Source organism: Jatrophihabitans sp. GAS493 (assembly GCF_900230215.1).
In the GTDB taxonomy this organism is placed as follows: Bacteria; Actinomycetota; Actinomycetes; order Mycobacteriales; family Jatrophihabitantaceae; genus MT45.
Map to the genome: position 1 here is coordinate 4,708,834 of NZ_LT907982.1, position 171,088 is coordinate 4,879,921.

The 171,088-nt window shown below is 67.4% G+C and carries 162 protein-coding genes, 2 tRNA genes and 6 pseudogenes (1 of these 170 cut by a window edge); 62 read left to right on the plus strand and 108 right to left on the minus strand.

The genetic code is table 11. The annotated features are described in order from the left end of the window. Positions 1–52, plus strand: the 3' portion of a protein-coding gene (gene hutH / locus CPH63_RS21140; RefSeq protein ID WP_096304708.1) for a histidine ammonia-lyase. 1,547 nt of this gene lie to the left of the window's left edge; 52 of the gene's 1,599 nt are visible here — the last part of the coding sequence; the start codon falls outside the window, past its left edge; its stop codon occupies positions 50–52. A gap of 55 nt (positions 53–107) precedes the next feature. Here the strand turns inward: hutH and CPH63_RS22505 are convergent, their stop codons facing one another. Then, positions 108–374, minus strand: a complete 267-nt coding sequence (locus CPH63_RS22505; protein WP_172892264.1) for a hypothetical protein — start codon at positions 372–374, stop codon at positions 108–110. Beyond that, entirely contained in the window at positions 310–1,578 is a 1,269-nt protein-coding gene (locus CPH63_RS21145; RefSeq protein ID WP_172892265.1) for an Hsp70 family protein, read from the minus strand. Before CPH63_RS21145 ends, CPH63_RS22505 begins: the two co-directional genes overlap by 65 nt. Before the next feature lie 223 nt (positions 1,579–1,801). Here CPH63_RS21145 and CPH63_RS21150 point away from each other — a divergent pair, with 223 nt between their 5' ends. The 6 genes from CPH63_RS21150 (at position 1,802) to CPH63_RS21180 (ending at position 8,126) form a co-directional block, all read left to right on the plus strand. Next, positions 1,802–2,749 (plus strand): sensor histidine kinase, encoded by a 948-nt coding sequence (locus CPH63_RS21150; RefSeq protein ID WP_096304710.1) that lies wholly within the window; start codon positions 1,802–1,804, stop codon positions 2,747–2,749. Positions 2,750–3,399: 650 nt separating this feature from the next. Then, positions 3,400–4,362 carry a hypothetical protein gene (locus tag CPH63_RS21160; protein WP_157749716.1) on the plus strand — a complete coding sequence of 321 codons (963 nt, stop codon included), beginning with the start codon at positions 3,400–3,402 and terminating at the stop codon, positions 4,360–4,362. A 421-nt stretch (positions 4,363–4,783) separates the two neighbouring features. Then, positions 4,784–5,164, plus strand: a complete 381-nt coding sequence (locus CPH63_RS21165; protein WP_096304713.1) for a helix-turn-helix domain-containing protein — start codon at positions 4,784–4,786, stop codon at positions 5,162–5,164. A 469-nt stretch (positions 5,165–5,633) separates the two neighbouring features. After that, positions 5,634–6,362, plus strand: a complete 729-nt coding sequence (locus CPH63_RS21170) for a type IV toxin-antitoxin system AbiEi family antitoxin domain-containing protein (RefSeq protein WP_157749717.1) — start codon at positions 5,634–5,636, stop codon at positions 6,360–6,362. Between the two features lie 166 nt (positions 6,363–6,528). After that, on the plus strand, positions 6,529–7,350 hold the full coding sequence (locus CPH63_RS21175) for a nucleotidyl transferase AbiEii/AbiGii toxin family protein (protein ID WP_096304715.1): 822 nt from the start codon (positions 6,529–6,531) through the stop codon (positions 7,348–7,350). Positions 7,351–7,550: 200 nt separating this feature from the next. After that, positions 7,551–8,126: a hypothetical protein gene (locus CPH63_RS21180; protein ID WP_157749718.1), complete on the plus strand. Its 576-nt coding sequence runs from the start codon at positions 7,551–7,553 to the stop codon at positions 8,124–8,126. A gap of 36 nt (positions 8,127–8,162) precedes the next feature. Here the strand turns inward: CPH63_RS21180 and CPH63_RS21185 are convergent, their stop codons facing one another. Further along, positions 8,163–11,258 (minus strand): DUF3427 domain-containing protein, encoded by a 3,096-nt coding sequence (locus tag CPH63_RS21185; RefSeq protein ID WP_197704482.1) that lies wholly within the window; start codon positions 11,256–11,258, stop codon positions 8,163–8,165. A gap of 25 nt (positions 11,259–11,283) precedes the next feature. After that, positions 11,284–13,224, minus strand: a complete 1,941-nt coding sequence (locus tag CPH63_RS21190) for a DUF2075 domain-containing protein (RefSeq protein WP_096304718.1) — start codon at positions 13,222–13,224, stop codon at positions 11,284–11,286. 97 nt (positions 13,225–13,321) lie between these two features. On the opposite strand from CPH63_RS21190, the gene CPH63_RS21195 reads away from it, so the two are divergent. Further along, complete coding sequence (locus CPH63_RS21195) at positions 13,322–13,678, plus strand: nucleotide pyrophosphohydrolase (protein ID WP_096304719.1); 357 nt, start codon at positions 13,322–13,324, stop codon at positions 13,676–13,678. Here CPH63_RS21195 and CPH63_RS21200 read toward each other — a convergent pair. Then, a complete protein-coding gene (locus CPH63_RS21200; protein WP_197704484.1) occupies positions 13,675–14,451 on the minus strand; it encodes an HNH endonuclease in 777 nt (258 codons plus the stop codon). The two genes, CPH63_RS21195 and CPH63_RS21200, sit on opposite strands and share 4 nt — an antisense overlap. Positions 14,452–15,091: 640 nt before the next feature. Between CPH63_RS21200 and CPH63_RS22510 the strand changes: the two genes are divergently transcribed. Continuing rightward, positions 15,092–15,904 (plus strand): metallophosphoesterase, encoded by an 813-nt coding sequence (locus CPH63_RS22510; RefSeq protein WP_157749719.1) that lies wholly within the window; start codon positions 15,092–15,094, stop codon positions 15,902–15,904. Between the two features lie 112 nt (positions 15,905–16,016). Here CPH63_RS22510 and CPH63_RS21210 read toward each other — a convergent pair whose 3' ends face one another. The 3 genes from CPH63_RS21210 to CPH63_RS21220 form a co-directional block, all read right to left on the minus strand. Then, positions 16,017–17,069, minus strand: coding sequence for an IS110 family transposase (locus CPH63_RS21210; RefSeq protein WP_096304721.1), 1,053 nt, complete (start codon positions 17,067–17,069; stop codon positions 16,017–16,019). Between the two features lie 445 nt (positions 17,070–17,514). Continuing rightward, a complete protein-coding gene (locus CPH63_RS21215) occupies positions 17,515–17,904 on the minus strand; it encodes a hypothetical protein (protein WP_096304722.1) in 390 nt (129 codons plus the stop codon). A gap of 705 nt (positions 17,905–18,609) precedes the next feature. Further along, a tRNA-Ala gene (locus tag CPH63_RS21220) sits at positions 18,610–18,682 on the minus strand. A 250-nt stretch (positions 18,683–18,932) separates the two neighbouring features. Here CPH63_RS21220 and CPH63_RS21225 point away from each other — a divergent pair. Further along, complete coding sequence (locus tag CPH63_RS21225) at positions 18,933–19,208, plus strand: HU family DNA-binding protein (RefSeq protein ID WP_172827994.1); 276 nt, start codon at positions 18,933–18,935, stop codon at positions 19,206–19,208. A 166-nt stretch (positions 19,209–19,374) separates the two neighbouring features. Here the strand turns inward: CPH63_RS21225 and CPH63_RS21230 are convergent, their stop codons facing one another. The 6 genes from CPH63_RS21230 to CPH63_RS21255 all read right to left on the minus strand — a co-directional run bounded on the left by CPH63_RS21230 (position 19,375) and on the right by CPH63_RS21255 (position 25,154). Then, a complete protein-coding gene (locus tag CPH63_RS21230; RefSeq protein WP_096304723.1) occupies positions 19,375–20,700 on the minus strand; it encodes a thioredoxin domain-containing protein in 1,326 nt (441 codons plus the stop codon). Between the two features lie 129 nt (positions 20,701–20,829). Beyond that, positions 20,830–21,429, minus strand: coding sequence for an SCO family protein (locus CPH63_RS21235; protein WP_371365050.1), 600 nt, complete (start codon positions 21,427–21,429; stop codon positions 20,830–20,832). Positions 21,430–21,509: 80 nt separating this feature from the next. Next, positions 21,510–22,097 carry a copper chaperone PCu(A)C gene (locus CPH63_RS21240; protein ID WP_096304725.1) on the minus strand — a complete coding sequence of 196 codons (588 nt, stop codon included), beginning with the start codon at positions 22,095–22,097 and terminating at the stop codon, positions 21,510–21,512. Continuing rightward, positions 22,097–22,834, minus strand: a complete 738-nt coding sequence (locus tag CPH63_RS21245; protein ID WP_197704486.1) for a YcnI family protein — start codon at positions 22,832–22,834, stop codon at positions 22,097–22,099. Before CPH63_RS21245 ends, CPH63_RS21240 begins: the two co-directional genes overlap by 1 nt. A gap of 15 nt (positions 22,835–22,849) precedes the next feature. Then, positions 22,850–24,520 (minus strand): copper resistance CopC/CopD family protein, encoded by a 1,671-nt coding sequence (locus tag CPH63_RS21250; protein ID WP_206745604.1) that lies wholly within the window; start codon positions 24,518–24,520, stop codon positions 22,850–22,852. Positions 24,521–24,548: 28 nt separating this feature from the next. Beyond that, a complete protein-coding gene (locus tag CPH63_RS21255; RefSeq protein ID WP_096304727.1) occupies positions 24,549–25,154 on the minus strand; it encodes a hypothetical protein in 606 nt (201 codons plus the stop codon). A gap of 119 nt (positions 25,155–25,273) precedes the next feature. On the opposite strand from CPH63_RS21255, the gene CPH63_RS21260 reads away from it, so the two are divergent. Beyond that, positions 25,274–25,825, plus strand: coding sequence for a sigma-70 family RNA polymerase sigma factor (locus CPH63_RS21260; protein WP_096304728.1), 552 nt, complete (start codon positions 25,274–25,276; stop codon positions 25,823–25,825). A 105-nt stretch (positions 25,826–25,930) separates the two neighbouring features. Here the strand turns inward: CPH63_RS21260 and CPH63_RS21265 are convergent, their stop codons facing one another. Together CPH63_RS21265 and CPH63_RS21270 are read right to left on the minus strand one after the other, a co-directional pair. After that, positions 25,931–26,344: a DUF3817 domain-containing protein gene (locus CPH63_RS21265; protein ID WP_256385807.1), complete on the minus strand. Its 414-nt coding sequence runs from the start codon at positions 26,342–26,344 to the stop codon at positions 25,931–25,933. Then, positions 26,341–26,784 (minus strand): hypothetical protein, encoded by a 444-nt coding sequence (locus CPH63_RS21270; RefSeq protein WP_096304730.1) that lies wholly within the window; start codon positions 26,782–26,784, stop codon positions 26,341–26,343. The genes CPH63_RS21265 and CPH63_RS21270 overlap by 4 nt, the downstream gene beginning before the upstream one ends. A 156-nt stretch (positions 26,785–26,940) precedes the next feature. On the opposite strand from CPH63_RS21270, the gene CPH63_RS21275 reads away from it, so the two are divergent. Next, positions 26,941–27,639 (plus strand): hypothetical protein, encoded by a 699-nt coding sequence (locus CPH63_RS21275; protein ID WP_157749720.1) that lies wholly within the window; start codon positions 26,941–26,943, stop codon positions 27,637–27,639. A gap of 7 nt (positions 27,640–27,646) precedes the next feature. On the opposite strand, the gene CPH63_RS21280 is transcribed toward CPH63_RS21275, so the two are convergent. Further along, positions 27,647–27,955 (minus strand): metal-sensitive transcriptional regulator, encoded by a 309-nt coding sequence (locus tag CPH63_RS21280; protein ID WP_096304732.1) that lies wholly within the window; start codon positions 27,953–27,955, stop codon positions 27,647–27,649. A gap of 484 nt (positions 27,956–28,439) precedes the next feature. Here CPH63_RS21280 and CPH63_RS22515 point away from each other — a divergent pair, with 484 nt between their 5' ends. From CPH63_RS22515 to CPH63_RS21300, 3 genes are all read left to right on the plus strand, one after another. Then, the gene (locus tag CPH63_RS22515) at positions 28,440–29,048 is read left to right on the plus strand and encodes a hypothetical protein (protein ID WP_157749721.1); all 609 of its coding nucleotides are present in this window, start codon (positions 28,440–28,442) and stop codon (positions 29,046–29,048) included. A 513-nt stretch (positions 29,049–29,561) separates the two neighbouring features. Then, positions 29,562–29,894, plus strand: a complete 333-nt coding sequence (locus tag CPH63_RS21295) for a helix-turn-helix transcriptional regulator (RefSeq protein WP_096304735.1) — start codon at positions 29,562–29,564, stop codon at positions 29,892–29,894. Beyond that, positions 29,891–30,376 (plus strand): SRPBCC domain-containing protein, encoded by a 486-nt coding sequence (locus CPH63_RS21300; RefSeq protein ID WP_096304736.1) that lies wholly within the window; start codon positions 29,891–29,893, stop codon positions 30,374–30,376. The genes CPH63_RS21295 and CPH63_RS21300 overlap by 4 nt, the downstream gene beginning before the upstream one ends. 171 nt (positions 30,377–30,547) lie before the next feature. Here the strand turns inward: CPH63_RS21300 and CPH63_RS21305 are convergent, their stop codons facing one another. From CPH63_RS21305 to glgC, 11 genes are all read right to left on the minus strand, one after another. Then, entirely contained in the window at positions 30,548–30,721 is a 174-nt protein-coding gene (locus tag CPH63_RS21305) for a CsbD family protein (protein WP_096304737.1), read from the minus strand. 106 nt (positions 30,722–30,827) lie between these two features. Next, positions 30,828–31,688, minus strand: a complete 861-nt coding sequence (locus CPH63_RS21310) for a transglutaminase family protein (RefSeq protein ID WP_096305332.1) — start codon at positions 31,686–31,688, stop codon at positions 30,828–30,830. Further along, positions 31,688–32,611 (minus strand): alpha-E domain-containing protein, encoded by a 924-nt coding sequence (locus CPH63_RS21315; RefSeq protein ID WP_096304738.1) that lies wholly within the window; start codon positions 32,609–32,611, stop codon positions 31,688–31,690. Before CPH63_RS21315 ends, CPH63_RS21310 begins: the two co-directional genes overlap by 1 nt. Next, entirely contained in the window at positions 32,605–34,191 is a 1,587-nt protein-coding gene (locus CPH63_RS21320; RefSeq protein ID WP_096304739.1) for a circularly permuted type 2 ATP-grasp protein, read from the minus strand. Before CPH63_RS21320 ends, CPH63_RS21315 begins: the two co-directional genes overlap by 7 nt. Positions 34,192–34,344: 153 nt before the next feature. Beyond that, a complete protein-coding gene (locus CPH63_RS21325) occupies positions 34,345–35,436 on the minus strand; it encodes an aminotransferase class I/II-fold pyridoxal phosphate-dependent enzyme (RefSeq protein ID WP_096304740.1) in 1,092 nt (363 codons plus the stop codon). After that, positions 35,433–38,324 (minus strand): FAD-binding and (Fe-S)-binding domain-containing protein, encoded by a 2,892-nt coding sequence (locus tag CPH63_RS21330; protein ID WP_096305333.1) that lies wholly within the window; start codon positions 38,322–38,324, stop codon positions 35,433–35,435. The genes CPH63_RS21325 and CPH63_RS21330 overlap by 4 nt, the downstream gene beginning before the upstream one ends. Before the next feature lie 286 nt (positions 38,325–38,610). Next, positions 38,611–39,951, minus strand: a complete 1,341-nt coding sequence (locus CPH63_RS21335; RefSeq protein ID WP_096304741.1) for an amidase — start codon at positions 39,949–39,951, stop codon at positions 38,611–38,613. Between the two features lie 23 nt (positions 39,952–39,974). Further along, complete coding sequence (locus tag CPH63_RS21340; protein ID WP_096305334.1) at positions 39,975–40,727, minus strand: amino acid ABC transporter ATP-binding protein; 753 nt, start codon at positions 40,725–40,727, stop codon at positions 39,975–39,977. 26 nt (positions 40,728–40,753) lie between these two features. Next, positions 40,754–41,716, minus strand: coding sequence for an amino acid ABC transporter permease (locus CPH63_RS21345; RefSeq protein ID WP_096304742.1), 963 nt, complete (start codon positions 41,714–41,716; stop codon positions 40,754–40,756). A gap of 13 nt (positions 41,717–41,729) precedes the next feature. Further along, on the minus strand, positions 41,730–42,620 hold the full coding sequence (locus CPH63_RS21350) for an ABC transporter substrate-binding protein (protein WP_096304743.1): 891 nt from the start codon (positions 42,618–42,620) through the stop codon (positions 41,730–41,732). A gap of 141 nt (positions 42,621–42,761) precedes the next feature. Further along, positions 42,762–43,982 (minus strand): glucose-1-phosphate adenylyltransferase, encoded by a 1,221-nt coding sequence (glgC, locus tag CPH63_RS21355; protein ID WP_096304744.1) that lies wholly within the window; start codon positions 43,980–43,982, stop codon positions 42,762–42,764. A 78-nt stretch (positions 43,983–44,060) separates the two neighbouring features. Between glgC and glgA the strand changes: the two genes are divergently transcribed. Continuing rightward, positions 44,061–45,221 (plus strand): glycogen synthase, encoded by a 1,161-nt coding sequence (gene glgA, locus CPH63_RS21360; RefSeq protein WP_096304745.1) that lies wholly within the window; start codon positions 44,061–44,063, stop codon positions 45,219–45,221. Here glgA and CPH63_RS21365 read toward each other — a convergent pair. After that, positions 45,218–46,561, minus strand: coding sequence for a deoxyribodipyrimidine photo-lyase (locus CPH63_RS21365; protein ID WP_096304746.1), 1,344 nt, complete (start codon positions 46,559–46,561; stop codon positions 45,218–45,220). The two genes, glgA and CPH63_RS21365, sit on opposite strands and share 4 nt — an antisense overlap. A gap of 105 nt (positions 46,562–46,666) precedes the next feature. On the opposite strand from CPH63_RS21365, the gene CPH63_RS21370 reads away from it, so the two are divergent. After that, complete coding sequence (locus CPH63_RS21370; protein ID WP_096304747.1) at positions 46,667–47,062, plus strand: DUF5709 domain-containing protein; 396 nt, start codon at positions 46,667–46,669, stop codon at positions 47,060–47,062. 66 nt (positions 47,063–47,128) lie between these two features. On the opposite strand, the gene CPH63_RS21375 is transcribed toward CPH63_RS21370, so the two are convergent. The 7 genes from CPH63_RS21375 to dapE form a co-directional block, all read right to left on the minus strand. After that, positions 47,129–48,634: a M17 family metallopeptidase gene (locus CPH63_RS21375; RefSeq protein WP_172892268.1), complete on the minus strand. Its 1,506-nt coding sequence runs from the start codon at positions 48,632–48,634 to the stop codon at positions 47,129–47,131. Positions 48,635–48,821: 187 nt separating this feature from the next. After that, positions 48,822–48,989, minus strand: coding sequence for a DUF3117 domain-containing protein (locus tag CPH63_RS21380; RefSeq protein ID WP_091354901.1), 168 nt, complete (start codon positions 48,987–48,989; stop codon positions 48,822–48,824). Between the two features lie 129 nt (positions 48,990–49,118). Then, entirely contained in the window at positions 49,119–49,676 is a 558-nt protein-coding gene (locus CPH63_RS21385; protein WP_096304749.1) for a DNA-3-methyladenine glycosylase I, read from the minus strand. Next, on the minus strand, positions 49,669–50,073 hold the full coding sequence (locus tag CPH63_RS21390; protein WP_096304750.1) for a DivIVA domain-containing protein: 405 nt from the start codon (positions 50,071–50,073) through the stop codon (positions 49,669–49,671). Before CPH63_RS21390 ends, CPH63_RS21385 begins: the two co-directional genes overlap by 8 nt. Positions 50,074–50,117: 44 nt before the next feature. Continuing rightward, a complete protein-coding gene (locus CPH63_RS21395; RefSeq protein ID WP_096304751.1) occupies positions 50,118–50,660 on the minus strand; it encodes a TIGR00730 family Rossman fold protein in 543 nt (180 codons plus the stop codon). Then, entirely contained in the window at positions 50,660–51,574 is a 915-nt protein-coding gene (locus tag CPH63_RS21400; RefSeq protein ID WP_096304752.1) for a TIGR00730 family Rossman fold protein, read from the minus strand. The genes CPH63_RS21395 and CPH63_RS21400 overlap by 1 nt, the downstream gene beginning before the upstream one ends. A 125-nt stretch (positions 51,575–51,699) precedes the next feature. Then, complete coding sequence (gene dapE, locus CPH63_RS21405; RefSeq protein ID WP_096304753.1) at positions 51,700–52,824, minus strand: succinyl-diaminopimelate desuccinylase; 1,125 nt, start codon at positions 52,822–52,824, stop codon at positions 51,700–51,702. 89 nt (positions 52,825–52,913) lie between these two features. Between dapE and dapD the strand changes: the two genes are divergently transcribed. Next, positions 52,914–53,867: a 2,3,4,5-tetrahydropyridine-2,6-dicarboxylate N-succinyltransferase gene (gene dapD, locus CPH63_RS21410; RefSeq protein ID WP_096304754.1), complete on the plus strand. Its 954-nt coding sequence runs from the start codon at positions 52,914–52,916 to the stop codon at positions 53,865–53,867. A gap of 6 nt (positions 53,868–53,873) precedes the next feature. Then, positions 53,874–54,713: a hypothetical protein gene (locus tag CPH63_RS21415; RefSeq protein WP_096304755.1), complete on the plus strand. Its 840-nt coding sequence runs from the start codon at positions 53,874–53,876 to the stop codon at positions 54,711–54,713. Between the two features lie 11 nt (positions 54,714–54,724). Here the strand turns inward: CPH63_RS21415 and fdxA are convergent, their stop codons facing one another. Beyond that, on the minus strand, positions 54,725–55,045 hold the full coding sequence (fdxA, locus tag CPH63_RS21420; protein WP_096305335.1) for a ferredoxin: 321 nt from the start codon (positions 55,043–55,045) through the stop codon (positions 54,725–54,727). Between the two features lie 62 nt (positions 55,046–55,107). Here fdxA and CPH63_RS21425 point away from each other — a divergent pair, with 62 nt between their 5' ends. Next, on the plus strand, positions 55,108–56,088 hold the full coding sequence (locus CPH63_RS21425) for a GNAT family N-acetyltransferase (protein ID WP_157749722.1): 981 nt from the start codon (positions 55,108–55,110) through the stop codon (positions 56,086–56,088). Positions 56,089–56,103: 15 nt separating this feature from the next. Here the strand turns inward: CPH63_RS21425 and CPH63_RS21430 are convergent, their stop codons facing one another. The 9 genes from CPH63_RS21430 to CPH63_RS21470 all read right to left on the minus strand — a co-directional run bounded on the left by CPH63_RS21430 (position 56,104) and on the right by CPH63_RS21470 (position 66,048). After that, positions 56,104–56,607: a hypothetical protein gene (locus tag CPH63_RS21430; protein WP_096304757.1), complete on the minus strand. Its 504-nt coding sequence runs from the start codon at positions 56,605–56,607 to the stop codon at positions 56,104–56,106. Then, complete coding sequence (mshB, locus tag CPH63_RS21435; RefSeq protein ID WP_096304758.1) at positions 56,608–57,519, minus strand: N-acetyl-1-D-myo-inositol-2-amino-2-deoxy-alpha-D-glucopyranoside deacetylase; 912 nt, start codon at positions 57,517–57,519, stop codon at positions 56,608–56,610. 88 nt (positions 57,520–57,607) lie between these two features. Continuing rightward, the gene (locus CPH63_RS21440) at positions 57,608–58,720 is read right to left on the minus strand and encodes an ABC transporter ATP-binding protein (protein WP_096304759.1); all 1,113 of its coding nucleotides are present in this window, start codon (positions 58,718–58,720) and stop codon (positions 57,608–57,610) included. Beyond that, positions 58,720–59,793 carry an ABC transporter ATP-binding protein gene (locus CPH63_RS21445; RefSeq protein ID WP_096304760.1) on the minus strand — a complete coding sequence of 358 codons (1,074 nt, stop codon included), beginning with the start codon at positions 59,791–59,793 and terminating at the stop codon, positions 58,720–58,722. Before CPH63_RS21445 ends, CPH63_RS21440 begins: the two co-directional genes overlap by 1 nt. A gap of 11 nt (positions 59,794–59,804) precedes the next feature. After that, positions 59,805–60,815: an ABC transporter permease gene (locus CPH63_RS21450; protein ID WP_096304761.1), complete on the minus strand. Its 1,011-nt coding sequence runs from the start codon at positions 60,813–60,815 to the stop codon at positions 59,805–59,807. A 134-nt stretch (positions 60,816–60,949) separates the two neighbouring features. Further along, positions 60,950–62,677, minus strand: coding sequence for an ABC transporter substrate-binding protein (locus CPH63_RS21455; protein WP_096304762.1), 1,728 nt, complete (start codon positions 62,675–62,677; stop codon positions 60,950–60,952). 74 nt (positions 62,678–62,751) lie between these two features. Next, positions 62,752–63,753: an ABC transporter permease gene (locus CPH63_RS21460; protein ID WP_096304763.1), complete on the minus strand. Its 1,002-nt coding sequence runs from the start codon at positions 63,751–63,753 to the stop codon at positions 62,752–62,754. 337 nt (positions 63,754–64,090) lie between these two features. Next, positions 64,091–64,867, minus strand: coding sequence for a nitrilase-related carbon-nitrogen hydrolase (locus tag CPH63_RS21465; RefSeq protein WP_096304764.1), 777 nt, complete (start codon positions 64,865–64,867; stop codon positions 64,091–64,093). Further along, a complete protein-coding gene (locus tag CPH63_RS21470; RefSeq protein WP_241895757.1) occupies positions 64,864–66,048 on the minus strand; it encodes a pyridoxal phosphate-dependent aminotransferase in 1,185 nt (394 codons plus the stop codon). Before CPH63_RS21470 ends, CPH63_RS21465 begins: the two co-directional genes overlap by 4 nt. A gap of 205 nt (positions 66,049–66,253) precedes the next feature. Here CPH63_RS21470 and CPH63_RS21475 point away from each other — a divergent pair, with 205 nt between their 5' ends. Next, complete coding sequence (locus tag CPH63_RS21475) at positions 66,254–67,249, plus strand: type IV toxin-antitoxin system AbiEi family antitoxin domain-containing protein (protein ID WP_157749723.1); 996 nt, start codon at positions 66,254–66,256, stop codon at positions 67,247–67,249. Positions 67,250–67,496: 247 nt separating this feature from the next. Here the strand turns inward: CPH63_RS21475 and typA are convergent, their stop codons facing one another. From typA to ychF, 10 genes are all read right to left on the minus strand, one after another. Then, entirely contained in the window at positions 67,497–69,371 is a 1,875-nt protein-coding gene (gene typA / locus CPH63_RS21480) for a translational GTPase TypA (RefSeq protein WP_096304767.1), read from the minus strand. A 2-nt stretch (positions 69,372–69,373) separates the two neighbouring features. Next, positions 69,374–71,008, minus strand: a complete 1,635-nt coding sequence (locus CPH63_RS21485) for a DEAD/DEAH box helicase (protein ID WP_096304768.1) — start codon at positions 71,006–71,008, stop codon at positions 69,374–69,376. A 147-nt stretch (positions 71,009–71,155) separates the two neighbouring features. Continuing rightward, on the minus strand, positions 71,156–71,680 hold the full coding sequence (locus tag CPH63_RS21490; protein ID WP_096304769.1) for a hypothetical protein: 525 nt from the start codon (positions 71,678–71,680) through the stop codon (positions 71,156–71,158). Between the two features lie 58 nt (positions 71,681–71,738). After that, complete coding sequence (locus CPH63_RS21495; RefSeq protein WP_157749724.1) at positions 71,739–72,464, minus strand: hypothetical protein; 726 nt, start codon at positions 72,462–72,464, stop codon at positions 71,739–71,741. 54 nt (positions 72,465–72,518) lie between these two features. Continuing rightward, on the minus strand, positions 72,519–73,028 hold the full coding sequence (locus CPH63_RS21500) for a MarR family winged helix-turn-helix transcriptional regulator (RefSeq protein WP_157749725.1): 510 nt from the start codon (positions 73,026–73,028) through the stop codon (positions 72,519–72,521). A gap of 149 nt (positions 73,029–73,177) precedes the next feature. Then, a complete protein-coding gene (locus CPH63_RS21505) occupies positions 73,178–73,882 on the minus strand; it encodes an SGNH/GDSL hydrolase family protein (RefSeq protein WP_096304772.1) in 705 nt (234 codons plus the stop codon). After that, the gene (locus tag CPH63_RS21510) at positions 73,879–74,544 is read right to left on the minus strand and encodes a cyclase family protein (protein ID WP_096304773.1); all 666 of its coding nucleotides are present in this window, start codon (positions 74,542–74,544) and stop codon (positions 73,879–73,881) included. Before CPH63_RS21510 ends, CPH63_RS21505 begins: the two co-directional genes overlap by 4 nt. Positions 74,545–74,701: 157 nt before the next feature. Beyond that, complete coding sequence (locus tag CPH63_RS21515) at positions 74,702–75,364, minus strand: hypothetical protein (protein WP_096304774.1); 663 nt, start codon at positions 75,362–75,364, stop codon at positions 74,702–74,704. 203 nt (positions 75,365–75,567) lie between these two features. Next, complete coding sequence (locus tag CPH63_RS21520) at positions 75,568–76,404, minus strand: methyltransferase domain-containing protein (protein WP_096304775.1); 837 nt, start codon at positions 76,402–76,404, stop codon at positions 75,568–75,570. 112 nt (positions 76,405–76,516) lie between these two features. Beyond that, a complete protein-coding gene (gene ychF / locus CPH63_RS21525) occupies positions 76,517–77,614 on the minus strand; it encodes a redox-regulated ATPase YchF (protein WP_096304776.1) in 1,098 nt (365 codons plus the stop codon). Between the two features lie 127 nt (positions 77,615–77,741). On the opposite strand from ychF, the gene CPH63_RS21530 reads away from it, so the two are divergent. Together CPH63_RS21530 and CPH63_RS21535 are read left to right on the plus strand one after the other, a co-directional pair. Next, positions 77,742–79,265, plus strand: a complete 1,524-nt coding sequence (locus tag CPH63_RS21530) for a DNA recombination protein RmuC (RefSeq protein WP_096304777.1) — start codon at positions 77,742–77,744, stop codon at positions 79,263–79,265. 130 nt (positions 79,266–79,395) lie between these two features. After that, the gene (locus CPH63_RS21535; protein WP_157749726.1) at positions 79,396–80,022 is read left to right on the plus strand and encodes a DUF6542 domain-containing protein; all 627 of its coding nucleotides are present in this window, start codon (positions 79,396–79,398) and stop codon (positions 80,020–80,022) included. 57 nt (positions 80,023–80,079) lie between these two features. Here the strand turns inward: CPH63_RS21535 and CPH63_RS21540 are convergent, their stop codons facing one another. Then, positions 80,080–81,138, minus strand: a complete 1,059-nt coding sequence (locus tag CPH63_RS21540) for a 4-hydroxy-3-methylbut-2-enyl diphosphate reductase (RefSeq protein WP_096305336.1) — start codon at positions 81,136–81,138, stop codon at positions 80,080–80,082. 45 nt (positions 81,139–81,183) lie between these two features. On the opposite strand from CPH63_RS21540, the gene CPH63_RS21545 reads away from it, so the two are divergent. The 7 genes and pseudogenes from CPH63_RS21545 (at position 81,184) to CPH63_RS21575 (ending at position 87,334) form a co-directional block, all read left to right on the plus strand. Further along, positions 81,184–81,828 (plus strand): hypothetical protein, encoded by a 645-nt coding sequence (locus CPH63_RS21545; RefSeq protein WP_096304779.1) that lies wholly within the window; start codon positions 81,184–81,186, stop codon positions 81,826–81,828. Positions 81,829–81,863: 35 nt separating this feature from the next. Beyond that, positions 81,864–83,102, plus strand: a complete 1,239-nt coding sequence (gene xseA, locus CPH63_RS21550) for an exodeoxyribonuclease VII large subunit (RefSeq protein WP_096304780.1) — start codon at positions 81,864–81,866, stop codon at positions 83,100–83,102. A gap of 4 nt (positions 83,103–83,106) precedes the next feature. Further along, on the plus strand, positions 83,107–83,349 hold the full coding sequence (locus CPH63_RS21555; RefSeq protein ID WP_096304781.1) for an exodeoxyribonuclease VII small subunit: 243 nt from the start codon (positions 83,107–83,109) through the stop codon (positions 83,347–83,349). 260 nt (positions 83,350–83,609) lie between these two features. Beyond that, a complete protein-coding gene (gene glpX / locus CPH63_RS21560; RefSeq protein ID WP_096304782.1) occupies positions 83,610–84,686 on the plus strand; it encodes a class II fructose-bisphosphatase in 1,077 nt (358 codons plus the stop codon). A 15-nt stretch (positions 84,687–84,701) separates the two neighbouring features. Then, a pseudogene (locus CPH63_RS21565) lies at positions 84,702–85,079 on the plus strand (YbjQ family protein); the annotation flags it as partial. 241 nt (positions 85,080–85,320) lie between these two features. After that, positions 85,321–86,730, plus strand: coding sequence for an aspartate ammonia-lyase (locus CPH63_RS21570; protein ID WP_096304784.1), 1,410 nt, complete (start codon positions 85,321–85,323; stop codon positions 86,728–86,730). A 46-nt stretch (positions 86,731–86,776) separates the two neighbouring features. Next, a complete protein-coding gene (locus CPH63_RS21575) occupies positions 86,777–87,334 on the plus strand; it encodes a pyridoxamine 5'-phosphate oxidase family protein (RefSeq protein WP_096304785.1) in 558 nt (185 codons plus the stop codon). A 6-nt stretch (positions 87,335–87,340) separates the two neighbouring features. Here the strand turns inward: CPH63_RS21575 and CPH63_RS21580 are convergent, their stop codons facing one another. The 7 genes from CPH63_RS21580 to CPH63_RS21610 all read right to left on the minus strand — a co-directional run bounded on the left by CPH63_RS21580 (position 87,341) and on the right by CPH63_RS21610 (position 93,686). Continuing rightward, entirely contained in the window at positions 87,341–88,060 is a 720-nt protein-coding gene (locus tag CPH63_RS21580) for a hypothetical protein (protein WP_096304786.1), read from the minus strand. Next, positions 88,053–88,256, minus strand: coding sequence for a hypothetical protein (locus tag CPH63_RS21585; RefSeq protein ID WP_206745606.1), 204 nt, complete (start codon positions 88,254–88,256; stop codon positions 88,053–88,055). Before CPH63_RS21585 ends, CPH63_RS21580 begins: the two co-directional genes overlap by 8 nt. Beyond that, positions 88,253–89,257, minus strand: coding sequence for a biotin synthase BioB (gene bioB / locus CPH63_RS21590; protein ID WP_096304787.1), 1,005 nt, complete (start codon positions 89,255–89,257; stop codon positions 88,253–88,255). The genes CPH63_RS21585 and bioB overlap by 4 nt, the downstream gene beginning before the upstream one ends. A gap of 4 nt (positions 89,258–89,261) precedes the next feature. Continuing rightward, the gene (bioD, locus tag CPH63_RS21595; protein WP_096304788.1) at positions 89,262–90,020 is read right to left on the minus strand and encodes a dethiobiotin synthase; all 759 of its coding nucleotides are present in this window, start codon (positions 90,018–90,020) and stop codon (positions 89,262–89,264) included. Continuing rightward, positions 90,017–91,156, minus strand: a complete 1,140-nt coding sequence (locus tag CPH63_RS21600; RefSeq protein WP_096304789.1) for an 8-amino-7-oxononanoate synthase — start codon at positions 91,154–91,156, stop codon at positions 90,017–90,019. The genes bioD and CPH63_RS21600 overlap by 4 nt, the downstream gene beginning before the upstream one ends. Positions 91,157–91,248: 92 nt before the next feature. Beyond that, positions 91,249–92,628: a PhoH family protein gene (locus tag CPH63_RS21605; RefSeq protein WP_096304790.1), complete on the minus strand. Its 1,380-nt coding sequence runs from the start codon at positions 92,626–92,628 to the stop codon at positions 91,249–91,251. Positions 92,629–92,918: 290 nt separating this feature from the next. Next, complete coding sequence (locus CPH63_RS21610) at positions 92,919–93,686, minus strand: isoprenyl transferase (RefSeq protein ID WP_096304791.1); 768 nt, start codon at positions 93,684–93,686, stop codon at positions 92,919–92,921. Between the two features lie 98 nt (positions 93,687–93,784). On the opposite strand from CPH63_RS21610, the gene CPH63_RS21615 reads away from it, so the two are divergent. Next, positions 93,785–94,471, plus strand: a complete 687-nt coding sequence (locus tag CPH63_RS21615; protein WP_206745607.1) for a hemolysin III family protein — start codon at positions 93,785–93,787, stop codon at positions 94,469–94,471. A 522-nt stretch (positions 94,472–94,993) separates the two neighbouring features. After that, the gene (locus tag CPH63_RS23860) at positions 94,994–95,494 is read left to right on the plus strand and encodes a hypothetical protein (RefSeq protein WP_096305338.1); all 501 of its coding nucleotides are present in this window, start codon (positions 94,994–94,996) and stop codon (positions 95,492–95,494) included. A 78-nt stretch (positions 95,495–95,572) separates the two neighbouring features. Here CPH63_RS23860 and CPH63_RS21625 read toward each other — a convergent pair whose 3' ends face one another. From CPH63_RS21625 to CPH63_RS21640, 4 genes are all read right to left on the minus strand, one after another. Further along, a complete protein-coding gene (locus CPH63_RS21625) occupies positions 95,573–97,603 on the minus strand; it encodes a thioredoxin domain-containing protein (RefSeq protein WP_096305339.1) in 2,031 nt (676 codons plus the stop codon). A gap of 38 nt (positions 97,604–97,641) precedes the next feature. Further along, entirely contained in the window at positions 97,642–99,144 is a 1,503-nt protein-coding gene (locus tag CPH63_RS21630) for a glycoside hydrolase family 1 protein (protein WP_096304793.1), read from the minus strand. A gap of 313 nt (positions 99,145–99,457) precedes the next feature. After that, positions 99,458–100,483, minus strand: a complete 1,026-nt coding sequence (locus CPH63_RS21635) for a LacI family DNA-binding transcriptional regulator (protein ID WP_096304794.1) — start codon at positions 100,481–100,483, stop codon at positions 99,458–99,460. Between the two features lie 61 nt (positions 100,484–100,544). Continuing rightward, complete coding sequence (locus tag CPH63_RS21640; protein ID WP_096304795.1) at positions 100,545–101,918, minus strand: HNH endonuclease signature motif containing protein; 1,374 nt, start codon at positions 101,916–101,918, stop codon at positions 100,545–100,547. Between the two features lie 188 nt (positions 101,919–102,106). Between CPH63_RS21640 and CPH63_RS21645 the strand changes: the two genes are divergently transcribed. After that, on the plus strand, positions 102,107–103,300 hold the full coding sequence (locus tag CPH63_RS21645) for a trans-acting enoyl reductase family protein (RefSeq protein ID WP_096305340.1): 1,194 nt from the start codon (positions 102,107–102,109) through the stop codon (positions 103,298–103,300). Here CPH63_RS21645 and CPH63_RS21650 read toward each other — a convergent pair. Further along, positions 103,297–103,617: a putative quinol monooxygenase gene (locus CPH63_RS21650; RefSeq protein ID WP_096304796.1), complete on the minus strand. Its 321-nt coding sequence runs from the start codon at positions 103,615–103,617 to the stop codon at positions 103,297–103,299. The two genes, CPH63_RS21645 and CPH63_RS21650, sit on opposite strands and share 4 nt — an antisense overlap. A gap of 114 nt (positions 103,618–103,731) precedes the next feature. On the opposite strand from CPH63_RS21650, the gene CPH63_RS21655 reads away from it, so the two are divergent. Continuing rightward, the gene (locus CPH63_RS21655) at positions 103,732–105,201 is read left to right on the plus strand and encodes an aminopeptidase P family protein (protein ID WP_096304797.1); all 1,470 of its coding nucleotides are present in this window, start codon (positions 103,732–103,734) and stop codon (positions 105,199–105,201) included. Positions 105,202–105,216: 15 nt separating this feature from the next. Beyond that, the gene (locus tag CPH63_RS21660) at positions 105,217–105,762 is read left to right on the plus strand and encodes a DUF1992 domain-containing protein (protein ID WP_096304798.1); all 546 of its coding nucleotides are present in this window, start codon (positions 105,217–105,219) and stop codon (positions 105,760–105,762) included. A gap of 27 nt (positions 105,763–105,789) precedes the next feature. Here the strand turns inward: CPH63_RS21660 and CPH63_RS21665 are convergent, their stop codons facing one another. Next, on the minus strand, positions 105,790–106,209 hold the full coding sequence (locus CPH63_RS21665) for a hypothetical protein (RefSeq protein ID WP_096304799.1): 420 nt from the start codon (positions 106,207–106,209) through the stop codon (positions 105,790–105,792). Then, the gene (gene mca / locus CPH63_RS21670; protein ID WP_096304800.1) at positions 106,206–107,129 is read right to left on the minus strand and encodes a mycothiol conjugate amidase Mca; all 924 of its coding nucleotides are present in this window, start codon (positions 107,127–107,129) and stop codon (positions 106,206–106,208) included. Before mca ends, CPH63_RS21665 begins: the two co-directional genes overlap by 4 nt. A gap of 256 nt (positions 107,130–107,385) precedes the next feature. On the opposite strand from mca, the gene greA reads away from it, so the two are divergent. Further along, positions 107,386–107,883 carry a transcription elongation factor GreA gene (gene greA, locus CPH63_RS21675; protein ID WP_096304801.1) on the plus strand — a complete coding sequence of 166 codons (498 nt, stop codon included), beginning with the start codon at positions 107,386–107,388 and terminating at the stop codon, positions 107,881–107,883. A 51-nt stretch (positions 107,884–107,934) separates the two neighbouring features. On the opposite strand, the gene CPH63_RS21680 is transcribed toward greA, so the two are convergent. The 3 genes from CPH63_RS21680 to CPH63_RS21690 all read right to left on the minus strand — a co-directional run bounded on the left by CPH63_RS21680 (position 107,935) and on the right by CPH63_RS21690 (position 110,443). Continuing rightward, complete coding sequence (locus CPH63_RS21680) at positions 107,935–108,759, minus strand: ABC transporter permease (RefSeq protein WP_197704489.1); 825 nt, start codon at positions 108,757–108,759, stop codon at positions 107,935–107,937. Then, positions 108,756–109,850, minus strand: coding sequence for an ATP-binding cassette domain-containing protein (locus tag CPH63_RS21685; protein WP_096304802.1), 1,095 nt, complete (start codon positions 109,848–109,850; stop codon positions 108,756–108,758). The genes CPH63_RS21680 and CPH63_RS21685 overlap by 4 nt, the downstream gene beginning before the upstream one ends. A gap of 95 nt (positions 109,851–109,945) precedes the next feature. Continuing rightward, the gene (locus CPH63_RS21690; RefSeq protein ID WP_157749727.1) at positions 109,946–110,443 is read right to left on the minus strand and encodes a MarR family winged helix-turn-helix transcriptional regulator; all 498 of its coding nucleotides are present in this window, start codon (positions 110,441–110,443) and stop codon (positions 109,946–109,948) included. A 405-nt stretch (positions 110,444–110,848) separates the two neighbouring features. Here CPH63_RS21690 and CPH63_RS21695 point away from each other — a divergent pair, with 405 nt between their 5' ends. From CPH63_RS21695 to CPH63_RS21715, 5 genes are all read left to right on the plus strand, one after another. Further along, a complete protein-coding gene (locus CPH63_RS21695) occupies positions 110,849–112,330 on the plus strand; it encodes a magnesium chelatase (protein ID WP_172892269.1) in 1,482 nt (493 codons plus the stop codon). Then, entirely contained in the window at positions 112,327–114,300 is a 1,974-nt protein-coding gene (locus CPH63_RS21700) for a VWA domain-containing protein (RefSeq protein WP_096304805.1), read from the plus strand. The genes CPH63_RS21695 and CPH63_RS21700 overlap by 4 nt, the downstream gene beginning before the upstream one ends. Before the next feature lie 86 nt (positions 114,301–114,386). Further along, a complete protein-coding gene (locus tag CPH63_RS21705; protein ID WP_096304806.1) occupies positions 114,387–114,872 on the plus strand; it encodes a SigE family RNA polymerase sigma factor in 486 nt (161 codons plus the stop codon). A gap of 7 nt (positions 114,873–114,879) precedes the next feature. After that, positions 114,880–115,650 (plus strand): hypothetical protein, encoded by a 771-nt coding sequence (locus CPH63_RS21710; protein WP_096304807.1) that lies wholly within the window; start codon positions 114,880–114,882, stop codon positions 115,648–115,650. A 107-nt stretch (positions 115,651–115,757) separates the two neighbouring features. Next, the gene (locus tag CPH63_RS21715) at positions 115,758–116,378 is read left to right on the plus strand and encodes a GNAT family N-acetyltransferase (RefSeq protein WP_096304808.1); all 621 of its coding nucleotides are present in this window, start codon (positions 115,758–115,760) and stop codon (positions 116,376–116,378) included. Here the strand turns inward: CPH63_RS21715 and CPH63_RS21720 are convergent. Next, the gene (locus tag CPH63_RS21720) at positions 116,333–117,535 is read right to left on the minus strand and encodes a cystathionine gamma-synthase (RefSeq protein ID WP_096305342.1); all 1,203 of its coding nucleotides are present in this window, start codon (positions 117,533–117,535) and stop codon (positions 116,333–116,335) included. The two genes, CPH63_RS21715 and CPH63_RS21720, sit on opposite strands and share 46 nt — an antisense overlap. A 102-nt stretch (positions 117,536–117,637) precedes the next feature. Between CPH63_RS21720 and CPH63_RS21725 the strand changes: the two genes are divergently transcribed. Then, positions 117,638–118,711, plus strand: a complete 1,074-nt coding sequence (locus tag CPH63_RS21725) for a serine hydrolase (RefSeq protein WP_157749728.1) — start codon at positions 117,638–117,640, stop codon at positions 118,709–118,711. Position 118,712: 1 nt separating this feature from the next. Here CPH63_RS21725 and CPH63_RS21730 read toward each other — a convergent pair whose 3' ends face one another. After that, positions 118,713–120,083, minus strand: a complete 1,371-nt coding sequence (locus CPH63_RS21730; protein WP_096304810.1) for a cystathionine beta-synthase — start codon at positions 120,081–120,083, stop codon at positions 118,713–118,715. Between the two features lie 104 nt (positions 120,084–120,187). Here CPH63_RS21730 and CPH63_RS21735 point away from each other — a divergent pair, with 104 nt between their 5' ends. Beyond that, the gene (locus CPH63_RS21735; RefSeq protein WP_096304811.1) at positions 120,188–121,309 is read left to right on the plus strand and encodes an SGNH/GDSL hydrolase family protein; all 1,122 of its coding nucleotides are present in this window, start codon (positions 120,188–120,190) and stop codon (positions 121,307–121,309) included. A gap of 10 nt (positions 121,310–121,319) precedes the next feature. Here CPH63_RS21735 and CPH63_RS21740 read toward each other — a convergent pair whose 3' ends face one another. Further along, positions 121,320–122,120 carry a CPBP family intramembrane glutamic endopeptidase gene (locus CPH63_RS21740; RefSeq protein ID WP_096304812.1) on the minus strand — a complete coding sequence of 267 codons (801 nt, stop codon included), beginning with the start codon at positions 122,118–122,120 and terminating at the stop codon, positions 121,320–121,322. A 393-nt stretch (positions 122,121–122,513) separates the two neighbouring features. Continuing rightward, positions 122,514–123,206: a Bax inhibitor-1/YccA family protein gene (locus tag CPH63_RS21745; RefSeq protein ID WP_157749729.1), complete on the minus strand. Its 693-nt coding sequence runs from the start codon at positions 123,204–123,206 to the stop codon at positions 122,514–122,516. A 390-nt stretch (positions 123,207–123,596) separates the two neighbouring features. On the opposite strand from CPH63_RS21745, the gene CPH63_RS21750 reads away from it, so the two are divergent. Further along, entirely contained in the window at positions 123,597–124,895 is a 1,299-nt protein-coding gene (locus CPH63_RS21750; protein ID WP_096305343.1) for an acyl-CoA dehydrogenase family protein, read from the plus strand. Next, positions 124,895–126,112 carry an acyl-CoA dehydrogenase family protein gene (locus CPH63_RS21755; RefSeq protein WP_096304814.1) on the plus strand — a complete coding sequence of 406 codons (1,218 nt, stop codon included), beginning with the start codon at positions 124,895–124,897 and terminating at the stop codon, positions 126,110–126,112. The genes CPH63_RS21750 and CPH63_RS21755 overlap by 1 nt, the downstream gene beginning before the upstream one ends. Before the next feature lie 97 nt (positions 126,113–126,209). On the opposite strand, the gene CPH63_RS21760 is transcribed toward CPH63_RS21755, so the two are convergent. The 6 genes from CPH63_RS21760 to CPH63_RS21785 all read right to left on the minus strand — a co-directional run bounded on the left by CPH63_RS21760 (position 126,210) and on the right by CPH63_RS21785 (position 131,532). Continuing rightward, positions 126,210–126,282 (minus strand) — tRNA-Leu (locus tag CPH63_RS21760). Between the two features lie 2 nt (positions 126,283–126,284). Next, a complete protein-coding gene (locus tag CPH63_RS21765) occupies positions 126,285–127,466 on the minus strand; it encodes an MAB_1171c family putative transporter (RefSeq protein WP_096304815.1) in 1,182 nt (393 codons plus the stop codon). Between the two features lie 79 nt (positions 127,467–127,545). Then, positions 127,546–128,103 (minus strand): ImmA/IrrE family metallo-endopeptidase, encoded by a 558-nt coding sequence (locus tag CPH63_RS21770; protein WP_157749730.1) that lies wholly within the window; start codon positions 128,101–128,103, stop codon positions 127,546–127,548. Then, positions 128,100–128,531 (minus strand): helix-turn-helix domain-containing protein, encoded by a 432-nt coding sequence (locus tag CPH63_RS21775; protein WP_096304817.1) that lies wholly within the window; start codon positions 128,529–128,531, stop codon positions 128,100–128,102. The genes CPH63_RS21770 and CPH63_RS21775 overlap by 4 nt, the downstream gene beginning before the upstream one ends. Positions 128,532–128,764: 233 nt before the next feature. Continuing rightward, complete coding sequence (locus tag CPH63_RS21780; RefSeq protein WP_157749731.1) at positions 128,765–130,543, minus strand: fibronectin type III domain-containing protein; 1,779 nt, start codon at positions 130,541–130,543, stop codon at positions 128,765–128,767. Between the two features lie 209 nt (positions 130,544–130,752). Further along, complete coding sequence (locus tag CPH63_RS21785) at positions 130,753–131,532, minus strand: uracil-DNA glycosylase (protein ID WP_096304819.1); 780 nt, start codon at positions 131,530–131,532, stop codon at positions 130,753–130,755. A gap of 184 nt (positions 131,533–131,716) precedes the next feature. Between CPH63_RS21785 and CPH63_RS21790 the strand changes: the two genes are divergently transcribed. Beyond that, positions 131,717–132,085, plus strand: a complete 369-nt coding sequence (locus CPH63_RS21790; RefSeq protein WP_157749732.1) for a DUF4235 domain-containing protein — start codon at positions 131,717–131,719, stop codon at positions 132,083–132,085. A 74-nt stretch (positions 132,086–132,159) separates the two neighbouring features. On the opposite strand, the gene CPH63_RS21795 is transcribed toward CPH63_RS21790, so the two are convergent. The 6 genes from CPH63_RS21795 to CPH63_RS21820 form a co-directional block, all read right to left on the minus strand. Then, the gene (locus tag CPH63_RS21795; RefSeq protein ID WP_096304821.1) at positions 132,160–133,113 is read right to left on the minus strand and encodes a Ppx/GppA phosphatase family protein; all 954 of its coding nucleotides are present in this window, start codon (positions 133,111–133,113) and stop codon (positions 132,160–132,162) included. After that, positions 133,110–133,661: a DUF501 domain-containing protein gene (locus tag CPH63_RS21800; RefSeq protein WP_197704492.1), complete on the minus strand. Its 552-nt coding sequence runs from the start codon at positions 133,659–133,661 to the stop codon at positions 133,110–133,112. Before CPH63_RS21800 ends, CPH63_RS21795 begins: the two co-directional genes overlap by 4 nt. Positions 133,662–133,698: 37 nt before the next feature. Further along, positions 133,699–134,106: a septum formation initiator family protein gene (locus CPH63_RS21805; RefSeq protein WP_157749733.1), complete on the minus strand. Its 408-nt coding sequence runs from the start codon at positions 134,104–134,106 to the stop codon at positions 133,699–133,701. A gap of 33 nt (positions 134,107–134,139) precedes the next feature. Next, positions 134,140–135,426: a phosphopyruvate hydratase gene (gene eno / locus CPH63_RS21810; protein ID WP_096304824.1), complete on the minus strand. Its 1,287-nt coding sequence runs from the start codon at positions 135,424–135,426 to the stop codon at positions 134,140–134,142. Positions 135,427–135,505: 79 nt separating this feature from the next. Beyond that, positions 135,506–136,144, minus strand: coding sequence for a MazG family protein (locus CPH63_RS21815; RefSeq protein ID WP_206745609.1), 639 nt, complete (start codon positions 136,142–136,144; stop codon positions 135,506–135,508). 36 nt (positions 136,145–136,180) lie between these two features. Next, positions 136,181–136,840, minus strand: coding sequence for a hypothetical protein (locus tag CPH63_RS21820; RefSeq protein ID WP_157749734.1), 660 nt, complete (start codon positions 136,838–136,840; stop codon positions 136,181–136,183). 85 nt (positions 136,841–136,925) lie between these two features. Between CPH63_RS21820 and CPH63_RS21825 the strand changes: the two genes are divergently transcribed. Genes CPH63_RS21825 through CPH63_RS21835 form a run of 3 tightly spaced genes read left to right on the plus strand, consistent with a single transcriptional unit; the run spans position 136,926 to position 141,105 of the window. After that, a complete protein-coding gene (locus CPH63_RS21825) occupies positions 136,926–138,035 on the plus strand; it encodes a heparin lyase I family protein (protein ID WP_157749735.1) in 1,110 nt (369 codons plus the stop codon). Further along, positions 138,032–140,059 carry a glycosyltransferase gene (locus CPH63_RS21830; RefSeq protein ID WP_096304828.1) on the plus strand — a complete coding sequence of 676 codons (2,028 nt, stop codon included), beginning with the start codon at positions 138,032–138,034 and terminating at the stop codon, positions 140,057–140,059. The genes CPH63_RS21825 and CPH63_RS21830 overlap by 4 nt, the downstream gene beginning before the upstream one ends. Positions 140,060–140,061: 2 nt before the next feature. Next, positions 140,062–141,105, plus strand: a complete 1,044-nt coding sequence (locus tag CPH63_RS21835) for a glycosyltransferase (RefSeq protein WP_371365058.1) — start codon at positions 140,062–140,064, stop codon at positions 141,103–141,105. Here CPH63_RS21835 and CPH63_RS21840 read toward each other — a convergent pair. Beyond that, on the minus strand, positions 141,061–142,311 hold the full coding sequence (locus CPH63_RS21840; protein ID WP_096304829.1) for a glycosyltransferase family 4 protein: 1,251 nt from the start codon (positions 142,309–142,311) through the stop codon (positions 141,061–141,063). The two genes, CPH63_RS21835 and CPH63_RS21840, sit on opposite strands and share 45 nt — an antisense overlap. Continuing rightward, complete coding sequence (locus tag CPH63_RS21845) at positions 142,311–143,495, minus strand: class I SAM-dependent methyltransferase (RefSeq protein ID WP_197704493.1); 1,185 nt, start codon at positions 143,493–143,495, stop codon at positions 142,311–142,313. Before CPH63_RS21845 ends, CPH63_RS21840 begins: the two co-directional genes overlap by 1 nt. Before the next feature lie 326 nt (positions 143,496–143,821). On the opposite strand from CPH63_RS21845, the gene CPH63_RS21850 reads away from it, so the two are divergent. Together CPH63_RS21850 and CPH63_RS21855 are read left to right on the plus strand one after the other, a co-directional pair. Beyond that, positions 143,822–145,144, plus strand: a complete 1,323-nt coding sequence (locus CPH63_RS21850; protein ID WP_096304830.1) for a glutamate-1-semialdehyde 2,1-aminomutase — start codon at positions 143,822–143,824, stop codon at positions 145,142–145,144. After that, entirely contained in the window at positions 145,141–145,683 is a 543-nt protein-coding gene (locus CPH63_RS21855; protein WP_096304831.1) for a dTDP-4-dehydrorhamnose 3,5-epimerase family protein, read from the plus strand. The genes CPH63_RS21850 and CPH63_RS21855 overlap by 4 nt, the downstream gene beginning before the upstream one ends. Positions 145,684–145,694: 11 nt before the next feature. Here the strand turns inward: CPH63_RS21855 and CPH63_RS21860 are convergent, their stop codons facing one another. Both CPH63_RS21860 and CPH63_RS21865 read right to left on the minus strand, forming a co-directional pair. Then, entirely contained in the window at positions 145,695–146,465 is a 771-nt protein-coding gene (locus CPH63_RS21860; RefSeq protein WP_096304832.1) for a GNAT family N-acetyltransferase, read from the minus strand. Further along, positions 146,462–147,928, minus strand: coding sequence for a flippase (locus tag CPH63_RS21865; protein WP_096304833.1), 1,467 nt, complete (start codon positions 147,926–147,928; stop codon positions 146,462–146,464). Before CPH63_RS21865 ends, CPH63_RS21860 begins: the two co-directional genes overlap by 4 nt. 59 nt (positions 147,929–147,987) lie before the next feature. Between CPH63_RS21865 and CPH63_RS21870 the strand changes: the two genes are divergently transcribed. Then, entirely contained in the window at positions 147,988–149,103 is a 1,116-nt protein-coding gene (locus CPH63_RS21870) for a glycosyltransferase family 4 protein (protein WP_096304834.1), read from the plus strand. A gap of 5 nt (positions 149,104–149,108) precedes the next feature. Here CPH63_RS21870 and CPH63_RS21875 read toward each other — a convergent pair whose 3' ends face one another. Beyond that, a complete protein-coding gene (locus CPH63_RS21875) occupies positions 149,109–149,810 on the minus strand; it encodes a hypothetical protein (protein WP_096304835.1) in 702 nt (233 codons plus the stop codon). A gap of 46 nt (positions 149,811–149,856) precedes the next feature. Between CPH63_RS21875 and CPH63_RS21880 the strand changes: the two genes are divergently transcribed. Further along, on the plus strand, positions 149,857–150,717 hold the full coding sequence (locus tag CPH63_RS21880; RefSeq protein ID WP_096304836.1) for a hypothetical protein: 861 nt from the start codon (positions 149,857–149,859) through the stop codon (positions 150,715–150,717). Between the two features lie 2 nt (positions 150,718–150,719). After that, the gene (locus CPH63_RS21885) at positions 150,720–152,189 is read left to right on the plus strand and encodes an O-antigen ligase (protein WP_096304837.1); all 1,470 of its coding nucleotides are present in this window, start codon (positions 150,720–150,722) and stop codon (positions 152,187–152,189) included. On the opposite strand, the gene CPH63_RS21890 is transcribed toward CPH63_RS21885, so the two are convergent. The 4 genes from CPH63_RS21890 to CPH63_RS21905 are packed head-to-tail and all read right to left on the minus strand — an operon-like array spanning position 152,113 to position 155,988. Continuing rightward, positions 152,113–153,141: an NAD(P)-dependent oxidoreductase gene (locus tag CPH63_RS21890; protein WP_096301002.1), complete on the minus strand. Its 1,029-nt coding sequence runs from the start codon at positions 153,139–153,141 to the stop codon at positions 152,113–152,115. The genes CPH63_RS21885 and CPH63_RS21890 overlap by 77 nt on opposite strands. Before the next feature lie 48 nt (positions 153,142–153,189). Next, positions 153,190–153,864, minus strand: coding sequence for a PIG-L deacetylase family protein (locus CPH63_RS21895; protein ID WP_096304838.1), 675 nt, complete (start codon positions 153,862–153,864; stop codon positions 153,190–153,192). Positions 153,865–153,876: 12 nt separating this feature from the next. Further along, on the minus strand, positions 153,877–154,707 hold the full coding sequence (locus tag CPH63_RS21900) for a sugar phosphate nucleotidyltransferase (protein WP_096304839.1): 831 nt from the start codon (positions 154,705–154,707) through the stop codon (positions 153,877–153,879). A 15-nt stretch (positions 154,708–154,722) separates the two neighbouring features. After that, positions 154,723–155,988, minus strand: a complete 1,266-nt coding sequence (locus tag CPH63_RS21905; protein ID WP_096304840.1) for a class I SAM-dependent methyltransferase — start codon at positions 155,986–155,988, stop codon at positions 154,723–154,725. A gap of 101 nt (positions 155,989–156,089) precedes the next feature. Here CPH63_RS21905 and CPH63_RS21910 point away from each other — a divergent pair, with 101 nt between their 5' ends. Continuing rightward, entirely contained in the window at positions 156,090–157,256 is a 1,167-nt protein-coding gene (locus tag CPH63_RS21910; protein ID WP_096304841.1) for a glycosyltransferase family 4 protein, read from the plus strand. Here CPH63_RS21910 and galE read toward each other — a convergent pair. Then, positions 157,253–158,254 (minus strand): UDP-glucose 4-epimerase GalE, encoded by a 1,002-nt coding sequence (gene galE / locus CPH63_RS21915; RefSeq protein ID WP_096301003.1) that lies wholly within the window; start codon positions 158,252–158,254, stop codon positions 157,253–157,255. The genes CPH63_RS21910 and galE overlap by 4 nt on opposite strands. 108 nt (positions 158,255–158,362) lie before the next feature. Between galE and CPH63_RS21920 the strand changes: the two genes are divergently transcribed. Then, a complete protein-coding gene (locus CPH63_RS21920) occupies positions 158,363–159,115 on the plus strand; it encodes a hypothetical protein (protein WP_206745610.1) in 753 nt (250 codons plus the stop codon). Positions 159,116–159,186: 71 nt separating this feature from the next. Here the strand turns inward: CPH63_RS21920 and mfd are convergent, their stop codons facing one another. Continuing rightward, entirely contained in the window at positions 159,187–162,720 is a 3,534-nt protein-coding gene (gene mfd / locus CPH63_RS21925; protein ID WP_096301004.1) for a transcription-repair coupling factor, read from the minus strand. 124 nt (positions 162,721–162,844) lie between these two features. Further along, positions 162,845–163,498 carry a hypothetical protein gene (locus tag CPH63_RS23450; protein WP_096301005.1) on the minus strand — a complete coding sequence of 218 codons (654 nt, stop codon included), beginning with the start codon at positions 163,496–163,498 and terminating at the stop codon, positions 162,845–162,847. A 208-nt stretch (positions 163,499–163,706) separates the two neighbouring features. Between CPH63_RS23450 and CPH63_RS21935 the strand changes: the two genes are divergently transcribed. The 4 genes and pseudogenes from CPH63_RS21935 (at position 163,707) to CPH63_RS23340 (ending at position 167,099) form a co-directional block, all read left to right on the plus strand. After that, complete coding sequence (locus CPH63_RS21935; protein WP_157749167.1) at positions 163,707–164,534, plus strand: glycosyltransferase family 2 protein; 828 nt, start codon at positions 163,707–163,709, stop codon at positions 164,532–164,534. A gap of 70 nt (positions 164,535–164,604) precedes the next feature. After that, positions 164,605–164,880, plus strand: a complete 276-nt coding sequence (locus tag CPH63_RS21940) for a hypothetical protein (RefSeq protein ID WP_096304842.1) — start codon at positions 164,605–164,607, stop codon at positions 164,878–164,880. Between the two features lie 545 nt (positions 164,881–165,425). Next, a pseudogene (locus CPH63_RS23865) lies at positions 165,426–165,725 on the plus strand (VOC family protein); the annotation flags it as partial. A gap of 423 nt (positions 165,726–166,148) precedes the next feature. Next, positions 166,149–167,099 (plus strand): patatin-like phospholipase family protein, encoded by a 951-nt coding sequence (locus CPH63_RS23340; RefSeq protein ID WP_371365061.1) that lies wholly within the window; start codon positions 166,149–166,151, stop codon positions 167,097–167,099. 32 nt (positions 167,100–167,131) lie between these two features. On the opposite strand, the pseudogene CPH63_RS23870 reads toward CPH63_RS23340, so the two are convergent. Beyond that, positions 167,132–167,260, minus strand: a pseudogene (locus CPH63_RS23870) (hypothetical protein); the annotation flags it as partial. Between CPH63_RS23870 and CPH63_RS22895 the strand changes: the two are divergent. After that, positions 167,201–167,792: pseudogene (locus tag CPH63_RS22895) on the plus strand (dihydrofolate reductase family protein). The pseudogenes CPH63_RS23870 and CPH63_RS22895 sit on opposite strands and share 60 nt — an antisense overlap. 30 nt (positions 167,793–167,822) lie before the next feature. On the opposite strand, the pseudogene CPH63_RS23875 reads toward CPH63_RS22895, so the two are convergent. The 5 genes and pseudogenes from CPH63_RS23875 to CPH63_RS21970 all read right to left on the minus strand — a co-directional run bounded on the left by CPH63_RS23875 (position 167,823) and on the right by CPH63_RS21970 (position 170,572). Continuing rightward, a pseudogene (locus tag CPH63_RS23875) lies at positions 167,823–168,427 on the minus strand (dihydrofolate reductase family protein). A gap of 321 nt (positions 168,428–168,748) precedes the next feature. After that, positions 168,749–169,186: pseudogene (locus CPH63_RS23880) on the minus strand (glycosyltransferase); the annotation flags it as partial. A 46-nt stretch (positions 169,187–169,232) separates the two neighbouring features. Continuing rightward, positions 169,233–169,568 carry a hypothetical protein gene (locus CPH63_RS23000; protein ID WP_206745614.1) on the minus strand — a complete coding sequence of 112 codons (336 nt, stop codon included), beginning with the start codon at positions 169,566–169,568 and terminating at the stop codon, positions 169,233–169,235. Then, the gene (locus tag CPH63_RS23005; protein WP_206745615.1) at positions 169,538–169,738 is read right to left on the minus strand and encodes a hypothetical protein; all 201 of its coding nucleotides are present in this window, start codon (positions 169,736–169,738) and stop codon (positions 169,538–169,540) included. The genes CPH63_RS23000 and CPH63_RS23005 overlap by 31 nt, the downstream gene beginning before the upstream one ends. 105 nt (positions 169,739–169,843) lie before the next feature. After that, positions 169,844–170,572, minus strand: a complete 729-nt coding sequence (locus CPH63_RS21970; protein ID WP_157749169.1) for a hypothetical protein — start codon at positions 170,570–170,572, stop codon at positions 169,844–169,846. 193 nt (positions 170,573–170,765) lie between these two features. Between CPH63_RS21970 and CPH63_RS21975 the strand changes: the two genes are divergently transcribed. After that, positions 170,766–170,981, plus strand: coding sequence for a hypothetical protein (locus CPH63_RS21975; protein WP_096304843.1), 216 nt, complete (start codon positions 170,766–170,768; stop codon positions 170,979–170,981). Positions 170,982–171,088 lie beyond the last annotated feature (107 nt).

Here is a 171,088-nt window from a genome sequence, read left to right on the forward strand (position 1 = left end):
CAAGTCCGGCGCCCTCGTCGCGGCGGCCGGCCTCGACACAGCCGGCTCCTAGCGAACCCGGGCGGTTGCCCACGCCAGGTCCCGCCGGCGCCGGTTGGTGGCCGGAGTCAGTTGGTAGCCGGCGACGACGCGGGTATCGGGGTGGGGAAGCAACACGGCAGCGGGCCGTGCTGCACGCCGGAGCCCGCTGCGTCCGGGGGGAGTACGAGAATCCAGCCGGCGTCGATGTCGTTCACGTCGGTCAAGGCGCTGCCGTTGGGCTGCAGACGCCCCTTGTTTAGCGTAAATATCTCATTGAGACGATCACCGTCACCGAGGAATCGATCGGCGATCTCGAAGAGGAACTCCTGCTGCCCCTGGTATTCGTTTCGCACGACGTAGTAGGTGGACATCGGTCCGGGGCCCCGGGGTATTTCGGTCGATGCAGCCGATGTCGCATCGGAAGAAGCGGGCCGGGGTGGCGGCGACTGCACTCGAGCGCGGAGTGGTCTTCGCGCCGGCGACCGGCGGGTGGCCTGAACCGCGACCGAGGTTGACCAAAACGATGACTACCAAGACCGCGACCAGCACGCCCGCAACCGCCCAGAGAACTGCTCGGCTGCGCCAGCGTGAACCGGCGGACCTCGACGGCACTGTGGACTTCAACGACGGCACCGACGCCCTCGATGAAGACGCGAGAAGGGTGGCCTCAGCAGGGTCTGCGGCGAGTTCGGCGGCGCTGAGCGCAACCACGGTGTCTGGGTGCTCGATGACGTCGACCGGACAGGCGACAGAGCTCTGCACTGTGCTGAGAAGCAGAGGGATCCGGGCCGATCCCCCGATTAGCAGCACGGCGTCCAACTGATCGGCCCCGGCTGACCGGATCGCCTCACTGAGAACCTGCAGTGCCGATCGCAACAGCGGCCGGATCAACTCCTCGAACTCGCCTCGCGAGATCACATCGCCGTCGGGCGATCTCGATTGCTGCACATCGCTCAATTCGTGCTTCATCACTCGCACTTGCTGCGGGGACAGTCGGCTCAGCCGCTGCCCCAGCAATCCGTCAATCGCATCGCCGCCGACTCGATCCGAACCGACCGGGACGCCGATGATGTGCGGTACAGCCCCGGCGCCCCTCGACTCCAGCACCGCCGCTTCCACCGTGGCCCCTCCGACGTCGAAGACGGCGATCCTTCGGCCGGCCGCAACGCCTCGCGCGTCAAACCAGCGACGTGCGACTACCTGTGCATCACTGACCACCACGCAGCCGGAGGCGCCGGCAAGCACCAGAACATCGTCGAACTGCTCCCGTCGAAACGCGCCCCACGACACCGGGCAGGTCACGACCACCCGCTCAGGACGTCGTCCCGCGAACTGCTCCGCCTCGGTGAGCGCTGAGGCCAACACCGCCGCCAACAACGTCTCAGCGGAGTAGGGTGCCGAATCGATCAAAATCGGACTAGGGTCGCCAAGGCTCCCCCGAAAATTGTGGACGAGCCGGGTCGGGTCTGCGGCCCCGGCCCGCTCTGCGGCCGTGCCACAGATCAGGGTGCCGTCGTCAGCAACGAAGACGGCCAACGGTTCCGGCACCGCGACCATCTCAGCACCTACAACAGACTCCGCGCGGCTTACGGCAATCTTGTAGGACGTCGACCCGATATCCACGCCGGCCGCAACCACCATCAAGCTCCCCCGTTCCGTCCGTCCCACGCTCGTCCCCGCGCCGCGAGTGCAACCGTCCGTGCCATGCTCAACGAAAGTCTAGTTGCCAAGAAAACCCTCGACACCCTTTCGTCACGCCTACCTTGCGAGCCAATTCGAATTGCTCACCGATCTGCTCGTCGCCGCCGCCGAGATCAATTGGTTCGGCCCAGAACCACCCGATCTCGGTGACCTGCTGCGACGAATTCTGAGCGAAGCGGGCTCGGGCAAGGGCTTGCTCATGATGCCGGCCGGCGGTGCCGCCCGAAGCTCTGGTGGTGGCGCCAGAATAGATACTGCGACCGGCCAGCATGTGTGGCGGGTGCAGGACTCCACCTCGACGTACCGGCTCGAAGACTCGATCTCCCGGCCGCCCGGGACGGTGTTCGAGATGCCCGGAGGAGTCATCGTGGTCTCCGGAATCGGTCGACGCGATCGCGCCCGTCTCACCGACGTCGTTGATCAACTCACCCCGGTTTGGCGGCTCGCCCAACGATCCATCGAGATGCTGGCCGACCGCGAGCAGTATGAGGTGTGGGTCGCGGAGATCGGCCGGTTGAGGGTCGAGGCGGCGGCGGGGATGGATGTCCTGCGGCGACGTCTCGAACGCGACCTGCACGACGGAGCCCAGAACGAACTGGTCGCGCTCACCATTTGCACCTCGCTCCTGGCCGAGGAGATCCATGACAGGAGTTGGGACGACGCGCGGGCTCATGTCGCTCAGCTCGCCGATCGCTTGGAGGAGTCCGAACGCACCCTCGCCCGCGCCGTCTCCGACGTCAGCCCCGACGCGTTGCGCGAAGACGGTTTGCTCGCCGCCCTGCGCTCGGTCGTTCCGCAGACGCCGCGGTTGCACTTCGCCGATGGCGATGACCCGCCCCGGCGCTATCCCCCCGCGATCGAGGTGACTGCGCACTACATTGCGTTGGAGGCGATCACGAATGCGCTGAAGCATGCGCCGGGTGCGATGGTGCACGTCCGGGTCACCGATGCCTACGGCCGGGGTGAGCTCGGGACGGTAGCCACGCATCAGTGCGACCACTCCGGCCACGTAGCCAACCGCCAATGATTCAACTACTACGACAACTACGACGACGACTTCGCCGCCTTCGCCCGCTTCGCGGATCAGACGTCCCGACTCGGGATCTGTGCCGATGAAGGCAGCAAGCCACTGCCACTGACCGACCACCGAAGCCCCCAGCCAGACACGGGACGCGACCTATCGCCCGAACACGACCGGCACGACGGCATCGATTCTGTATCTGATTCCGGCCGCGGGCACTTCAAGGATGACGAAGGGGCGACGAATCGGGCAGGAGTGGTACCCGGTCCGAGCCAGCCGCTCCATGATGAGCAACTTGATCCCTCACCTCACAACACAACCACGCTGCCTGCAGTCGAAGACACACCGAAAGGCCGCGAAGACGCGCTGCTACTTCTAGCTCAGAACGACGTTGCCAGCGCGCACGATGACCCCGCACCTCGCGGGATGATCACCTTTCCGCTCACCGCCATCCGATCTCATCAATCCGTTTCGGTATATGCAGGTCGTTACCACTTCGCCGATATCGCAGCGTTGGCCGTCGGACAATCGGTACTCGTCTCAATCAGCCCGACCTACCGCCGCGCAATGTTCCACCAGCACGACGCGGCACGTCGTGGAGCCACACCGAACACGACCTCACCCCCCGAACGGTCAAGATCGGTCGCTCCGCGGCAGTGACACTCATCGAAGCGGGACGTGCGATCGACCGCAGCCACGAAAGCGCCGATCCCCCACTTCTCGGTCCACTCGACCTGGAGGACCAGCTCCTCAACCGAGCCCGCTCCGAACATGAGCCCACGCAGACCACCACACCCGGCGACACCGGGATCGGAACGGGCACGGCCTTCCCGATCCGGCCTGGCCTGATCGCATTCCGCGTCACAGTCACCGCAGCTCGGCGAGTGAATCCGAGGGACCCTACCGGCCAACATCTCGGACGGATATACATAGGAGGCGGCCACGCGCTCGAACACGCTGGTTTGGTCCCGGGACAGCCCGCTCTGATCGCGGCCGCCCTTGCAACCCACTCTCATTCCGCGGCCAATATGCCTTCGGCCCATATTCCCGATCAGAATGAAGAGGGGCTGGAAATATTCATCTACCAACACGACGGCGGAGGCTGGCGACACACCAGCACGAGCGTGACGAGCTCGGATACGCTCAAACATCTAAGGTCGCTGGCCAACAGGGCATTGCAGGACGGTCGCGCGGTCGACTACACCGATCCGGCCGGGCCCATTGACCTCGGCGTGTCGACGAATGCAAACGTCGGCGAAGAGGACCTGCTCACGCGGGTGAGGAGGGAGGTGCGCAACGGCGACATCGCCCATGCCCCGACCGGCAAGATCACGTTCCCGGCAACCACGACCAGCCGTGACCTGCTCCAGAACTTAACCTACGCCGACTCAAACGGTCACAGCTGCTCACCGGAAAAGAAGCTCAGAGTCCTGATATGGACCGTATCCTGGGCCGGCTTCTGGCGATCCAACGCAATGAGGCACTCCCCCTCACTCAGCGGAATCCGCTTATTCAGGCGCAGGCTGGGAAATGGGTCAGCGAGGCCGAAGAGTTGCTCGGAGGACCCATTCCGACTCGCGGCCTGCCGGCCCAGTCTGCGGGACCGATGTAGTACCTGACTTCTGAACGAGCCTCTTCGATGTCTGCGCACGGCTGTAGACGCCCGTCCCGTTGCTGGGATCTGTAAGGAAGTTGTGCAAGCGTCATGACGCCAGGAATTACGAGACAAAAATGGTCGAGCTGAGGGGATTCGAATCATCCCTGACCCCCACACTGCCAGGACGACCTTGGCCACTTTCGTAGGTCAACGAAATCGGACGTCAAGTGCCTCTAGGCCCTAGAATCACTGGGTTGCAGGTGTTGACTGACGATGGATTTTGATGGCTGAAACCCGCTAGAGTTGGACGTCTCGCGGACTTTCTGCGGACTGTTTGCGGACTGCCTGAGGTCACATTCGACCGAGTGCTGTACGCCGGACTATCAGCACGTCAAATGCCACCGAGACCGGCGCTAGATGATTCGTGCCGACCGGAAGGCAGCATGCCGCGTTACCAGATCTGGATCAGCCAACTCCGCACACTCGACGTCGTAGTCGAGGCGGACAGCTTGGCTGATGCCGAAGCCCGCGCTCGGGCACGACTTCGTGATTCGTCCGACGCTCAGCCCTGGCTCGAGTCGGCAACAGTGATCCGCTCGGTACTTGACCAAGCGGTACCGAACGCCGCGCCCCGCCCCGATTTCGCCACGTTCCCGCCTGCCCAACAATTACTCAATACCACCGAGGCCGGCAAGTACCTCAGCATCAGCCGCACCAAGGTCTACGAGCTCATCAACTCTGGTGCCTTGGAATCGGTGACGATCGGGAGATCACGCCGAGTCAGTGTTGCGCAGCTTCAGCGGTTCCTTGAGTCCCAGAGCTGAGCAGTGACCACCTGTGTCGGTTCACTCCGCGGGCTTGCTTCCGCGAAGATACGCAGCGATCTTCGACGCCAGTTCGTCGACCTCATCGGAGTTGTCAATTGTCTCCGGCGAAAGAGCTCGAGAGACGAGCACAGCCTACCCGTCCTTGCGTCGGTGTTCCCTCACGACGTGCGAGCAGACGAGCTCTCCTGAGGCGTCGACGACCGCTGCAACGTAGGTCGCCGGATCGTCGTACGGGGTTACGTTCGCAATCGCCATTTGGCCGAGCTGGCTTGCATCAATCGCAGTGCCGTCAGGCCACAGTTCAACGGTCACTCGTATCACCGGACAAGCGTCTCATCACCCTCAAGTTGAATCGTGTCCGCCAAAGACCGCTGCACGACCGGGCCCGAGGCTCTCTGGCGCCGCAGAACCTCCGCGATCAGAGCAAAAACTTCAAAAGTTACACTCCGGGTGTAACATTTCAAGCGTGAAATCGAATAATGCGCTCCGCGAGGTGGCTGAACTTGCGGCTGCCCAGTGGGGCCTGTTCACATCCGCCCAGGCTACTGCGCGCGGAGTCGACCGGGTGACCCTCGCCCGGCTGGCAGACGGGGGGCAGATCGTTCGCCTCGGGCACGGGGTGTACCGCGCAGCTGGCGCCCCGAGCGATCGGTTCGAAGGGCTGCGGGCCGCCTGGCTGAGCACCCAACCGAAACTGCTCGCCGAGCAGCGCCTGGGCGCAACGACGAATGTGAGCACACCCGCCTCCGGAGCGTCCGCCGCCGAGCTGCACGGAATCGGCGATCTGCGAGTAGACCGCATGGAATTCACCACCCCAGTCCGGAGGCAGTCGCAGCGCGGCGAGCTGCGCTACCGTATCCGGCATCTCGAGCCGGATGACGTAACCATCAAAGAGGGGCTTCCGGTCACCAGACTGGAACGGACCATCGCCGATCTGGTTGAGGAACGCTACGACCTGTCCAACATCGCCGACGTCGTTCGGGATGCGGTCACGCGGAGCAAGCTCGATGAGGAACATCTCGTTGAACTGCTCGCACCTCTCGCTGCTCGTAACGGCTTCCGCGGCCGCGACGGAGCCGCACTGTGGGCACATCTCACCAAGCTCGCGGGGATCAATATAGAGACTCCAGCTACCGACGTGGCTAATAAAATAAGGGCGATTCTCGACCAGTCGGCAACGGCCGCCGCGCCGTAGGAGTTGACTCGCAAAACACTGGAGGACATCGTCGACTCGCTAGCCCAGAAACCGGCGATGAAGGAGGCAGCGCGCTATGGATGAACCGCAGCCCTACGCCACTGCTGCGGCGATCGACGCCGCGATCAAGCAAGCTGCGTAGAACACTTACACCGCCGACCCGCCGGTGAGCGTGACCGATCGGATCAGGCAGGTGTACTTCGACCGGTTTCTTTGTCGGGTGTTCTCCGAAGGCACGTCGTCCGAGTGGCTGTTGAAAGGTGGAACCGGAATGCTGGCGCGGGTGCCAAACACACGTGCCACAAAGGACGTGGACCTTTACCGCGCCGACCTGACCCTCGACGCCGCGCTAGCGGAGCTACGTCGTCTCGCGGAACTCGACCTCGGTGACCACTTCCGGTTCGAGTACGCCGGGCACACCAACTCGGTCGCCGGAGAGGGCCAGCCATATGCCGAGGGCTACCGAGTCAACTTCGACATCTATCTCGGGGTGACGGGCAAAGGCCGACTGAACGTCGACCTCGTCGTGAGTGCCGGCGTCAGCGGCGAAGTCCAAGTCGTCGAGCCTGCAAACCGACTCCCGTTGCGCAACGTCGTCTCCTGCGACTACCGGCTCTACCCAATCGTGGACCAGATAGCGGACAAGGTCTGCGCCACCATGACCGAGTACGTCACGGGCGCCTCCAGCCGCGAGCGCGACCTCGTCGATCTCGTGGTCCTCGCGCTCACCCAGCACATCGAGGCCAGCTCCCTCGCCGAAGCGATCCAGACGGAGTCACAGCGCCGACGCCTTCAACCCTTCACAGCACTCGCGGTCCCGAGCCGATGGGGTGCCGTATACGCCCGGCTCATCCGGTCGACTTCGTTCGGCCGGGACTACGGCACCGTCGATTCGGCGGCCGAGTTGATGCGTCAATTTCTCGACCCCATCCTCGACGGCACCGTGACTTCGGGGACGTGGTCGCATCCGTCCTTAAGGTGGCTGTGACGCCCGTGCTCGCACAAACACCCCATAACTGCGTACTCACAGTGGTGGGTCGCCTTTGAGCGGCTGCGGTCGTCGCAGAAGCGCTCCCGCTTGTTGGGGACGAGTTCGAAGGGCGGCTCCGGGGGCGCCTGATCGATCGCGACGCTCGAACGGTCATGAGCGACTTTGGAATTGCGGAGCGTAGCTGACATTCTCTTCTAGTGCCGCTACCCTTCGTGCCTCCGCCGACGCAGCTGCTGACTGGCAGCGAAACGATCCCGGGCGCTGACTGTTCAGTAGCCGCGTTTTGGTCGTGGGCGATGTCGGACCTCAGATCGAATACCACGCGGCCTTTGCTCGCGGAGTTCCTCGTCGCCCGAGCGCTAGGCGCGGACCACCGCCCTCGTATCGAATGGGATTCCTGCGACGTCATAACCTCCAAGGGCCTTCGGGTTGAGGTCAAATCCGGCGGCTATCTGCAGTCCTGGCAACAACACAGCTTGTCCCGCATCATCTTCGGCGGCCTCCGCGCGGGCATACTCGACGCCAGCACGAACACGACGACGGCGCCGGATTACAACGCAGATGTCTACGTGTTTGCTCTATTCGGCGCGCTAACACATGACGACTACGACGCTCTCGACACCACCGCATGGCAGTTTTGGGTCGCACCACGGGAAATTATCGCCGCCACCCAGCAGCGACAACTCGCGTTGTCTCGCGTGCGTCAGCTCGCCCGAGGCCCTATTGAATACACCGATCTGGCCCAAGCCATCGATGAAGCGGCCGCGCCGTAGAGCGTCGGTGCAATCCCATCGGCGCAGCGGTTGCGGTCAGGCGATGGCTGCGGCGAACGCTGCGAAGAGGTCACCGGGAAGCGGGGTGCGCAGCTTCCACGTAATTGCCATCGGCTTCTCGCCTTCATGGCTCACGTAGGTTGCTGGCCCGAGGAACCAGAGGGCCCGATCGTCAGCTCGCTCCCGGGCGAAAAGCAGGACCGATCGGCCCATCGCCACGTGGTTCTGGTAGCGACGGCCAGTCGGGCTGTCGGCTCGGGTACCCGACTGGCTCTCCCAGTGGATCAATTCCGGCGAGATCGCGTAGTCGCGGTAGCGGGTGGTCGGCGAGAAGTCGCCGCTGGTCTTGTCCAGGGTGAACGCCAGCAGATCGGATCGGGAAGCCTTCGAGTCATAAACCCCTTCGCGCCACTGTGGGGCCCTGGCGGCCGTGCCTTCTCCGACAGCGGCCAGAATCTCGATGCGCGTGTAGCGTGCATGGACCTGCAGGGGTATGCCCGGCATCGCATCACTGTGCAGATGATCGATGCGGCCACGCAAAACATCGAGCAGGTCCGATAGTTCAGCCAGGATCTGCGGATGCGACCAAACCAGGTCAATACCGTCCTGTAGTGAAGCGTCGCGACTCAGCACCGTGTCGGAGAGGTTCGCGATGACCATTCGCGCCAGGCGCCGTTCAACTTCGCTCATGGTCACCGCGTCGGGAACCGCGTTCCGCCTGAGTAGCGCCGCCAGCGTGGCGATCCGTTGATCGTCGTCGAGGTGCTGCATACGGCCGACGCCACGACGAAGCGCAACCTCGTTAGCGCCCGCGGGCGCCACGGCTACACCGGCGGCTTCCTGAAGATCGGACCATCCACGATTGCTCGCATAGATGTCGGACAGTTCTAGTCCGGTCTCAGTGAGGTATTCGACGAGAGTCACGCGCGTTCGTGACGCCGTGAGAGTTCGCAACTCGGCAACCTTAGCCGGCCAACGCGAAGGAATCGCCCGCTGGATGCTGCGTAGCACGATGTCTTGAGTGACGCGGTCCAATTCCATATGGCAGCCGGCCGGCAGGAAGGGAAAGCCGACCTCCACCGCTTGTTCGAGCTCTCGCCTGCTTCCGCCGAGTAGTCCTCGGTAGCGCAGGTCGAATCTGAAGTCGGTGCGGTGCAAGCCCACAAAGTCGAGGACGGTGCAGACCGTCTTGTTCGGCGCTGTGCGCAATCCACGGCCAAGTTGTTGGAGGAACAGGGTCGCGCTCTCGGTGGGGCGAAGCATCAAGACGACGTCCACCGCCGGAACATCGATACCTTCGTTGAACAGGTCAACGGAGAAGATGACCTGCACCCGCCCGTCGGCCAGATCCAGGAGCGCTTTGCGCCGCTCATCGCGCGGAGTGTCCCCCGATACAGCGACCGCCGAAACCCCGAGCGCCCGGAAGTGCCGTGCCATGAACTGGGCGTGGGCGACGCTGACGCAGAAACCGAGGCAGCGCATCGTGAAGATGTCGTCGACGTGTTCATCCAATTGCCGGAATACGAGCCGGGCCCACGCGTCGTCTGCTGTGTACACGTCGGTCAGGGTTGCGGTGTCATAGCCGTGACCTCGGCGCCAGGGAACACTTGTCAGGTCGGTCCCGTCGTGGATCCCGTAGTACGCGAACGGTGTCAGTCGGTGCTGCTCGATCGCGTCCCACAGTCGAAGTTCCGCCGCGATCCGATCATCGAACCAGTGCAGGATCGGCAGTCCGTCCGCTCGTTCGGGTGTCGCGGTGAGGCCAAGGAGTTCTCGCGGGGTCAATCTGTCGAGCAGAGCATGATATGACGGCGCGGCAGCATGATGGAACTCGTCGATGATCACCACGTCGAAGTGATCCGGATCCAGATGCTCGAGGTTCGCGACGCTCAGGCTCTGCACCGATGCAAAGACGTGCTCGAATGCTGCTGGGCGAGCGCCGCCGACCCACTTCTCACCGAAGGCGTAGTCGCGCATCGCGTGCCTGAAGGTCGCTCGGCTCTGGTCAAGGATCTCTTCGCGATGAGCAACGAACAGGAGCCGAGCCCTCGGCAGTGCCGATCGCAGCCGGGTGTAGTCGACGGCGGCCATCACCGTTTTGCCGGTCCCGGTTGCGGAGACGAGCAGATTCCGATGGTGGCCCCGGGCTCGAGACACCGCAATGAGTTCGAGTAACCGCTCCTGGAACGGCTCGAGTCGTATTTCGACCGGGCTCATCATCTGCCCGGACGAGTCGGCTGCGCGCCCCGACCGGGCTAGTGCGTCCCGGAAGTCGTCGGCGTTATACGGGACAAAGTCACCTCCTTGCCAGTAGCTCTCGAACACGGCCTCAATCTTGTCGACCACGTCCGGGTTGCGAGCACCCGAGACCCGGACGTTCCACTCCATCCCCGCGACCTGGGCTGAGTGAGTCAGATTCGACGAGCCCACATACGCGGTGCTGAACGCCGAGCGGCGATGAAAGACCCAGGCCTTCGCATGTAGTCGCGTCGTCGTGAGGTCGTAGGAGACCCTGACCTCAGCGCCGAGATCGGCGAGGAGTTCCAGTGCTTTCGCCTCGGTGGACCCGGTGTAGGTGGTCGTCAGAACGCGCAGTCGCTTGCCACGAGCGCAATGGTCGCGCAGCGCGTTCGCCAATGGAAGCAGCCCGCTGCGACGGACGAATGCCATCACCACATCGATAGCGTCCGCCGACTCGATCTCCCGCAGGACTTGCTGCCCAACCCGGGGCTCGCCCGGCGCGTTGGTCAACAGGGTTGTGTCCAGCAGTGGGATGAGGGGCCCCAGCGGCATGCGGACCGACCCGTCGGGTCGCCAATCGCCAATGCCGAAAAGCGTCTCCCCCGATGCAAGGGGCATCACGTCGTCCGCATTGCTCTGCGGGATACGAGTACCGACCTCGCCTAACAACCGCCGGAGCACATCAACACCGACCGCAACACGGTCGACGTCGGGCACCGAGTCAAGCGCTCGACGCAGCAAACGGGCCAGGTGCTGCGCGATCCGATCAGAGGCATCAGCTGAGCGAAGCACCCCGCGCTTCACCAGTAGCGGGTCCAGGTCACCCAAGCGCTCGTCTAGGGCCGCGTCGAGGATCGTCTCGTACAGACCTGGGCTGAGTTCGTCGGTCACCAACTGAGTCTGCCCCACGGCAGGCTCAGATTCGGGATATTCGAGCTCCGGAGGAGACCAGCGTCCGCAACGCATCCCGCGTCTCGGCATCCGTCGAGTAGAGCACCGTGCCGACCATCCCCCGGGTCATCAGCACCTTGTACACGTTGCGGACCAACTCGTCGAAGTGCTGATCACTTACGTTCTTCTGGCTTCGGAAGTCCGGGTCACGATTCGCGGATCGATTGCTAACGAACGCGCCGTTGCGCCAAACGAGATCCGGCCCGATGATCACGCCATTCCAGTCGTACTCGAATCCCTGAGCGGTGTAGACGCAGCCGACCTGACCGACCCCACCCGGATCGAACGCCCAGAGCGCAGCCGGCGGAGCGTCGCCAACCCGCCGCTCACCCTTCACATTCCAAGGCCGCGCCCAGCTCCCGATCGCTACATCCGCGACCAGCGTCTCGTCAGGACGAGGATCACTCCACGGCCAGCAGTATCCCGCCGCCATCCGCGAGGTGTATCCGTCCGACTCCTTCACCAGCAGCATCTGTTCGAGTTCCTCCGGCGAATCCGCCACCGCCAGCTGAAAGTGCGCGTCACCGCCCCAAGGCTCAGGCGCATCATCGACCAGCCCCAGGAGCTGTTCCACCCACTTCACGTAGGCCGCACTGCCGCCGCAGCGGTACTGCTCGTCCAGCGCAATCTCATGGACGCGCAGCCCATTCGCCTCCGCGTACGTCTTGATCGTCTCTACCGAGCCAGACTCGCCCGGGCGGACGACCTGATTCTGGTCGAGTAGGAAAACCGGAACCCGTGCAGCTGACACAAGCTCGTCGAGCTGGGGTCGGCCCGTCCTCAAATTCGCTCGCGTGTAGCGATTGGCCGAGGTCTCTCGAATTCGGTGGGCCTCGTCGAGGATAAGGACGTCAAGGCCGTTCCGGTCAGCGTCCATGAACTGGTTGAAGTACATGAACATCTTCTGTACTCGCGGCGCTCGTTTGCCGGCGACCTTGCGCAGCGTCTGCGTGAATGACCGAGACCCGGTGGCATGCAGCACTTGACGACCCTGCCGCGACAGTTCCCCGAGTAAAGATAGAGCGATTACGCTCTTACCGCTGCCGGGACCACCGGAGACGAGGACGATGGACTTCTGGTCAGCGCGATGGGCTTGCTGAACTTCGTGCATGACCAGGTCGACGGCGAGCTGTTGATTTCCCTGCAGAGTGAACTGTTCACGGTTCTGCACCTCCTCGGCCGCAAGGGCCAGGAGTTGCCTGGAGGGTCCGATCGCGGATCGCAGTAGTTCATCCGCGTACGGCGCTCCGGGCACCTCACCGTCCAATCGGACGCGCAGAAAGTCATGAAAGCGTCCACGATCGCCGCCGGTGAAGAGCTGGCCATGAGCGTCGAAATCATAGTCGAACAGGTCAGCTACTGACTCGCGGTTGACCGCGTTGTGCAGGTAGGCGACTCCGGCAATCGCATCATTGTTGCCCTGGAGCGTTCGGGCGAAGTCCGTGATGTGGGTGCAGTAGTTGCGGACCTGCCGCACCGGGTGGGATTTCGGTCCGCCGGGCATACCTGGCACGGTCACAAGGTTGCGGTCGTCCTCCCAGTGGTGGGCGTGGGTCCACTGCTTGAGTTCGACGATCACATATGACGGTCGGCCGGTAGTCGGGTGTGCGCCGGCCAGGACAACGTCCGCGCGCAGCGAACTCAGCGGCAGCTGGTACTCGAGGAGGACCTCGACCGAACCAAGGCCAGCGTCCACCAGGTCGCGAGCGATCACCGGGATGCTGCGCTCCCACGACCGCACCTCGCTCGGAGCAGGGCGGCGCAGCGAGCTGTAGATCAGCTGTTCGGCCAACTGCTCCACCACGGAATTCGGGTTCGCCACAGACGCGAGAGCGGATGCGGAATAGCGAAGCGTCAACGAACTTGTCCCCAGGCAGCACGAATTGAATCGTGCGGGTGGAGGCATATGTCGCCGCCGTCGGCAATACCGGGCGGCGACGCCCGTCGGGCCGCAAGTAGATGCTAGCCGGGCGCAGCTCGACTGCACGTGGCATCCTGGCGGCGTGTCCAATATCGAGGATGTACGGCGGGCCTTCACCGAGTTCACTCGGGAACGAGGATGGGGTCAGTTCCACGATCCGAAGTCGCTGATTCTGGCACTCGTCGGCGAGGTCGGTGAGCTCGCGGAGCTTTTCCAGTGGGTGCCGGCAACGGAGGCGGTAGACCTGGCGTCGGTCAACCCACTTCGCACGCGGGCCGAGGAGGAAATGGCCGACGTATTCATCTACCTGTCGGCGTTAGCTGACGCGCTGGGCGTCGATCTGCTCGACGCCGCTGTACGCAAGTTGGAGGCCGCGCAGGAACGGTTTCCGATCGCCGACGTGTTCGGACGCGCGCCGGATAAGGCAGCGCCGGACTAGACGCTAAGTGCCGGTAACCACTCGCAAGTCGCGTTATGGGAGCGGAGTAGACCAACATCCGGCTGATCGCGGGGATCGACAGGAACTCGAATTGACCGGCTATCCAGCTCCCAGTACTCGGAAGATGCACCGATCGCGGGATCGACTCGAACCCTGCCACCGGGAAGCACCGTCAACCGATTGAGGTCGAAAAGCGTGTGAATATCCGCTCGAAGCAACAAGCCGTTCGCCACGAGGTTGGTGTGTGGCCCTCGATACGCGGAGATGTGCGCCGCCTCCAGAACTTCCTCCGTGTTGGTCCCGGTGATCGCGCAGCGCCGACCGTAGGCAGTTAGAAGCGCCGCGCGAAACTTGTCCTGGCCTTGGCGCGTACGTAAGGCGCCTATGGATGCAACCCGGTGATCCACCGCCATCTCGGCAAGATCGAGCGAAATATCCGATGGGTAGCTGCGATCCCAGGACTCGGGCCCCGGCGGCTCACCGAAAAGCTGTCGAATAGAGTGAAGGCAGTCCTCGGCGACTGGAGGGAACTGGCTCGCTGGCACGCCGCCGATTTGGCCCAACGTATCGAGCTCGGTCCACCGACTGATCACCGGGCCTGCCGACCACCGGTCAGACAGAATCTGGATCGGCATTACGTAGCGGTACTTGCTCTTGTCTGGCCACGGGACGTGGGTATCTAGCTGAACCCGTTCGGCGTCAGCCAGCGCTCGACAATATGCGAGCAAGCCGACCTTGGCCCGCCAGATGAACAAATCATCTCCAGCGCGCACGCCAGCGCCCCGAGGCGCGCCGGTGCCAAACATGCCTTCACGGAGGCATATGTCCCAATTGCTAGACATATCTTCGCTTAGTGAACCAACCCACCCAGCCACGACGACGCATACGTCCCTACGGGATCGCTACGGGTGGAGGCCTAGCAAAAGGGCCTGTCGGGCCGCGCTCAATTTGACGAACGCGGTTGATTCTCCCGGGGAGCTAGGTTCGACGCAAGGGCGTGGCCGCTCGCGTCAGATTGGAGTTGGGTCTGGTGCACCGATTGGCCGCGGGAGATCGCCTAATTCGCTCCAAGTCCGACGATCCCCGGTCCGCCGGGCTGATGTTGCTTCGCCTCAGTTCTTTCGGACAGCACAAAGCAAAATCGAGCGGGGATCGCCGCACAGGTGCGCGGTGCCCGCAGAGCGCTGCTGGCCAGGACAACTGACGACCGCGACCGTCGATCAAGGCAAATCGCTTTGGCGCTGGCCGATCTGCTCGCCGTTGCTGACCGCCGATGACGCCTCAGGCAGAACAATCTCCGATCCTCGATACTTGCGCCGGGCCGGACAGGACCAAGATGAGTTCCGTTCTGCTTTCAACCAGATGGCCTTCAGCCGAACCGAACTAGGTCGCATCGTTGGAGACACTTGTGGCATGGGAGGCGAAGATCCGAAGATCGTGGCGATGGCAGGCGACTGGCACGGCAACCTCGGCTGGGTACTCCGAATGATTCCGATCGTCTTCGATGCCGGCGTGAAGGTGATCGTGCAGCTCGGCGACTTCGGGTACTGGCGCGACGACAACGACACCCGTAAATACCTGCTCCGCCTCGCGCAGCAACTCACCAAACGCGACATGCAGCTGTACTGGCTCGACGGCAACCACGAGGACCACACCCGCCTACAAGCACTGCCACGGGATGCCGACGGCACGAGGCCGATCAGCCCGGGGATCACTCATCTGCCTCGTGGACACCGCTGGACGTGGCACGACGAGGCGGGGACGCCTCACACCTGGCTCGCGCTCGGCGGAGCGGTCAGCGTCGACCGCAACGCCCGCAAGCCAGGTCGCAGTTGGTGGCCCGAAGAGGAGATCACCGACGCCGACGTTCGCGTGGCCACAGAACGCGGACCCGTCGATGTGATGGTTACGCACGATGCACCGGCCGGCGTAGAGGTCCCCGGGCTGGAAGACAACGCGTGGCCATCTGACGCGTTGGTCGACGCTGACGGGCATCGACAGCGCTTGCGCGACGTCGTTGACGTGCTGCGCCCGAAGCAGCTGTGGCACGGCCATTACCACGTCCGATACGAGGCGGAACTCGATCTCGCAGAGGACCCTGCCGTGCCTACGGCTCCCGCGATCTGCCAGGTCCATGGACTCGATTGTGACGACAGCCACTGGGCTCGGAATATCGTGCTGGCCGATGTCGCAGGCCGACCAGTCGATTGGCCGAACGCTGAATAGCCCCATTGAGACTTGTGTCGGACCAACTACGAGTGCTCGCGATCTTGCGCTGTAGAAGTCCCTGGCGGCTGGCACTCACGCCACCGTCACACCAATGAGGCTTCTATGTATGTCAAGCGGCCTGGGTGGCCTCTAACGCGCGGAACAGTTCGCGGGCGATGTAGCGCTTGAGCGTGCGGCGGATTTCGCGGTCGGGTTTGCCGGCGGCGCGGCGGCGGGCGACGTAGTCGACGGTACGGGGGTCGTGGCGCCAGCGGGTCTTGGCGATGTCGTGCAGGGCTCGGTTGAGTTGGCGGTCTCCCCCGCGGTTGAGGCGATGCCGTACGGTCCGTCCGCTACTGGCCGGGACCGGGCTTGCCCCGGCCAGGGCGGCGAATGCGGCGTCGTTACGGCACCGCCCGTGATGGGACCATGTGACGATGGCCTGGCCGGCGCTGACGGGTCCGACCCCGGGCCGGTCGAGTAGGCCGGGGGCGAATGACTCGACGATCGTGGCCAGCTGCTCCTTGTTGCCGACCAGCTCCGTCATGGTCGCATCGATGGCCAGAGCCAGGCGACGCGTCTCCGCCCGGCGTACTGCCTGTTCTACGGTGTCAGCGCTGCGCCCGCGCCGGCGTGCGATGGATTGCAGCCGGGCTTGGGTGAGTTTGCCCCGGGCCAGGCCACGGTCGGTGTCATCGCCGCTGAGCAACAGTGCCCGCAGGCGGTTGGTCTGTCGGGTCTTGCTTGTGGTCATCTCCCGCCGCGCGCTGAGCAGGATGCGTAACGCCTCCCGGTCGCCGTCAGCGCGGGGAGTCGGCAGCCGGTCTGCGTTCATCCGGAGTACCTGTAACGCGGCCAGGTGCGCGTCGATCGGGTCGGATTTGCCTCGGCGTCGCTCCTGGCGTCGCGGCCGCTCGACCTCTACCACGGTCAGGCCCGCCTGCGTCGCGGCCCGGGCCAGACCGATCCCGTAGCTGCGGGTGCCCTCCAGTCCGAGAACGACCCGAGGCCCCGGTGCCAACTCGGCTATCCAGGCGATGGCCGTCGCGTAGCCGTCCTCGTCGTTGTCGATGACAGTCGTCGACAGGGTCGTGCCGTTGGGGGCGAGCATCTCCAGGGCGTGGGTGTCTCGGTGGGTGTCGCCGCCGATGACGGCATCGACAATCTCTGCGAGCATGGTCATGTGGCCTCGAGCTCCTTCTAGTGGCGGGGTCATAGGTCGACACCGGCCTGGGTGGAGTCACCGAACGGCGCATCTGTAAGGGGTCACGCGCATCGCGCGGACAAGCTTCTGATCAAGCCAGGCGGTGGGCCAGGCCGGTGCCGGCACCTTGGGCGACACCTCATTGGCAGGGCACGCCAAGGCGGCCAGATATGGGGAGAGTCAATCCGAGGCACCAGCACCGATACTGGCAGCGATCCACCCGGACCGCAGGTAGCAACACTTACAGATCCGGGGGTCGCGAGTACGTCACGGTCCGCTCGCGACCGTCACGCAACCGAGGAGCGGCTCGATATCAATCGTTCTAGCACGATCCACGGCGGGGTCTGTCAGGAATTTTGTGTAAGCGTCACGGCATGACCTCCACGGCTTCGGGTCGGGGTCTGTCAGGAATTTTGCGTAAGCGTCACGGCGTGACCTCCACGGCTTCGGGCCGTGGGGGGGTGTACTCGACACCGCGACGAGCCATGATCGGATCCACCAACGGCGTCACGTTGAAGTGCTGGCCGGCATCACACATCGCGCAGCCGGCCGACGTGAGATTCCGACCGTGCGCCAAATGTCGATGAGCCAGATACCCATACAGCGCGAGATCAAAGACGGCATCGAGCGCCGTCCAGCGAATACTGTCCCCGACGCACACGAACCCGTCGTGCCTGGCCAGCCCGTCGTCAGCCTGCAGAACAGCAACACCGAACTGCCTCGGCCACGACGGCGATCCCGGCAGAAGGACTCCTCGAAGCCGCTCCCGCTCAGCGACCACCGCCGCCTCAGCCCAATCATCGCGTCGTGACACATCCGAGACTCTAACGCTGTTCGAACTGATGTACGAACTGCATCGGACATTCCGAGCGGCACTGTCGCGGGCGGGCCTGACCCGCACCACCGGATTTACCTACCGACCGCCGCAAACTGCGCCTCGCCTGACCTGGCTCGCGGCTGAGGCCGACGGGGACTACGACCAGGTGAACAGCACGCGAGGGGACGCGCCGCAGATCGAGCCGGTCCTGGGTCCGCGCGATGCCACGAAATGGCGTCCAAAGTCTCGCCGTGACGTTCTATCCGGGGGTCAAACGGGGGTCAAGGCCACTTGGCCGGCATTGCCTCGATGGATGTAGGCCAGCAAATACGGAGCCTCTGTGGAGCCGCCTCGGAGAATCGAACTCCGGACAACCTCATTACGAGCGATGCCCACACGTCGCTGCAGTAACCGGTGATGGGACCCCTCGCCCAAGTCAAATAGGTGATGGCGTCCACCCGCAAGGGAGTCCCTGTAAGCCTGGCGCAAAGACACCAAAACCCGGCATTTCATCGACGACTGAATTGAACACCTTCGATGTCGAAGCGTCGCCGTAAACCCTGGACACAAGCCCCATCAGTGGCGGCCCATGTCACCGCGACCCGGGTCATGGCAGTTGATCCTGGGGTCAAACGAGGGTCAAGCGTATTCGCAGAATACCTGCGAGGCAAGTACAAGCCCCAAAATTCGGGGATTTTTGGGTGGAGCTGAGGGGATTCGAACCCCTGACCCCCACACTGCCAGTGTGGTGCGCTACCAGCTGCGCCACAGCCCCAGATAAATCTGGCCCGGATTTCTCCGGCATACCCCGCAGGGCACGAGGACTGATGTTACACAGGGTTGAAGCTGAGACGAAACCGGCCCACCACACCAGTGAACCTAAGTCCGAAATGTCCGGAAACCAGCCACCAAAGCCACCCACCTGAGAAGACACCGCGACGCGCCGACCCCCCGGATTACGGGGTTTTGAGGGTCATCACCCATACTGGACGGGAGTTACCCTCAAACAATCGAAGGAGATATGCGTGAACCGCAAGGAATTGGTGGCCGCAGTCGCCGACCAGACGTCACTCGAGCAGAAGACCGTTGACGCGGTCCTGCGTGGACTCCAGTCCACTCTCGAGGATGCAGCAGCCAAGGGCGAGAAGGTCAGCGTCCCCGGCTTCTTCGCTCTTGCCGTCGGCCGCCGCGAAGCCCGCGAGGGCCGCAACCCTGCCACGGGTGCCACGATCACGATCGCTGCCGCTAACACGGTCAAGCTCACCGCCGGCTCCGCTTTGAAGGAAGCCGCCAACAAGTAAGTCCCCTCAGCGCTTCAAGCACCACCAGCGCAGCAAAGGCTGGCAGGCGATCTTCGCCTGCCAGCCTTTCGCGTTCTACCTGTGTTTTGCTACCTAAACCGCGCGCCCGTCAGCCGGGCGCGCGGCGATGGCTGAAGCCGACCCAAGGAGCAGACCCAAGCCGGCCCTACGAACCGACCGAAGCCGAGGCGGCCGCCGGAGTCGGCGCCGGTGACGGCACCGGAGTGAGCGCCGGGGCGTTCGTCTTCCCCTTCGACGCCGCGTCGATGGCCGCCTCGACGGTCGCCTTCGACGGGTTCGAGACGAGCTTGCCGTTGACCTTGATCGTCGGCGTGCCGTTCACCCCGTTCTTGTTCGCCTCGTCCGTCAGCGCCTGCACCAGCGCCTTGTGCAGCTCGCTCGTCACACACGTCGTGAACGCCGACGTATAGCTGCCGGTGACCCCGGCCTGCGTCCCGAAGGCGATCAGTTCTGAATCCGTCCGACCGTTCGTCCCCTCGGCCGGCTGATTGTTGTTCCCGTTCTTGTCCTTGCCATACAGGACGCTATGCATGCTCAGGAACATCTGCGGCGTGATATCCGACGCGCAGATGGCCGCATTGGCCGCCCGGGACGAGTACCGGTTGCCGTTGGACGAATCGTCCAGGAACGACATCACGTGGTACCGGGCCAGCACCTTGCCCGAGTTGATGTCGGTCCGGATCATGTCCCCGGCCGACTGTTCGAACTGGTTGCAGATCGGGCACTGGAAGTCCTCGTAGATGTCCATCACCACCGGCGCCTTCGGAGCTCCGACGGTCACACCGGCGGCGACGGTGGCATTCGGCGCGGTCAGATCCCCCGAGACCTTGGCCCGGCCCGCCTGCACCGAGATGCCGATCGCCAGGATCAGCACCATCACGACGGCCACGCCGGCGCTCAGCCAGGTGTTGCGGATCCGCGCCTCGCGCTTGGCATGCTCGACCTGCACCTCGTACTTGTGCCGCCCCTCCTCAGTGCGCATCCGCTTGGCCGACGGGCGCAGCACCTGGTCGTGACGGGTGTAGTACAGATCCAACGACCAGCGGGTCAGCGGATAGATGATCAAGAAGACGGCCCCGGCCAGCAGCAGCACATCACGCAGCGAGTCGAGCAGGTAGCTCGTCGAGTCGCTCTCCCCACCACCACCGAAGCAGCCACAGTCGAGCTTGATGCCGCGCGCCGCGGCCTGCAGCAGCCCGATCAGGAAGATCACGTAAAGGGCCGCCGAGATACTGGCCATCACCCGCGTCAGCAGGCCGACGATCAGCAGCACGCCGACCATCAGCTCAATGATCGGCAGCCCGTAGGCGATCGCCTTCGACAGCCAGTCAGGGGTGGCGTCATAGGCGCGCACCGCGCGCAGGAACGTACGGGGATCGTGCAGCTTCTCGATGCTGGCCCAGATCCACACCCCGCCGAGGACGAGACGAATTGCGGTGCCGAGCCAGGCTCGGGTCGAAGTCCAGTTCACGGACGGTAGTTCCCCTCATGAAATTCACATACAGACGACAGCAGAAAGACGCCTCCGCAATAGCTACGAAGAGTCACGCAGACCATAGAGCACAACCGGTAGCCCGCGCAGCACCAGCGGCCACACCCATCACACCTTCAGATCATGGGCGATCTGATCCGACAGGTTCGTACTCTGCTCGAACGACACGTGTGAGTAGTCGTCAGCCCCGTATAGCAGCACCTTGGCCGAATGCTGCTGTCCCCCATCCTCGGCCAGCATCACGTGGGCCGCCGCCTGTGCGGTGTCGACCTGGGTCTGCGTTCCGGAGAGTCCGACGAACTGGTTCGGCAGCCCGGCATCGAAGTGCCGCAACCAGCTGGCGATAACCGCTGGAGTGTCGTGCTTGACGTCGGTGGTCACGAAGACGACCTCCGTCTTGTCCCGCAGCGACGAGGGAACGGCCCGCAGCGCGTTGCCGATGTCGGCCATCGTGGTCGGGCAGACGTCCGGGCACTCGGTGTAGCCGAAGTACAGCAGCGTGGGGTGCCCGGCCGTTTCGGTACTGAAGGAGTACGGCGCGCCGCTGGTGTCGGTGAGGGTGAAGCTCGGACGCGGCAGCGGCGGATCGGCCGGGAATCCCTGGTACTTGCCGACGGTGTTCGCCTGGTCGTTCAGATCCGATTTGGTCGACCCGGACGCGTTCGACGAACAGCCGGCCAGCACCACGGCAACCAGCAGCAATAGCACCGCCCCAAGACGTCGGGAGGGGAACCGGTTGGACCTAGCTTGCAAGGAACTCATCTGCCTGACGTCTAGTCGGAGGGACTCTAGTTGGAGGGAACAGCGGGAACGGGCGCCCCGATGGCGATCACCGGCGCAGCCAGCGTGAGCGACGGTGAATTCTGGAAACGCAGGATCAGGTTCACCGTCTGCCCCGGAAGCAGCGGACCGAGCAGCGGCTGCATCATGACGTGACCATGCCCGACCGAGAGTGAGACGCTCTGGTGGGCCGGCACCGGCACCCCCTCGGCCGCGACGCTCATCGACGAGTCGGTGTGCAGCGAGGTCGACTCGGCCGCGCCGCTCACCACTTCGACCAGCCGGTCATCGGTGCCGGTGGTGTTGCGCATCGTGAAGTAGGCCGCCGCCACGTCCGGCGAGGCCGGTTCCTGAACGTAGGCGCCGGTCACCTCCATAGGGCCGCCGATCCCGGCCGACGCTCCGGCCGGGAGCGCACCCGACGGTGAGGCGGCCGCGCTGCCCGTGCCGCCCATATCCATCGCCATCGACGAACCACTGCTGTGCGCCGTGGAGGAGGCCGACTGGGACGTCAGCGGAACCGCGCCGCGGACCAGCCCGGCGAAGCCGAGCGCGGCGACCGCGACGGCACCGACGATGGTGATGGAGACGCGCATCAGGCGGCGGACTTCCCCGAACCGGAGTTACGCCCGATTACGGCAATGCCCAGCGCCACGATCGCGAAGACCAGCGCCACAATTCCGAGGATCACCACTCCAGTCTGGCTGGACGAATCGGATTTCGCCGCCACTGGGGCCGCACTCACAGTTGGGGTGGCACTCGCGTGCTGGTCGGAGCCGGACTCCGACGCCGCGCCGAGCATCAGCACCGGGGCCGGATGATCCAGCTCAGCCGTGCTTCCGGCCGCGGCGACATCGGTCCAGTTCACCGTCGAACCGTCGCTGTAGGTCTGGATCGCCTTGAAGGTGATCTGCGGGACGTCCGGCAGCTGCCCGGCGATGAGGACGAACTCCTGGAACTGGTCCTTTCCGAATCCCTGCCCGGCGGCCGCCTTCCAGTCGATCTCGGAGACCGCTTCGGTGATGTCACCATCGTCGGTCTTGATCGGCGTGGCCAGCTTCGACGTCTTGAGGGTGAAGCTCCACCCCGGGATGGGCTGGATCAGCACCGAGGCGATCGGCGTCTCAGTCGGTAACTGCACCTTCAGTCCGACCGTGCCGGCCGTGGCGCTCTCATTGGGCACCCGGAAGGTGATGAGCTGGTCGCCACCCCCCTGCACAGCGCCGGGCGCGCTCACGGTGACGTGGGCCGACGCCGGGGCGGCCAGCGCGATCAGGGCCGCGGCCAGCGCCACCCCGGCGAAGGTACTACGTCGAATCTTGCGGTTCATCATGTTTTCCTCTCAGGCTCAATGCAGCTGCACGGACGTATCGGCGGTCACCGAGTCGAACTCGGAGTACCGGACGGTGATGGTGAACTTCCAGGAGCCGGCGGCCGGAAGCAGCGCCGAGCCGATGAAATCGAGGCCGTCGCTGGACTTCAGGCCGAGGTCGACCGGGCCCAACTCCTTCGCCGCGAGGTAGGCATTTCCGGTCACCGACAGCGGTACCGCGGTTCCGGCGATGCGCAGGTTGACCTCAACAGTCCCGGCCCGCGACGGGGTCACCGTCAGTTCGGCGCTTCGCTCGGTGCTGCCGCCCGCTTCGCTCAGCGAGATGCTGACCGTGGTCGGGGCAGCGTAGGAGGCGAGCTCGGCGTTGCGTCCGGGCGGCTGGACGACCAGCACGGCGGTGACCGCCAGCACGACGACGCCGATCGCGGCCTCCCCCAACACACTACGGCGCAGCTGGCTAATCGGCTTAACTTCGGAGTCGTCATGGCGCCCGAGCGAGCGCTGCACAGCCTGCCGGGAGAAGTATGCGACCCCCAGCATCAACCCGAAGAGGACGACCTTCGCGATCACCAGCTGTCCGTAGCGCGTGCCAGTCAAAGCGCTCCAGCTTCCGATGCCCAGCCACGCCTGATAGGTGCCACTGACGGCCAGGACCGCGACGCAGCCGTAGGCGACGAGCGAGAAGCGGGGCAGCACGGCATCCAGCTCCTCCCCGACCGCCCGCGGCAGCAGTCCGACCAGCAGCATCGCTAATCCACCTAGCCAGACCGCCATCGCGGTCAGGTGGGTCATCTGGCTGGTCAGCGCCAACCAGCGCGGATCCTGCGCGTCCGCGTGTCCGGTGAAGGCGAAGGTAACCACGATGCCGACCAGCAACGCCGCCACCTCCCCGCGCAGCCGTCCGGGATCGGTGTCCTGGAACAGCGTGCGGAGCACGAAGGCGAGCGCGGCCAGCACCAGCAGCCGCACCGAATCGGCGGTTCCGATGGTCCCGTGCAGGGTCGCGTTCAGCAGATTCAGCTGCGTGACGCCGCCCAGCCCCACTCCGGCCGCGTACGCGCCCTGCAGCAGGAGCTGGGCCACGGTGGCGATGGTGGTGGCCCACCAGCCACCCAGTACCAGCCGGTACACCCGGTTGTCACCGCGCCCCTGCGGCCAGATAGTGACGAGGAGCCAGAGCCCGCCGAGCACCGCCAGCCCACCAAAGCCGATCCAGCGAACCACGTTGTAGACCTGATTGGTCACCGGGTTGACGGTCGGCGTGGCGCTGCCGATCTCAGCCAGCGCGCCGTCGCCGACCACGAAGCGGATGGAGCCGGAGATCGGATGCGAGTCGGCGCTGACCACGCGGTAACTGGCCAGGTAGGTCCCGTCCCCGAGCCCGGACTTCAGGGCGACGCTCACCTTCGTCCCGTCGCCGCCCGGGTGGCCGGCCTCCCCCGCGTCGACCCGCTGGCCGGTCTCGTTGGCGACGTGCAGATACCCGTCGGAGTTCAGGCCGACGGACTCGTCGAAGGTGAAGCTGACCTGCGCCGGAGCCGCGGCCAGGCGGGCGCCGTCGGCCGGATCGCTGGCGACGACGACGGCGTGGGCCGACGCCGGGGCGGCCTGGACTAGTACGGCGGCCAGCAACGCCGTCAGCAGCGCGAGGAGGAGCGCGGCCGGCCGGCGGGAGGGTCGCTTCACGTGTCCCTTCACTCTGGACGCTGCACCTTCACGCGACTCCACGAATTCCGCCGTCGTCGGCCGCCGGCGCATCTGCGCTACCCGGTGCGCGCACCTCGGCGTAGTCCGGCGACTCCTTCTCATTCGTCCGATGCAGGGCGTAGAGGAGCGCGAGGCCGACCAGGGTGCTCAGGTGGGTCGCCAGCCGGCCAATCGGCACCGCGCCGGCCAGGAGGTCGCGAGCGCCGAGCAGGACGAGCAGCCCGACCAGCGTCAGCACCATCGGCAGCAGCGCCGCGGCCCGGGCCGGCCGCCGGGCCACACCCAGCAGTCCGATACCGATGGCGATATTGAAGGCGGCGCTCTCGTGGGCGACGTGCATGCCCATCGCCATGTCGATGTCCAGGCCGAAGAGGTCGGGCAGCGCTAAGAGGATCTGAAGAATTCCGACGACCGCGAGGCCGAAGAGCAGTACCCGGCGCCGACGTCCGACTCGGGCCGCGGGAAGCGCCGCGTTCAGCAATATGGCGGCACTCAGGTCCGGAATGTCGGCCGACCTGAGCCGGGCGGCCCGGGTCAGACGGGTCGCGTCGGCCAGCCACGCCCCGCAGAGGCGGCAGCCGGAGAGGTGCGCGTCGAGAACGGAGGCCGACATTCCAATAGGCTCTCCGTCGAGGCGCGCGGAGGCCGCCTCCCGAAATCGATCGCATTGCACGTACTAGTAGTCGGGATCCGCCCCGGCATAGTTCCAGTCAGTGATGCAGATCACCGCCGATGGAGGAGACCGTGGAGCCGCTCGATCCGATCACCGACGCCGCCCTGCGCGCGCGCCGCGGTGATGCCGAGGCGGCCAGCACCTTCGTCCGGGCCACCCAGGTCGACGTCTGGCGGATGGTGGCCGGTCTCTCGTCCCGCGCCGATGCCGACGACCTCACCCAGGAGACCTACGCGCGGGCCTTCGCATCGCTGCACCGCTTCACCGGTCGCTCCAGCGCCCGCACCTGGCTGCTGTCGATCGCCCGGCGCGTCTGTGCCGATGCGGTTCGCTCCACCGTCCGGGAGCGGCGTCGGGCGTCCGAGCTCGCCGGCCCCGGGGCGCCGATGGCCGATCCGGCGGACATGGTGGTGCTGAACTCGCTGGTGCATCTGCTCGATCCGGAGCGTCGGGAGGCTTTCGTGCTGACCCAGCTCGTCGGTCTCTCCTACGCCGAAGCGGCGGATGTCTGCCGCTGTCCGGTGGGGACGATCCGCTCCCGGGTGGCCCGGGCCCGAACCGATCTGGTCAATGGGATCACCACCGGCGGTCGATCCGCCGCCTCCAGCTGACCCGCCCGGGCCAACCGTCCCCGAGCGGCGCGCGCTTTGTCTGCCGAAGAACCGCTCCGGCCGCCGATACCGGAACTTCGGCGGACAGAGCGGGGAGTCGGACAGCTAACTGGCCACCGCGGGGGCGGGCTGCTTCGGCGCCAGCCCCGATTCGAGCGTCGCCCGGACGCGCTTTACGACGTAGTGCTCAGCCACGAACGACATGAACGGGATCGTGCCGGCGGCCATGATCAGCAGCACCCGCACCGGATGCCAACGCAGCTTGATGGCCAGGTCGAGCGTCGCCGCGACGTAGAGCAGGTAGAGGTAGCCGTGTCCGATCCAGGTGATCTCGGCCAGCAGCTTCTGCCCGGCCCACCACTGCAGCGGCAGGGCGACGAAGGTGGCCAGCACCAGCACGGTGCCGGTGGCGAACGCCATGATTCGGAACCGCAGTAGCGCGCCGGCGTACTTTGGCTTGGCTGCAGGCCGAGCAGCAGGCCGACCGGAGGGGCGCGTAGAGGGTGTTGCTGCGGTCACCGTTGTTCCTTCACTACCTCACTCGACGTCGCGAGTGAGGCCAGATAGTCGTTGTAGGCAAGCTGGGTGGAGTCAAGCTCCTGGGCGTCGCGGCCCGGCGGTACGTAGCGACGGTATGCGACCGGTTCGGCTGAGTTCACGACCGCCGGGCTCGACTCCAGGCGCTCAGCGCCACCGCTATCGTCGCCGTCGGCTGCGGTAAGGGAGGCGCTCCGCTCGCGCAGCGCGTCCCGCATCACCCGTACCAGCATGAAGACGACGAAGGTGGAGAAGGCCCACCACTGCAGCACGTAGGAGTAGTTCTGAATGTCACCGTGTCGTTCGTGCGCCCGCTGCAACTGCCAGCGGCCGAGCAGCACCATCGCGATCGTCGAGACGGTCACCAGTGCGTAGAGCATCAGCCAGCGTGGCTTCAGCAGGAACGCGCAGCGACGGAGCATAGCTAAACGGTACGTCAGCCGCTCGGCCTCAGCTAACGCTGAACCGCCTGTGTGATCCGATCCGTCCGGCCTGAATCGGGGTGATCGAGCAGGTCAGCCGGGGCATTCTCACCGTGTCGTCAGCGATCCGTGGCCGGAGTCGACGAGGATCAGGGCATGAGCGACAAGCGGACTCTCGCGATGGGGACGCCCGGGCAGCGGCCGGCTTGGTTGCGCGTCACCAATGGCGAGCGGCGCTGGGCGGTCGGTGCGGCCATGCTGGTGGCGATCGCCCTGCACTCTGTGATGCCGAGCCAGTTCGTGCCCCATCCGGCCTACGTGGTGCCCGCCATCGAACTGGCCCTACTGATCTTCCTCGGCTTCGCGCTTCCCTCGTCCCCGACCCAGAAGTCGCCGAAGCTGCGGGTGGTCGCCCAGCTCCAGTTCGCCCTGATCGCGGTGTGGAACATCGCCTCGCTGACGCTGCTCGTCCGTGCGGTCACCACCGGCGCGAAGATCACCGCCGACGATCTGCTTCTGGGCGGCATGGCGATCTGGCTGACCAACGTGATCGTCTTCTCGCTCTGGTACTGGTCCTTCGACCGCGGCGGACCGGTGGCTCGTGCCCTCGGCGAGATGGACATCCCGGATCTGCTCTTCCCGCAGATGACCGACGAGCACCTGGCCCGGGACTGGGAGCCGTACTACCTCGACTACTTCTTCGTCTCCTTCACCAACTCGACCGCCTTCTCACCGACGGACACGATGCCCTTGTCGCGTTGGATCAAAGTGCTCTTCATCGTCCAATCACTGACCGCGTTGATCACGATCGGGCTGGTCGCCGCACGGGCGGTGAACATCCTGCCGGGTGGTTAGGTTGTGGTTACGAGCGCACGAGACGGGCGATCGCCGCTGATGCCTCTTTGACCTTGGCCTGGGCCTCGTCACCGCCGGAGTTGATGGCCTGCGCGACGCAGTGCGTCAGGTGCTCCTCGATGAGCCCGATAGCGAAGGACTCCAGGGCCCGAGTGGCGGCCGAGACCTGGGTCAATACGTCGATGCAGTACGTGTCGGACTCGACCTGGCGCTGCAGCCCACGGATCTGTCCCTCGATGCGCCGTAGCCGCTTCAGCTGGTCGTCTTTGGTGTCGTGGTACCCAGGATGTCCGTCGGCCGAGTGCGGTTCGCTCATACCCCCGGAGGGTACTCGTCGGCCACCGGTGTCGACGGGCTCAGCTTGCCGCCGGCTCAGCGTGCGTCGTCGACTTCGGGCAGACAACCTCATTTGTCGCCGCGTGAACCCAGAACGCGCCGTTCGGATTGCCCGGGGGGTAGCGCAGGCGCAGCCGCCACCCACAGTGGACACATTTTGTGTCGGTACCCACGCCCGTCCGCCCTTCGATTCCTGGCAACACACCTGGCCAGCCCGCGGCCGGATGCTCATTGACAAATTTACGCCAAGGTCGACGACGTCGCCTGATCAAATCGCCCCTCACAGTCCACACCCAGGCATCTGACAGGGGACCACCGGCGGCACGGGTACCTCACCAGCGCCGCATCGGCATCACTACGCGGGCTCATCGCTGGCCCCTAGCTTTTCTAACGCGGATCAGACATGATCCTTGGCGATGCAGCCGCCCTGCAGAGTCGCGAAGCAGCAAACGGGGGAACTGAAGATGACGAGTAGGTCCAGTCGTGCCCTTTTCAAGGGCGGCTCCGCCAGATCCGCACCGACGCGAAGGCGACTGCTGGCGCTGACCGCGGCGCTCACCCTGGTGCCGATGCTCGCCGGCTGCAAGCCGGTAACCACAACCAGCAAGTCCTACCGATCCCCGGTCAGCAATGTTGCCTCGGTGACACCAGCTAACACCGCCGATTCGACTCTCGCCGTCGCCATCACCACACCAGTCCCCACGGTTGCAGCGCCGATTACCTCGGCCGAGCCTGCGGCCACGCCGATACCGACAGCGGCACCGACTCCGCAGCCGAAGCCGAAGCCGACGGTCAAACCGGTGGCCAAGTCGAAGCCCGCGCCGACCGCCCACCCAACTCCGAAAGCCACCGCTAAGCCGACGGTCAAGCCCGCGCCCAAGGCAACACCCAAGCCGGCGCCAAAGCCAACGACGACGCCCGTCGCCGGCTGCCATCCGTTGAGCAACGCCGGCCACTGCTACAAGGCCGGTCAATTCTGCCGCGCCACCGACCACGGCAAGAGCGGCACCGACGCCAACGGCCGGGCCATCATCTGTCGCGATAACAACGGCTGGCGCTGGGAGCCGAAGTAGTCGCGTTGGATACATCCCGGCTGGTTTCTATGGACTAGACAACTTCTCAGCTTGCCGCTCGGATTGGGGCGAGCACTCATTGTGACGGAATCACCCGTGATTCAAAGGGATTTGTCATTCTGCGGTCCGGTCGCGTAAGTTGCGTGCAGGAACGCACGGGGCGCTCCTCGTCAGGTCGCACTGGGGTGCACACCGACCTCGACACCAGCTGAGTAGGACGTCACATGCAACGCACGCTTCACCGTAGCCAAGTGCTCGCGGCCGTTGCCGGGCGTTCGATCCGACTCATCACCGCGGCCCCAAGTCAGCGGTCACTTCTGAGGCACGCCCGCTAGCCCCACTCCCAGACTTGCGGCACGGCGCGGTGTGCCCCCTCACGCTGCGCTGTGCCGCATCCTCATCGCCGTCTCTTTCTAGCGCGTACAACTTGGGCCTACCCCTCGCCCTGCTCGCCAGCCATCCGATTTCACCCAGCCCTTGACACTCCCGAGCTCTGGCGCAACACTGAACTAGATGGTTCAGTATTCGGAGTTTGACGCCTCATTCGCCGCTCTGGCGGACCCTGTTCGACGCGGGATCCTGGAGCGGCTCGGACGAGGAGCAGCCACTGTCAGCGAACTGGCCGGCGACTTCGAGATGAGCCTCACCGGAGTGAAGAAGCACATACACCTGCTCGAGGCGGCCGGCATGGTCGTCACCGAGAAGCGGGGCCGAGTGCGATATTGCGAGCTCGGCCGCAACTCGCTCGAGCGCGAGGCGATCTGGCTGAGTGAGTTTCGCGCCACGATCGAGTCTCGGCTCGACCACTTGGATGCATTCCTACAGCGGACGGAGAATCAGCCATGACGTCACAGTCAGCAACAGAAACCAGCACAGTCACCACCCCCAGCGATCGGGAGATCCACGTAGAACGGATCTTCCACGCATCGATCGACCGCGTCTGGGCCGCCTACACCGAGCCTGAACTCATCGCGCAGTGGTGGGGGCGGGGCAATCCGCTCGAGGTCATTCGCTGGGAGTTCGAACGCGGCGGTCACTGGCGGCTGGAAGAGCACTACGACGGCGGAGTCGCTGGTTTTGAAGGGCGATTCCGCGAGGTGACACCGAAGAAGCGGATCGTCCGCTCCTTCGAGTGGGACGGCATGCCGGCCCACGTCATCATCGACACGATGGAGCTGGTGGACCTGGGCGACGGGCGAACCAGAGTGGTGGTCGACAACATCTTCCACACCACGCAGGAGCGGGACGGCATGCTCGCCTCAGACATGGAGCAGGGTATGAACGCGTCTTTCCGTGCCCTCGACGAACTGCTCGCGAAGAGCGGCTGACCACGTCCGATCAGCTGTCTGGCCGGCTCCGCCGAAACCGACCCCAGACAGAACTCAAGCCCAAGGCCAGAAGGCCTTGGGCTTGAGCTTGGAAGGCCCGGTCAACGACAGCATCACGTCTTCTCAGACCTGACAATGCCGGCCCCGATTGCGACCGGGCGGGCCAGATAGTCAGTGTTTGAAGGCGTCCTTGACGTTCTCGCCGGCGTCCTTCAGGTCAGACTTCGCCTGATCGCCCTTGCCTTCGTTCTCGGTCTTGTGGTCGCCGGTGGCCTTTCCGAACGCCTCTTTCGCCTTGCCCTCGACGTCCTCGACAGCGTTCTTGACCTTATCTACTGCGCTCATATCGCGCCTCCAATTGGTTATATCCAATACGCACCGCGGTGTGCGCTTGCAGTAACTGGATACCCAGTGTCGGGCGAAGCTAAACTGCCGACTCGATCTTCCCGGATCAAGCCAGCCGGGTGATCTCCACCGAAACACTCAGCTCGCTGGTCGCGGAGCCGGCGACCAGACCCTTGATCGGCGGCGCATCTGTGTAGTCACGGCCGGTGCCGACGAGGACGTGCCGCTCGCTGATCGGCGAGTCGTTGGTCGGGTCGTGGCCGATCCACTCCCCCAGCCACCACTGCACCCAGGCGTGACTCTCGCCCTTCACCGGCTCGCCGAGCGCGGCGTTCTGGTCGGGGTGCATGTAGCCGGAGACGTAGCGAGCCGGCAGGCCGATGTGCCGCAGCGCACCGACCACGATGTGGGCGTAGTCCTGGCAGACGCCGGTGCCGGCCTCCCACGATTGGGTGGCCGAGGTGTTCACACCGGTCGAGCCGGGGACGTAGGTCACCGTCTCGCGCACCCGGTTGCAGAGCGCCAGCGCCGCCTGGTGGGGCGCGAGTTCGCTGCCCACCTCGACGGCGATAGCCGAGAGTTCCTCGTTCGGTTCCGTCCGCGCGGTCTGGGTCAGGTACTCACCGAAGCGCTGGTACACCGAGTCAGCGCGCACCGAGTCCCAGCTCATCTCCAGGTCAGGCTTGGGGCGCCAGGCATCATTCACCTCCACCAGCGACACCGCCTCGACGTTCAGGCTGGAGTGCGGGGCCTGCACCTCAAAGGCCCGCACCCAGGTACCCCAGTAGTCGGAGTACGCGTGCTGCCAGCTGGCGGCCTGCCCGTCGGCGTCGACATTCAGCAGTGTTTCCAAGGGGTTCTGCCAGGGCAGCACCAGTGGAGTCAGCCGCGTCTCGTTGAACGACGCTGTCACCGGAGCGTCGTACTCATACCGCGAGCTGTGCCGAACCCGCATCCGACTCGTCATCAGGAGACCGCCCATTCCTTGGCCACACCGTGCGCGAAGTAGCGCTTGGTCACCGCATCACTGGCCAGCGAGCAGGCGCTCTGCACCCGCTCCATCAGTTGGTACAGGTCGTCGAAGATCTCCGACCGCGGAGCGAACTCGAGTTCGGAGCGGATCATGCCGAGCACCCGATGCCCCTCGCTGGCACTGCCGAACCGATCGAACTCCCCACTCAGGTCGTCCATGCTGCGTTCAGCGCTGGTCAGCGCGCTGATCAGTGAGCGCGGGAAGAGCGGGTCCAGCAGCAGGAACTCCACCGCTCGCTGATCCTCGACCGCTCCGTGGGCGCTGTGCAGAAACGCCTGATACGCGCCGCAGCTCTGCAGCAGCGTGACCCAGGACGGACCGGCATCGCCGGCCAGCGCCCGCGCCGCGACCAGCCGCGCGGTCATGTCGGCTCGCTCGATCGCCCGCCCGAGGGCGAGGAAGTGGTAGGCCTCGTCACGGCTCAGGGTGGCGTCGGCGGTGCCGTTGAAGGCGGCCGAACGCTCGCGCACCCAGGTGAAGAAGGAGTGCGGCCGGGAGCGTCGCGAGGATCGGGTCGCCTCGTGCCAGGTGACGTTCAGCGTCTCCCAGAGCTCGGTTGAGATCACTTCGCGGGAGCGGCGCGCATTCTCGCGGGCCACTGTGATGGCACCGACGATCGAGGCCGGGTTCTCCCGATCCCAGGCCAGCAGTTCGAGCACCTTCGACTTATCGATCTCGGCATCCGGCTCGATCTCGCAGCCCATCGCCGAGAGCAGCGACGCGCAGACGACACCCTCCGGCGCCCACGGGTCCTCCAGGAGGAGGTTCAGGTGCACGTCCAGGGTGCGGCTGGTGTCCTCGGCCCGCTCGACGTAACGACCGATCCAGTAAAGGGATTCGGCGATCCGACTCAGCACGGCGCATCCCCCGCTTCCGCTTGTTGTTGTTGCTGTTGTTGCTGTTGTTGCTGCTGCGGCTCTTCCTCACGGTCCTGCTGCGGCAACGGCAACCGTTCGGCCTGGATCGGAGGCTCGATGCGGGTGATCGGCTCAGCTCCCGAGACTCCGCGCTCGCCGGCTAGCACCCAGGTGTCCTTGGCGCCGCCACCCTGGCTGGAGTTCACCACCAGAGATCCCTTGACCAGGGCCACTCGGGTCAACCCGCCCGGGAGCACCCAGACGTCATTGCCGTCGTTGATGGCGAAGGGACGTAGGTCGACGTGCCGCGGCTCCACTTCGTCACCGACCACCGTGGGGACGGTCGACAGTTGCACCACCGGCTGAGCGATCCAGCCGCGCGGATCGGCGATGAGACGCTCGCGGAGCGCGATGAGCTCCTTGGCACTGGCCTGCGGCCCGATGACCAGACCCTTCCCGCCCGCACCATCGACCGGCTTCACCACCAGCTCGTCGAGGCGATCCAGCACCTCCTCCAACGCGCCCGGGTCCTCCAAACGCCAGGTGTCGACGTTGGCCAGAATCGGCTCCTCGCGCAGGTAGTAACGCACCAGATCGGGGAGATAGGTGTAGATGAGCTTGTCATCGGCCACACCGTTGCCGACGGCGTTGGCGATGGTGACGTTGCCGACCCGGGCCGCGGTGAGCAGGCCGGGGCAGCCGAGCATCGAGTCGTGCTTGAACTGCACCGGGTCGAGGTACTCGTCGTCCACCCGCCGGTAGATGACATCGACCCGTCGCTCGCCACGGGTGTCGCGCATCCGCACCACACCGCCGGAGCAGATCAGATCACGCCCCTCGACCAGCTCGACACCCATCGTGCGGGCGAGCCAGGCGTGCTCGAAGTAGGCACTGTTGTAGACGCCCGGGGTGAGCACCACGACGCAGGGATCGGTGACCCCGGGCGGGGCGGCTTTGCGCAGCGCGGCCAGCAGTCGCTGCGGGTACTGCGACACCGGGCGGAGCCGGACCTGGCTCAGCGCGTCGGACCACTGCGGGCGGACCGCGTTGCGGTTGGCCAGCACGTAGCTCACTCCGGACGGCACCCGGACGTTGTCCTCGAGGACGCGGAAGGTGCCCTGCTCGTCACGGATCAGGTCGATTCCGGAGACGTGCACCCGAACCCCGTTGGGCGGCTGGATGCCGGCGGCGGCCCGGTGGAAGTGGTTGGAGGAGGTGATGACCCGGCGCGGCACGACGCCGTCGGCGATCGCCAGGCCCGGGCCGTAGACGTCGGCCAGAAATGCTTCGAGAGCCCGGACCCGCTGCCGGACGCCGGTCTCGATCTTCTGCCAGGAGAGGTCGTCGATGACGCGGGGCACGATATCGAGCGGGAACGGCCGCTCCTCGCCACCGACGTCGAAGGTGACGCCCTGGTTCAGGTACGACCGAGCCACCGACTCGAGGCTGGCCCGCAGCTCAGCCCCGCCGGAGCGCTGCATGGATTCGTGCAGGGCCTTGTACGGCGCCCGAGGACCGTCGGCGCTGATCATCTCGTCCCACGCCGCGCCGAGTGGGTAGTGGTCGAATATGCCAGCCATTGGCGGGATCATATGGACCGATTGTGTCGCTGATGTTGCCGCGCCTGGACCCTCAGCATGCTATCCATCAACACAGTCTGGACCATCGCCACGCACAGCCCAAGGGGGGTCCGATCGGCCAGCGAGTCACCCACCCGCAACGCCGCCGGGCAGCTAGGCCAGACCCACCCGAGTCGCGACCAGTTCGATGCGATCGTCGGGCTGGACGGCGGCCACCCGGAAGTGATCGGCACCATCCGGGCCGTAGAACTCTCCGGGCGAGACGACGATCCCGGCCCGCTCGGCCAGGTCCCGGGCATCGGTCCAGGCGTCGCCGCTGGGCGAGGCGACCCACAGGTAGAAGGCACCTTCGGGCAGGTGCGCCGCATAACCCAGAACCCCGAGAATCTCGGTCAATCTGGTGAGCCGCTGCCGGTAGCGGCTGCGCTGCCGCTCGACGTGCTCGTCGTCGTTGAGGGCCAGCACGGCCGCGGCCTGAACCGGCCCCGGCGGCATCAGACCCGCGTGCTTGCGGACCTCACTGAGGTAGTGGATCAGCTCGGCATCACCGGCGTAGAAGCCGATACGGGCACCGGCGAAGTTGTCGCGTTTACTGAGGGAATGTACGGCGACCACGCCCTGCGTTCCACTGGTCAGCACCGAGGCGGCCGGAGTTGCCCAGGTGAATTCGGCGTAGCATTCGTCCGAGAAAACCGGCACGTTCCGCTCACGTCCCCAGAACGCTGCCTCGGCCAGATCGGCCAGCTCGCCGGTGGGGTTGCTGGGCGAGTTCACCCAGACCAGCAGCGCCCGCTCCGCGTCCTCGGCGGCTATCTCGCTTAGCTTCGTGTACGGGACGGCCCGACAGCCGGCCAGCGACGCCCCCATCGCGTAGGTGGGGTAGCTGATCGCCGGGTAGAGGACGGTGTCCCGCTCGGGCGTCCGTAGCTTGAGGTACTGCGGGGTCGAGGCGACGAACTCCTTGGTGCCGACGCAGGCCGCGATCTCGGTCGCGACGTCCACGGTGGCGCCGAGGCGGCGTGCGATCCAGTCGGTCGCCGCCTGCCGGAAGGCCGGCGTCCCCAGCGAGGGCGGGTAGGTACGGGCCGTCGCCGGTGACGCTAGGGCGGCCGTGACCTCCGGTGGCGGGTCGTCGCAGGGGGTGCCGATCGAGAGGTCGACGCCTCCCCCGGCGTGCCGGCCGGCGATCGTGATGACCTCGGCCAGCCGGTCGTAGGGGTAGGGCGGCGGGACGAATCCGGTCATGATGTCTCTCCAGTCTCTTCCGACGACGCGCGGGCGCGCTCCAGCCGCTGGGCTCGGGCCTCCAGCGCCGAGGCGAGCAGTTGGGCCAGGTGCTGGCCGGAGTCACCGGCCAGCTGTTCAAGCTGGGTGCGGCAGGAGAACCCGTCGGCCAGCACCACCGCGTCCTCATCCGCGGCGCGGACGGCGGGCAGCAGGGCATTCTCGGCCACGGCGACCGACACCTCGTAGTGGCCGCGTTCGACCCCGAAGTTTCCGGCCAGTCCGCAGCAGCCACCGACGGCCGCGATCTCGGCTCCGGCGTCGGCCAGCAGCGCGGCGTCCTCGCTCCAGCCCATCACCGCATGCTGGTGGCAGTGCGGCTGAGCGACCCCCTGCACCCCGCGCAGGCTCGGCGGGGTCCAGTCGGGGGTCGCGCGTAGCAGTTCGGCCAGGGTGTGCGTCTGCTTGGCGACCTGCGCCGAGCGTTCGTCGTCGGCCAGCAGTTCGGTAACGTCCGAGCGGAGCACCGCGGTGCACGACGGCTCCAGCCCGACGATGGGAATCCCCGCCTTTATCGACGGTTCCAGCGCGTCCAGCGTCCTGCGCAGGCGCTTACGGGCCCCATCGAGCTGGCCGGTCGAGATCCAGGTGAGGCCACAGCAGACGGCGCGGTCGGTGATCTGCACGTCGTAGCCCGCGTCCTCCAGCACGGTCACCGCGGCACGTCCGACCTCGGGCGAGAAATGGTCGGTGAAGGTGTCCACCCACAGCATCACCGGCTGGCCGGTTAACGGGGTGGCTCCGCCGCCACGAGCCTTCTGCCGCCCGGCGAACCAGTCGCGGAACGTCTCGGTGGCGAACTCCGGAAGCGGGCGGCGCTGGTCGACGCCGGCCATCCGCTTCCCCAGCGCCGAGAGGGACTTACGGCGCAGCGCGAAGTTGGCCGCGCGCGGTGTGTGCGAGGCCAGCCGGGACCAGCGCGGCAGCCAACCCAGCGCGTAGTGCGATGCCGGACGCAGCCGGCGCCGGTAACGCTGGTGGAGTGCCTCCGCCTTGTAGGTCGCCATGTCCACGCCGGCCGGGCAGTCGGCCGAGCACCCCTTGCAGGAGAGGCAGAGATCGAGTGAGTCGAGCACCTCCGGCGAGCGCCAGCCCTTCTCGACGAGGCCGCCGTTGGCCAGCTCCTGCAGCACCCGGGCTCGGGCCCGGGTGCTGTCCTTCTCATCCCTCGTCGCCAGGTAGGAGGGGCACATCACCCCGCCGGTGGCCGTCGTGTCGGCCCGGCACTTGCCCACCCCGACGCAGCGATGCACCGCGGTCGTGAAGTCGCCGCCGTCGTGCGGGTAGGCGAAGGCGAGGTTCTTGCGCAGCGGCTTGGCCGCCGGCACCCGCAGGCTTCCGTCGACCGGCTCCGGGGCGACGATCACGCCGGGGTTGAGCAGATCGGTCGGGTCGAAGGCATGCTTCACCGCGGCGAAAGTACTGAGGGCCTCGGGCGTGTACATGTACTGCAGCAGCTCGCCGCGGGCCCGTCCGTCGCCGTGCTCACCGGACATGGAGCCACCGTGACTGCCGACCAGTTGGGCCGCCTCCAGCATGAATGCCCTGAATCTTTCGGGGTGGGTGGCCAGCGGGAAGTCGATGCGTGCGTGCACGCAGCCGTCACCGAAGTGTCCGTAGACCAGCCCGTCGACGTTGTGGGCACTCATCAGCTCGGAGAACTCACGCAGGTAGGGGCCGAGTCGCTGCGGCGGGACGGCCGCATCCTCCCAGCCCGGCCAGGCCGGCTCGTTGGCCGGAGTGCGGCCGCCGAGCCCGGCGCCGTCCTCGCGGATGCGCCAGAGCGCCTTGGCGATGAGCCCGGTGACCACGGTCGACTCGATACAGTCGGCGTCGGCGATGAGTCGGTTCGCGGCGGCGATGGCGTCGGCCGTGGTCGCACCGGCGGTCTCGACGAAGAGCCAGCCACCGCCCTTGGGCAGCGGCGGTACGGCCGCCTCACCGCGGCGGCTGCGGACCACCTCGACGAGACGGGCGTCCATGCCCTCCAGCGCCACCGGCTTATGCGGCAGCAGCCCGGGAACCGCCTCGGCTGCGGTGGCCATGTCGGGGTAGCCGAGCACGGCCAGGGCCGTCGCCTTCGGGGCCTGGACCAGCTGCACCCTGGCCTGGAGCATGACGCCGAGTGTCCCCTCGGTGCCGACCAGGAAGCGGGCCAGGTCGACGCCGTTCTCGGGTAGCAGGTGCTCCAGCGAGTACCCGGAGACCTGCCGGGTGAAGCGTCCGAACTCGGTGCGGATGAGGCCGAGGTTGGCGGCGACGATGCCGTCGAGGTCGCGCATCAGGGCGGCCGGTGCGTTGGCCGCCGAGGTGAGACCGTCGCGTCCGTACCGACCGGCGGTGAAGCGCTCGCCGGCCGCGGTGAGGAGGTCGATATCCAGGACATTGTCGGCGCTGCGCCCGTAGGCCAGCGCGCGTGAGCCGCAGGCGTTGTTGCCCAGGGCGCCGCCGATGGTTGCCCGAGCATGGGTGGATGGGTCGGGGCCAAACCGCAGTCCGTGGATCGCCGCGGCGTCGGAGAGCGCGTCCAGGATTACCCCGGGCTGGACGACCGCACTGCGGGTGAACGGGTCGATCTCGATGATCTGGTTCATGTGGCGGGAGAAGTCGAGGACGATCCCACGTCCGACCGCATTCCCCGCGATGGAGGTGCCGGCGCCCCGTGAGGTGAGGGGGACGCCCAGGCGTCGGGCGACGTCCAGGGTGGCCGAGACATCGTCGGCGCTGCGTGGAAAGACGACGGCGGCCGGAACGATCCGGTAGTTGGACGCGTCCGAGGAGTACTCGGCCCGGCGGCGGCTACTGATGTCGGCGTCGGCCACGCCGGCCTTGCTCAGCGCACGGGCCAGTTGGGCCGGACGGGGGCCGCTGTAGTCGGAGCCGGCGTGCGGGCGGGAACTGTGCGGGCCGTGCGTGGATGGGGTTGCCGCAGGCGCAGAGGTCACGGCTCCATTCTGCCGTGCCGGTGAAACCGGTTTGTCGGGGCGCGTCAGGTTGCTCCTCCTCGCGCCCCGCCTGCCCCGCCGCCGTGAGACCGCCGTGAGCACGCTTTGTATGCCGAGCTTCCGATTTCAAGGCGGAAAGCGGATGCTCGACATACAAGGCGGGACGTATGGAGAGGATGGGCCGGCGGGGCTAGCCGTACGCGGGGGCTACCCGCGGCCACGGACGCAGTTGCTCCAGCTGGGCCGCCACCGCCAGCAGCGTCGCCTCCTGACCGGGACGGGCCACCAGCTGCACGGACAGCGGCAGCCCTCCCGGATGCACCCCCGCCGGCACCGCCATCGCCGGCCAACCGAGCAGGTTCCACGGCGCGGCGAACGGCGCGTAGCGGACGTTGGACACCACGTTGGCCAGCCACCCGCGCTCGCTCCAGGCCAGCGCCTCGATCGGCGGCTGCGCCAGCGTCGGTGTCACCAGCACATCAACGTCGGCGAAGTACTCCTCGGCCATCCGCCGCCAGGCCTCCCGGGCGCCGTCGCGCGGGCCACCGACCGCCAGCACCAGCCGCCCCAGCATCGCCTGCCGCTTGGTGCGCCTGCTCAGCGTCGACGGGTCGGGCAGCGTCGAGATATCCAACTGCGTCCCAGCGAACCAGCGGGCCAGCGACGCCGGCCCGAAGCGCAGCGGATACCGGACCTCAGCCGCCCGGACGGAGTGCCCAGCGCCGGCCAGCAGGTCACCGGTCGAACGCGCCGCCGACGCCCAATGCTTGTCGACCGGAAGCCCGAGCTGGGGCGGCTTCACCGAGACGCCGACTCGCAGCCCCGGCATCACACCAACTGCAGCCAGCGACGGATCACCGGCCATCACCGAGAACATCAGCGCGCAGTCGGCCACGGTGGTGGCCAGCGGGCCGTTCTCGGCCATGTCGAACCACGACCCGTTTCCGAGTTCGGAGACGACAACACCGAGGCCCGGCTTGATCCCGACCAGTCCGGTGCAGGCGGCTGGAATCCGGATCGACCCCATCCCGTCGTTGCCGTGCGCGATCGCCACCATCCCGGAGCCGACGGCCGCGGCACTACCGCCGGAGGAGCCGCCCGGGGTGCGGGAGACGTCCCACGGATTGCGGGTGATTCCCTCGGCTGAGTCGGTCGTGCCGAAGACGCAGAACTCAGGGACGTTCGATATCCCCACGATCACCGCGCCGGCCGCACGCAGCCGCCGCACCACCTCGTGATCCTCCGGCTGGAGCGTGCGCGGCACGGCCAGCGACCCACAGTTGGTCGACTCACCGGCGACTGCGACGTTGTCCTTGACGATGATCGGCACCCCGGCCAGGGGAAGCGTCGCGAGGTCGCTGCGCGCGTCCACCGCGTCAGCCTCGGCCAGCGCCTTCTCGTCCCGAATGACCCGAAGCGCATTGAGCTTCGGCTCTCGCTCGGCGATCCGCGCCAACGCCTCTTCGGCGGCGGCGCGAGCAGTGAGGGACCCATCAGCGACGGCGGCGGCGGTCTGCACGGCGGTGAGCATGCTCAGACCTTAGAGCACCGTTGTCAGAGCACCTTGGAGAGAAACGCCTTCGTCCGCTCCTGCTGCGGATTGCCGAGCACCTCGCGCGGGTCACCGGCCTCGACGACGACGCCACCGTCCATGAAAACCAGCTGATCGGCCACTTCGCGGGCGAAGCCCATCTCGTGGGTCACCACGATCATGGTCATGCCGCCCTTGGCCAGCGCCTTCATCACGTCGAGCACTTCGCCAACCAGTTCCGGGTCCAGGGCCGAGGTCGGCTCGTCGAAGAGCATCAGCTTCGGCTGCATGGCCAGCGCCCGGGCGATGGCGACCCGCTGCTGCTGCCCCCCGGAGAGCTGCGCGGGGTAGGAGTGCTCCTTGTCGCCCAGACCGACCTGGGCCAGCTGCCGACGCCCGATCTCGATCGCCTCGGACTTCTTCAGCTTCTTGACCCGGATCGGCGCCTCGACGACGTTCTCCAGGGCCGTCATGTGCGGGAAGAGGTTGAAGTGCTGGAACACCATGCCGATGTCGCGGCGCTGCCGCGCTGCCTCCTTGGGGCGCAGCTCGTGCAACTTGGCACCGCGCTCCTCGTATCCGACCAGCACCCCGTCGACGTAGAGGCGCCCGGCGTTGACCTGCTCGAGATGATTCACACAGCGCAGGAACGTCGACTTGCCCGATCCCGACGGGCCGATCATGCAGAGCACTTCACCGCGTGCCACGGTGAGGTTGATCCCCTTGAGCACCTGAAGTGTCCCGAAGTTCTTGCAGACCGAGCGGGCGTCGACCATCAACGCGGCGGCACCGTTGGTATCCGTCACGCGCCCATCCCGCCCCCACCGTCGTGGGTTCCGGCGGCCAGCGCCTTGGCCTGGGCCCGAGCTTCCCGGCCGGTCATCTGCCGCGACGAGCCACGGGCGAAGTGTCGCTCCAGGTAGTACTGCCCGACCATCAGCACGCTGGTGATAGCCAGGTACCAGGTGGAGGCGACCAGCAGCAGCGGGACCGGCTTGAAGTTGACGCCGGAGATGTTGCGGGCTTGGGAGTAGAGATCGATCGTCAGTGGCACCGCGGTCACCAGGGAGGTCGTCTTCAGCATGCTGATCAGCTCGTTGCCGGTGGGCGGGATGATCACCCGCATCGCCTGCGGGAGCACCACCCGGCGCATCGTCAGCGGCCAGGACATCCCCAGTGCGGTCGCCGCCTCGGTCTGTCCCTCGCCGACCGAGGAGATGCCGGCCCGCACGATCTCAGCCATGTAGGCCGCCTCGTTGAGTCCGAGGCCGATGGCCGCGAAGAAGAACGCCGCGTCAAGCTGTTGGATGTCGAACGTGGCGAACTGGTGCCCGAACGGGATGCCCAGCGAGAGGTGCGGGTAGATCGAGGCGAAGAGACCCCAGAACACGAGCTGCACATAGACCGGAGTGCCGCGGAAGAGCCAGAGGTAGACCCAGGCCACCGACTTCAGGACCGGACTTGGCGACAGCCGCATCACCGAGAGCACGACGCCCAGCGAGACCCCGAGCAGCATGGCCCAGATGGTCAGCTGGATCGTGACCCAGGCACCGGAGGAGATCCGCCTGTCGAACAGGTACGACCAGTAGGTCGACCACTGATAGTTCTTGTTGGTCGCCGCGCCATAGAGGAAGAGGGCGAGCAGCACCAAAATGAGCGTCGCCGCTATCCAGCGCCCCGGCCGGCGCAGCGGGACCGCCTCGATCAGGTCAGGTCCCGCCGCGGCGGCCGGTTTGTTGGATTCGCTCTGAGCGTCCGAGCTCATCGTCGGCTCGTTGTCAGCTCGTCGCGCCGTTGATCTGCGACGTCTTGATCTCGCCGGTCTGAACGCCCCACTTCTCGCAGATCTTTCCGTAGGTGCCGTCGTCGATCAGCGTCTGCAGCGACTTCTGCAGAGCCTGCGCGAGGGTCGAACCCTTCGCGACCGGCCAACCATAGGGCGCCGACTCGAAGACAGCGCCGGCCTGGGTGAGCTTGCCGGCGGCCTGCTTGATCGCGTAGGCCGTCACCGGGGAGTCGGCCGACATGGCGTCGACCTTGCCGAGCACGACCGCGTTGGTGGCGTCGTCCTGGCTGTCGAACTGCACCTTGATGATGGCCGGCTTACCGGCCGTCGTGCAGGCCTTGCTCTTGCCGGGGACGTCATCGGTGTCCTCGGTGGTGGTCGTCTGAACGGCGACCTTCAGCCCGCAGGCGTTGTTCGGGTCGACCGTCTTGCCGGCCGGGGCGGCCCAGAGGATGCCGGCGCTGAAGTAAGTGGCGAAGTCGACGGTCTGCTCGCGCTCCTTGGTGTCGGTGAACGACGACATGCCGACGTCGTAGGTGCCGGCCTGGACCGCCGGGATGATCTTGGAGAAGTCAGCCTCGGTGTATTGCGTCGTGAGCCCGAGGCCCTTGGCCACCGCGTCGAGCAGGTCGACGTCGAAGCCGACGATCTTTCCGCTGGAGTCCTTGTACTCATTCGGCGAGTAAGGGACGTTCACCCCGACGATCAGCTTGCCGGCCGTCTTGATCTTCGCCGGCAGCAGCGCGATCGCTGCGTCATTCGCCGAGACGGTGGCGCTGACCGACGCGCCGGTCGGGCCGGAAGTCTCCTTGTTGCTGGCACACGCGGAGAGACTGATAACCGCAGCCGCAACGGCTACTACGGCGGTGAGCTGGCGACGCATCAACACAAGAAATTCCTCCATGGAGATCTGTTTCAGATTGGACTTACGGAGAAACCTTAGGTCAACAATGTTCGGTCTGACCGTCCGGAAACGTAACCGTTACCGCTCCGCGACTGGCCCGCACTCTGAGTGAGACGCTCACTACGGAAGTGCAAGCTGGCTCTTGCCGAGGACGACGATGCCTCCCTCGGATACGTGGTACCGGTCGCGATCGTGACCTGGATCGACACCGATGTGCGCGCCGGCCGGGACGACCACGTCCTTGTCCAGAATCGCCCCGCGGACCACCGCGCCCCGCCCGATCTGGACCGAATCCATCAACACCGACCCCTCCACGTACGCGCCGGCCTCGATCCGAACGTTCGGGGAGACGACGCTGTGCCGCACCGTGGCGCCGGAGATGATGGAGCCGGAGCCGACGATCGACTCCTGGGCCAGGCCGCCTTCGACGAACTTGGCCGGCGGCAGCTGCGGGTGGTGGGTGTAGATCGGCCACAGCTGGTTGTAGAGGTTGAAGATCGGGTGGACGGCCACCAGATCCATGTGCGCGTCGTAGTAGGCGTCGAGCGTCCCGACGTCGCGCCAGTAGCCGTGATCGCGGTCCTCCGCACCCGGCACGTCGTTGTCGTGGAAGTCGTAGACGTAGGCCGCGTCGCGCTGCACCATCATCGGCATGATGTTGCCGCCCATGTCGTGCGCGGAGTCCTCGTCGGCGGCGTCGGCTCGCAGCACCTCGATCAGCGCGTCGGTGGTGAAGACGTAGTTGCCCATCGACGCGTACGCGACGTCAGGATTATCCGGAAGCCCCGGCGGGTCGGCCGGCTTCTCGATGAACTCGATGACCTTGCGATCCTCCGCCGCGTGGATGACGCCGAAGGCGCTCGCCTCGGAGCGGGGAACCCGGATTCCGGCCACCGTCGCGCCGGCACCGGTCTCGATGTGCTGGGCCACCATCTGACGCGGATCCATCCGATACACGTGGTCGGCGCCGAAGACCACGATGTAGTCGGGCTTGTCGTCGTAGATGAGGTTGAAGGACTGCAGGATGGCGTCGGCGCTGCCGGTGTACCAGCGCGGGCCCAGCCGCTGCTGAGCCGGAACCGGCGTTATGTAGTTGCCCAGCACGGTCGACATCCGCCAGGTCTGGGTGATGTGCCGATCCAGCGAATGCGACTTGTACTGGGTCAGCACGCAGATGCGCAGGTAACCGGCGTTGACCAGATTGGAGAGCACGAAGTCGATCAGCCGGTAATTTCCACCGAAGGGCACCGCCGGCTTGGCTCGGTCTGCAGTGAGTGGGTAGAGGCGCTTACCTTCTCCGCCAGCCAGCACCATGCCTAAAACGCGAGGTTCTCGAGCCATGGACTCACCCTAGCCGGTCGGTGACCAAGGACATAGAGCCCGCAGAGCGGCGCAATCGGCAGGTCTAGAGTCGGCCTCATGCGCGTCGGAATCCTGACCAAGGAGTACCCCCCAGAGGTATATGGCGGGGCCGGGGTGCACGTCGAGTTCCTGGTCAGCGAGCTGCGAAAGCTGATCGACGTCGACGTGCACTGCTTCGGAGCGGAGCGGGGCGAGCCGGGTGTGCGGGCCTACGCCACTCCGGGCGGCCTGGCCTCGGCCAACGCCGCGCTGCAGACACTCGGCGTCGACCTGGAGATCGCGGCTAACGTAGCCGGAGCTGACCTGCTGCACTCGCACACTTGGTACGCGAACCTGGCCGGGGTGCTGGGCGGGCAATTGAACGGCGTGCCCCACGTGCTCAGCGCGCACTCGCTGGAGCCGCAGCGTCCGTGGAAGGCTGAGCAACTCGGCGGGGGTTACCGGATCTCCTCCTGGGCCGAGCGGCAAGCCTACGAGAGCGCGGCCGCGATCATCGCCGTCAGCTCCGGAATGCGCAACGAAATTCTCAGCAGCTATCCCTTCGTCGACCCGGCCCGGGTGCACGTGATCTACAACGGAATCGACACCGGCCTCTACCGGCCGCGCACCGAGACCGATGTGCTCGAGGAGTTCGGCGTCGATCCGCAGCGCCCGTCGGCGATCTTCGTCGGACGGATCACCCGGCAGAAGGGGCTGGTTCATCTACTGGCCGCCGCCCGCGATTTCGACCCGTCCGTTCAGCTGATTCTCTGCGCTGGAGCACCGGACACCGACGAGATCGCCGCCGAGACGAAGGCTCTGGTCGACGAACTGCAGCGCACCCGGACCGGGGTGATCTGGATTCGCGACATGCTCCCCCGCCCCCAGGTGGTACAGCTGCTCACCCACGCCACCGTCTTCGTCTGCCCCTCGATCTACGAGCCGCTGGGGATCGTGAATCTCGAGGCGATGGCCTGCTCGACCGCCGTGGTGGCCAGCGACGTCGGCGGAATCCCGGAGGTTGTCAACGACGGCGAGACCGGGACGCTCGTGCACTACGACGTCGAGGCGCCAGCTGAGTTCGAGGCCGGGATCGCGGCGGCGGTGAACGCCGTGGTGGCCGACACGGCTCGGGCCGAGGCGTTCGGCGCGGCCGGCCGGCAGCGGGCGGTCGGGAAGTTCGGCTGGGCCGCCATCGCGGCCGAGACGGTCGAGCTCTACCGAGATCTGCTCGGCTAACCGCGCAGGCGCTTGTAGTCGGCCAGCGACACCGCCCGCTCCCGGGCGTGGTCGACGATCGGTGCCGGGTACCCCTCGGGCAGTCCCTGGGCCGACGCGCCGGGCTCGTGAATCTCGCGCGCCCCGAAGGAGCGCAGCTGCGGCACGTAGCGGCGAATGTAGTCGCCCTGCGGGTCGAAGCGACGCCCCTGGGTGGTCGGATTGAAGATCCGGAAGTAGGGCGAGGCATCGGTGCCACTCCCGGCCGTCCACTGCCATCCGTGCTGATTGCTGGCCAGGTCCCCGTCGATGAGGTGACGCATGAAGTGGCGGGCGCCTTCGGTCCATTCGATATGCAGGTCTTTCACCAGGAACGACGCGACGATCATCCGCACCCGGTTATGCATCCACCCCTCGGCCAGCAACTGGCGCATTCCGGCATCGACGATCGGGTAGCCGGTCCGACCCTGCTGCCACGCCGCCAGCGCGGTCGCGGCCGCCTTGCCGCGCCGGTAGGGCATCGCCGCCAACTCGGGCTGGAAGTACTCGCGCGCGCTCGCGGGCCAGAAGTGCAGCACGGAGGCGTAGAAGTCCCGCCAGGCCAGCTCCCGCCGGAATCGCTCCGCGCTGGTGGAGCGGCCCAGCCCCTGCAGCAGGGTGCGCGGATGGATGCTCCCGACGTGCAGGTGCGGCGACAGGTGCGAGGTGGCGTCCTGGTCGGGACGGTCGCGGGCGGTGTCGTAGTCCGCGAGTCGCTCGGCGGCGAAGTTGGCCCATGCCCGCACCGCGGCGGCCTCTCCGGCCGGTGGGAGGGTGAGGCCCGGGTCCAGCGGTGGATCGTCCGGGATGGCGACGCTTTTGATCGCCGGGGCCCAGTCGATGCCGGCCGCCTCCGTCTGGGCCGGCGCCGGCCAGCCGTGCTCGACCCAGCGCCGATAGAAGGCCGAGTAGACCTTGAACGGGCTGCCGTCGGCCTTCCTGACCCGCCCCGGTGTGACGCCGTACGGCGATCCGGTGCGGATCAACGGGATACCGCCCAGCGCTGCCTCGACCCGAGCGTCGCGGGCCGACCCGTAGGGCGCGTGGTCGGAGCTGACGTGGACCGCGACCGCGCCCACCTCACGAGCCACCTGCCCCACGACCTCGGCCGGTTCGCCGCGCCGCACCACCAGCTGCCCGCCGCGCTCACTCAGATCGGCCTGCAACGCCCGCAGCGTCTGGAGCAGAAAAGCTAACCGTGGGGCGCCGGCCGGCCGCAGCAGTGCGTCGTCCAGGACGAAGAGCGCGGTCACCGGCCCGTCCTGGGCGGCGGCCAGCAGTGCCGGATGGTCAGCCACCCGCAGATCGCGCCGAAACCACATCACCGAAGCCACATCCCGAGACTGCCCGGTGCGGCGTGGCCGGTAACGACCGGGTCAGCCGGCGGCCACCTGTCGGGTCGATTGACTCTGTGCTTAGCTGGATTCATGACTGGCAAAGAATCTGACGATCTCTACGCAGGCGGCTACGGCGGCGCGGAGCAGTTCGACCCCTCGGACACCCTCACCGGCGACAACACCGAGGATCCGTTGGACGCCGGCTACACCGTTCCGGACACCCAGCCGCTGGGAACCCGCTTCGGCACCACGGCTCGCGAGCAGGAGGCCGGCGAGACGCTGGACCAGCGACTCTCCGAGGAGGAGCCCGACATCGACGCCGACGACGTCGCCTTCACCGACGTCGAGGGGCGCACGGGTCGGTTGGTCGCCCCCGACGAGGGCAGCGGCTTCGACGACGAGTCCGATGCGATCGCCTACGACGTGGGACGGGCCGGCTCAGCCTCCAGCGCCGAAGAGGCGGCCATCCACATCATCAACGAGTAGCGGCTTCGTGCCGATTTGGGGAGTTAACTGCCCGGATTCCGGGAACTTAACTCCCCAAGTCGTGCCTCAGACCTGATCCTGGATCCAGCGGGCCAGCAACCGGGCGCCGAAGCCGGTCGACCCTTCGCTGACGTAGCCGGCGGCCTCAGCGGCCCGAGCCGGACCCGCGATATCCAGATGAGCCCAGGGCACGTCCCCGACGAAGTGCCGCAGGAAGAGGGCCGCGGTGATGCCGCCAGGTGCGCCGGGTGAGTTGTTGGCGTCGGCGATCGGCGAGTCCAGTAGCGACTCGTAATCACGGTTGAGCGGCATCCGCCACAGCGGCTCGTCGACCGTCTCGGCCGCCACGTCGAGGCGCTTGGCCAGGTCATCGTCGTCGGTGACGACGCCGGCGATCTGATCACCCAGCGCCATCTTCATCGCCCCGGTCAGCGTCGCGATATCCACCAGGACGGCCGGCTGGAGCTTGGCCACGGCGTAGGAGAGTGCGTCGGCCAGCACCAGACGCCCCTCGGCGTCGGTGTTGGTGATCTCCGAGGTTCGCCCGTTGTAGTGGCGCAGCACGTCACCCGGTCGCATCGCGTTCCCCGAGACTGAGTTCTCGGCCGCCGGCACCAGCGCGGTCACCCGGATCGGGAGCTGCAGCGACGCGACGACGTGCACCGCGGCCAGCACGGCCGCCCCACCGGCCATGTCGGTGTACATCGTCGTCATGCTGCTGCCCGGCTTCAGGTTGTAGCCGCCGGTGTCGAAGGTGATTCCCTTGCCGACGAGGACGATGTGCGGCTGCGCGGGGGCGCCCCGCGGACGCCACCCCGCCTCGATGAGGCGGGGTGGCGAGGCGGACCCCTGACCGACCCCGATGACCCCGCCGAAGCCCTGCTCGCGCAGCCAGGTGTCGTCGCGGACGGTGACCGCGACGCCGAGCCGCCCCAGCTCCTTCTCGGCCTGCGCGCCGAGCCAGGCCGGCGACTTCGTGTTGGTACGGGTGTTGGTGAGGTCACGGGCCCACAGCCCGGCGCGGGCGTAGTGGTTGGCGACGTCGAGGGAGGCCCCGCTGCCGGCGCCGAAGAGGGCGGCCCGCTGCAGCTGCGGCTCGTCCCGTTTGGTGGGCGATCCGAAGCGGTAGGCGCCCAGCTGCAGTCCCTCGGCGAAGGCGGCGGCCGCCTCGTCGTCGAGGCCGGCGAGCACGCAGCTGACCGCGGTCGAGGCGGCATTGCGGGCCACCGCCGCCCCGGCCAGTCGGGCCGCTCGGGTACCCCCGTCGGAGACCCCGACGAGCAGGATCCGGCGCGGCACCTCGGCGGGGCGCAGGAGTTCGGTGATCACACCGGCTTCGGCCAGCCCGGACGCGTCGCCTGATCCGGTGGTGGACTCTGGTCTGTGTTCGGCTGCGGATTCGGCGTCGGTCTCGGCGATGAAGACCCGCAGCAGGTCGCGGGTGCTGATCGGCAGTACCTGGGTCGAGACCAGGTCCTCCCCGGCGACGTCGAATCCGAGGCCGGCGTAGGAGACAACGACCGCGACCACGTCCGCCGGCGTACGGCGGTCACCCAGACGAATATCGATCACGGGAGTCTCCAATGTATTCGGCTAACACTTCCAGCCAGTGGCCGGTGCGAAGATTTGGGGCGAACACTAGATTTGGGGCGAACACTACGGGGTGTAAAAGCGCTCAGCGGGGCGTAAAAGCACTCAGCCCCAGACGCTGCGTGCTCTCGCACGCCGTGTCTGGGGCCGGATCGTTTACTCGCGACGATCAGCTGACAACAGTCTGCAATGCCTCTCCGAGCGCGGTTGCCTCGGCTGGCGTCATCTCCACCACGAGCCGCCCGCCACCTTCCAGCGGAACGCGCATCACGATGCCACGCCCCTCCTTGGTGACCTCGAGCGGTCCGTCGCCGGTCCGGGGTTTCATGGCCGCCATTGCTGCCTCCTGTCGATGGGCACCGCGGTGCCCCTCCTGAACGAAATAATTGCCCGGCTGGTCACAGTCGGGCAAGGACTGCCGTCCATTGTCCCGCATCACGGCGGTAACCCAAAAATCAGGGTCCAACTATTTCAAAACGGCCCGCCAGCAGGTGACGATGTGGTCATTCACAATCCCGCCCGCCTGCATCAGCGCATACGCGGTGGTGGGTCCGACGAAGCGGAAGCCGCGCCGCTTCAGGTCCTTCGCCAGCGCGGTCGACTCGGCCGTGATCGCCGGTGTGTCGGCCCAACTCGTCGGGCTCTCATGCCGGGCCGGAGCGAAGGACCAGAGGAGGTCGTCGAGTCCTTCAGGCACGGCGTCGCGCACCCGTCGGGCGTTGTTGATGACGGCCAGGATCTTGGCCCGGTTGCGGATGATGGCGGCATCGGCCAGCAGCCGCTGCACATCGCTGTCGCCGAAGGCGGCCACCGTGTCGACCTCGAAGTTGCCGAAGGCCGACCGAAACGCCGGGCGGCGACGCAGAATGGTCAGCCAGGAGAGGCCGGATTGAAACCCCTCCAGCGCGATCCGTTCGAAGAGGTTCCGCTCACCGTGCAGCGGCCGGCCCCATTCGTCGTCGTGGTAGCTGAGGTACTCCGGGGCCGAGGTTGCCCACTCACAGCGGAGGAGTTCCTCACTCATCAGCCGGCGGCGCCGGATCAGGCGTCGCTGACGCAGGCTCCGACGGCACGGTCTGCGATAGCGCGGCCTCGGACACCGCTGTTGGCGCGCCGCTCAACTGGCCGCTCAACTGGCCGCGCAGCCAAGCCAGCTCCTGGTCGCGGGCCAGGAGCTCGTTGGAGAGCCGGTCCAGCAGCCGATCGGTCTCCGCGAAGCGGTAGCCGCGCAGGGCCACCGGCAGCCGTACGGTGGCGACGTCGGAGGCGCTGAGCAGGCTGTCCGGCAGTTGCTGCGGAAGCGCCTCATCGGTGGCGACGGGCGCGATCCGGGTGCCGGCTGGGAGCAGATAGACGGCGATCAGGAAGAGGATGCCGACCGCCACGACGGCGAGTAGTCCATAGAGCAGCAGCGACAGCACCCCACGATGGTGGCACAGGTGCCTCAGCCGTTACAGCGGCCGCCTCAGTCGACGCCCTCGATGAGGGCGAAGGCGTCGGCCACCGACTTGACCCGCCAGAGCGAATCGAGGGCGCTCGGCCGGATGAAGCCCCGCCCGATCAGCTCATCGAGGTAGCGCCACAGCGGCGCGTAGAAGTCGTCCGGATCGAGCACGAGCACCGGTTTCGCGTGCATTCCGAGGGAGCGGGCGGTCCACACCTCGAAGAGCTCCTCAAAGGTGCCGATCCCGCCGGGGAGGGCGATGAAGGCATCGGAGCGCTCATCCATCAGCTGCTTCCGCTCACGCATCGTGTTCACCACGATGAGCTCGTCGGCGTCGGTGTCACCGACCTCATAGCCGAGCAGATGCTGCGGGATCACTCCGACGGTGTGCGCCCCGCCGACCCGGGCGGCACGAGCGACCGCACCCATCATCGACACTCGCCCGCCTCCGGAGACGAGCGAATGGCCGCCGGCGGCCAGCCTGGTTCCGACGTCGCCGGCCAGCGCGACGTAACTGGGGTCGATCAGCTCGGAGGAGGCGCAGTAGACGCAGATCGAGGCCACTACCCGCGGTTCCCGACGCTGGGGTCGTCGACGACGAGGTCGGACTGGAAGGCCGGGTTGGTCCGCGCCCCGAGGGCGTTCCCCTCGTGCGAGCGGGTCTCCAGATCCTCCTGGGGTGAACCACGCCGCTCGGACTCCACTATGTGCGCCACCGCCTCGTCCACGTCGTCGGTGAGCATCATCAGGTCAAGGTCGACCGGGCTGACCGCGCCCGCCGGCAGCATGGTGTCGCGGATCCAGTTCAGCAGCCCCGACCAGTACGCCACACCCAGCAGAACCACCGGGAAACGGGTCACTTTCTTCGTCTGCACCAGCGTCAGGGCCTCGAAGAGCTCGTCGAGGGTGCCGAAGCCGCCCGGGAGGATGACGAACCCCTGGGCGTACTTCACGAACATCGTCTTGCGGGCGAAGAAGTAGCGGAAGTTGATGCCGACGTCGACGAACTCGTTCAGACGCTGCTCGAAGGGCAGCTCGATGCCGAGACCGACCGAGACGCCACCCGCCTCGCAGGCACCCTTGTTGGCCGCCTCCATCGCCCCCGGTCCGCCCCCGGTGATAACCGCATAACCGGCCCGGGCCAGCGCGGCGCCGAGTTTCACCCCGGTCTCGTACTCGGGTGTGTCCTCATGGGTGCGGGCCGAGCCGAAGACCGTGATCGCCCGCGGCAGCTCGGCCAGCAGGCCAAACCCTTCAACAAACTCCGCCTGAATCCGCAGTACGCGCCACGGATCGGTATGCACCCAGTCCGACGGCCCGCGGGCGTCGAGCAGGCGTTGATCGGTGGTGGTGCTCGATCGCTGGCTGACCTGGGCCCGCCGCAGCGTCACCGGACCCCGTTGACGTTCGGTCGGGTCACTGAGCTGGGCATCGGTCGGCGGGGTCAGCGGTTCACTGCGCGAGAAGCTCTCCGTCATAGCGCAGACGCTAGTCCGCCGCCACGATCTCGCATCTCAACACCTCACCGGCCGGTCGTTGACGGAGTCAACCGTCGGCATCGTTGACGGAGTCAACCGGGGGCCGGCTCTCGCGGCGCGTCGACTCAGTCGCTCAGGAACGCGACGAGTGCGACCTCGGCCGCGAGGATGTTGGAGACCGTCACGTACTCGTCGCGGGTGTGGGCGACATTGGGGTCACCAGGACCGAAGTTCACCGCCGCGATGCCCAGCTCGCCGAAGCGGGCGACGTCGGTCCACCCGAGTTTGGCGGCCGGTTCACCGCCGACCGAGGTCACCAGCCGCTGGGCGACGGGTGCATCCAGGCCGGGACGGGCAGCGGGCGCCGAGTCGATGATCTCGACCGGGTAGTCGGCGAAGAGGTCACGTACGTGGGCCGCCGCCTGGGCCTCGGTGAGATCGGGGGCGAAGCGGTAGTTGACGGTGATCGTGCACTCGTCCGGGATGACGTTTCCGGCGATGCCGCCAGTGATGAAGACCGCGTTGAGTCCCTCGCGGTACGTGAGGCCCTCGACGTCGACGACACGGGCCTGGTAGGCGTCGAGGCGAGCCAACACCGGAGCGGCGGCTTGAATGGCGTTCACCCCGAGCCAGGAGCGAGCACTGTGGGCCCGCTGCCCGGCGAGGGTGATCCGGGCCCGCAGCGTCCCCTGGCAGCCGCCCTCGACCACGCCGTTGGTCCCCTCCAGCAGCACGGCCAGGTCGCCGCTCAAGGCCTGCGGGCGCTCCCGGGCGATTCTTCCAAGCCCGTTGCGGGATGCGTCGACCTCTTCGCAGTCGTAGAAGACCCAGGTGAGGTCAGACGTCGGTTCCAGCTCCCCCGCGCCGACCAGCTGGGCGATCCGCAGCTGCACGGCCACCCCCGACTTCATGTCGGTGGCTCCGCAGCCGTAGAGACGCCCGTCCCGGAGCTGGGACGGCAGGTTCTCCGCGATCGGCACGGTGTCCAGGTGGCCGGCCAGCACGACCCGCTGGGGCCGGCCCAGCTCGGTCCGCGCGATCACGACATTGCCGTCCCGCTCGACGGCGATCCGGCCGGCGAGGGCGCCACAGTCACGCAGTGCCGCCTCGACCAGGTCGGTGATCAGTTTCTCGTCGCCGGAGACCGACTCGATATCGACCAGCTGCGCGGTGAGCACCGCCGCGTCGACCGTGAGGTCGAGCGGGGCGGTGGTGGTGGCGGCCGTGGTTGGCGATGCGGCGTCCGGCATGGTTGTTCAGGCTACGCTGTGCCACGCCGACGGCACTCTGTGCGGATCGCTAGGGTTGTCGTCGTGACGACATGCATCGAGACCGGCTCATGACCGCCGGCAACGCTCCCCGCCTGGCCGCCGGGGTTGGCCTGGCCACCATCCTCACCAACACCGGTCAGATCCTGGACACCTGGTACCCGGCTCCGCATCTGGGGCCGGCCGCTGCCGGGGGCGCCGTCCCGCACGAGCTCGCGCCGCTCACCGGGTCCGGCCAGCACGGGCTGGCCCGCGGCGTGCGGGTCGAGGTGGTGGAGCGGGAGATCGACCTGGACGCCGCTCCCGTCGATGTCCCTGACGCCTACCTTCGTCTGCACCTGCTGAGCCACCGCCTGGTTCAGCCGCATGGCCTCAACCTCGATGGGCTGCTGGGCATCCTGCCCAACAACGTGTGGACGTCCTACGGTCCCTGTGCCGTCGCCGGCTTCGAGCAGACCCGCATCGCGCTACGCCACTACGGCCCGGTGCAGGTGCTCGGCGTCGACAAGTTCCCGCGGATGGTGGACTACGTGGTGCCGACCGGCGTCCGGATCGCCGACGCCGACCGGGTCCGGCTCGGTGCACACCTGGCCGAGGGCACCACCGTCATGCACGAAGGCTTCATCAACTTCAATGCCGGCACCCTCGGCGCATCGATGGTCGAGGGGCGGATCTCGGCCGGCGTGGTGGTCGACGACGGCTCGGACATCGGCGGTGGCGCTTCGATCATGGGCACCCTCTCCGGGGGCGGCAAGCACACCATCCGGGTCGGCCAGCGCAGCCTCATCGGCGCCAACGCGGGCGTCGGCATCTCCCTGGGGGATGACTGCATCGTCGAGGCCGGTTGCTACATCACCGCGGGTTCCAAGATCACCCTGGCCGACGGCACCGTGGTCAAGGCAGCCGAGCTCTCCGGCCAGAACGGACTGCAGTTCTGGCGCAACAGCGTCACCGGCGCTCTGGAGGCGCGCGTTCGCGCGGGGAAGGCGTTCGAGTTGAATGCCGCCCTGCACTCCAACGCGTGAGCGCAGATGGCAGGTAGTTCTCGCACGGCGGGTTCAGCTGCGGGACGGGGCCGCGCGCTCGGCGCGAGCGTCCTGGTCATAGTGGTGGTCGTGCTGCTGCTGTTCTTCGGCGTGCGCGCGCTCTACCGGTCAGCGACGACACATTTCCGGGCTGACCAGTGCACCGTCGGCGACTACACGATCGACCCCGATCAGGCCGCCGTCGCCGCCCAGATGGTCGGGGTGACGGTGACGCGGGCGCTTCCGGAGCGCGCCGCCGTACTCTCTCTGGCGGCCGGGTTGCAGGAGAGCAAGTTGCGCAACCTGGCCGGTGGAGACCGCGATTCGGTGGGTGTGCTCCAGCAGCGCCCCTCTCAGGGGTGGGGGACGCCGGCCCAGATCGCCAACGTCAGCTACGCCACCGGCAAGTTCCTGGACGCGCTGGTCAAGGTGGAGAACTGGGCCACCGGCCCGCTGGCCGACACCATCCAGGCCGTCCAGATCTCGGCCGACGGCACCGCCTACGCCCAGCACGAACCGGAGGCTCAGGCGCTGGCCGACGCGCTCACCGGAAAGACCCCAGCGGGTATCTCGTGCACCTTCGACAAACCGAACGCGATCTCGCCGCCGGCCACCGTGGTCGCCGAGCTGAAGCGGGACCTTCCGGTACAGGCGCCCGTGGTCAGCGGTTCGACGATCACCGTGCCCGGAGCCGGCTGGACGACGGCCGCCTGGTTCGTGGCGAACGCACAGCGGCTGGGGATCTCGTCAGTGGCCTACGCCGGCAAACGCTGGACTCCGTCGAAGGGTTGGCGCAACGACTCATCGGCCGGCTCCACGGCGGTCACCGCCACCCTGGACACCTAGCGCAGTCCGAGCTACTCGCCCTGCGGCGGTAGCGCCTTGATGAATGACGGATCGGCCTCGGTCTTACCGACCTTGGATGCCCCGCCCGGCGATCCCAGCTCGTCGAAGAAGTCGACGTTGGCCTGGGTGTAGTCACGCCACTTGTCCGGCAGATCGTCCTCGTAGAAGATCGCCTCCACCGGGCAGACCGGCTCACAGGCACCGCAGTCGACGCACTCGTCGGGGTGGATGTACAGCATCCGGCCGCCTTCGTAGATGCAGTCCACGGGGCACTCTTCGATGCATGCCTTGTCGAGAACATCGACGCACGGCTCGGCGATCACATAAGTCACTGCTGGTCCTCCGGCAAGAATGTCAGGGATGCGAAACGTTGAACCTTAGTAGTATGCCGCCTGTGATCAGCAACAGTTGGATTGGGCGGCGAATCGTCGTCCGCCGGGTGGTCGGGCGCGGCGACGACGGACGGATTCTCTTCGGCGACGTGGTCGGTGACCTACTCACGGTAACCGCCACAACGGCCCGAATAGAGTCGCGGTCAGGCCCGGTCGAGGTCGACCTCAGTCACGTCGCGACGGCCAAGGTGGTGGAGGCCTCGGCGGCGCAGGTGCTGGCCCTGGAGGAGGTCTGTCTGCGCGGCTGGCGACCTGAGGAGTACGCCGAGCTCGGCGGCTGGATACTTCGGGCCAATGACGGCTTCACGATGCGGGCCAACACGGTGCTGCCACTGAAGCCGCCGGGCATCCCGGTCGTCGAGGCGATCTCGCAGGCCCGCGAGTGGTACGCCAAGCGCGGCCTCCCGCTGGCTTTCAGCGTCCCCACCGAGGCGCGCCGGCTACTCGACGCCGAACTGCAGGAGCTGGGTTGGGAGCCCTCGCTGGACGTGCACGTCATGACCGCCCGCCTGGACGTGCTGCCGGTCGCCGATGCCCGCTTCGACATCGAGGTGGAGCTGGGCAGCAGGGCCTCCGCGGAGTGGTGCACGCTCTACAAGGCCGGCGGGATGCCGGCCGGCGGCGTTGAACTGCTGAACCGTCACGACCGGGCCATCTTCGCGCAGGTGCGTCAGGAGGGGCAGCTGGTGGCCATCGGACGCGGCGTCGTCGACGACGGCTGGCTCGGGATCGGCGCCGTCGAGGTGGCCCCGTCGGCCCGGCGGCGCGGCCTGGCGACATCGGTGATGAGCGCCCTGTCGAACTGGGGCCGCGGTAACGGCGCCACCCGCAGCTACCTGCAGGTCATGAGCGACAACGATCCGGCCGTGACGCTGTACCGCAGACTCGGCTACTGGGTGCACCACGACTACCGCTACCGCAGCGACCCGGAGCCGACGATTCGGCCGAGCCACCAGCACTCCGGGGCGGACGCCAACTGCTGACCGACGGGCTGGGCGTCAGTCGCGGGTGGAGCGCTTCTCGGTGCGGGTCACGGTGAGCACTCCGGCCGTCAGCCCACTGAGCATGAGCACGATGGAGACGACGCCGAGCGCGCCGCTGCCCGGGAGCAGTACGTCGCCGCCGGGGCCGGTCTGGCTGGCCCGCAGCACGACGAGGATCCACACCACGACCGGTAGCGCGGCCGCCACCACGGAGTTCACCGTCCGGCGCGCCAGAATGGGCAGCCCGATGTTGCTGGCCACGGCCAAGAGGATGGTGATCGGGAAGATGGTTGCACCGATATACAGCGGCACGAGGAGGACCTCGATGAGGGCCGTGGTCGCGGCCGCGATCACGATCAGCACCAGCCCGACCGTGACCTGAAGCCGGATCAGGGCCGGGGAGGGCTCGGTGGCCGCCACATCGTCGGCGGCGACTGGGTCCGCCGGCGATGACGGGGACTTCCGCCCGGAACTGGCCGGCGACCGCGGCGCCGAACTGGCGGCCGATGGCGCGGGCATCTACTCGATCCCGCTGAAGAGATCACTCTCGTGGCCGGCATCGCCCAGCTCACCGAGCCGACCGCGGACGAGCTGGTAGTACTCGACACCCATCGCCTGCATCCCAACGCTGTTGGAGAGCGCGAAGAATGGACCGTCGACGGTGATCTGGGTGGCATGGGCGCGCATGGCGTCCATCTTCGCCTCCCCGAAGTCGTTGGCCGCGATGGCGGTGGTGACGTCTGAGTCCGGTGTGCCCATGGGCAGGTCGTCGACACTGTCGACGCCGAAGAAATTGGTGCCGGCCGCCTTGAGGGCATCGATCCCCTGCTGCAGCACCGACTTCGGAAGCACCGACCAGTAGAGCTTGCTCACCTGCCACACGGGCGCCTCGACGTCGGGCCAACTCGGGTCGGCCGCGGCCTCGAAGGCGGCCATCGCGACCCGGTGGGCCATGATGTGGTCGGGGTGGCCGTAGCCGCCGTTCGGGTCGTAGGTGACCAGGACCTGCGGGCGAACCTCACGGATCACCTGCACCGCCGCGGTGACGGCAGCCGCGAAGACCTCGGGATCCTTCTCAGCCCGCCAGAAGGCCCGCGGCTTGTCGTTGGCCGGTGTGCCCATCATGCCGCTGTCACGGAAGCGTCCGGGCCCGCCGAGGAAGCGGTGATCGGTGACCCCGAGCGGTTTCATCGCCTCGGCCAGTTCGGTGATCCGCAGGCCGCCGAGCTGATCGGCCTGGTCGGCCGCCAGCTGGGCGAGTTCAGGCACCAGCACCTCGCCCTCCTCACCGAGGGTGCAGGTGATCAGCGTGACCCCGGCGCCACGGGCGACGTAATACGCCATGGTGGCGCCGGTGCCGATCGTCTCGTCGTCAGGGTGAGCATGGACGAGCAGAACTCGCTGAGGGGTCTCTACGCTGGTTGCGGTCACAGTTACAGGACTTTACCGACTCCCACCGACACCGCGGCGCCGAGTGAACCACCTCGCAGACCGCTCGACCCGTCAGTCCGACCGGCGCTCAGGCGTCGATCAGCGGTGACGACGGCGCCGGCGGGTCGGCCTCGGTGGCCGGGGCCAGGTCCGGTCGGGCCTCCGGGTAGTGACAGGCGGCCAGATGCCCGGGCGACTTCAGCTCCAGCAGCGGCACCGTCACCCGGCAGTTCTCCTTCTCGCTCTCCCCGAGCACGTCGCGATACTTCGGGCAACGGGTGTGGAAGACGCAGCCCGGCGGCGGGTTGTTCGGGCTGGGGAGGTCACCAGTGAGCAGCACCTTCGAGCGGGCGGTGCGCTGGGCCGGATCGGGCACCGGCACGGCCGACATCAGCGCGTGCGTATACGGATGAATCGGCTTGCTGTACAGCGTCTCCCGATCGGTGAGCTCCATCATCTTGCCGAGGTACATGACGGCCACACGGTCGGAGATGTGCCGCACCACCGATAGATCGTGCGCGATGAAGACGTAGGCGATGCCGTACTCGTTCTGCAGGTCTTCGAGCAGGTTCACCACCTGCGCCTGGATCGAGACGTCCAGCGCCGACACCGGCTCGTCGCAGACGATGAGCTTGGGCTTGAGTGCGATCGCCCGGGCGATACCGATGCGCTGACGCTGACCGCCGGAGAACTCATGCGGATAGCGGTTGTAATGCTCGGGATTCAGCCCGACGCGTGCCATCAGCGACTGCACCTCTTTGCGGACCCCGCCGGCCGGCTTGACCTTCTGGATCTCAAACGGTGCGGCGATGATGGAGCCGACCGGGTGACGCGGGTTAAGCGAACCGATCGGGTCCTGGAAGACCATCTGCAGTTCCCGGCGCAGATGCCGTAGCCGATTCCCGTCGGCGTGCGTGATGTCCTCGCCGTCGATCTTGATCGAACCACCGGTCGGTTCGATGAGGCGCAGCAGCGTCCGACCGGCGGTCGACTTCCCGCACCCCGACTCACCGACCAGGCCGAGAGTCTCCTGTCGACCGAGCGTGAAGGAGATGCCATCGACCGCCCGTACCGGCGGTGCGCTGTGGCGGATCAAGGTCTGCGTGTACTGGGGGAAGTACTTCTGCAGATTCGCCACCTCCAGCAGCGGCGTCGGCGGAGTGACGAAACTACTCGCACTCGGTTCGGCAACTGCCGTCATTAGATCTCCTCCTGCACGACGCCGGATCTGCGCTTCGCCTCGGCTCGCTGGTCGGCGTCGAGGAAGCACCGGGCATGGTGATTCGGTCCGACGTCGTAGAGCCCGGGAACTTCGGTTTTACAACGGTCGCCACCGACGATGTCGGTGAAGGTGCAGCGCGGGTGGAAGGAGCAGCCGCTCGGAAGATTGATCAGTGACGGCGGGCTGCCGGGAATGGGGTCGAGGCGGTCGGCCCGATCGCGGTCCATCCGGGGCATCGAGTTCAACAGCCCCCACGTGTAGGGGTGCGAAGCGTCGTAGAAGACGTCGGTCGAGGAGCCGTCCTCCACCGCCTTACCGCCGTACATCACCATCACGTCGTCCGCGATATCGGCAACCACCCCTAAATCATGGGTGATCATGATGATCGCCGACCCGAAGTCACGCTGCAAGTCCTTCATCAGATCCAGGATCTGCGCCTGCACCGTCACGTCCAGGGCGGTGGTCGGCTCGTCGGCGATGAGCAGGGCCGGGTCGTTCACCAGCGCCATCGCGATCATCACGCGCTGCCGCATACCGCCGGAGAACTCGTGAGGGTACTGATCGACCCGGCGGGCGGCGTTGGGGATTCCGACGCGGTCGAGCATCGCGATCGTGCGCTCGCGAGCCTTCTTCTTCGAAGCCTTGTTGTGAACCAGATAGGCCTCGCTGATCTGGTTCCCGACCGAGTAGTACGGGTGCAGCGCCGAGAGCGGGTCCTGGAAAATCATGGCCATCTTCGACCCGCGCAGCTTGCGGACCATGTCGTCGCTGGCGCCCAGCAGCTCGTCGCCGTCGAGCATCACCTGGCCTTCGAGTTTGGCCCGGGTGTTGCGGTGCAGCCCCATGACCGCCTGCATCGTGACCGACTTACCCGATCCGGATTCGCCAACGATGGCCAGGGTCTTTCCGCGTTCGACCGAGAAGTTGACCCCGTCGACGGACTTCACCAGTCCGTCGTCGGTCGGGAAGTGCACCTTCAGATCGGAGACGGCCAGGAAGGGTTGCTTCTCAGTGGCCGAGGACGATTCGACTTCGGTAACCGTGACTGTCATGCCAACTCCTCTCAGTACCGCACGCGCGGATCGATGACCGCGTAGAGCAGGTCGACGATCAGGTTGGCGACGATCACGAAGACCGCCGACAGCAGGACGATGACCACCAGGGTCGGCAGATCGAAGACCTGTACCGACTGTACGGTCGCCAGTCCGAGTCCCTGGAAGTTGAAGACGGTCTCGGTGATGGGAACACCGGCCAGCAACGCCCCCAGGTCCAGGCCACTGATGGTGACGATCGGGGTGAGCGCGGCCCGCAGCGTGTGCTTGAAGACGACGGTGCGCTCCGGCAGGCCCTTGGAGCGGGCCGTGCGCAGGTAGTCCTCATTCATCGTCTCGAGCATGTAGGTACGGGTGAGCCGGATGTAGGCCGCCGCGTAGACCAGCGCCAGGGTGAGACACGGCAGGATCAGGTTGTAGGCCCAGGAGCCGATGCTCTCCGACGGACTGACATACGACGGCACCTGCAGCCAGCCCAATTGGAATACCACCACCTCCAAGAGCAACAAGGAGATGAAGAAGGTCGGGAATGAATAGAAAACCAACGCTCCCGCGACGATCGCTCTATCCAAGAATCTCCCTCGGAAGAGCGCTGCGACAATTCCCAGCAACACCCCGCTGAAGATCCAGATGAGGAAGCCGCCGATCACGATCGAGGCGGTGACCGGGACCTTCGGCTTGAGGTAGGTCCAGATCTCCTCGTTGCGGTAGGGCGAGTAGCCCAGGCACGGCGCCGCACAGGTGGTCACCAGGTCGGGGCGAGCCTTCTGCAGCTCTTCGTCGGCCGGGAACTTGCGCTCGTGAAACAAGCCGCCGACGAACTCGACGTACTGGGTCCGGAGCGGCTGGTCGTAGCCAAGAAACTTTCGATTCTGTTCGATACCGGCTGGTGTGCAGTTCTTGCCACACGTCAATCGAGCCGGATCAGTCGGCGTCGCGAAGAAGATCAGGTACGTCACCATGCTCATCACGATGAGCAGCAGCACGGCACCGATCAAGCGCCTAACCGTATAAAAGAACACCTTCGCCCCTAGCTGAGATGAGTAACCCGCTCCCGCAAGCTATCCGATTTAGGCGGACCGGGAACGTGGGTGAGAAGTCGCCTTCCCACCCACGTTCCCAGTCTTAGTGCCTAGTACAACTCAGTACTGCTCAGTTAGGAAGCTGCCCCGAGCAGACCGAGATCCGGGTAGCCGTTGCTGGCATTGGTTTCGGCGTAGTTGGTGACGCCGGAACCGTGCAGGCGGAGGAACTTCTCGATGTCCAGACCGATGTAGGCGGTCTCCTTCGCCAGCGACTCCGAGAGGTCACCCCAGTCAGCGTTCCGCTTCGTAGCATCCGGCTCGGCGTAGGCCGCGTCGATTGCTGCGTTGGTGGTCGAACTCTGGTAGTAACCGTAGTCCTGACCGTTCGAGGCCGCCGAGAGGTTGACCCGGCTGTCGAACAGCGGCGGGATGACCGTCGAGGCGTTCGGCCAGTCAGCACCCCAGCCGGCCCAGGTGAGGTCGTACTTCGAGGCGTTGCTCGGGTTCTGGATCACGTCGTAGTACGTGTCCGAGAGGCCCTCGAGCGTGACCGTGAAGCCGGCCTTGTCCAGTGCGGCCTTCAGCGACGAAGCCTGAGCGTCCGTCGTCGGCGTGCCACCGCTGTAGGTGAAGTGGATCGGGTACGGCATCGGGACACCAGCCTGGGTCAGCAGCGCCTTGGCCTTGGCCGCGTCACCACTGTCCGGGGCACCGAAGACGTTGTCGAACTGCTTGTAGCCATCGACACCCGGCAGGATGATGCTGTTAGCCGGGCTGGCGAGCTCGGAGCCACCGTAAGCGGTGATCCAGCTCGTCTTGTCGACCGCGACGGCGAGCGCCTGGCGCACCAACGGGTTCGTCAGCTTCTTGAAGTTCGGAAGCAGGTAGTCGACGAACGGCGTGTTCGGGTTGGTCGCGCGGGACTTCTGCGCGACGACGCGGGCCGCGTAGGCCGGCGGGGCCGAGCGGTCGGTGACCGCGTACTTGTCCGGTCCGGAGTCGGCGAGCAGGCGGTCGAAGACCGTCTCCACAGCGATTCCCTCTTCCCAGACGAACTTGTCCGGAAGCGCCTTGCGGATAGCGGTGTTATCCGTCTTCGGGTCGTAGTTGGGGTTACGGACGAAGGTGCCGCCCTTGCCCTCCTGCCACGTTCCCTGCAGCTCGTACGGGCCACTGGAGAAGACGGAGTAGTTGGACTTCGCGCCCTTGTCCTGTGAGGCCTTGTACGGGCCGAAGGCGGCCAGTGCGCCGGAGACCGCGTAGTTGAAGTCACCGACCGGCTTCTTCAGGTTGAAGGTGATCGTGTTACCCGTGCAGGTGACGGCCTTGTCGAAGAGCGCCTGGCCCTTCTTCGTGTACGGGCCGCTGTACTGCGACGAGCCGTCAGCGTTGGACGGGATGTCCAGGAACTGAATGGCGTAGTTCGGGCCACCGGTGATGACGTCGGTCGCGAAGGTGCGCGAGACGCCGTACTTGACGTCGTCACACGTGATCGCCGATCCGTCCTGCCACTTCACGCCGTCCTTCAGCGTGAACTTCCAGGTCTTGTTGCCGTTGCTGACCTGTCCGGTGTCGGTGGCGAGGTCCGGAACAACCTTGTTGTTGGGGTCGAGCATGGTGAGCGTGCGGTAGAACAGCCGGGAGGCATCCGCGAGGTCGCGCCCGATGTACATGCGCTGGGGGTCCCAGTGCTCGACGTTGCGCTTGGTGAGGTAGTAGATCGTCCCGCCGGTCTTCGCCGATGACGCCGATGACGTGCTCGACGACGAAGAACTCTTGGACGAGCTACACGCCGTCACCGTGAGCGCGAGCGAAACACCGACCGCGACTATCGCGGTCCGCTTCCTGTTGGTGGCCATGCAACCTTCCTCTGTTTTCTCGAGTGCCCACTTGGCACGCGTTGCTGCGGGACGAATTGCCCGCAAACTGTTTTCTATCGCGAGGACTTGGGGTCCAATGCGTCTCTGAGGCCGTCGCCGAAAAGGTTGAACGCCAACACAATGACGACAAGCACAGTGCCCGGAATATAGAAGAACGCGGGGTCCGCGTCGTAGTACGAGACGGAGTTGTTCAAGATGCTGCCGAGGCTCGGCGTCGGCGGCTGGATACCCACACCCAGGAAGGAGAGGGCCGCCTCGGCCGCGATGTTCAGCGGCAGGGTGAGCGAGACGAACACGATGATCGGCGCCCAGAGGTTGGGCACCAGCTCCTTCATCCAGATGCGCCGGCGGCTCGCGCCCAGGCTGCGGGATGCCTCGACGAACTCCCGGTTTCGCATGCTCAGCACCTGGCCGCGGATGATTCGCGCGATGTAGGGCCAGCCGAAGAAGCCGAGTACAAAGATCAGGTACGCGACGTCGGTGGCGGTGCCGGACGGGACGCCCATCTGGGTGATGCGAGGCTTAAGCACCGGCGAGAGGGCCAGCAGCATCAGCGTCTGCGGGAAGCAGAGAACCAGTTCCATCGTGCGGCCGATGATGAAGTCGGTGGCCTTCCCCATGTAGCCGGAGATGATGCCGAGCACCACGCCGATGACCAGGCTGAAGAGCGTCGCCAGGGTGGCGATGAAGAGTGAGAGGCTCACGCCGGTGAGGACGCGCGAGAAGACGTCACGCCCGGTACCGGGTTCCACGCCGAACGGGTGGGCGAGTGAGATACCGCCCCAGGTGCCGAGGGGCAGCGAGCCGAGTCCGCCGACGAGCTCGTTGTGGAAGGTGTACGGATCAGTGACTCCCAGCGCGTTCAGGAACGGCGCGGCGACGGCCAGCACGATCGTGAAGATGACCACGCCCAGCGCGATCATCGTCACCGTGTCGTGGCGCAGACGCGACATCGCGATCTGCCAGGGCGAGCGACCGACGATCCCATCGCCCTCTACCTCGATGAGTCCTTCAAAATCGACGTCTGACTCGAGGCTCTCCAGCGGCACCGACATAGATGCACTGACTCCTTCACTTCTGGCGGCCAGAACTCGTGCGCCGCACGCCAAAGGGTGCCGAGAAGACAGAACCGGACCTCGGTCAGACCTACGTCAAACCCGGGTCCGATCCCCGTCGTCTCGCTATCGCAACAGCACCGTCAAGCAAAAATCGCTTGACTTGGTAACACCCGTATCTGAGTCCACCATATGCGCATCTTAGGAAGAGGATGGCGGCAGGCGTCAAGAGTTGCCGATTCGTAACCAGCGCATTGGCATCTTCTCAGCCAGGCTCAGCAAGTGTCATTAGCCAGCAGGGTGAAGAAATATCGGGGCCAGAAGCACCCGCGTTACCTCACGTTGATCTGGGCGAAACCGGTCTGCGATCTGCCATGAACGGAAAGCGGCTCCGAACCTCGGCGACCTGCCCACCGGTCACCTCGGCGATGAGAACGGTTTCGATGTGGGCGGCCTCGGTAAGCCGCTGACCCAGTGGATCGATGATCGCGCTATCTCCGACGTGGTCGTCCTTGCCGGCCCGGCCCACGCGATTTACCCCGAGAATATAAGCCTGATTCTCGATGGCACGAGCCTGCAGCAGGGCCCGCCAATGCTCGCGCCGCACCGCCGGCCAGTTCGCGACGACTACGTAGAGATCGGTCTGGGCGGCCACCTGCCAGAACTCGTCGGCGAACCTGAGGTCGTAACAGACGAAGAGACTCACCCGCAGACCTTCGACGTTCACGGTGCAGAACTGCGTGCCGGCGGCGTAGTGCTTGTCCTCGCCGGCATAGCTGAACGGGTGAATCTTTATGTAACGATGGGTACTTCCATCCGGTGCAGCGAGGACCGCCACGTTGCGGGCTCGCCCGTCCTCGCCGCGCTGGGCGATCGAGCCGACGACCCAGACGCCGTGTTCGCGAGCCTGGTCGAGCAGGAACTGCTCGTTCGGGCCGCCTTGGTCCTCGGCGACTCGATCGGGATCCATCGAGAAGCCGGTCGCGTACATCTCCGTGAGCGCGATGAGCCGAGCCCCGGACGAGGCGGCGGATGCGATCAGCGGCTCCAGGCTCTTGCGCGTAGCCGGGCCGTCCTGCCAGACGATGTCATGCTGGATCGCCGCAATTTTCACGAGATTCTCCCTGCTGTCTCATTGCTTTCCCATGGCCCGGAGAGCCTTTCGATAGCCCGTACCAACACGTCGGGGCGCTTACAGAACGCAAAGCGCACATATCGGCTCCCGGCGTCGGTGTCGTAGAAGACCCGGCTCGGAATCGCAACTACTCCATGTTTCTCAGGCAATTCGCGGCAGAACTGGAGCGCGTCGGCGCCGATGTCGACGGTGGCGAAGTAGGTTGCCTGCGGGCGGATGACGTCCAACCCAAGCTTGGTCAACCCGTCGCAGAGCAGGTCACGCTGCTGCTGCAGGTTGCGCGCCACCTCACCGTAGGTGGCGTCGGGCAGGGCCAACCCGTGCGCCACCGCAGGCTGGAACGGTGCGCCGCTGACGTAGGTGAGGAACTGCTTCACCGTCTTCACCGCCGTCACCAACTCCGCAGTGGAGACGACCCAACCGATCTTCCATCCGGTGACGCTGAAGGTCTTGCCGGCACTGGAGATCGTCACGGTCCGTTCGGCCATATCGGGGAGGGTGGCGATCGGCACGTGCGGCAGGCCGTCGAAGGTCAGATGCTCGTACACCTCGTCGGCGACCACGAGTAGGTCGTATTCGCAGGCCACTGCGGCGATGGTCGACAGCTCGCTGCGGCTGAAGACCTTGCCGGTCGGGTTGTGCGGAGTATTCAGCAGAATGAGCCGGGTTTTACTGGTGATTGCCGCCCGAAGCTCTGCCGGATCGAATATCCATCGCTGCCCGTCCCGGTGCAGCGTCACGACTCGTCGCCGCCCACCGGCCAAGGCGACACAGGCCGCATACGAGTCGTAGTACGGCTCGAACATCACCACTTCATCGCCCGGTTCCACGAGCGCGAGGATGGAAGCGGCGATCGCCTCGGTGGCGCCGGCGGTAACCAGCACCTCGGTATCGGGGTCGACGCTCTGACCATAGAAGCGGAGCTGGTGCGCGGCGATGGCCTGCCGCAGCGCTGGAACACCGATGCCCGGCGGGTACTGATTCTGGCCGGCGTTGATGGCGTCCACCGCCGCCTGCAGCACCTCGCTCGGACCGTCGGTGTCGGGGAAGCCCTGCCCGAGATTGATGCTGCCGGTGCGCAGCGCGAGGGCCGACATCTCCGCGAAAATGGTCGTGCCGAAGCTCGACATGCGCTCAACCAACGGCCCGCTGCCAGTCACTCCCCCAGCCTACGGCCCAGCTCCTCCCCGAACGCGCCCGCTTTGTCCGTCCAGGAACCGCATCCCTGCCAGCTTTGTCCGTCCAAGAACCGCATCGCGGGGCAAGACCGGGTGTTCGAGGGACAGAGCGAATGACGGCGGCGAGGCTATCCACAGATGTCATCTGGGAGCGGCGAAGGGCGTCGGTCGGCGTAAGGGTAGGGCGATGCGACCACTCCCTGCCGCCACCGCGGCTCAGCACGGAGCCTTCACCACCGTCCAGGCCATCGAGGCCGGCTGGAGCCGGACAGCCCTGGCGCGGGCGGCTCAACGCGGTGAGCTGGTCAGAATTAGACGAGGGACGTTCTGTCTGGCTGAGCGGCTGGCGGCGGCCTCCCCCGAAGAGCGGAATCGCCGGCTCTGCACGCAGGTCGCGGCGGCGCTGCTCACAATGCCATCGGCTGTCGCCAGCCAGGGCAGCGCCGCCCTCCTCTCTGGGTTGCCGATGCTGCGCACGCCCAGGCAGCCATGCATAACCATCGCCCCCGGCCGAGGCGGCAGCTTCGAGGGATTGCACGTGCATCGAGCACGGCTTACGGCCGACGACGCGGCGGCGACGCCAGAGGTCGGGGCGGGCTCGGCGACCCACGCGCTGAGACGTACCAGTGTCGGTCGCACGATCTGCGATATCGCGCGGGAGTACGGCCGAGATGCGGCTGTGGTCACCGCAGATGCGGCGCTGCACCGCACTCCCGGCGACCGGCCGAGTATCGCTTCTTGCCTGGAACGCTCCGCAGGCTGGCCGTGGATCCGCCGCGCCACTGATCTGCTTGACCTGGTGGACGATCGATCCGAGTCCCCCCTCGAGTCGATGAGCCGCCTGCGGATACGAGACCTGGGCCTGCCACCGCCCGAGCTGCAATCGGTGCTGAAGGATGTCGGCGGCCGGTTTCTGGGTCGGGTCGATTTCTTCTGGCCCCAGTTCGGCGTCGTTGGTGAGGCAGACGGCTTCGAGAAGTATGCGACCGCACCCATGGAGGTGCTGCGGGCCGAGAAATTGAGGCAGGAGCGTCTCGAACAGATCGGGCTGGTCGTGGTCCGGTGGGGCTGGGCGGAAGTCAACCGGCCGGAAATCCTGCAGAACAGGCTTGTCAATGCGTTCGTACGTGGCCAGCGGCGCCCGGCCAGCCATCGGGGCTGGTTTGCGCAGCAGGCTGGCTAGCCACGGCCTGGGCGGCACCGCTCACTCCCCGCCGCCAGCTTTGTCCGTGGAGCACCCGCGCCGGCCCCGTAGCACGGTTCTTCCAAGGACAAGGCGGGCCGACGGGCTGGGCTGGCCGACCTACAAGGCGGTCAACAAGGCGGGCCGGAACGAACTCTGCCCCGCCGGTCAGTCGAGATCTGGCGGGAAATCGACGACTAGCGGGGCAGAGATCGAGCAGGCAGCTGCCTGACAAGAAGGGCCAGAATCAGGCCTTGGCCTTCTTGTTGCGGCTGCGGTACTTCTCGCGGTCCTGGGCGGCAAGCATCACCTTGCGGATCCGGACCTGGTCTGGGGTTACCTCGACGCACTCGTCGTCGCGGCAGAATTCGAGTGCCTGCTCCAGGGAGAGTACCCGGTGCGGAATCAGCGGCACCAGCACGTCACCAGAGGACTGGCGCATGTTGGTGAGCTTCTTCTCCTTCGTCGGGTTGACGTCCATGTCGTCGGAGCGGGAGTTCTCGCCGACGATCATGCCCTCGTACACGTCCGTGGTCGGGCCGACGAACATGACGCCACGGTCCTGAAGGTTCGCCAGCGCGAAGCCGGTGGTGACGCCCTTGCGGTCGGCGACCAGTGACCCCGACGGGCGGGTGCGGATCTCGCCGGCCCACGCCTCGTAGCTGTCGTGGATGTGGTGCAGCAGGCCGGTGCCCCGGGTCTCGGTGAGGAACTCGGTACGGAATCCGATCAGGCCGCGGGCCGGAACGACGTACTCCATCCGGATCCAGCCGGTGCCGTGGTCGACCATCTGCTCCAGGCGACCCTTGCGCAGGGCCATCAGCTGGATGACCACACCCTGGTACTCGGACGGGATGTCGATGGTGAGGCGCTCCATCGGCTCGTGCACCTTGCCGTTGACCAGACGGGTGACCACCTGCGGCTTGCCGACGGTGATCTCGAAGCCCTCGCGGCGCATGATCTCGACCAGGATGGCCAGCTGGAGCTCGCCCCGGCCCTGGACTTCCCAGGTGTCCGGACGCTCGGTGGGCAGAACCCGGATCGAGACGTTACCGATGAGCTCGGCGTTGAGACGGTCGATGACCTGGCGCGCGGTGAGCTTCTTGCCCGAGCTACCGGCCAGCGGCGAGGTGTTGATGCCGATGGTCATCGAGATCGACGGTTCGTCGATGGTGATGACCGGCAGCGGCTGTGGGTTGTCCGGGTCGGCCAGGGTCTCGCCGATGGTGATGTCCGGGATACCGGCGATGGCGATGATGTCACCGGGGCCGGCGACCTCGGCCGGCCGACGCTCGAGCGCGTGCGTCATCAGCAGCTCGGTGATCTTGACCTTCTCGACGGTGCCGTCGGAGCGGCACCAGGCGACCTGCTGGCCCTTGCGGATCTCACCGTTGTGCACCCGGCACAGCGCGAGACGCCCGAGGTACGGCGACGCGTCGAGGTTGGTGACGTGAGCCTGCAGCGAGGCGCCCTCGGTGTAGGACGGGGCGGGAATCGTCTCGATCATCGTCGAGAAGAGCGCCTGAAGGTCGGCCGCCTCCGGCATGGTGCCGTCTTCGGGACGCTTGAGCGACGCGCGACCGGCCTTGCCGGATGCGTAGATGATCGGGAATTCGATCTGCTTCTCGTCGGCGTCGAGGTCCAGGAAGAGCTCATAGGTCTCGTCGACGACCTCGGCGATGCGGGCATCCGGGCGGTCGACCTTGTTGATGACCAGGATGACCGGCATCTTCGCGGCGAGGGCCTTGCGGAGCACGAAGCGCGTCTGCGGCAGCGGGCCCTCGGAGGCGTCGACCAGCAGCACCACACCGTCGACCATGGACAGACCCCGCTCGACCTCACCGCCGAAGTCAGCGTGACCGGGGGTGTCGATGATGTTGATGACGACCTTCTCGCCGCCCGGGCTCACGTAGTCAACGGCCGTGTTCTTGGCCAGAATCGTGATCCCCTTCTCGCGCTCGAGGTCGTTGGAGTCCATGACCCGCTCGTTGACGTCACCGGTGTCAGCCTGGTGCGCGGTGAACGCACCGGACTGCCACAGCATCGCGTCAACGAGTGTGGTCTTGCCATGGTCGACGTGCGCGACGATGGCAACGTTTCGGATGTCGTTACGGAAAGCCATGGTTACGCTCCACTCCGATCGCGGCGGGGACGCCGTTCTGCATGTTGGGGGTGACGGGACGGGCGACCGCTGGTGCTGCCACCTTCAGTCGAGCCGGCTGAGCTTCCAGTGCGACCGGTGCGGGCACCCCCGCTGCGGCCACTGTTGCCGTTGCGCGTTCCACCGGAGCGGGCGCTGGCCCGGGCATAACGCTCGCCCGGACGGACGGCGCCACGTGAACCACCGTTGCCCCGCGAAGCACTTGCCCGTTCGACGATCGCGACACCGCTCGGCGCCTTGGCCCCGGCGACGTCGGCCATCGCCGAATCGGTCGGGGTGACGTCGCGCTGATCCGGTCGGACGCCGGCATCGACCATCAGCTTGCGCACGGCGCGCTCGTCAGCCGAAGTGGTGAGCGAGACGACGACGCCGCTGGTCCCGGCCCGAGCGGTCCGCCCGGAGCGGTGCAGGTAGTCCTTGCTGTCGGCCGGCGGGTCGACGTGCAGCACCAGCGAGACGTCGTCGACGTGGATACCGCGGGCGGCGACGTCGGTGGCGACGAGCACCGGGACGCTGCCGTCCTTGAAGGCGTCGAGAGCGCGGGTGCGCTGCCCCTGGCTGCGACCACCGTGCAGTACGCCGGAGGCGACACCGACCCGGCCGAGCTGCTTGGCCAGGCGCTCGGCCCCGTGCTTGGTACGCACGAACATGATGGTGCGCCCCTCGCGGGCGCCGATGGCCGCCGTGACGTCGAACTTCTCGTGCTGGTTGACGCGGAAGACGTGGTGGCTCATGGTGTCGACTGACGCTTCGGCCGTGCTGAGTGCGTGCACGGACGGGTCGGTGAGGTAGTTCTCGACCAGCGTGGCGACGTCTCCGTCGAGGGTGGCCGAGAAGAGCAGCCGCTGACCGTTGCCGGGCGTCATGTCGAGCAGGCGGCGAACGACCGGCAGGAACCCGAGGTCGGCCATGTGGTCGGCCTCGTCGAGGACGGTGACCTCAACTTCGGAGAGGTCACACGAGCGCCGCTCGATGAGGTCGACGAGACGCCCCGGGGTGGCGACGAGAACGTCGACACCACGCTCGAGGAAGTTGATCTGCTTGTTGATCGGCAGCCCGCCGGCGACCAGGCGGACGCTGAGCTGACGCGACGCGGCCAGGGGCGCGATCGAGTCGGTCACCTGCATCGCGAGCTCGCGGGTGGGGACCAGGATGAGCCCACGCGGACGGTGCGGACGACTCGGCGAACCTTCGAGGCGGGCGATCAGCGGAAGGCCGAAGGCGAGCGTCTTGCCGGCACCGGTGGCGGCGCGACCGAGTAGGTCACGGCCGGCGATGATGTCCGGAATGGTGGCGGCCTGGATCGGGAACGGCTTGGCGATTCCGGCGCGGTCGAGTGCGGTGATGAGTGACCGGGGCAGGCCCAGGTCGGCGAATCCGGGAAGGTTCTCGGTCGGAACGACGCGGACCGGCAGGTCGTCCCAGAGCGAACGGGGGCGGGTGGCGCCGCCGCGAGCCGGGCGCGAAGAGCGTGAGGAGGGGCGCGCGGAGTGCGAGCCGCGGCCGTTGGAGGAGCTGTGCTGGCCACCGCTGGAACCAGCGGGGCGGTTACGCGAAGTGTGTGTGTTGTGGGTCTGGCTTGAAGCGGGGCGGGACATGGCAGGGCGAGACAAAGGATTCCTTAAGGACGACGGCACGTCCCGGCAATCCGCAAATGTCTTTGGCGGTTCTGGCACGAGCCCAGCGCGTAAGTCGCGCGTGATGGCGGGCTGGAAGGCAGGCGCCTTACTCCAGCAAGTGCCAGTCTAGCCGTTTCCTGAGGAGGCCGTTACCACCGTGGGTTCGGCTCGACGGCGACGGCGCGAGACGACAACCAAATATCCCCACAAAATCAGAAAAATGGTACTTCCAGCCAAGCCAACCAGGGTGGGTGTGGGATCCCACACATCAGCGATTCCGGTGATCTCACCCGAACCCGCGTTGTAGACGGCCCGGCTTGTGGAGCCGACCGGCCAGCGGAAGTCCCCGATCAGATCCGGCTCGACGAGGCGGGCGTCATCACTGGTGAACGTGCCCGAGGTGATGCATAACTGCTGCTGGCAGTTGTGCGACGTCGCGGTGAAGGTCCCCGGGATCCCGACGGCCTTGTCGTTGAGGTTGTGCGCCAACTGCTGGACACCGATGAGCGCGGCATAGAGACAGAGCAGCGGCGCGGCCACCCAGAAGGCGACGGCGAAGACCGACGGCCACCAGGCGGCGACCCTCGTGCCGAATCCGCGCCAGTGCCGGGCTGGTCCTGCGCTCGATGAGGAGCTCGCGGTGGCAGTCATGTCCGCGCAATTCTATGCACGATCACCGGCACGGACGCGGGCAAGCGATATACGCCCGTTACTTCAGCTTCTGGTAGCCCCGGGCGACGATCTGTTCGAAGGCGGGCTGGGTCACCGGATGAATTCCGCCGGCCAGCATCGCCATCAGGGTGCTCCCCTTGCGGATCACCTCGAAGTAGAAGCTGAATGGCGTCCCACCCGACTTGAACTGAAGTCGGTACCCGTGCGATTCGTCGAGGTGCTGGCTCAGACTCACCGGCGTGATCGAGCCGGTGAAGCGGTCCGCCCCGGTGCCGAAGGCGATCTTCGGGCAGGCGTCGAAGTCCTCCGCCGCGGTCGCCATTGCATCCGCGGCATCGGCGCTGCTGTCGGCCAGACCGATCGACTCGGTGAGCCACGGGCCGGTGTCCTCATCGCCCTTGACCCAGTCGCCCTCGGCCGATTCGTCGGCCAAGTAGCCGATCAGGATGTCATCCATGCAGGCCGGTTCGGACGAGTCGTCGTCGCCCGGGTCGTCGCCGTCGTCACCGCTGGTGTCGTCTCGCCAGCCGGCCGGCAGTTCGTCGGTGGTGAGCATCATTGCCCGCGCGGCCGGTGATTCCTCACTCGTCGGGCTGGAGTCGGTCGGATCGGCCTGAGACGGCGTGGACTCAGTCGACGCCGCGGATGACGGGAAGGCGCCGATTCCCTTGGTGGGCGTCCCCGACACCATGGTCGCGCAGCCACTGAGGAGCGCGACAATGGCGCCGATCGCCACAACGGTAAGGACTCGCGCGTTCGTCACTCGCGGAATATAGCGGCTGTGAGGGCGGGGCGCCCGTCGAACGGGTCGTAGCGATCAGGCATGTCGGACGACGGCGGTCTGCGCCGCCAGGTGCACCGCCAACTCGCCCAGGATGCCGGAGGTATCGGGAAGGCGGTCTGAACCGAGCTCGCGCAGCGCCTTCTCCAGGTGCAGCTGGGTCCAGGTCATCGCCGACTGGCCGTACGGGGTGATGGTGATGGTGATCTGCCGGCGATCGGTGGCGTGGCGTGCCCGCTCGGCCATACCTGCCGTCTCGAGTCGATCCAGCACCGACGTGACGCTGCTCGGCGTGAGGCCGAGGCGTTGTGAGAGTTGACGCGGGGTGAGGGGTCCCTCCGCCGAGAGGTAGGAGATGGCGATCGTCTCGGTGACGCCGACGCCGAAGTGTTCGGCCGTGGCCTGTCGAAACTGCTCACCGACGAGCATGAGGTCGCGCAGTGCTCGCACCGAGGCGAGGGAGGCGTCAAGGCCTGTGCGATCAGGCCCACCGTCAAGGCCGGCGCGCTCTGGCGAACGGCGGACGTCGGGGAACGTATCTGTCATGTGTAGTTCGGAACCTTCCGTGGTGGTGTGGTCCCCAGACACCAGTCGCGGATCGACTCCCGAACGATCGCGACGAATTAACTTGTAAAACATCTTGACGCAAAAAGCGTGACTGCGCGATTCGAAGTGCAAACAGAGGGTGAATCTCTTTAGCTGCAGCCGACGCCAGCGCCCTTGAGGGCCTCGTCCACCGATCTGGCGATGAGCGCATGGCCGGCGTCATTCGGATGCAACTGATCGGACGCGATGTCGGCCGCCGGGTTCCACTGCGGAGGTGGCCCCACCAGTGTGATGTCTCTGGCTGCGTCCTCCGCGTTGGCCGCCGCCCGCTCCATCGCCTCGTTGTACAGGGCAAGTGCTGCTGGGCCACCGATTCCCCAGTTGTTCATCGAGGACGTGATCGGCAGCCGATCGGCCTCGACCAGAAGGACCCGATGTCCTTTGAGTGTCCGCAGGATGCTGCCCAGTTGGGACTGGTAGTCCGCCACCGCGGCCGGGTCGGTGCCGTTGGAGCGCACATCGTTGATGCCGATCTGGATCGCCACCACGTCCGTCGCCCGCAGCGTGGACGCCTGCCGGTCGACGATCGCCTTCGTCTCAGCGACGCGATCGCCGCTGTGGGCGTAGTTCACCAGGACCCGGCAGGCCTGGGCGGCGGCGATCTGCGGCCAACTCCGCTGGGCCGAGCTGGCGCCGACTCCGACCACGTAGGAATGGCCGAAGGTGACGAGTCGCTCAGTTGAGACCGGCGTGTTCGAAGCCCGCGAGCCGGGTGGCGCTGCTGAGGAGCAGGCGACGAGCAGCAGCGTCCCGCCGATCACGGCGGTGACCAGCACGGCCGGCCGTCTCGTCACGGCCGCAGCTCAATCGCGACGGCGCGCGTCGGCGCACCATCGGCGCCGGTAAGGCGTAGCGGAAACACTGTGATCAGGGGTTCGAAGTCGATCTCGTCCAGACCCCGAAGGTTCTCCACGATGACGCCGCCGGCCTCGGCGATCAGATGATGCACGGGGAATCCAACGCCGGGATGCTGCTCGTTCGGCGTCTCGTCGATGTTCATCGCGTCGAGGCAGAAGGTGCGGACGCCTCCTTCGAGCAGGACGCGACACGCGTCGGCGCTCAGATAGGGATGGTCGAGGTAGCGTGATGTTCCATAAAATTCAGGCCATCCGGTATGCAGGAGCACGATCGAGCCGGCCGCGAGCCGATCCAGGTACGGAGTGACGTCGGCCGCACTGATGGCCGCTCGATCCGGCTTACCGCGGACGTCGATGAGGACGCCCGGCCCGGTGAATAGCGCCAGGTCCAACTCGTCGATGCGCGCGCCGGATTCGAGGAAGTGGTACGGGGCATCGCAGTTCGTTCCGCTCTGCGACCCCATCTCGACGCTGAGCAGGTTGAAACCGTCGCGTTCGATGGTCGCGGCCGGAACGAACCTCACCGCCGGATCACCCGGGTAGAGCTGGGTGTGCGCGTCGATCGGCAGGGAGAGATCGACCACTCGGCCAACGTGCATGAGGCACCCTCCCGACGGTTTCCGGTGCGCGATCACCCATCAAATCATCGGTCAGCCGGCGAAGGTCCTGCGGTATGCGCCCCATGGCACCTAAGGTGCAGTACTTTCGACCCGCCACCCTCGACCCGCCACGCTCCTAGCGAACGCACCGGGCGGGTCAGTTGCGCTCGAACCAGCTGCCAGGCGGGACGACCGGCGACGGCGGCGGCTCGGGGTCGTCGGCGTCGAGCTGCGGCGGCCAGAGCTCGATGACCTGGGCCGCGGCCGCTCGGATGGCGACCGCGTCGAAGGCCTGCCGGAATTCCGCGATCCCCAGACTCGGCCAGGCACCAACCAGCGTAAGGCGCTCGCCCGGTGGCAGCGGCGCCAGGAAGAAGTCATGATCGGCGACGCGATCGCTGCCACCGCCGCCGCCGTTGGTCAACCATGGGCCGTCGTGATCGTCGACATCGGGCAGGGCGGGCGGCCAGGATTCCACGTTCGTCACTGATCGTCCGTCGCTGAATTCGAAGCCCAGCAGGAACCGGTCCACACTGCCGTGCTGTCCCCGCGGTCGATGGCCGCCAAACCCCGACAGGAGCAGACCCTGCCCGGCCACATCACCCCGACTACGGGCCGACACGGTGAACTCCAGACCGTTGGCGTAGACCCGCAGGGCACTAATCGCGACGGCGAGGTCGTCAGTGCGGGCGAGCAGAAACGCGGTGCCCAGCGTGATCGGGATCTGATTGTCGGGCCTAACGCGCCTGCGCCAGGCGTCACGGAGATCCTTCTCCTCCTCGTCGTCACTCGAGGACGCTGAACCACTGACAAAGCGCATGACAGGAGTCTGCAGCTACCGGGAGACGGTGACAAGCGTGCTAGAGATTCCGCCGCAACGCTCCTGCCAATCCGGCGCCCCAACCGTCAATAGGCAGGAGGTTTCGCCAGAGTTCAATCAGACTCCGAACTTCGTCGCGTCCACGGGCCGGAATCCGTCGCGCACTGCTCGGGGCCCATCGCGAACCTCGAATGCGCGAAACTTCAGCGACGCCGCACTAGGTCCGACACTCGGCGAACCGGTGCCGTCACCCGCCACGACGTACTGGCCCTTATCTCTCGCAACTCCGCCTCGGCGGTCTCCGTTGCCGCAGAGAGTTGATCCACCCGCGCGCGCAGCGAAGATGCTTCTTCAGCGGCCCGGCTGGCCTGAGCCTGCGCCTGCGCGAATGAGTCTCGCAGGTCTGCAATTTCAAGCGCCTCGAACGTCTGCCGCTGTTCGGCCTCTAGATATTCCGCGGATCCGCTGAAGATATTGGTAGCCGTCGTGCGGTCTGCGATACGTCCCGTTGGTGGCAGTGGCTTGTCCGACTGCTTGCGGAATACGGCGACGAAGTCTGCCCAGCCTTCGGCGCCTGGCTTCGCAACGAAAGACTCCACGAGCTCGACCGGTACGTCATGCTTGGCCGCCCACTTCACCAGCCCGATGCCTGCGTCGGGGTAGAAGCGCCAGAGATCTAGCGGGTACCGGTGGAAGTCGTTATTGCTGGGCGCGTTGATATATACCAATCCACCCGGGCGAATTACCCGCACCATCTCCAGGAACGTCTCCCAAAAGAAGACGTCGTGTTCGAACGCGGACGTGCTCACGGCAACGTCCACGGACGCATCGGCGAAGGGCAGCGCAGCTCCCGGCTCCACCACCAAGTCGACGCCTTTGCCGGGCTCCATATCAAGTCCAACGTAGCGAGCCTCCGGTGGACAGTGATCGCGCAACGAACCGTTCACGTCCTGGCTACCCAAGTCGACCACGACCTGAAAGCCCGCTTGCCAATAGACCTCAAAGAACAGCCGCCCGTGCTCGTAAGACGTATCGTGCACACCCGCTCCTGACCGCTGCCGCCAAACCAACCCGACTCACTGCAACTGCAAGCGCCGCTGCCCGGAGAGCTTAGCCCAAGCCGCACGCAAAAACGGCAGCAGGGATGTGTCGTCAGCCTTGGCTCTTGCCACCTGATGTTGTCTGGAACCGGAACTCCACCACGTCGCCGTCGGCCATGATGTAGTCCTTGCCTTCGATGCGCACCTTGCCGGCCGCCTTGGCCGCGGCCATCGAGCCGCCGGCCACCAGATCGTCGTAGGAGACGACCTCAGCCTTGATGAATCCGCGCTCGAAGTCGGTGTGGATCACACCGGCCGCCTGCGGGGCGGTGGCCCCGCGGTGGATCGTCCAGGCCCGGGCCTCCTTCGGACCGGCCGTCAGGTAGGACTGCAGCCCGAGGGTGTTGAAGCCGACCCGCGCCAACTGGTCGATCCCTGACTCCTGCTGCCCCATCGACTGCAGCAGCTCCAGTGCCTCCTCGTCGTCGAGCTCGATCAGCTCGGCCTCGGTCTTGGCGTCCAGGAAGATCGCCTCCGCCGGGGCGACCAGGGCACGTAGCTCGTCGGTGAACTCGGCGTTCGCGATCTCGTCCGGGTCGACGTTGAAGACATAGATAAAGGGTTTAGCCGTCATCAGGTGCAGTTCGCGCAGCGGCTCCGGGTCGAGACCGGCGGCGAAGATGGTCTGCCCGGCCTCCAGCACCTTCTGCGCCTGCTCGGCAGCGGCGAGCACGACGGCTCGGTCCTTGTGCAGTCGCACCTCCTTCTGCAGCCGCGGCAGCACGTTCTCGATCGTCTGCATATCGGCCAGCAGCAGCTCGGTGTTGATGGTCTCGATGTCGTCCTTGGGCGAGATCTTGCCGTCGACGTGCACCACGTCGGGGTCGCTGAAGGCGCGAATCACCTGGCAGATCGCGTCCGCCTCACGGATGTTGGCCAGGAACTTGTTGCCCAGCCCAGCACCCTCGCTGGCCCCCTTCACGATCCCGGCGATGTCGACGAACGACACCGTCGACGGGATGATCTTGGCCGAACCGAAGATCTTGGCCAGCACCTTCAGCCGTGCGTCCGGAACGCCGACCACTCCGACATTGGGCTCGATGGTCGCGAACGGGTAGTTCGCGGCGAGCACGTCATTCTTGGTGAGCGCGTTGAAGAGCGTGGATTTGCCGACGTTGGGCAGGCCGACGATGCCGATAGTTAGTGCCACGGGAGGCCATACTATCTGCCTTTCGCCGCTCCCCCGGCCGGTTTCCAACCCGAACTAGCACGATTTCCGCTGCGCGAGCGGGAGTCGCTGGCCGAAATTGTCAGACCCGGATGCCAGCATCGTGGGTATGGATGTCACCACCGTTGTCTTGGTTCTGCTTGCCCTCGCCGCTGGTGCGGTGATCGGCTGGCTGGTGGCCGGTCAGCGGGCCGCCGCCGCCGTGCTGGCCAAGACGAACGAAGCCGCCGCCGCGGCCGAACACGCCATGCGTGAACGCGCTGCCGACGCAGCCGAGGCGGCCGCGGAGCAGGCGGAGCTACAGGCGGCCAACGCCGCTGAGCGGGCCCAGTTGGAGAGCGAATTGGCCGCACTGCACGCTGGTCTCGCCGGTGAGCGAGCCGCCGCGCGCGATCGGGAGGCGCTGCTGGCGCGCACCGAAAAGCAGCTCCGGGAGGCCTTCGTCGCCCTCTCGGCCGAGGCGCTGGCCAAGAACAATGAGGCCTTCGTGGCGATGGCTGAGTCGCGGCTGGCCAGCGCGAAGACCGCGGCCGACGGGGACCTGGCCCAGCGTCAGCAGGCCATTGACGCGCTCGTCGCGCCACTGCGGGATTCGCTGGATCGGGTCCAGCAGCAGATCGGCGAGGTCGAGAAGGAACGAGCCGGCTCCTATTCGGCGCTGCGGCAGCAGATCGGCACGATGCAGGAGACCTCCGAGCAGTTGCGCAGTGAGACCTCACAGCTGGTCACCGCGCTGCGGGCGCCCCAGGTTCGTGGGCGTTGGGGGGAGTTGCAACTGGAACGGGCGGTCGAAGCGGCCGGCCTGACCGAGCACATCGACTACGTAACGCAGGCCAGCTCGACCACCGAGGACGGCACACTGCGCCCTGATCTGGTCGTCCGGCTGGTCGGCGGCAAGAACGTCGTGGTCGACTCGAAGGTGGCGTTCGCCGGTTATCTGGAGGCGATGGAGGCCAAGGACGAAGCCACCCGGGCCGCCCGTTTCAAGGCCCACGCCCGGCACATGCGAGCCCACATCGACTCACTGGGGGCAAAGGCCTACTGGGAGCGCTTCGCACCGTCGCCGGAGTTCGTTGTCTGCTTCGTCCCGGCCGATGCGTTTCTGGACGCCGCGCTGCGGGAGGATCCGACGCTGCAGGAGCATGCCTTCAGTCGCAATGTGGTGTTGGCCACCCCGTCGACGCTGATCACGCTTCTACGTACCGTCGCCTACACCTGGAGGCAGGACGCCCTGGCCACCAATGCCGCGGAGGTGCATCAGCTCGGGCGAGAGCTGTACCAGCGGCTGTCGACGATGGGGGCTCACGTCGACAAGCTCGGCAAGTCGCTCGGAAACGCCGTTGCCGCCTATAACAGCACAGTCACCTCGCTCGAGACGCGTGTCTTCGTCACCGCACGCAAGATGACCGAACTCAAGGTCGAGACCACCGACTCGCTGAAGGCCCCGGAGCAACTCACCGAGGCCACCCGTACCACTCAGGCCAGCGAGCTCACCCAACACCGGGTGGTCGCACTGAACAACAGCCGACCCACCGTCGTGCAGAACGAGCTGCCCGTGGCTGTAATCGACGAACTCAGTGCGGAACTGATCCCCACTCGTACTGCGGAACGGCGAAAGGCGACCGGCGAATGACCTTGTCCCGGTGTGTGTCAGAGGTTGCGATGTCAGCAATTTCCCAGCTTCGACGGGTAACCTTCGACGGAGAAAACCATTCCGGCGTGCAAAATCTGCACCATCTGCAGACCAGGAGTATGGATTGAGCATGTCGACTTCGTCTTCAATGCAAGACGACGGTTTCGGAGAGGTCAGCTACTCGACCCCTGCTGGCGCCGGCGAGCGACACGCCAATTACTCAGCCGACCCCCACGCGACGGCGGTGCAGGCGCCGCTGCGCGCTGACCCATCGACTACCCAGAGTTACGCACCCGGCACGCAAGCCCGGGGTTATCCCAGCCCGGTCGATGCACCAGTCGATGCACGGGGCGAGACCCGCGCCGAGCGCCGAGCTCGCGCCCGCTCGGAGGACCGGGGCGTTCCGGGATTCGTTGCGCTTGGCATCCTCATCGCCATCTGCGGCCTCGGCGGGTTCATCGATCTCGTCAGCGGCAGCTCGGTCAAGGGCGCGTTCAACATCGCCCTGGTCATCGGTGCGATCGTCTCGATCATCGTGGTGCGTCGCAGTTCGATGTTCGTCGTCGTGGTCGCGCCGCCGATCGTCTACTTCGTCGCCTCCGCCGTGCTGCTCTACGTGCGCTCGAACGGGCTGAAGAACCGAGCCGTCCTTCTTGACGCCGGAGTGAACTGGCTCGTCTACGGTTTCCCGGCCATCGCCGGCGCGACGGCCGCTGTGTTGATCATCGCCGGCATCCGCATGATCACGGGTAAGTAGCCCGTCACCCGCACAGCCAGCAGGCACCCGCACGGCCAGCAGGCACCCGCGAAATTCTCAGCTGAGGTCGTTGACGCTGGGTCCGGGTTTCTTGCCGGTCGCCCGCATGTCTCGGCGCAGCTCCTGCGGCAGCGCGAACTGCAGCCGCTCCTCCGTGTGCGCCACGACCTGAACGTCGCCATATCCATAACCGGCCAGGGTCTCGATGACCTCATTGACCAGGATCTCCGGCACCGACGCGCCCGAGGAGAGCCCGACAGTACTCACGCCGGCCAGCCAGGCCGGATCGATGGCGCTCGCGTTCTCGACCAGGTGGGCCGCCCCAGCGCCGGCGGTGAGGGCCACCTCAACCATCCGGACCGAGTTTGACGAGTTCGGCGACCCGACCACCAGAAATAGCTCGGTGTCCGGCGCGATCACCTTCACCGCGGCCTGTCGGTTCTGCGTCGCGTAGCAGATGTCGTCACTCGGTGGCGACTGCAGCATCGGAAAACGCTCGCGAAGTGCATCGACGGTGCGCATCGTCTCGTCGACCGACAGCGTCGTCTGCGACAGCCAGACCACCCTCTCCGGATCGCGGACGTCGGTCCGCAGCGCATCGGCCGGGCCGTCCACGACGGTGATGTGGGTCGGCGCCTCCCCAGTGGTGCCAACCACCTCCTCGTGCCCCTCGTGACCGATCAGCAGGATGTCGTAGTCCTCTGCGGCAAAGCGACGCGCCTCGTTGTGCACCTTGGTGACGAGCGGGCAGGTGGCGTCGATGGCCTTCAGGTGACGGGCCGCGGCCTGCTCATGCACCTCCGGGGCAACCCCGTGGGCGGAGAAGACCACGGTGGCACCCTCCGGAACCTCGTCGTTCTCCTCCACGAAGATGGCGCCGCGGGCCTCGAGCGAACGGACGACATGCAGGTTGTGCACGATCTGCTTGCGTACGTAGATGGGCGCGCCGTAGAGATCAAGGGCCTCCTCGACGGTCTGCACGGCTCGATCGACACCGGCGCAGTAGCCGCGCGGCTGGGCCAGAAGCACCCGCTTCACCGTCTCCGGCGCGGGTGCCGGGTCACTCACCGCCGCCCCCGTCTGGGCGTTCGTGGACCGAGATTGCACCGAAGTCATACCCTCGATGGTACGGATCATTTCGGGTGGGGAAAGCTTGTAGGCATGTCGCAGCTGCCACGCCCCCTGCGGGCGACCATCGGGCTAGTCTTCACGTGCGTTGATACGGTCCGCTCCTCACCGGAGAAGGCCCTTGAGGTCCCCATGCTCGCCGTCAGCACTGCGCTGCAATTCTCGCTGCGCGCCCAGCAGCGCTACGCCGAATTCACCGTGCGCGGTGACGAGGTGCTGGGGCGGCTGCGTCCGACCCCCGACGAGCCACCGGCCTGGGCCACCTTCGACGAGGACGTTGAGCTCGATACCTTCGTCCTCACCGTCGAAGAGGATGAACTCCTGATCGTCGAGGTGTCCGACGAGTTCGACGCCGAGCCAACCACACCCTCGGCAGCGGAGGCCGCAGCGACGGAGACGAAGGCGCCGAAGAAGGCGACACCGGCGAAGAAGTCGGCGACGCCCCGCAAGGTGAGCCCGCCCCGCACCGGCCGTCCCTCCGCCTTCGACACGGTGGCGGAGACCGACGCGCCCACCGACGCACCCAACGAAACGCCGTCGACCGAAACGGCATCGACCGAAGTGCCCACCCCGCCAGTTACGGCCAGCGTGCCCCCGACGACGGTCGAGACACCAGTGATCCAAACGCACGAAGAACCAACCGCCCAACCGCAGCCGCCCGCGCCGGAAGAGCTCTAGCCAACGCGTCTGTGGCGCGAATTGGCTTACAAAATATGACCAAACTCGAGACTTCGGCGGAAAACCCGGTTCCCGTTCGAGTGGTCGCTGCTCGCATCTCCGAGTGGATCAGCCGCCTCGGTGAGATCTGGGTCGACGGGCAGGTGGCTCAGCTGACCCGCCGGCCGGGCGTCGCGACCCACTTCATGACGCTGCGCGACCCGGACGCCAACATCTCCCTCAGTGTCACCTGCGCCCGCGGTGTGCTCCCGGAGACGGTGACCGAGGGGTCGCGGGTCACCATTCGGGCCCGCCCGGACTTCTACATCGAACGCGGGTCATTGAGCCTGCGAGCCACCGTGGTTCGTCAGGTCGGCCTCGGCGAGCTACTGGCCCGGCTGGAGCAGCTCAAGCGACTTCTCACCGCTGAGGGCGTCTTCGACTCCCGACACAAGCAGCGACTGCCGTTCCTCCCGCGCCGCGTCGGCCTCATCTCCGGACGGGCCAGCGCCGCCGAGCGGGACGTGGTGGAGAACGCCCGGCGCCGCTTCGCCGGCACCCGCTTCGAGATTCGCAGCGTCGCCACCCAGGGCAGTTCCGCAGTCACCGAGATCATCGACGCCCTCGAGCAACTCGACGCCGAGACCGAGGTGGATGTCATCGTCATCACCCGCGGCGGCGGGAGCATCGAGGACCTGCTGCCGTTCAGCAACGAGGCGCTGATCCGGGCCGTCGTGGCGTGCCGCACACCGGTGGTGAGCGCGATCGGCCACGAGACGGACACGCCGCTCCTCGATCTGGTGGCCGACTTCGCCGCCTCGACCCCGACCGACGCGGCTAAGCGGATCGTCCCGGATCTGGGTGAGGAGCTGGCTCTGGTCCGTGAGTGCCGGGCCCGCGGCCGGGCCACCATCCGCCGTCGCCTCGACTCCGAAGCCGAGCTGATGGCCGGCCTGCCGACTCGATTGCGGGCGACCGTTCGGCATCGGGTCAGTCAAGCCGCCACCGACGTCGAGGCGCTTCGGCAGCGCAGCGAACGCCGGGTCGACGGTCTGATCCACTCGGCTCGGCTGGATCTCGAGCACGTCCAGGCCCGGGTGCGTGCACTCTCCCCTCAGGCCACCCTCGACCGCGGGTACGCGGTGGTTCAGACGGCTGACGGCACGGTCGTCCGCGCCGCCCCCCAGGCCGTCGGCGAGCTTCGGATCCGCGTCGCCGCCGGCTCGTTCCTGGCCACCCCGACGCCGTCGGGCAGCGGTACGGCCGCCAAGAAGAGCAGCAAAGGTAAGGTCTGACGCGATGAGCGGCAGCGACAAGACCCCGGCCAGCAGCGACAGCGTTCCGGAGATCTCCTACGAGGCGGCCCGGACCGAGCTCTCCGAGGTGGTGCGCCGGCTGGAGGCGGGCGGGCAGAGCCTGGAGGAGTCGCTGGAACTCTGGCAGCGCGGTGAGGATCTCGCCGCGATCTGCCAGCGCTGGCTCGACTCAGCCAGCGCCCGCCTGGACGAGGCCATCGAGGCCCGCGACAGCGGCGAAGAGTAGGCCAGGCGCCAGCGACTGATGGGCCCACTCGCCGCCCGCCGAAGCGGCTGCGAGCACCCGCGGAGAGGCGCCGGCCGTTAAGCGCTTACGGTGAGATGCCTGTCATTTCGGCCACTGCGCCCTAAGGATCGCCCGAAGCACCTGCGAAGATGAACGCGAATCCGACCGCAGTCGCCCGCCGGCCCAGGCTCCACGCCGACCCGGACGATCGCATCGCTGGATGACCCACGTTTCGTCACCGCCGAGCGGAAGGCCCACCCATGACCGACTCGACCACAGCGACCACAGCGACCGCTGCCACCGTTCCCAGCACGCCCCACGGCGTCCCACCGGAGCTGGCGGTACCTCGCCAGGCCCCGGATCGCAACCTTGCCCTGGAGCTCGTCCGGGTCACCGAGGCCGCCGCGATGGCGGCTGGTCGCTGGGTCGGGCGCGGCGACAAGAACGGCGGCGACGGCGCCGCGGTGGACGCGATGCGGGCGCTCATCGGCACCGTCTCCATGCGCGGCGTCGTGGTGATCGGTGAGGGCGAGAAGGACAAGGCCCCGATGCTCTACAACGGCGAGGAGGTCGGTGACGGCACCGGACCGCTCTGCGACGTCGCGGTCGACCCGGTGGACGGCACCACCCTCATGTCGAAGGGCATGCCCAACGCCATCGCGGTCATCGCCGTCGCCGAGCGGGGCAGCATGTTCGACCCCTCCGCGGTCTTCTACATGGACAAGATCGCCACTGGCCCCGAGGCGGCCGACGTCATCGACATCACCGCGCCGGTCGCCGAGAACGTCCGACGAGTGGCCAAGGCCAAGCACGGGCGCCCAGAGGACGTCACCGTCTGCATCCTGGACCGTCCGCGGCACGCCAAGCTCGTCCAGGAGGTGCGCGAATCCGGCGCCCGCATCAAGTTCATCAACGACGGTGACGTCGCCGGAGCCATCGCGGCCGCCCGGCCGGGCACCGGTGTCGATCTGCTGCTCGGCATCGGCGGCACGCCGGAGGGCATCATCTCGGCCGCCGCGCTGGCCTGCATGGGCGGCGCCATCCAGGCCAAGCTCTGGCCGCTGGACGACGACGAGCGCCAGCGGGCGATCGACGCCGGGCACGATCTGGACAAGGTCCTCACCACCCGCGAGCTGGTCACCGGCGACGACATCTTCTTCTGCGCCACCGGCGTCACCGACGGCGATCTCATCCGAGGCGTCAGCTACTACGCCGACGCCGTGCAGACCGAGTCGATCGTGATGCGCTCCAAGTCCGGCACCATCCGCACGGTCAGTTCGCTGCACCAGCTGGGCAAGCTGCGGGCATACTCGTCGGTGGACTTCGACCGCAATTAGCAGAACGGACACTTCATGCTTGTAGTCACCACCAACGAGATCTCCGGTTGGGAGATCCAGCGCGTCTGCGGCGAGGTATTCGGGCTCACCGTCCGATCCCGCAACGCGTTCTCCCAGATGGGCGCCGGCTTCAAGTCGATGTTCGGTGGCGAGCTGCAGGGAATGACGAAGAACCTCACCGACTCCCGCAACGAGGTGATGGCGCGGATGCTCGAGCATGCCCGCGCCCGCGGCGGAAACGCCGTCATCGGAATGCGTTTCGACACCTCGGAGATGGGCGACACCTGGACTGAGATCTGCGCCTACGGCACGGCCGTGGTGGCGATCCCGGTGACCGATGGAGCCCGCCAGACGGCAGCCGAACTCGGCTACGGGGGCGCCACTCCGGCACCGGCCACCCCAACGCCCCAGGGGCCACCACCGCACGTCCCCCCAGTCGGAACGCTGCCTCCGCAGCACTTCCCCGGGGCGAATGGGCCGGGCTACCAAGCCGGCCAGCATGGGGGCCAGCCGGGCTACCCGCAGCAGCCCTACCCGTCGAGCTAGATCAGGGCCCGGCCTCAGCCCGAGAGCCGCCGCCACCAGCAGTTCACCACCACCCGCCAACCGTCAACATGCAAGGAATTAAGGACGAATGAGTACCGCACCCGAGGCTGACTACCGGATCGAAAAGGACTCGATGGGCGAGGTGCGGGTACCCCGCGACGCCAAATGGCGAGCCCAGACGCAGCGCGCAGTGGAGAACTTCCCGATCTCCGGCCAGCCGATCGAGCGGGAACTCATCGCCGGACTGGCCCTGATCAAGGGGGCGGGCGCGCGGATCCGGGCGCAGCGTGGCCTGCTCGACCAGACCAAGGCCGACGCCATCGCCGCCGCCTCGATCGAGGTGGCGCGCGGCGACTGGGACGGCGAGTTCCCCATCGACGTCTTCCAGACCGGCTCCGGCACCTCCTCCAACATGAACACCAACGAGGTGCTGGCCTCGCTGGCCGCCGACATGCTCGGCGCGGCGGTACACCCGAACGACGACGTCAACGACCCGCTGTCGAGCAACGACCAGTTCCCGTCGGCGATCCACGTCGCGGCGACCAAGGGCGTCGTCGTCGACCTGATTCCGGCCCTGGCCCATCTGGCCCAGACCCTAGAAGGGCGCGCCGCCGCCTTCGCGACCGTTGTGAAGTCCGGCCGCACCCACCTCATGGACGCCACCCCGGTCACCCTGGGGCAGGAGTTCGCCGGCTACGCGGCCCAGGTGCGCTACGGCATCGAGCGCCTTGAGGCGACACTGCCCCGGGTGGCCGAGCTGCCGCTCGGCGGCACCGCCGTCGGCACCGGTATCAACGCGCCGGCCGGCTTCGCAGCCGATGTCATCAGCCTCATCGCCGCCGACACCGGCCTACCCCTCACCGAAGCCCGTAACCACTTCGAGGCACAGAGCGCACGAGACGGGCTGGTCGAACTCTCCGGCGCGCTGCGGACCATCGCGGTCGGGCTGAACAAGATCTCCAACGACATCCGCTGGATGGGTTCGGGCCCGCGCACCGGCCTCACCGAGCTGTACCTGCCGGATCTGCAGCCGGGCAGCTCGATCATGCCGGGCAAGGTGAACCCTGTGCTCTGCGAGGCGGTCTGCCAGGTGGTCGCCCAGGTCATCGGCAACGACGCCGCCGTCGCTTGGGGCGGTGCCGCCGGCAACTTCGAACTCAACGTCATGCTGCCGGTAATCGCCCGCAACGTGCTGGAGTCGATTCGGCTGATCGCCAATGTTTCCCGAGTCTTCGCCGACCGCTGCGTCAACGGCCTCGAGGCCAACGTCGAGCGGTGCCTGGAGTACGCGCAGTCCTCGCCGTCGATCGTCACCCCGCTCAACCACTACGTCGGCTACGACGAGGCATCCAAGATCGCCAAGCAGGCCCTGGCCGAGCGGAAGACGATTCGCCAGGTGGTCATCGAGCGCGGGCACGTGGCCGCCGGAACCATCACCGAGGCGAAACTCGACGAGGTGCTGGACGTGCTCTCCATGACCGTGCCGGCAACCAGCTGAGCGAATTGATTCGATCATCTTCGGGGGTCAATGAGATCATGGGCCAATGGGGAAGATCTTCGCCGAGGTTGATCAGAAGCTGGCCGACTGGCTGCTAGCGCAGCCGGTGTACTTCGTCTCGACCGCGCCGCTGGCCGCCGACGGGCACGTCAACGTCTCCCCGAAGGGGATGGACGGCACCTTCGCCGTCCTCGGCCCGACCCGGGTCGCCTACCTCGACTACTTCGGCTCCGGGGCCGAGACGATCGCCCACCTGCGTGAGAACGGTCGGATCGTGGTGATGTTCTGCGCCTTCGACGGTCCGCCGAAGATCGTGCGACTGCACGGGCGCGGACGGGTGATTCGGCCGGACGACGCGGAGTGGGCGGAACTGCGGGGACGCTTCGGCAAGGATCGCGACCATGGCGTGCGCTCCATCATCGTCATCGACGCCGACCGTATCTCCGACTCCTGCGGCTACTCGGTGCCGAAGATGGAGTACGTCGCCGATCGCGACATCCTGGATCTGCACCAGCTGAAGAAACCGGCCGAATTCTACGAAGACGTCTACGCCGTCGAGCGAAACGCCACCAGCATCGACGGGCTCCCCGCGCTTCAGCCGTAGGTCTCGCTAATTCGCGCCGCCGAGGCCCGTCTGCAGCGCCTTGATGACGGCCCGACTAGCCCGCCAACCGCGCACCGACACCGCACCAACCACCTGCCTGTCTCGCTTGATCAACACCGTCCACGGTTTGATCCGCAGCAACCGGCCCACGATTCCGGCCCCGATCAACAACAGCGCGAAGACAACCTCGATCGCCAGGAGACCGAGCGGCACCGCGATCAGCAGAACGACCGCAACGACCGCAATGGCCAGAATGACCAGGAAGAATTCGTCGCCACCGTCGAGCCAGTCAAGGCCGCTGAACCCGCCACCACCACCGCCGCCGGAATGACCTAGACCGGCTGGATGGGTACCGCCGCCACCGCCGCTCCCGCCACCGCCACCACTGCCGCCGCTCCCCGCACTGAGACCATCACTCACCGCGTCGCCAAGATCCAGCGCGGTGTCGAGTGCGTCGAACGGGTCGATGTCGAGTTCCAGCTTTCGCCGGTCGATTTTTGCCTCCAGCGGAAGCGGATGAGCGAACCGCTCGGTGCTGAGCAACAGGCCAGTGATGAATTGGGGCACCTCATCCGGCGGTCCATCGAACTCCGCGGCGGTGAGCGGATGAGCGGCCGACTCCGCACGCGCTCGGCGTCGTGGCCCACGCCGGCCGAGCGCTTTGCGGACCACCCACGGCGTCCGAAAGGCTCCCCAGTGACGAGCGACGTCCCACTGCTCACTCACGGCTGGATGAGGTCTCCCCGTGCTCGACGCAGCGGGCGCTCCAGCCGGTCGGCGTCACCTGCACCACCATGCGCCGCCGGCACCGGCTGCAGAATCGCGGCGGCTCCAACTCCCGGGCCCGCTGGCAGCCCGCGTGAGCGCCGCCGGCGAGTTCCTCGCCGCAGCGGTCGCAGTAGCGGATGGTCTCCCGCGTCACAGATTCTTGGCCAGCGCCTTGATCGGCATCTTCAGGTCCAAGAGCATGGCCAGGTCCTCCCCGGCCGGGCGTCCCAGGGTGGTGAGGTAGTTGCCGACGATGACGGCGTTCACCCCGCCCCGCACACCACGCTCGGCCAGGTCGCCGAGGGTGATCTCGCGGCCGCCGGCGAAGCGCAGGATGGTGCGCGGCATCATCAGCCGGAAGGTGGCGACGGCCCGCAGCGCGTCGGTGGCCGACATCGGCTCCTGCTCGCCGAAGGGGGTGCCCGGACGCGGATTGAGGAAGTTCAGCGGCACCTCGTCCGGGGCCAGCGCGGCCAGCTGAGCGCCGAACTCGGCCCGCTGCTCCAGCGTCTCGCCCATGCCGACGATCCCGCCGCAGCAGAGTTCCATGCCGGCCGCGCGAACCATCTCGCAGGTGTTGATGCGCTCGTCGAAGGAGTGCGTGGTGACCACCGACGGGAAGTAGGAGCGGGCCGTCTCCAGATTGTGGTTGTAGCGGTGGACGCCGATCTCGGCCAACTCATCAACCTGGGCTTGGGTGAGCATCCCCAGCGAGCAGGCCACATTGATCTCGACCTCGGCCTGGATGGCGGCCACGCCGTCACGGACCTGCTTCATCAGCCGCTCGTCGGGCCCGCGCACGGCGGCGACGATGCAGAACTCGCTGGCGCCGGTCGCCGCGGTCTCGCGGGCCGCGCGAACCAGCGACGGGATGTCCAGCCAGGCCGAGCGGACCGGCGAGTCGAAGACGCCGGACTGCGAACAGAAGTGGCAATCCTCCGGGCAGCCACCGGTCTTGAGCGAGACGATGCCCTCGACCTCGACCTCGTCGCCGCACCACTTGACCCGCACCTCGTGGGCCAGATCCAAGAGCGCGTCCACCCGATCGTCGGGCAACTGCAGGCACTCCAGCGCCTGCTCCTGGCTCAGCCCGATGCCCTGCTCAAGTACCTGCTCGCGGGCCAACCCGAGAATGTCGGCGAGAATATCCGTCATAGAGCTACCGTCCCCATTTCACGACAAAGGCGTGGGCATCGAACTCTCCCCCGAAGTCCGGTGAGAGTGCCGCCCGCGCTATCGAACCGAATTCTTCCATCACGTGGTTACCGCCCGGCACACCGAGGGCGCCTCTGAGGCGGCCGGTGATTCCGTCCGGCAGCGCCCCGACCAACCCGGGAGCGCACTGTGCGGCGGCCAATTCGCTGAGATCACTGGCGTTGCAGCGCATGGCCAGATCGGGTTCGGCCGGCCAGCGCCCGATCAGCACACCGGCACATGGGTGGTCGCCGAGGGCTCGCAGCGTCAGCACGGTGTGGTTCATGGTGCCGAGACCGGCCAGCGTCACGACCAGCACCGCGGCGCCCAGTTCTCGAGCGAGGTCCAGCAGGGTCCAGTGATCGTCGGCATACGACACCAGGAGCCCGCCCGCCCCCTCGACGATCACCTGCTCGTAGCGGGACTCCAGCTGCCGGATCTGCTGCGCCACCTCGGCCAGCGCCAGTGCCGGACGGCCACTGCAGCGGGCGGCGGCCTGCGGCGACAGCGGGTCGGGGAAGCGGCTGAATTCGTAGGTGTCGGTGCATCCGGAGAGCCGGCTGACCTCAGCCAGGTCCCCGGGCTCGCCGGCGAGAAGGCCGGTCTGCACCGGCTTCACCACCGCGACCGGAGCCCTGCCCTGCCGAGCCAGGCCGGTCAGCGCGGCCGTCGCCACGGTCTTGCCGACGTCGGTTCCCGTGCCGGAGACGATGAGGACGCTCACCGCAGAGCGCCGTCGAGGACCGTGCCCACTCGCTGCAGATCCTCCTCGGTGAGGTCGGCCCGGGCGGTGATGCGCAGGCAGGCCCGTCCCGGCGGTACCGACGGCGGGCGGAAGCAGCCGACCCGCAGACCGGCCTCCAGGCAGCGCTGCGCCGCCGCGACGGCCCGGAGGGAATTACCAAGGAAAACCGGCACGACCGCCGCCGCCGGGTTCACCCGTTCCAGGCTGTGGACTCCGGTGATGGCGGCCAGCGCCGTCGCGTTGGCCCGGGCGGAGGCAGCCAACGACGGTTCCTCGCGAAGCACCTGCAGCGCCGCCTGCGCGGCCCCCACCGAAGCGGGGGCCAGCCCGGTGTCGAAGATGAAGGAGCGGGCCGTACTGATCAGCAGGTCGATCACCTCGACGGCACCGAGGACCGCGCCGCCCTGGGCCCCCAACGACTTGGAGAGGGTGACGGTGCGGATGACGTCAGGCTCCGCGGCCAGCCCGGCCGCGACCACGGCACCGGTCCCGCCGTCGCCGACCACCCCCAGCGAATGGGCCTCGTCGACCACGAGCAGACCACCCCGAGCCCGCGTCTCGGCATGAAGTTCACGCAGCGGAGCCAGGTCCCCGTCGACGGAGAAGACAGCGTCGGTGACGACCAGGACGTGCTCGGTCTCGACGCCGGTCAGCGCGGCTCGTACAGCGAGCGGGTCGGCGTGCGAGACGACCCGGATCGGCGATCCACTCAGGCGGCAGGCGTCGATGAGCGACGCATGGTTGGTCGCGTCCGAGACGATGGTGACGTCGGGGCCACCCAGGGCGGTGAGCACCCCGAGGTTGGCCAGGTAGCCGGAGGAGAAGCAGAGCGCGGCCGGCGCACCGGCGAACTCCGCCAGTTCCTGCTCGAAGTCCTGATGTAGTTGGGTGGTTCCGGTGACCAGGCGGGATCCGGTGCTCCCGGCGCCCCAGCGCAGCAAAGCCGCCACCGAGGCATCGATGACTCGCTTGTCCCGAGCCAGACCGAGGTAGTCATTGCTGGCCAGATCCAGCACCGCGTCCTCGGCCGGCCTCGGCCGCAGCCACCGGCGCAGGCCCGCCGCCTCGCGCGCGGCGAGCGATTCCCGCAGTCGGGTAAGCGGGTCGACGGCCATCCCGAGAGTTTCGCAGATGCATCGCCGGAGGCCGGATCGGGTGCTGAACTCTGCGGTATCCGCCTCAGTTCAGCACCCGATGCCGCCAACGCCTACAGCGGCAGGTCCTCCAGCATCTCGGTGACCAGCGCGGCGATCGGCGACCGCTCGGAGCGGGTGAGGGTGACGTGCGCGAAGAGCGGGTGACCGCGCAGCGCCTCGATCACCGCCGCGATGCCGTCGTGGCGTCCGACCCGCAGGTTGTCGCGCTGCGCCACATCGTGGGTGAGCACCACCCGCGACCCCTGACCGATCCGCGAGAGCACGGTCAGCAGCACGTTGCGCTCAAGGGACTGGGCCTCGTCGACGATCACGAAGGCGTCGTGCAGCGAGCGGCCGCGGATGTGCGTCAGTGGAAGCACTTCGATCATGCCGCGGTCGAGGATCTCCTCCATCACCTCGCCGCTCACCAGTGCGCCGAGGGTGTCGAAGACGGCCTGGGCCCACGGCCCCATCTTCTCGTTCTCGTTGCCCGGCAGGTAGCCCAGATCCTGGCCGCCGACGGCGTAGAGCGGACGGAAGACGACGACCCGCTTGTGCGCGCGCCTCTCCATGACCGCCTCGAGCCCGGCGCAGAGGGCCAGCGCCGACTTGCCCGTGCCGGCCCGTCCGCCGAGGGAGACGATGCCGACCTCGGGGTCCAGCAGCAGGTCCAGCGCCACCCGCTGTTCGGCCGAACGCCCGTGCAGGCCGAACGCCTCCCGGTCACCACGGACCAGGCGCAGTGACTTGTCCGGGGTGACCCGCGCCAGCGCGGAGCCGCGCGCGGAGTGCAGCACGATGCCGGAGTGGACGGGCAGATCAGCCGCCGCGAGGAGGTCCTCCCGTTCGGCCATCGGCAGCCGCTCACCGTCGTATAGGGCGTCGACCACCTCGACGGCAACCTCGAGCTCGCTCATGCCGGTGTAGCCGGAGTCGACCGCCAGGCTGGTGCGGTACTCGTCCGAGGGGAGCCCGACCGATGCCGCCTTCACCCGTAGCGGCATGTCCTTGCTGACCAGGGTCACGTCGTGACCGTCGGCCGCGAGGTTCATGCAGACCGCGAGGATGCGGGAGTCGTTGGAGTCGATACGGAATCCGGCCGGCAGCGACGAGAGGTCGGAGTGGTTCAGCTCGACCCGCAGCGTGCCACCGTCCACGCCGATCGGGATCGGAGCGTCGAGGCGGCCGTGCTTGATCCGGAGTTCGTCGAGTGCGCGCAGGGTCTGACGGGCGAACCAGCCGAGCTCTGGGTGGTCTCGCTTAGCTTCCAACTCACTGATCACAACGAGCGGGAGGACCACTTCATGTTCGGCGAACCGTCCGAGAGCACCCGGGTCGGAGAGGAGAACCGACGTGTCGAGAACGAAGGTCTTGACCGGGAATTCTTCAGTGGCGGACGGGCTGGCGGATCCGGAGTTGGATCCACCATTGGGTTCACGGACAGCACTCATGACGCACTCCAGGGATGGGTGTGACCTCAGGTGTTGGAATCCGGACGTCCCGGCCGCCGCGCTGCAGGTGGCGACTCTTCCCCGTGGTCACCCAGACCGCGGGGGCACGTCCGGCCCCTTCGCTGGTCATAACCACCGTTGCGGGACCTCCCGGAGTGGACCGGATGGGCCGGTGCCACCACCAAGAACGTTACGTCGGTTCTGGCCTCTGTGCGCGTTAACACGCAGGTGATCAAACTAACGTTGAACGTTCTGGATTCCCTGGACGAGCGTCAAGCCGGCAAAGCGGTTTAGCTACCGTAGCGGCGCTGGCGCAGACCGTAATCACGCAGCGCACGGAGGAAATCGACCCGCCGAAAATCGGGCCAGAGGGCGTCGCAGAAATAGAACTCGGAGTGCGCGGACTGCCACAGCAGGAAGCCCGACAATCGCTGTTCACCAGACGTTCGGATCACCAGATCGGGGTCGGGCTGCCCGGCCGTGTATAGGTGGTCGGCGATGTGTTCGACATCGATCACCTCGGCCAGCTCTTCGATCGAGGTACCGGCGGCGGCCTGCTCCTGCAGCAGCGAGCGCACCGCGTCGGCGATCTCACGGCGTCCGCCGTAGCCCACGGCGATGTTGACCCGCAGCCCGTCGCGGTTGGCGGTGCGCTCCTCGGCCGACTTCAGCGCGGTCGAGGTCCGCTCCGGGAGCAGGTCGAGGGCTCCGACCACGGTGAGACGCCAGTGCTGCCCGTCGTCGGCCAGCTCGTTGGCGACGCCCTCGATGATCGACAGCAGCGGTTGCAGCTCGTCGTCCGGGCGGGTGAGGTTGTCGGTGGAGAGCAGCCACAGCGTGACGTGCTCGACGCCCGCCTCGGTGCACCACTGGAGGAGGTCGTTGATGCGTCGAGCACCCTCGAGATGCCCGTGGTTTACATCGGTAAATCCGGCGGCCCGGGCCCAGCGGCGGTTGCCGTCGAGCATGACGGCGACATGTTTGGGGACTGGCCGCCCCTGCAGACGGGCACGCAGGCGACGCTCATAGACCGAGTAGACGGCATCGCGTAACCCCACAGTCTCGGAGCATATCGCTGTTAGGTACTCGGGGAGAATCTGCGATCGCGCTGAGGGTCACATTTCGTGATGGCTCGCTGACCGGTAGCGTCCTTGCCATGACAGCGATGGGCTCAGCTGCTCCCGCGCCGGCCCTCACCGGTCCGCTCGTCAAGCCCCGGCTACGCGGCTGGTTTCACGCCTACGCGGCCGCCATCTCGGTGGCTACCGGCGTGGTGCTCGTCGCCGTCGCCGCGGCCCTGCGTGGTCCGCTGGCCGGATGGTCGACGTCGCTCTACGCGCTGACCGTCACCGGACTCTTCGGGATCTCAGCCTTCTACCACCGCGGCCGCTGGTCGCCAGCGGCGCTTCGTACCTGGAAGCGTCTCGACCATTCGATGATCTTCGTCTTCATCGCCGGCACCTACACGCCGATCTCGCTGCTCACGATGCCACGGGACACGGCGATCATGATGCTGACGATCGTGTGGAGTGGTGCCCTGCTCGGCGTGGGGCTGCAATGGTTCTGGCCCGGGCATCCACGATGGCTCTCCGCGCCCTGCTACATCGCACTCGGCTGGGTGGCGATCTTCGTCGTCCCGGATCTGCTGCACAAGGGCGGTGCGGCCACCCTGATCCTCATCCTGGTCGGTGGCCTCTTCTACTCCTCCGGTGCCGTCATATACGCGACGAAGCGCCCCAACCCGGCACCCAAGACGTTCGGCTTTCACGAACTCTTCCACCTCTTCACACTCTTCGCCGCGATCTGCCATTACATCGCGATCTGGTTCGCCGTCTTCTCCTAATCATTCAGGTCCCAGCTCTTCAGGCTCCTCCCCAACCACGGGTGCTCCGCCGCGTTGCTCGACGCGATGGGGTGCCCGTTTTTCCGTTGCGTCCGCACTGCGATCCCGCCCCGGCCCGTCGCATCCCCCCTTCTCCTCCGACCTCCCCTGGCCGGCGGGGAATGAATCGTGGTTGGCACTCGTTAGCAACTGTGTAATCATGTAATCATGTAATTGAGCCCTTAGGAGGCAGACATGAGAAGCAACCACATACCTGGTGAAAGACGCTTCCGCAGTGACGCGGGCGGCGAAGTGCCGACCGGCAGCGGAGCAGACGGAAGCGAGCAAGAAGGCGGCCGAGGACGCGGTGGTCATCGCGGTCCGGGCGGCCACGGCGGCCGCGGTTTCGGTCCGGGGGGACGCGGCGGTGGGCCCGGTGGTCGGGGCGGACCCGGTAGTCGGGGCGGCCCCGGTGGTCGGGGCGGCCCCGGTGGTCGGGGCGGACGTGGATTCGGCCGTCCCGGCGGTTGGCAGCAGGCTGATCTGCCGGCGGCCGACGATACTCTCGATTGGCTGACCGGGCGCCTGCCCGAAGGCTGGTTCGTCGGCGCGCCGCAGGTCGAGATCGACCGCGAGGAGATCACCGTAATCGGCGAGCTTCCGCCATTGGAGGCCGACGGACCGGTCTCGGAGGCCGCCTCGATCGGACGGATCACCCGCTTTCGCGAGGAGACCCGCGACGCCCGCATCAAGATTGCGGACGAGGCCGAGGCCCGCTACGGGCGAAAGGTCGCGTGGGGCGCCTCGATCGGTGAGACGGTCGTCGTCTTCACCCACCTATCGGTGCCGGTGATGACCCGGCTGCGGCAGAGCGAGCGCCAAGTGCTCGACACTCTGGTCGACGCCGGGGTCGCCCGCTCCCGCTCCGAGGCGCTGGCCTGGAGTGTGAAACTGGTCGGGGAGCACACCGACGAGTGGCTGGCCGGTCTGCGGGACGCGATGGCCGAGGTGGACAAGCTCCGCACCGAGGGGCCGAACCTCTAGTCAAATACGGGAGATTGGGGAGTTTGTTGCCCGGATTCCGGGCAGCAGACTCCCCAATCTGCGTCGGATGTGTCGCTGCTAGCCGCGTCGGCTCAAGGCGGCCGCGAGGGCGGCCCCGCTCGTCGTGGGTGCGTCGCAGACCATGCCGTAGCAGACGTAGGCGGCCGCCGATCCGGCGACCAGCGGGCGGAACTGAAGCAGCGGAACACGCTCCGCGTCCGGGTCGCCCGAGACGATCACCGCCCCCGGGGGCCGCTGCCGCCAGGCCAGCTCGGTGAGCGGGCCGGCCTCGGCCGCGGTGCGTTCCCCGGCCGACTCGGCGCCGACGGCCGGAGCCGGGCGCTCCCCCACGATGGCGATCTGCACCGGCCCGGCAACCAGTCCTTCGGCCGCCGCCAATCCCCATCCGAGGAAGCGGGGCTGGGTGGTACCGAGCCAGGAGACAACCTGGAGCGCGCGTTCGGCGGCCTCCCGGTGACTCAGCGAACCGGTGAGTGCCGAGTAGGTCAGTAGCGCGTTGGCCACCGCGCTCTGCCCGCTCGGGGCCGCATTGTCACTGGGGTCCTTCGGACGCTGAACCAACTGCTCAGCGTCATCGGCGGTGTCGAAGAGACTCCCGTCCCGGTCGAGGAAATGTCGCAGCGCGACCCCCAGCAGCGAGCCGGCCGCCTCCAGCCAGCGCGGCTCGGCGGTGGCCTGATGAAGCATCAGCAGCCCGTCGGCCAGATCGCCATAGTCCTCGGCCACTCCGGCCGCCTCACCGGCCACCCCGTCCAGCGAGGTCCGGCGCAGCCGACCGTCGACGAGATGAGTACGCAGCATCAATTCGCCCGCCTGCCGGGCGGCCGCCAGGTACCGGCCGTCGAGCAGCATGCCGGCCTCAGCCAGCGCGGCTATGGCCAGCCCGTTCCAGGCGGTGACCACCTTGTCGTCTCGGGCCGGCTGCGGGCGCTCGGAGCGAGCCTCCAGCAGCCTGATCCGCACTTCCTCCCACCAGGCCGGATCGGCGGCATCTTCGCGCAGTTGCAGCGTCGAGGCGCCCTTCTCGAACGTCCCCACCGCGGTCACGTTCAGCAGCTTCGCCGTACGGGCGGCGTCTCGTGGTCCGAGCACCTGGGTCAGCTGAGCCGGCGTCCAGGCGTAGGTGAGCCCCTCCACCCCGTCGGTGTCGGCATCCAGGGCCGAGGCGAATCCGCCGTCGACTGTGCCCAGGTCGCGGATCAGGAAGTCGGCCGTCTCGCGCGCCACCCGTTCGGCCAGCGGCGAGCCGGTGATCCGCCACCAGTGCAGATAGACCCGTAGCAGCAGGGCATTGTCGTAGAGCATCTTCTCGAAGTGGGGCACCACCCACGCGGCGTCCACGCTGTAGCGGGCGAAGCCGCCGGCCAGCTGGTCATACATCCCACCGCGGGCCATCGCCTCGCACGTCCCCTCGACCATCCGCAGCGCATCGACGTCGCCGGTGCGCTCGTAGCGGCGGAGCAGGAACTCGAGCACCATCGACGGCGGGAACTTGGGGGCGCCGCCGAAGCCGCCGTTAACTTCGTCGTAGCCGGGTGCGAGCCGCAGCGCCGCTGCGTCGAGTTGCTCGGGGCCCGGAATGCTGCGCGTGTCGGGGGCGGTGGGAACCAGATCGGCCAGCGCCGTGACGATCCGTTGGCCGGCGGCCAGCACCTCGTCGCGCTGCTCGTCCCAGGCCCGGGTCGCCGAGATGAGCAGCGACTGGAACTGAGCACGAGGGAAGAATGTGCCGGCAAAGAAAGGGGATCCGTCCGGGGTGAGCAGGCAGGTCATTGGCCAGCCGCCCTGTCCGGTGAGCGCAGTGGTGGCCTGCATGTAGACGGCGTCGATGTCCGGTCGCTCCTCGCGATCGACCTTCACATTGACGAAGTTCTTGTTCATCAACGCGGCGACGTCTTCGTCCTCGAAGGAGTCATGGGCCATCACGTGACACCAGTGGCAGGCCGCGTAGCCGACCGAGAGGAGCACCGGAACGTCTCGGTCCCGCGCCTCGCGGAACGCCGCCTCGCCCCACTCCTGCCAGTCGACCGGGTTGTCGCGGTGCTGTTGCAGGTAAGGACTGCTGGCGAGCGCGAGCCGGTTCGTCATGCCACCAATCATGCTCCACGGTAGTAGTGACCCGACCATCAGACGATCCCGTTGACCCGACTCACCGCGTGATACCACTGCGCCGACGACTTCGGCGTGCGGACCTGGGATTCATAGTCGACGTGCACGATGCCGAAGCGCTTGCCGTAACCCCAGGCCCACTCGAAGTTGTCCATCAGGGACCAGACGAAGTAAGCACGAACATCGGCCCCGGCTTCGATCGCGTCACTGAGCGCCAGCAGGTGGCTCTCCAGGTAGTCGATCCGATCCTGGTCGTGGACGATCCCGCCCTCGCCGACGACGTCCGGGAAAGCGGCCCCATTCTCGGTGATCATCATCGCCACGCCGGGGTAGTCACGGTGCACGCGCAGCAGTAGCTCGGTAAAGGCCTCAGGCTCGATTCGCCAGCCCATGTCCGTGTATGGCCCCGCCTGCGGGACCGAGTACGCCCGGTGGCTGCCGGGCCAGATCGACGGCTCGTCCGCACCCTGCGGATCGTTGGTCCAACGCTTGGTGATCTGGGCCGCCTCCTGCGGGCCGAGGGCAGCGATCAGTGCCGGGGTGTAGTAGTTCACGCCGAGAAGATCGGGGTGCTTGTTGATGTTGTACAGGTCGGTGGCCTGCACGAAGGACCAATCAGTGACGTCGGCGGTGTCCGCGTAGAGCTCCTGCGGATAGGCACCTCTGAGGATCGGATCGAGGAAGATCCGGTTCGCTACCGTGTCGACCGACCGGGCGGCATCGACGTCTGCCGGATCCTGCGTCGCCGGGCGGACCTGGTGCAGATTGAGCGTGATCGAGATCTGCGAGTCGGCCGGCAGTACCGCGCGCAGGGCCGACGTCCCCAGTCCATGCGCCAGGTTCAGGTGATGCGCCGCCATCAGCGATGCCACCAGGTCGGTGCGTCCGGGTGCGTGGACACCACTGGCGTAGCCGAGAAAGGCCGAGCACCACGGCTCGTTCAGGGTGCCGAAGACGCGCACCCGATCACCCAGCTCCTGGCCGATGATCTGGGCGTACTCGGCGAAGCGGGACGCGGTGTCCCGATTGGCCCAACCTCCGAGGTCCTCCAGCGGCTGCGGCAGGTCCCAGTGATAAAGGGTGACAACGGGGTCGATGTGATGGCTGAGCAGCTCGTCGACCAGGCGGGAGTAGAAGTCGAGGCCCTGACGGTTCACCGCACCGGACCCGGTGGGGACGATCCGCGACCAGGCCACCGAAAAGCGGTAGGCCTGCAGCCCCAGCGAGGCCATCAGCGCTACGTCATCGGGGACTCGGTGGTAGTGATCGGCGGCGGTGTCGCCTGTCTCGTTGCCGATCACCCGTCCCGGAGTGTGGCTGAAGGTGTCCCAGATTGACGGGCCCCGGCCATCCTCGGCGACCGCGCCTTCGATTTGATAGGCGGCGGTGGCCGCACCCCAGACGAACCCGGGGGGAAAGGCCGTGCGCAGGGCGCCCGGCCGCGGTCGCGCCGCCGGCGTGGAGCCGACGTCGACCGCCGAGCGGGTCGAGCCTGCTGGTCGCATCTGGGTTGCTGTCATCCGTACACCGCTCCTTGCGCGTGGCTGTCCTTGCGTGTGGCTGTCCTTGCATGTCGCTGCTGATTCGCGTGATCCGCTCGTCTGCCGGGCTGGACGGACCGGGTGGCGGTCCGTTCCTGAGACCGATGAGAGCGCTCTCACGACGTGGCTAAGAGTGATTTATGGTGAGGGTCGCTGTCAAGGGTTCTGCCGAAATTAGTTGTCGCCGAATACAAATCGGCGTGGCCCGTCCGGGTTCGTTGCGGTCGAGGTGTTGCTGGAGGTGTTGGTCGCGACCCGGCCCGGGAGGCCCTGCGCTGACTCAGGCTCTGACTCAGGCGCTGAGTCGCGGAACCAGGGAGACCGGGAGGACGGTGATGCGTTCAGCGGCCTGGCCGGTGATGCGTTCGAGCAGTTTGCGGGCCATCGATTGCCCCATGGCATCAAGTGGCTGCCGGACGGTGGTGAGACCCGGGTTGACCAGGTCGGCCTCGCGAATATCGTCGAAGCCGACGACTGAGATGTCGTTCGGGACGCTCCGTCCGTTGGCGGCGATTACGCTGAGCGCGCCGAGTGCGGTGAGGTCCGAGGCGGCGAAGACCCCGTCTATCGTTGGGTCGTCTCTGAGGAGTCTCGTCATCGCCGCCGCACCACCCTCGACCGAGAAATCGCCGGGAACTATGTGCTTTTTCAACGGTTTCAGTCCGGCGTCGTTCATCGCTTGACGGTAGCCGGCGAGCCGATCGAGACCGGCCGTCATGTCCATCGGCCCAGTGATGGTGGCGATCCGACGGGCGCCGCGGTCGATGAGGTGCTGGGTGGCCAGGCGGCCGCCGCCGATATTGTCCGAGTCCACGTAGTAGATGGATTCGTCGTCGGAGATCGGTCGGCCGTTCAGCACGGTCGGCACACCGAGGGCTTCGAGTCGCTGAGGCAACTGGTCGTCACCGTGCAGTGAGACGAGCAGGACACCATCGACGTGGCCGCCGCGGGCGTAGTGCTCGAAGTTCTCAGCCTCGGCCTGGGTAGAGGCGATGATGAAGATCAGCTGCATGCCGGCTGCGGCGACTGTGGTCTGCGCTCCGCGCAACATCCCCAAGAAATACGGGTCGTTGAAGAGCCGATCGCCGCTCTCGGTGACGAGAAATGCGATCGAATCGCTCCGTTTTGTCACCAACGCCCTGGCCGCCAGATTGGGGCGGTAGGAGATCTCCGCCGCCGCCCGCTGGACGGCCTCACGGGCCTTGTCACTCACATTCGTCGCGCCACGCAGGACTCGGCTGGCCGTTGCTCGAGACACACCGGCCCGCTCGGCGACCACCTCAAGGGTGGGTGCCGTGTGTTCGCCGCCGCTCGCCACGAGGGAGAGTGTGGCATACCGTGTCGAGAGCTCGCGTTGGCCAGCTCCCGACGCGACAGACCTACCCACCCGGCGCGCATCGGATCGGCTCTGTGCCGATCGGTATCGGGGGTGGGTGGTGTTGGGTGTTGCGGACGGGTTGTTGGGTCGGGTCGATCCAGGGTGGTGGGATCCACCAGGGGATGCCGTTGGTCATGGTGAGGGTCCAGCCGAGTTGCTCGAAGGTGCGGTGGTGATGCCCGCAGAGCAGGGCCATCGTGTGAATTGAGGTCTTCCCGCCGCGGTGCCAGGGGATCTGGTGGTGGACCTGAGTCCACTGGACCGGGATGGTGCAGCCGGGGAAACAACACCCCTGGTCCCTGGCATACAACGCGAGCCGTTGAGCAGGAGACGCCAATCGTCGTTGCCGGCCGTGGCTGATGACCCCACCGGTCGGATTGAGCAGCACCGACACCACGTCGGCTTCCTCAGCCACTGCCAGGGCTTCCGGGATGCTGATGAGGTCGCCGTGGCTGGTCGTGGCGTACCCGGTCTGGGTGCGGAACTGTTCGTCGCTCATGGTGATCAGCAACGTGGTCGGTACCCCGCCGCTGGGTGGGAGTCCACCGTCGGCCAGGAGCCGGAGGGAGGAGTCCAGCAACGCGTCGTGACGGCGTTGCGCCGGGGTTCGGGAGTCACGTTCCACCACCCCGCCGCCGACACCGCTGGTCTCTTCGGCTGGGGCGGGGGCGCTGAGACAGTCGAGGACAGCTTCCAACGCGGCGCCGCAGGCCGGGGTCAGTGCCCCGGTCGGGATGACCATCCCATCCAGGCGCCGGGCCAACGTGAACCCCCGGTTCTGCTGCTGACGGGTGTCAGACGGTGCGGTGCCGTCAGGGTCGAGATGGGCCACGATCCGGGTGGCGAGTTTCGCGAGGTCTCGGGGGGTGAACCAGCGGGCCTGGGCCACCAGCTCGGCCTGGACCCGGGCCCCGTGCTCAAAGTCCAGGTCCTCGCTCAACCCGTCCAGCGTGGTGGTGATGACCTTCGCGTGCCCAGCCGAGATCACCCCCGTCTTCTGCGCGGCCGCGGTCTCACCGAACACCGGGTCCAATACCTCCCCGGTCAGACCGGTCCGCGGACCCAGATCCTGCGCCGCTCTGACCCGGGCCTTCGCCTCCCCCGGATCGACCCGCAACACCCCCACCAACAACGCCTGCGGTGACGCGAACCCGAACTCACCGGCCAGTCCTCGTCCCATCACCGCCGACAGCAGCAGATGCTCCACCGCAACCTCACGGCGGCGGTGCGTCTCCCACCCCTGCAGCAGTTCCAGCAACTCAGCGGAGGTCAATGACGGCAACGGGGCGTCGAGCAAGGTGTCGACCGCCGCCGTGACCGCCTCCAACAGGGCAGCCACTTTCGGTGATGCGTCGACTTCAGGCCCTCCAACCATGCCCCCGACACTACTCGAACACGTGAGCGATGACAACCCGAATCATCAACAAAACTAAGGTGATTCGAGCCGCTCGGGATGGCTGGAGTGGTCCCACCGCGAACATACAACACCCCACCGACAATTCAACCGGCCTATCCACAGACATCGAACTATTCGCAGTGTCCCGCACCGCTTAGGGTGTGCCTATGACCGACGATCGCAGCTACGACATCGTGCTCTACGGTGCCACCGGATTCACCGGATCCCTCACCGCGCAGTATCTGGCCCGCCACGCACCGGTTGACTGTCGCTGGGCACTGGCCGGCCGGAACCGGGCCAAACTGGAATCGGTTCGCACGCTGCTCACCACGATCCGGCCAGAACTCGCGGACCTCCCGCTCATCCAGGCCGACGCCACCGATCCAGAGTCGCTGACCGCACTCACCGCGAGCACCCGAGTGGTGATCAGCACCGTTGGTCCGTACATCAACTATGGCGAGCCGTTGGTCGCGGCCTGCGCGGCGGCCGGCACCGACTACGTCGATCTCACCGGTGAGCCGGAGTTCGTTGACCTCATGTATCTGAAGTACCACGAACGCGCGGTTGCCAGCGGAGCGCGACTGGTGCACTCGTGCGGCTTCGATTCGATCCCGCACGACCTGGGCACCTTCTTCACCGTCGCCCAGTTACCCGAGGACGTGGCGCTGACGGTCAGCGGCGTGGTGAGCACCAACGCAACCTTCTCGGCCGGCACGTACCACTCCGCGCTCACCGGTTTCGCCCACGCCCGACAGACGATTCGTACCGCACGCCAGCGCAGCAGCGTGGAAGCTGCGGTCGGCCGGCATTCGGGCTCGACCCGCCGCGCGCGCTCAACCACCGGTCGAGCGCATCGCGTCGAGGGCGGCTGGGCGGTCCCACTACCCACCATCGACCCGCAGGTGATTGCGCGCTCGGCCCGTGCCCTCCCGCGTTACGGTCCCGAATTCCAGTACTCGCATTACGCGAAGGTGAAGCATCTCCCGGTGGCGATCGGGGCCGGCCTCGGCCTCGGCCTGCTGATCGGCCTCGCCCAGATCCCCCCGGTCCGTAAGTTGCTCCTCAGCCGCGCCACGCCCGGCGAGGGGCCGTCGCTGGAGCGGCGCGACCGCAGTCGATTCAGCGTCCGCTTCACCGGTCACGGCGGTGGCCGGACCGTCGTGACGCTGGTCAGCGGCGGTGATCCCGGCTACGACGAGACGTCGAAGATGCTGGCCGAGTCGGCGCTCTGCCTGGCTTTCGACGACCTGCCCAAGACGTCCGGGCAGGTCACCACCGCGACCGCGATGGGACAGGCGTTGCTGGAGAGGCTTATCGCGGCCGGAATCGGCTTCGAAGTGGTTGCGACCGAAGGCCGCTAGAAAATCCCCTTCTCGGCACTGCCGAGGTCGATGGCGCCGAGCGGGATGACCGTCGGCGCCCCGGCCAGCAGGTCGCCGAACTGACTCATCGCGGCCTTCATGTGCGGCGATGCCATGTGCCCCTTCAGATCCTCCGATGAGCCCCACTTCTCGACGGTGACGAAGGTATCGGTGTCCTCCAGACCCCGGTGGAGGCTGTAGTGAATGCAGCCATCCTCGCCATGGGTCGCCGTGGCCAGGCCACTCAGCGCCGCCGCCAACTCGTCGCCCTTCCCGTCCCGGGCCTTGATCACTGCGACGACGTTCACTTCGGGCATCACTGAGCTCCTGACTTTGGGTGTTCCTGCAACCTACGCCGCCACTCCCCCACGGTCGCGCGTAGCCCAGGTTGAGAGGGCGGCCGGAGTCGAATCCGTTCTAAGCTGGGATGCATGAGCGAAGAGCCGAACGAAGAGCCGAAAACCACCTCCTACGACATCCCGGTCTCAGCCCACCTCAAGGACTTCATCGCACAGGATTGGGATCCGGCGCCCCCGATGCCTCACCCGGCCCGCACCGACGGCACGACCTGGACCTCCGCCCGGCGCGCCCGAACGTCGGCCGCCTTCGCCGGTGAACTGATCGTGGTTCCCGCCGGGGCGATGAAGGTACGGGCCAACGACACCGACTATGTGTTTCGAGCGGCGAGCGTCTTCACCTGGCTCACCGGAGAGACGGCCGAGGGTGCGGTGCTGGTACTGGCACCGACGGCCACCGGCCATGACGCGACGCTCTATCTCCGCGAGTGCGCACCAGCCGGAGAACTGGGCTATTTCGCCAGTAGGGACGGCGCCCTCTGGGTCGGAAATGTGCCAACTCCCAGTGAAACGCAGGCAGTTCTGGGGCTGACGACTCGTGGGCTGGCCGAACTGGCCGCTGACTTGGCGCCGTGGCGGGAGAAGGAGGTCGCGCTGCTCGCCGGTTTCGACCCCGGCGTCGACGCCCTCCTACCCCGTGGCTCGGCGACCAAACTGGAGCAGGTGCTCGACGAGCTGCGTCTGGTGAAGGACGACTGGGAACTGGCCCGGCTACAGGAGGCGTGCGATGCCACCAGCCGTGGATTCGCCGACGTTGTAAGGGAATTACCGATGCTGCTGGCCCGGGGCGGCGAGCGCGGAGAGCGCTGGCTGGAGGGGACGTTCTGGCGTCGGGCGCGCATGGAGGGCAACGACGTCGGCTACACCTCGATCGTCGGTGCCGGAGCGCACGCAACCACACTTCACTGGTGGCGCAACCACGGTCGCATCGAGGCGGGTCAGCTGCTACTGGCCGACATGGGGGTGGAGACCGATTCCCTCTACACCGCGGACGTCACCCGCACGATGCCGGTGAACGGTGAGTGGCAACCGGATCAGCTCAAGGTCTACCGAGCCGTCGCCGAGGCCCAGTCCGCCGGAATCGCCGAGGTAAAGGCCGGAGCCGACTTCGGCGCGGCCCACCGGGCGGCGATGTGGATCCTGGCCGATCACCTTCATTCGTGGGGCATTCTCCCGGTCACCGCCGATGTCGCCTGCAACGAAGACACCGAGGCCCCGGGCGCCGGGCTGCACCGCCGCTACACCCTGCACGGCACGTCGCACATGCTCGGTATCGACGTCCATGACTGCGCCAAGGCCCGCTCCGAGACCTACCACAAGGGCACTCTGGCCGCCGGGCACGTCCTCACCGTCGAGCCGGGGTTGTACTTTCAGCCGAACGATCGCACCGCACCGCCGGAGCTTCGAGGTATCGGGGTGCGCATCGAAGATGACATCGTGGCCACCGATGGCGAGCCGATCAATCTCTCGGCTGCGCTGCCCCGCGATCCGGACGAGATCATGAGCTGGATGCGCGAGGTTCAGAACACCTCGGCCCAGGCGTAGAAGTCTGGTCGGCCGATGACCGAGCGGAAGCCGAAGAACGTCTCAGTCGGCAACTGGGTCGAAGGGCAGATCATCCGGGCCCAGCGCCGCGGTGACTTCGATGATCTGCCCGGCGAGGGTAAGCCGCTGCCACCGCTTGAGCTCGGCGGCGACGACATGTCCTGGATCGCCGCCAAGCTTCGCAAGGAGAATCTGCCGGTGGCGGCCGTCCTACCGCCGTCGTTGGCCCTGGCCAAGGAGGTTGAAGACCTCCCGGCGCTGATGCAGCGACAGCACGGCGAACGGGACGTGCGTGCGCATCTGGAGGACTTGAATCTCCGTATCCTGCAGGCGCATCGACGACCTCAGGAGGGCCCGCCGCTGCGGGTGATGACGCTCGACATCGACGAGTTCGTCGCCGATTGGCGACGACGCCGGGACGCCGCCGCCGCGCAGCGGGCAGTCGCAGCCGCCGCGGCGGCGCAGTTGGTCAGCGCTAGGTCCGAGCACTCCGACCTCGCCGGACCGCGCTGGCGTCCGGGGTGGTTTCGACGTCGATCTAGCCGCGAACCGAGGCAGTAGACCGCCAGTTCATGTCGGTTGAAGCGCTCAGCCCGATCCGGAGGGCGTGACCGGACCGCGAGCCTCGGCCGAAGCACCAGCAGCCGGAGACGCCTGGGGCACGGCTGTAGTAGCAGCGGTCGGCGCCGAAGGGGCATCCGGCCGAATCGGGAGGGTCTGCGGAACGGGCCCGTCAGCCGGATCGCCCGGGAACTCCTCTCGCACGGTGCGCAGGTGACGCGACATCGAGCGGAAGAGGAAGTAGCAAGCGATGCAGAGGATCAGGACGATGCCCAAACCCCAGGGCCCGGCCTTGTGGTCCTCGCCGTCACCGCTGTTGTCGGTGGAACCGGTCGGCGCCGCGCTGGCCGCCGACACGACAGCGTCAGCCAGCACCGGGTGGTAGGCGAAGAGATGAGCGGTGGCCTGCTGAAGCAGCGCGGTGGCCGGCTCGGCGGCAATCATCATCGACTCGACATCTCGTCCGCGCTGTGACCGTTCGACGACGCCGGCACATCGGTACCGTCGGCCGCCGGCGCACGCACGCCGGCAAAGAGATCGTCCTCCGGCAATGACGTCGCCACCAGCGCCTGAGCCAACTCGAAGTCTTCGGTGCCCCAAGCGCTGCGCTGGATGTCCAGCGGCGCCTTGAAGAACCAACCGTTGGGGTCGACCTGGGTTGCGTGGGCCAGCAGCGCCGCATCACGCCGTTCGAACCAGTCGCCACAAGCGATCCGGGTGGTGATGTTCGGAACCCGGCGCTTCTCCGATCGTTCGCTCCAGCGCGAGCGAATCTCTTCGAACGGCGACTCGAGCCCCTTCGAGGTCATGGCGTCGTGCAGTGCCTGCATCCGCTCCATGCTGAAGCCGACGTCGTAGTAGAGCTTTGACGGCTGCCACGGCTGTCCGGCGTCGGGGTAGGCGTCCGGATCGCCAGCGGCGGCGAAGGCGCGCATGGAGATGTTGTGGCACATGATGTGGTCGGGGTGCGGGTATCCGCCGTTCTCGTCGTAGGTCGTGATCACCTGCGGTCGGAAGGCGCGGATCTGGGCCACCAGAGCCTCAGCAGCAGTGTCGACGTCCATCAGGCCGAAGCACCCCTCGGGCAACGGTGGCAGCGGGTCGCCCTCCGGCAGGCCCGAATCGACGAAACCCAGCCAGGACTGCTCAACGCCCAGGATCGCTCGGGCTCGATCCATCTCGCCCTTGCGGATCTCGGCGATATTCGCCTCGATATCCGCCCGCCCCTGCAGCGCCGGGTTGAGGATGCTCCCCCGCTCGCCGCCGGTGCACGTGACGACCAGCACCTCAACGCCCTCATCGACGTAGCGGGCCATGGTGGCCGCACCCTTGCTCGACTCGTCATCGGGGTGGGCGTGCACGGCCATCAGGCGCAGCGGCTCGCCCTCCTGGGAGAGCGGGGTCGACCCGGATCGAGCAGACCCGAATCGGGCCGACCCGGATCGAGTGGGGTCAGATTCAGACATTCCGGTTGCAGGCACGCCTTCTATTGTTACTGACCCGGCGGCCTGCTAAGCCACACACCCCGAATCACGGCGCTTGCGGGCCTCGTTGAACGTTCGATTTGGTGTAATCATCGTCCACGGTGTTAGGTTCAGAGTTTCATTTGCTCTAGGAGAATCCATGTCCAGCACGCCCGATACGCAAGTCACCTGGCTCACGCAAGACGCCTTCGATCGTCTTTCGCGTGAGCTTGACGAGCTGGTTGCGAACCGTCCGGCGATGGCGCAGGAGATCAACGACCGACGTGAAGAGGGCGACCTCAAGGAGAACGGCGGCTACCACGCTGCGCGCGAGGAGCAGGGCAAGCAGGAGGGGCGCATCATGCAGCTCCAGCAACTGCTGCGCAGTGCGAAGGTGGGCGAGGCCCCCAGCACCAATGGCAAAGCCGGACCGGGCACCGTGGTCACCGTGCAGTTCGACGGCGACGACGAGCCTGAGAAGTTTCTGATCGGATCCCGTGAAGAGGCCGAGACGACCGATCTGCAGGTCTACTCGGCGGCGTCGCCGCTGGGCCAGGCGCTCACCGGCGCCGGCGCCGGAGCGACGGTGAGCTACGAGACCCCCAACGGCAAGACGCTCAAGGTGAAGTTGCTGAAGGTCGAGCCCTTCGCCGGCTGAATGCCGCTGGAACTAGCCGGCGATGTGCCTTCCCGGGCCCGATGAGCCTGCTCAGGCCGAGAGCTTGCGGAAACGGTGCACGCAGAGCGGGACGAAGACCACCAGCACGCCGACCAGCCAGCAGAGCGACTGAAGCGCACTCGCGGTGACGTCCAGGTTCAGCGCGGCCTGCACGTTGTGGTCGAACCATCCTCGGACGGCGTCGATCACCAGGGTGATCGGGTTGTGCTCGGCGAAGGTCTGCAACCAGCTGGGCATTGAGCTAACCGGGACGAAGGCGGAACTGGCGAAGGTGAGCGGGAAGAGCCAGAGGAAGCCACCGGAGGAGGCCGCCTCGACAGACTTCACGATCAAGCCGATGTAGATCCCGATCCAGCTGAAGCAGAAACTGAAGAAGAGCATCAGTGCGACGCCGGCGACCACGTCGCCGACGGTGCTGTGGAAGCGGTATCCGGTGGCCATGCCGACTGCGACCATGATCAGCAGTACGAAGGCGGAACGGATCGTGTCGGCGATTGCCCGCCCGATGAACATCGCGGCCGGCGAGATCGGCAGGGTTCGGAACCGGTCGACGATCCCCTTTGCCATGTCGTCGGCGACGCCGATACCGGTCGCGGCACCGTTGAAGGCAAGCGTCTGTACGAAGATTCCCGGCATCAGGAACTGCACGTAGGGGATGCCGCCGGTGTCGATCGCACCACCGAAGACGTAGCGGAAGAGCAGCACGAACATGACCGGTTGAATGGTTGAGAAGACCAGCAGATCAGGAATGCGCAGGGCGGTGCGCAGCAGCCGCCAGGTCATCGTCAGGGAGTCGGTGATCACCGAACCCCGCCGAGCGACGAAGGTGTTGTGCGGCGCGCTGAGGGCGGTCATGAGTGGCGTCCCTTCACTGGCTGCTTCGGTTGGGCACCCGCGGTCGGGGCGTCGGCCCCGGTTTCGTCGGTGGCGGCGTGCCCGGTGAGCGAGAGGAAGACGTCATCGAGCGTCGGCCGCCGCAGCGCGAGATCCTCGATCACGATGCCGACCGCGTCCAGTTGACGAACCACCTCGGCCAGCACGCTGGCACCCCCGGTGATCGGAACCGAGAGACGACGGCTCTCGGCATCCACCGAGGGGTCGGCCCCGTCGCCGACGCCGCGCATGATCGCCGCGGCCGTATCCAGCGCCGAGGAGTTGGCGGCTGTGGGGTTGGCGGCTGCGGAGTTGGCGGCTGCGGAGTCGACGGCTGCGGAGTCGACGGCTGAGGTACCGACGGCGGCGATCGCCAGTTCGAGCCGGGCCCCGCCGACCTGCGACTTCAACTCGTCGGAGGTGCCACGAGCGATCACCTTGCCGGCATCGATCACCGCGATCGATGACGCGAGCGCGTCGGCCTCCTCCAGATACTGCGTGGTCAGCAGCATCGTGGTGCCTTCCCGCACGAGGTCTTCGATCACCGTCCACATACCGAGGCGGCTGCGCGGGTCGAGGCCGGTGGTGGGCTCATCCAGGAAGAGAACCTGGGGCTGCGAGATGAGGGAGGCGGCGATATCCAGCCGGCGCCGCATACCGCCGGAGTAGGTCTTGGCGATTCGCGAGGCGGCGTCGGTGAGGTCGAAGCGCTCGAGCAGCTCATCGGCCCGGGCGGCGGATCGGGCTCGGCCGAGATGGAAGAGGCGGCCGAAGAGGATCAGGTTCTCCCGCCCGGTGAGGTAATCATCGATCGCGGCGAACTGCCCGGTTACCCCGATGATTCGTCGCACCTGTTCGGGATGGGTGGTGACGTCGATGCCGCGCACCACCGCCCGTCCCGCGTCCGGGCGCAGCAGCGTGGCCAGCACGCGCACCGCAGTGGTCTTCCCAGCGCCATTCGGCCCGAGCAGACCGAGGACGGTGCCCTCGGGGACGGCAAGATCGAGCCCGTCCAGGGCAACTGTGCGGCCGAAGTGTTTGACCAGGCCCTCGGCTATGACCGCATCAGACATGCAACGAACCTATCGTCAGCCACCGACAACCTGCACCCGCGTTTTCGATTCAGGCGGCCAGTGTCGACATGTTCAGCGGTCAGGCGGCTGCGGGCTCAGCGTCGACGACGTGGCGCGGCACGCTCAACCAGCTCCGGCTCGCCGGGAATGCTCTCGGTGCGAGCGCGCAGGCCGCCGGCCAGCACCAGCAGAACGTCGGCGACCTCAGCCAGATCGCCTGACGGGATCTGATCGAAGGCGTGCAGGAACCATTCCCGCGCGGCGGCAACCGCCATGTTGCCGTCCGGGGTGAGCTGAATGATGCTGCGCCGCCGATCATTCGGATCGGCCACGCGCTCGGCGATGGAATTGCGCTCCAGTCGATCGACGAGGGCGGTGGTGGAGCTGGTGTTGAAGCCCATTGCGGCGCCCAGTTCACCCTGCCCCATCCGGCCCCGGGCGAAGAGGTAGGAGACGGCTTGGGTCTCGCTCACCGTCAACGCCAGCTTGGCGGCGACCACCTGTCGATAGCTCTCAGCGGCCAGAATCAGCTCTCGCAGGGCGGCGACCGCGGCATCGATCGGAGCACGGTCGGGCATATCGGGGGTCTCCATCGTGGGCATGTTCCTAATTAACTCGTTCAACGTTCAACTTGACAGACGTTTTACTTGATTATTACTCTACTCGAGGAACGATCCACTAGCTGGATGGTTCGGCGGGACGGCAGCGGGGGCTGCGCGTCTGGCCTGAGGAAGCGATCGGCCCGGGGGTCAATCGCCGACTTGCACGAGCTCGACCCGGGGGGGTCGACCACGAGTTCGTTCGAGCGGGCCGTTGCCTGTCCACCGTGCTTGCGCACGAGGCGACGGTCCGCTCATCGATTCTGCCCCACCGATCGGAGCGGCCCGACCAACTCGGATTTCGCAGACGCTCACCAACCCAGGGGCGGAGCGGCGATTCATCTCGGAGCGAACAGCGGGTGCTGGCACGCGCGGAATTTGCGCCGTAGCGTCGAAGGGGTGACCTCACCTGACTTCGGCAGTGACCTCCCAGTCGACGGCGTCAACGAAGCCCCGACGATCTCCACCCTCGGCGACCTCCGGGCCAGCGGCCATGTGCATCGCAGCGTGAAGGCCGAGATCCGACAGAATCTGATCAACCGCCTGGCGACGGGGCAGCCCTCCGTCCCCGGCATCGTCGGTTTCGACGACACCGTGCTCCCCGAGATCGAGCGGGCCCTGCTCGCCGGCCACGACATCGTGCTGCTCGGCGAGCGCGGCCAGGGCAAGACGCGTCTCATCCGCACTCTGGTCGGGCTACTCGACGAATGGACTCCGGTGATCGCCGGCTCCGAACTCAACGAGCATCCCTACCATCCGATCACCTCTGGATCGCTGATTCGCGTGCAGGAGTTCGGTGATTCGCTACCCATCAGCTGGCGGCACCGCAGCGAACGAATCGGCGAGAAGCTGGCCACTCCGGACACTTCCGTCGGTGATCTCATCGGCGACATCGACCCGATCAAGGTGGCCGAGGGGCGCACCCTGGGTGACCCGGAGACCGTGCACTATGGCCTGGTTCCGCGCACGAATCGCGGTATCTTCGCCGTCAATGAGCTCCCCGACCTGGCCGAGCGAATCCAGGTCGCACTGCTGAATGTGCTGGAAGAACGGGACATTCAGATCCGCGGCTACCAGCTCCGCCTGCCGTTGGACCTGCTCATGGTCGCCAGCGCCAACCCCGAGGACTACACCAATCGCGGACGCATCATCACTCCGCTGAAGGACCGCTTCGGCGCTGAGGTACGCACCCACTACCCGCTCGAACTGGCCGACGAACTGCGCCTGATGGCCCAGGAGGCCGCGGTGCTCTGGGGCGACGAGGCGGGCGGCGACGCGCTCGCGGCACCGGTCGTCCCCGGACATCTCCTCGAGATTGTCGGACGATTCGCCCGGACGGTGCGCGACGCACCCCAGGTCGACCAGCGCTCCGGAGTCTCGGCTCGCTTCGCCATCGCCGCCGTCGAGACGGTGGCCGCCAGCGCCGTGCGCCGGGCCGCGATCAACGGTGAGGCGGTCGCCGTGGCCCGGGTGGCCGATCTCCCCGCCGTCGTCCCGGCCTCCCGCGGCAAGGTGGAGTTCGACGACGCCGACGAGGGGCGCGAGTTCGAGGTGCTGGAGCACCTGCTCCGGCTGGCCACCGCGGCGACCTATCGCGCCCGGCTGGCCGGACTGGACCTGCGGCCACTGCAGCAGAAGTTCGACGACGGCCTGGTCATCGAGACCGGCGACACCGTATCGGCCGAGGAGCTCCTCCGCCAGATCGGTGCCGTCCCCGGGTTGAGCGACTTGCTGGAGCGTCTGGAGCCGGACGGATTGGGCGAGGGGCCGGCCGCGGTCGGGGTCGCCGCCGCCGCCGTCGAGTTCGCTCTCGAAGGGCTATACCTCAATAAAAGACTGGCGAAAGACAGCTCCGGCGGACGGACGGTCTACGGCGCATGACCGCTCGCTACGGCGCCTGGCACGGCGGTCCGGATCCACTGGACTCCCCCTTCGACGTGCGCCGGGCGCTGGACGAGCTGGGCGAGGACGTGCTGGCCGGCGGGTCACCTCGCGACGCCCTGCGTAGCCTGCTGCGCCGAGGGCTGGACGGCCGCTCCGGACTGGACGCGCTGCGCCGCAAGGCGCGCGAGCGGGCCCGGGCCCTGCGCCGGGACAACCGTCTGGACGGGACGCTGCAGCAGGTTCGTGAGCTGCTCGACCAGGCTCTGGAGGCCGAGCGTCAGGCCCTCTTCCCCGACCCGGCCGACTCGGCCCGGATGGCCGAGGCGGAGCTGGACGCGTTGCCGAGCGACACCTCGCGAGCGGTTCGGCAGCTGAGCGAGTACCAGTGGCGCGATCCACAGGCCAAGGCGAAGTACGACGAGATCCAGGAGCTACTGCGTAGCGAGGTGCTGGACGCGCAGTTCGCCGGCATGCGGGATGCACTGGCCGGTGCCGACGCGCAGGACTTCGCCGCGATCGCCGAGATGATGCGAGCGCTGAACGACATGCTCGACGCCGACGCCCGGGGCGAGCACACCCAGGAGCAGTTCGACGAGTTCATGAACCAGTACGGCCAGTATTTCCCGGATAATCCGACGAACCTGGCCGAGCTGGTCGACTCGCTGGCCCGACGCTCCGCGGCGGCCCAGCGGCTGATGAACTCGCTGAGCCCCGAGCAGCAGGCCGAACTGGCCGGGCTCATGCAGCAGGCCATGGCCGATGCCGGGCTCTCCGAGCAGATGGGACGCCTGCAGGATTCGCTTCGCGCCGCCCGTCCCGACCTGCAGTGGGGTGGTCGGGAGCCGAACAACGGCGGTGAGGGGCCGGGGATGGGCTTCTCCGACGCGACCCAGGCCCTGGCCGAGCTGGCGGATCTGGACGAACTCGCAGCGCTGGCCGGGCAGGACTACCCTGGGGCGAGCCTGGACGACATCGACGACGAGCTCATCGAGCGGGCCCTCGGCCGGCCGGCCGTCGAGGATCTGGAGAACCTGCGCCGCATCGAGCGCGAACTGCAGAAGCAGGGTTACCTGGAGCGTGGGGGCGAGGGGCTGCAGTTGAGCCCGCGCGCCCTGCGCCGCCTCGGGGCGACCGCGCTGCGCCGGGTGTTCGCCGACCTGGAGTCGGTGGGACGCGGTGGCCATGACGTGCGCAACGCCGGCGCGGCCGGAGAGGTGACCGGCGCGAGCCGGCAGTGGCAGTTCGGGGACGAGCAGCCGCTGGACGTGGTGCGGACGGTGCGGAACTCGGTGCTGCGCAGTGGCCGGATCGATCGCGGTGCCGGTCGGCGCATCGAGCTGGCGCCGGAGGATTTCGAGGTGGTGGAGACCGAGCGTCGTTCGTCGTCGGCGATCGCGCTGCTCGTCGACATGTCCTGGTCGATGGAGCTTCGCGGAACGTGGGGTGAGGCGAAGACCACCGCGCTGGCCCTGCACTCGCTCGTCACCACCAAGTACCCGCAGGACGCCATCGAGATCATCGGGTTCAGCGACTACGCCCGCGTGATGACCCCGCGGCAGCTGGTCGACCATGATTTCCAGCGGGTGCAGGGCACCAACCTGCAGCACGCCCTCATGCTGGCCCGCCGGCATCTGGACAAGCACAAGACCTCCGACCCGATCATCCTGGTGATCACCGACGGCGAGCCGACCGCGCACCTGGCCGCCGACGGCTTCGCCGACTTCGACTGGCCGCCCTCGCCGCAGACCCTGGCCGCCACCTTCGCCGAGGTGGAGCGCTGCACCCGGCGCGGGGCCACCATCAACGTCTTCATGCTCGACGACGAGCCCCGTCTCATCGACTTCATGCAGGAACTGGGGCGGCGCAACGGCGGCCGGGTGCTCCTCCCGGCCCGCGGAGCGCTGGGCGAGTACGTCGTCACCGACTACCTGCGCTCCCGCGACCGCGGCCGCCGTCGCGCCGGCTGAGCGTCTACCGGGTGGCGCGAACCAAATCGCCACCCCGCCTCGTCTAAGAGAGTGTCAGGAGAGACGAGCAGCAGGAGGATGGACGAATGCCAGACGAGGAGGCCTTCCGCGCCTTCGTCCAACTGCACGGCTCTCAGCTGACCCAGACCGCGCGGCTGCTCACCGGCAGCCACCACGGCGGCGAGGATCTGGCCCAGAACGTGCTGATCAAGCTGTACCTCAAGTGGGACCAGGTGAGCGCGCCGCTGGCCTACGCCCGCAAGTCCCTGGTGAGCACGCACATCGACTCGACCCGGCGGCGTTGGTGGGGCGAGCGCCCCACCGTTGAACTGCCCGACCTGCACAGCGTCGACGACGCCTCCCAGAGCACGGTTGCCAAGGACGAGATACGGCAACTGCTGACGGGGTTGAGCCCACGCGAGCGGGCCGTCGTGGTGCTGCGCTACTACTGCGATCTCTCCGAACGCGAGACGGCCGAGATCCTGAAGATGCCCGTCGGCACGGTGAAGAGCGCCTGCGCGCGGGCGCTGACCCAGCTGCGCGTGACGGCGACGATCGGAGAAGGAAGGTGAGCGACAGATGAGTCCCAGCGAAGAGCAACTGCGCGCCGCGCTGCGCGCCGACGAGCCGTCCGCGCCAGATGCCGGTCCGATCATCGAGCAGGCGGTGGCGGCCCGGCGAACCCGGCGGCGAAACCTGGCCGGGGCGACCGGCGCGGTGCTGATGGTGCTGGCCATCGCCGGCGTCGGGGTCGCGGTGAAGCGCTCAGGCTCGACGAACGACGTCACAGCCCCAGCGGCCGCCGGAACCGCTCCCGCGGTTACTTCCAGCGCTACCGGCGTGGCCTCAAGCGGGTCAGCCTCAAGCGGGCCGACCTCAGCCGGCGGCGTGCCGTACCACGTCCCCGCCGACTCGAACTGTCCGACCACGCTGCCCAACGTGACGATCCCCGGCGACACAGCCGGCTGGTCGACGCCGCTCATCAGCTCAGACGCAGCGTCGATTCTGCTCTGCACCTATGACCCCACCGCACCTAGCGTGCCGGTTGGACACACGCTCTTCGATCGCACCCAGTCCGCGCAGCTGGCCGCAACGCTGAACAATGCGCCGATACCGGCCGAGCAGTTCGCCTGCCCAGCCATGGCCGGACCGAAGTTGCTGTTGATCGCCAGCACCGGAGCCGGAACGAAGGTGGTCGAGGCCGACACCGTCTGTGGCACCTTCACCGACGGCGTCGGCCTTCGGGTCAGCCCAGACCTGGCGACCCAGGTGCTCAACGAAGCGGGTTACAGCCCGACTGACGCGACCAACTCCGGGAAGGCCAGTCATGGACCGGGGCCGGCGAAGTAGAACGTCCTGCAGCGTGCGGGCCCAGGTACGCATACTGCAGGACTTTCGCGTCGCCAATCGGTTCAGCTGAACCGATTCTGTCCGACCCCGCCGGTAGGTTTGAAGCCATGACCGGAATGCCCACGCTGCGCACCGAACGCCTCATCCTGCGTCCGTTCCGGGAGGCGGACGAGGAGGCCGCGATGCGCTTCCACTCCCGCGAGGACGTCACCCGCTATATCCCGTGGCCGGCCCGCAGCCGCGAGGAGGTACGCGAGGCGATCGCCAAGTACATGACCGGCCAGTCCCTGGTCAATGACGGCGACTTCACCAACTTCGCCGTCGTCGAGGCCCCGGCTAGCGGCGACGGTGACGGCGCTGGCGACAGCGCTGGCGCTGGCGCTGGCGACGAAGTCAGCGACCTAATCGGTCAGGTCGTGCTCATGCTCCCCAGCGCCGAGCATCGACACGGCGAGATCGGCTACATCTTCGACCCGAGCGCACAGGGACGCGGCTACGCGGCCGAAGCCTGCCGCGCCGTGCTGAGCTGGGGGTTCAGCGAGTTCGACCTGCACCGGGTCAGCGCCCACATCGACGCCCGCAACAAGCCCTCAGCCGCCTTGGCCGCACGTCTGGGCATGCGCCTCGAGGGTCACCTGGTCGAGAACGAGTGGTTCAAGGGTGAGTGGAGCGACGAGCTGATCTACGCGGTGCTGGCCGAGGAGTGGGCCCCGCGCTCGAGCGCCTGAGCCAGCGCCTGATCCAGATCGGCGATGAGATCGTCGACGTCTTCTATCCCCACCGACAACCGCACCAGGTCGGCCGGCACGGCCAGTGGCGAGTTGGCCACCGAGGCATGAGTCATCCGGGCCGGGTGCTCGATGAGTGACTCCACCCCGCCCAGCGACTCGCCCAGCGTGAAGATCTCGACCCCGGCACAGACGGCCAATGCCAGGTCCTCCCCGGATTGCGACGACGTTCCGTTGAGCCGGAACGAGATCATCCCGCCGAAGTCCCGCATCTGAGCGGCCGCGACCGCATGCCCGGGATGCGTGTCCAGCCCCGGGTAGTGCACGGCCGACACCGCGTCGTGGGCGGCCAGGAAATCGACGACGGCGGCTGCGTTGGCACAGTGACGATCCATCCGGACGCCGAGCGTCTTCAGGCCGCGCAGCACCAGCCAGGAGTCGAACGGCCCGGCCACCGAGCCCATCGCATTCTGGTGAAACGCCAGTCGCTCCCCCAGCTCGGCGTCGGCCGCCACCAGCGCGCCGCCGACGACATCGCTGTGCCCACCGAGGTACTTCGTCGTCGAATGCACCACCACGTCCGCCCCGAGCGCCAGTGGCTGCTGCAGATAGGGCGAGGCGAAGGTGTTGTCGACGGCCAGCAGCAATTCATTCGCCCGAGCGACGTCGGCCAAGCCGGCGATGTCGGCTATGCCGAGCAGCGGGTTGGTCGGGGTCTCACACCAGATGACCCGAGTCGTGGGGCGCACCGCCGCCCGGACCGCGTCCAGATCACCGAGCGACACCGGGGTGTACTCCACGCCCCAGCGGGCGAAGACGGAGGCGACCAGTCGGAATGTGCCGCCATAGGCGTCGTCCGGGAGCAGGATGTGGTCCCCGGGTTGGCACACCGTACGCAACAGCGTGTCCTCGGCCGCCAATCCGGAGGCAAAGGCCAGCCCACGGGCGCCGCCCTCGGCCGCGGCCAGCGCCGTCTCCAGCGCGGTGCGGGTCGGATTCGCGCTTCGGCTGTACTCATAGCCACCCCGTAACCCACCGACACCGTCCTGCTTATAGGTCGAGGTCTGATAAATCGGGACGGCCACGGCGCCGGTGAGCGAGTCCGGTTCCTGCCCGGCGTGGATGGCGCGTGTGTTGAATCCGGCGATCTCAGGCATGTGGTTCACGTTACTCAGGGCACCCAGAAATTTGAGCTCCACAGCTGAATGTGGTGTGGTCAAAGGACTGTCCACAGATTCTTCCAGCATTGTCGAGAGGATATGGCCGAATCTTCGCCGCCGCGTAAACCGGGTGCCCGGCACGCTGCGCCACGCCGTGAGGCGGACGCGGCGGCCAGTTCCGCCGGTTCGCGCAGTGCCGCCGGTGGCAGCCGGCTCTCGCGGGGCTGGGTCACCTCGGCCCCCGTCGTGATCACCGCGATTGTCGTGGTGGCGCTGGTGGCGCTGGTCGGAACCCGACTTCGGAGCTTCGAGAACGGTAAGTCGCAGCAGAACGCGTCCACGTCGACGAAGCTGGCGGTGAGCCCCTCGGCTGCGGCCCGCCCCACTCCGAAGCCCACCGCTGTGCCGACGCCGACCCCCGCCCCGACACCCAATCTGCAGGCCCTGACCCAGGCCGCGAAGCTCAACGCCGGCCAGTCGGTCAAGGCAGTGATGGCCAAACATCCGGGCATCGACGTCTCGGTGGCCGCCCTCAACCTCAGCACCGGCGCCAGCTTCCGCTACGGGTCGACCAGCGGCATGGTGGAGGGGAGCATCGTCAAGCTCGACATCCTGCTCTCCGGTCTCGCGGATGAGGACGGCCTCAGCTCCTACCAGCGCAGCAACGCCGTGCCGATGATCGAGAACAGCGACAATGGCGCCGCCGACTCACTCTTCCGCTCGATCGGCGGGAACGCCACTATGAACGCCGCGAACAAGCGGTTCGGCCTGACCAGCACCGACCTCGACGGCTCCGGACAGTGGGGCCTGTCGACGACCTCGGCGGCCGACCAGATCCTGCTGCTCAAGCAGCTGACCGGCGCCTCGTCGGTGCTCAGCGCGAAGGAGAAGTCCTACGCGCTCGGGCTGATGAGCGACGTCGAGAAGGACCAGCGCTGGGGCGTCGGAGCGGCCGCCGACAAGGGCAGCAGCTTCGTCAACAAGAACGGCTGGCTGAACGTGGACAACGACGGCGGGCTCTGGCTGACGAACAGCAACGGCATCATCACCGTGGACGGCCAGAAGGTGCTGCTGAGCGTGCTGACCCAGCACAACCGGTCCTTCGGTGCCGGGGTGAGTCTGGTCGAAGCCCTGGCCAAGGCGAGCGCCCCGGGTGTCATCGCAGCGGGTTAGGTCAGCGGGAGGTCGCCAGATGCCCCAGCAGATCCTGTCTCGTCAGCACGCCGGCCGGCTTCCCGTCGAAGTGCACGAGTAGCGCGTCGGCCACCTCCAGTTCCGCGATCGCCACCGAGACCGGCTCGCCGGAGCCGATGATGGGCAGCGGCGGCGACATGTGCGGCTCCACCGGATCGGCCAGCGACGCGGTGCCGGCGAAGAGCGCGTCCAGCAGCGCCTTCTCGGCCACCGATCCGACCACCTCACCGGCCGTCACCGGCGGCTCGGCCCGCACCACCGGCATCTGCGAGACCCCGTACTCACGCAGGATGTCGATCGCCTCGCGGACGGACTCGTTCGGGTGGGCATGCACCAGCGAGGGTGTCTGGCCGGATTTGGCCAGCAGCACGTCACCGACGGTGGTCTCCCCGGCCGTGTGCATGAACCCGTAGTCGGCCATCCACTTGTCCGAGAAGATCTTCGACAGGTAGCCGCGGCCGCCGTCGGGCAGCAGCACCACCACCACATCGTCGGGCCCGAGCCGCTCGGCGACCCGCACCGCGGCCACCGCCGCCATACCGCAGGAGCCGCCGACGAGCAGCCCCTCCTCCCGGGCCAGGCGTCGGGTCATGGCGAAGGAGTCGGCGTCGGAGACCGCGATCACCTCATCGCAGATGTCACGGTCGAAGGTGGCCGGCCAGAAGTCCTCCCCGACGCCCTCGACCAGATACGGCCGGCCGGTTCCGCCGGAGTAGACCGATCCCTCCGGGTCCGCGCCGATGATCTGGACCCGCCCGTCGGAGCGCTCCTTCAGGTACCGCCCAGCTCCGCTGATCGTGCCGCCGGTGCCCACTCCGGCGATGAAGTGGGTGATCCGCCCCTCCGTCTGCTCCCAGAGCTCGGGGCCGGTCGTCTCGTAGTGCGACTGCGGGTTCGCCGGGTTCGCGTACTGGTCGGGCTTCCAGCCGCCGGGGGTCTCGCGGGCCAGCCGGTCGGAGACCTCGTAGTAGGAGCGTGGGTCCTCCGGCGCCACCGCGGTCGGGCAGACCACGACCTCAGCCCCGTAGGCCCGTAGCGTGTTGATCTTGTCTGCGCTCACCTTGTCCGGGCAGACGAAGATGCAGTGGTACCCGCGCTGCTGGGCGACCAGCGCCAGACCGATGCCGGTGTTGCCGGAGGTGGGCTCGACGATCGTGCCGCCCGGTTGCAGCGCACCCGAGGCCTCGGCGGCGTCGACCATGCGCACCGCGATCCGGTCCTTCACCGACCCGCCGGGATTCAGATACTCGATCTTGGCCAGCACCAGCGGAGCCGCCCCATCGACCACCCGGTGCAGCTTGACGAGTGGGGTGTTGCCGATGAGATCGAGTAGCGATTCGTAGTAACCCATGTAACGAAGGCTAATCTCGAATCGACGACCTGCACCCTCACCAGCGACAATCGGTGGGGACGAGTACGCGAGGCCCACGCCTCGCCGAGAGGAGCTGCGCCGCCATGAGCAGAGCTTCCCGAGCGCGCCGGATCGCCACCACCGCCGCTTACGGCGGTACCGGCCTGGGTGCTGTGGGCCTGGCCGGCGCGGCCGCCTTCTACGGCCTCATCAAGGGCGAGACCGAACTCGCCCGGCGCCGGATTCCCGAGGCCCAGGTGGACGAGGGCGCGTACACCACGCATCTCTGGGCCGCCGAGGGGGTGAGCATCCGGCGCCCACCGATCAACGTGGCCATGATGGGTGACTCCACGGCCGCCGGCTACGGGGTCGCCCGCGAGCGCGACACTCCGGGGGTGTTGCTGGCCATCGGAATATCGACCGTGGCCCGGCGTCCCGTGCATCTCACCAACGTCGCCGTGGTCGGGGCGGAATCAAGCGCACTGCCGCACCAGCTCGGTCAGCTGCCCCGCCACCTGGACCTGGCCATCATCATGATCGGCGCCAACGATGTGACCCACCGCATCAGCGCCCCCGACTCGGTGCGCTTCCTCGGCGAGACCGTCACCGAATTGGTGTCGCGGGGCACCGCGGTGGTGGTGGGGACCTGCCCGGACCTCGGCACCATCCGACCGCTGGCCCAGCCGCTGCGCTACTTCGCCCGCCGCCTCTCCCGCAACCTCGCCGCCGCCCAGACGATCGCCACGGTGGCCGCCGGCGGTCGCACAGTCTCCCTCGGCGACCTACTGGGACCGCTCTTCGCCGCCGATATCGCGATGTTCGGCGCCGACCGCTTCCACCCGTCCGAGCGGGGCTATCGCGAAGCCGCGAACGCGATCCTCCCCTCCACCCTGGACGCCCTCGGCCTGCGCACCCGGGCCCGGTCGGCCTCGACCTTCACGACCCAGCGCCCCAAGCCGATCGCGCGAGCCGCCGCGCAGGCCGTCGCCCTGCCCGGCGCCGAGGTATCGGCGACCGTCAGCAGCACCGGGCGCCCCTGGGCTCAGCTACGTCGGCGACGCCCGGCGACCGCCGAACTGGACACGATCCAGACGGCCCGCGCCACCGAGGCGGCCGACGGCGTCAGCCCGCCAGCGTCCGGTGGCCCGACCGCCGCCGCGAAGAACGGCGCGGAACCGAGGAAGTCGGTCACGCGCCGCACGGTGAGCTACCCACCCACCGAGTAGGCGCCGCGGGTCAGGTCGGGGTCGCGGCCGGTTCGATGTGGTGGCGGCGGAGCAGGACGATGACCAGCATGACGACGTCAGCCAGAATCGCCACGGCCGCACCGGCATAGGTGTGCCCCGCAACCACCGAGCCCGAGACCAGCGAGAAGTCCCAGAGTCCGTGCAGGATCGCGCCGACCACCAGTCCACCTGACACCCGGCGGGTCAAGTAGAAGAAGTAGCCGGCCACGGCGGTGATGGCGACCTGCGCGAGTGCCTTCGGACCTTCGGAGAAGATGTTCGAGGCGTGCACCAGGCCGAAGATGATGCACGACCAGAGGGCGACTCGGGCTTCGCTGAAACCATTGCGCCGGAAGGTCGTGACGCTGATACCCCGGAACAATCCCTCCTCGGCGAAGCCGACGCACATCGTGCCGATCAGCAGCAGCAGCGTGAAGGAGAGTCCCTTGTCGGCTAGGCCGCCGTAGTTGATCACCGCCAGGATCGACACCACCATCACCGCTGGGAGCACCCAGACCCAGCGTCGGACCGGCCGGTCATCGACGAAGACGGGGCGCCACCAGCCGAGCACGGCGACCACCGCGTAGACGAAGATCAGCGAGATCCCGACCGGCACGATCAGGTTGCGCACCACCTCGGCGTTGGTGGTGAACTGGGCGTATCCGGCGCTGCCCTTCTTCTCCACGAGGCGGCCAAGGCCCTGGACGATGAGCAGGTAGACGACGATCAGGGCCAGCAGGCCCAGCACCGACAGGTGACGTTGCCGAGCGGAGCCGGCGCTCGCCGGCTCAGCGGAGGTCTTCTCGGTCATCCAACCCTCATCTTCTGTACGGTTCTTTGGCCCAGCGCCAACCGGCTCAAGTATTTCATCGGCCGCCCGCGCTCTCGTCTGCATCCAGCCGCTCTGCGCGGCGAAATGGGTGCTGTGATGAGGCGATCACGCTCCGTGCACCGGTTGGATGGGTTTGGAAACCCGGCGTAACCGTTCGGGGTTCGGATCGTTGAACAAACTAAGTAGCGGACGCCCTTCGAGGGGGGAGGGCGTTTGCTCTTGCAGAACAAGCCCCGGGGCGAGCATTCAGCTCGCCGCCGGGGCGTTCTACATCTCGGGCCCGCGGCGGACGGCTACTGACTTTGCGGTGGCCCGGCTGGTGCCGAGCGCCAGCCTGTTCACCTAGTAGCCATGCACCTAGTCGCTATGCACCTAGTTGCGCAGGTTTCCTAGCAGTCGCAGGATCTCCAGGTAGAGCCAGATCAGCGTCACCATGATGCCAAAGGCGCAGTACCAGGCGAACTTCTCATCGGTACCACGGCGGATCGACCGCTCGATGAGATCGAAGTCGAGCACCAGGTTCAGCGAGGCGATCACGATGCAGAGCAGGCTGAAGCCGATGCCCAGCAACCCACCCTCGCGCAACCCGAGGCCGCCGCTGTGGAAGAAGGATGCGATGAGGTTGACCAGCATCAACCCGACCAGGCCGATGGTCGCCCCAGCCACCACTCGCCAGAGGCGCGGAGTTACCCGGATGGCGCCGATCTTGTAGACGAAGAGCATGCCGGCGGCCACCATGATGGTTCCGGTGATGGCTTGCACGACGATCCCCGGGTAGGCCGACTCGAAGGCCCGGCTCACCGCGCCCAGGAAGAGCCCCTCGAAGGCGGCGTAGGCCAGCGAGGTGAACGCGTTGGCCTTGGTCGTGAAGGCGATGTAGAGCCCGAGACCGAGGCCACCGAGAACCCCGACCAGGATGAGCGCGCCGGCCACGCTCGAGTTGGCCAGCGCCCAGGAGACCGATCCGCTGAGCATCACGACGACGAGCATCGCGGCGGTGCGAACCACCACATCGTCGAGCGTCATGTAACGATTGCCGCTACCCGCCACCGGCTCGAAAGACACCGGGCGAGTGGCCCCCGCCATCCCCGACGGAGCTGCTGGCGGCAGACCGGAGGTGGTGGACATGGGTTGCGGCGAAGCCGGCGCGGGTGCCTCTAACTTCGTCAGTACCGGATTGCTGGCCACCTGTTACCTCCTGCTATGCATGTATTACCGCTGTGACGTCGACCTCCTGTCGGAGGGCGGTGCGAGCACGATAACTGCTTTCTCACCGACTGCCTCTCCAACGTATGGCGAGAGGTCGTAGTTCCAGAAAAAATGTTGCGCGTACGACTGGCGTAAAAGCCTACTGGGTAGTAACTTTCATTTCGAGATATCTGTAACCCACGGGTACATATAAGGAGAGACTAGATGGCGGAGAAGCGCACGAAGGCCAAACCGGCCGACGTCGTGATGGGTGCTGCCCTTTCGGCACTCAACGCGGCGGCCGGATCGAAGGCCCTCGACCGGTTCAACCTGCGCAAGCCGCTGGAGCGGGCGGTCTTCCAGGGCACCAAGTCCGGCTTCCGCACTCTGGGCGCGGCGAATCGCAAGTTCACCGCGATCAAGTCCTCCGGGTCGCCAACCCGTCCCCGCACGGCCTCGCAGCGGGCGGTCTTCGACCTCACGCCCACCGAGGACCAGCAGATGATCCGCGAGATCACCACTGAGTTCGCCGCCGAGCAGGTACGTCCCGCCGCCGCGGCGGCCGACACCGAGTGCGCTCCCCCGGCGGCGATGCTCAAGCGAGTCTCCAGCGAACTCGGCATCAACGTCGTCGGCATTCCCGAGAGCCTCGGCGGGCTCGGCAGTGAGCGTTCGACGACAACCAGCGTGCTGGTGGCCGAGGCACTCTCGCACGGCGACATGGGTCTAGCCCTCGCCGCTATCGCGCCGTCGGCGGTGAGCACGGCGATCGTGCTCTGGGGCGACGACAGCCAGCAGTCCACCTACCTCCCCTCCTTCGTGGCCGACAGCAGCCCGGCGGCCGCGCTGGCCGTGCTCGAGCCGCGGCCGCTCTTCGACCCATTCGACCTGGGTACCCGGGCCCGGCGCTCGGGTGGCGGCTTCGTCCTGGACGGGGTGAAGTCCCTGGTTCCACTTGCCGCCTCGGCTGAGCTCTTCGTCATCGCGGCCGACCTCGAAGGCAGTGGGCCGGCCCTGTTCATCGTCGAGTCCGACACCGCCGGACTGGTCATCGAGGCGGAGCCTGCGATGGGTATCCGGGCCGCGTCGCTCGGGCGGATCCTGCTCAACAACGTGACGGTGCCGGCCACCGCCCTGCTCGGCGAGGGAAAGGCCGAGCACTACGCCGACTGCATCCGTCTCGGCCGTATCGGCTGGAGTTCGCTCGCCGTCGGCACCGCGCAGGCTGTCCTCGACTACGTCATTCCGTACGTCAACGACCGGGTTGCCTTCGGCGAGCCGGTGAGCCATCGCCAGTCGGTCGCCTTCATGGTGGCCAACATCGGTATTGAGCTCGAAGGGATGCGGCTGGCCACCTACCGGGCGGCCTCCCGCGCCGAACAGGGCAAGTCCTTCGCCCGGGAGTCGGCGATCGCCCGTCGCCTCTGCAGCGAGTACGGAATGCAGATCGGCAGCAACGGCGTCCAACTGCTGGGCGGCCACGGCTTTGTGAAGGAACACCCGGTGGAGCGCTGGTACCGCAATCTGCGCGCCGTATCGATCATGGAAGGTGCGGTGCTCGTCTGATGCTGAACCTCGACGTCCCCTCAAAGTTTACGACGCTTCTCGACCAGGCCCATCAGGTTGCCATCGAGATCTTCCGCAAGAACTCCCGCAAGTACGACCTGGCCGAGCACGAGTACCCGAAAGAACTCGACATGCTGGCCGCCCTGATGGACGGCATGAACTCCTCGGGTGAGTCCGAAGGCGCCGGTGCCACCGGCGTGCGCCGCGACGGCTCCAAGCCGAAGAAGGGCGAGGTTCGCAACGGCGGAAACATGTCCGCCGTGCTGTCCATCATCGAGGCCTGCTGGGGCGATGTCGGCCTGGTGCTGTCGATGCCACGGCAGGGTCTGGGCAACGCCGCGATCGCCTCGGTCGCCAACGACGAGCAGTCCGAGCGTTTCGCCGGAGTCTGGGCCTCGATGGCGATCACCGAGCCTTCCTTCGGCTCCGACTCGGCCGCCGTCTCCGCCACCGCCGTACTGGACGGCGACGAGTACATCATCAATGGCGAGAAGATCTTCGTCACCGCCGGCGATCGCTGCGATGCCGTCGTCGTCTGGGCCACCGTCGACAAGTCCAAGGGTCGCGCCGCGATCAAGTCCTTCGTCGTCCAGAAGGGCACGTCGGGCATGGTCGTCGAGCGTCTGGAGCACAAGCTCGGTATCCGGGCGTCGGATACCGCGACGATCCGCTTCACCGATTGCCGCGTACCCAAGGAGAATCTGCTCGGCAGCCCCGAGGTGGACGTCGAGGCCGGCTTCGGTGGCGTGATGCAGACCTTCGACAACACCCGGCCGCTGGTGGCCGGAATGGCGTTGGGCGTCTCCCGGGCCTCGCTCGACGAGACCCGTCGAATCCTCACCGAAGACGCGCACATCGAGATCGACTACGACCGTCCGGCCCAGAGCCAGACGGCGGCCGCGGCGACCTTCCTGCAGATGGAGTCGGACTGGGAGGCGGCCTACCTGATGACGCTGGAGGCGGCCTGGATGGCCGACAACAACAAGGCGAACTCGCTGCAGGCCTCGATGGCCAAGGCCAAGGCCGGCCGGGTCGCAACCGACATCACGCTGCGCTGCGTGGAACTGGTCGGTTCGATCGGATACAGCGAGAACGACCTGCTCGAGAAGTGGGCCCGTGACTCGAAGATCCTCGACATTTTCGAGGGAACCCAGCAGATCCAGCAGCTGATCGTGGCTCGCCGCCTGCTCGGCAAGTCCTCGACCGAGCTGAAGTAACCACACCGACGCCGCAAGACAGCCGGGCCGGACGAGTCATCACGATTCGTCCGGCCCGGCTTCTCTGTACAACCACCCAGGTCACGACTTGAGTCGGTACCCCCGGTCGGACTCGAACCGACACTGGGACCCTTTTAAGAGGTCTGCCTCTGCCATTGGGCTACGGGGGCCGTCACCGCTTTGCCAGCCTAGCGGCCAGCTCATCGGCCAGTCCGTGCGCGCGCAGACGGTGGCGGGCGATCTCCCGCAGCAGTGCGATCTCGCGCCCCAGCGTCGCCGCCCCACCCGGCGGGGCGGCGACCGAGTCGGCGTGCGGTGCACCCCGCAGCGCGGCCCGGCGGGCCAATTCCCAGCACGTGGCGACCACCACCGGATCCTGCTCCGACACTCCGGCGTGGCGGGCCACCAGCGGCGACGCGTCGCAGTACCAAGGGGCGATCGCCACGTATCCATCACGAATCTCGATCACGGTGCGGTACAGCCGCAGCCGTACGTCGGTCAGCGAGCGATGCACGCCCCGCTGACCCGGCACTTCGAGGGCCGGCGCTGCCTCTGTCATGTCCCGCCACAGCGGCCGGAGCCGGTGCAGATAGTAGTGTTCGCGCACCACCTCGGCCGCTCGCTCGATGGGCACGTTGATGCAGACCAGCCCGGCAAGTAGCAGCGGCCCGATCGCGGTAGTCGCCGAGCGCAGTGCCAGGTCGGCCCCGTTGAGCGGGCCGCCCGGCCAGTCCATCGCCCGCAGCAGGACGACCAGCGACCCGAAGAACAGGTACAGCGAAGTGCAGGCACCCGCACCCAGCAGCAACCGAAGGGCGAAGCGGGCCCGGCCGGTGGGCGCTGACCGCTGGTGCCGGCGCAGATCGGGCAGGGCCAGTGCCAGCCCGTGGGCCATCGCGCTCGCGTAGGCCAACCAGAAGCAGAGTGCCGGCAGCGAACCCGGGCCCGTACGAAGCGGGATTACCAGATCAGCCCAGTAGTTCGACACATCCACCTGGTGCACCGGCGTCAAACCGAAGGCGATCACCATCGTCGCGGCGGCGACCGCAGTGAGGCTGAAGTGCCGACGCAGGCCTCCAACATTCTGAACGGTACCGGGGAGGGCCAGCACCACCGCACCGACCGAACTGAGGCAGAGCAGGCACTGCAGCAGCAATACCAGATTGGGTACGCCGCTGACCCGGTCGACTCCGAGAGTGACCTCATTCGGGCTCACCAGTGTGATGAGACAGTCGCTGGCGATCAGCGCGGTGACCGCCCGCCCGCTCGTGGACGCGAACAGCTGGCGCCGCCAGACCCGGAACCCGGCGACCAGCCCGAGAACGGCGGCGAGCAGCAGCATCGAGATGGTCATGATCTGCGCGGACCTACCGAATGTCTCGGCCGATCGCTGAGGAGATGAATCGGCTGCTGCATCGAGCCTGCGCTGCGACTCATCGGGGCCGACCCTGCAACGCATGTAGCACGATGTTCGTCGCCGTGGCGCCGGCCGGCACCGGGCCCGACGCCGCCGGAACCTGATACGTGCACTGCGCGTCGGCGAGCAGCAGCGTCGCCAGCATCTCGGCTTCCCGCTCCTGCTCCTCCACGTATTCGTGGCGCGAGAGCGTCCAGCGAACGACGGCCGGATCAAGATCGGGGAGGAATTCGGCGGCGAAACCATCACCGGTCTCGGTGAGCATCGAGTGGTCGCAGAGCAGGTGGCCGATCTCATGCAGCAGGATGTGCAGCTGATGTAGTTCACTGGTCGATTCGTCCACGAAAACAACGTCTTCGTGTTCGGTGCAGAGCCAGAGGCCACAGGGTCCGCCGGTGAGGTCAGCCGGCTTGGGCAGGATTCGCAGTGACCGCCCGCGCCGCTGCTGGACGATGACACAGAGCGCGACCGGATCAAACGGCACACCCAGCCCGAGGTCCCGGATACGCTGCTCGCAGGAGCGTCGAAGGTCTCGCGAGACGGCCGGGTGGGACGTCGTCCGGCGAACCCTCATGATTTGCGGCGCTTCGTGGCAGTTTCGTGGTCTGGGTCGCCGAGGCCCTCCAGCTGCCTCGCCTGCTCGATCATCGACTGGATCGCGGCAAGGCTCCGATCGGAGAGGCCGACCGCCCGTAGCGCCACCTGCTGGACGCCGGCATCACGCAGGGCCGCGAGCAGGTTGAGCTGCTCCTCGATGCCGGCTGCCGCGTCGTCGTCGAAGAAGTACACCACCGGGACGCCGAAGAAGCGGGCCAGCGCCTCCAGGTGACTCTTGGTCGGGTTGTCCCGGATGCCCTTACGCAACTGCCACAGGTAGGTCGCGCTGATCGTCGGCCCTCCCGCCGCCTCGATCGCCTCGCTGACTTCCTTGTAGCTGAACGGGCCGCGCTGGGCTGGGTGGATAGCATCGAAGAGGTGTCCGATCCGGTCGGACAGCGCCATCTTGCCCCCTTCCGCCACGCGTCTATCGTCAAGGCATTCTGTTCACAGGCCGTTCAAGCCCAAGCCAGATGCTATCGCCCAGCGTCAGCCTGTGACAACGGTCCCTTGCATCATCTCCATCTCAGTTGACGACGAACTCCGCAAGTACAGGTGTCCGCCCGACCACCCCCGTGGCCGGGCGGACACCTGCCTTCATCCGGTCGGACCGAGCCCGACCGAGCTCTCGCCGGTTGCTAGGCCGGCGTGGTCACCGTGATCCAGGCCGCTGCCTGGTTCGGCACCGTGCGGTCGTAATTCCCAGTGATCTGCAGGTAATACTTCGTGTTCGGACGTAGTCCGACCGCACTCCAGTTCGTCTGATCGGCGGCCAGCCGGTAGGTCTTCCAGTAGGAGACATCGTCATTGGTTCCGTCGAAGATCGTCACCTGGTAGCTCTTCAGCGTCGCCGGCAGGGTCGGCCCGTTCGGAGCGGTCCAGCCGGCATCCACGATGTAGCTCTTGGCCCCGGTGGAGAGAGTCGTCACCCGAGCGGCGGCATGCACGCTGAGCGGCGCGCCCGTGACCACGGTCGGTGCGGTGACCCAGATGAGCTTCGCCGGGCCGGGGGTCAGTTCGTTGTAGGCCGAGACGAAGATGGGTACCTGCTGTCCACGGGGAAGGTGGCAGTATTCGTTCGTGCTGGAGTAGCTGCGCTGCGGAGTGTTGCCCAGCGCGTAGGAGACGGCTCCGGTGAACCGTCCCTGAACGCCTGTGGTGGCGGCGGTCGCGTCAATGTGCACGCAGCCGACGAGGGCACCAGTCGTTGCGTCCTGGTACGTGTACGGCTCGTAGGAGACTGCAGTGAGCGCATCCGGGGCCGGACTGGTCACGAACTGCCCGGTGAAGATGTTGTCGTACTCATACACGCTCGCGAGTGCGCCGACACCGTTGCTGTTCACCGCGGCGACGGTGGCGGTGTAGGTGGTGTTCGGGGTGAGTCCGGTGACCGTGGTGTTCAGCAAGGCTGGGGTTCGCACGACGATGTTCCCCGGCTGCAGCCGAACCTCGTACCCGGTAACCGCAGGCGTGCCGGCGGCGGCCGGCGGCGCGACCCAGTTGAGGTACGCCGTGGTGGACGAGGTCGAGACGATGGTGGCCGAGGCCGGCGCAAACGGCCGGCGGCTGGCCGGCGGCGCGACCGAGTTCAGCGAGACGTAGGACGGGCTCTCCGCACTCGGATAGTGGCTGAAGACCGAGGTCGTCCAGGCCCTGATGTCGGGAACGAGACCACAGGCTCCGGCGAACTGCGCCGTCGCCTGGCCGAAGGGACGCCCGGCGTAGACGATGACGTTGGCCAGGATCGGCGTCGAAGTGGCGCTCGGGTACCAGTAGGACGCACCGCCGCTGTCGCCGCCGATGGCCGACGCCACCTGCGTGGGATCGGCCACCGTGGTGTTGCCGGTGGTGGTCCAGACCGCCTTGATGTAGCCGGTGAATCCGCCTTCACCGGCCGACAGCGCGTAGCCGGGTAGCGCGCTCAGACTGTCTGAGTCGGGAAGGGCGTCAGATAGCAGGGACGGGTAGCCGCCGGCCGGCGCGGCGATCGGGGTGGCGAGGTGGGAGAAGGAGATGTCCGGCCCCCCAGTCGATTCGCAGGAGTAACCGCCGCCGGAGTTCGGTGCTCCCGGCGCCGCGAAGGTGGCATCCACCTTGGCTGAACCGAGCGCGTTCTTGAAAGTGGTGCCGACACCGGGCGCGTTGTGGTGAGCCGTCACGATCCACTGCGGCGCAATCTGAGACCCAGACGCGGCGTTGTTGCCTGGAATCCCAGCCAATTTCCAGGCATCTACGTTGCGCGTGGTACCCGGCAGCGGCGGTACGGCCGTGGTGACGGTGTTCACCGCACCCGCCCCCTCGACGGCGGCGGCCGGAGGTGCTGCGACCGGAACCAAGCCGGCGACGACTCCGGCTGTGCATCCGACAATCCCGATGAAGGCCGGTCTCAACCGGCGCCCGTTCGCGTTCGGTCTCATGTTCCTGCCTATGGTCCTTCTCATGGTCCTTCTCATGGTCATTGCTCCCCTTGTCAATGAATGTCAGGACGCTCGTGCGCCCCTTCCGCGACGCGACGGCTCTCGACCGAAGCGCGTCGACGTAAACTAACATGAATCTTGAATGATCCAAATATTGCCATGAGTTGATAGCATTGAGCGCGAAAGGGAGCAGTTCGCGGATGCCGACCTCAGCGGTTCGGGTGGGACGCGCGGCTGAAGATGTCGTCGAGCATCGCCTCGGTGAGGCGACCGGTGAAGGTGTTCTGTTGGCTGACGTGATAGCAGCCGATCACCTGCGGGCCTTCAGGCAGGGCAATCTGGACACCGTGACCGAAGGGTGGCACCCGCGGTGGCAGCTCGATGCCGGCGTGGCGCAGGGCCGGCCAGAGTGCCGACCAACCGAACCCGCCGAGGACCACGATGCTGCGCAGGTTCGACCAGATCAGTTGGATCTCGCGGGTCAGCCAGTCGCGGCAGACGTCGCGCTCGCCCGGTGTCGGCTTGTTGGCCGGGGGCACACAGCGCACCGCGGCGACGATTCGGGTATCGATCAACCGCAGCCCGTCGTCAGCACTCACCGACGTCGGCTGATTGGCCAGGCCGGCCCGGTAGAGCGCGGCGTAGAGCCAGTCACCTGATCGGTCACCGGTGAAGTTGCGGCCGGTGCGGTTGGCGCCGTGCGCGCCCGGGGCCAGACCCAGCACGAGTATCGAGGGATTCTCGACTCCGAACCCCGGAACCGGACGACCCCAGTAGGGCTGGTCGGCGTAGGCCCGGCGCTTCTGCTCGGCGACCTCCTCGCGCCACTGCACCAGCCGCGGGCAGGCCCGACAGACCGACACCCGGGCGTCGAGCTCCGCGATGTCGCCGACATCGGCCAACCGGCTCACCTCGTCGCGGTCGTGCGCGACGGGGGTGCCGGTGGTCGCCGGATCACCTGGCCAGCCGGAACCGGGACGGGCGGTCATCTGCTCAGCCTGACATGGACCGTAGAGTCGACGTTGAGCGGCTCGTGGGTCCAGCCTCCGGCATCACATCAGGGCACCACATCAGCCAGCTTGTGCACCATCGGCAACCGCAATCAGAAGACGGCAATCGGCCAGCGCCGACCGGACGTCGGCAAGCATCGGCAAGTGAAGGGACCGCGTCGCTGTGGCAGGCATCGTAGGAAAAGTCACCTGGAAGGCAATGACGGGCGTGATCGCCATCCCGGTCGGAATCGCCGTCAGCAAGAGCATCGCGCAGGTCTGGATCACCGCCCGCCCGGACAACCCGCCGCGCCGGCCAACCGACCCGAATGTCAGCTGGGGCGACGCCGCCGGTTGGGCTGCACTGTCGGCCGTGGGGGTCGCGGTCGGGCAGCTGATCACCACAAAGGGCGCGACGACGCTCTGGCGCGGTCTCACCGGCGATGAGCCCCCGCCGCTGCAGGAGAAGGTGCAGACCTCGGCCCGCCGCCAGGCGCGGGCCAATCGCCGCATCTCCACCCGGGCCGGGAAGGCGCTGGAGCAGAGCGCCTGAGCCACCCCAGCCGCGGTACCCGAGGCGCAGTAGCTCCAGCGAAATGGCCAACCGAAGCGGGCAACCGGAAGCGGCTACAGCGAAGCGGCTATCCCGTCGAGGATGTCGTGCTCACTGACGATGATCTGCGCGGCGCCGGCGGCGCCCATCACAGCGCCGAGGATCAGCGCGCCGGCGGTGATCACATCGACTCGTCCCGGGTGAATCACCGGTACCGCCGCCCGCTCGTCGTGAGTGGCCTCGCTCAGCCATCGGGTCAGCGTCGCGACCTGGTCGCGGGTCAGCGTCGAGCCGTGAATTGCCGCTGAATCGTAGGCGGGGAGGTGCAGGGCCATCGCGGCCAGGGTCGTCACCGTGCCGGCTACCCCGACCAGGGTCGCCTCAGCCGCGAGGTCGACCGATTGGCCGGCCACCTCCAGCGCAGCCGCCACATCAGACGCTGCAGCGGAGAGCTGTCCGGGCGTCGGCGGATCATCACGCAGGTGCCGCTCGGTCAGGCGCACCGCACCGACGTCCATGCTGAACGCCGCCAGTGCACCGGATCCGGTGTTGCCCGGATCAAGGCCACGGACGAGCTCGGTGGAGCCGCCACCGATGTCGGTGACCAGCACTGCTCCGACCAGCGAATCGAGGCCGTCGACGGCGCCGTTGAAGGAGAGCTGCGCCTCCTCCACCCCGGTGACCACCTCCGGTTCGATACCCAGCGTCGACTGCACCATCGCGACGAAATCCGCCCGATTTCCCGCATCCCGAGTCGCGCTGGTTGCGACCATGCGCACCGTATCGACCTCGTGGTAGTTGATCACCCTGCGGTACTCCTCCAGCGCGAGACGGGTGCGCTCGATCGCCGCCGGGTCCAGCCGTCCGGTTCGGTCGACACCCTGCCCGAGACGGACGATCCGCATCTCGCGGGCCAGCTGACGGGTGGCCGTTCCGAGTTCGGAGTCGGTGAAGACGGAGTTGACGAGGAGGCGGACGGAGTTGGTGCCGCAGTCGATCGCCGCGACCCGGCGCTCTTCGAAGCTCACTCTGAACTGGTCGACGGCTCGTCGGCGGCAGTCTCCGGCTCGGCCACCGGTACGCACGGCCCGGCGGCCCACCACTGCGGCAGCAGCGCCAACGCCTCGTCGCCAAGGAGGTTTACTCCGGGGCCGGCGGCCAGTGCGTGCCCGACCAGCACGTGCAGGCACTTCACCCGGCGCGGCATGCCGCCGGCCGAGGTGCCGGCGATCTCGGTTACCTCGGCGATCCCGTCGAGACGGGCCACCTCGTCGCGTCGGGCCAGATAGGAGTCGTGCGCCGCCTGATAGTTGGCCGCGAGCTCCGCATCCTCCCCGAGTCGCTCGGACATCTCCCGCATCAGCCCGGAGGACTCCAGGGTGCCGATCGCGCCCGCGGCGCGCGGGCAGGTCAGGTAGTACAGAGTCGGGAAGGGTGTGCCGTCGGGCAGTCGGGGCGAGGTCTCGATGACGTCCGGATTGCCACACGGGCAGCGGTGGGCGACGGCTCGGATAGCCCGCGGCGCCCGCCCCAACTCCGCCGCAACCGCGGCCCGGTCCGCGTCGCTGACGGTCACGACGAACCGCTCACGAACCGTGCCTTCAGCAGCTTGCTCATGGGGTCGAGCCGTCGGCCGCCTGCACGCTGCCCCAGAGCCGCTGGTTCCAGGTTGCGCCCGGAGCCTTCTGCGCAGCGGCCGGCGCGGTCACCACGTCGATCGAGGACTGCTGACCGGGCGCGGTGACGACATAGACGGTGTCGCCCGGCATCGCGAACTGCAGCCGGGTCCGAGCCAGCTTCTCGATGTAGTTCGGGTCGTTGAGGTTGGCCGCATCCTCACGGAGGGCGGCCAGCTGCTCCTCACTGGCTGCTCGTTGCTGGGCCGCCTGCGACACCGCGGACCGGGCCGAGAGGTAGCGATGCACCGGGGACGCCAGGATGATCGCCAGAAAGACCACCACCGCCCCGAGGGCCACGGCACGCCCGGTGAGACCACGCTGGGCTAGTCGAGAAGCCGCCACTGGTTGAGTTCCCCTGTCCGATTTCCCGATCCGTCAGCTCTCGCTCTGGTTGAACCGCGGGAACGCCGCCGCGCCCGCGTACCGAGCGGCGTCGTCGAGCTCTTCTTCGATGCGTAGCAGCTGGTTGTACTTGGCGACGCGCTCGCTGCGCGCCGGAGCGCCGGTCTTGATCTGACCGCAGTTGGTGGCGACGGCGAGGTCGGCGATGGTGGTGTCCTCGGTCTCGCCGGAGCGGTGGCTCATCATGCAGCGGTAGCCGTGCCGGTGGGCCAGGTCGACCGCGTCGAAGGTCTCGGTGAGCGATCCGATCTGGTTCACCTTCACCAGCAGCGCATTGGCCGCGCCGTCGGCGATGCCCCGGGCCAGCCGCTGCGGGTTCGTGACGAAGAGGTCGTCTCCTACGAGCTGGACCACGTCGTCGAGAGTCTCGGTCAGCTGCACCCAGGACGGCCAGTCGTCCTCCGACAGCGGGTCCTCGATCGAGACGATCGGGTAGTCGGAGACCAGACCCTCGTAGAAGGCGATCATCTCCTCGGCCGACTTGGCGCCGCCCTCGAACTGGTAGGCACCGTCGCGGTAGAACTCGGTCGCGGCGACGTCGAGAGCCAGCGCGATATCGCGGCCGACGACCAGGCCGGTCTTGGTGATGGCTTCACTGATCAGGTCGAGCGCGGCTCGACTGTCCTGCAGGTTGGGCGCGAAGCCACCCTCGTCGCCGAGGCCGGTCGACAATCCCTTTGCTTTCAATACTGATTTGAGTGAGTGGTAGACCTCAGCCCCCCAGCGCAGCGCCTCGGCGAAGATGGGGGCACCGATCGGGGCGATCATGAACTCCTGGACGTCGACGTTGGAGTCGGCGTGCGCGCCACCGTTGACGATGTTCATCATAGGGACGGGCAGCAGGTAGGCGTTCGGGCCGCCGAGGTAACGGAAGAGCGGCAGCTTCGCCGACTCAGCCGCGGCCTTGGCGACGGCCAGCGAGACGCCGAGGATGGCGTTGGCGCCGAGGTTGCTCTTGTCCGGGGTGCCGTCCAGCTCGATGAGGGCGGCGTCGATGAGGCGCTGCTCGCTGGCTTCGAAGCCGAGCAGCTCGTCGGCGATCGTCTCCAGGACGGCGTCGACGGCCTTGCGGACACCCTTGCCGCCGTAACGCTCGCCCCCGTCGCGCAGCTCAACCGCCTCGAACGCGCCGGTGGAGGCGCCACTGGGCACGGCCGCGCGGCTCAGCGTGCCGTCGTCCAGGGCCACCTCGACCTCGACGGTCGGATTGCCACGGGAATCGAGGATCTCGCGCGCGCCTACGGCTTCAATCGTTGCCACCGGGGTGTCCTTTCACATCAACCAGCATTCGTCGGGGTTGAGCCTATCGGTTAACGGCTCCACAATCGGCCAGCGGTCACTACTCGTCGGTCGCGCCGCCACCTTCGGCGGCGAGGATCGCGCGACGGTAGCCGCGCGTCGTCTCGCGCAGCGCCGACTCGGGATCCACTCCCGCCGCGACCGCCTCGGCGACGATGTCGAAGAGGCGCTGGCCGATCTCGTCGGCCGGTGAGCCGGAGGTAGCGGTGAAATCGAGCACCAGCTCACTGCGCCCGACCCGGGAGATCAGCTTCCCGGCCAGCGACAGCGCCGGCTGCGCCAGCGGCACCCCATCGGTCACCGATTCCCTTTGTTTCTCGACCGATTTGAGACGTTCCCAGTTCGCATTGACCTCGTCGGCGTCGTTGGCCACCGCATCGGCGAAGACGTGTGGGTGGCGGCGGATCATCTTCGCGGCGAGGTCGTCGGCCACCTCGTCGATGCTGAATCGCTGGTCGGGTTGCGCCTCCTCGGCGAGGCGGGCGTGCAGTAGCACCTGCAGCAGCAGGTCACCGAGCTCCTCGCGGAGCAGGACGTAGTCGCCGTCCTCGATCGCCTCGACCGTCTCGTAACTCTCTTCGAGCAGGTATTTGGCCAGCGATTGGTGGGTCTGCGCGCGGTCCCACGGGCAGCCGCCCGGCGAACGCAGCCGGTCGACGACCGCGATGACCTCATCCATCGAGCGGCTCATCGCACTCGCCGGTTCCGAGGGACGCTAGCTCGCGGCCTGCGGGGCCGGCGTCGGCGTGGGCGCCGGGCGGATGAAGTCGGGCTGGATGTAGCCGACGACCGTGTGCGTCGCCTCCGACCAACTGCCGTAGCGACCACTCACCGCGACCGGAATCTTCAGCTTGTTCAGCGCTGCGTCCAGTTCGGCCTGGGTGGTGATCTTCTGTCGAGTCACGAAGGCCACTTCGGTGGAGAGCGTCGAGAGGTACACCGGCTCGAAGGAGGCGTCGTATCCCGCGGCGACAACCTTCGCGGTGACGTCGGCCTCGCTCTCGCCACCGAGGGCCTGCTCCTTCGCCGCGGCCAGTTCGGCCGTGGTGGCCGGGCCACCGTTGGCCTGCAGGGCGGCGTCGTAGAGCCGCTGTCCGACCAGGGTGTTCAACACCAGGACGCGGCGGTCAGTGAAGGAGGGAGGAGCGGCGGACCCGGCTGCGGCCGGAGCTGGGCTCGCCGAACCGGTGTACTGATTGACGTCGGCGGACTCGATGCGATCTCCGCTCACCGTCGCCGCCGCGCCGGCCTTGGTCTGGCAGGCGGTCAGCGCGGAGAGGGCGAGCAGCACGCCGCCGAGGGCTATCGCCGCGCGCCGGAGCCGTCGAACCGGTGGGGTGGCCTCTGCAGTGGCAGCTGAAGCACGAATCGTCACCCGCCTAGGTTCTCATATGCGCTTAAGACGGCTGCGCTCACCGGCAGAATCCGACAGATCGCCCCGCGGTCGATAGACTCTGCCGGTGCGTCGGCTGCTCTGGCTTGTGCCGGTTGCGGCCGTGCCCCTCATCGGCGCGCTCGTCGTTGCCCTCCAGCCGGCGGCGCTCGATGTGGGCGGGCCGACTCACCCCACAGCACTATTCTCGGGATCCGCCCCCGCGTCGCCGGCCGCCCGGTCAGCGGGAGCGCAGGGCACCGGGAACCCCGACGACAGCCTCGGCGCGCCCCCCTCGCTGTCGGTCTCGCTGCCTCCCGCGCCCAACCCCAGTACGGCGCCAGCGACCGCCGGTCCGACTGGCCCCGATCCTGCTGGTTCCGATCCTGCTGGTTCCGATCCTGCTGGTTCCAATTCGGGTGGCTCCGATCCGGGTCGTTCGGGTCCGCGGCCGACCAAGGGTTCCCCGGCGACGAGCCCGGCACCGACCGTGCCCGGGGTGGTACTGCAGAGCTTCGACGTCGGCGCCTGCAGCAGTACCGCATGGCGCTCCCGCTTCGCCGTCGACTACATCGCCGGCAACGGGACCAGCCTCAGCGCAGTGCACGGATCCGGGATCGACGGTCTCGGCTGCGCGGCCCGCATCCAGCTCAATCCGGGCGACGAGCGGCTGGAGTTCCGCGGCGAGCCCGGCCAACTCGACGGCCGGACCCGCTACTACGGTGTCGCGCTGCGGCTGGATCCGTCCTTTCCAATGGATACGAACACGGTGCTCTTCCAGTTCGTCAACACCAACGGTGCGGGTGCCTTCGCTCCCCCGCTGCAGATGACCCTGCAACAGGGAAACCTGCAGTTCTGGAGCTACTCGACGCCGACGGGGCAGATCGATGACAGCAAGCAGACGGTGCAGTACCGGCGGCTCTGGCATACCCCGGCCGCCACCGGGGTGTGGCTGCGTTTCGTCGTCGGGGTCGTCTGGAGCAGCAGCCCGGGGCGGGGCCAGGTCAGCCTGGACTACCAGGGCGCTGCGGTGCTGGCTCCCACGCACGTCTCGACGCTCTACTCCTACGGCAATGGTGGCCCGGAGCCCGTCTACTGGAAGTTCGGCGTCTACGGCGGCGGTACCGCGCCCGGACCGCGCATCGTCGACTTCGCCTGGTTCCGGGTCGGCACCTCGGCGGCGGCGGTCGCCCCATGAGCCAGCCGCCTCCGGCCACCGGCCGGCCGACTGTGGTGATCGTCAGCTTCCGCCGCGCCGACCTCCTGCGGCGCTGCCTGACCGGAGTGCGCGCCCATCTGCCCGACCACCGGGTCATCCTCTGGGACAACCGCTCGGAGGAGAGCGCCGCCATCGCCGAGCTGAGTGCGGAGTTCGCGCAGGTCCAGTGGCATTTCAGCCCGCAGAACGTGGGCTTCGCGGCGGCCGTGAACGGTGCGGCGAAGCTCTGCGACCCCGACGACCTGCTGCTGTTGAATCCGGACGCGGAACTACTCAGCCCGCTGCCGGAACTGCACCGGGCGGCCAATCGGGCCGGCACCGCGGCCGCGGCGCCCCTCGTCGTGTCGGCTGAGCCCCGGATCCAGACGGGTGAACCACCGAGCCACACGGGTGAGCCGCCGTGGCGCGGGCGGGCCGACTTCGATGTCGCCCACCGCCGACCCGGTCTGATCCGCGCCGTGGTGAGCCATGCCGGTTATGCCGAGCGGCTGCGGGCGACCCCGTTCTCCGACCTCTATCCGAAGCGACCGAGCAGCGTCACCGGTTACCTCACCGGCGCCTGCCTGCTCATCACTCGGGCGGCCTGGAACGAGCTCGGTCCCTTCGACGAGGAGTTCTTCCTCTACGGCGAGGAGGCGGAGTGGCAGCGCCGGGCCACCGCCGCCGGTTGGCGCCTGGAACTGGTCACGGAGGAGGGCATCCGGCACGCCGGCCACGGCACGGTGAGCGACAGCCCCACCGCCGCCCGCCGCTCCCGCGACCTGCTGACCAGCAACATCGCGCTGCAGTTCGAGAAGGCCGGACAGCCCCGCCGCGGGCAGGCCTACCTCGTAGCCGCGGCGGCGCTGGACCGGCTGCAGCGGTCGAAACGCGGGCTCGCCGCCGGCTCGTCCACCGCCGGTTCGTCCGCCAACCGCCCGGGTGTGCTCATCACGACCAACACCCTCGGCTTCGGCGGGGCCGAACGCCAGCGGGTCCTGTTGGCCAATGAACTCGCCGCCCGCGGGCACCCGGTGACCCTGCTCTGTCTGCAGCGGCTCGGCCCGCTGGCCCGGGAGGTCGCACCGACGGTCCGGCTTCTGCGGCGGCCGTGGTGGGCGCCGTGGCTGCCGATCGGGGCCGGGCGGGGGGACCGCGCGGCGGCCGTCCGGGTCGTCATCAGCGGCACGACCAACACCGAGGTCGGCTTCGCCGCGCTCTGGTCCCTCGCCGGACGCCGGCGCCGCTGGCTCGTCGCCGCCCACAACCCGCCCCGGCCGGAGAGTGGAACCTACTCGACGCCGCTGGCCCGGGTCATCCGGTCGAGCAGCGGGGTGATCGCGCTCTCCGAGCGGCACTGGAGCGAGCTCACCGCGCGCCAACGGCTCAACCGTCGACACTTCGTGGCGCCCAACGGCGTAGACCGGCCAGCGCCGAAGCAGCTCGGTCGCGGCGCAACCCCGCCCGACGGTCCCGTGCAGCTGCGCTTCATCGGGCGCATGGTCGCCGAGAAGCGGGCCGATCTGCTGATCGGCGCGCTCGACGAACTGCGGGAGCTCCCGTGGCAGCTGACGATCTACGGCGACGGGCCGGACCTGGCTCAGCTTCGGGGGCGGACTCCGCCCGACCTGATCGACTCCGGTCGGGTGGTGTGGGGCGGCTGGAGCGCCGGCGCCGACGAGGGGCTGGCCGGGGCCGACCTGCTCTGCGTGCCGAGCGGGGCCGAGGCGTTTCCGATCGTGATCCTCGAGGCGATGGTGCGCGGTGTCGCCGTGGTGGCCTCGGCGGTCTGTTCGGTGCCGGAGATCCTCGACGACGGGCGGGCCGGGCGGCTGGTCGAGCCGGGGAGCGTGGACGCGTGGAGGGAGGCGTTGCGCGAGCTGCTGAGCGACCGGCAGCAGCTCGCCTCGCTGGCCGGCGCCGCCGAGCAGCGAGCCAGCAGGCTCTACTCGGTCGTCACGATGGCCGACAATTACCAGAGAATCATTGCCCAGGTGACTGAGGTGACCGGGGTGACCGGGTGAAGGTGCTGTGGATCTCGCCGTGGCTACGCCCACTGGCCCGGGTGCAGGTGGATGCCCTGGCCGCAATAGGCATAGAAACACTGCTGATCACCACCGATCGACACCCGGAGCCGGTCGGCCTGCGAGCGGATGAGGTGATCGTCGACCAGAGTCTGAAGCACCCGGCGAGCTGGCGCGGCTTCGCCCGGGCCTACCGCCGGGCCCGACGCTTCGCCCCCGACATCATCGTCGTCGAGCTGGTCCGCGACCCCCGCTGGGTACCGTTCACCCGGCTGGCGCCATTCGTGACGATGGTGCACGACGATGCACCTCACGACCGTACCGAGCTTCCGCCCCGACGGGTTCAGCGACTGCGGGCACGGCTGGATTCGCGCGCCGCCGCGGTTGTCGTATTCAGTGACTACGTCGCCGAACAGCTAAAGAAAACCAGAGGAATCGACGCGCATCCGGTGCCACTCACCAGCGATCTCCCCGATGAACAGGTGCCGCCATTCGTGGCCGCGCCGGGCCGCCACGACTTCGTCATGCTCGGCCGGATCGGGCCCTACAAGAATCTCGACGTCCTGCTGACCGCGTGGCGGCGCCACCGCGGCGGGGCGGGCTGGCGGGGCGACGAGTTGGTGATCATCGGCGCGGGGCCACTGCCCGGCCAGGCTGGCCTGCCTGGATCGCTGCTGCCTGAATCCGTGCGGTGGCGCCTCGGCTCGTTCCGCTATCAGGACGTGATCGCGGATGTGGCGGCCTCGAAAGCGTCGGTGGTGCACTACCGCTCAGCGTCGCAGAGCGGCGCCCAGGTGCTGGCGATGCAACTGGGCGTGGTGCCGATCGTGTCGACCGCGGGGGCGCTGCCGGCTTACCAACCCAGCGGTGAGACCCCGCTCGGAGTGGACGACGTGGACGGACTGGCCGCCGCCTTCGACGCGCTGGCTGATCCGCAGCGGGCCGCCGACCGCGGTGCGGCGGCGAGCGAGCACTACCGGCGTCACTACCGAAGCGATCACTCAGCTAGCGCGCTGCGAACCCTCTTCGACGAGCTCCTGCGCTGAATCAGTGTTCTTCGCCGGCCCGTTCGGCCGCTCGCTCCAACCAGAGAGGCCGCCGGACGGGCCGCTGGACGGGGTGGCCGGCACCGATCCACCGCAGCCGCTGACCTCACGCCACAGCGCGACCAGACGATGCATCCACCCGTCCAGCGCGTAGTCGTGCGCGGTGCGGCGGGCCGCGTCGGCCAGTTGCCCGCGCAGGCTCTCATCCTCCACCAGACGTTGGATCGCGTCGGCGATCCCGAGGTGGTCACCCGGCGCCACGAGTAGTCCGTTCACGCCGTCGCTGATCACTTCCGCGATGCCACCGACCGGTGTGACCACCGGAGCCAGCCGGAAGGCCATGCCCTCCAGTAGCGCCATCGGCAGGCCCTCGTAGTAGCTCGGCAGCAGCAGGATCTCAGCCTCCTCCAGCAGCTCGTCGCGCCGCTGTGGGCTCAGCCAACTGCGGATCTGAACCACATCACCCAGCCCGAGCGCGGTGACCTGGGCCCGGACCTCGTCCACCTCACCGTCACCGGCAGCGACGATCTCGAGCCGATCCAGCACCTGGGGCGGGAGTGCCGCGGCGGCTGCGAGTAGGTCATAGATACCCTTGCGGCGACCGAATCGTCCGAGAAAGACAGCAGTTACCCGGCCGCTCGGCTCAATCACCGACAGCCGCTGCGGCCAGCTCACCGGGTTGGGCAGCACCACTACCTGTTCCGGCCGCAGCCGCAGGCGCTCTTCGTACTCGAGCGCAATCGGCTTGCCGAGAACGAGGTAACGGTCGGCCTGCAGCAGCCAGCGGATGACTCGCCGCTGCCGGGCCGGCCGCGAATCGAACCACTTAGTGAAACGGGAACCATGGGCATGCACGATCGTGCGGACACCGAAGAGCCGCGCCGCGCGCAGCACCAGCCCCTTCCGTACAACGCTGCCACCGTAGGAGATATGCACGTGCACCACATCGGCCCGCCTCAGGCCGAGCAGCAGGAAGCAGCGTCCCAACCCGCGGGCGGCTACCGAGAGCCGGGTCCGCAGCGAACCGTCACGATGGGTGACGACACCGGTGAGCTGCAGATCCGCGTGCTCCGCAGCGGCACCGGACATGAGCCGGATGACGGTGGCGATCCCGCCCCGCTCGGTCGGGCCGGAGCCGACGACCAGCACCCGCACGGCCGAATCACCGGAGCGGGCGCCTCCTCTCAGCCGCAGCGCCGCAGGCACTAGGCCACCGCCGCACTCGACCCGGAACCGGTCGGCTCGACCGCCACTTCGCGGGGCGACGGTTCAGCGAGCACCCAGCGCCCCCCGGACGCCTCGATCGCGGGGATGTCGCGGCGAACCTCGTCGAGCAGATCGGGGACGAAGAGCAGCACTCGATCCGCGCCGGACTCGACGAGGCGCTGCACGCCGACCACTTCGATGCCGACTCCGGGAATGACCCGCCCGGCCTTGGCCGGCGCACTGTCAGCGACGAACGAGATCAGGTCCGGACCGATCTGAGCCGCGTTCAGCAGCGGCACCGCGCGCGACGCCGCCGCATAGCCGGCGACCTTGAGCCCAGCGGCCTGGGCGGCGACCAGCCAGGTCCGCAGTTCACTGGTAGTGCGGCTGAGATCGTCCTGCAGCGAGGCGGCATAGGCCGGGTCGGTGGCGCGGCAGCGACGGTCGGCCTCGAGCAGCCGGCGCACCGAGGCGTCGGGCTCGGCACCGCGCCGGAAGGAGAGCAGCAGCGTCGTGCCGTAAAGCGGGAAGGCCCAAGCCGTGGCCGGTGTCAGTCCGAACTCGGCGAGCATGCCGACGAGGGCGGTGACGCTGTAGTAGGCCATGTGTCCATGCCGAAGGGCGTTCCACTGGCCGAGGTCGACGATCGTGGTGAGCGGATGGAACTGCAGTAGCAGAGTCCCCTCCGGGGCCAGCCGGTCGACTCGAGCAGCGAGCGCCTTGCGCTGATCAGCGTCGTGCATGAGCGAGAAGACGTCGATCACCAGATCGGCCGGTTCGCCTTGCGCGTCGGCCTCGTCAGCGTCCGTGAGGTCGACCACGCCCCGTTCGACCAGCCGGGGCCGCCAGCTGCCACCGTGCGGGCTGTCGAACTCGACGACCCGGGTGCCCGCGCCGAGCAGGCCCGAGGCGGCCACCATGACGATCGCCTGATTGGCCTGCTGGATGAGGGCCTCCGGCTCGATGCCGCGCGGTTCGTCGGCGACCGTGAGGTCCTCAACCAGCTGCGCCAACCCACACCGACCGCAGACGGCCATCTGCAGCGGAAAGACCTCCGTCTGAGCGGAGTCGCTCAGTAACGGAAAATCATCCGCCGCCGGCTGCCGACCCAGGTCGAGTACCACCTCGTCGAGTCGCTCTGAGCACCAGCGGCATTGAGCAACGATCCCCATCACGATGCTCACTTTGCCACAGACTTAAGTTTTCGCAGCCTGAACCCGAAACTCACAGTTACAGCTAATCGCCCTGCATCGCAAATGCCGCATTTGCGGACACTCGTCATGGCATCGTCACACCCCGTCACGGTCGAGCCACCCTCGCAAAGACCGAGGGAGCAAGGTCGGATGATCGTTTCGGCAACGCGGGGCCGACCTGCGCAATCACCGCAGGACCGCTACGTTATGCCCTAAGCAGAGCGCCAGATTGTGTCACGTACGCCAGGTACCACGTACGTCACGATACGGCACCGAAAGTAACGCTGCCGTTACCAGCGGATGAGGAAAGGACTCGCGTGACCGAATCGAAGACGCTCCGTTCGATCGAGCTGCGTCGGCAGCTCAACCGACTCGTCCCGGGCGGCGCGCACACCTACGCCAAGGGAGACGACCAGTACCCGGAGCACCTCGCGCCGCTCCTGGTGAGGGGCAGTGGCTGTCGGGTGACCGACGTCGATGGCAACGGCTACATCGAATATGGGATGGGGCTGCGCTCGGTCACGCTCGGCCACGCCGATTCGCGCGTGCTGGACGCCGTCCGCGCCCAGCTTCCGGACGGGGCCAACTTCACCCGCCCGACGGAACTCGAGCTGCGCACGGCCGAGGATTTCCTCGGCCTGATCAACACCGCGGAGATGGTGAAGTTCACCAAGAACGGCTCGGATGCCACCAGTGCCGCGATCCGGCTCGCGCGGGCCGCCACCGGACGCGAGCTGGTCGCGATCTGCGGCGACCAGCCGTTCTTCTCCACCGACGACTGGTTCATCGGCACCACCGCGATGAATGCCGGCATTCCCAAGAGCGTGCGGGATCTGACCGTCTCCTTCCGCTACAACGACCTGGAGTCGCTCCGCCGGCTGCTGCAGGCCCACCCCGATCAGATCGCCTGCGTGATCCTGGAGGCGATGTCGGTGGCCTGCGAGCCGGCGGCCGGTTTCCTGGAGGGACTGCGGGCGCTGTGCAGCGAGCACGGGGTGGTGCTCGTCTTCGACGAGATGATCACCGGATTCCGATACCACAACGGCGGGGCGCAGCAACTGGTCGGCGTCACCCCGGACCTCTCCACCTTCGGCAAGGCGCTCGGCAACGGCTTCGCGATCTCCGCGCTGGCCGGCCGGCGGGAGCTGATGGAGCTGGGTGGCTTCCCGCCACCGGACCGCGACCGGGTCTTCCTGCTCTCGACGACGCACGGCGCGGAGGGACACGCGCTGGCGGCGGCCCGCGCCGTCATCACCGCCTACCGCAACGATGGCATCATCGAAACGATGCAGACCCAGGGCGCGAAGCTCAAGGCCGCGCTCACCGAGGTGATCTCAGCCCATGAGCTCACCGAAGCCTTCACCCTCACCGGCCCCGGCTGCAACTTCGTCTACGGCACCCGCGACGGCGAAGGCGCGCCATCCCAGCCGTTTCGCACGCTTTTCCTGCAGGAATTGCTGGTCCGCGGTGTGCTGGCACCCAGCTTCGTGATCAGCGCAGCGCATGGCGACGACGATCTCGACGAGACCGTCGATGCGGTGGACGGCGCGTTGGCGGTCTACGCCCGAGCCCTGGACGGCGGCATCGAGCACTACCTCAACAGCCGCTCGGTGAAGCCGACCTTCCGCGGTCGGGCATGAAGGTCGAGGACGGCTCGATCGGCGGAGTCCTGCTCTTCACGCCGACGCCGTTCACCGACGAGCGCGGGTTCTTCAGCCGCACCTTCGACACCGACGTGGCCGCAGCGGCCGGCGTCGATCCGCAATCGTTTCGGCAGGACAGCCAGTCCCGGTCTCACCGACGGGTCATCCGCGGAATGCACCTGCGTACCGGGGCGGGCGAGGCGAAGTTGGTGCGCTGCTCCTACGGCGCGATCCTGGACGTGCTGCTCGACCTGCGGCCGAGCTCACCGACTTTCCGGACACTGGCGACGTACCGGCTCGACGACGTGTCGCACCGCAGCCTCTACATCCCGGCCGGGGTGGCGCACGGCTGGCAGGCCCTCACCGAACCAGCCGACGTCTGCTACCGGATCGACCGCAGCCATGATCCCCGCGAGGATCTCACCATCGCCCACGACGATCCTGACTTGGCCATCCCGTGGCCGCTGCCGGTCGGCGCCATGAGCGAGCGGGACCGCAGCGCACCCCGTTTGTCGGAGGTCCTTCACCTGCTGTGAGGTGGATGAACTCAGGCTTGATCGAGAATGGCCTGCAAATTGCGGCGAAACACATCCGTATCGTGCGCTACCCAGATGTCGTGGGCAGCGGGGCGGCCGCGGTACAGACGCGAATCCAGCAGGCGTCCCTCGCGATGGAAACCCAGGCTTTCCAGTAGCGCACCCCGATCCAATTCCCCGCCCGTCGCCGGCTCGTCGCCCGTCGCGGGCTCAACCCTCTCCGGAACCTCACTGAAGTAGCGCCGCGGCGGGTGCGCCGCCTGCCCGATGTGCAGCAGAAACAGGGCCATCCCCCGTTCGGCGACCAACCGGGAGGAGACCCCGTCGGCGGCCGGCGCGTCGACCCAGAGCGTCAGGTCGGCGCTTGAGGTGCCGTGGTCGATGCGCGCGCTCACCTCGCCGACCAGCTGGCCGGAGAGGAGCAACAGCTCGACGAAACGCTCACCGCGCCGCGCCTGGGCCCGCTCGGTGAGCAGCCGATCAGTCCAACTCAGTAATGCCTCGTCGGCGCTCCACGGATCGGTCGATCCAGCCGGCTGCGGGTGCTGGTCGGCCAGGTCGTCGGCGTGCGCCAGTAGCACCGCGGCGTACCGATCGGCGTCACTGAGCTGCGGCGGCCGCAGCAGCAGCGAACGCCCGGCGACCGGCGTGACCGCGAGCGGCAACGGCGAATGGCCAACTCCAGCGGGGCGAATCCGGCCCTTCAGTCGCCGCAGCCGGCCGCGCGCAAGCCGGACCTTCACGCGCGTGTAGAGCGCGGCCGAAGTCAGGTGAGCGTTCACGTGGCCGGCTGACTGGGTACGGTCGGCTCGACGGCCGGGGCCGGGGTACGCCGCAGCAGCGAGCGAATGGTGGCGGCCCGAACCGGGCCGAAGAGGAGATTCGCACCGAAGTAGGCCGTCGAGATAAGCAGGATCGCCAGCAGCACGTTCAGCCCGGTGGTCAGCCACCAGGCCCCCACCCCGCAGACGACGGCCGGCACCAGCCGGGCCAGGAAGAGCCAGCTGAAGCGGTACCCGGTGAGGCTGCGCAACCGCCAGCCGGCGACCAGCACGCCGGAGAGCTCACTGGCCACCAAGGCGATACCGGCCCCGACGGCTCCATGGGCCGGGATGAGAACCAGATTAAGCAGCACGTTCACGCCGAGGTTCACCACATTCAGACGGAGCAGGAAGCGCTGGTCGTGCGCGGCGAAGAGCGCCTGCCCGAGCAGCCCGGTGAAGAAGGTCAGCGCGACCGCGACGAGGAGGATCCGCAGTGGATCGGTGGAGATCTCCACGAACTCCGGGGCGGCCAGCAGGGCGATGACCCGGGCCGCGACGAGCGCCCCGAAGACGACGATCGGCGCCGCCAGGAAGACCAGCAGCTCGGTGCTGCGCGAGACGAAGGCGGCAAACGCCGGGACGTCCTGTGCGTACTGCTCGGTCATCGTCGAGAGCGACGAGGCGAGGAAGAACGCCGACAGCACCGACAGGTTGAAGGCGATGGTGTAGGCGAGGCCGTACGCGGCGATCTCGGCGTGGGTGCTCAGCAGCGACAGGATGAGCCCGTCGATGCGCCAGTAGAGGACCCCGATGATGCCGACGGCGGTGATCGGCAGGCTCTCGCGCAGCAGGTCGACGGCCGCCCGGCGGGCGAAGATCGGCGTGAGTGGGATCTGCCGGCGGGCCGCGCCGAGGAAGATCAGCAACTGCACGAGTGGCGGCACCACCTGCACCACACCGATCCAGAGCAGGCCGCCGTGCAGGTGCACCACCAGCAGCGTGGCCAGCAGCGAGGCGACCCGGCAGATCGCATCGGCTGAGGCGACCGCGCGGAACCGGACCGAGGCGAGAAAGACGGGGTGCAGGCAGGAGGAGATCGTGGTGAGCACCAACCCGGCGCCGACGATGACGATGAGCAGCGGCAGCGGATCCTGACCGTGGTAGATCGCCCATCCGAGCGCCGTGCAGACCGCGAGCAACGGCAGGCAGTAGACCAGGCTGAGCCCGAGGTTGACCCGCACCAGGGTGGCTAGATCGCCCTCCTCACCGGTCACCTTCCGCACGATGACGCCACCGATTCCGAGTTCGGTGAAACTGGCCCAGAGCGCGATGTACACGGTGGCCGCGGTGAGCAGACCGTAGTCGTCCACGCTCAGGTAGCGAGTGGTGACGGCGACGGTGAAGATCGAGGCCACGGTGCCCAGTAGCCGTCCGAGTAGCTGCACGCCGACGGCACCGACGATGCGGTTGACGCGGCTCAATGTGGATCCGCCGGCTCCTCGAACATGACCAGAGTTTAGTAGGACACTAAGGTCGGCTCATGCCCACGGCCGCGACGACCAAGGTCTACGTCGACCTCGCCACGGAACTGGACAGCGAGCATTGGCGGCGGCGGCACCTGCGCGACGAGGTACCGGACGCGACACCGTATGGACTGGATCGCCTCGAGCACTACGGCGTCGAGCTGACTCTGCGTGATCCGGCCTTCGCCGCGATCGGTTCCAACCGCGGTGGTTGGCGCTGCAGCGCGGCCCTGGGCCGGGTCGCCCGCACGCTGCGCCATCGCACCGGCGGGGCCCAGTTTCTGGAGGCGGCGCTCAACCTGGCTACGCGGACGCGGCGGCAGGCTGATGTCGTGCTCTGTTACGACGAGCGCACCGGTGTCCCCTCGGCCCTGACACCGTCGCGGCTTGGACCACCGACGGTCACCGGCGTCGGGTGGCTGAGCCGGGTCGCCGACGCCGACCCGGCGATGGCCCGGCTGGCCCGGCTGGCCCTCCCCCGGGCGGCGCTGGTCTGGACGCAGTGCGCCCCGGTGCTGCCGCTGCTGCGCAGCGAGTGGGGAGTAGCGCCCAGCCGAATCCGCTTCGTGCCCTTCGGCATCGACACCGACTTCTACCGCCGGCAGCCACCGCCGCAGCGGCCGGACGTCGTGGTGAGCGCGGGCGAGGACCGCTACCGCGACCACCAGTTGCTCGTCGACGCGGTGGCGGCACTGCGGGGCCGGCACCCGGGGATTCACCTGGAACTTGCGACCGGAACGTCGCTGCGGCTGCCCGACGGCCTGGTGACCCAGCACACCGGTCGGCTGGATGGCGCGATGCGGGCGGTCTACCAACGGGGCAGTGTGGTGGCGATTGCCCTGAAACCGACCGTGACCGGGTCCGGCCTCTCGGTCGTGCTGGAGGCTATGGCCAGCGGCCGGCCGGTGGTGGTCACCGCCAATCCGGGGATCGACGACTACGTGGCGCACAACGAAACCGGGTTGCTGGTCCCGGCCGGTGACCAGGCGGCGATGAGCGCCGCGATCTCCGAGCTGCTGGCCGATCCGCAGCGGGCCGCCGAGCTGGGGGCCGCTGGGGCGGCCCGGGTCCGCGCCAACTTCACCAGCGAGATCATGGCCCGCCAGCTGGCCGAGCTGCTCACCAGCGTCTAGCGGTATCAGACCCGCAGCGCGGCCAGCTGCTCGCGCAGCGCCGCCCGAACCTGAGGCGTGTTGTGCACGACCCAGACCTCGTGGTCCTTCGGGCCGTCACTGGTATCACGCAGGCCAGTGAGCACGATCTCCCGCTGATACCCAATGTTTTCCAGCAGAATCCCCGGTGCCGGCGAGTCGACCGCGTTGGGGCCGACGATCCGGCGCAGCGGGTCGGGGCCGGTGAAGGCGCGCATCACCCCGAGCAGCGTCGCGGCCTTGGCCACCGCCGAACCCCGCGCCGCTGCGGCGACCCAGCCCGACTGCTCGCCGGTGCCGGTCTCGGGATCGACGGCGTCGATCCCGTACTCCCCCGCGATCTGGCCGTCGAGTCGGATCAGGTACGGATAGGCCAGCCCGCGCCGGGCCGCACTCCGAAGCTCGATGCAGCGCTGCGCCCAATGCAGCGGCGTCTGCCCGGCCGCCCAGTCGGGCGTCTCGGCCGGGAAGGCCATCTGCAACCGGGCCTGATTGGCCAGCCGGGCCGCGCACCACGCTTCGGCGTCACCGATCCGGGGCGGGCTCAGGGTGACTACCCCGGAGCGGACCGGCACCGGCCCGAGGGTCGCATTCCACCAGGTATGCGGCATGAGGGCGCCGCGGGCGGCGGCGGCGGTCCGTCGCAGGGCCACCTGGGTTACCCGGCGGAGAGTGGCTGGGGAATGCATGATCCGCGATGCTACCTAGCGATTCTGCCGGTAGCATCACATCCCAATGAACGTCACCGACCTGGGCACTGCGCTGGTACGCCGCCGCGGCTACGCGATCGCAGTAGTCATCGTCGCGATCCTGGCTGCCGCCTACAGCTGGGCCAACGCCAGTGCGCTGCGGCAGACCTCGACCGACCTGCTCATCACCCCGCCGGCCTTCAGCAGCGGGGCGGGCGATGTCGTCGACCAGAACCCGCTGCTGAACATCAACAGCAACGTTGCCCAGCTGGCCTCGGCGCTGGCCACCACGATGCAGTCCGAGGCGGTCGCCTCCAACCTCGTACAGGCCGGCGCATCCGGCGGCTTCACGGTCAGCAACGTCTCCTCGGACAACCCGAACACCGCGACCATCACCGCGCAGATTCACTTCGTCGTCACCGGCAACGACGCGGACAGCACGCTCAAGTCGGCGAACCTGATCGTTGCCGAGGCCAAGCGGCAGCTGGCCAAGCTGCAGACCAGCGCCACCGCACCGGCGAAGTCACAGGCCACCCTGTCGATGCTCTCAGCGCCCGGCACCCCGACGCTGGTGAAGAGCACCCGGCTGCGTGCCTCGGGTGGACTCGCGGCGATCATCATCATCGTCGGCTTCGTCGTCATCATCATCGTCGATTCCCGGTTGGTCGCCCGGGCCACCCGGCTGCGCCACCGCACCACCCAACGGCCGCCGAGCTTCACGCCGTCCATCGGTGCTCCGGCGGCTGGCGGTCCGTCCGGCGGCGGTGCTGCTGCTGACGGGGCGGCCAACGGTGCGGTCAACGGTGCGGTGAACGGGCATCAGAAGTCGCCGAACGAGCCGGCGCCCGGCGAGGGCACCCCCGCCGAGACCGGCGAGCAGACGCCGGTAAACGATCCGGTGAGCTAGTAGTGAGCGCCGCTGTGACGGACGGTTCGGCCAGCCTGCTCGTCCGGGCCCGACGGCTCGGTACCGAACTGAGAGACCGGATTCGCGACTTCGGCTGGGCGCCGTTCACCGTCTGTGTGAGCATCGTGCTGCTGCTGGTGATGCGGCAGTCCTTCACCGTGCCGTACACCGGGGTCGGGCAGAGCCCGGCTCAGCTCCTGATCCTCGTCACCGGCGGGCTCTGGGTGCTGACCCGCCTCGCCGGCCAGCGCAGTGGCGTGCGGCTCGGGGCGATCGGGATCGCCGTCTTCGCCCAATTCATGGCCGCCCTGATCGCCTTCACCGCCGGCGCCTATGCGCTGCTGACTCCGAGCCAGGTCGCCGCCAGTCAGCGAGCGCTCATCACCACCTGCAGCCTCACCGCGTTCCTTCTCTTCGTGGTGATGAGCCTGCGCACGACGCGGCAGATCGAGATCGCGCTGCGCTGCGTACTGGCGGCGGCTGCGGTGAGCGGGATCTACGCGCTCGGCTACGTGGTCACCGGCACCGATCTCGGGGCGCTGGTGCGCCTGCCCGGGCTGAAGGTGAACGAGGCGGCGACGGCCTATGAGAACGCCCGGCGGGCGGGCCTGGCCCGCCCCCGGGGAGCAGCCGGGCACCCGCTGGAACTCGGGGCACTGATGACCGTGGTGATCCCGATCGGTCTGGGGGTCTGCTTCGCCGCGCAGCGCCGGGGCACGCGGGTCTGGCCCTGGAGCCTGGCCACCGCGATCGTCGCCGCCGCGGCCGCCGCGTCACTCTCACGCAGCGCGGTCATCGGCACCGCGGCCGCCCTGCTGGTGATGGTGCCTCGCTGGCCGGTGCGCCGCGCGGTCACCCTGCTGGCCGGTCTGGGGATCGCATCGGTGGGCGCCTACCTGCTCGGTTCGAAGGTTCTGTCGGCCATCGTCACGCTCTTCGTCACCGGCTCCCAGGACGGGTCGCTCGAGTCGCGCGGCTACGGGCGCTTCTACGTCTACTACGCGGTCGGGGACCACATCTGGGTCGGCCAGGGGCTGGGCACCTACAACGTCCCCATCCAACCGGTGCTGGACAACCAATACCTCGACCAGTTGATGGAGACCGGCGTCATCGGCCTCACCGCCTTCGCCGGGCTTCTGGTGACGGCGCTGCTGGTCGCGACGCGGGTGGCCAGCCAGATCGACCGGTGGCGGGTGCCGAACGTCGACCCGGTGCTGGCCGAACTCGCCTCCGGCGTCGGCGGCGCGATGATGGTTGTAATCACGACCAATCTGGTGCTGGACACCTATGGATTCATTCAGATCTCGACGCTGATGTGGATTCTCTTCGCGGTGGTCGCCGCGATGCGCAACGTCGCTGACATCCGGCCACCCTTCCCGGATCTGGAGCTGCTGACTACCGGCGGATCCAGCGCATCTGGTCATCCAGCTTCTGATCGGACTGCAGCTTCGCCAGCCACGGCAAGCGCTTGAAGCTCGCCCGGTACACCGCTTCGGTGAGCTGGTAGCGGGTGTACGCGTCGTAGAGCTCCTGCGCTCCGGCCGCCACCGTCCACTGGGCCTCGAACTGCGGAACCAGCTTGTTTATCCGGGAGAAATCGACCCGATAGGAGCGCGGGTCGTTACCGGCCTCGCCGGTGATACGGACCGAGGAGCCCGCCACGGTGGCGGCGACGATTTCGGCGATGTCGCTGACCCGAAGATTCGCCGCGTCGCTGCCGACGTTGAAGGCGGTGTCGTGGACGGCCGCGCGGGGTGCGGTGAGACAGGCGAGGAAGGCCGAGGCGATATCGCGGGCGTGTACGAGCGGACGCCACGGGGTGCCGTCGGAGAGCACCAGCACGGTGCCGGTCAGGTAGGCCGACGCGACCAGGTCGTTGAGCACGATGTCTCCGCGCAGCCGCGGCGAGAAGCCGAAGGCGGTCGCGTTGCGCAGGTAGACCGGTTCGAAGGAGTCATCGGCCAGCTCATGCAGATCGTCCTCGACGCGGACCTTGCTCACCGCGTAGGGGGTGACCGGCGACAACGGTGCCTCCTCGCCGACCAGCGCATCCCCACCGGAGGTTCCGTAGACGCTGCAGGTGGAGGCGTAGAGGAATCGGCGGACGCCGGCATCCCGGGCGGCCCGGGCCAGCCGCACGCTGGCGTGGTGGTTGATGTCGTAGGTGAGCTCGGGCGCCAGGTTGCCCAGCGGATCGTTGGAGAGTGCCCCCAGGTGCACCACCGCCTCGAAGTCCAGCAGCTGCTCACTCGTCACGTCTCGCAGGTCGCCGTGCAGCGTCGGCGGATCGGTCGGGTGCGGTCCCAGCACGCAGGGCTCGAAGAGGCCGCTGTCGAAGCCGACCACATCGTGACCGGCGCCCGTCAGCACCTGCGTCATGATGGTGCCGAGATACCCCTCGCTACCGGTGACCAGAACCCGCACGTCTCATCCTCTCAGCTGCTCGTCACAGCCTGTAGTTACCGCCTGTGGTTACAGCAGAATCTTGCCGGCCGTGAAGGCCTCGGCGTAGCGCTGGTTGCACTCCACCCCGCGGATGCGCATCAGGGCCAGGAACGTCTCGTCGTCGAACCAGGTGTGACCCCGCTGCGAGCCGAAATGCTCATGCAGCAGCTGCGACTTCCGCCGGGCCGCCTCCTCGCTCACTGCCACGTAGACGTTCGGCCGGCCGAGATCGCCGTCATACTTCAGGATCTCGTAGCTGAGTATCAGCTGATCGCGGAAGACGGTCGGGGCGATCTCGCCGAGCAACCGATGGTCCTGATGCGCGTCCTGCGCCGACGGGGCCAGCACCACGGCGGCCGATCCGGGCGAGCCACCGGCGGCGTCGGCCCGGTCCCGGGTTGCGTGCACCGCCTCTTTGACGGCCAGCCAGTGCTCGGGCAGGCGGCCGTCGGGGAGTTCGAGGACCTGCAGGTCAACGGCGGCGCCGGCGGCGAAGGCCGGCAGCGCCGTGAAGGCCTCAGCCGCCCGGGGCGGGGTCGAGGCGAGCACGGTGGCGACCACGGTGAGACCGGGAACCTGCTGGGAAAGCTTTGCGATCGTCGCCCCGGCCCCGATCTCGACGTCGTCGCAGTGCGCCCCCAGCGCGACCAGCACCGGGCGTGGTTGAGCCCGCAGCGCAGCCACGAGCGAAAGTTCCAGCATGAACCGGTCGACCTAGCGGGCGTCGAGATCGTGGGAGGCGCGGGCCAGGATGTCGGAGGAGGCTTCGTCGTCGAGCCAGACCATCCAGGGCCGGTACCCGTTCTCATACGCCTCCTCCAGGGCGGCGCGCTCCTTCACGGTGTCGGCCGGGTGCCAGAATCCGCGGTAGGGGTAGGCGAGCAATCGCCCGTCTTTTGCCGCTGATCCGCAGCCGTCCTGTACCAGGTCCGCCCCCTCGAAGAGGTAGTCGAAGATGCCGGTGCGCAGCACGAAGTAGCCGCCGTTCTCCCAGAGGTCGAGAGTGGAGACCGAACGGACATCGGTGACGTGCGAGCTCTCATCGATCTGCAGGCAGTGGAAGGCCGACTGCGGCGGGACGGCGATCATGCTCGCCACCGCGTCACTGCGCTCCAGGTTGGCCACCATCTCATTCAGCGGGGCATCGGTGAGGACGTCGGCGTAGTTGGCCATGAAGACCTCGTCGTCGCCGAGCAGGTGACGCACGCGGCGCAGCCGCTCGCCGATCGGGGACTTCAGTCCGGTGTCGACGAAGCTGATCGTCCAGTCGCTGATGTCGGTGGAGAGTAGCTCGACGCTTCGTCCCCCGTCGGTCATCACGAAGTCGTTGGAGTAAGTCTCCTGATAATTGAGGAAGTACTCCTTGATGTGGTGCGCGCCGTAACCGAGGCAGAGGATGAACTCGGTGTGCCCGAAGTGGGCGTAGTAGCGCATCACATGCCAGATCAGGGGGCGCGATCCGACCATCACCATCGGCTTGGGGGCACTGCTGGTGCCGTCGCGCATGCGCATGCCATAGCCACCGCAGAAAAGCACAACCTTCATTGCTTGAGGTCCCCTCTACACGATCTCAAGTTGCGGTATGGGGAGCACCAATCGGGCGCCCCACTCCTTGACGTAGTCCAGCTGCTCAACCAGCTCAGTACGCAGATTCCACGGAAGGATAAGGACATAATCCGGCTTCGTGATCGCCAGCTGCTCCGGGGCGTGCACCGGAATGTGCGTCCCCGGCAGGAAGCGCCCGTGTTTGTAAGGGTTTCGGTCCACCGTGTACTGCAGCAGATCGCCCCGGATGCCGCAGTGATTCAGCAGCGTGTTGCCCTTACCCGGAGCTCCGTAGCCGGCGACCGTCTTCCCCTCGCGCGAGGCTTCGATCAGGAATCCCAGCAGATCACGCTTGATCTGCAGCACCGCGTGGGCGAACCCGGCGTGCCCGGCGACCGTGTCCAGGCCGGCCGCCCGCTCCTCGGCGAGCACGCGCCGCACCGCCTCCGACGCCGGCCCGGCCACCTCGACCGGTCGGGCGAAGGCCCGAATGGAGCCACCGTGGGTGGCGAGTTCCTCGACGTCGACCACCTCCAGACCACCGGATCGCAGCGCCCGGATGAGGGTCAGCAGCGTGTAGTACTGGAAGTGCTCGTGGTAGATGGTGTCGTACTGGCGCCGCTCGATGAGCCGGAGCAGGTGCTGCACCTCGATGGTGACCCAGCCGTCGTCGGCGACCAGGGCCCGCAGGCCCTTGGTGAATCCGATCAGGTCCGGAATGTGGGCGTAGACGTTGTTGGCCGCCACCAGGTTCGCCCGGCCGAACTCCTCAGCCGCCTCGAAGCCGGTCTTCTCACCGAGGAAGCAGACCTGGGTGCGGATCCCCTTCTCGACGGCGACCTCGGCGATGTTGGCCGCCGGCTCGATGCCGAGCACCGGGATGTCACGGGCCACGAAGTGCTGCAGCAGGTAGCCGTCGTTACTGGCGACCTCGACGACGAGGCTGTCGCGGCCAAGCCCCAGGCGTTCGATCATCGCGTCGGCGTAGCGCTTGGCGTGGGCGACCCAGCTGTCGGAGAAGGAGGAGAAGTACGCGTACTCGGAGAAGATCTCGTCCGGGTCGATGTAGTCGGGCAGCTGAACCAGCAGGCAGGAGGGGCAGAGTCGCACATGCAGCGGATAGGTGCGCTCCATCGCGTCGAGCTCGTCGGCGACCAGGAAATTCTCACACGGCGGGGACATTCCGAGGTCGACAAAGGTCTCGCTCAACGGGGTCTGACAGAGCCGGCACAGCGGGAGATTCTCCACGGTCACGCGCTCGCTGCCCTCTCTGTCGTCCATCTCAATCGCCGTTGAGGCAATTGCTACTCACCAGTATGAGCGGAATCCTACGTGGATCCGGACAAAGCGTCCTGTTGACCGGGGTGCGCTAACTTCGACCCGTGAGCAACCCGCACTCCGCCTCGGCCCGAGTGGTCAACTTCGTGATGATGAACCCCAACAAGCGCGGCCCGGTCGAGCTGCAGCTGGCCGAGATGGCCCGGCTCTGGAGCGCGGGCGGCGGGGAGTTCGTCTGCTACTTCATCGCCGCCCCGCCGCCCTGGTACGCAGCCCTGCTCGCCGAGGCCGGGGCCGAGGTCGGCGTCCTGGAGGGGGTCGTGGACCAGGGCAGCTGGAACCGCGCGGTGGCCGCCGCGGCCGCGGTCGAGAAGCCCGCATTGGCCCACTTCCACTTCGGCCGGCATGACACTGCCGCGCAGTTGGTGCAGTCAGGGGCGGTGGTGATCCGCACCGAACACTCGGAGCGCAAGCGCGAGCGGGGCGAACCCCTGCGCCGGCTGGCGCGCCACCGTCGCCAGCGCCACCTGCACTCCTTCATTGCCGTCTCCGACTACCTGGCCGCCCAGACCCGCCGCGACTATCTGGTCTCGGCCGCACGGGTCAAGCGCATCCACAACGGAGCCGACCTGGAGCACTTCAGGCCCCGCCCGGAGGCCGAGCGGCGTGAGCTGCGGCAGCGACTGCTGGGCATCAGCGACGACCGGGTGGTAATCACCCAGGCCGCCTTCCTCGACGCGCGCAAGCGCCAGGACCTGCTCATTCGAGCCATGCCGGAACTGCTGGCGACGGGCCGACCGGCCCACCTGGTACTGGCCGGCGGCGGAACTCAGGAGGCGGCGCTGCGCAGCCTGATCAGCGAGCTCGGGGTGCAGGATCGGGTGAGCCTGCTCAGCGGCGACAACGACATCGCTGCACTCTATGCCGCCTCCGACGTCGGGGCGCTGCTCACCGATCGGGAGGGGCTGGGGGGCAGCGCCATCGAGGCGATGGCCTGCGGGCTGCCGCTGGTCGCCTCCGATCGGGGTGGGTTGCGCGAGGTGCCCGAGGTCGGGGTGAGCGGAGTGCTGGTGGATCACGACGTACCGGCGCAGACCATCGGCGCGCTGGGCTGGTTGATCGACGATGCCGAGCTACGGCACCGGATGGGGTCGGCCGCGCTGATCCGGGCCCGAGCCCATTTCGACCAGCGACGGGCCGCCGCGCAGACCGTGCAGCGCTATCACGAGGTTCTCACCGACGGCCACTCGCACAGCGTCCACCGCGACTAGCCGGCTTCGGCTTCGGCTTCGGCTTCGGCTTCGGCAAGGTAGTGCTGCCAGGCGGCCCAGGCGCTGGAGACCATGTCGTCCAGGTCGTGACTGGCCTGCCAGTCGAGGTCACGCCTGATGGCGGCCACCGAGCCGACGATGCGGGCCGGATCGCCGGGTCGGCGCGGCTGCACGGTCGGGGTGAAGTCGATGCCGGTGACCCGGGCGATGGTGTCCATCACCTCGCGCACCGAGGAGCCCTCCCCCCGTCCCACGTTATAGGCCGGGGCACAGACGCCCCCGCTCTCGAGATTGCGGGCCGCGGTGACGTGCGCCTGGGCCAGGTCGACCACGTGGATGTAGTCCCGCACGCAGGTGCCGTCCGGGGTGGCGTAGTCGCCGCCGTTGATCCGTGGGGTTTCGCCGGCGGCCAGGGCCCGGAAGACCATCGGAAAGAGGTTGTACGGGCTGTGGTCGGCCCGGAACTCCGGCCCCGAACCGACGACGTTGAAGTAGCGCAGCGAGGTGTGGCGCAGTTGCGGGTCGACGACGGCGCAGTCGCGCAGCAGCCACTCGCTGATCACCTTCGACTCACCGTAGGGACTCTGCGGCCGCGGCGGCTCCTGCTCGTCGACGATCTCCAGATCCGGCGTGCCGTAATAGGAGGCGCTGGAGGAGAGGACGAAGCTGCGGATCTGCCGGGCCAGCACCGCCTCCAGCAGCACCTGCATGCCGGTGACGTTCTGCCGGTAGAAGTGCAGCGGCTGCCCCACGGACTGGCCGGCGTACTTGACCCCGGCCAGGTGCACGACACCGGTGACGCCGTACTCGTCGAGCACGTGGGCCACCGCGTCGGCGTCGGTGATCGACCCTTCGACGAAGGGGACGTCGTCGGGGACGTAGTGGCGAAAACCTGAGGAGAGGTCGTCGAGCACGACCGTCGGGGTATCGGCCTGGGCGAAGGCGATGAGCACGTGCGATCCGATGTAGCCGGCGCCGCCGGTCACGAGCCAAGTCATGCAGGTAGGTTAGCGGCCCATTCCTGAGGTTTCCTGATCCACACCCCGCATCGCGTCACCCCGGCGTGGATGCGTTGTCGAACGCAGCGGATGGTGCACGCTCGACCCATGCCGTCTCCCAACTCTCAGGCCTCGACCGATCCCCCGAAGAAGCCCGATCTGCCGGCCCATCGTGGCCACGGGCACCGGCAGCAGGGTCGCGGGGAGAACCGCCTGCCCCCGGCCCTGGCCGTCGTGGTGGCGATCGGCCTCTACGCGCTCTTGCCGCAGTCGCTGCTGCTCGGCCCGCGGCTGCTGCTTCCGGCCCTGGAGGTAGTGCTGCTGCTGGCCCTGGTGATCACGCACCCGCACCGCCTGGACGAGGAGTCCCGCCTCTCCCGCATCATCTCGCTGGCGCTCACGGCGATCATCATCCTCACCAACCTCACCGCGCTCGGGCTGCTGGTCGATCACCTCACCCAACACAATGCGAAGGGTGGGTCACTTCTGGTGGCCGGCCTGCAGGTCTGGGCGACGAACGTGATCGCCTTCGGCCTCCTCTTCTGGAACATCGACCGGGGCGGCCCGGTGGCGCGCAGCAAGCTACCCCGCGACAAGCTGCCGCTGGCCGATTTCCGGTTCAGCCACGACGAGGACCATGACGCGGTCGTCGAGGTGGCGGCCGGCTCCAGTCGCTCCGCCGACTGGGCCCCCACCTTCGTGGACTACCTCTACGTGTCGACCACGAACTCCAGCGCGTTCAGCCCGACCGACACGATGCCACTCTCCAGTCGGGCCAAGATGCTGATGGCGCTGGAGGCCACGTCGGCACTACTCGTATCACTGCTCGTCATCGCACGGGCCGTGGGTTCGTTCACCTGACGAGCGAGACGGTCCAGACGATCTGCTACTCACGACCGACTACGTCGGCTACTCACGACCGACTACGTCGGCTACTCACGACCGACTACGTCGGCTAAGACCTTCGCGCACCAGGTCAGCAGCGGCACATCGCGCAGCGGCTCGCCACCGAACTTCGCTTCGGTGAACTTGCCGTCCTTCCCGACTATCCCCTTCGGCCGCGGCACGCTGACCGTGGCCACCGCCTGCTTGTAGAGCGACTTGTCGAAGAGGCGCTTGAGCCGGATCTGGGCCGACTCGGCCAGTTCGAGCGGGCCGAAGCGAATCGTGTTCCCCTGCATCGAGACCTCGGTGAGGCCATAGCTGCGAGCCAGCACCTTGAAGCGGGCCACCGCCAGCAGGTTGGAGACCGGTTCCGGGATCGGCCCGAAGCGGTCGATGAGTTCCAGCCGGACGGCCTCCACCGCCTCGTCGGATGAGGCCGAGGCCAGCGCCCGGTAGGCCTCCAGCCGTAGCCGCTCGCCGGGCAGGTAGTCGTAGGGCAGGTTGGCGTCCACCGGCAGATCCACCTTGACGTCGACGAACTCCTGCTCGGTCTCGCCGCGGAACTCGGCCACCGCCTCGCCGACCAGGCGAACGTAGAGGTCGAAGCCCACTCCGGCGATGTGCCCGGACTGCTCACCGCCGAGCAGGTTTCCGGCGCCCCGGATCTCCAGATCCTTCATAGCCACGGCCATGCCGGCCCCGAGCTCGGTGTGCTGGGCAATCGTGGCCAGGCGATCGAGTGCCAGCTCGGTGAGCGGCTTCTCCGGCGGGTAGAGGAAGTAGGCGTAGCCACGTTCCCGGGAACGCCCGACCCGGCCGCGCAGCTGGTGCAGTTGCGAGAGGCCGAACATGTCGGCCCGTTCCACGATCAGCGTGTTCGCGTTGGGGATGTCCAGCCCCGACTCGACGATGGTGGTGGAGACGAGAACGTCGAAGCGATTCTCCCAGAAACCCAGCATGATCTGCTCGAGCGCGTCCTCCCCCATCTGCCCGTGAGCCACCGCGATCCGCGCCTCGGGCACCAGCTCGGCCAGCTTCGCCGCCGCCCGGTTGATCGACTCCACCCGGTTGTGGATGTAGAAGACCTGCCCGTCGCGGAGCAGCTCGCGGCGCACCGCGGCCGCGATCTGCCGGCTGTCATGCGCCCCGACGAAGGTGAGGATCGGGTGCCGCTCCTCCGGCGGGGTGAGGATCGTCGTCATCTCCCGGATTCCGGTGAGCGACATCTCCAGGGTGCGCGGGATCGGAGTGGCCGACATCGTCAGCACATCCACCGAGGTCCGCAGCGACGTCAGGTACTCCTTGTGCTCGACGCCGAAGCGCTGCTCCTCATCGACGATGACCAGACCGAGGTCCTTGAAGCGGACGGTCTGCTGCAGGATGCGGTGCGTACCGATGACGATGTCGACGCTGCCGTCGTGCAATCCGGCCAGCACCTTGTCGGCATCCGACGACGCCGTGAAGCGGGACAACTCCCGCAGCTGCACCGGAAACTGCGACATCCGCTCGGAGAACGTGGTGTGGTGCTGGTGGGCCAGCAGCGTGGTCGGCACCAGCACCGCCACCTGCTTGCCGTCCTGGACCGCCTTGAAGGCGGCCCGTACGGCGACCTCCGTCTTGCCGTAGCCGACGTCGCCACAGATCACCCGATCCATCGGCAGCGACTTCTGCATGTCGGCCTTAACCTCGTCGATGGCGGCCAGCTGATCGGGGGTCTCGACGTAGGCGAAGGCATCCTCGAGCTCTCGCTGCCACGGGGTATCCGGGCCGAAGGCATAACCCTTCGTTGCCATTCGAGCGGAGTAGAGCCGGATCAACTCGGCCGCGATCTCCTTGACCGCCTTGCGAGCCCGGCCCTTCGTCTTGGCCCAGTCCGCTCCACCGAGGCGGTTCACCGACGGGGCCTCGCCACCGACGTACTTGGTGACCTGATCGAGGGAGTCGGTCGGGACGAAGAGCCGGTCGGCCGGCTGCCCCTTCTTCGAAGCCGCGTACTCGATGATCAGGTACTCACGCTCGCCACCGTTGATGGTGCGCCGCACCATCTCCACGTACCGCCCGACACCGTGCTGCTCGTGCACCACGAAATCACCGGCGGCCAGGTGGATCGGGTCGATCGCGTTGCGCCGCCGGGTCGGCATCCGGCTGGAGTCCTTGGTCAGCGAACCACGCTGGCCGGTGAGGTCGGTCTCGGTGAGGACCACGATCTTCATCGACGGCGAGTAGAGACCGCCGAGCAGCGAACCCGTGGTCACCAGCGCCATCCCGGCCTCGGGCACCGGCACCGCCTCCAGACGGGCCGGCACCTCGGCGTCGCTGAGCCGTTCGACGGTCCGCTTCGCGGTGCCGTGGCCGTCGAGCACGAGCGCCACCTGCCAGCCGTCGCGGGTCCAGTTGCGCAGGTCGACGACCGCCGCCTCCAGATCGCCCCGGTAGGTCGGAGCCGGCTCGAAGGTCGAGGTGATCGTCTGGGCCGAGTCGCTGCCGAAGGGGGTGATCCCCCACCACGGCAGCCCCATCCCGATCGCCTCGTCACGCACCTCGTCGAAGGAGCGCAGCGAGGCCGCCCCCAGATCCACCGGCGCTCTGCCACCACCGGCCGCGGCGGCCCAGGAGGCGGCCAGGAACTCCTGGGAGGTGCTCACCAGGTCGGCCGAGCGGGACCGCACGCGCTCCGGGTCACAGACGATGACGTGCGTTCCGACCGGCAGCTCGTGCAGCACCAGGGTGAGTTCATCGACCAGCGCCGGCGCGAGTGCCTCCATCCCCTCCACCGCAGTGCCCAGGCTGATCGGCTCGAGCAGTTCGCCTAGCTCGGGGTGCTCGGCCAGCAGCGCCGCGGCCCGTTCCCGCACCGAGTCGGTGAGCAGCATCTCCCGACACGGCGGAGCCCAGACGCCGTGCTCGGCGATCTCCAGCGACCGCTGGTCGGCCACCTTGAAGTAGCGCACCTCCTCGATGTCGTCGCCCCAGAACTCGACCCGCAGCGGGTGCTGCTCGGTGGGTGGGAAGACGTCGAGGATGCCGCCGCGGACGGCGAACTGGCCGCGGTTCTCGACCAGATCGGCCCGTGAATACCCGGCGTTCACCAGGTCGGCGACGATGGTGGCCAGGTCGCGATCGGTGTCGCCGGCGCGGAGCGAGACCGGCGTCAGGTGGCCGAGTCCGGGCACCTGCGGCTGCAACACCGACCGCACCGGGGCCACCACCACCGAGAGTGGCCCGGAGGCCGGGTCATCGGTCGAGGGGTGGGCCAGGCGGCGCAGCACGGCCAGCCGCTGCCCGACCGTATCGGCCCGCGGCGAGAGCCGCTCGTGCGGCAGCGTCTCCCAGCCGGGGTAGAGCGCGACCGTGTCCGGATCGAGCAGGCTGCCGAGCGCGGTGACCAGATCCTCGGCCTCGCGGGCGGTGCTGGTCACCGCGAGGACCGTCCGGGAGGTGCGGGCGGCGAAGCCCGCGATGGCGAAGGCCTGGATCGACGGTGGGCCGGTGAGGGTGAGAGTGGGCTGATCGACACTCTCGATCAGGGTGGTCAGGGAGGGTTCGGCGACTGCGAGTTCTCGCAATCCAGACAGGCTCATTCGGGTCCTCAGCTGGTTCAGGCACAGCAGAAATATCCCCATTCCAGCTTCGGAGGGGGATTCTCCAAGCGTACCCGCGGCCACTGACAAGGCAGCCCGCGTCGCGAGAAGGCCAGACGGCCAGCTACAGCTGAGCGGCGGCGGCCTTGGTGACGGCGATGAGGTCGTTCTTCACCTGCGCGGCTCGCTCTGCGGTGGCCGGCGACCCCAGCGTGGCTTGGATCGAGAGCGCCTTGTTCCCCTTGCGGGCATGCAGGACGTAGGTCGTCGGCAGCAGGTACGCGTCATCTCCGACGCCCGACACCGGCACCGCCCCGGTGGCCGCCGCCTTGGCCCGCGCGAAGGCAGCCGGCGTCGTCGTGGCCAGCGACATCGTCACGCTGCCGCCGGCCTTCGCGTTGGAGGACGTGAGGGTGAAGATGCAGAGCGGGCTTCCGATGCCGCTGGTGGTCGCGACGGACTTGGTCACCACGGCCCCGAAGGCGGTCTTGACGTCGGAGGTTGAGGCGATACGGCAGTTCGGCCCGGAGGCGGCGGTCTGCCCTTCGGCCCCCGGAAGCAGCGAGGAGGGGGCGGTGGAGGGGGTTGCCGAGGCAGTGGGGGCGGCAGTCGGCGCGGACGTGGCGGCTGTGCCCGGGGGGCGGGTGGCTGCGGTGCCGGAGGTTGCGCCCGCGGCGGTCGGGGCGGAGCCGGTGGCGGGTGTGGAGGCACTTGCCGACTTACCGGAGTCGTGACCGCAGGCGCTGAGGGAGAACGTCAGGGCAGCAGCACCCAGCAACGCGGCTCCAATTCGAAACTTGGTAGACCGTGACTGCTCTGTTCCCATTTGCGGCATTCCCCTGCTACCTCGGAGCAACTCATCTAGCCTTGAACCCTATGGGTTCGCACCTGCGCGGACCACTCAGACTTAGCCTTCCCACATGAGCCACCAAGATTGAGCGAGTGTCCGGTGGCTCCACACGACAGCGATGAGGGAGACTTACGCGGTGACCAGCGTGATAGTGCCTGCTCACGACGAAGCGAAGGTGATCCTGCGGCTGCTGGATGGCGCACTGGCCGACGCCGCACCCGACGAGTTCGACGTGGTCGTGGTCTGCAACGGCTGCACCGACGACACCGCGGCCCTGGCTCGCAGCCGACCGGGCGTTCGGGTTGTCGAGATCGACGCCGCCTCCAAGGTCGCCGCCCTGAATGTCGGCGATCGTCACGCGCGGGACTTTCCGCGGATCTATCTCGACGCGGACATCGAACTCAGCACGCAGTCGCTGCGCCTGGTTCGGGACGCCCTGGCCGAAGCCCCCGCGGCCGCCCCGATGCCGGTCGTCGATACCCGCGGCGGCAGCCCGCTGGTTCGCGGGTACTTCGCCATCTGGTCGCGACTGGGCTACACCACCAGTCACGTCCTTGGATCCGGCGTCTATGGCCTCTCCGAGAGCGGGCGCGAGCGTTTCGGGGAGTTCCCCGACCTCATCTCCGACGATGGTTTCGTCTACTGCCAGTTCGCCCCGTCCGAGCGTCACAACCCCCCGGGTGCGAGTTTCACCATCAGAGCACCGCGCACCGTCGCGACGCTGGTTAAGCGGCGCGTCCGCATCATCGCCGGCAACATCGAACTGGAACGCAAAACCGGTCTGCAGCCGCAGCACGACGGCCCCGGCTGGCTATCGGTGGTGTGGCACAACCCGCGCCTGGCATTCGCCGCCCCCTTCTTCGTCGGCGTGAACACCTACGCCTCCCTCGCCGCCCGGCGACGGGCCAGAGCAGGCACCGCCGGCCCATGGAGCCGGGACTTGAGCACGCGGGGGTCAAGCTGATGGCGAGAAGTTCAACCGGTCGGCTCAGCCGTGTCGTTCAGGCCGTGATGAGCCTGCTCGCACCCAGCTCGTGGCTGCGCTACGGAAGATCGCCAACTTCTTCGGCTACGACGGGGCGGACATCCAGCGGGCCAGCGTCGGCCGGGGCGTGGCGATGTCGCCGACCGTCTCGATCCGCAACGGCGAGCGGGTGCAGATCGGCGACGGCTGCCACCTCGGTCAGTGGACCTCGATCTGGGCCGGCGACACCCACGGTCGCATCGTCATCGGTGACCACGCACTGCTCGCCCCACATGTGTTCATCACCGCGTCGGACTACGACTTCGACCCGGCGACGGCCCGGTGATGGATCTGCCGAAGCGCGAGGCCGACATCTACATCGGTGCCAACACCTGGCTCGGAGCCAACGTCGTTGTGGTGGCCGGGGTGAGGCATCGGCGACGGCGCGATCGTCGCCGGCCGGATCGGTGGTCACCCCGCGACGTGCCGGCGGGCAGTGTTGGTGGCCGGAGTGCCGGCTCGGGTTATCCGTCAACGCGGCGCGGCACCGGGAGTCTCCGATCATCGGCCGGAGGCCCAGTGAGCGACGCTGAAGTCTCCATCGTTCATTGTTCTGTACAACTTGCCAGGAGTGGATCCGCCGCTGCCTCGACTCGATTCCGGCCGCGGCTTTGCCGATCGGACCGCGGAAGATCGTCGTTCGTCGACCAAACGCCTCTCGGGGCCCGGACTCCAGCGCCCGACATCGTTGGCCGGCCGATTACCCAGAGGTGATGCTGGCTTCGCAACACCAGCAATCTCGGCTTCGCCGGGGCGCGGTAAATCAAGGAGTGGCCGCCGCCAGCGCGCCCTGGGTGCTGCTGCTGAACCCGGACACCGAAGCCCAGCCGGGTACCGGGACGCGCGACCGAGATCGTCATGCTGCGTCCCCCCAGCGGAGGCACCGGGCTGGAACTGGCCAGGTTCATCCGGCCCGACCACGTGGTCGGCTCACCCGCCCGCCATGGCGAATGACTGGGCCTTCGCAACATATGTTTCGAGATCAGCGACCTGCGGGCGACCGTCGCCGGCTTGGCCGCGGACGGATACGGGCTGGTCGGCGGCATCGGAGAACACGAGGGCAGCTGGCTGATGGCCTACGTCCGCGGACCCGAGGGGATCGTCGTCTCACTGGCCGAGCGGATCGGCTGACCGCCGACGCGCAGACGGCCAACGCGGCGGGTAATCGCGGCGGGTAATCCGGTTGCCCAGCGCGTCGGGGGTGTGACATCGTTGCCATCGCCGCGATTTAGTCGTGATTCAACGTCGGGAGGTGACACCCATGTACGCAGTATCCGTAGTGGGCGCTCCCTCCAGTGCACGATCGCGCGACTGACCTAGTTTGCGACCGACGTAATCGCCACCGGAGCGCCCACCAAGCACTTCGCGAGAGGCGACCCATGAACGCAACACCCTTTTCAAATCAGCACAACACCTCGACGACCCCCGCTGACCGGTCGAGCTCGGAACAGCATCAGCCAGAGGGGATTCCACGTCTCGAACGGCACCGCGGGCGAACGCGCGCTTGTCCTCGGCGGCGGCGGATCGACCGGCAACGCGTGGCTCATCGGCGTCATCGCCGGCCTCAGCGCGGCTGGGCTCGATGTGACCGAAGCCGATCTGATCATCGGGACCTCGGCCGGATCGACCCGCGGCGGCGCAGATCAGCGGCCGCCTCCCCGAACGAGTTGCTCGCCGCCATCCTCGACGCGGCATCCCAGCCGTCGACGACGGCGCCTGGACGCGACCGCAGGCCGCCGGCGATGGGACCAGTGGTCAACCAGCTGCAGCGGTTGCGCGAGATCATCGACTCCGCCGCGGACGTGGCCGACCTGCGCCGCAGACTGGGGGCGGCGGCGAGTGACCGCGATGCGACGGCGGACGGTCCCCGGCAGCTGCAGTGGCGGGGCCACCGTGGCGGCCCGGCTGCCCGCCAGGGACTGGCCGGACCGCAGGATGTTCATCACTGCGATCGACGCCGACACCGGCGAGCCGGTCGTCTTCGATCGCCACAGTGGAGTCGAGCTGGTGGATGCCATCGCGGCCAGCTGCACAACGGCTTCGGACTCCCGCCCTACCGCATCGGGCGACCGCCGATACCTCGACGGCGGCTACCGATCCAACGCCGAGAACGCCGATCTGGCACTCGGATACGGACGGGTACTCGTGCTCTCACCGTTCGGCGGAAGGTCACTGCATCCGCCGGCCTGGGGCACGCATCTGGCCACCCAGATCGAGGAGCTTCGCGCCCACGGCAGCCGGGTGGAGACCATCTTCCCCGACCCCGACGCCGGAGCACATGTTCGGTGCGAATGCGATGGATCTGTCGCTGCGCCCGGCCGCCGCCCGAGCCGGCTTCGAGCAGGGAAGAGCCCGGGCCGAACTACTCGCCCCGTTCTGGCGCTTGAGGTGCTGATAGCCGCCGACTGGCTGCGGCTGGGTGGGCGCCGGGCCGAGAACGTCGAACCGCGGGCGGGCTGCACCGGTGCGAATTTGGCCAGGCCAATGGCCGGCATGTCGATGTAGATCGACTCCATCGCCCCGCTGCGGGAGTACGTCTCATGCCAGAAGCCGTGCCTGCGCGGTCCTGCAGCAGCCTCGGGTGATTGCCTGGATACGATCGGGCCGTGCTGATCTACTCGATGGGCGTCTCCGTGGACGGCTACATCGCCGATCGTGACGGTAATTTCGGGTGGAGCCCCCGAGCGACGAGCTCTTCGCCTTCCACCTCGCGCGCGTAAGTGGGCTCGGCTCCTACCTCTGCGGCCGCCGGCTCTACGAGACGATGCTGCCCTGGGAGACCGAGCCCGCGATGCGCGAGACCGAACTGGGCGCCGAATTCGCCGACGTCTGGGCTGCACTACCGAAGGTCGTCTTCAGCCGAACCCTGGATAGCGTCCAGGGAAACGCCCGCCTGGCGCGCTCGTCGGTGGCTGAGGAGATCGCCACGGCGCTGGGCGAGACCGGGAACGGCGCGACAGGGAAGGACGAGATCGGGAAGGACGCCGAGATCGGCGGCCCCGGGCTCGCCGCCGCGGCGATCGAACTCGGCCTGGTCGATGAGCTGCGTATCTTCCGCCTGCCGATCCTGGTCGTGGCGGCACGCCCTACCTACCTGTGACGGCCGAGGAGACACCCCTCGACCTCATCGAGACCAGAACCTTCGACTCACACGTGATCTACGAGCGCTACCGGCGCGCCCGCCCCGACTCACCCTGAAGATCTCCACCGGATTCGTCCGGGACGGCCTCAGCTGCGGCGGTAGCGAATATGGGTGGTCAGAGGGGAGTGAAGCACCTCGACCGGCTCGAAGCCGAAGGACTCAACACCGTCGAAGATGCGCTCGCCGGAACCGAGCAGCACGGGCGCGATGTTCGAGGGTCAGCTCATCGATCACCCCGGCCGCGAGTGCCTGCCGGACCGTCCGAGGCTCCACCGGCGATGTCCACCCCGCTATCCCAGCCGCCTCAGATGCGGCGGCGTAGGCGGCGTCGAAACCCTCGTGACGAAGTGAAAGGTCGTCCCGCCATCCATCGGGATCGGATCATGGCGGTGGTGGGTCAGCACGAAGACCGGCGCGTGGTACGGCGGTTCGGGACCCCACCAGCCCGACCAGTCTTCCTCGTCCCACTCCCCACGGATCGGGCCGTACATGTTGCGCCCCATCACATACGCACCGCGGGGGCGCATGAGCCACCCCGTGGCGAGCTGGTCAGCCTCATTGGCCCGGGGGTCGCCGATGTGCCAGCCGTGCAGCTCCTGCCCCCGCTTGCCCACGGGTTCTCCCGGCTCTGATCCGGTCCGGCGACGAAGCCGTCCAATGAGATGGACATGTGGCAGGTGGTGTCCGACACCGCAACCTCCTGATTGATCGCGACCGTCAGGCCCGATGCTGGATGAAATCGGCCAACCGCGCCGGATCGTCCAACGCTATATAACGTCGGCCGCGAGCGTCGGAGGTCCTGGCGTTCTGGGCAGCCAGAGCCTCGGGGTTGACCGGATACCCGTCCTCGGGCAGGCCGAGCACCCGCTGCCAGACCCGCACATACTTGTCGCGCTGCGGAGCCCAGTCGAGCTCGGCGGCGACGCGGGTGCGGGCGAGGCGCCCCGCCGGCCCGCTCACCGGGGTCGTCGAGCAGCAGCTCCCAAGCCTGCGCGAAACCGGCGAGGTCTCCGGACGGCAGGTAGATCGCGGACTCGCCGGCCGAGACCCGCGTCTCGACCAGGTCGAAGCTGATCACCGGTAAGCAGTAGGCCATGTACTCCATCGTCTTGTTCATCGTCGAGACGTCATTGAGAGGGCTCTTCGGGTCGGGGCAGATACCGATGTCGGCCGTCGAGAGGTAGTCAGCGATCTCGGGGGCGGCGACCCGACCGGTGAAGGTCACGTACTCGTCGAGGTTGAGTTCGACGGCCAGCTCCTTCAGCTCCTCGAGGCAATCGCCGAAGCCGAGCAGCGCCAGGTGACAGTCCTGGCGGCCGCGGCCGTGGACGAGTTCGGCGAGGGCCCGCAGCGCCTGGTCGACGCCGTCCTGCGGCCCCATGATGCCGAGGTACACGGCCAGTCGCTCCTGCCCACCGCGCAGTGCCGGGACCGGCTCGACCGGGCGCATCACCGTGGTGTCCGGTCCGCTGCGCACGACGGTGACCGTCTGCGGGTCACGCCCGCCGCGGTTCAGCGCGATGCTGGTAGGACTCGTTGGTGGAGATGACCTCGTGCGCGGTCCGGTAGGTCATCTTCTCCAGCCAGCGCAGCGCGCCGAACTGCACTCGGGCCCCGGTGGACTTCGGCGCGCCGAACCGGGATAGGAAGACCTCCGGGTTGAGGTCGTGCTGGTCGTAGACGAAGCGCTTACCGAATGGGCGGTAGAGCAGCGCCAGCGCCCAGTACGTGTCCGGCGGGTTGCAGGCCTGGATCGCCCCGAAACCGTCCCGCGCCGCCACCAACAGCGACAGCAGCGCGGTCACCAGCCAGCAGTAGATGAACTCGTACATGTAGCCCAGCACGCCGGAGGCGGCCGGTGGCGGCGGTACTTGTAGATACGGACGCCGTCGATCTCCTGGATGAACGGGTCGCCCGGGCCCTTCGGGCAGATCACCGAGACGCCGATACCGACGTCGCGCAGCGCCTGGCACTCCAGCCACACCCGCCGGTCCAGCGGCACCGGCAGATTCTGAACGATTATCAGGACTCGTCGTCGCCGTGCGCCCATCTGCACTGCTCCCCTTACCGACTGATCTGTGCGGGGATGTGGATCTTCGGTAGCAGCCTAGCGAGCGACCCGGCGCAGCAGCGCCATGGCGGCGCCGGTCAGTGAAACGCCGAGGATGAGGACGGCCAGCGCGGAGCGTGACCGGCTGCCATGAAGGTAGGTCACCTCGGGCTCACCCTCGGGAACGAGCTTGGTCCGGATCAGGTTCTCGGCGCTGACCTGCCGCTGCTGCTCGAGGTCGTTCAAGACCTTCGGAATGCGCACCAACAGCTGGTCCATCTGGGCCTTCACCTCGTCCGGATTCGAACCGGCGACCTGCACATCGAGCCACGGTTCGGTGTGGCCCGGGACGAACTGGCCGCCGGTCTGGGGAAGGGTCACCGACCAGCCGTCGCGCACCCCCATGCCGACGATGGTGATGCTCTCATCGTTCGGCGGTGGCAGCGGGTCCGGATCCACGATCTTGGCCACCACGCCCGCCGCACTGATCAGGCTCCGGGTCGAGACGCCGAGCCCGTTCGGGTTGTCCGAGCTGAGTGGGATGACGAACCTGACCTGAGTCTGTGCGAAGAAGACGCCGGGGGCCTTCCTCGCCACCATCGCTCCGGCCAGGGTCACCACCAGACCGCAGATCGCCGTGAGCACCAACGCCCACCGCAGCCGGTTACCCCGCTGAATCCAGCGCCGTCCCAAGCGCCGCGGCGCGGGAGGATCGCCCTGGATCTCCGAGTCCAAACCAAGGATCGGCTGAGGCTCGACCTCTCCAACGGGCGTTTGGGTCCTCACTCCGCATACAATACGGAAAGCAAACACGGTCGAGCACTTCGTCGCAGCGATCGCACAGCAACGTTCCAAGCCGATTAGGGCGATTGGGGGCGATCAGGTCGGTCGGCGACACGGACCCTCCCCGATCGCCACTACTCAGCGCCAGTCCCGAGCGACCAGATACAACCGAAGCAGCCAGTGGAGGTTCGAAGCCGTGCCGCACAAGCGCGTTGCCCTGCTGCTGCGGCGCTGGTACATCGTCCTGCTGGCGCTGTTCATCACCGCCGGACTGGTCGCGGTGGCCTTTACCCAGGTTCCGGCAACCTACAAGGCAACGGCGAACGTTCTGGTGATCCGCCGGCCGGGGCCGGGGCCAACCCCTACCTCGATCTGGGCGGCCTCAACGGGGTCGGCGATGTCCTGTCGCTGAACCTCTCCAGCATCGACGCCGCGAAGATTCTGACCGACGAGGGCGTGACCGGCACCTATCTCGTGGCCACTGACGACTCTTCCAGCGCACCGCTGATCACGGTCACG

Excerpts from the sequence above, each read along its gene's own strand:
- CPH63_RS21735 (WP_096304811.1), top strand. The coding sequence starts at position 120,188 with ATGAGCAGAGCTTCCCGAGCGCGCCGGATCGCCACCACCGCCGCTTAC.
- mfd (WP_096301004.1), bottom strand. The coding sequence starts at position 162,720 with ATGAGCCTGTCTGGATTGCGAGAACTCGCAGTCGCCGAACCCTCCCTG.
- CPH63_RS21920 (WP_206745610.1), top strand. The coding sequence starts at position 158,363 with ATGCCGTCTCCCAACTCTCAGGCCTCGACCGATCCCCCGAAGAAGCCC.
- CPH63_RS21720 (WP_096305342.1), bottom strand. The coding sequence starts at position 117,535 with ATGCCTGAGATCGCCGGATTCAACACACGCGCCATCCACGCCGGGCAG.
- xseA (WP_096304780.1), top strand. The coding sequence starts at position 81,864 with ATGACCAAACTCGAGACTTCGGCGGAAAACCCGGTTCCCGTTCGAGTG.
- CPH63_RS21165 (WP_096304713.1), top strand. The coding sequence starts at position 4,784 with ATGCCGCGTTACCAGATCTGGATCAGCCAACTCCGCACACTCGACGTC.
- CPH63_RS21555 (WP_096304781.1), top strand. The coding sequence starts at position 83,107 with ATGAGCGGCAGCGACAAGACCCCGGCCAGCAGCGACAGCGTTCCGGAG.
- CPH63_RS21210 (WP_096304721.1), bottom strand. The coding sequence starts at position 17,069 with ATGACCATGCTCGCAGAGATTGTCGATGCCGTCATCGGCGGCGACACC.
- CPH63_RS22510 (WP_157749719.1), top strand. The coding sequence starts at position 15,092 with ATGGGAGGCGAAGATCCGAAGATCGTGGCGATGGCAGGCGACTGGCAC.
- CPH63_RS21385 (WP_096304749.1), bottom strand. The coding sequence starts at position 49,676 with ATGAGTGAGGAACTCCTCCGCTGTGAGTGGGCAACCTCGGCCCCGGAG.
- CPH63_RS21660 (WP_096304798.1), top strand. The coding sequence starts at position 105,217 with ATGACCGAGCGGAAGCCGAAGAACGTCTCAGTCGGCAACTGGGTCGAA.
- CPH63_RS21700 (WP_096304805.1), top strand. The coding sequence starts at position 112,327 with ATGACCGCTCGCTACGGCGCCTGGCACGGCGGTCCGGATCCACTGGAC.
- CPH63_RS21310 (WP_096305332.1), bottom strand. The coding sequence starts at position 31,688 with ATGACGAGTCGGATGCGGGTTCGGCACAGCTCGCGGTATGAGTACGAC.
- CPH63_RS21710 (WP_096304807.1), top strand. The coding sequence starts at position 114,880 with ATGAGTCCCAGCGAAGAGCAACTGCGCGCCGCGCTGCGCGCCGACGAG.
- CPH63_RS21880 (WP_096304836.1), top strand. The coding sequence starts at position 149,857 with ATGAACGTCACCGACCTGGGCACTGCGCTGGTACGCCGCCGCGGCTAC.
- CPH63_RS21870 (WP_096304834.1), top strand. The coding sequence starts at position 147,988 with ATGCCCACGGCCGCGACGACCAAGGTCTACGTCGACCTCGCCACGGAA.
- CPH63_RS21740 (WP_096304812.1), bottom strand. The coding sequence starts at position 122,120 with ATGACCGAGAAGACCTCCGCTGAGCCGGCGAGCGCCGGCTCCGCTCGG.
- CPH63_RS21275 (WP_157749720.1), top strand. The coding sequence starts at position 26,941 with ATGAGCGACAAGCGGACTCTCGCGATGGGGACGCCCGGGCAGCGGCCG.
- CPH63_RS21575 (WP_096304785.1), top strand. The coding sequence starts at position 86,777 with ATGGGGAAGATCTTCGCCGAGGTTGATCAGAAGCTGGCCGACTGGCTG.
- CPH63_RS21340 (WP_096305334.1), bottom strand. The coding sequence starts at position 40,727 with ATGGTCGACGCCCGCTCGGTCTGCAAGAACTTCGGGACACTTCAGGTG.
- CPH63_RS21335 (WP_096304741.1), bottom strand. The coding sequence starts at position 39,951 with ATGCTCACCGCCGTGCAGACCGCCGCCGCCGTCGCTGATGGGTCCCTC.
- CPH63_RS21730 (WP_096304810.1), bottom strand. The coding sequence starts at position 120,083 with ATGGGTTACTACGAATCGCTACTCGATCTCATCGGCAACACCCCACTC.
- CPH63_RS21895 (WP_096304838.1), bottom strand. The coding sequence starts at position 153,864 with ATGCTGGAACTTTCGCTCGTGGCTGCGCTGCGGGCTCAACCACGCCCG.
- CPH63_RS21830 (WP_096304828.1), top strand. The coding sequence starts at position 138,032 with ATGAGCCAGCCGCCTCCGGCCACCGGCCGGCCGACTGTGGTGATCGTC.
- CPH63_RS21515 (WP_096304774.1), bottom strand. The coding sequence starts at position 75,364 with ATGCGCTTTGTCAGTGGTTCAGCGTCCTCGAGTGACGACGAGGAGGAG.
- CPH63_RS21640 (WP_096304795.1), bottom strand. The coding sequence starts at position 101,918 with ATGGTTGGAGGGCCTGAAGTCGACGCATCACCGAAAGTGGCTGCCCTG.
- CPH63_RS21380 (WP_091354901.1), bottom strand. The coding sequence starts at position 48,989 with ATGGCGGCCATGAAACCCCGGACCGGCGACGGACCGCTCGAGGTCACC.
- CPH63_RS21605 (WP_096304790.1), bottom strand. The coding sequence starts at position 92,628 with ATGAGTGCTGTCCGTGAACCCAATGGTGGATCCAACTCCGGATCCGCC.
- galE (WP_096301003.1), bottom strand. The coding sequence starts at position 158,254 with ATGACTTGGCTCGTGACCGGCGGCGCCGGCTACATCGGATCGCACGTG.
- CPH63_RS21260 (WP_096304728.1), top strand. The coding sequence starts at position 25,274 with ATGGAGGAGACCGTGGAGCCGCTCGATCCGATCACCGACGCCGCCCTG.
- CPH63_RS21460 (WP_096304763.1), bottom strand. The coding sequence starts at position 63,753 with ATGTCGGTGCCGCTGGAGAGCCTCGAGTCAGACGTCGATTTTGAAGGA.
- CPH63_RS21190 (WP_096304718.1), bottom strand. The coding sequence starts at position 13,224 with ATGCCTCCACCCGCACGATTCAATTCGTGCTGCCTGGGGACAAGTTCG.
- CPH63_RS21665 (WP_096304799.1), bottom strand. The coding sequence starts at position 106,209 with ATGATGATTGCCGCCGAGCCGGCCACCGCGCTGCTTCAGCAGGCCACC.
- CPH63_RS21765 (WP_096304815.1), bottom strand. The coding sequence starts at position 127,466 with ATGACCATCTCGATGCTGCTGCTCGCCGCCGTTCTCGGGCTGGTCGCC.
- CPH63_RS21900 (WP_096304839.1), bottom strand. The coding sequence starts at position 154,707 with ATGAAGGTTGTGCTTTTCTGCGGTGGCTATGGCATGCGCATGCGCGAC.
- CPH63_RS21365 (WP_096304746.1), bottom strand. The coding sequence starts at position 46,561 with ATGTGGTTTCGGCGCGATCTGCGGGTGGCTGACCATCCGGCACTGCTG.
- CPH63_RS23000 (WP_206745614.1), bottom strand. The coding sequence starts at position 169,568 with ATGTACGAGTTCATCTACTGCTGGCTGGTGACCGCGCTGCTGTCGCTG.
- CPH63_RS21815 (WP_206745609.1), bottom strand. The coding sequence starts at position 136,144 with ATGGATGAGGTCATCGCGGTCGTCGACCGGCTGCGTTCGCCGGGCGGC.
- CPH63_RS21345 (WP_096304742.1), bottom strand. The coding sequence starts at position 41,716 with ATGAGCTCGGACGCTCAGAGCGAATCCAACAAACCGGCCGCCGCGGCG.
- glpX (WP_096304782.1), top strand. The coding sequence starts at position 83,610 with ATGACCGACTCGACCACAGCGACCACAGCGACCGCTGCCACCGTTCCC.
- CPH63_RS21445 (WP_096304760.1), bottom strand. The coding sequence starts at position 59,793 with ATGACAGTCACGGTTACCGAAGTCGAATCGTCCTCGGCCACTGAGAAG.
- CPH63_RS21455 (WP_096304762.1), bottom strand. The coding sequence starts at position 62,677 with ATGGCCACCAACAGGAAGCGGACCGCGATAGTCGCGGTCGGTGTTTCG.
- CPH63_RS21625 (WP_096305339.1), bottom strand. The coding sequence starts at position 97,603 with ATGACGAACCGGCTCGCGCTCGCCAGCAGTCCTTACCTGCAACAGCAC.
- glgA (WP_096304745.1), top strand. The coding sequence starts at position 44,061 with ATGCGCGTCGGAATCCTGACCAAGGAGTACCCCCCAGAGGTATATGGC.
- CPH63_RS21320 (WP_096304739.1), bottom strand. The coding sequence starts at position 34,191 with ATGGCTGGCATATTCGACCACTACCCACTCGGCGCGGCGTGGGACGAG.
- CPH63_RS21430 (WP_096304757.1), bottom strand. The coding sequence starts at position 56,607 with ATGCCCGCGCCATCGGCCGCCAGTTCGGCGCCGCGGTCGCCGGCCAGT.
- CPH63_RS21705 (WP_096304806.1), top strand. The coding sequence starts at position 114,387 with ATGCCAGACGAGGAGGCCTTCCGCGCCTTCGTCCAACTGCACGGCTCT.
- CPH63_RS21715 (WP_096304808.1), top strand. The coding sequence starts at position 115,758 with ATGACCGGAATGCCCACGCTGCGCACCGAACGCCTCATCCTGCGTCCG.
- dapE (WP_096304753.1), bottom strand. The coding sequence starts at position 52,824 with ATGCCGGACGCCGCATCGCCAACCACGGCCGCCACCACCACCGCCCCG.
- CPH63_RS21650 (WP_096304796.1), bottom strand. The coding sequence starts at position 103,617 with ATGCCCGAAGTGAACGTCGTCGCAGTGATCAAGGCCCGGGACGGGAAG.
- CPH63_RS21245 (WP_197704486.1), bottom strand. The coding sequence starts at position 22,834 with ATGATGAACCGCAAGATTCGACGTAGTACCTTCGCCGGGGTGGCGCTG.
- CPH63_RS21615 (WP_206745607.1), top strand. The coding sequence starts at position 93,785 with ATGACAGCGATGGGCTCAGCTGCTCCCGCGCCGGCCCTCACCGGTCCG.
- dapD (WP_096304754.1), top strand. The coding sequence starts at position 52,914 with ATGACCGCCGGCAACGCTCCCCGCCTGGCCGCCGGGGTTGGCCTGGCC.
- CPH63_RS21725 (WP_157749728.1), top strand. The coding sequence starts at position 117,638 with ATGGCCGAATCTTCGCCGCCGCGTAAACCGGGTGCCCGGCACGCTGCG.
- CPH63_RS21875 (WP_096304835.1), bottom strand. The coding sequence starts at position 149,810 with ATGCATTCCCCAGCCACTCTCCGCCGGGTAACCCAGGTGGCCCTGCGA.
- CPH63_RS21630 (WP_096304793.1), bottom strand. The coding sequence starts at position 99,144 with ATGACAGCAACCCAGATGCGACCAGCAGGCTCGACCCGCTCGGCGGTC.
- CPH63_RS21305 (WP_096304737.1), bottom strand. The coding sequence starts at position 30,721 with ATGAGCGCAGTAGATAAGGTCAAGAACGCTGTCGAGGACGTCGAGGGC.
- CPH63_RS21690 (WP_157749727.1), bottom strand. The coding sequence starts at position 110,443 with ATGGAGACCCCCGATATGCCCGACCGTGCTCCGATCGATGCCGCGGTC.
- mca (WP_096304800.1), bottom strand. The coding sequence starts at position 107,129 with ATGGCCGTGCACGCCCACCCCGATGACGAGTCGAGCAAGGGTGCGGCC.
- CPH63_RS21785 (WP_096304819.1), bottom strand. The coding sequence starts at position 131,532 with ATGACCGCCCGTCCCGGTTCCGGCTGGCCAGGTGATCCGGCGACCACC.
- CPH63_RS21475 (WP_157749723.1), top strand. The coding sequence starts at position 66,254 with ATGCGACCACTCCCTGCCGCCACCGCGGCTCAGCACGGAGCCTTCACC.
- bioB (WP_096304787.1), bottom strand. The coding sequence starts at position 89,257 with ATGACGGATATTCTCGCCGACATTCTCGGGTTGGCCCGCGAGCAGGTA.
- CPH63_RS21440 (WP_096304759.1), bottom strand. The coding sequence starts at position 58,720 with ATGACGGCAGTTGCCGAACCGAGTGCGAGTAGTTTCGTCACTCCGCCG.
- CPH63_RS21510 (WP_096304773.1), bottom strand. The coding sequence starts at position 74,544 with ATGCACGTTGGCCGAGTGGTCGATCTCTCCCTGCCGATCGACGCGCAC.
- CPH63_RS21685 (WP_096304802.1), bottom strand. The coding sequence starts at position 109,850 with ATGTCTGATGCGGTCATAGCCGAGGGCCTGGTCAAACACTTCGGCCGC.
- CPH63_RS21855 (WP_096304831.1), top strand. The coding sequence starts at position 145,141 with ATGAAGGTCGAGGACGGCTCGATCGGCGGAGTCCTGCTCTTCACGCCG.
- CPH63_RS21280 (WP_096304732.1), bottom strand. The coding sequence starts at position 27,955 with ATGAGCGAACCGCACTCGGCCGACGGACATCCTGGGTACCACGACACC.
- CPH63_RS21325 (WP_096304740.1), bottom strand. The coding sequence starts at position 35,436 with ATGACCGGATTCGTCCCGCCGCCCTACCCCTACGACCGGCTGGCCGAG.
- CPH63_RS21770 (WP_157749730.1), bottom strand. The coding sequence starts at position 128,103 with ATGAGGGTTCGCCGGACGACGTCCCACCCGGCCGTCTCGCGAGACCTT.
- CPH63_RS21300 (WP_096304736.1), top strand. The coding sequence starts at position 29,891 with ATGACGTCACAGTCAGCAACAGAAACCAGCACAGTCACCACCCCCAGC.
- CPH63_RS21350 (WP_096304743.1), bottom strand. The coding sequence starts at position 42,620 with ATGCGTCGCCAGCTCACCGCCGTAGTAGCCGTTGCGGCTGCGGTTATC.
- CPH63_RS21905 (WP_096304840.1), bottom strand. The coding sequence starts at position 155,988 with ATGGACGACAGAGAGGGCAGCGAGCGCGTGACCGTGGAGAATCTCCCG.
- CPH63_RS21400 (WP_096304752.1), bottom strand. The coding sequence starts at position 51,574 with ATGACGGAGAGCTTCTCGCGCAGTGAACCGCTGACCCCGCCGACCGAT.
- CPH63_RS21500 (WP_157749725.1), bottom strand. The coding sequence starts at position 73,028 with ATGACAGATACGTTCCCCGACGTCCGCCGTTCGCCAGAGCGCGCCGGC.
- CPH63_RS21255 (WP_096304727.1), bottom strand. The coding sequence starts at position 25,154 with ATGTCGGCCTCCGTTCTCGACGCGCACCTCTCCGGCTGCCGCCTCTGC.
- CPH63_RS21645 (WP_096305340.1), top strand. The coding sequence starts at position 102,107 with ATGACCGACGATCGCAGCTACGACATCGTGCTCTACGGTGCCACCGGA.
- CPH63_RS21295 (WP_096304735.1), top strand. The coding sequence starts at position 29,562 with ATGGTTCAGTATTCGGAGTTTGACGCCTCATTCGCCGCTCTGGCGGAC.
- CPH63_RS21530 (WP_096304777.1), top strand. The coding sequence starts at position 77,742 with ATGGATGTCACCACCGTTGTCTTGGTTCTGCTTGCCCTCGCCGCTGGT.
- CPH63_RS21570 (WP_096304784.1), top strand. The coding sequence starts at position 85,321 with ATGAGTACCGCACCCGAGGCTGACTACCGGATCGAAAAGGACTCGATG.
- CPH63_RS21755 (WP_096304814.1), top strand. The coding sequence starts at position 124,895 with ATGCTGAACCTCGACGTCCCCTCAAAGTTTACGACGCTTCTCGACCAG.
- CPH63_RS21490 (WP_096304769.1), bottom strand. The coding sequence starts at position 71,680 with ATGACTGCCACCGCGAGCTCCTCATCGAGCGCAGGACCAGCCCGGCAC.
- CPH63_RS21270 (WP_096304730.1), bottom strand. The coding sequence starts at position 26,784 with ATGCTCCGTCGCTGCGCGTTCCTGCTGAAGCCACGCTGGCTGATGCTC.
- CPH63_RS21540 (WP_096305336.1), bottom strand. The coding sequence starts at position 81,138 with ATGACTTCGGTGCAATCTCGGTCCACGAACGCCCAGACGGGGGCGGCG.
- CPH63_RS21680 (WP_197704489.1), bottom strand. The coding sequence starts at position 108,759 with ATGACCGCCCTCAGCGCGCCGCACAACACCTTCGTCGCTCGGCGGGGT.
- CPH63_RS22515 (WP_157749721.1), top strand. The coding sequence starts at position 28,440 with ATGACGAGTAGGTCCAGTCGTGCCCTTTTCAAGGGCGGCTCCGCCAGA.
- glgC (WP_096304744.1), bottom strand. The coding sequence starts at position 43,982 with ATGGCTCGAGAACCTCGCGTTTTAGGCATGGTGCTGGCTGGCGGAGAA.
- CPH63_RS21240 (WP_096304725.1), bottom strand. The coding sequence starts at position 22,097 with ATGCGCGTCTCCATCACCATCGTCGGTGCCGTCGCGGTCGCCGCGCTC.
- CPH63_RS21485 (WP_096304768.1), bottom strand. The coding sequence starts at position 71,008 with ATGTCCCGCCCCGCTTCAAGCCAGACCCACAACACACACACTTCGCGT.
- CPH63_RS21545 (WP_096304779.1), top strand. The coding sequence starts at position 81,184 with ATGTCGCAGCTGCCACGCCCCCTGCGGGCGACCATCGGGCTAGTCTTC.
- CPH63_RS21775 (WP_096304817.1), bottom strand. The coding sequence starts at position 128,531 with ATGGCGCTGTCCGACCGGATCGGACACCTCTTCGATGCTATCCACCCA.
- CPH63_RS21370 (WP_096304747.1), top strand. The coding sequence starts at position 46,667 with ATGACTGGCAAAGAATCTGACGATCTCTACGCAGGCGGCTACGGCGGC.
- CPH63_RS21655 (WP_096304797.1), top strand. The coding sequence starts at position 103,732 with ATGAGCGAAGAGCCGAACGAAGAGCCGAAAACCACCTCCTACGACATC.
- CPH63_RS21750 (WP_096305343.1), top strand. The coding sequence starts at position 123,597 with ATGGGTGCTGCCCTTTCGGCACTCAACGCGGCGGCCGGATCGAAGGCC.
- CPH63_RS21780 (WP_157749731.1), bottom strand. The coding sequence starts at position 130,543 with ATGAGACCGAACGCGAACGGGCGCCGGTTGAGACCGGCCTTCATCGGG.
- CPH63_RS21600 (WP_096304789.1), bottom strand. The coding sequence starts at position 91,156 with ATGGCCGTCGACCCGCTTACCCGACTGCGGGAATCGCTCGCCGCGCGC.
- typA (WP_096304767.1), bottom strand. The coding sequence starts at position 69,371 with ATGGCTTTCCGTAACGACATCCGAAACGTTGCCATCGTCGCGCACGTC.
- CPH63_RS21145 (WP_172892265.1), bottom strand. The coding sequence starts at position 1,578 with ATGGTCGCGGTGCCGGAACCGTTGGCCGTCTTCGTTGCTGACGACGGC.
- CPH63_RS21535 (WP_157749726.1), top strand. The coding sequence starts at position 79,396 with ATGTCGACTTCGTCTTCAATGCAAGACGACGGTTTCGGAGAGGTCAGC.
- greA (WP_096304801.1), top strand. The coding sequence starts at position 107,386 with ATGTCCAGCACGCCCGATACGCAAGTCACCTGGCTCACGCAAGACGCC.
- CPH63_RS21415 (WP_096304755.1), top strand. The coding sequence starts at position 53,874 with ATGGCAGGTAGTTCTCGCACGGCGGGTTCAGCTGCGGGACGGGGCCGC.